The organism is Ruegeria sp. CF8, assembly GCF_056537285.1.
Window position 1 is genome coordinate 1 of the sequence record NZ_JBQFRG010000009.1, and the last position, 181804, is coordinate 181804.

The 181804-nt window shown below is 57.3% G+C and carries 181 protein-coding genes, 1 other RNA gene and 1 riboswitch; of the genes, 70 read left to right on the top strand and 112 right to left on the bottom strand.

The annotated features are described in order from the left end of the window. The 4 genes from ACR0EV_RS18335 to rpsL all read right to left on the bottom strand — a co-directional run. Nucleotides 1–91, bottom strand: a 91-nt coding sequence (locus ACR0EV_RS18335) for a GTP-binding protein (protein ID WP_215675807.1), incomplete at its 3' end; no start/stop codon positions are given. A 60-nt stretch (nt 92–151) separates the two neighbouring features. Beyond that, nucleotides 152–2269 carry an elongation factor G gene (gene fusA, locus ACR0EV_RS18340; RefSeq protein ID WP_480801432.1) on the bottom strand — a complete coding sequence of 706 codons (2118 nt, stop codon included), beginning with the start codon at nt 2267–2269 and terminating at the stop codon, nt 152–154. 18 nt (nt 2270–2287) lie between these two features. Beyond that, complete coding sequence (rpsG, locus tag ACR0EV_RS18345; RefSeq protein ID WP_010441203.1) at nt 2288–2758, bottom strand: 30S ribosomal protein S7; 471 nt, start codon at nt 2756–2758, stop codon at nt 2288–2290. Between the two features lie 15 nt (nt 2759–2773). Continuing rightward, on the bottom strand, nt 2774–3145 hold the full coding sequence (gene rpsL / locus ACR0EV_RS18350; RefSeq protein WP_005621086.1) for a 30S ribosomal protein S12: 372 nt from the start codon (nt 3143–3145) through the stop codon (nt 2774–2776). A gap of 390 nt (nt 3146–3535) precedes the next feature. Between rpsL and ACR0EV_RS18355 the strand changes: the two genes are divergently transcribed. Continuing rightward, nucleotides 3536–4342, top strand: coding sequence for a putative rhamnosyl transferase (locus tag ACR0EV_RS18355; protein WP_480801433.1), 807 nt, complete (start codon nt 3536–3538; stop codon nt 4340–4342). A 4-nt stretch (nt 4343–4346) separates the two neighbouring features. Further along, a complete protein-coding gene (locus tag ACR0EV_RS18360; RefSeq protein ID WP_480801434.1) occupies nt 4347–5153 on the top strand; it encodes a putative rhamnosyl transferase in 807 nt (268 codons plus the stop codon). On the opposite strand, the gene ACR0EV_RS18365 is transcribed toward ACR0EV_RS18360, so the two are convergent. Continuing rightward, a complete protein-coding gene (locus ACR0EV_RS18365; RefSeq protein WP_480801435.1) occupies nt 5138–6007 on the bottom strand; it encodes a DMT family transporter in 870 nt (289 codons plus the stop codon). The genes ACR0EV_RS18360 and ACR0EV_RS18365 overlap by 16 nt on opposite strands. Before the next feature lie 87 nt (nt 6008–6094). Further along, nucleotides 6095–6577 carry a hypothetical protein gene (locus ACR0EV_RS18370; RefSeq protein ID WP_480801436.1) on the bottom strand — a complete coding sequence of 161 codons (483 nt, stop codon included), beginning with the start codon at nt 6575–6577 and terminating at the stop codon, nt 6095–6097. Nucleotides 6578–6934: 357 nt separating this feature from the next. On the opposite strand from ACR0EV_RS18370, the gene ACR0EV_RS18375 reads away from it, so the two are divergent. Continuing rightward, nucleotides 6935–8164, top strand: a complete 1230-nt coding sequence (locus ACR0EV_RS18375; RefSeq protein WP_480801437.1) for an alpha/beta hydrolase family protein — start codon at nt 6935–6937, stop codon at nt 8162–8164. Between the two features lie 313 nt (nt 8165–8477). On the opposite strand, the gene rpoC is transcribed toward ACR0EV_RS18375, so the two are convergent. The 8 genes from rpoC to rplK all read right to left on the bottom strand — a co-directional run bounded on the left by rpoC (nt 8478) and on the right by rplK (nt 20860). After that, entirely contained in the window at nt 8478–12719 is a 4242-nt protein-coding gene (gene rpoC, locus ACR0EV_RS18380) for a DNA-directed RNA polymerase subunit beta' (RefSeq protein WP_171236018.1), read from the bottom strand. After that, nucleotides 12716–12880 carry a hypothetical protein gene (locus tag ACR0EV_RS18385; RefSeq protein ID WP_480801438.1) on the bottom strand — a complete coding sequence of 55 codons (165 nt, stop codon included), beginning with the start codon at nt 12878–12880 and terminating at the stop codon, nt 12716–12718. Before ACR0EV_RS18385 ends, rpoC begins: the two co-directional genes overlap by 4 nt. A 173-nt stretch (nt 12881–13053) precedes the next feature. Continuing rightward, nucleotides 13054–17190: a DNA-directed RNA polymerase subunit beta gene (gene rpoB, locus ACR0EV_RS18390; RefSeq protein ID WP_480801439.1), complete on the bottom strand. Its 4137-nt coding sequence runs from the start codon at nt 17188–17190 to the stop codon at nt 13054–13056. A 250-nt stretch (nt 17191–17440) separates the two neighbouring features. Then, nucleotides 17441–17818, bottom strand: a complete 378-nt coding sequence (gene rplL, locus ACR0EV_RS18395; protein ID WP_152459178.1) for a 50S ribosomal protein L7/L12 — start codon at nt 17816–17818, stop codon at nt 17441–17443. Nucleotides 17819–17898: 80 nt separating this feature from the next. Further along, on the bottom strand, nt 17899–18417 hold the full coding sequence (rplJ, locus tag ACR0EV_RS18400; RefSeq protein WP_480801440.1) for a 50S ribosomal protein L10: 519 nt from the start codon (nt 18415–18417) through the stop codon (nt 17899–17901). A 577-nt stretch (nt 18418–18994) separates the two neighbouring features. Beyond that, a complete protein-coding gene (locus tag ACR0EV_RS18405) occupies nt 18995–19408 on the bottom strand; it encodes a hypothetical protein (protein ID WP_480801441.1) in 414 nt (137 codons plus the stop codon). Between the two features lie 302 nt (nt 19409–19710). After that, entirely contained in the window at nt 19711–20409 is a 699-nt protein-coding gene (gene rplA / locus ACR0EV_RS18410) for a 50S ribosomal protein L1 (protein ID WP_171180094.1), read from the bottom strand. Between the two features lies 1 nt (nt 20410). Beyond that, entirely contained in the window at nt 20411–20860 is a 450-nt protein-coding gene (gene rplK, locus ACR0EV_RS18415) for a 50S ribosomal protein L11 (protein WP_010440985.1), read from the bottom strand. Between the two features lie 450 nt (nt 20861–21310). Between rplK and ACR0EV_RS18420 the strand changes: the two genes are divergently transcribed. The 3 genes from ACR0EV_RS18420 to ACR0EV_RS18430 all read left to right on the top strand — a co-directional run bounded on the left by ACR0EV_RS18420 (nt 21311) and on the right by ACR0EV_RS18430 (nt 24498). Then, the gene (locus ACR0EV_RS18420; protein ID WP_480801442.1) at nt 21311–22522 is read left to right on the top strand and encodes a peptidoglycan-binding domain-containing protein; all 1212 of its coding nucleotides are present in this window, start codon (nt 21311–21313) and stop codon (nt 22520–22522) included. A 354-nt stretch (nt 22523–22876) separates the two neighbouring features. Beyond that, a complete protein-coding gene (locus ACR0EV_RS18425) occupies nt 22877–23737 on the top strand; it encodes a hypothetical protein (RefSeq protein ID WP_480801443.1) in 861 nt (286 codons plus the stop codon). Then, complete coding sequence (locus ACR0EV_RS18430; RefSeq protein WP_480801444.1) at nt 23734–24498, top strand: hypothetical protein; 765 nt, start codon at nt 23734–23736, stop codon at nt 24496–24498. Before ACR0EV_RS18425 ends, ACR0EV_RS18430 begins: the two co-directional genes overlap by 4 nt. 118 nt (nt 24499–24616) lie before the next feature. Here the strand turns inward: ACR0EV_RS18430 and nusG are convergent, their stop codons facing one another. The 10 genes from nusG to ccoN form a co-directional block, all read right to left on the bottom strand. Then, nucleotides 24617–25150 (bottom strand): transcription termination/antitermination protein NusG, encoded by a 534-nt coding sequence (gene nusG / locus ACR0EV_RS18435; protein WP_171096042.1) that lies wholly within the window; start codon nt 25148–25150, stop codon nt 24617–24619. Between the two features lie 188 nt (nt 25151–25338). Beyond that, nucleotides 25339–25536, bottom strand: coding sequence for a preprotein translocase subunit SecE (gene secE, locus ACR0EV_RS18440; RefSeq protein WP_050605011.1), 198 nt, complete (start codon nt 25534–25536; stop codon nt 25339–25341). Between the two features lie 91 nt (nt 25537–25627). Continuing rightward, complete coding sequence (gene ccoS / locus ACR0EV_RS18445; protein WP_074737762.1) at nt 25628–25786, bottom strand: cbb3-type cytochrome oxidase assembly protein CcoS; 159 nt, start codon at nt 25784–25786, stop codon at nt 25628–25630. A 5-nt stretch (nt 25787–25791) separates the two neighbouring features. Beyond that, entirely contained in the window at nt 25792–27969 is a 2178-nt protein-coding gene (locus ACR0EV_RS18450; protein ID WP_480801445.1) for a heavy metal translocating P-type ATPase, read from the bottom strand. 3 nt (nt 27970–27972) lie between these two features. Further along, the gene (locus ACR0EV_RS18455) at nt 27973–28431 is read right to left on the bottom strand and encodes a FixH family protein (protein WP_171095992.1); all 459 of its coding nucleotides are present in this window, start codon (nt 28429–28431) and stop codon (nt 27973–27975) included. Nucleotides 28432–28433: 2 nt separating this feature from the next. After that, complete coding sequence (ccoG, locus tag ACR0EV_RS18460) at nt 28434–29861, bottom strand: cytochrome c oxidase accessory protein CcoG (protein WP_480801446.1); 1428 nt, start codon at nt 29859–29861, stop codon at nt 28434–28436. Nucleotides 29862–30255: 394 nt separating this feature from the next. Beyond that, nucleotides 30256–31119 carry a cytochrome-c oxidase, cbb3-type subunit III gene (ccoP, locus tag ACR0EV_RS18465; RefSeq protein WP_480801447.1) on the bottom strand — a complete coding sequence of 288 codons (864 nt, stop codon included), beginning with the start codon at nt 31117–31119 and terminating at the stop codon, nt 30256–30258. Next, nucleotides 31116–31301 carry a cbb3-type cytochrome c oxidase subunit 3 gene (locus ACR0EV_RS18470; RefSeq protein ID WP_480801448.1) on the bottom strand — a complete coding sequence of 62 codons (186 nt, stop codon included), beginning with the start codon at nt 31299–31301 and terminating at the stop codon, nt 31116–31118. Before ACR0EV_RS18470 ends, ccoP begins: the two co-directional genes overlap by 4 nt. A gap of 10 nt (nt 31302–31311) precedes the next feature. Then, a complete protein-coding gene (gene ccoO, locus ACR0EV_RS18475) occupies nt 31312–32040 on the bottom strand; it encodes a cytochrome-c oxidase, cbb3-type subunit II (protein WP_171180111.1) in 729 nt (242 codons plus the stop codon). Nucleotides 32041–32054: 14 nt separating this feature from the next. Next, the gene (gene ccoN / locus ACR0EV_RS18480) at nt 32055–33662 is read right to left on the bottom strand and encodes a cytochrome-c oxidase, cbb3-type subunit I (RefSeq protein WP_171095983.1); all 1608 of its coding nucleotides are present in this window, start codon (nt 33660–33662) and stop codon (nt 32055–32057) included. 201 nt (nt 33663–33863) lie between these two features. Between ccoN and ACR0EV_RS18485 the strand changes: the two genes are divergently transcribed. Beyond that, nucleotides 33864–34703 (top strand): universal stress protein, encoded by an 840-nt coding sequence (locus tag ACR0EV_RS18485; protein ID WP_480801449.1) that lies wholly within the window; start codon nt 33864–33866, stop codon nt 34701–34703. 44 nt (nt 34704–34747) lie between these two features. Here the strand turns inward: ACR0EV_RS18485 and ACR0EV_RS18490 are convergent, their stop codons facing one another. Both ACR0EV_RS18490 and fnrL read right to left on the bottom strand, forming a co-directional pair. Further along, nucleotides 34748–35002, bottom strand: a complete 255-nt coding sequence (locus ACR0EV_RS18490) for a GlsB/YeaQ/YmgE family stress response membrane protein (RefSeq protein ID WP_480801450.1) — start codon at nt 35000–35002, stop codon at nt 34748–34750. Nucleotides 35003–35074: 72 nt separating this feature from the next. After that, the gene (gene fnrL, locus ACR0EV_RS18495) at nt 35075–35818 is read right to left on the bottom strand and encodes a transcriptional regulator FnrL (RefSeq protein WP_480801451.1); all 744 of its coding nucleotides are present in this window, start codon (nt 35816–35818) and stop codon (nt 35075–35077) included. Between the two features lie 61 nt (nt 35819–35879). On the opposite strand from fnrL, the gene hemN reads away from it, so the two are divergent. Both hemN and ACR0EV_RS18505 read left to right on the top strand, forming a co-directional pair. Further along, nucleotides 35880–37235 carry an oxygen-independent coproporphyrinogen III oxidase gene (hemN, locus tag ACR0EV_RS18500; protein ID WP_480801452.1) on the top strand — a complete coding sequence of 452 codons (1356 nt, stop codon included), beginning with the start codon at nt 35880–35882 and terminating at the stop codon, nt 37233–37235. A 211-nt stretch (nt 37236–37446) separates the two neighbouring features. Then, a complete protein-coding gene (locus tag ACR0EV_RS18505) occupies nt 37447–39375 on the top strand; it encodes an elongation factor G (protein ID WP_480801453.1) in 1929 nt (642 codons plus the stop codon). Nucleotides 39376–39399: 24 nt separating this feature from the next. Here the strand turns inward: ACR0EV_RS18505 and ACR0EV_RS18510 are convergent, their stop codons facing one another. The 5 genes from ACR0EV_RS18510 to ACR0EV_RS18530 form a co-directional block, all read right to left on the bottom strand. Then, nucleotides 39400–40977 (bottom strand): ABC transporter ATP-binding protein, encoded by a 1578-nt coding sequence (locus ACR0EV_RS18510; RefSeq protein WP_480801454.1) that lies wholly within the window; start codon nt 40975–40977, stop codon nt 39400–39402. Next, on the bottom strand, nt 40974–42080 hold the full coding sequence (locus tag ACR0EV_RS18515; protein ID WP_171095968.1) for an ABC transporter permease: 1107 nt from the start codon (nt 42078–42080) through the stop codon (nt 40974–40976). The genes ACR0EV_RS18510 and ACR0EV_RS18515 overlap by 4 nt, the downstream gene beginning before the upstream one ends. After that, complete coding sequence (locus ACR0EV_RS18520; protein WP_480801455.1) at nt 42081–43175, bottom strand: microcin C ABC transporter permease YejB; 1095 nt, start codon at nt 43173–43175, stop codon at nt 42081–42083. 1 nt (nt 43176) lies between these two features. Continuing rightward, entirely contained in the window at nt 43177–45081 is a 1905-nt protein-coding gene (locus tag ACR0EV_RS18525; protein ID WP_480801456.1) for an extracellular solute-binding protein, read from the bottom strand. A gap of 170 nt (nt 45082–45251) precedes the next feature. After that, entirely contained in the window at nt 45252–45764 is a 513-nt protein-coding gene (locus tag ACR0EV_RS18530; protein WP_480801585.1) for a c-type cytochrome, read from the bottom strand. 120 nt (nt 45765–45884) lie between these two features. On the opposite strand from ACR0EV_RS18530, the gene ACR0EV_RS18535 reads away from it, so the two are divergent. Continuing rightward, entirely contained in the window at nt 45885–46718 is an 834-nt protein-coding gene (locus ACR0EV_RS18535) for a prephenate dehydratase (protein ID WP_480801457.1), read from the top strand. Nucleotides 46719–46873: 155 nt separating this feature from the next. Here ACR0EV_RS18535 and ACR0EV_RS18540 read toward each other — a convergent pair whose 3' ends face one another. Further along, nucleotides 46874–47341, bottom strand: a complete 468-nt coding sequence (locus ACR0EV_RS18540) for an SRPBCC family protein (RefSeq protein ID WP_480801458.1) — start codon at nt 47339–47341, stop codon at nt 46874–46876. A 37-nt stretch (nt 47342–47378) separates the two neighbouring features. After that, nucleotides 47379–48362: an NAD(+) diphosphatase gene (gene nudC, locus ACR0EV_RS18545; RefSeq protein ID WP_480801459.1), complete on the bottom strand. Its 984-nt coding sequence runs from the start codon at nt 48360–48362 to the stop codon at nt 47379–47381. Between the two features lie 183 nt (nt 48363–48545). Between nudC and ACR0EV_RS18550 the strand changes: the two genes are divergently transcribed. Both ACR0EV_RS18550 and ffs read left to right on the top strand, forming a co-directional pair. Continuing rightward, a complete protein-coding gene (locus ACR0EV_RS18550) occupies nt 48546–50414 on the top strand; it encodes a bifunctional 2',3'-cyclic-nucleotide 2'-phosphodiesterase/3'-nucleotidase (RefSeq protein WP_480801460.1) in 1869 nt (622 codons plus the stop codon). A gap of 39 nt (nt 50415–50453) precedes the next feature. Next, an RNA gene (gene ffs / locus ACR0EV_RS18555) (signal recognition particle sRNA small type) lies at nt 50454–50552 on the top strand. A gap of 48 nt (nt 50553–50600) precedes the next feature. Here ffs and ACR0EV_RS18560 read toward each other — a convergent pair. After that, the gene (locus ACR0EV_RS18560) at nt 50601–51461 is read right to left on the bottom strand and encodes an alpha/beta hydrolase family protein (protein WP_480801461.1); all 861 of its coding nucleotides are present in this window, start codon (nt 51459–51461) and stop codon (nt 50601–50603) included. A 133-nt stretch (nt 51462–51594) separates the two neighbouring features. Continuing rightward, nucleotides 51595–51815, top strand: a riboswitch (cobalamin riboswitch). Between the two features lie 91 nt (nt 51816–51906). On the opposite strand from ACR0EV_RS18560, the gene ACR0EV_RS18565 reads away from it, so the two are divergent. Further along, entirely contained in the window at nt 51907–52314 is a 408-nt protein-coding gene (locus tag ACR0EV_RS18565) for a hypothetical protein (RefSeq protein ID WP_480801462.1), read from the top strand. Between the two features lie 2 nt (nt 52315–52316). On the opposite strand, the gene ACR0EV_RS18570 is transcribed toward ACR0EV_RS18565, so the two are convergent. After that, nucleotides 52317–52817 (bottom strand): protein-tyrosine phosphatase family protein, encoded by a 501-nt coding sequence (locus ACR0EV_RS18570; protein ID WP_480801463.1) that lies wholly within the window; start codon nt 52815–52817, stop codon nt 52317–52319. 172 nt (nt 52818–52989) lie between these two features. On the opposite strand from ACR0EV_RS18570, the gene ACR0EV_RS18575 reads away from it, so the two are divergent. From ACR0EV_RS18575 to recR, 3 genes are all read left to right on the top strand, one after another. Then, nucleotides 52990–54753, top strand: coding sequence for a DNA polymerase III subunit gamma/tau (locus tag ACR0EV_RS18575; protein WP_480801464.1), 1764 nt, complete (start codon nt 52990–52992; stop codon nt 54751–54753). A 227-nt stretch (nt 54754–54980) separates the two neighbouring features. Beyond that, the gene (locus tag ACR0EV_RS18580; RefSeq protein ID WP_480801465.1) at nt 54981–55334 is read left to right on the top strand and encodes a YbaB/EbfC family nucleoid-associated protein; all 354 of its coding nucleotides are present in this window, start codon (nt 54981–54983) and stop codon (nt 55332–55334) included. Between the two features lie 61 nt (nt 55335–55395). Beyond that, nucleotides 55396–55989, top strand: coding sequence for a recombination mediator RecR (gene recR, locus ACR0EV_RS18585; RefSeq protein WP_480801466.1), 594 nt, complete (start codon nt 55396–55398; stop codon nt 55987–55989). 69 nt (nt 55990–56058) lie between these two features. Here recR and ACR0EV_RS18590 read toward each other — a convergent pair whose 3' ends face one another. Beyond that, a complete protein-coding gene (locus tag ACR0EV_RS18590; protein ID WP_480801467.1) occupies nt 56059–56556 on the bottom strand; it encodes a lactoylglutathione lyase family protein in 498 nt (165 codons plus the stop codon). Between the two features lie 206 nt (nt 56557–56762). Between ACR0EV_RS18590 and ACR0EV_RS18595 the strand changes: the two genes are divergently transcribed. Beyond that, nucleotides 56763–57251: a hypothetical protein gene (locus ACR0EV_RS18595; protein WP_480801468.1), complete on the top strand. Its 489-nt coding sequence runs from the start codon at nt 56763–56765 to the stop codon at nt 57249–57251. Here ACR0EV_RS18595 and ACR0EV_RS18600 read toward each other — a convergent pair. Next, nucleotides 57248–57889, bottom strand: a complete 642-nt coding sequence (locus ACR0EV_RS18600) for a ribonuclease T2 family protein (RefSeq protein WP_480801469.1) — start codon at nt 57887–57889, stop codon at nt 57248–57250. The genes ACR0EV_RS18595 and ACR0EV_RS18600 overlap by 4 nt on opposite strands. A gap of 130 nt (nt 57890–58019) precedes the next feature. Here ACR0EV_RS18600 and ACR0EV_RS18605 point away from each other — a divergent pair, with 130 nt between their 5' ends. Then, a complete protein-coding gene (locus ACR0EV_RS18605; RefSeq protein ID WP_480801470.1) occupies nt 58020–58781 on the top strand; it encodes a DUF1013 domain-containing protein in 762 nt (253 codons plus the stop codon). A 51-nt stretch (nt 58782–58832) separates the two neighbouring features. After that, a complete protein-coding gene (locus tag ACR0EV_RS18610) occupies nt 58833–59222 on the top strand; it encodes a hypothetical protein (RefSeq protein WP_480801471.1) in 390 nt (129 codons plus the stop codon). A 56-nt stretch (nt 59223–59278) separates the two neighbouring features. On the opposite strand, the gene ACR0EV_RS18615 is transcribed toward ACR0EV_RS18610, so the two are convergent. Together ACR0EV_RS18615 and ACR0EV_RS18620 are read right to left on the bottom strand one after the other, a co-directional pair. After that, nucleotides 59279–60310 carry a permease gene (locus ACR0EV_RS18615; RefSeq protein ID WP_480801472.1) on the bottom strand — a complete coding sequence of 344 codons (1032 nt, stop codon included), beginning with the start codon at nt 60308–60310 and terminating at the stop codon, nt 59279–59281. Continuing rightward, nucleotides 60303–60611 (bottom strand): ArsR/SmtB family transcription factor, encoded by a 309-nt coding sequence (locus ACR0EV_RS18620; protein WP_171095930.1) that lies wholly within the window; start codon nt 60609–60611, stop codon nt 60303–60305. Before ACR0EV_RS18620 ends, ACR0EV_RS18615 begins: the two co-directional genes overlap by 8 nt. 132 nt (nt 60612–60743) lie before the next feature. On the opposite strand from ACR0EV_RS18620, the gene pdxR reads away from it, so the two are divergent. From pdxR to ACR0EV_RS18650, 6 genes are all read left to right on the top strand, one after another. Continuing rightward, nucleotides 60744–62204 carry a MocR-like pyridoxine biosynthesis transcription factor PdxR gene (pdxR, locus tag ACR0EV_RS18625; protein ID WP_480801473.1) on the top strand — a complete coding sequence of 487 codons (1461 nt, stop codon included), beginning with the start codon at nt 60744–60746 and terminating at the stop codon, nt 62202–62204. A 123-nt stretch (nt 62205–62327) separates the two neighbouring features. Further along, nucleotides 62328–64103: a sulfoacetaldehyde acetyltransferase gene (xsc, locus tag ACR0EV_RS18630; RefSeq protein ID WP_171095927.1), complete on the top strand. Its 1776-nt coding sequence runs from the start codon at nt 62328–62330 to the stop codon at nt 64101–64103. Nucleotides 64104–64125: 22 nt separating this feature from the next. After that, the gene (pta, locus tag ACR0EV_RS18635) at nt 64126–65133 is read left to right on the top strand and encodes a phosphate acetyltransferase (protein WP_480801474.1); all 1008 of its coding nucleotides are present in this window, start codon (nt 64126–64128) and stop codon (nt 65131–65133) included. A gap of 90 nt (nt 65134–65223) precedes the next feature. Continuing rightward, nucleotides 65224–68043, top strand: coding sequence for a molybdopterin oxidoreductase family protein (locus tag ACR0EV_RS18640; protein ID WP_480801475.1), 2820 nt, complete (start codon nt 65224–65226; stop codon nt 68041–68043). A gap of 109 nt (nt 68044–68152) precedes the next feature. Continuing rightward, nucleotides 68153–68902, top strand: coding sequence for a 4Fe-4S dicluster domain-containing protein (locus ACR0EV_RS18645; RefSeq protein WP_480801476.1), 750 nt, complete (start codon nt 68153–68155; stop codon nt 68900–68902). Continuing rightward, the gene (locus tag ACR0EV_RS18650) at nt 68902–69789 is read left to right on the top strand and encodes a dimethyl sulfoxide reductase anchor subunit family protein (RefSeq protein ID WP_480801477.1); all 888 of its coding nucleotides are present in this window, start codon (nt 68902–68904) and stop codon (nt 69787–69789) included. Before ACR0EV_RS18645 ends, ACR0EV_RS18650 begins: the two co-directional genes overlap by 1 nt. 137 nt (nt 69790–69926) lie before the next feature. On the opposite strand, the gene dapA is transcribed toward ACR0EV_RS18650, so the two are convergent. Continuing rightward, nucleotides 69927–70799 (bottom strand): 4-hydroxy-tetrahydrodipicolinate synthase, encoded by an 873-nt coding sequence (gene dapA, locus ACR0EV_RS18655; protein ID WP_480801478.1) that lies wholly within the window; start codon nt 70797–70799, stop codon nt 69927–69929. Nucleotides 70800–70933: 134 nt separating this feature from the next. On the opposite strand from dapA, the gene ACR0EV_RS18660 reads away from it, so the two are divergent. Beyond that, nucleotides 70934–72907 carry a lytic transglycosylase domain-containing protein gene (locus tag ACR0EV_RS18660; RefSeq protein ID WP_480801479.1) on the top strand — a complete coding sequence of 658 codons (1974 nt, stop codon included), beginning with the start codon at nt 70934–70936 and terminating at the stop codon, nt 72905–72907. On the opposite strand, the gene ACR0EV_RS18665 is transcribed toward ACR0EV_RS18660, so the two are convergent. Beyond that, complete coding sequence (locus ACR0EV_RS18665; RefSeq protein WP_480801480.1) at nt 72881–73750, bottom strand: DMT family transporter; 870 nt, start codon at nt 73748–73750, stop codon at nt 72881–72883. The two genes, ACR0EV_RS18660 and ACR0EV_RS18665, sit on opposite strands and share 27 nt — an antisense overlap. Further along, nucleotides 73747–74412 carry a tRNA (5-methylaminomethyl-2-thiouridine)(34)-methyltransferase MnmC2 gene (mnmC2, locus tag ACR0EV_RS18670; protein WP_480801481.1) on the bottom strand — a complete coding sequence of 222 codons (666 nt, stop codon included), beginning with the start codon at nt 74410–74412 and terminating at the stop codon, nt 73747–73749. The genes ACR0EV_RS18665 and mnmC2 overlap by 4 nt, the downstream gene beginning before the upstream one ends. A 55-nt stretch (nt 74413–74467) precedes the next feature. Between mnmC2 and ACR0EV_RS18675 the strand changes: the two genes are divergently transcribed. Continuing rightward, nucleotides 74468–75502 carry an NAD(P)/FAD-dependent oxidoreductase gene (locus tag ACR0EV_RS18675; protein WP_480801482.1) on the top strand — a complete coding sequence of 345 codons (1035 nt, stop codon included), beginning with the start codon at nt 74468–74470 and terminating at the stop codon, nt 75500–75502. A gap of 92 nt (nt 75503–75594) precedes the next feature. On the opposite strand, the gene ACR0EV_RS18680 is transcribed toward ACR0EV_RS18675, so the two are convergent. The 3 genes from ACR0EV_RS18680 to ACR0EV_RS18690 form a co-directional block, all read right to left on the bottom strand. After that, the gene (locus tag ACR0EV_RS18680; protein ID WP_480801483.1) at nt 75595–76137 is read right to left on the bottom strand and encodes an NADPH-dependent FMN reductase; all 543 of its coding nucleotides are present in this window, start codon (nt 76135–76137) and stop codon (nt 75595–75597) included. Nucleotides 76138–76269: 132 nt separating this feature from the next. Continuing rightward, the gene (locus ACR0EV_RS18685) at nt 76270–76941 is read right to left on the bottom strand and encodes a YiaD family glycine zipper/OmpA-like lipoprotein (RefSeq protein ID WP_480801484.1); all 672 of its coding nucleotides are present in this window, start codon (nt 76939–76941) and stop codon (nt 76270–76272) included. Between the two features lie 134 nt (nt 76942–77075). Next, nucleotides 77076–77723 (bottom strand): RluA family pseudouridine synthase, encoded by a 648-nt coding sequence (locus ACR0EV_RS18690; protein ID WP_480801485.1) that lies wholly within the window; start codon nt 77721–77723, stop codon nt 77076–77078. 92 nt (nt 77724–77815) lie between these two features. On the opposite strand from ACR0EV_RS18690, the gene ACR0EV_RS18695 reads away from it, so the two are divergent. Beyond that, nucleotides 77816–78226 carry a nuclear transport factor 2 family protein gene (locus ACR0EV_RS18695; RefSeq protein ID WP_480801486.1) on the top strand — a complete coding sequence of 137 codons (411 nt, stop codon included), beginning with the start codon at nt 77816–77818 and terminating at the stop codon, nt 78224–78226. A 2-nt stretch (nt 78227–78228) separates the two neighbouring features. Beyond that, a complete protein-coding gene (locus tag ACR0EV_RS18700) occupies nt 78229–78939 on the top strand; it encodes an SGNH/GDSL hydrolase family protein (protein ID WP_480801487.1) in 711 nt (236 codons plus the stop codon). On the opposite strand, the gene rarD is transcribed toward ACR0EV_RS18700, so the two are convergent. From rarD to ACR0EV_RS18765, 13 genes are all read right to left on the bottom strand, one after another. Beyond that, a complete protein-coding gene (gene rarD, locus ACR0EV_RS18705) occupies nt 78930–79835 on the bottom strand; it encodes an EamA family transporter RarD (protein ID WP_480801488.1) in 906 nt (301 codons plus the stop codon). The two genes, ACR0EV_RS18700 and rarD, sit on opposite strands and share 10 nt — an antisense overlap. A 266-nt stretch (nt 79836–80101) precedes the next feature. Next, entirely contained in the window at nt 80102–82555 is a 2454-nt protein-coding gene (locus tag ACR0EV_RS18710) for a GcvT family protein (RefSeq protein WP_480801489.1), read from the bottom strand. Between the two features lie 90 nt (nt 82556–82645). Next, complete coding sequence (locus ACR0EV_RS18715) at nt 82646–83623, bottom strand: GlxA family transcriptional regulator (RefSeq protein ID WP_480801490.1); 978 nt, start codon at nt 83621–83623, stop codon at nt 82646–82648. Nucleotides 83624–83631: 8 nt separating this feature from the next. Further along, nucleotides 83632–84525 carry a homocysteine S-methyltransferase family protein gene (locus ACR0EV_RS18720; RefSeq protein ID WP_480801491.1) on the bottom strand — a complete coding sequence of 298 codons (894 nt, stop codon included), beginning with the start codon at nt 84523–84525 and terminating at the stop codon, nt 83632–83634. 11 nt (nt 84526–84536) lie between these two features. Then, a complete protein-coding gene (locus ACR0EV_RS18725) occupies nt 84537–85589 on the bottom strand; it encodes an alcohol dehydrogenase family protein (RefSeq protein WP_480801492.1) in 1053 nt (350 codons plus the stop codon). Nucleotide 85590: 1 nt separating this feature from the next. Next, on the bottom strand, nt 85591–86067 hold the full coding sequence (locus tag ACR0EV_RS18730) for a cupin domain-containing protein (protein ID WP_480801493.1): 477 nt from the start codon (nt 86065–86067) through the stop codon (nt 85591–85593). Nucleotides 86068–86085: 18 nt separating this feature from the next. Continuing rightward, nucleotides 86086–88533, bottom strand: coding sequence for a GcvT family protein (locus ACR0EV_RS18735; RefSeq protein ID WP_480801494.1), 2448 nt, complete (start codon nt 88531–88533; stop codon nt 86086–86088). A gap of 16 nt (nt 88534–88549) precedes the next feature. Beyond that, on the bottom strand, nt 88550–88930 hold the full coding sequence (locus tag ACR0EV_RS18740; RefSeq protein ID WP_171095884.1) for a GFA family protein: 381 nt from the start codon (nt 88928–88930) through the stop codon (nt 88550–88552). A gap of 4 nt (nt 88931–88934) precedes the next feature. Beyond that, nucleotides 88935–89558 (bottom strand): LysE family translocator, encoded by a 624-nt coding sequence (locus ACR0EV_RS18745; RefSeq protein WP_171095882.1) that lies wholly within the window; start codon nt 89556–89558, stop codon nt 88935–88937. Further along, nucleotides 89558–90127, bottom strand: coding sequence for a helix-turn-helix domain-containing protein (locus ACR0EV_RS18750; RefSeq protein ID WP_480801495.1), 570 nt, complete (start codon nt 90125–90127; stop codon nt 89558–89560). The genes ACR0EV_RS18745 and ACR0EV_RS18750 overlap by 1 nt, the downstream gene beginning before the upstream one ends. A 157-nt stretch (nt 90128–90284) precedes the next feature. Next, nucleotides 90285–90818, bottom strand: a complete 534-nt coding sequence (locus tag ACR0EV_RS18755) for a GNAT family N-acetyltransferase (protein WP_480801496.1) — start codon at nt 90816–90818, stop codon at nt 90285–90287. A gap of 99 nt (nt 90819–90917) precedes the next feature. Next, nucleotides 90918–91373, bottom strand: coding sequence for a GAF domain-containing protein (locus ACR0EV_RS18760; protein WP_480801497.1), 456 nt, complete (start codon nt 91371–91373; stop codon nt 90918–90920). A gap of 73 nt (nt 91374–91446) precedes the next feature. After that, nucleotides 91447–92619 (bottom strand): thiolase family protein, encoded by a 1173-nt coding sequence (locus ACR0EV_RS18765; protein WP_480801498.1) that lies wholly within the window; start codon nt 92617–92619, stop codon nt 91447–91449. Nucleotides 92620–92721: 102 nt separating this feature from the next. Here ACR0EV_RS18765 and ACR0EV_RS18770 point away from each other — a divergent pair, with 102 nt between their 5' ends. From ACR0EV_RS18770 to ggt, 3 genes are all read left to right on the top strand, one after another. Further along, nucleotides 92722–93060: an STAS domain-containing protein gene (locus tag ACR0EV_RS18770; RefSeq protein ID WP_480801499.1), complete on the top strand. Its 339-nt coding sequence runs from the start codon at nt 92722–92724 to the stop codon at nt 93058–93060. A gap of 21 nt (nt 93061–93081) precedes the next feature. After that, nucleotides 93082–93531, top strand: coding sequence for an ATP-binding protein (locus tag ACR0EV_RS18775; protein ID WP_480801500.1), 450 nt, complete (start codon nt 93082–93084; stop codon nt 93529–93531). A gap of 216 nt (nt 93532–93747) precedes the next feature. After that, nucleotides 93748–95325, top strand: a complete 1578-nt coding sequence (gene ggt, locus ACR0EV_RS18780) for a gamma-glutamyltransferase (protein ID WP_480801501.1) — start codon at nt 93748–93750, stop codon at nt 95323–95325. Between the two features lie 35 nt (nt 95326–95360). Here ggt and hspQ read toward each other — a convergent pair whose 3' ends face one another. Further along, nucleotides 95361–95687 (bottom strand): heat shock protein HspQ, encoded by a 327-nt coding sequence (hspQ, locus tag ACR0EV_RS18785; RefSeq protein WP_117872061.1) that lies wholly within the window; start codon nt 95685–95687, stop codon nt 95361–95363. Between the two features lie 80 nt (nt 95688–95767). Between hspQ and ACR0EV_RS18790 the strand changes: the two genes are divergently transcribed. Together ACR0EV_RS18790 and ACR0EV_RS18795 are read left to right on the top strand one after the other, a co-directional pair. After that, nucleotides 95768–96649 carry an AEC family transporter gene (locus ACR0EV_RS18790; protein WP_480801502.1) on the top strand — a complete coding sequence of 294 codons (882 nt, stop codon included), beginning with the start codon at nt 95768–95770 and terminating at the stop codon, nt 96647–96649. A 60-nt stretch (nt 96650–96709) separates the two neighbouring features. After that, the gene (locus tag ACR0EV_RS18795) at nt 96710–97291 is read left to right on the top strand and encodes a transglycosylase SLT domain-containing protein (protein ID WP_480801503.1); all 582 of its coding nucleotides are present in this window, start codon (nt 96710–96712) and stop codon (nt 97289–97291) included. 15 nt (nt 97292–97306) lie between these two features. On the opposite strand, the gene ACR0EV_RS18800 is transcribed toward ACR0EV_RS18795, so the two are convergent. The 4 genes from ACR0EV_RS18800 to ACR0EV_RS18815 all read right to left on the bottom strand — a co-directional run bounded on the left by ACR0EV_RS18800 (nt 97307) and on the right by ACR0EV_RS18815 (nt 103488). After that, a complete protein-coding gene (locus tag ACR0EV_RS18800; RefSeq protein ID WP_480801504.1) occupies nt 97307–97903 on the bottom strand; it encodes a LolA family protein in 597 nt (198 codons plus the stop codon). 39 nt (nt 97904–97942) lie between these two features. Beyond that, complete coding sequence (locus ACR0EV_RS18805) at nt 97943–100855, bottom strand: DNA translocase FtsK (RefSeq protein ID WP_480801505.1); 2913 nt, start codon at nt 100853–100855, stop codon at nt 97943–97945. A 14-nt stretch (nt 100856–100869) separates the two neighbouring features. Beyond that, nucleotides 100870–102051, bottom strand: coding sequence for an aminotransferase class I/II-fold pyridoxal phosphate-dependent enzyme (locus ACR0EV_RS18810; protein ID WP_480801506.1), 1182 nt, complete (start codon nt 102049–102051; stop codon nt 100870–100872). 108 nt (nt 102052–102159) lie between these two features. Beyond that, nucleotides 102160–103488, bottom strand: a complete 1329-nt coding sequence (locus tag ACR0EV_RS18815; protein ID WP_480801507.1) for an amidase — start codon at nt 103486–103488, stop codon at nt 102160–102162. 51 nt (nt 103489–103539) lie between these two features. On the opposite strand from ACR0EV_RS18815, the gene ACR0EV_RS18820 reads away from it, so the two are divergent. Further along, complete coding sequence (locus tag ACR0EV_RS18820) at nt 103540–104802, top strand: FAD-dependent monooxygenase (RefSeq protein WP_480801508.1); 1263 nt, start codon at nt 103540–103542, stop codon at nt 104800–104802. Here ACR0EV_RS18820 and ACR0EV_RS18825 read toward each other — a convergent pair. The 4 genes from ACR0EV_RS18825 to ACR0EV_RS18840 form a co-directional block, all read right to left on the bottom strand. After that, a complete protein-coding gene (locus ACR0EV_RS18825) occupies nt 104799–104984 on the bottom strand; it encodes a Trm112 family protein (RefSeq protein WP_480801509.1) in 186 nt (61 codons plus the stop codon). The two genes, ACR0EV_RS18820 and ACR0EV_RS18825, sit on opposite strands and share 4 nt — an antisense overlap. After that, complete coding sequence (locus tag ACR0EV_RS18830; RefSeq protein WP_480801510.1) at nt 104981–105622, bottom strand: LON peptidase substrate-binding domain-containing protein; 642 nt, start codon at nt 105620–105622, stop codon at nt 104981–104983. Before ACR0EV_RS18830 ends, ACR0EV_RS18825 begins: the two co-directional genes overlap by 4 nt. Nucleotides 105623–105649: 27 nt before the next feature. Next, the gene (gene trxA / locus ACR0EV_RS18835) at nt 105650–106564 is read right to left on the bottom strand and encodes a thioredoxin (RefSeq protein ID WP_480801511.1); all 915 of its coding nucleotides are present in this window, start codon (nt 106562–106564) and stop codon (nt 105650–105652) included. A 75-nt stretch (nt 106565–106639) separates the two neighbouring features. Beyond that, on the bottom strand, nt 106640–107428 hold the full coding sequence (locus tag ACR0EV_RS18840) for an exodeoxyribonuclease III (RefSeq protein ID WP_480801512.1): 789 nt from the start codon (nt 107426–107428) through the stop codon (nt 106640–106642). Nucleotides 107429–107654: 226 nt separating this feature from the next. Here ACR0EV_RS18840 and ACR0EV_RS18845 point away from each other — a divergent pair, with 226 nt between their 5' ends. Next, nucleotides 107655–108110: a hypothetical protein gene (locus tag ACR0EV_RS18845; protein ID WP_480801513.1), complete on the top strand. Its 456-nt coding sequence runs from the start codon at nt 107655–107657 to the stop codon at nt 108108–108110. Nucleotides 108111–108333: 223 nt separating this feature from the next. On the opposite strand, the gene ACR0EV_RS18850 is transcribed toward ACR0EV_RS18845, so the two are convergent. Beyond that, nucleotides 108334–109020: a response regulator transcription factor gene (locus ACR0EV_RS18850; protein ID WP_171096035.1), complete on the bottom strand. Its 687-nt coding sequence runs from the start codon at nt 109018–109020 to the stop codon at nt 108334–108336. A 162-nt stretch (nt 109021–109182) separates the two neighbouring features. On the opposite strand from ACR0EV_RS18850, the gene ribA reads away from it, so the two are divergent. Both ribA and ACR0EV_RS18860 read left to right on the top strand, forming a co-directional pair. Continuing rightward, the gene (gene ribA / locus ACR0EV_RS18855; RefSeq protein WP_480801514.1) at nt 109183–110274 is read left to right on the top strand and encodes a GTP cyclohydrolase II; all 1092 of its coding nucleotides are present in this window, start codon (nt 109183–109185) and stop codon (nt 110272–110274) included. Continuing rightward, nucleotides 110271–110771 (top strand): L,D-transpeptidase family protein, encoded by a 501-nt coding sequence (locus ACR0EV_RS18860; protein WP_480801515.1) that lies wholly within the window; start codon nt 110271–110273, stop codon nt 110769–110771. The genes ribA and ACR0EV_RS18860 overlap by 4 nt, the downstream gene beginning before the upstream one ends. Here the strand turns inward: ACR0EV_RS18860 and ACR0EV_RS18865 are convergent. Both ACR0EV_RS18865 and ACR0EV_RS18870 read right to left on the bottom strand, forming a co-directional pair. Beyond that, nucleotides 110755–111414, bottom strand: coding sequence for a YggS family pyridoxal phosphate-dependent enzyme (locus tag ACR0EV_RS18865; RefSeq protein WP_480801516.1), 660 nt, complete (start codon nt 111412–111414; stop codon nt 110755–110757). The genes ACR0EV_RS18860 and ACR0EV_RS18865 overlap by 17 nt on opposite strands. Before the next feature lie 101 nt (nt 111415–111515). Further along, a complete protein-coding gene (locus ACR0EV_RS18870; protein WP_480801517.1) occupies nt 111516–112586 on the bottom strand; it encodes a porin in 1071 nt (356 codons plus the stop codon). A 282-nt stretch (nt 112587–112868) separates the two neighbouring features. Here ACR0EV_RS18870 and ACR0EV_RS18875 point away from each other — a divergent pair, with 282 nt between their 5' ends. From ACR0EV_RS18875 to holA, 4 genes are all read left to right on the top strand, one after another. Further along, nucleotides 112869–113354, top strand: coding sequence for a DUF3576 domain-containing protein (locus ACR0EV_RS18875; RefSeq protein ID WP_480801586.1), 486 nt, complete (start codon nt 112869–112871; stop codon nt 113352–113354). A gap of 72 nt (nt 113355–113426) precedes the next feature. Continuing rightward, nucleotides 113427–115961: a leucine--tRNA ligase gene (gene leuS / locus ACR0EV_RS18880; RefSeq protein WP_480801518.1), complete on the top strand. Its 2535-nt coding sequence runs from the start codon at nt 113427–113429 to the stop codon at nt 115959–115961. Then, nucleotides 115948–116451: an LPS assembly lipoprotein LptE gene (lptE, locus tag ACR0EV_RS18885; RefSeq protein ID WP_480801519.1), complete on the top strand. Its 504-nt coding sequence runs from the start codon at nt 115948–115950 to the stop codon at nt 116449–116451. The genes leuS and lptE overlap by 14 nt, the downstream gene beginning before the upstream one ends. Beyond that, entirely contained in the window at nt 116448–117476 is a 1029-nt protein-coding gene (holA, locus tag ACR0EV_RS18890; RefSeq protein WP_480801520.1) for a DNA polymerase III subunit delta, read from the top strand. Before lptE ends, holA begins: the two co-directional genes overlap by 4 nt. Nucleotide 117477: 1 nt before the next feature. Here holA and ACR0EV_RS18895 read toward each other — a convergent pair whose 3' ends face one another. Then, the gene (locus tag ACR0EV_RS18895) at nt 117478–118662 is read right to left on the bottom strand and encodes a TIGR03862 family flavoprotein (RefSeq protein WP_480801521.1); all 1185 of its coding nucleotides are present in this window, start codon (nt 118660–118662) and stop codon (nt 117478–117480) included. Nucleotides 118663–118710: 48 nt separating this feature from the next. On the opposite strand from ACR0EV_RS18895, the gene ACR0EV_RS18900 reads away from it, so the two are divergent. After that, complete coding sequence (locus ACR0EV_RS18900; RefSeq protein WP_480801522.1) at nt 118711–119007, top strand: HNH endonuclease; 297 nt, start codon at nt 118711–118713, stop codon at nt 119005–119007. Here ACR0EV_RS18900 and ACR0EV_RS18905 read toward each other — a convergent pair whose 3' ends face one another. The 3 genes from ACR0EV_RS18905 to ACR0EV_RS18915 are packed head-to-tail and all read right to left on the bottom strand — an operon-like array spanning nt 119008 to nt 121090. After that, entirely contained in the window at nt 119008–119745 is a 738-nt protein-coding gene (locus ACR0EV_RS18905) for a VOC family protein (RefSeq protein ID WP_480801523.1), read from the bottom strand. It lies immediately after the preceding gene. Beyond that, the gene (locus tag ACR0EV_RS18910) at nt 119742–120350 is read right to left on the bottom strand and encodes an enoyl-CoA hydratase/isomerase family protein (protein WP_480801524.1); all 609 of its coding nucleotides are present in this window, start codon (nt 120348–120350) and stop codon (nt 119742–119744) included. The genes ACR0EV_RS18905 and ACR0EV_RS18910 overlap by 4 nt, the downstream gene beginning before the upstream one ends. After that, nucleotides 120347–121090: an SDR family oxidoreductase gene (locus ACR0EV_RS18915; RefSeq protein WP_480801525.1), complete on the bottom strand. Its 744-nt coding sequence runs from the start codon at nt 121088–121090 to the stop codon at nt 120347–120349. The genes ACR0EV_RS18910 and ACR0EV_RS18915 overlap by 4 nt, the downstream gene beginning before the upstream one ends. 140 nt (nt 121091–121230) lie before the next feature. On the opposite strand from ACR0EV_RS18915, the gene ACR0EV_RS18920 reads away from it, so the two are divergent. From ACR0EV_RS18920 to lpxK, 5 genes are all read left to right on the top strand, one after another. Continuing rightward, complete coding sequence (locus tag ACR0EV_RS18920) at nt 121231–122745, top strand: DUF2125 domain-containing protein (RefSeq protein ID WP_480801526.1); 1515 nt, start codon at nt 121231–121233, stop codon at nt 122743–122745. A gap of 163 nt (nt 122746–122908) precedes the next feature. Next, complete coding sequence (locus ACR0EV_RS18925) at nt 122909–124255, top strand: TldD/PmbA family protein (RefSeq protein WP_480801527.1); 1347 nt, start codon at nt 122909–122911, stop codon at nt 124253–124255. Continuing rightward, nucleotides 124242–125042, top strand: a complete 801-nt coding sequence (locus ACR0EV_RS18930; protein WP_480801528.1) for an inositol monophosphatase family protein — start codon at nt 124242–124244, stop codon at nt 125040–125042. The genes ACR0EV_RS18925 and ACR0EV_RS18930 overlap by 14 nt, the downstream gene beginning before the upstream one ends. Beyond that, nucleotides 125039–126277 (top strand): 3-deoxy-D-manno-octulosonic acid transferase, encoded by a 1239-nt coding sequence (locus ACR0EV_RS18935; protein ID WP_480801529.1) that lies wholly within the window; start codon nt 125039–125041, stop codon nt 126275–126277. The genes ACR0EV_RS18930 and ACR0EV_RS18935 overlap by 4 nt, the downstream gene beginning before the upstream one ends. After that, nucleotides 126264–127265, top strand: coding sequence for a tetraacyldisaccharide 4'-kinase (gene lpxK, locus ACR0EV_RS18940; RefSeq protein WP_480801530.1), 1002 nt, complete (start codon nt 126264–126266; stop codon nt 127263–127265). Before ACR0EV_RS18935 ends, lpxK begins: the two co-directional genes overlap by 14 nt. 36 nt (nt 127266–127301) lie before the next feature. Here lpxK and ACR0EV_RS18945 read toward each other — a convergent pair whose 3' ends face one another. Further along, nucleotides 127302–127964, bottom strand: coding sequence for a DsbA family protein (locus ACR0EV_RS18945; protein WP_480801531.1), 663 nt, complete (start codon nt 127962–127964; stop codon nt 127302–127304). Between the two features lie 13 nt (nt 127965–127977). Continuing rightward, nucleotides 127978–128484 (bottom strand): DUF721 domain-containing protein, encoded by a 507-nt coding sequence (locus ACR0EV_RS18950; RefSeq protein WP_171188610.1) that lies wholly within the window; start codon nt 128482–128484, stop codon nt 127978–127980. A gap of 81 nt (nt 128485–128565) precedes the next feature. On the opposite strand from ACR0EV_RS18950, the gene mutY reads away from it, so the two are divergent. After that, the gene (gene mutY, locus ACR0EV_RS18955) at nt 128566–129621 is read left to right on the top strand and encodes an A/G-specific adenine glycosylase (protein ID WP_480801532.1); all 1056 of its coding nucleotides are present in this window, start codon (nt 128566–128568) and stop codon (nt 129619–129621) included. Nucleotides 129622–129682: 61 nt separating this feature from the next. After that, nucleotides 129683–130819 carry an alkane 1-monooxygenase gene (locus tag ACR0EV_RS18960; RefSeq protein ID WP_480801533.1) on the top strand — a complete coding sequence of 379 codons (1137 nt, stop codon included), beginning with the start codon at nt 129683–129685 and terminating at the stop codon, nt 130817–130819. A gap of 79 nt (nt 130820–130898) precedes the next feature. Here ACR0EV_RS18960 and ACR0EV_RS18965 read toward each other — a convergent pair whose 3' ends face one another. The 4 genes from ACR0EV_RS18965 to ACR0EV_RS18980 form a co-directional block, all read right to left on the bottom strand. Beyond that, on the bottom strand, nt 130899–132281 hold the full coding sequence (locus ACR0EV_RS18965) for an adenylate/guanylate cyclase domain-containing protein (RefSeq protein WP_480801534.1): 1383 nt from the start codon (nt 132279–132281) through the stop codon (nt 130899–130901). 140 nt (nt 132282–132421) lie between these two features. Continuing rightward, entirely contained in the window at nt 132422–133522 is a 1101-nt protein-coding gene (locus ACR0EV_RS18970) for a site-specific DNA-methyltransferase (RefSeq protein ID WP_171095800.1), read from the bottom strand. Nucleotides 133523–133629: 107 nt separating this feature from the next. Then, nucleotides 133630–134247 (bottom strand): ribonuclease HII, encoded by a 618-nt coding sequence (locus ACR0EV_RS18975; protein ID WP_480801535.1) that lies wholly within the window; start codon nt 134245–134247, stop codon nt 133630–133632. A 110-nt stretch (nt 134248–134357) separates the two neighbouring features. Continuing rightward, on the bottom strand, nt 134358–134816 hold the full coding sequence (locus ACR0EV_RS18980) for a hypothetical protein (protein WP_480801536.1): 459 nt from the start codon (nt 134814–134816) through the stop codon (nt 134358–134360). 176 nt (nt 134817–134992) lie between these two features. Here ACR0EV_RS18980 and ACR0EV_RS18985 point away from each other — a divergent pair, with 176 nt between their 5' ends. The 3 genes from ACR0EV_RS18985 to ACR0EV_RS18995 all read left to right on the top strand — a co-directional run bounded on the left by ACR0EV_RS18985 (nt 134993) and on the right by ACR0EV_RS18995 (nt 137635). Then, nucleotides 134993–135280, top strand: a complete 288-nt coding sequence (locus ACR0EV_RS18985) for a hypothetical protein (protein WP_480801537.1) — start codon at nt 134993–134995, stop codon at nt 135278–135280. Continuing rightward, nucleotides 135252–135953, top strand: a complete 702-nt coding sequence (locus tag ACR0EV_RS18990; RefSeq protein WP_480801538.1) for a winged helix-turn-helix domain-containing protein — start codon at nt 135252–135254, stop codon at nt 135951–135953. The genes ACR0EV_RS18985 and ACR0EV_RS18990 overlap by 29 nt, the downstream gene beginning before the upstream one ends. 107 nt (nt 135954–136060) lie before the next feature. Continuing rightward, nucleotides 136061–137635: a DUF427 domain-containing protein gene (locus ACR0EV_RS18995; RefSeq protein WP_480801539.1), complete on the top strand. Its 1575-nt coding sequence runs from the start codon at nt 136061–136063 to the stop codon at nt 137633–137635. An 86-nt stretch (nt 137636–137721) separates the two neighbouring features. Here the strand turns inward: ACR0EV_RS18995 and ACR0EV_RS19000 are convergent, their stop codons facing one another. From ACR0EV_RS19000 to ACR0EV_RS19025, 6 genes are all read right to left on the bottom strand, one after another. Continuing rightward, the gene (locus ACR0EV_RS19000; RefSeq protein WP_480801540.1) at nt 137722–138516 is read right to left on the bottom strand and encodes a DUF1217 domain-containing protein; all 795 of its coding nucleotides are present in this window, start codon (nt 138514–138516) and stop codon (nt 137722–137724) included. Then, nucleotides 138513–138914 carry a flagellar biosynthesis repressor FlbT gene (flbT, locus tag ACR0EV_RS19005; RefSeq protein ID WP_171095786.1) on the bottom strand — a complete coding sequence of 134 codons (402 nt, stop codon included), beginning with the start codon at nt 138912–138914 and terminating at the stop codon, nt 138513–138515. The genes ACR0EV_RS19000 and flbT overlap by 4 nt, the downstream gene beginning before the upstream one ends. Continuing rightward, nucleotides 138914–139288 carry a flagellar biosynthesis regulator FlaF gene (gene flaF, locus ACR0EV_RS19010; RefSeq protein WP_480801541.1) on the bottom strand — a complete coding sequence of 125 codons (375 nt, stop codon included), beginning with the start codon at nt 139286–139288 and terminating at the stop codon, nt 138914–138916. The genes flbT and flaF overlap by 1 nt, the downstream gene beginning before the upstream one ends. Nucleotides 139289–139365: 77 nt before the next feature. Further along, nucleotides 139366–140577 (bottom strand): flagellin N-terminal helical domain-containing protein, encoded by a 1212-nt coding sequence (locus tag ACR0EV_RS19015; protein ID WP_480801542.1) that lies wholly within the window; start codon nt 140575–140577, stop codon nt 139366–139368. A gap of 209 nt (nt 140578–140786) precedes the next feature. After that, entirely contained in the window at nt 140787–141146 is a 360-nt protein-coding gene (locus tag ACR0EV_RS19020; protein WP_480801543.1) for a flagellar biosynthesis protein FlgN, read from the bottom strand. Then, a complete protein-coding gene (locus tag ACR0EV_RS19025; RefSeq protein WP_480801544.1) occupies nt 141136–141411 on the bottom strand; it encodes a rod-binding protein in 276 nt (91 codons plus the stop codon). The genes ACR0EV_RS19020 and ACR0EV_RS19025 overlap by 11 nt, the downstream gene beginning before the upstream one ends. A gap of 111 nt (nt 141412–141522) precedes the next feature. On the opposite strand from ACR0EV_RS19025, the gene ACR0EV_RS19030 reads away from it, so the two are divergent. From ACR0EV_RS19030 to ACR0EV_RS19040, 3 genes are read left to right on the top strand one after another with little or no spacing between them, the layout of a single operon-like run. Continuing rightward, nucleotides 141523–142746, top strand: coding sequence for a flagellar hook-length control protein FliK (locus ACR0EV_RS19030; protein ID WP_480801545.1), 1224 nt, complete (start codon nt 141523–141525; stop codon nt 142744–142746). Between the two features lie 3 nt (nt 142747–142749). Next, nucleotides 142750–143412: a flagellar hook capping FlgD N-terminal domain-containing protein gene (locus ACR0EV_RS19035; protein ID WP_480801546.1), complete on the top strand. Its 663-nt coding sequence runs from the start codon at nt 142750–142752 to the stop codon at nt 143410–143412. A 50-nt stretch (nt 143413–143462) separates the two neighbouring features. Further along, entirely contained in the window at nt 143463–144332 is an 870-nt protein-coding gene (locus tag ACR0EV_RS19040) for a phosphotransferase (protein WP_480801547.1), read from the top strand. Between the two features lie 9 nt (nt 144333–144341). On the opposite strand, the gene ACR0EV_RS19045 is transcribed toward ACR0EV_RS19040, so the two are convergent. From ACR0EV_RS19045 to ACR0EV_RS19065, 5 genes are all read right to left on the bottom strand, one after another. Continuing rightward, the gene (locus ACR0EV_RS19045; RefSeq protein WP_480801548.1) at nt 144342–145643 is read right to left on the bottom strand and encodes an NAD(P)/FAD-dependent oxidoreductase; all 1302 of its coding nucleotides are present in this window, start codon (nt 145641–145643) and stop codon (nt 144342–144344) included. After that, nucleotides 145640–146458: an ABC transporter permease gene (locus ACR0EV_RS19050; protein ID WP_171095769.1), complete on the bottom strand. Its 819-nt coding sequence runs from the start codon at nt 146456–146458 to the stop codon at nt 145640–145642. The genes ACR0EV_RS19045 and ACR0EV_RS19050 overlap by 4 nt, the downstream gene beginning before the upstream one ends. Continuing rightward, on the bottom strand, nt 146455–147345 hold the full coding sequence (locus tag ACR0EV_RS19055; protein ID WP_480801549.1) for an ABC transporter permease subunit: 891 nt from the start codon (nt 147343–147345) through the stop codon (nt 146455–146457). The genes ACR0EV_RS19050 and ACR0EV_RS19055 overlap by 4 nt, the downstream gene beginning before the upstream one ends. Next, the gene (locus ACR0EV_RS19060; protein ID WP_480801550.1) at nt 147345–148472 is read right to left on the bottom strand and encodes an ABC transporter ATP-binding protein; all 1128 of its coding nucleotides are present in this window, start codon (nt 148470–148472) and stop codon (nt 147345–147347) included. Before ACR0EV_RS19060 ends, ACR0EV_RS19055 begins: the two co-directional genes overlap by 1 nt. A gap of 67 nt (nt 148473–148539) precedes the next feature. After that, nucleotides 148540–149625 (bottom strand): polyamine ABC transporter substrate-binding protein, encoded by a 1086-nt coding sequence (locus tag ACR0EV_RS19065; RefSeq protein WP_480801551.1) that lies wholly within the window; start codon nt 149623–149625, stop codon nt 148540–148542. Between the two features lie 141 nt (nt 149626–149766). Between ACR0EV_RS19065 and ACR0EV_RS19070 the strand changes: the two genes are divergently transcribed. The 3 genes from ACR0EV_RS19070 (at nt 149767) to ACR0EV_RS19080 (ending at nt 153231) form a co-directional block, all read left to right on the top strand. Next, nucleotides 149767–150450, top strand: coding sequence for a GntR family transcriptional regulator (locus ACR0EV_RS19070; RefSeq protein WP_480801552.1), 684 nt, complete (start codon nt 149767–149769; stop codon nt 150448–150450). 75 nt (nt 150451–150525) lie between these two features. Then, the gene (locus ACR0EV_RS19075; protein WP_480801553.1) at nt 150526–151923 is read left to right on the top strand and encodes an aspartate aminotransferase family protein; all 1398 of its coding nucleotides are present in this window, start codon (nt 150526–150528) and stop codon (nt 151921–151923) included. 129 nt (nt 151924–152052) lie between these two features. Beyond that, on the top strand, nt 152053–153231 hold the full coding sequence (locus tag ACR0EV_RS19080; RefSeq protein WP_480801554.1) for a S41 family peptidase: 1179 nt from the start codon (nt 152053–152055) through the stop codon (nt 153229–153231). 55 nt (nt 153232–153286) lie between these two features. Here ACR0EV_RS19080 and ACR0EV_RS19085 read toward each other — a convergent pair whose 3' ends face one another. Both ACR0EV_RS19085 and ACR0EV_RS19090 read right to left on the bottom strand, forming a co-directional pair. Beyond that, complete coding sequence (locus ACR0EV_RS19085) at nt 153287–154579, bottom strand: lytic murein transglycosylase (RefSeq protein WP_480801555.1); 1293 nt, start codon at nt 154577–154579, stop codon at nt 153287–153289. 87 nt (nt 154580–154666) lie between these two features. Further along, nucleotides 154667–155380 carry a helix-turn-helix transcriptional regulator gene (locus ACR0EV_RS19090; RefSeq protein WP_480801556.1) on the bottom strand — a complete coding sequence of 238 codons (714 nt, stop codon included), beginning with the start codon at nt 155378–155380 and terminating at the stop codon, nt 154667–154669. A gap of 84 nt (nt 155381–155464) precedes the next feature. On the opposite strand from ACR0EV_RS19090, the gene ACR0EV_RS19095 reads away from it, so the two are divergent. After that, a complete protein-coding gene (locus tag ACR0EV_RS19095) occupies nt 155465–156163 on the top strand; it encodes a glutathione S-transferase family protein (protein WP_480801557.1) in 699 nt (232 codons plus the stop codon). Then, nucleotides 156160–156546 carry a DUF1801 domain-containing protein gene (locus ACR0EV_RS19100; RefSeq protein WP_480801558.1) on the top strand — a complete coding sequence of 129 codons (387 nt, stop codon included), beginning with the start codon at nt 156160–156162 and terminating at the stop codon, nt 156544–156546. Before ACR0EV_RS19095 ends, ACR0EV_RS19100 begins: the two co-directional genes overlap by 4 nt. Here ACR0EV_RS19100 and rnr read toward each other — a convergent pair. The 3 genes from rnr to dapE are packed head-to-tail and all read right to left on the bottom strand — an operon-like array spanning nt 156537 to nt 160561. Then, a complete protein-coding gene (gene rnr, locus ACR0EV_RS19105) occupies nt 156537–158795 on the bottom strand; it encodes a ribonuclease R (protein WP_480801559.1) in 2259 nt (752 codons plus the stop codon). The genes ACR0EV_RS19100 and rnr overlap by 10 nt on opposite strands. A 47-nt stretch (nt 158796–158842) precedes the next feature. After that, nucleotides 158843–159418 (bottom strand): TIGR04282 family arsenosugar biosynthesis glycosyltransferase, encoded by a 576-nt coding sequence (locus ACR0EV_RS19110; protein ID WP_480801560.1) that lies wholly within the window; start codon nt 159416–159418, stop codon nt 158843–158845. Nucleotides 159419–159421: 3 nt separating this feature from the next. Beyond that, complete coding sequence (gene dapE / locus ACR0EV_RS19115; RefSeq protein ID WP_480801561.1) at nt 159422–160561, bottom strand: succinyl-diaminopimelate desuccinylase; 1140 nt, start codon at nt 160559–160561, stop codon at nt 159422–159424. Between the two features lie 210 nt (nt 160562–160771). On the opposite strand from dapE, the gene ACR0EV_RS19120 reads away from it, so the two are divergent. Continuing rightward, nucleotides 160772–161830 carry a transporter substrate-binding domain-containing protein gene (locus ACR0EV_RS19120; RefSeq protein WP_480801562.1) on the top strand — a complete coding sequence of 353 codons (1059 nt, stop codon included), beginning with the start codon at nt 160772–160774 and terminating at the stop codon, nt 161828–161830. On the opposite strand, the gene ACR0EV_RS19125 is transcribed toward ACR0EV_RS19120, so the two are convergent. After that, the gene (locus ACR0EV_RS19125; RefSeq protein WP_253284805.1) at nt 161827–162183 is read right to left on the bottom strand and encodes a hypothetical protein; all 357 of its coding nucleotides are present in this window, start codon (nt 162181–162183) and stop codon (nt 161827–161829) included. The genes ACR0EV_RS19120 and ACR0EV_RS19125 overlap by 4 nt on opposite strands. Nucleotides 162184–162287: 104 nt before the next feature. Here ACR0EV_RS19125 and ACR0EV_RS19130 point away from each other — a divergent pair, with 104 nt between their 5' ends. Then, a complete protein-coding gene (locus tag ACR0EV_RS19130) occupies nt 162288–162623 on the top strand; it encodes a cupin domain-containing protein (protein ID WP_480801563.1) in 336 nt (111 codons plus the stop codon). 226 nt (nt 162624–162849) lie between these two features. Beyond that, a complete protein-coding gene (locus tag ACR0EV_RS19135; protein ID WP_480801564.1) occupies nt 162850–163332 on the top strand; it encodes a hypothetical protein in 483 nt (160 codons plus the stop codon). Between the two features lie 143 nt (nt 163333–163475). Here the strand turns inward: ACR0EV_RS19135 and dapD are convergent, their stop codons facing one another. From dapD to ACR0EV_RS19150, 3 genes are all read right to left on the bottom strand, one after another. Further along, nucleotides 163476–164303 carry a 2,3,4,5-tetrahydropyridine-2,6-dicarboxylate N-succinyltransferase gene (gene dapD, locus ACR0EV_RS19140; protein WP_171105853.1) on the bottom strand — a complete coding sequence of 276 codons (828 nt, stop codon included), beginning with the start codon at nt 164301–164303 and terminating at the stop codon, nt 163476–163478. A 108-nt stretch (nt 164304–164411) separates the two neighbouring features. Continuing rightward, entirely contained in the window at nt 164412–165011 is a 600-nt protein-coding gene (locus ACR0EV_RS19145) for a GntR family transcriptional regulator (protein WP_480801565.1), read from the bottom strand. 44 nt (nt 165012–165055) lie between these two features. Then, nucleotides 165056–165967, bottom strand: a complete 912-nt coding sequence (locus ACR0EV_RS19150; protein ID WP_480801566.1) for a threonine/serine dehydratase — start codon at nt 165965–165967, stop codon at nt 165056–165058. 79 nt (nt 165968–166046) lie between these two features. Here ACR0EV_RS19150 and ACR0EV_RS19155 point away from each other — a divergent pair, with 79 nt between their 5' ends. Further along, nucleotides 166047–166889 carry an LOG family protein gene (locus ACR0EV_RS19155; RefSeq protein WP_480801567.1) on the top strand — a complete coding sequence of 281 codons (843 nt, stop codon included), beginning with the start codon at nt 166047–166049 and terminating at the stop codon, nt 166887–166889. 3 nt (nt 166890–166892) lie between these two features. Beyond that, the gene (locus ACR0EV_RS19160) at nt 166893–167990 is read left to right on the top strand and encodes a cystathionine gamma-lyase (protein ID WP_480801568.1); all 1098 of its coding nucleotides are present in this window, start codon (nt 166893–166895) and stop codon (nt 167988–167990) included. Here ACR0EV_RS19160 and ACR0EV_RS19165 read toward each other — a convergent pair whose 3' ends face one another. Further along, nucleotides 167991–168374 (bottom strand): hypothetical protein, encoded by a 384-nt coding sequence (locus ACR0EV_RS19165; RefSeq protein WP_480801569.1) that lies wholly within the window; start codon nt 168372–168374, stop codon nt 167991–167993. 160 nt (nt 168375–168534) lie between these two features. On the opposite strand from ACR0EV_RS19165, the gene ACR0EV_RS19170 reads away from it, so the two are divergent. The 3 genes from ACR0EV_RS19170 (at nt 168535) to ACR0EV_RS19180 (ending at nt 171512) form a co-directional block, all read left to right on the top strand. Beyond that, nucleotides 168535–169455 carry a DnaJ C-terminal domain-containing protein gene (locus ACR0EV_RS19170; RefSeq protein WP_480801570.1) on the top strand — a complete coding sequence of 307 codons (921 nt, stop codon included), beginning with the start codon at nt 168535–168537 and terminating at the stop codon, nt 169453–169455. Continuing rightward, entirely contained in the window at nt 169452–169790 is a 339-nt protein-coding gene (locus ACR0EV_RS19175; protein ID WP_480801571.1) for a hypothetical protein, read from the top strand. Before ACR0EV_RS19170 ends, ACR0EV_RS19175 begins: the two co-directional genes overlap by 4 nt. 63 nt (nt 169791–169853) lie before the next feature. Next, a complete protein-coding gene (locus tag ACR0EV_RS19180; protein ID WP_480801572.1) occupies nt 169854–171512 on the top strand; it encodes a U32 family peptidase in 1659 nt (552 codons plus the stop codon). A 6-nt stretch (nt 171513–171518) separates the two neighbouring features. Here ACR0EV_RS19180 and ACR0EV_RS19185 read toward each other — a convergent pair whose 3' ends face one another. From ACR0EV_RS19185 to ACR0EV_RS19200, 4 genes are all read right to left on the bottom strand, one after another. After that, entirely contained in the window at nt 171519–172094 is a 576-nt protein-coding gene (locus ACR0EV_RS19185; RefSeq protein WP_480801573.1) for a cytochrome P460 family protein, read from the bottom strand. 328 nt (nt 172095–172422) lie between these two features. Then, nucleotides 172423–173610, bottom strand: a complete 1188-nt coding sequence (gene rlmN / locus ACR0EV_RS19190) for a dual-specificity RNA methyltransferase RlmN (RefSeq protein ID WP_480801574.1) — start codon at nt 173608–173610, stop codon at nt 172423–172425. 175 nt (nt 173611–173785) lie between these two features. Next, nucleotides 173786–173953: a hypothetical protein gene (locus tag ACR0EV_RS19195; RefSeq protein ID WP_480801575.1), complete on the bottom strand. Its 168-nt coding sequence runs from the start codon at nt 173951–173953 to the stop codon at nt 173786–173788. A 166-nt stretch (nt 173954–174119) separates the two neighbouring features. After that, nucleotides 174120–174656 (bottom strand): invasion associated locus B family protein, encoded by a 537-nt coding sequence (locus ACR0EV_RS19200; RefSeq protein ID WP_480801576.1) that lies wholly within the window; start codon nt 174654–174656, stop codon nt 174120–174122. 178 nt (nt 174657–174834) lie between these two features. On the opposite strand from ACR0EV_RS19200, the gene ACR0EV_RS19205 reads away from it, so the two are divergent. Beyond that, nucleotides 174835–175833, top strand: a complete 999-nt coding sequence (locus tag ACR0EV_RS19205; protein WP_480801577.1) for an asparaginase — start codon at nt 174835–174837, stop codon at nt 175831–175833. Nucleotides 175834–175838: 5 nt separating this feature from the next. Here the strand turns inward: ACR0EV_RS19205 and ACR0EV_RS19210 are convergent, their stop codons facing one another. The 7 genes from ACR0EV_RS19210 to ACR0EV_RS19240 form a co-directional block, all read right to left on the bottom strand. Beyond that, nucleotides 175839–176159, bottom strand: a complete 321-nt coding sequence (locus ACR0EV_RS19210) for a YciI family protein (protein WP_480801578.1) — start codon at nt 176157–176159, stop codon at nt 175839–175841. Between the two features lie 22 nt (nt 176160–176181). Further along, a complete protein-coding gene (locus ACR0EV_RS19215; protein ID WP_480801579.1) occupies nt 176182–176610 on the bottom strand; it encodes an SRPBCC family protein in 429 nt (142 codons plus the stop codon). Next, nucleotides 176598–176927 carry an ArsR/SmtB family transcription factor gene (locus ACR0EV_RS19220; RefSeq protein WP_480801580.1) on the bottom strand — a complete coding sequence of 110 codons (330 nt, stop codon included), beginning with the start codon at nt 176925–176927 and terminating at the stop codon, nt 176598–176600. Before ACR0EV_RS19220 ends, ACR0EV_RS19215 begins: the two co-directional genes overlap by 13 nt. A 42-nt stretch (nt 176928–176969) precedes the next feature. Next, nucleotides 176970–177848 carry a phosphoserine phosphatase SerB gene (gene serB / locus ACR0EV_RS19225; RefSeq protein WP_480801581.1) on the bottom strand — a complete coding sequence of 293 codons (879 nt, stop codon included), beginning with the start codon at nt 177846–177848 and terminating at the stop codon, nt 176970–176972. Nucleotides 177849–177883: 35 nt separating this feature from the next. Next, on the bottom strand, nt 177884–178612 hold the full coding sequence (locus ACR0EV_RS19230; protein WP_480801582.1) for a metallophosphoesterase family protein: 729 nt from the start codon (nt 178610–178612) through the stop codon (nt 177884–177886). Nucleotides 178613–178733: 121 nt separating this feature from the next. Beyond that, a complete protein-coding gene (gene serA / locus ACR0EV_RS19235) occupies nt 178734–180329 on the bottom strand; it encodes a phosphoglycerate dehydrogenase (protein ID WP_480801583.1) in 1596 nt (531 codons plus the stop codon). Nucleotides 180330–180428: 99 nt separating this feature from the next. Beyond that, a complete protein-coding gene (locus ACR0EV_RS19240; RefSeq protein WP_480801584.1) occupies nt 180429–181583 on the bottom strand; it encodes a phosphoserine transaminase in 1155 nt (384 codons plus the stop codon). Between the last annotated feature and the right edge of the window lie 221 nt (nt 181584–181804).

Genomic DNA, 181804 nt, shown 5'->3' on the forward strand with positions numbered 1-181804 from the left:
CTGCGGTCAGCGTCGTTTTACCATGGTCAACGTGGCCAATCGTGCCGATGTTGACGTGCGGTTTTGTACGCTCAAACTTTTCCTTTGCCATGATGGCCTCCTTTTTCGGTAATGAAGGGAGCCCCTGACCGGAGCTCCCTCAAATCTTCGCTTATGCGTATTTCGCCTGGATCTCGTCCGAGATGTTCTGCGGAACCGGATCGTAGTGGTCGAACTGCATGGTGAACTGGGCACGGCCCGACGACATCGAACGCAGAGTGTTGATGTAGCCGAACATGTTCGCCAGCGGAACGAACGCGTCGATCGCGATCGCGTTGCCGCGCGGTTCCTGACCAGACACCTGGCCACGACGCGAGGTCAGGTCGCCGATGATACCGCCGGTATATTCTTCCGGGGTGATCACTTCGACCTTCATGATCGGTTCCAGCAGTTTCGCGCCAGCTTTGCGCATACCTTCACGCATACACATGCGGGCCGCGATTTCGAACGCCAGAACGCTCGAGTCAACGTCGTGGAACTTACCGTCCAGCAGGGCAACCTTGAAGTCGATCACAGGGAAGCCAGCCAGCGGGCCGCTGTCCATAACCGACTGGATGCCTTTTTCGACACCCGGGATGTATTCCTTCGGGACGGCACCACCAACAATGCGGCTTTCGAACGAATAACCTTCGCCCGGCTCGGTCGGAGTGATCTCGAGCTTGACCTCACCGAACTGACCCGAACCACCCGACTGTTTCTTGTGGGTGTAGGTGTGCTCGACCGGCATCGAGATGGTTTCACGATAGGCCACCTGCGGTGCACCAATGTTCGCTTCAACCTTGAACTCACGCTTCAGACGGTCAACCAGGATGTCCAGGTGAAGTTCGCCCATGCCCTTCATGATGGTCTGACCGGATTCCAGATCAGTTTCCACACGGAAAGACGGGTCTTCAGCGGCCAGACGGGCCAGGCCCTGAGACATCTTTTCCTGGTCGCCCTTGGTTTTGGGCTCAACCGCGATCTCGATCACCGGATCGGGGAAGGTCATGGTTTCCAGAACCACCGGATCCTTCGCATCACACAGGGTGTCACCGGTGGTGGTGTCTTTCAGACCCGCCAAGGCGATGATGTCGCCTGCAAACGCTTCTTCGATCTCTTCCCGGTTGTTCGAGTGCATCATCATCATACGACCGATGCGCTCTTTCTTACCTTTGGTCGAGTTCAGGATCGAGTCACCTTTGTTCATGGTGCCCGAGTAGATCCGGGTGAAGGTCAGCGAGCCAACAAAGGGGTCGTTCATGATTTTGAACGCCAGACCCGAGAACGCCATTGCGTCATCGGCACGACGTGCGATGTCACGAACTTCTTCCTCGTCGCCGGGCTTAAAGCCCATGTAATCAACAACGTCCAGCGGGCTGGGCAGATAGTCGATCACAGCGTTGAGCAGCGGCTGAACGCCCTTGTTCTTGAACGCAGAACCACCCAGAACCGGAACAAACGCGATGTCCAGAGTACCTTTGCGCAGCAGGGCGCGCAGGGTCGGAACGTCGGGCTCATTGCCTTCCAGGTATTCCATCATCGCGTCGTCGTCCATTTCGACGGCCGCTTCGATCATCTTGCCGCGCCATTCGTCAGCCATGTCTTTCAGGCTGTCGCGGATGGGGGCTTTGATCCAGCTTGCGCCCAGATCTTCGCCCTGCCACAGCCACTCTTCCATGGTGACCAGGTCGATCAGACCTTCAAGCTCGGACTCGGCGCCGATCGGGATACCAACCGGAACGGCGCGAGCGCCGGTGCGGTCTTCGATCATGCGAACGCAGTTGAAGAAGTCTGCGCCGATCTTGTCCATTTTGTTGACGAAAACCATACGCGGAACCTTGTAGCGGTCAGCCTGACGCCACACGGTTTCGGTCTGGGGCTCAACACCGGCGTTTGCGTCCAGAACGCAGACGGCACCGTCGAGAACCGCCAGCGAACGTTCAACTTCGATGGTGAAGTCAACGTGGCCGGGGGTGTCGATGATGTTCAGGCGGTGCTTGGGGGTATCGGCGGTTTTACCGTCTTCAGTGCGTTCCCAGAAAGTGGTGGTCGCAGCCGAAGTGATGGTGATGCCGCGTTCCTGCTCCTGCTCCATCCAGTCCATGGTGGCTGCACCATCGTGCACCTCACCGATGTTGTGGGATTTACCAGTGTAATACAGGATACGCTCCGAGCAGGTTGTCTTACCTGCATCGATGTGCGCCATGATACCGAAGTTACGGTACAGTTCGAGCGGATATTCGCGTGCCATTTTTGATAAGCCTCTGAATTACCAACGGTAGTGGCTGAAGGCTTTGTTCGCCTCGGCCATCTTGTGGGTGTCTTCGCGCTTCTTCACGGCGGTACCGCGGGACTGTACAGCGTCCAACAGTTCACCGGCGAGGCGTTCTTCCATGGTGTTTTCGTTGCGGCCACGCGCAGCAGTGATCAGCCAGCGGATGGCCAGTGCTTCGCGGCGCTCGGGGCGCACTTCGACCGGAACCTGATAGGTTGCACCACCAACCCGGCGCGAGCGAACCTCGACGGACGGTTTGATGTTGTCGAGCGCTTCGTGGAACACTTCGACAGGAGCGCGCTTTACCTTGTTCTCAACGCGGTCAAAAGCGTTGTAAACGATGCGCTCTGCGACCGACTTCTTGCCGTCGATCATCAGGTTGTTCATGAATTTGGTCAGAACCTTGTCGCCAAATTTGGCGTCAGGCAGGACTTCGCGTTTTTCGGCGGCGTGACGACGTGACATATCAGCCTCTCCTTCTTACTTGGGACGCTTCGCGCCGTATTTCGAACGACGTTGCTTACGGTCTTTGACGCCCTGAGTATCCAGAACACCGCGCAGGATGTGGTAACGCACACCAGGAAGGTCTTTCACACGGCCGCCACGGATCAGAACAACCGAGTGTTCCTGCAGGTTGTGGCTTTCACCGGGGATGTACGAGATGACCTCGAACCCGTTGGTCAGGCGCACCTTGGCAACCTTACGCATAGCCGAGTTCGGTTTCTTCGGTGTGGTGGTGTACACGCGGGTGCAGACGCCGCGTTTCTGCGGGCACTGCTCCAGGTGCATGGACTTCGAGCGTTTTACTTTGGGCTGCCGCGGTTTGCGGATCAGCTGTTGAATAGTTGGCATTCCGGTTTCTTCCCCGTTTTGCAACACACATGACATGCACGCGCGCTGCGTGCGGCTAAATTCGCTGCGTTCGTGCGTCCACAAGCGCAAAACCCACGAGCGTTCCCATTCCGAGGTGAACGTCGCGGTTGTTTCTCAGAGGGCGCGAACTGTAAAATTGTCCGGGCCTTGACCAGCTCATTACTGGAATCGGCTACGGGGCGGCCCCCGGCACCAAGATGACGCGCGTAATAGGGGGAGTCGGCCCAAGTGTCAACAGCACTATCCCGACGACCGCGACCCGGTGGAGTTTGGGACTTAACCGATTGCCCCAAAAGGCGCTCTCATCCCTGTTGCGACCGGTGTACAGCGGGGGCATAGTTGCGCTGAATACCAGCCGATGGACGACAGATGCAAGTGATTGGCCTGTGCCGTTTTTCCTATCCCGCGATTGGCGGCTTTCGGCTAGGCCACGAAACAATCGAAGAGCAAAGGCAGTTTCTCTATGCGCCCAACAGGATGGAGGAACGCTTGCGCCTATTTGAAACTTTTGCCCTGCCCGGATTTCGCGCGCAAACGGACGAACGTTTTGAACTGTTGGTTGTAACGGGAACTTGCCTGCCGCAACCCTATTCTGATCGGTTGCGGGATCTGATCGCCGGGATCAAACAGGTTCGTATCATCGAAAAAGATCCAGCCGATCATAAGCAGGTGATGAGAGAGGTTCTCAACGCCGCCCGCACCGACCCTCACAAACCCTGTCTTCAGTTTCGGCATGACGACGATGACTCGATCTCGGTCGATTTCATTGAAACCCTGCGCAGCGCCATTCGCGAAAACGCGGGGCTGATGCAGCACTGCGAGTCGGTCGCGATAGACTACAATCACGGTTACGTCGCGAGGTGCGAAGAGCACGGGCTGCAAGTGGCGCAGGTTTTTCGGTCGCTTCTGGGCGTTGGCTTGGGAATGCATGTTCAGGGTGGTAGCGCAAAGACCATCTTTGACCGGATGCATAACAGGTTGGCGCGGTTCATGCCGGTGGTCAGCTACCCCGACGCACCGATGTGGGTGCGCATGCTGCACGGGTTCAACGACTCGGACCATGCCCGCAAGGACACGCGTGAGCTGTTGCCGCTTACACCAGAACAGGCAGAGGATTTGCGCACACGCTTCGCGATCGACCCTAAAGAGTTCGAAACTACATTTTTGGGGAACTAAGACGATGCAGGTTCTTGGTCTTTGCCGTTTTTCTTATCCTGCCGTTGGCGGCTTTCAGACTATGCACGCTTCCATCGAAGAACGGCGGCAGTTTCTGTATAAACCTGAACGGCTGGAAGAGCGGTTCCGGTTGTTTGAAGCCATCGCCCTGCCCGGACTGAAACGGCAAACCGATCAAGATTTTCATCTTCTGATCGTTATTGGTGAGTGCTTGCCTAAGCCCGCCTTCGATCGCCTGCATGATCTGACAGCTGATTTGAAACAAACGCGTATCGTCGCAAAACCTCCGGGCCGACACAGAAAGGTTATGCAAGGGATTATGAATGCCGCGCGCCAAAACCTCGACCTGCCCTGCCTGCAATTTCGCCATGATGACGATGATGCGGTGGCCGTGGATTTCGTCGAACGGCTGCGTGGAACTGTGGGTGAAAGTGCCGGGCTGTTTCAAAGCCAAGCCATGGTTGCGATAGATTTCAACTGTGGCTACCTGGCGCGCGCAGATGCTGGGGGCATTCAAGCCAAGCGCGTGCATCGCCCGTTGATGACAGCAGGACTAGGAGTGTTTGTGCAGGGCGGCAACCGGAAATCGATCATGAACTTCACCCACAACAGGATCAATCGGGCCATGCCTGTGATCACGCACCCTGATAAGCCAATGTGGGTCCGCGGCTTGAATCGGTTCAATGACTCTCCCAGAACCAGAAGCACGGATGTCGAACTCAGCCCCCTTTCGCAGCTTCAGGAGGTCGAGTTTCAATCCCGCTTCGCCATTGACCAGTGCCATGTCAGGCGGGTTCACGCTGTGCCTTGACGGGCCCGCTCGCGGAACAGGGTGAACAAACCAGCACCGACAATCAACGCAGCACCCAGCATTGTCACCGTGTCGGGCCATTCATCGAACACGACCCAACCCAGCCCCAGCGCCCAAAGTAGGCTGGAATACCGAAACGGCGCGACAAACCCAACATCGCCCTGACGCATGACCATGACGCTGAACAGGTAGCCCATCAGCACAAAGATAGCGGCGGCGGCAACCAAGGATCCCGCTGCGGCCGAAACCGGAACCCACCCTTCAAACACCGAGGCAACCGCCGCAGCAATTGCGATAGAGCCTGAGGTTGCCAATGTCACAACCATCGACGGCACATCGGCGGACATACGACGGGTGACGAGATCCCGCACGGTTATCGATGCCACAGCGATCAAGGCGTAGACAGAATAGATGCTGAACCCGTCCGGGCCCGGCCGGACAATTAATACCATGCCAATGAATCCCACCAAAATCGCCAGGGTACGCCGCCAGCCAACCTGTTCGGAAAAAACCAACGCGGCGCCCAGCGTTACCGTCAGCGGCAGTGCTTGCAGAATGGCCGTTACATTAGCAAGCGGCATGTTCTTCAGCGCTGTCAGGAAAAAGAAGGTGGCCGCCAGTTCAGTCAGGCTGCGCAACGCAACAAGCCATTTGTCGTGACGCGAAAAATTCAGATGCAGGGCCCCAAGTGAGCGGGCCAGAAAATAGACCAGAACAACCGCCAAGGCACCCCTTAAGGCCACCAACTGAAACAGGGGCAGATCCTGCAGCGCGATCTTCACCAGCGTATCATTCAGAGTAAACGCGGCCATGCTGCCCATCATCAGCAAGGCACCTTTGGTGTTCGGGGTCATGTTGGCTGGGCTCCGGGCTGGCAAACGCCTGTATTGGCCAAACTATAGGCTTGGATGTCAATATCGCTTGAGTCCGGCACCCGGATGTCAGCCGAAGGGAACAATGGTCCCAAACAGATTCAAACTGGACGGCTCGGTCGTGTCTTTGACAAAATCCACCCAGTCTTGTCCGTAGGTTTGTTCAAAAAAGGTTGGGTACTTCCAAACAAGATTGTGAAAGGTGAACGTCGTCAGCAACGCACCAACCGTAAGCGCGCCAGCAAACTCTCGCAGTTTACCCTTCAGAAATAGCATCACCATGATGCAAGCCCCGCCCGCAAGTCCGAGGCTGACGAAATCCTGCGTGTCAACCTGCCGCTGCACCGGAATACCAACGGATTGATATTGAATGTAACGGGTCAGAAAAACAGCACAGACTCCCAGCAAAAAGGCCCCCAAAAACGCACCGGGATAGGCCAGACGTTGCCAGATGCTCTCGGTTCTGGGCCGAGGTGCGTGTCTTGCATTCTCATCCGAGCGCTGTTTGATCCGCGCAACGCGATCTTCGAAAGAGTTGTTTTCTGTGCCCATGAGCCAATTCAAAATCAAACGTAAATCTCAGGCCAGAGCTAAACTAGAGAGTGTGGAACCGCAAGAACGAGGCTTCGCGATTGAAGTGTGCGTTGGGTCAAGCCAGATCAAAATCGCGTGCTTACCTGCGACAGTAATATGAACCGCGCGCGCTTTGACATGAGCTAACCGAAATCATTGCTTGGACTTCCTGAGTCCTGACCCCAACTGGCCGGAATGAGAAAGGGCCAAATTTAAAGACGAACATAAAGGCGAGCAAAAGCCGTCTCGCCGACCTTTAGGCCTTGCAAACGATTGTGTTTCCACAAAACCAGCCCTACGCTCGTGGTCTCGTTCAGTAGAAAAAGGGGTAGATAGGTGCTTCTGCGACCAATCCTTTGTCTTTGCGCGCTCCTCTTCGCTTCGACATTGAACGCACAAACGCGCGATTATGACGGAGTCCCTTTACCAGAAGCGATAAAGCCAGTTTCTCCTTCTGACCGCGACGGCTTCGCCGGAGCATGGTCTGGCCTGTGGGGCCATCGGCTTAAACATATATTGGTTGTGAACAATGTGCAGCCAAACGGCGATGCTGATGTAATTTATGCGTATGGCGATATGGTAAGTTGGGGAATAAATCGTGACTGGCAAAGGTATCCGGCGCGGATCGAAGGCAACACTCTAACCGTCTTGGGTGACGGCTTTGTGGCTAACTATCGAAAATTGCCCTCAGGTGTTTTGATGGCCGATTTTCAGGCCGGGGGAGCGTTTTCCCAAGCCGTTTTGCACCCATTTGGTCAAAATACCGACGAGCCGAAGTGGACTTCCGCGAATTTTGAACGGATCACGACTGAACTTACTGAAAACGGCCAACCTGTTTCGTTCGAGATTGTTACTTTCAAACCTGTTGGCGCAGGACCCTATCCCCTTGCTATCGTCAATCACGGCTCGACGGGAGATGGAAAAAACCCGGCCATCGCAAAGTTGACCTTCGTAGACTCTGCGGTAGCGCAGTTTCTTGTGGATCGCGGATATTTTGTTGTTTTCCCTCAGCGACGTGGAAGAGGGAAATCAGACGGAGTGTATAACGAAGGATTTAATGAAGACCGCACAACAGGCTACAGTTGTGACACTGACACGTCGCTGGCTGGAGCAGATCGCGCCATTGTCGATCTTGAACATATCGTCGAAGCTATCACAAAAAGGCCCAACGTTTCATCGGATCCAATTCTTTTGAGCGGTGTTTCGCGTGGCGGCATTTTGTCGATGGCATATGCAGGCCGCAGACCAACACAAGTTTCAGGAGTTATCAATTTTGTTGGTGGCTGGATGGCGGAACGTTGTCCCAATGGCGCAGAAATCAATGACGCACTGTTCACTCAGGCGTCTAAATTCCCCCACGATACACTGTCACTCTACGGCGAGAACGACCCATTTTATTCCATAGCGCACACCACAGAACGGTTTCAGACATTCAAAGCTAAAGGTGGTCAAGGAACGTACGTAGTCTTTGATGTCCCTGGTGGAAATGGGCACGCTCTTAGCGCGGCCCACGGCCTTTGGGCTCCAGTTGCCGACGCGTATCTGGAGAGTTTGGATCGTCGTTAATTTGGCGACATGAAACGTAAGACTGCAGGAAAACCAATCCTTTCGTTTGCCGTCAATGTATGCTTGGCAGACACACTGACTAATCTGCCTAAGTTCAGCCCAAAGTCCGGTAAGGACGGCCCTTACAGGCACCAATGTCAGAAATCGTCGCTTTGCGGCTACTGGAACAGGGCGCAGCATTTGGAACTACGGGCTTAATCTTGCCGTTTGACTGCGAACCGAGCAATCGCCGCATTGAACTGGCTATTGACACTTACCCAAGAAAAAAGGCCCCGCATTTTGCAGGGCCTTATTCAAATTTATGCTGTCGAGCTTACTCGCGGCTTTCCGGGGTTTCCACCAGAACGTCCAACTCATCGCCAACCATGTCATCATCGAAGGTCGGCGCGGCCAGAGCGGCGGCGGCTTCGGCCTCTTCCCGGCGGGCTTCGATGACCACGTTGTCACGCGACTGCGCGATGTGGCGGACGGCCTGAGTTGCGCCACCGGTACCGGCGGGGATCAGACGACCAACGATGACGTTCTCTTTCAGGCCAACCAGCTTGTCCTTCTTGCCCTGAACCGAAGCTTCGGTCAGCACGCGGGTGGTTTCCTGGAACGACGCCGCCGAGATGAACGAACGTGTCTGCAGCGAGGCTTTGGTGATCCCCAACAGGATCGGCTCGCCCTGCGCCGGACGACCACCACGCGAGAGGGTCTTCTCGTTGGCTGCATCGAACTCCTGCTTGTCGACATGTTCGCCTTTCAGCAGGGTGGTGTCGCCTGAATCCAGGATCTCCCACTTCTGCAGCATCTGGCGCACGATGACCTCGATGTGCTTGTCGTTGATCTTCACGCCCTGCAGACGATAGACGTCCTGCACTTCGTCGATCATGTAATCCGCCAGCGCTTCGACACCCATGATGGACAGGATGTCATGCGGAGCCGGGTTACCGTCCATCAGGTATTCACCCTTCTGGATGAAGTCCCCTTCGGCGACCGGGATGTGCTTGCCCTTGGGCACCATGTACTCGATGGTCTCCATGGACTCGTCCGCCGGTTCGATACTGATGCGGCGCTTGTTCTTGTAGTCGCGGCCAAAGCGCACGTAACCATCGGCTTCTGCGATGATCGCGTGATCTTTCGGACGACGCGCTTCGAACAGTTCGGCCACACGCGGCAGACCACCGGTGATGTCCTTGGTCTTGGCGCCTTCACGCGGGATACGCGCGACAACGTCACCAGCTTCGATCTTCTGACCGTCTTCGACCGACAGGATCGCATCCACCGACATCGGATAGTGAACCGGGTTGCCCGCGTCGTTGCGGACCGGTTCGCCATCTTCACCGACCAGAATGATCTCGGGCTTGAGGTCGCTGCCTTTGGGAGCCGCGCGCCAGTCGATCACGATCTTCTGGGTCATACCGGTTGCTTCGTCGGTCTCGTCGCGGACAGCAAGGCCCGAAACCAGGTCAACGTATTTCGCGGTACCGGCTTTCTCAGCGATGATCGGCAGGGTGTAGGGATCCCACTCAAACAGCTTGTCGCCACGGGCCACTTTGGTGCCGTCTTTGACGAACAGCTTGGAACCATAGCCCAGCTTGAAGCTGGCACGCTCTTCGCCATGTTCGTCGTTGATCACCAGCTTCATGTTCCGGCCCATGACCAGGCTTTCGCCTGCGGCATTGACCAGGATCTGCGGGTTCTCGAACGCGACAACGCCTTCCTGGTTGGCTTCCTGGAACGACTGCTGACCACCTTGCGCAACACCACCGATGTGGAAGGTCCGCATGGTCAGCTGTGTACCGGGTTCACCGATCGACTGCGCGGCGATGATGCCGACGGCTTCACCGGTGTTCACCATGGTACCGCGTGCAAGGTCACGACCGTAGCAGGTTGCACAAACGCCTTCCTCGGACTCACAGGTCAGAGGCGAGCGGATGCGCATCGACTGAACACCAGCTTCGTCGATGGTGTCGGCCATACGTTCGTCGATCAGCTGACCCGCAGCCACGATCACCTCATCGGTGCCCGGACGCAGAACATCGTCAGCAGCGACACGGCCCAGCACACGTTCGGCCAGCGAGGCAACAACCTCACCGTCGTTCACGGCTGCTTCGGCAGTGATCGCACGCTCGGTGCCACAGTCGATCTCACGAACGATACAGTCTTGTGCCACGTCCACCAGACGACGGGTCAGGTAACCCGAGTTCGCCGTCTTCAGAGCGGTATCCGACAGACCCTTACGGGCACCGTGGGTCGAGTTAAAGTACTCGAGAACGGTCAGACCTTCTTTAAAGTTCGAGATGATCGGCGTTTCGATGATGTCACCGTTCGGCTTGGCCATCAGGCCGCGCATACCGCCCAGCTGTTTCATCTGAGTGACCGAGCCACGCGCACCCGAGTGGGCCATCATGTAGACCGAGTTCGGTTCCTGCTCAGACCCGTCCTCTGCTCGATCCGACGACGAAATCGTCGACATCATGGCTTCGGTGACGCGGTCGTTACACTTCGACCAGGCATCGACAACTTTGTTGTACTTTTCGCCCTGAGTGATCAGGCCGTCCATGTACTGCTGTTCAAAGTCCTTCACCTGACCGCGAGTGTCATCGACGATGCCCCACTTGTCACCCGGAATGACCATGTCGTCCTTACCGAACGAGATGCCCGCCTTGAACGCTTCTTTGAAGCCCATCGACATGATCTGGTCACAGAAGATAACCGACTCTTTCTGACCGCAGTAACGGTAGACGGTGTCGATCACCTGCTGCACTTCTTTCTTCCGCAGCAGGCGGTTGACCAGCTCGAACGGCGCTTTGTTGTTCATCGGCAGCAACGCACCCAGGCGCAGACGGCCCGGAGTGGTTTCATAGCGCTTCTGAACTTCGTTGCCTTCGTCGTCGATCTGCGTGATCCGCGCGGTGATTTTAGAGTGCAGATGCACTTCACCCGCGTCCAGCGCATGCTGCACTTCTTCGATCGAGCCAAAGACTTTGCCTTCGCCCGGCATGCCTTCACGTTCCAGGGTCACATAGTAGAGACCCAGGATCATATCCTGCGACGGAACGATGATCGGTGCGCCGTTTGCAGGCGACAGAACGTTGTTCGTCGACATCATCAGAACACGCGCTTCCAGCTGGGCCTCAAGGCTCAGCGGGACGTGAACGGCCATCTGGTCACCGTCGAAGTCAGCGTTAAAGGCCGAACAGACCAGCGGGTGCAGCTGGATGGCTTTACCTTCGATCAGGACCGGCTCGAACGCCTGAATGCCAAGACGGTGCAGCGTCGGCGCACGGTTCAGCATGACAGGGTGTTCGCGGATCACCTCGTCAAGGATATCCCAAACTTCAGGACGCTCTTTCTCGACCAGTTTCTTCGCCTGTTTCACGGTCGAAGAAAGACCCTTGGCTTCAAGGCGCGAGTAGATGAACGGCTTGAACAGTTCCAGCGCCATCTTCTTGGGCAGACCACACTGGTGCAGCTTGAGTTCCGGACCGGTCACGATGACCGAACGGCCCGAAAAGTCGACGCGTTTACCCAAAAGGTTCTGACGGAAGCGGCCCTGCTTACCTTTCAGCATGTCCGACAGCGATTTCAGCGGACGCTTGTTGGCACCAGTGATCACGCGGCCACGACGGCCGTTGTCGAACAGAGCGTCAACAGATTCCTGCAGCATCCGCTTTTCGTTGCGGACGATGATGTCCGGCGCGCGCAGCTCGATCAGACGCTTCAGACGGTTGTTCCGGTTGATGACGCGGCGATACAGATCGTTCAGATCCGAAGTCGCAAAACGGCCACCATCCAGCGGAACCAGCGGACGCAGTTCCGGCGGAATGACCGGGATCACGGTCATTACCATCCACTCAGGCCGGTTGCCCGACTCGAGGAAGGATTCAACAACCTTCAGACGCTTGATGATCTTCTTGGGCTTCAGTTCGCCGGTTGCTTCGGCCAGATCAGCGCGCAGCTGCTCGGCTTCGGCTTCCAGATCGATCTGGGCCAGCATCTCACGTATGGCTTCGGCACCGATATTCGCTGTGAACGCGTCCATGCCATAGGCATCCTGCGCATCCATGTACTCTTCTTCAGTCAGCATCTGGCCGTAGGTCAGGTCAGTCAGACCGGGCTCGATGACGACGTAGTTTTCAAAGTACAGAACGCGTTCCAGATCGCGCAGCGTCATGTCCAGCATCAGACCGATGCGGGACGGCAGCGATTTCAGGAACCAGATATGCGCAACGGGCGCGGCCAGTTCGATGTGGCCCATACGCTCGCGGCGGACTTTCTGCAGGGTGACTTCCACACCGCATTTCTCGCAGACAACGCCGCGATACTTCATCCGCTTATATTTGCCGCACAGACATTCGTAATCTTTGATCGGGCCAAAGATACGCGCACAGAACAGACCGTCACGCTCGGGCTTGAACGTCCGGTAGTTGATGGTTTCGGGTTTCTTGATCTCGCCATAGGACCAAGAGAGAATCCGCTCGGGCGACGCCAGCGAGACCTTGATCTCGTCGAAAACCTTCGGGGGCGTCAGCGGGTTGAACGGGTTGTTGGTGATTTCCTGGTTCATTGGATTTCCTTTCCAAGCTCCGGGCAATTGATCGTAGACGTGTTGGTGATGTCGACGGGCCCACGCGGCCCGTCACCGTGGACGTGAAGATCGTCCGTCCAATCCACGTCTTCTTTCGTGAGCAATTGCTTGGACCCACATGTTTCTGAAATTGCGGTCATGATTCCTTCGGGTTGAGATGCTCGAGACGTCGCTCGGTAAATCGCCACTTGGTGAGTGGCTGGTTTACCAAGCAAAGACGTCGATCCAGCGGGCAATTCCGAAATTGCGAAACTCGAGTCAGCCGAGCACGCACACAGAATTGCCATTGGAGCGACAGACGTCATCGCTAATCTCACTCCTCAACCTCCGCATCCAGGAGTTCCATATTCAGGCCGAGGCCACGGACTTCTTTAACCAGAACGTTGAACGATTCCGGCACGCCCGCTTCAAAGTTATCCTCGCCCTTGACGATCGACTCATAGACCTTGGTCCGGCCGGCGACGTCATCCGATTTCACGGTGAGCATCTCCTGCAGGGTGTAGGCGGCGCCGTAAGCTTCCAGAGCCCAGACTTCCATCTCACCAAAGCGCTGACCACCGAACTGCGCCTTACCACCCAGCGGCTGCTGGGTAACCAGGCTGTACGGACCGGTCGAACGCGCGTGGATTTTGTCGTCCACCAGGTGGTGCAGTTTCAGCAGGTACTTGATGCCCACGGTCACCGGACGCGCGAATTGCTCACCGGTACGACCGTCGAACAGAACCGACTGACCGCTTTCCGAGAAGCCCGCACGCACCAGCGCGTCGTTGACGTCTGCTTCCTTGGCACCGTCGAAGACCGGGGTTGCGATCGGAACACCGCGGGTCACGTTGCCCGCAGCCTCGATCAGACCATCCTCGTCCAGACCGGTGATGCCTTCTTCGTAGACATTCTCGCCATAGGCCAGCTTCATCGCTTCGCGCACCGGGGTCAGGTCGCCGGAACGGCGGTATTCACCCAGTGCCTCATCGATGTTCAGACCCAGACCGCGCGCGGCCCAACCCATGTGGGTTTCAAGGATCTGACCAACGTTCATACGCGAAGGCACACCCAGCGGGTTCAGACAGAAGTCAACCGGAGTACCATCAGCCAGGAACGGCATGTCTTCCATCGGAACAACCTTGGAGATCACACCTTTGTTCCCGTGACGACCGGCCATCTTATCGCCCGGCTGAAGCTTACGCTTCACGGCGATGAAGACTTTGACCATCTTCATCACACCCGGCGGCAGGTCGTCGCCACGACGGACTTTCTCGACCTTGTCTTCGAAACGGGCGTCCAGAGCACGCTTTTGCACTTCGTACTGCTCGTTCAGAGCCTCAACGATCTGTGCGTCCTGCTCACCTTCCAGCGCCAGCTGCCACCACTGACCACGGGTCAGGGTTTCCAGCAGGTCCTCGGTGATCACCGACCCTGCCTTGACGCCTTTCGGGCCTTTGACAGCGGTTTTACCCAGGATCAGGCCTTGCAGACGCGCATAGATGTTGCGGTCAAGGATCGCCAGCTCGTCGTCCCGGTCACGGGCCAGACGTTCGACTTCCTCACGCTCGATCTGCAGCGCACGCTCGTCTTTCTCGACGCCATGACGGTTGAAGACGCGGACCTCAACGACCGTACCGTAATCGCCCGGCTTCACGCGCAGCGATGTGTCGCGCACGTCAGATGCTTTCTCGCCAAAGATGGCGCGCAGCAGCTTTTCTTCCGGGGTCATCGGGCTTTCGCCCTTCGGAGTGATCTTGCCGACCAGAATATCGCCCGGCTCAACATCCGCACCGATGTAAACGATGCCCGCCTCGTCGAGGTTGCGCAGCGCTTCTTCACCGACGTTCGGGATGTCGCGGGTGATTTCTTCCGGACCCAGCTTGGTGTCACGGGCAGCGACTTCAAACTCCTCGATATGGACCGAGGTAAAGACGTCGTCACGCGCGATACGTTCCGAGATCAGGATCGAGTCTTCGTAGTTGTAACCGTTCCACGGCATGAACGCGACGACCACGTTCTTACCAAGGGCCAGTTCACCCATATCGGTCGACGGACCGTCGGCAATGACTTCGCCCTTCTGGACGGTGTCACCCACCTTGATCAGCGGACGCTGGTTGATACAGGTGTTCTGGTTCGAACGCTGGAATTTGCGCAGACGGTAGATGTCAACGCCAGCGTCGCCCAGTTCCAGATCTTCGGTGGCGCGGATAACGATACGCTGGGCATCGACCTGGTCGATGATACCGGCGCGTTTCGCCTGAATCGCAGCACCCGAGTCGATCGCAACCTTTTCCTCGATCCCGGTACCGACCAGCGGCGCTTCGGCGCGCAGCAGCGGAACCGCCTGACGTTGCATGTTCGAGCCCATCAGAGCGCGGTTGGCGTCGTCATTTTCAAGGAACGGGATCAGCGATGCGGCGACCGAGACCAGCTGTTTCGGCGACACGTCGATCAGGTCAACATTCTCGCGCGGGGCAAGCGTGTAATCACCGGCCTGACGGGTCGACACCAGATCGTTGATGAACTTGCCATCCGCATCCAAGGTCGCGTTCGCCTGCGCCACGGTGTGACGCATTTCTTCGGTCGCAGACATGTAGTGAACCTCATCGGTCACCTCGGCGTCTTTGACAACTCGATACGGTGTTTCGATGAAGCCATACTTGTTCACGCGGGCAAAAGTGGCCAGCGAGTTGATCAGACCAATGTTCGGGCCTTCCGGCGTTTCGATCGGGCACATCCGGCCATAATGGGTCGGGTGTACGTCGCGCACCTCAAAGCCCGCACGCTCACGTGTCAGACCACCGGGGCCAAGCGCCGAGAGACGGCGTTTGTGGGTGACTTCCGACAGCGGGTTGGTCTGGTCCATGAATTGCGACAGCTGCGACGAGCCGAAGAATTCGCGGACAGCAGCCGCTGCCGGTTTCGCGTTGATCAGGTCCTGAGGCATGACGGTGTCGATCTCGACCGACGACATACGCTCTTTGATCGCGCGCTCCATGCGCAGCAGGCCAACGCGGTACTGATTTTCCATCAGTTCGCCGACCGAGCGCACACGACGGTTGCCGAGGTGGTCGATATCGTCCACGTCGCCTTTGCCGTCACGCAGTTCCACCAGCGCCTTGATGCAGGCCACGATGTCTTCGCGGCGCAGGGTACGCAGGGTGTCCGGCGCATCCAGAGCCAGACGCATGTTCATCTTCACGCGGCCAACGGCGGACAGGTCATAACGCTCGCTGTCGAAGAACAGCGTGTCGAACAGTGCCGACGCAGCCTCGACGGTGGGCGGCTCGCCCGGACGCATGACGCGATAGATGTCCATCAGCGCGGTTTCGCGGCTCATGTTCTTGTCCTGAGCCATGGTGTTGCGCATGTACGGACCAACATTGACGTTGTCGATGTCCAGAACCGGGATGTCGGTGATGCCCGCATCGATCAGTTCTTTGACAGTTCCGCCAATCAGGTCGCCGTCTTTGTCATATTCCAAGGTCAGCTCATCACCGGCTTCGACATAGATCGCGCCGTTTTCTTCGTTGATGATGTCCTTGGCGACGAATTTGCCAACGATGTGATCGAACGGAACCAGAAGGTCGGTAACGGTGCCTTCGTCGATCAGTTTTTTGACCGCGCGCGGGGTAACTTTCTTACCCGCTTCGGCAATCACTTCACCGGATTTGGCGTCGACCAGATCATAGGTCGGGCGTGTACCACGCACACGTTCGGGGAAGAACGGAGTGATCCAGCCCTTCTTCTTGTCCAGCTTGTAGGACACGGTGTTGTAATACGCGTCCATGATCGCTTCCTGGTCCAGACCCAGCGCGTACAGCAGGGTGGTCACAGGCAGCTTACGGCGACGGTCGATACGGGCGAAAACGATATCTTTGGCATCGAACTCAAAGTCCAGCCAGCTGCCGCGATACGGGATGATGCGGCAGGCAAACAGCAGCTTGCCCGAAGAGTGGGTCTTGCCTTTGTCGTGGTCAAAGAACACACCGGGCGAGCGGTGCATCTGGGATACGATTACACGCTCGGTCCCGTTTACGACAAAGGTGCCGTTCGGCGTCATCAGAGGCATATCGCCCATGAAGACATCCTGTTCCTTGATGTCTTTTACCGATTTCGCGCCGGTGTCCTCGTCGACATCAAACACGATCAGACGCAGAGTGACCTTCAGCGGCGCGCTGTAAGTCATGTCGCGCTGCATACACTCTTCGACGTCGTATTTGGGTTTTTCCAGATCGTATTTCACGAATTCCAGAACGGAGGTTTCGTTGAAATCCTTGATCGGGAAAACCGACTGGAACACGCCTTTGATGCCTTCGCCGTCTGTGGGCTGCTCTGCATCGCCGGAGCGCAGGAAAAGATCATAAGAAGATTTCTGTACCTCAATAAGGTTCGGCATCTCCAGCACTTCGCGGATTTTGCCGTAGTATTTACGAAGACGTTTCTGGCCAAGGAACGTTTGAGCCATGTCAGATGTCACCTTTCGATGTTCTCAGCGGGCAAAGACACCGTCGGGCCCCGGCATCTTGCACAATCGAGACAACACGTCCGGATCAATTCATGGCCACCGTCCCGAAGGCGGCCTCCCGATCCGAAAACCGTGTCTTAGAAAACGCCCCACGCGTTGAGGCCCTTTCTAAGACAGGTTCGGCTGGACCCGGATTTCTCCGGACCCAGCCAAATTTTTCGGCGCATCAGCGATGCACCTGAGACTAAGCTTAGGCCAGCTCGACTTCGGCGCCAGCTGCTTCCAGCTTGGCTTTGACGTCTTCTGCTTCTGCTTTGTCCACGCCTTCTTTGATCTTGCCGCCGGCTTCGACCAGTTCCTTGGCTTCTTTCAGGCCCAGGCCGGTGATGCCGCGAACTTCTTTGATGACGTTGATTTTCGAAGCGCCGGCGTTCTTCAGAACGACGTCGAATTCGGTTTTTTCTTCCTCAGCTGCACCGCCGGCATCGCCAGCTGCGCCTGCGACCATTACGGCGCCGCCAGCTGCGGGCTCGATGCCGTACTCGTCTTTGAGGATGGTTTTCAGTTCTTGTGCTTCCAGCAGGGTCAGACCCACGATGCTTTCTGCGAGTGCTTTCAGATCAGCCATTGTATTAGCTCTTTCCGTTTTACAGTGTGTGTTCCAACGTCAGGGCAAATGCCCCACGCAGATCATTCAGTGCCAACCGCTTACGCAGCTTCCGCCTTCTCTTCGATGGTGGAAAGGATGCTTGCGATGTTGCTTGCAGGTGCGCCAATCGCGCCGGCGATGTTCGAAGCAGGTGCGCCAATGCAGCCAACGATCGAAGCAATAAGCTCCTCGCGAGACGGCATTTTCGAAACGGCTTCGACGCCTTTGCGGTCCAGAGCGTTCTCGCCCATTGCACCGCCAAGGATTTCGAACTTTTTGTTCTCCTTGGCGAAGTCCTCGGCCACTTTGGCTGCTGCCACAGGGTCCTCGGAATAGGTCAGAACGGTCATCCCTGTCAGCAGGTCGGCCATGCTTTCACACGGCTTACCCTCAAGGGCGATTTTGGCGAGCCTGTTCTTGGCAACACGCACGGAGCCACCCGCGTCACGAGCACGTGCGCGAAGGTCCTGCATCTCGGCAACTGTCAGACCGGCGTAGTGAGCAACCACTACGACGCCAGAGCTTTCGAAGATTTGGCCGAGTTCCTCGACCACTTTCTCTTTCTGGGCTCTATCCACAGTTCTCTCCAAGTTAGGGGCGATACCTCACCCCGGCTCATATTTGCCGCAGCTTTCGCTCCGGCGTTCAGGTCCGTTATTACGGGATTGGCCAAAATGCGCCCGAGGGTGGGACCCTCAGAATTCTTTGGTCTTACCCGTCTCAGGCAGGGAATTAAGGGGCCAGATGGACCCACCCACCGTCTTGGACGAAACGAAAGAAAGCGCACGACGAATCGCACGCTTTATTCCGCAGGTCTACTTAGGGCAGATAGTCGGGGTTTCCAAGGGGTAAATTGCGTCAATTGCAAGCGCACTTTCACATTCGTTAAACCGGGCAAGTTTACCTCCCTGTGGCTTCTAGGTTCGGCGATGACGGGCAAAGGAAACACGTCGCCATCAACACCGGTTGGAAACGCCATACAAACTCGGGTGCCTGTGATGACCCTTAGCGAAATCCTGCATCTTTCGCAGAGTGAATGGAAAACGATTTTTTTGATTGACTAAATCGGATCGACACCGGTCAAGTGCGCCGACTTTACGGTAAAAAATTGTCTCGGCGTTAACTTCTTACCATGAGCTTTCGATCAATCCCGGGTCAAGAAAGCCAATCTTCAAGCGATGAGGCAAGAGATAACGTCCAAAACTCCGGTTCAGGAGTATCTGTGGATTGCAACGACATTGATAGAGATCCCTGATCGGCTAAGTTGGGTAAACCGCGACCAACCCAATTAGCCAATGCGCCACTGTCATCCGCTGACACGGCAGCCGTAAAAACGAATGCGTCATCACGAGCCCCAACACCCGTAGACAGCGCCCCTTCTGTGGATTGGAATGAAACTCCTATGTCCACAATTTTCAACCCACCACTCGCAACCGCCGCGAACGCGTTTACCAAAGCTGGGCCTGCAGACGTGTTTACAGTGTCTGTGGTGGCATCCGTGCCGGGCAGTTCGTCTTTCATTTGCTCAATGAGATCAGGATTCAATGTCCGTGCGCAATATCCACACATTGTGTTCTCCAAGTATGTCAACTGACAGGCCTATAATCCCATCTGGCTGAAAATCATTTCTCTGTTCGCTATCTGAGAATTACGGCAGTTTTTGGGCTACCAACTCAAAACCAGTCTTTACCCTTGCACCTGTATTGTTTGCATAAAAGACCGATAGTGTGAAGGACTAGGCATGGGCGCAAAACACTTGCTGCTGGGCTGTCTGTCGATGCATGGATTGGGCTTAGAAAAAAACAAGACAAAAAAAATCCCGGGCAGTTCGCACCACCCGGGATCAATTCTTAAAAGCTGAGCGCCTGGACTTATTCGCCCGAAGCTTCCGCAACGTCCAGCGTCACGCCCGGGCCCATGGTCGAGCTCAGTGCGATTTTCTTCATGTAGGTGCCTTTGGCGCCCGACGGTTTTGCCTTGGCAACAGCCGAGACAAAGGCGCGTACGTTTTCTACCAGTTTGGCTTCGTCAAACGACGCTTTGCCAACGCCAGCGTGCACAACGCCGCCTTTTTCCGCCTTGAACTGAACTTCACCGCCCTTGGCTGCTTCCACGGCCGCTTTCACGTCCATGGTCACGGTGCCGACTTTGGGGTTCGGCATCAGGTTGCGGGGGCCCAGAACCTTACCCAGACGGCCAACGATCGGCATCATGTCCGGGGTGGCAATGCAGCGATCGAATTCGATGGTGCCGCCCTGAATGGTTTCCATCAGGTCCTCTGCGCCGACGATATCTGCGCCAGCTTCTTTCGCTTCGTCAGCCTTGGGGCCGCGAGCGAACACAGCAACGCGCATCGCTTTACCAGTGCCGTTCGGCAGGCCGACAACACCGCGAACCATCTGGTCTGCGTGACGGGTGTCAACGCCTAGGTTCATCGCGATTTCGATGGTCTCGTCGAATTTCGAGGTTGCGTTGCCCTTGACCAGAGCAACAGCTTCTTCAACCGACAGGTTTTCCTTGCCGGCGACAGCTTCGCGCGCAGCGCGGGTACGTTTACCGAGTTTTGCCATCTTACTTCACCTCGATGCCCATAGAGCGGGCCGAGCCCAGGATGATCTGCATTGCGCCTTCGACGTCGTTGGCGTTCAGATCTTTCATTTTGGCTTCGGCGATTTCGCGAACCTGCTTGCTGGTCACGGTTGCCACGGTCTCACGACCTGGGTTTTCCGCGCCGCGGGGGCGGTTACGCTTACCAACCGGCTTCAGACCAGCTGCTTTTTTCAGGTAGTAAGACGCGGGCGGCGTCTTGATGTCCATAGTGAAGGACTTGTCCTGATAGTAGGTGATCACGGTCGGGCAAGGAGCGCCGGGCTCCATGTCTGCGGTCTTGGCGTTGAACGCCTTGCAGAATTCCATGATGTTGATGCCGCGCTGACCCAGCGCCGGACCAACTGGCGGCGACGGGTTCGCCTGACCTGCAGGAACCTGCAGCTTCATTGTACCAGCAAGCTTCTTGGCCATTTGGTTTTCCTTTCAACTAAGGCGAAACGCGTCTCGCCCGGATTATGTTGCGTGGTCCGGTCCGGGATCGCGATCCCAGCATCCTCCCACGAGAGAATCTCGCCCGAAGACGATAGAGGCGGCGTGTACAGGGGAATGAGATGCTTGGCAAGTAGCCCCAGCCAATTCAGAAACATAGAATCGATCCCTACGCGTACAGAGCGAGGCCTGTCTTCTCGGAGCACTTATTACGGGATCTATTCGATCATTCCCCAAAAGTTGCCGACGCTTAGCAGCGCGAGGTGCAATAAGGTGTTAATAACCTAAACTGTATGGAAAAAACACTTCCGCAATACACACAAACCACCCTGCAAACAGACCGAGCTTCAACCTTTCAACAGCTTTGATGCTCGCGCGTGCCTTGGCTGTGCTATACTCTGTGAAAATATTTATTTCTGGTGGAGGTTAATTATGATTTTACGTTTAGCAGCAACACTGGTCATCGCCTTCTCTTTCGCTGCATACACACCTCAGACAGCCCAAGCAGACGCCGGTGATTTCCTCGGCGGAGCCGTTGTCGGCGGGGTCGTGGGATACGCGATCGGCAAGGACCAGCAGAAGAAGAAAGCACGGACATCTACCCGGACATATCGACCGGGCATTCCGTCGACCACACAAGGGGCGCAAACCCAAACTGCACTCAACTATTTCGGCTACAATGCTGGACGTGTCGATGGTCAGGTCGGCCGCGGCACCCGATCAGCGATCGAACGCTATCAGGCTTCAATGGGTTATCCCGTGAACGGGTATGACTTCCAGCCGTATCAGTACGACTTTCTGATGCAAGCCTATTACTGGGCGACAAGCGGCGGACAGGCCACTATGCAACTTTCGGGTCAGCCGCTCCTAATGGCGTACCGCCAAAAACTCCACAGCGGATCTGCCGTGGCTGCAGCACCTCAAACGCCAGCACCGACTACACCGGTTGCTACGCCTCAGGAAGCCGAGCCAGAGACGACCGCTGCCGCAACACAGTCTGCCAGCCTGCCCACTCTGTTTTCCGGAGGGACCGGCGGCCCATCGCTGGCCAATCGCTGCAGTGGTGTCATGCTGCAAACATCAACCAATGGTGGCTACACAACTCTGTCGAACATGTCCGACCCTGACTTTGCGCTCAGCGAACAGTTTTGCCTCGCACGTAGCTACGCGATGGCGCGCGGCGAAGATCTGATGCAGGACATTCAGGGGCTGACGCCGGATCAGGTCAGCGCCCAATGCGACTCGTATGGTGACATGTTGGCGCCACAAGTTGACGCGCTGTCGATCAGTTCGAAAACAGAGGCAGAAACACAGATGCGCAAGCTTGCACTAGACTCTGGGCTGAGCCCCGAAGATCTAGCCGCGACAAGCAAGGTATGCCTTGCCATTGGCTACCGTCAGGACAACATGGATTCCGCAGTTGGATCTGCTCTGATGCTGGTTGCAATGGGTGAACCCGCCTACGGCGAGTTGATTGGTCACCACCTGCGCGAGGGCTTCGGGGTACAGGAGCGCCGCGATCTTGCGATGCAGTGGTACGATGCGAGCCTTTCAGCACTCGACGCCGGATCGCAAGCTGTGTTCCTACCGTCCCAGACCGACCGCCCTCAACTGTTGCGAGCAGCAATGGTTCAGGCCCAATAATCCGGTTGAGCAAAGTCTTATAAACCTGAAGGTTTTTGTCAAAGAACGCCGCGAAGCCTGTAGCTTTGCGGCGTTTTACATTTGCCTTCAGCTTAGCGCACAAAGCAGAGCTCAGATTGATCCAAGTTTCTTTCCGACAGAGAGGTTTTCTGACGGCCATGACATCGACAAAGATACCGGACCAGAGACGTTGGAAAGAGGTCGGTGAAAACCAATGATCAACCGTTTTTCACTCGGATAAGACGCAAACGCCTGTATTTGCATTCTAAGCAAAAGGAATTCAGATACTTATATTGATTAAGTGTCGCCGACAGGTATCTTTAGACAACTTTGTTAGAGAAGGGGCAGTCTGGGATGGCATCATCTCGACGAAGCAAGGGGCTACTGATTTGTGCTCTTTTTACTGTATTGCCGGGTTGCGGCAGCAATGCACAGGATCAGGGCACAGTATCCGAGACAGTTGCCCAATCAGACGCGTCTCAAAACGTTTCTGCGTACAGCTCGGCAGGTATTGATCCTGCCGCCTATGCCGGGCGCTTTCAGGTCAAACTGACCAAAGAAGTTCCACTGCGCGATATTCCCGTTCCCTTCACCGTCTACGGTGGCTTGGAAGAATCCAGCCCTACCCGTCTGCGATTGCGGGCGTTCATGGATTTGCGCGGGTTGCAGGAAAAGGCGCCCCAGATTTTGACTGGCCCCCTGGAAGAAAGTTGTAAGCGTCAAATCTATCTCGAGGTTCGAGACGTCACCGCCATAGGCGAAACTGTAAAGGTTGAGGGGTCGGCCCGTGCTCAGTTCACGCGATGCAAGCGAAACGAAGAAGCGGGCTTTCGGTATTTCGGGGCCACGGTAGATGCGGTCGCTGTCGCTAAGGCAGAAGTGAAGGGCCAATGCCTTACATTCAGCATCGAAAGCGCCGATCTCAGCCCGCGCGGGTTTATCGGAGCGGTCACCAACCTTTTCGGCCTGACCGACCGCATCAACGAAGCGGTCCTTGAAAAGGGCGGCGAGTTTTTGGCGGCCAATCCAGTTTGTCCGCCATTGCCCGAGGAATTCTCTGTTCTTGATCCGAACTACGAATCCGGCGGAACCCGCGAAATCGCACCAGGAGGGTTAGGGGCTGCTGTTGTCGGATCGGCGGATGTAAGTGCCGAGACAATTGTGAAAGTCCTTGCAGGTCTGAAAGAACTTGGCGTGTTGGAGTTTGCTGAATGAGATTTTGGTTTATTCTCCCCGCCTTTTTGGCATCTTTTCTGGACGCCCGCGCACCCGACGCGCAACAGGTCGACTTTGTCATCGATGCGACACTGCCCGTTCGCGATACAGAATTGCCATATACACTTGATCTGAACCTCACCGCCGCTGCGCCTACTCGGATCGGGGTCGGCGCCCTTCTCGACCTGCGCGAAGTTCAAAAAGTTGTGCCCGAGCGGTTGGCTGATAATGCGATCGTCGACAATTGCGGCCTGCAGGTCCGACTTGATGACTTGAGCTTTAAGGCCGAAGACCAAACAATAGATTTGGATGGGGATGTGACCATCACGATCTTTGAATGCAGCCGCACCGGTGAACGCAACTTTGAACGCGGTGAAGAAAAAAGAGCGATCTTGGCCAGCTTGTCCACCGAAGCGACTGTCGAAGTGCGGGACAACTGCGCCTATTTCAAGCTTATTGATCTTACCCTAACGGCCCCCGAAGAACAGCGAGAGCAACTGCTGGAAGACGACACTTTAGACTCTGTGAAGGAGTTGATGTTGGCAGCAGTGGATCTTGCACTGAACGACACCCCGTTGTGCCCGGAACTCCCGGCAGAGCTTGCGTCACTCGACCCAGCCTACGAAAAAGGTGGCCCGCGCGAGATTGGAGAAGGTGGTGTTGGCGTTTTCCTTGAAGGCTCCGTTGACGTCAGCCCTTCGACAATCCTCGACATTCTGACAGTGCTTCAAGAGCAAGAGCTTATTCCGGGTCGACCCTAGCGCAGACTAAACCTTGCCCGTTGAACCTCTCTTTGTTCTGGTTGGAAAACTGGGGCGTCAAAACAACAAACGCCGCGCTGCTCGAAGCACCGCGGCGTTAAATACATGTGAAGAGCAATTAGCTCTGCTTTGTAACCTGTGTAAAGTCCAGTTCGACCGGCGTCTCGCGACCAAAGATCGAAACCGAAACTTTCAACTTCTGGGCTTCGTCGTCCACGCCTTCGACCATACCGTCGAAATCCTCGAAGGGGCCGTCGTTGACCTTGACCTTTTCGCCCACCTCGAAGGTGATCATCAGTTTCGGCGCTTCTTCGCCTTCCTGAACGCGGTTGAGGATCTGGTTCACTTCGGCATCGCGCATCGGCATCGGGCGACCCTGCGGGCCAAGGAAACCGGTGACGCGGTTGATCGAGTTGATCAGGTGATAGCCTTGATCCGACATTTCCATATGCACCAGCACGTAGCCGGGCATAAAGCGGCGCTCGGTTGTGACCTTCTTGCCGCGGCGCACTTCGATCACCTCTTCGGTGGGCACCAGTACTTCGTCGATATCGTCTTCAAGGCCCTGCTCAACCACCGACGTGCGGATCTGTTCTGCGATCTTCTTTTCGAAATTCGAAAGAACGCTGACCGAGTACCACCGTTTCGCCATGAACCTGTCGTCCTTGTCTGTCTTCGGGGCATCGGATTTACCGGATACGCCCGTCATTGAAATCTTATCACGTCATCCGGAATAAAAAGCGGCGCGCAGCCCGAATCGCCACACGCCCATTCCGAATAGTCCTGCGTCAACTACTCTGACATTGCCCGCAGTGCAAGGGGGCTACAGCGTTTCGGCGCTTAGCTGAACGCGCCCAGGATCAGCTGAAGACCACCCCGGATGCCCAGATCAACCAACGCAAAGAATACAGCCGTAAGCGCCGCCATGATGAAAACCATAACCGTGGTCAACAGCACCTCACGCCGGGTCGGCCAGACGACCTTGGACACTTCGGCACGGACTTGCTGAATGAACTGAATCGGGTTGGTGGTGGCCATTTGGCGTGTTCTCTCTGCTAGCGGATGGCCCGGACATAACCGGGCATTGCGGCAATTTCAAGGGCAGTTGGATCAACTCTGCCCAATGCGGTCAGGGTTTGGGTTTGTCGTCCCACTCATCGCTGAGGATCCGGCGCGCATCGCCTTCGGGGTCTTCGTACTGGTTTGAACGAACGGTGTAGATAAAGGCGACCAGTCCAACGCCACCCAACAACAAAGAAATCGGGATTAGATAGGCAAGAACTTCCATCCGGTTTACCTCAGCCGAAGGGCATTGAGCGACACGGTGATCGACGAGGTCGACATCGCCAAAGCCGCGATCAATGGAGTTGCAAGTCCAATCACCGCCAAAGGAACGGCAATCACGTTGTAGACGGTCGCGATGCGGAAGTTTTCGCGAATGCGTTTTGTCGCCTTGACCGCCGTGTCACACGCATCCGCGATGGGGCTCAGGTCATTGCCCAACAACACAATGTCCGACGCCACCCGTGCAGCATCCAGCGCCGATGCCGGTGAGATCGAAACATGTGCGGCCGCCAAGGCTGCCGTGTCGTTCAACCCGTCGCCCACCATAAGGACGTGATGACCCTGATCGCTGAGGTTCTGAATGCGCTGCGCCTTGTCCTGCGGCAAAGCCTCGGCAATCCAATCGTTGATGCCCAGCTTTTCAGCCAGTGCGCGTACAGCCCCCTGCGAGTCGCCGGACATCAGAACCACATGCTTGCCCGAAGCACGTAGCGCGTCGACCGCCTGGGCCGCGCCCGGGCGCAAAGCGTCCGAGAACCGGAACGCCACAGGCATATGATCGCCAATCGCCAGCCAGGCTGAGGTTTCGCTGCCCTGCTCTGCCCCGACCCAAGCAGCCCGGCCCAAACGCACGCGTTGACCACGGTATTCACCTTCGGTGCCGTATCCTGGAACCTCAACAACACCCCGCACGTTGGCTGGTTTGATCCCGGCCTCACGGGCGGCTTTTGCCAAAGCCACGGACAGGGGGTGTGCTGATGCCTCGGCCAGAGCCAGAGCAACTTCGACTTTTGCGCGGGGATGATCCCCAAGATTGACCAGTTCCGGCGCGCCGGATGTCAGAGTGCCGGTTTTGTCGAACACCACTGTGTCAGCCTCGGACAGACGTTCCAGCGCGGTTGCGTGCTTGATCAACATGCCTTTGCGGAACAACCGGCCCGACGCCGCCGTTGTCACCGCTGGAACAGCCAGACCCAGGGCACAAGGGCAGGTGATAATCAGAACCGCCGCCGCAATGTTCAGCGCTGTGCGGATATCGCCCGAGTAAATGTACCAGCCCACAAAGCTGAGCGCTGATAGGATGTGAACGCCCGGCGCATAAAGCTTGGCCGCCTTGTCAGCCAAAGAGGTATAGCGCGAACGACCGGATTCAGCGATGGCCACCAGATCCGCCATGCGGTGCAGCGACGTATCCTCGCCCACTGCTGTTGCGCGCAACGTCAAAGGACCGGTCAGGTTGACCTCACCCGCACTGACCAACTGGCCGATTTCGGCAAATACAGGCACCGTTTCCCCGGTCAGTAGCGAGCGGTCGAGTTCAGACTGGCCAGACACGATCTCACCATCCACAGGCATCCGACCGCCCGGACGCACAAGGATCAAATCGCCAACTTTCAGATCAGCAACTGCGATTTCATGTTCTACGCCATTCACCAAACGGATCGCGCGCGGAACCTCAAGCGCGGTTAGTTCTTCGGCGGCGGATCGGGCTGCGGCACGGGTGCGGTAATCCAGATAACGTCCCGCCAGCAGGAAGAAGGTGAGAGTAAGGGCCGCATCGAAATAGGCGTGCTCGCCACTCAGCGCGGTTTCCCAAAGCGATGTGATCAGCGCCAACAGGATCGCCAGTACAATGGGCACATCCATATTCAACCGACGCACTCGCAAAGCGTTCCAGGCGTTTGCAAAAAAGGGCTGGGCCGAAAACGCGATGGCAGGCAGAGCAATCGCGGCAGAGATCCAGTGGAACATGTCCCGCGTGGCGTCAGTGGCCCCGGACCAGACCGAAACCGACAACAGCATGACGTTCATGGAGGCAAACCCGGCAACCGCCAGGCGCATCAGCAAGTCACGCCCTGCCTTGTCGGTCTGAGTGGCCGACAGGGCACCAGGATCAAGCTCGTGCGCTTCAAAACCGGCTTTCTCAAGTACAGGGATCAGATCGACAGCGCGCGTTTCAGGCGCTGCTTTGATCATCGCGCGCTTCAGGGTCAGGTTCACACGTGCATCTTCGACGCCGGGATGCGCGTTCAATTCCCGCTCAACCGTTGCAATACAGGCCGAGCAGTGAATACCCGGCAAAGACAGGGCTATCTGCACATCCTCGGGAATCGGCCGGGCAGGTTCCGCCGGGGCCGCAAGGCAGCCCGGACAGGCTGCGGTGCCGGAAGAAAGCTGCACGGTCATCGCTTATCCCTTCACATACAACGGAACGCGCTGCGAAAACTCGGCGCCATCACTGTCCCGGGCCACCAGACGAATGTTCCAGTTGCCCTCGCCCAACGTAGCGGGCGTGGCGTAGGCTGTGCCGTCAAAGGTGAAATCCGGCACGAAATCCTCGCGCACATGGGTCGCGCGGCCCACAACAGCCTGCAACTCGCTGACCTGAACCGGCGCACCGCTTTCGTCGGTGATGTGCAGGATCAGCAGCCCGCCCTTGGTTTCGGCCCGAACGGTCCACCCCAGAGCCTGTTGCTCTTTCAGACGTTCGTTGAACTCCTGACTGGCCACGTACGAGTTTTTGACCTCAAGCCCCGGGAAGGTTTTGACCGCGCTGTAGGCCAGCACAAGGTTTACGGTGATGATTACGCCAAAAGCGCCGATGAATACCGCCAAAGCGTGTTTTCCGGTGAATTTCCGTTCTGCCATGATCAGTTCCCCCGTCCGTTAAACGTGGTGTCCTTATAGGCCCGCTCACCGCTGCTCAGGTCCTCGACCCAGATGCGGACCGGCGTTGTATCCGCTCCGGCTGGGCCCGAGTCGCGCGACGAGATGATGTACACACGGGTCAATTGTGCCGTATCTGCCGGAACATTCACAGTGTGCAGGTTCGTGCCTTCGATTTCCAGCCGCATTGCCGGATCCCCGGTCAGAGACAGAGTGAACAAACGATCTTCGCCATGCTTGTTGCGCAGCCGCACGTCATAGGTGTTGCGAATTGTGCCATCTGACAGGGTCACAAATGTCGGGTTGCGAACCGGAGCAACGGTCAGGTCTATATCCGAGCGGATGAACAAAGCGAACAGCAACGCAAAACCAACCAGCGACCACAGGGCCGTGTATAGGATTGTGCGGGCGCGGAATATATGCGTCCATACACTTTTCGGCGGCTGCCCCGACCGCTCGCGCGTTTCATCACTGAGGGCCATATAATCGATCAGCCCTCGCGGCTTACCGATCTTGGCCATCATGTCATCACAGGCATCAATACAGAGAGCGCAGGTGATACATTCCAGCTGCTGACCATCGCGAATGTCGATCCCAACCGGGCAGACGTTCACGCAGGCCATGCAGTCGATGCAATCCCCCAACTCGGAATCCACAGTCCGCTTGCCTTTTCCCCGTGGCTCGCCGCGCCACTCACGGTAGCCGACAACAAGCGTATCTTCGTCCATCATCGCCGCCTGAATGCGTGGCCAGGGGCAGGCGTAGATACAGATCTGTTCGCGGGCGAAACCGCCAAAGAAGAACGTGGTGCCGGTCAGGATCAGCATCGTCGTATATGCCACCGGATGCGCGTTGCCTGTGACCAGATCCACCAAAAGCGTCGGGGCATCTGCAAAATAGAAGACCCAGGCCCCGCCGGTTGCCAGACCGATCAGGAACCAGACGGTCCATTTCGTGGCCCGCAGCCGGACCTTGCGAAAATCGAGCTTTTCTTGCCGGTGCAGGCGCAGACGGGCGTTTCGATCCCCTTCGATCCAACGTTCAACCAGAATGAACAAGTCGGTCCAGACCGTTTGCGGGCAGGCATAACCACACCAGACACGCCCCAGGGCCGAAGTGAACAGGAACAGGCCCAGACCGGCCATGATGAGCAGACCGGCGACAAAGTAAAATTCGTGGGGCCAGATTTCGATCCAGAAAAAATAGAACCGACGATTCGCCAAATCCAGCAATACTGCCTGATCCGGCAGGCTTGGTCCGCGATCCCACCGGATCCAGGGCGTCACATAGTAGATGCCCAGTGTCACGATCAGGATGATCCACTTCAGGTTCCGAAACGGCCCTGAGACACGTCTTGGAAAGATCGGTTCTCTTGGGGCGTAAAGGCTGGGGGCGGGATCGGAATCGCTCACTGGCTGGCTCCACAAATGGGTCTTCTGAAGGCGACTTGTTCCAGATCACGGGCAAGCGAACTTTGACATGGGTCAAAACGCGCATCGAACAAACATCTTTTGCAAATCAACCGACCCTGAGGGTGTCGGAGCAAAGGTGTTTTACCCGCTTTTTCACTAAATTTAGCAGAAAATGTCGCGTTTGTTGTGATAGCGGCCGTGTCGCAGGTCACGCACCGACCAATTGTCGCAGCCTCAGACTATGCGCACCTGAACGCGTCACTGCAGACAACTCAACTAGACTGGCAGAAAGTGGTAAAAGTGGGCACCGGCTGTTCAGGAAACGCGCGAACAGATGGAACAGCCGGTGCCACAGCCTTCGGGCAGCGAACTGCCCGAAGGTGTTCCTTATGGCTTACTGACCACCACCCAACTGGTGGACATAGGCCGTCACAGCGCGGATTTGCGCGTCGGTCAGGCGGTTTTCCCACGGGGGCATTACGCCAAAGCGGCTGTATGTGACTGTTTCGGTCAGAGCTTCTTCACTGCCGCCATAGAGCCAGATCGCGTCGGTCAGGTTCGGCGCGCCCTGGAACACGTCGCCCTGGCCGTTTTCGCCGTGGCAGACCGCGCAGTTGTCTTCAAAGACAACCTTGCCTGCTTGCGCCGCCGCATCGTCCGTCTGCGCATTGGTCAGCGACATGACATATTGGACAACCTGGGTGATCTCTTCACTTTCGAGAATCTCACCAAAGGCCGGCATTTCAGAATAGCGCGCATCGTCGCTTTCTTCGTTCCGGATACCATAGGCGACGGTGTACTCGATGTCTTCAAGCGTACCGCCCCACAGCCAGGCGTCGTCCAGCAGGTTGGGGAAACCGGGTGCGCCTTGAGCGCCGGAACCGTGACACTGCGCGCACCAGGTGCGGAATACGGCACCGCCGGAATTCACAGCGTATTGCTGCAATTCAGGGTCCTTAGAGATATCCTCGAGCGGTGTCTCTACCAGCTTGGCATTCCAAGGGGCGTTTGCCTCTTCAAACGAAACCAGCTCCTGCTGAACCAGCCCACGCGAGGACCAGCCCAGAACACCTGCTGTTGCAGATTGAACCAGCGGCCATGCCGGATACATGATCGTATAGATCAGACCCCAGAAAATGGTCGCGTAGAAGGTCCATAGCCACCAGCGCGGCATCGGGTTGTCAAATTCCTCGATCCCATCCCAGGAATGGCCGGTTGTGTTTGGATCACCCGGCTGTTTTTCAGGTGTCTTGCTCATTTCCGCGCCTCCTTGGATGTGGCGGGTTTATCTTGATGCCGGAAGGGGATGTTGGCGGTGTCGTTGTATTCTTTGCTGGCACCAGGGCGGAACACCCAGATGATGATGCCGATAAAGAAGACGAACAACACAAGCAGCATCCAGCTATCCGCGAACTGCCGTAGGAGTGTATATTCTTCCATCACACCCTCCTTAGCGGCTTGCGTCCGGGGTGAAGGTCGAGAAATCGACCAGCGTGCCCAGCATTTGCAGATAGGCGATCAGCGCGTCGGCTTCGGTCAGATCAGACTGGCCGTCGAAGTTGCGCACGTTGACCTTGTCGCCATAGCGTTCCAGCAGTCCGTCATAGTCGCTGTCCGGATCGGCCTGCGCGCGGAAATCGGCCACGGCGTTCTCCAGCATGTCTTCGGTATAGGGCGTGCCCACCAAAGCGTTGGCGGCCATGATGTCACCGATGTACTCGCCGTCGATCTTGCGGGTTTCGAGGAAGCCATATTTAGGCATCACTGATTCCGGCACCACCGACTGCGCATCGCGCAGGTGGCGCACATGCCAGTCGTCCGAGTAGCGGCCACCCACACGCGCCAGATCAGGCCCGGTACGCTTGGAACCCCACTGGAACGGGTGGTCGTACATTGATTCAGCCGCCAGCGAATAGTGGCCATAGCGTTCGACCTCATCCCGCATCGGACGGATCATCTGGCTGTGGCAGACATAGCAGCCTTCGCGCAGATAGATCTCACGACCCGCCATTTCGAGTGGGGTGTAAGGGCGCATGCCCTCCACCTTTTCGATGGTGTTCTCAAGGTAGAACAACGGGGTGATCTGAACGATGCCACCGATGGTTACGACCAAGAAACTGAAGATCAGCAGGAGGGTCGCGTTTGTCTCGAGGATCTTGTGTTTGTCGAGAATTGCCATTGCTCCGGCCCTCCTTATTCAGCCGGGACCGCGACGGTCAGGCTGGCCTCTTTGGCCGGCGCTTTCCGCACAGTCATCCACAGGTTGTAGCACATGATGACCGAGCCAGCGACGAACAGGACACCGCCCAGCGCGCGCACCACATACATCGGGAATTTGGCAGCCACGGTGTCGGCGAACGAGTTCACCAGGAAGCCGTTGGCATCCACTTCACGCCACATCAGGCCTTCCATGATACCGGTGACCCACATCGACGCGGCGTAAAGCACGATGCCGATGGTGGCGAGCCAGAAGTGCCAGCTGACCATCTGCAGCGAGTACAGACGCTCGCGCTTCCACAGGACAGGCACCAGGAAGTACAGCGCACCAAAGGTGATCATGCCGTTCCAGCCCAGCGCGCCCGAGTGCACGTGACCAATTGTCCAGTCGGTGTAGTGGCTCAGCGAGTTCACCGCGCGGATCGACATCATCGGGCCTTCAAAGGTGGACATGCCGTAGAAGCCAACCGAGATCACCATCATCCGGATCACAGGGTCGGTGCGCAATTTGTCCCATGCGCCCGACAGGGTCATTAGACCATTGATCATACCACCCCAAGACGGCATCCACAGGATCACCGAGAACACCATGCCCAGCGTCGAAGCCCAGTCAGGCAGCGCGGTATAGTGCAGGTGGTGCGGACCGGCCCAGATATACAGGAAGATCAGTGCCCAGAAGTGGATGATCGACAGCTTGTACGAGAAGACCGGACGCTCGGCCTGTTTCGGGATGAAGTAGTACATCATGCCCAGGAAGCCCGCTGTCAGGAAGAAGCCCACGGCGTTGTGGCCGTACCACCATTGGATCATGGCGTCTTGAACACCCGACCAGACGATGACCGACTTCGAACCCCAGATGCTGACCGGAATGGTCATGTTGTTGACCAGGTGCAGCATGGCGACGGTCACGATGAACGCCAGATAGAACCAGTTGGCCACATAGATGTGGGGTTCTTTCCGCTTGATGATCGTGCCCAGATAGACCGCCAGATAGGCAACCCAAACAACGGTCAACCACAGGTCGACGTACCACTCAGGCTCTGCATATTCCTTGGACTGTGTACCGCCCAGAATATAGCCGGTCGCGGCAAGTACGATGAACAGCTGATAGCCCCAGAACACGAACCATGCGAGGTTTCCGCCCCACAGGCGCGCGGCGCTGGTGCGCTGCACCACGTAGAACGACGTTGCGATCAGCGCGTTACCGCCAAATGCAAAAATCACTGCCGAGGTGTGCAGCGGACGCAAACGTCCAAAGTTCAAATACCCTTGCGCCCACTCGAAGTTGAGCACCGGAAACGCCAGCTGGAACGCAATAAAGGTTCCTGCCAGGAACCCTACCACACCCCAAAAGGCGGTTGCGATCACGCCGTAGCGGATCACGTCATCCATGTATTCGCCCGAGCGATCGACAAGAATATCTGGCTCTTCCGTGTTTCGAAGCGTCCAGATGAACAATCCACCGGCGATAAGCATCACCAGAATCGCATGCACCTGATACGCCAAATCGCGTGCATAATTTGATCCGATGGCGGCAAACACCACGACCAGACCAAGCACGATCAGCTTGATGTAATTCGACATATTGCGTCCCTTTGCCGTGCCCCGCGCGTTATTGATTCTTTTGACACGCGAAACCTATTTGACTGGCTGCCGTTCTGAAGCACGACAGCCGCTATTGCTTTGATCTGTATCAAGACAGTTCAGCGTTTTCTGTGACACGCATTGAGGATGAAAGAGGCCAACCGGTCGCATGAGACCATATGCCCGAACTAAGAGGTCGAAATGGCGTACAAATCCCTTCTCACTGTCATGACCGAAACGCAGACAGCTCAGACCGCACTGGCGCAGATGGTGGCGCTGGCGGATGCGCAGGATGCCCATGCCGAAGCGCTGTGCCTTGGTGTCGATCGCAGCCAGACCGGTTACTACTACGCCGGTGCCAACGCGCTGATCGTTCAGGAAACACTCAGCCGGGCCAATGCCGAGGCGCAAGAGTTGCTGACATTTGCCCAAGACTATCTGGGGAAGTCCGGCGTTCGCTGGTCTGCCGAACATGGTGTGGCGCAGATTGCAGACATCGGGCGTCATGTTGCACATCGGGCGCGGTTTTCGGATCTGGTGATCTTGCCGCATCCTTACGGCAAAGACCGTGGGGCCGAGGCCGAGCCGATTATTGAAGCGGCTATGTTCGAAGGCCATTGCCCAGTTCTGGTGGTTCCTGATGACGCCGCACCCCTGAAAGCGCCGCGTAATGTCATGATAGCCTGGAACGAAAGCGTCGAGGCGATGTGTGCGATCCGGCGCGCTCTGCCCTTCCTGAAAAAGGCGGAACTGGCCCGCATCGTGGTTATCGATCCACCCCGTCACGGCCCTGACCGGTCGGATCCGGGTGGTATGCTGTCTCAGATGTTGGCCCGACACGGGGTCAAATGCGAGATTGACGTGCTGAGCAAGACCATGACGCGCGTTTCGGACATTCTGAACCGCCATGCATCAGATACGGAATCGGACATGATCGTGATGGGCGCCTATGGGCATTCGCGCTTCCGCGAGGCCATACTCGGCGGGGCGACCCGCAATATGCTGGAACAGTCTTCCGTTCCAGTATTTCTGGCGCATTGATCATTATCTCAAAAGAAAAGAAGCCGCCCGAAACGGCGGCTTTTTCATGCTTTGCGGATAAGGCCGATCACGAACAGCAAAATCACGGCCCCCACGGTCGCGAAGAAGATCGATGACAAGACCCCTCCGCCCACCGAAAAGCCAAGCGCGGGGAAAATCATACCCGCCAAAAACGCCCCGACGATTCCGACGATGATGTTACCCACAAGGCCAAATCCGCGGCCTTCCATGATCTTGCCTGACAGCCACCCGGCGATTGCGCCGATGAAAAGCATTGCCAGGACACTGCCGAAAACCATGTTAAGCTCCTGATTTGTTTCTAGCCGCAATCAAAAGATCGCGGTCACAGTGTTGCGGCGCAAAGACCGGGATCAGACCAAAAAGCCGCCGTCCGAATCGTCACCGGCCTCTTCCATCAGACGACCCATGTCTGGAATGGTCACGTGGCGTTTGCCTTCCAGCGTGATCACACCGTCCTTTTTCAAGGCCGAGATCTGGCGGCTGACGGTTTCAAGCGTCAGACCCAGATAGTCCGCCATGGCCTCGCGTGTCAGCGGCAGGTCAAACACAATTGGCCCCGCCAGACCTTTCTGGCTGATAGACGCATCCCTGCGTGCGATGATCGACAATAGGCTGGCGATCTTTTCCCGTGCAGTCTTGCGTCCAAGCACCAGCATCCATTCGCGGGCAGCGTCAAGCTCGTCCAGAGTCATCTGCAACAGACGATGCGCGATATGCGGCGTTGTCGCCATCAATTCCTCGAAGGGCTTCTTGCGGAAGCAGCACATGACGACATCCGTGGTCGCCTGCACATCGTAGGGCGCAGCCTCACGCCCGGGGCGGCCGACAAAGTCACTGGGCAGCAGCAAACCCACCATCTGGGTTCGACCGTCTTCCATTGTCTGCGTCAATGACGCGATCCCGGCCACGACCGAGCCTACAAAATTCATCTGATCGCCGGACCAGATGATCGTTTGTCCCGCCTCGAAGCTGCGGTAATACTTAATGCTTTCAAGCTCTTCCAGCTCATCGGCATCGCAACGGGCGCAGACCGCCCGGTGTCGAATCGGGCAGTCTTCGCAATTGGAATGATCAAACTGTGCTTTTACTGTCATGCGCGTTCCTACTTGATCTCCATCAAAGCAGCCAAGTTGTCGGTGCCATAAGGGTATCGCCATGATAGTGAAACCACAATTGGCAAAGCTTGGACTTTTTGACGCGAAAGTACCGCGTTACACAAGCTACCCCACCGCCCCCCACTTTAGCAATGATGTGGGAGCAGACATGTTTGGCAACTGGATTTCGGGGATCAAACCCGGCAGTGCCATTTCCTTGTACATCCATGTTCCGTTCTGCCGCAGGCTGTGTTGGTTCTGTGCCTGCCGGACACAAGGAACTCAAACCGACAACCCGGTTATTGCTTATGTGGACGTTCTGAAGGCCGAGTTGGACCTGCTTGCAGCCCGCCTGCCCGAGGGTGTGGTGTTGTCGCGTCTGCATTGGGGTGGTGGCACGCCGACCTTGCTGAACGCGCAGCTAATGCGCGAATTGGCGCAGCATATTCTGGGTATCGTACCCATGGGATCTGATGCCGAATTTTCGGTCGAGATTGACCCGAACGAAATTGACGAAGCCCGTCTGGATGCGTTGGCGGACGCAGGTATGAACCGTGCCTCGGTCGGGGTTCAGGATTTCGACGACGAAATTCAGAAAACCATCGGTCGAATTCAAAGCTACGACACCACCCGCGACGCCATCGACATGATCCGCGAACGAGGTATTACCAGCCTGAACGCAGATATCCTTTATGGCCTGCCGCATCAGACAAAGGCCCGGATGACCGAAAGCGTGCAGAAGCTGCTTTCGCTCAGCCCGGATCGCGTGGCGTTGTATGGCTACGCGCATGTGCCCTGGATGGCGAAGCGCCAACAGATGATCCCGTCCGACGCGCTTCCCACGCCGGAACAACGGCTCGAGCTGTTCGATACCGCCCGCCGCCTGTTCCTGTGGGACAACTACGCCGAAATTGGCATCGACCATTTCGCTACACAGGATGACGGGCTCACCAATGCCTTGCGCGCGGGGCGCTTGAAGCGGAACTTCCAGGGATACACCGACGATCAGGCAGACGTTCTGATCGGGGTCGGGGCCAGTTCGATCTCGCGCTTTCCACAAGGCTACGCGCAGAACGCTTCGGCCACCTCGGCCCATACCAAAGCCGTCCGTGACGGACAGTTTTCAACCGCCCGTGGACATCTGTTCAAAGGTCAGGACATTCTGCGCGCACGTCTGATCGAAGCGCTGATGTGTGATTTCCAGATCAACAGCGCCGAAATCCTGCGCGACCATGACATCTCGGCCGCCGCGCTGAATGAGATGTATCACTCCGCCAACGCCGATTTCGACGGGCTTCTGCGGATCACCGATGACGGACTTTTCATCCCGCCCGAAGCGCGCGCGCTAACCCGGATGATCGCCCGCAGTTTTGACGTTTATGACCTGAGCAAAGCCGGGCACAGCTCGGCAATCTGACCTCTTTGCTGCGGGCAATTTCTGGCCCGCAGACCACAAAACGCAACGGGGGCTTGACGCACACCTGCGGTTTTTCCCACACTCGTGCTGTGGGGTGAAGTTTCGCCCTGCACCCTGAGGCGGGCAAAATACAGACAGTCCTTGCCGACGCAAAAGCGGCGGATGCCCCTTTCGTGCAGCCATTCTGCAACCTGAAAGAGGGACAACACTCATGCGCGTCTTCACCGTCCTCGGGCCCAGCCAATCGGGCAAATCTACCCTGGTCGAGGCCATCAGCCGCCTCGACGGGCGCCCCACAACATTCGATGTTTCCGGAACCGTGCATTTGCACGGTTTTTCTTACCTGGACGAGCCCTGGTGCGCGATCGACGTGGATGGCGGCGGCGATGCACTGGCCTATGTCGGGCCTGCAATGGCCATATCGGACGCCGCCGTGGTGGTCGTGCCACCCGACCCGAATGCCGCCGTTCTGTGCGCGCCCTACCTGCGGCTGGTCGAAGAAGCGGGCATCCCCTGTTTCCTTTTCATCAACCGGATGGATAACCCCAATGGCCGCATCCGCGATATCATCGCAGCCCTGCAAACATACTGCACCCATCATATCGCCTTGCGCCAGGTTCCGATCCGCGAAGGAGACACGATCATCGGCGCAGTTGATCTGATTTCAGAGCGCGCATGGAAGTATCAGGAAGGCCAGCCCTCGGCCCTGATCGAACTGCCGCAATCCGTAGAAGACCGAGAACAGGAAGCCCGAACTGAGTTGCTGGAAACCCTGTCGGATTTCGACGACCATCTGTTGGAACAGCTGATAGAAGACAAACAGCCGCCCAGCGACGAGGTTTATGATCTGGCCGCTCAGGTCCTGCAAAACCATCAGTTGATCCCAGCTTGTCTGGGGGCTGCAAGCCATGGCAACGGGCTGACTCGCCTGATGAAAGCACTGCGACACGAAGCGCCTGAATTTGATATCGCCGCCGGACGCGACGAGGCTGCAGACAGTGCCCGAGCCATTGCTGGTTTTGCAGATGTCAAAAAACACATCGGAAAGATCGTCGTTCTGCGCGGCCTCGGAGGCGGTGTACAAGCACATGAGGCTTTGGGCGGTGAAACCGTAGGAAACCTGACAACGCTGGATGCCAAAACTCAAATCTCCACACTGGAAGCCGGGCAGATTGGGCTTGCGGTAAAATCCGATCACCTCAACCCCGGCTATATCTACGACAGCAATTCAGCGACGGAGCTGCCGGAATGGGCGGCTTCGCATCCGGTCGCACATCGTCAGATCGTCTCACCCGCGCATGAGCGGGACGATGTGCGCCTGTCCAATGCGCTAAGCCGTCTGGCCGAAATCGACCCCGGCTTGCACCTGCAACAGGATGAACTGAGCGGCCATTCGATCCTTGGATCGCAAGGCCCGCAACATATGCGTCGCGTGACCGCCAAGCTCGCTGAGGATTTTGGGATCGAGATAGAAGCGGATCAGGTCGAAACCGCCTATCGCGAGACCATCCGCGCGCCCGTCGAACATCGCCATCGTCATCGCAAACAATCCGGTGGGGCCGGACAGTTCGCGGATGTGGTGATCTCGGTCGCTCCCCTGCCTCGCGGGTCGGGGTTCCAGTTCGAAGAGGTTGTCAAAGGCGGCGCTGTGCCCAAGAACTATATTCCGTCGGTGGAACACGGTGCCAAGGACGCGCTGGAACAAGGCCCCGAAGGATTTCCCGTGGTCGACGTCAAAGTGACCCTGAGCGACGGTAAACACCACAACGTGGACAGTTCGGACTATGCGTTCCGCACCGCAGGCAAGAACGCGGTACGCGAAGCGCTGACTCAGGCCAAACCGGTGGTTCTGCAACCGATTCTGACCGCAGAGATTCACCTGCCTTCCGATTTTGTTGGCGACCTCGTGCCAACAATCAGTTCGCTGCAAGGGCAGGTTCTGGGATTTGAGGGCAACCCAAACGCGTCAGGGTGGGAGATCTTCAACGCCCAGATCCCCGCCGTGACCGAGGATGAACTGCACCGCACCCTTGCCAGTGCCACGCGCGGAACCGGATGGGTCAAGCTGACCTTTGATCACTACGAAGAACTGAGCGGGCCAGTGCCGAAGGCGGCGACCAAAGAAAAGGCAAGCGCGTGATGGCCTGAGGAAGGCGGGCTGGTCTCAGCCCGCCGCTGCGATCAACTCGCGCGTATAATCGGTCTGGGCGTTTTCGAACAAAGCCTCGGCCGCACCCATTTCCACGACGTACCCATTTCGCATGACGATTACGTTGTGCGACATGGCCCGTACGACTTTCAGGTCATGGCTGATGAACAGGTAAGCCAGACCATATTTCTTCTGCAGATCACGCAGCAGATCAACGATCTGAACCTGAACCGTCATGTCCAACGCGCTGGTCGGTTCGTCCAACACCAGCAGTTTGGGCCGCAAAACCATCGCGCGGGCAATTGCGATACGCTGGCGCTGTCCGCCTGAGAACTCATGCGGGTACCGGTCCATCGCGGCGGGATCCAACCCCACTTCGGTCATTACCTCAGCAACCAGCTCACGCGGGGCGCGGTGAGGGTCAATGTTGTGAATGGCCAGACCTTCCGCAATGATCTGCTGACAGGTCATGCGCGGGCTGAGGCTGCCGAACGGGTCCTGAAACACGATCTGCATATCCTTGCGCAACCTGCGCAATTCGCGGGTAGACCATCTTCGCACATCCTGATCGCGGAAGGTGATGCCGCCTTCGGACGCAATGAGGCGCATGATCGCCAGCGCCAGCGTGGTCTTACCCGAGCCGCTTTCGCCGACGATGCCCAAAGTCTCACCCGCGCGCACGCTGAGCGTGGCGTCATTCACCGCCTTCACATAGCCAACAGTACGCTTCAGAAATCCGCGCTGGATTGGGAACCAGACCTTCAGGTGATCGGTGCGCGCGACCTCTTCCGCGTCTGAGGCAACCGGTTCGGGCTGACCCGAAGGTTCGGCGGCCAAAAGTTTCCGGGTATAGGGATGCTGTGGGTTGTCAAAGATGTCCTGCGTGACACCGGTTTCGACAATCTCACCATCCTTCATCACACAAACACGGTCGGCAATCCGGCGTACGATTCCCAGATCATGGGTGATGAACAGCATCCCCATATTCTCGGATTTCTGCAATTCGGCCAGCAATTCGAGTATCTGCGCCTGAATGGTCACGTCCAACGCCGTTGTCGGTTCGTCGGCTATCAGGATGTCCGGCTTGTTGGCCAGCGCCATTGCGATCATCACCCGCTGCCGTTGCCCACCAGACAATTGGTGCGGATAACTGTCCAACCTGTCTTCGGGGTCGCGGATACCAACCTTGGTCAGCAGCTCCAAAATCCGCCCCCGTGCAGCCTCACCGGTCACGCCCTGATGCAGCGCCAGCGATTCCGCCATTTGCTTCTGAATCGTGTGCAGCGGGTTCAACGAGGTCATCGGCTCCTGAAAGATGAAGCTGATGTCATTGCCACGCACATCCATAAGATGCTGCTCGGACGCACCAATCATCTCTTGCCCATCATAGGTCACAGACCCTTCGACCATTGCGCTGTCACCCAGCAGTGACACTGTCGACAAAGCCGTCACGGATTTCCCTGACCCGGATTCGCCCACCAACGCAACGGTTTCACCCCGATCTACCGTGAAGGAAACGCCTTTGACAGCTGCGCTGACCTGACCGTCCTGCCGAAACGAGACCTTGAGGTTGTTCACATCCAGCAAGCTCATGAGAAGGTCTTTCTAGGATCAAACGCATCCCGCACACCTTCGAAAATGAAGACCAGCAGCGATAGCATTATGGCAAAGGTGAAAAAGGCTGTGAAAGCCAGCCACGGGGCTTGCAGGTTCTGTTTTGCCTGCAAGGTCAGCTCTCCCAAAGACGGTGCGGAAGATGGCAAACCAAAGCCCAGATAATCCAGCGAAGCCAGGCCGCCGATGGTTCCTGTGACAATGAACGGCATGAACGTCAGGGTAGCCACCATTGCGTTAGGTAACATGTGACGGAACATGATGGTCATGTTGCCCACGCCCAGTGCCCGCGCAGCGCGCACATATTCAAGGTTTCGCGCGCGTAGAAACTCCGCGCGCACCACGCCGACCAACCCGGTCCAACTGAACAGGATCATCAACGCGACCAGCAACCAGAAACTTCGGCCCAGAACCGCGAACATGATGATGATCACATACAGCGACGGGGTTGCTGACCAGATCTCGATGATCCGCTGAAAGATCAGATCCAGCCAACCGCCGAAGAACCCTTGAATGGCACCAGCGAAAATGCCGATCAGGCTGGCGGCACCAGTCACAAGCAGAGTGAACAGGATCGACAGGCGAAACCCATATATCACGCGCGCCAGCACATCGCGTTTGGTGTCATCCGTGCCCAACAGGTTCTGACCGTTGGGCGGTAAGGGCGCGGCCCCTGGTCGGTCTACCGACGTATTGAAGGAGTATGGGATCAACGGCCAAAGCGCCCAGCCACGCTCGAACCCTTCCGCCTGGAAAGTCCCGGCGTCGATTTGTTCGATGATACCTTCGGGGTCGTCGAAACACTCTTCCAGTCCGCCGCTATCGATCAGGCATTGAACTTCGGGGTCGCGGTAAATGGCTTCAGTCTGGAAATCGCCACCAAATTCGGTTTCCGCGTAAAAGTTGAAGATCGGCGTATAGAAATCACCCCGGTACTTCACGAGGATGGGTTTGTCATTTGCGATGAACTCGGCGCACAAGGACAAACCAAACAACACCGAAAAGATGATCAGCGACCAGAACGCGCGCCTGTTGCGGCAGAAATTGCTCCAGCGGCGCTGGTTCAGAGGGGAGAGTGCCATTTACCCCTCCCGCTTTTCGAAATCGATGCGTGGATCGACCAGCACATACATCAGATCGCTGATGATCCCGACAACCAGCCCCATCAGCCCGAAGATGAACAAGGTGCCAAAAATCACCGGATAATCCCGCGCCACTGCAGCCTCGAACCCCAGACGACCCAGACCGTCCAGCGAGAAGATGGTCTCGATAATGATCGAACCACCGAAAAACACGCCGATAAACACCGCCGGGAACCCGGCAATTACGATAAGCATCGCGTTTCGAAAGACATGGCCATAAAGCACCTTACGTTCGCTCAGACCTTTAGCACGGGCCGTCATGACATATTGCTTTTTGATTTCATCCAGAAACGAGTTCTTGGTCAGCAGCGTAAGCGTCGCAAAGGCCGAGATCGTGAGCGCAATTGTCGGCAGAGCAATGTGCCAGAAGTAATCTGCAACCTTGCCGAACAGGCTCAGGCTCTCCCAGTTGTCCGAGGTCAGACCGCGCAGCGGGAAGATCTGCCAGTAAGACCCACCCGCGAATAGCACCAGCAGAAGGATCGCAAACAGAAAGCCCGGGATCGCATAGGCCACGATGATCGCCCCGCTGGTCCAGGTATCGAACTGTGATCCATCTTTTATCGCTTTGCGAATACCAAGAGGGATCGACACCAAATAGGCAATCAGGGTCGACCACAGGCCCAATGAGATTGAAACCGGCATCTTTTCAAGCACCAGATCAATCACGCTAATCGAACGGAAATAGCTCTGCCCGAAATCCAGGGTCAGATAGTTGCCCATCATGATGAGGAAACGTTCCAGAGGCGGTTTGTCGAATCCGAATTCTTTCTCAAGTTCAGCAATAAATTCGGGCGGCAGGCCGCGTGCGCCGACATATTTATCGTCGAAAACACCACCTGCGGGTTCAGAACCGGCGCCAGCATCGCCCCCACCCGCAAATCCGGCAAAAACGTCCCCCTGACCTTCGATCTGCGCGATGATCTGTTCGACCGGTCCACCCGGCACGAATTGTACCAGCGTGAAGTTGACGATCATGATGCCCAAAAGGGTCGGAATGATCAGCAACAAGCGTCTTAAAATATAGGCGCCCATGTTATCGCAGTGCGCCTTTCGCTTTCAACGCAGCCTCTTTTTCCGGATTGATCCACCACAAATCCAGATGACCCAGTGAATAGGGCGGCAGGTTTTCGGGGTATTCGTACATATCGTAGTATGCCGTCCAGTAATCAGCGATGAATCCCACGGGGACCACGAAGAACTCGTAACGCAAGGCGCGATCAAGCGCCGTCAGTGCTGTGTCCTGGTCCGCCTGATTGTCGGTTTCGAAAGATGCTTCGATGATTGCATCTACTAAGGGGCTGGCCAACCCGGCTGGATTAAAGAGGCTGAATGCAGCTTCTTCCGATCCATACATCTGGCTTAACCCTCCGCCAGTGGACAGGAATGACCCGTAGCGTGTGGAATAGACCATATCATAGTCCCGCTCGCGGCTGCGAAGGGTGTACTGCGCCGGGTCAACCTTTTCAGCCGAAGCGTCCACACCAATAGACTGCAAGTTCTGAACATAGGTTTCGATCATGGTGGCAGTCGATGTCGGCAGGTTTGAAGGATAGGGGATATTCACCTTCAATGTCTGCCCCTCGGCATTGCGCCGCACATTGCCATCACCAACAGGCCAACCGGCCTCGTCCAGTATTTTCGCCGCTTTGCGTAGATTTCTCCTATCGTTCAGACGCGCAGGGTTTGACTCGTGCGCCAAAACAGCAGGTTCTGTCAGAAGGTCAGCAGGTACGACGTCACCCAACGCTTGCAAAAACGCTAGTTCATCACCTTCAGGCAGACCTTTTGCCTCAAGCGGGGTACCCTGAATAAAGGAATTGCGTGGCGCATTCAGCCCGAACAGCAAAGACTCGTTTGCCCATTCGAAATTAAAGGCTAAGGCAAGGGCTTTGCGTACGTTCTTGTCTGCAAATTGCGGTTTTCCCAGATTGAAAACAAAACCCGACGGGGTCGGCGGGCTGCCATCCACGATTTCATCGCGAACGACCACGCCTTCGCTCAGCTTCGGGAAATCATAGCCCGTCGCCCAAAGCTTGGGATCGCTTTCGATACGCAGCGTGTACTCACCGGCTTTGAAACCTTCGAACGCCGCGGTCTGATCAGCAAAATACTCGACGCGGATTGTGTCGAAATTGTTCCGACCAACATTGTACGGCAGATCCTTGCCCCAATAATCATCACGGCGCTTGTAGACGATCCGACGATTGATGTCGTAGCTATCAAGCTTATACGGACCTGATCCAACCGCTACTTCCAGGCGCGGTTCATCCAAACGCCTGGACTCATCCGCTTCGAACCATGCCTTGGAAAATACAGGGGTCGCGCCGACTGTTTCTATCAGGCTGCGGCGGGTTACTTCGGGATTAAACGAGAACTTGACCGTATGTTCATCCAGCGCTTCCGCCCCTGTCACCATACGACCCACAGCCTGCGCGTACGACGGCAAGCCCTGTTCGATGAACAGGCGATGGCTATAGACGACATCTTCCGCGGTTACCGGAGTGCCATCCCAAAAGGTTGCTTCGGGTCGCAGGTGAAAGATGACGAAGTTGCGCCCTTCGTCATACTCCAGACTTTCTGCCAAAACTCCGTAATATTGCCCGACACTGTCATCTGCACTATCAAATAGGCGATCATATTGCAGTGTCGTCAATGCGCCGGCGCGCCCCTTTCGCGAATAGGGGTTGAGAGAATCGAACGTGCCCGAGGCCGCCAAAGAAAGCTCGCCGCCTTTGGGAGCTTCCGGGTTCACGTAATTCAGATGCGTGTAGTCAGCGGGATAATCCAGATTGCCGAAATAGGAGTACCCATGACTGCTAGTGACACCCTCATCCAAAGCCTGAACGACTTGCGGAGCGATCAAAGCCGTGCACAGCCCCAATATGCTAGCCCAAGGCCGTAATTTAAGATCACGTGCAGCAGGCGTCAGGGATATCATGTGGCTCGTCCTCTCGGTCAGTGTCTTCACCAATGTCGTAACCGCTAGCTAAAGTGCCAACGCTAACAGTTTCAAGTTTAGAATGCGTGAGCGCTTTGTGAAGTTTCCTTCAGACAAAAAAAGCCGCTGCACAGGGCAGCGGCCTTGGAAATCTTTGATCTGACGGGCAATCAGTTGCCGATTGTCTGCAGGTAGGCAATCACATCTGCGCGATCTTGCGGCTTTTTCAGACCCGCAAAGCTCATCGATGTGCCCGAGATGTAAGCGCTTGGGCGTTCCAGGAAGGCATCCAGAGCTTCAGGCGTCCAGTTGCCGCCATGCGCCTGCATGCTGGCCGAGTAACCTGTGAACCCTTTCGCCGAAGCAACCGGACGGTTCACAATGGCATAGAGGTAAGGGCCAGTGCCGTTAGCGCCGTCTTCCAGCTTGTGGCAGGCAGTGCATTTGCGGAACACTCTTGCACCTTTTTCGACGTCAGCGGCGGCCAGCATGTCTTCGAAGACCACTTCTTCGCCATCAGCGCTTTCGCCCGAGCTTTCGGTTTCGATAATGTAGGCGGCCTCAGCGTGGCCGTGGCCACCGGAATAATAGAGGACATCCGCCCCCCATTTGGCCAGAAGCAGCACCAGGAAAGTGCCGAACAGGCCTGCGGCGGCCTTGGTAACTGTCATCGTGTCGAACATTGATCGCGTGTCCATTTCAGCTGTCTGGGCTGCTGTCTAAGGCTTCCCCTTGCGAGAGGCAAGGTATAGACACCGCGACGAAACGACCAAATCGCGAACTTGTTGCATGGAATCGACCAAATGACCAATCGCATTGCATTTCAAGGTGAGCCGGGCGCCTATAGCCACGAAGCCTGCCGCAACGCTCGGCCCGAAATGGAGGCTCTACCCTGCCGTACTTTCGAAGATGTGATCGAATCGGTTCGTTCGGGTGCGGCGGATCTGGCGATGCTGCCGGTTGAAAACACGACCTACGGACGAGTCGCCGATATTCACCGGCTGTTGCCTCATAGTGGCTTGCATATCATCGACGAAGCATTTGTGCGGGTACATATCAACCTGTTGGGCGTCCCCGGCGCAAAACTGGAAGACATTACCGAGGCACATTCCCATCTGGTGCTGCTGCCGCAATGCGCGGGGTTCCTGAAACAGCACGACATTCGCGGACGTGTCAGCCCCGACAACGCCCGCGCGGCGCGCGAAGTGGCCGAGGTGGGCGACCTACATTCTGCTGCGCTGGCCAGCGAACTGGCTGGTGAGATCTACAACCTGAATGTGCTGGCCCGCAATATCGAAGACAATGACGACAACACGACCCGTTTCCTTGTGATGTCGCGTCAGGCCGATCTGTCGCGTCGCGGCGAACATGGCATGATCACCAGTTTTGTTTTTCAGGTCCGCAACATCCCAGCTGCGCTGTATAAGGCGATGGGCGGCTTTGCCACCAACGGGATCAACATGACCAAGTTGGAAAGCTACATGGTTGATGGATCATTCACTGCGACTCAGTTTTATGCTGATATCGTTGGTCACCCGGATGACCGGAACGTTCGATTGGCAATGGACGAGTTGGAACACTTCACAACCAACGTGGAAATCTTAGGCGTCTATCCGGCAGCGCAACCGCGCGGCTAGATTATTCTTCCTTCGACTTGGCGAATTCAGATTGGCGCGCGTTGCTGCGCCTAGCCACGTAGCAAGCGATCATCACGCTTATGCACGTGGGCGTTCGACTTGGCAAACTGCATCTTCTGCTCAATCGCGTTATGAAACAGCGCAACAGCGTTTTTCTACGCACCGTGCAGATGCCGCTGCTCCAACTCGCGTGCAAAGTCACTTAACCGGGATTGCAACTGTTTGCGGAACCGGGATTGGCCCAGTTTCACCGATTGCAGCAACAGACGCGCAGGCAGGGTTTTGGCCGCCAGTGACATCTCAAGGCTCAGCCGTGTTCTGCGCGGCGACAGGGCCAGAAAATCAACACTGGTCAGACCGGTCATGCCCTTGCTGGAAGCTTCGAATCGCATTTGCGAAGGCCGGTCAAAATCCGTCATCACCACCGACATTTGGCGCAGCTTGCCGCGCAGCTTGAACTCTGTCTGCCACTCAGTCCCGGCAACAAAGACCGCTTCGGACCCCAAGCGCCGTACGTCGATTCCCCGGCGCATGGCCATACGTTCGAACCGTCCGAAATCCGACACCATGTCGAACACTGCGTTAATGGGGGCTTCGATATCCTCACGGGCTGAAAACTGCATGATACCCTTTGATGTTTATGGCCGCGCCAATATTTCGTCAGTCCAACGTATCCGCAAGCCAGTTCTCAAGCAGAAAATGTGCAATTGCACCCTTGCGGGCGGGCAAAAGGCTTGGATGATCCCCGGCAAATGCCTGCATCATCTCGGATTTGCTGACCCACATCGCCTCTTCAATCTCAACGGGATCAATCACGATGTCACGCGCCAGTGCCTCGCCCGCGCAGCCAAACATCAGCGAAGCCGGGAATGGCCAGGGTTGACTGGACAGATAGGATACGTCCCCGACCGGAACGCCCGCCTCTTCCATCACCTCGCGGCGCACGGCAGCTTCCAGCGTTTCTCCGGGTTCGACAAATCCCGCCAATAGCGAATACATCCCCTCGGGCCAGCCCGGAGACCGACCCATCAGCACGCTGTCCCCATATGTGATCAGCATGATCACCACCGGGTCGGTGCGCGGGAAATGTTGCCCACCGCATGACGGGCAACTGCGTTGCCAACCGCCCTGAGACATCTGGCTGGCAGCCCCACAGCGCGCGCAAAACCGATGAGTTTCGTGCCAGCCGATAACGGCTTTGGCCGTTGCCGCCAATTCGGCATCGCGCGGCGATAATCGCGTCATGATCCGGCGCAATTCGGCAAACACGTATCCCTCTGGCAAATCAGGGTGCTGCTGCTCGGACTTGTCCACGAACTCTCCCAAACCGGTCAGGTCCAGACCTTCTGCCGTCCAGGCCGAAATATCCACCGCAAACAAAGGCGCGTCTTCGGCTGACAGGCCCAAAAAAACAGGAGCTTCAATAACCCCACCAGGTCCCGCACCGACCAGCGGGTGCGTCATCGGAAGCAAAGCAAGCTGATCCAGCCCTTGGCCCATAACCAGAACTTTCCCGCGCCAGATCATCATGCACCGCGCCGCCGGGTGGCGTTGCGCCGCTGTCAAAGCTTCGGCATTCCCGCGCGTATGGGCCGCTCGGTTCAGGCCCGAGCCGCCAAAGGTCACCTGCTCAGCGTTTTTCATTGGAATTCCTTTTGGTCCCTGGCACAGGGCTGCCATGTCTCAGACCGTGTTGCAATGGCAATTCAAACACGCACAACACGCATATCTGCCGCTGAAAAGCCGCATGGCGGCCCCGGAAAAATCATTTAGGTTACGCTTTGTAAGATTTAATCAATAACCCTATTCAAAAGCAGACCATTCAAAGTGAAGCAAAACCCTTCGACGCAGGTGTCCTCCGAAAAAAACCGTGGGCATGTGCGTATTCTGGCAACAACCGACCTGCATATGAACCTGACAGGTTTTGACTATTACACCGATACTCCTGACCCGACGCTAGGATTGACGCGCACCGCCAGCCTGATCCGCAAAACCCGCCAAGAAGCAAGTGATGCGTTGGTTCTGTTGGTAGACAACGGAGATGCATTTCAGGGAACGCCGTTGGGCGAATGGGCGGCCCAGAACGACATGCCGCACCCAATAATGCAAGCCTTTGCGGCGCTGGAGTACGACGCCATAGGTCTCGGCAACCATGATTTTGGTTTTGGGCTGCCGGTATTGGACAATATCATCTCGCAAGCCCCTTGCCCTGTCCTGTGCAGCAACCTGCATCGATCGGGTGGCCTGCAAGCATGGCAGAGATTTGCGATACTGGACCGCACCGTGCCTTTGGGTGGCAAAGATATGCCCCTTCGCATCGGCTTGATATCCGTTCTTCCGCCTCAAACCACCCGCTGGGAAGAGCATCACCTGAACGGAGAGGTCACAGCCGAAGACATCCTGTCCTCGGCACGCGACCTGTCAAAACGACTGCGCGCTGAAGGATGTGACCTTATCGTTGCTCTGGCGCATTCCGGCCTGGGCCAAACAGAGCCGGTGGAAGGGATGGAGAATGCCATAATTCCCTTGGCCGCCATCGACGGAATCGATGCCATTGTCGCCGGGCATACGCATCTGACCCTTCCGAGTCGCACCGATACCAACGCCCAATATCTCGATCACGCAAACGGGCTGGTGCATGAAACCCCGGTTGTCATGGCCGGGTCGGCCGGATCTTATCTTGGTGTCATCGATCTTGTTATTTCTCCGCAACCGAATGGCCGATTAAACATTGAAGAATGTCGCGTGGACCTGCGCCCGGTTTGCGCGAGCGGAATCGCGGTCGAGGAAGACCAGGATATAGTGCGTCTGTTCGCCGACGCCCATCGTCAAACACGTAACGCGGTCGCCAAACCCGTCGCGCTCGTACCAGAGACCATGCACAGCTATTTCAGCTTTTGCGCACCGGATCGCGGCTTGGCCCTGGTCGCTGCGGCACAGGCTGCCGCTTTGCGTCCATACCTGCAAGGGTCGGCGTTGGGCGAGTTGCCGCTGTTGTCAGCCGTGGCGCCCGGGAAAAGCGGTGGGCGAGCTGGCCCTCGGCATTATACAGATGTCCCGGCGGGGGAAATATGCCTGCGTCACGTTGCGGACCTGTATCCGTTTCCCAATGAACTGCGCGCATTACAGATCAACGGTGCCGACGTGCTGGATTGGCTGGAAATGTCGGCAAGCGTGTTCAACCAGCTTTCACCAGATACAGAAGCGGATCTCATCAACCCTGAACGTGCCGGTTACAATTTCGACGTTATCTTCGGCCTGTCCTACCAAATCGATCCATCGCAACCTGCACGCTTTGACAGTGACGGTCGGCTCATAGACCCTGACAACAGACGAATCTACAACCTGACAATCGGTGGCCAACCTATTCAGCCCGCACAAAGGTTTGTCCTGGCCAGCAACAATTACCGCGCCAGTGGAGGCGGACATTTTCCTGCCGCCTCTGCCGCCCAACGCATCAACCTACCGCCGCTCGATATCAAGGACCTGTTGCGGGATTACCTGTCGCATCGCCTTCCCCCCGATCCCATAGCGCGGCTCCCCTATCCGTTTACTCTGACAGCTCAAACGGGTGTAAATGCCTTGCTGCGAACAGGTCCCGGTGCCCTTGAACACATGGATGAGCTGCGCATGTTCAACGCCCAATTGCTAAGTCCCGATGACGCCGGATTCGAGCGTATCCGCCTCACGTTCTGACGGGTTGTCTTTTGCCCTCGCCTTCCCTATATCCAGAGTCGAGAGGTTGGCGCGGGCGAGCGCCTCGCCAACCTGGTCAGGTCCGGAAGGAAGCAGCCACAACGAGCCCCGCTTGGGTCGATGTCCAACCTCTCACTTTCCCACTTTGTACGTAACGGGTGATATTCAGTGTCACCCCAAGCTCGTTCAGGCGTCGATAAAGCGTGACCAGAGGGCCGCGTTGCATCGGGAAAAAGCGCCAATATGCCCAACCTCAGACAACCCGAAATCAGCCGGTTTCAGCAGGTGTCGTTTCGCTTTGGGTCCATAGAGATCAGCAAGCCGCCATACCGCCTTGGGCGGTACCATCTGATCATCTTCAAAGGTAAAAAGATCCACCGGTTTTTCAGCTTCTGTCCACCGCGCAGCAGGTAGCCCAGCCCCGATCTCGGGCAAGTAGCTCGAAGGTGCGGTGCACCATTTGCGCCATTGCCAGTAGACCGAGGCCGGCAAATCCGCCCCAAAGCCGATTGCCTTTCCGGGCAAATAACCAAGCGCTTTGACCAACAATGGCGCATGCCCATACCAGAAGACCCCGGCCAACCCACGGTAAGGCCAAGGGTGATCGTTCAGGGTCACAAGCCCAGAACACACACAAATCATCCGGTCGATTTTGTCGATATCGGGCTGTACGGGTCCCAGCATGGCACCTACAGAATGACCGATCGTCCATTGTTGCGCATCGGGAAAACGCCTGCGCATTTCCGCCCGCGCCGCTGGCATGTCGATCAACGCCCAATCCGCCATTGTCGCACCCGCATCCTTCATGCGGCCATTCAAAGAGTGCCCGAAATCCCGGTAATCATAGGTTAGGCATGCCATACCGCGCTCGGCGGCCAGCCAACGCGCGAAGTGGCGATAATAGTCGCGTGGCACGCCTGTGGCACTGTTCAGCACAACCACTGTGCTGGGTTCAGACAAAGGTCGGTACAGGCGTGCTGAAAGGGTTGATGACCCGGACGGAAAGAGGAACTCTTCGGTCAAAACCGTCTGCTCTGTATCCAACATGATCCCTGACCCTGCGCTGATAAAACGGCTGGCTTACCTTCAATGACGGAAACTCTACGCGGGAAGTTTTCACCCATCCAGCATGACCAAACGTCGGGGCCAAAGATCCGCTTGACTCGGAACTGGGTCAGACGCTAGCGATTGTGTGATGGTTCCTGCCCCCCACAAGGGGTCGGGATGAAAAGGGAACACGGTGCGGTTCCGTCTGGTCATCCGGACGCTAACCAATTCCGCGACTGCCCCCGCAACTGTAAGCGGTGAGCAATGCCGAAACGCCACTGGCCCCAAGGGCTGGGAAGGTCGGCAAAGCAATGACCCGCAAGTCAGGAGACCTGCCATCGGAACTGAAACCGAAACTCGGGCGGGGTGTCCGGGCAGGTCCTGACTGCACTTTGCCGTCCCACCTGACCCGATCCTTCTGTCCACCACGCGCGGAGGGCGCAGGATGATCTGGAAGACAAAGACGCATGAATACAGCGCAACGGTATGTCAGCGGACAGGTAAAACCTGCCCCGCCCTGGCGCGGTTGGCGCGCTCGATCTCGGAGGCCATGACACAGGCTTCGGCTGCCACTGGCGACGACTTCGAGTTTGACGGCAGTAGTGAGCTTTCACATTGCGCCGAAGGGTGCCAGGCAATTTTCCAGGCGCAATCAGACGGTGTTCGCGTGTTTTGTGACACGCAACCCGACGCAGCGATTGACGACCTGAACCTCTATGCCGATCTGATTTTTGGAAACACGTTCCGCACCCTGCCATCCGGCATCATTGCAAACCCACCCTGCGCGATGATCGAGGTTGCAACGCTACGGCCCCGGAAAACCGTACACGCACCCGAACAGCTTTCGGCCTGAGGTCACACCACCTGCGCCGGGGAAACCCGGGCCGCCCAAGCCAGCTGCGCGTCTGTTTCCACGGCACAGGGGCGCAGCGACCGCAAACGCTCCAGCGCCTTGTCCGCCCGTTCGCCGCACTCGACCATCAGACGCAGGACAACCATCCCCGACCTGCCGCAGCCGCCCCGACAATGCACCAATACCCGACCTCCGCCAGCCAGAGCGTGCCGGGCGGCGGCGCTGACATCTGGCCACGCCTCTTCAACCGCCGCAGTGGGTGCGCCAAAGTCCTCGATCGGCAGATGAACCCACCGGCTGGCCCGGCTTTGGATATCGCTGCCAAAATCCTGCGCCCCGTGCTGAAGCATCTCGACATCCGTCGTCATTGAAATAACCAGCCCCGGCTTCCACGCGGCAATCGTGTCCAGATCCGTCTCATAATCCCCGCCACGTCCGGGTATCGACGTCAGGGCCAGCGTTCCTCCTGCGACTTGCAGGGCATAGATAACCAGCTGCGACATGAACGTGTGTCCTCCACCAGGAACTCTTTACAAATATGAGTCTTAAATTTTGTTGGAAAAGCTTAGTGCGAATCCGGTCGGAATCTAAATCAAAAATCATCGCGCCTCGCGGTGGACGCGGAAGGCGACGGCCACTACGCTGAGCCGAAGTACCGAATCCGACCGAGAAAACATGACCGACACGCCCAGCCCCGCCTATCAGGTTCTCGCCCGCAAATATCGCCCGGAAACCTTTGCCGATCTGGTGGGTCAGGATGCCATGGTGCGCACCCTGAAAAACGCGTTCGAAGCGGACCGGATTGCGCAGGCTTTCATCATGACCGGCATTCGCGGCACCGGCAAAACAACCACCGCGCGGATCATCGCCAAGGGTATGAACTGCATCGGCCCCGACGGCAATGGCGGCCCGACGACCGAGCCTTGCGGGCAATGCGAACATTGCGTGGCGATCATGGAAGGCCGCCACGTCGACGTGATGGAGATGGACGCCGCCAGCCGAACCGGCGTGAATGACATTCGCGAAATAATCGACAGTGTCCGCTATCGCGCCGCCAGCGCGCGTTACAAGATCTACATCATCGACGAGGTCCACATGCTCTCGACCAGCGCCTTCAACGCGCTGCTCAAGACGCTCGAGGAACCGCCTGAACATGTGAAGTTCATCTTCGCTACCACCGAGATTCGTAAAGTGCCGGTCACGGTTCTGTCCCGCTGTCAGCGCTTCGACCTGCGCCGGATCGAGCCCGAGGATATGATCGGGCTTCTAAAAAAGATCGCAACCGCCGAAAGTGCCCAAATCGCCGAAGACGCGCTGGCGCTGATCACACGTGCCGCAGAAGGATCGGCACGGGATGCAACTTCGCTGCTGGATCAGGCGATTTCGCACGGGGCGGGCGAAACGACTGCCGATCAGGTCCGCGCGATGCTGGGCCTTGCGGACCGTGGCCGCGTTCTGGACCTGATGGACATGATCCTGCGTGGCGATGCCGCGGGTGCGCTGATGGAGCTGAGCAGTCAATACGCAGAAGGCGCAGACCCTTTGGCCGTCTTGCGCGATCTGGCTGAAATTACCCATTGGGTATCCGTCGTCAAAATTACGCCCGACGCTGCCGAAGACCCAACCGTTTCCCCGGATGAACGGACCCGTGGTCAGCAAATGGCCGAAGCGCTGCCGATGCGCGTCCTGACCCGGATGTGGCAAATGTTGCTCAAAGCGCTCGAAGAAGTCTCGGCCGCACCAAACGCGATGATGGCTGCCGAGATGGCCGTTATCCGCCTGACCCACGTGGCCGATTTGCCCAGCCCTGAAGAACTGATCAAACGGCTGCAGGACACTCCAACGCCGCCAACCGGTGGGCCAAATGGCGGCGCTTCTATGTCCCGGCAGGGTGCAATGCCAGCGCAGGCCAGCGCGGCCCCGGCGCCTTCCTACGTTTCGCCCCCTCGCGGCCAAAGCGGCGCGCCGGTTGCTGCATTGGCCCAGGATGTGCAGACGGCCCTCGCCCGGTACCCGACTTTTGATCACGTGGTCGAACTGATCCGTGCCAACCGTGACGTAAAACTGCTGGTCGAAGTGGAAAACGGCGTGCGGCTTGTGTCTTACCAACCTGGTCGGATCGAGTTCACCCCCGCCGCGCAGGCCCCGACAGATCTTGCACCACGCCTGGGTTCGGCCCTGCAACGCTGGACCGGCAATAGGTGGGCCGTTTCGATTGTCTCGGACGGCGACGCCGCAACGATAGCGGAAATTCGGGACAAGGCAGAACTGGCTTTGAAAGCCGAAGCAGAAAAACACCCACTGGTTCAGGCTGTACTGGCTCAATTTCCCAAGGCCAGGATCACAAAGATCGAGACGCCGGAACAGCGCGCCGCCCAAGTCGAGACCGAGGCACTGCCCGAAGTCGAGGACGAGTGGGACCCGTTCGAAGAGGATTGAGCCGGTGACGTGCCCATTGAGGTTACGGTGATCACCCGATTCCAACACGTGTGTCGCAGCAAAGCCGCTGCGGCAAACCCGATCCTTGCCTTCACATAACGCACAGACTTCCGCTACGCGACAATGAGAAACGTCTTTCCAAAGACCTCACCGTCAGACCCGAGAACCCTTGTGCCACGCGGCTGTGGCCCGTATTTAGAACCCAAGCAGAGATACAGGAGAATACAATGCTGAAAGGACTCGGCGGGCTTGGCGGTCTGGGCGACATGGCCAAGATGATGAAATCCGCGCAGGACCTGCAAACCAAGATGACCGAAATGCAGGAAGAACTGAACAACATCATGGTTGTCGGTGAATCCGGGGCTGGTCTGGTCAAGGCGACTGCGACCGCCAAGGGCGAACTGAAAGGTCTGGATATTGATCCGTCGATCTTCAACGGTGACGACAAGGAAGTGGTCGAAGATCTGATCCTGGCGGCCATCAAGGATGCACAAACCAAAGCCGCTGAACGTTCGCAGGAAGAAATGGCCAAACTGACCGAAAGCATGGGCTTGCCCGCAGACATCAAGCTGCCGTTCTGAGCTTCATCTTTTTAAAAATACTCCCGCCGGAGGCTCCCTCCGGCGCAAGACAGGGCAGGCCATGAGTTCGAACAGCGACATCGACAACCTGATCGACCTGATGGCCAAACTGCCCGGCCTCGGCCCGCGTTCGGCCCGGCGCGCTGTGTTGCACCTGATCCGAAAACGCGCTTTGCTGCTGACACCCTTGTCTGATGCCATGCAGCAGGTCGCCGTGACCGCCCGCGAATGCCTGAATTGCGGCAACGTGGGCACCACCGATATCTGTGACATCTGCAATTCCGAAGACCGCGCAACCGGAGAGTTGTGCGTGGTCGAAGACGTAGCCGACCTCTGGGCGATGGAACGCGCGGGCGTCTTCAAAGGCCGCTATCACGTTCTGGGCGGCACGTTGTCGGCGCTGGACGGAGTTGGCCCGGACGAATTGCGCATCCCCCGCCTCAAGGACCGAGTGATGGCCGAGGGGATTAGCGAGATCATTCTTGCCCTGAATGCCACCGTCGATGGCCAGACCACGGCGCATTACATCGCCGATCAGTTGGAAGGACAGGTTCGCCTGACCTCACTGGCGCAGGGCGTGCCGATTGGCGGAGAGCTGGATTATCTGGATGACGGCACAATTACTGCCGCGCTCAGGGCGCGAAAGGAAATATAGCGGACCTTAAAGGACCAGGGCGATAACTCCGCTATCGCCCCAACGCTTTTCAAAACATCCTCGCGGGCTTCAGGTGTAGGCCCCAGACGAGTAGGTCAGCTCATACGAGTGGCTGTAGAGTTCGAATACGATGCCAAAGGGGTCTTCAACATAGACCATGCGGTAAGGCTTTTCTCCGGGATAGTAGTGCCGGATCGGCATCCGCTGTTTTCCACCAGCCTGGACAATCTTTTCGACCAGACCTTCGACGTCAGGGTCCTGAATGCAAAAGTGAAACGTTCCATTTCTGCGGAAATCGATGTTGTTTTCGGGCGCGTAGTTCCCGTCAAACTCGAAGAGTTCAATTCCAATCCGGTCCGCTGTCGCGAGATGTGCGATACGCAGTTTCCTCCAGTCCGGGCCGAAAACATCCGTGCACATAACGCCAATGTCCGAGTCATCCTCGACCACGTCCGTGGGCGGCATGATGACATAAAACCCCAAGACCTCGGAATAGAACTTTACGGCTTCGTCCACGTTGGGAACAGACAACCCGATATGTGAAAAGGTCCTTGGAAACTGAGACATAGAATGCTCCTTAATCTGCTGAGACGTACAACTATTGGTCAGCGACCGGTTTTCAAGTTGCTTCCCAAGCCATCATAGCAGGGTTCACCCTCGCACATGGGTCATGATCCGGAGTCAAAAAGGTCGCTAAAAAGTAAAAGGGCCTTTGCCTTCTGCGCGCGCGTAGTAGAATGCTTCAGACTTGATCCCTTTGATTGGAATACGTTATGACCCGCCTCCTCGCCCTCACCTTCGCCTCCTTCACTGCAACCGCCGCCCTGTCGCAGGATCTTGTGGACAAAGGCTTTGTCGAAGGCTGGAACATCATGATGGACCCCGCGCTTGGCAACGGCTGTCTAATCCAGACGGTGTATCAGGATCTTTCGGTGGTCCGGCTGGGTTACGACGCCTTGGACAATCGCGGTTATTTCGCAGTCTACAACAAGGCATGGGGCGACATTAAACAGGGTGAGAGCTATCCGATCCGGTTTGATCTGGACGGCAAAAGCTATGATGCGACAGCGATTGGGTTCAATGAACGGGACGTACCAGGCGCGACTGTCTTCTTCACCGACAGAAGCTTCGTCAATGCAATCGCTCAGAACAAGACAATGACCGTCTACAATCCGGCTGGTGAGGTCGTCATGGCCATCGACCTCAAAGGCACCGCCAAAGCACTGGACTATGCCCGCGATTGCCAGAACAAAAAGCTTTAACGAATCGGATCGAACAGCGCGTCCTTGGCGGTGCAGTCGCGGATCACGTCGCGGCCACAAGGCACGGGGTCAAGGTCGCGTGACAGGCACAGGCGGACTTCTTCGATATAGCCTTGTTTGCATGTTACGGTGATCATATCGCGCTCTAGCTTTGGATTGGCCTTGAGAAACGCTTCTTCAACCACTTCGGCGGGTAACTTCACGGATGCGTCCAGCTTGCGGAAGACCTTCGGGCGTTCGACCGTGTCATAGGTGCGCCGGGACAGCGCAAAATAGTCGGCTGCCGACAGCCCGGAACAGGTGCCATGTTTCTTCCACTGGTGCCAGGCCAAGCCTGCACTGCCCTGAATATCTTCCATTTCGCGTGTCATGCGTCGGGTCGGCGGTGCTTCGGGCGTTCTGCAATAAGATGGCCAGCCCTGATGGAACTGTGGCCAAAGGCCATGCAGAATCCAGCCATGATCATGCCGCGCATCGCACTGGTCGGACCCGCGCGCGTCGCCTTCGCGGGCACACCAGTTGGGCGACCAGCTGAGCGAAAGAACATAGTAATCGAACTCTCCGGCCTTTTCGCCTTCGGCCAGCGCATCAACCGTGCTGAAGACCCACAACAGCAGTCCCAATATAGCTTGGCGCATTCGCCTCTTCCCTTCTTGCCGTGCCGCGACTATATAGGCCCCAAGTTCCCCGACAACGGAAACCTGCCCCAAATCCCCGGGGCCGCCGAATTCCGGCGACGGGACAGATGTATGTATAGGAGACAGGCTGATGGCAAAACCGCTTATGGCCAAGGCAACCGCCGTATGGCTGGTGGACAACACCACGATCAGCTTCAAGCAGATCGCGGATTTCGTAGGAATGCACGAGTTGGAAGTGCAGGGCATCGCTGATGGTGATGTGGCCGCAGGCGTTAAGGGCTTTGACCCGATTGCCAACAACCAGCTGACCCAGGACGAGATCGACGCGGCGCAGAACAACCCGCTTCACAAGCTGAAGCTCAAGTTCAATCCTTCGGCCGCTGGCGAAGAAAAACGCCGTGGTCCGCGGTACACCCCGTTGTCCAAGCGTCAGGACCGCCCGAACTCGATCCTTTGGCTGGTCAAGTTCCACCCCGAACTCAGCGATGGACAGATTGCCAAGCTGGTGGGCACCACGAAACCGACCATCCAGTCGATCCGCGAGCGTACCCACTGGAACATCACCAACATGCAACCCATCGATCCGGTTGCCCTGGGCCTTTGCAAACAATCCGAGCTGGACACAGCCGTCCAGAAAGCAGCCGCCAAGAAAGCTGCCGAAGGCGGTGTGATGAGCGATGATGAGCGTCGCAAACTGGTGTCGACTGAACAGTCTCTGGAAATGGATGCTGCGCCGAAGATTCCAACGGCCATTGAAGGGCTCGAAACCTTCTCGCTGTCCGACGATCCGGCAGAAGAAAAAGACGAAGAGGCGATCATCGACGCCGACAGCTTCTTCAATCTGCCCAAAGGTGGGGCGGATGACGAAGACGAGGATGATCTTCGCCCGTAATGTACAATCAGCCCCGGTCGGCACGGCTGGGGCTTTTTTGACGGACTTGTCATGCTCAGCATTCTATCAGCGATCTTTGGCCCGCACCGCGCCGTTTCGATCTATGCCTTTGTGAAAACATGGGGTCTTGGATTGGCCGGTGGCGCTGTGATGATTGCCATCGTTACGACCCTCTTTTTGTTGGGGGATGAGGGCGAACACCAGCACGAAGCTTTCCTGACCGTTCCGGTACTATCGGCAACTCCGGTGAATGGTGATCTCAGGAACGGTGTCATCGCCTCGGTCCGCTTACCCGATGGTTCCGCAACTTCAATCACTTCGACCGAGTCACCTATTTCCCAGACCGTAGGCACCACAGCTTGCATTGAGAAACGGGTCTACGTCGAAACTGGTGAGGCGCGGTACAGGTTCAAACTGCCAAGCCTATGCGAAGGCAGTTGATTGGCTAACCCCTAGACGCAAAGCCACCCGATGCTGACACCGGGTGGCTTTATTAGTCACACCATCTGAAAGATGATGCCCGCGACAATCGCACCGCCTACGCCAAGGCCCAAATAGGTCGCAAATACGCGGGGCTTGACCAGCGACCAGACGGCGGCCATGGCCGGGATGGAACTGACGGCACCAGCGACCATAAACGACATGGCGGCGCCCGCAGTCATTCCTTGTTCCATCAAGCCAGCCAACAGCGGTGGTGCCACGTAGGAGTTCAGATAGGCAGGCATACCCACTAAGGCCGCGACAACGATGGGCAGCACACCTTCTCCACCTACCGCGCCGGCGATCAGGTCGGCGGGCACGTAGTTGACTAACAAAGCTTCAAGCACATAGGCCAGAGCCAGCCACTTCAAAAGGAACAATCCGTTGTGCACGAATTCCGAGCGGAACCGAACGCGGCGCTCGGGCTCCTGCCAGAATTTCCAGACCGGCTTGTCGTCCAGTTTCGGCCCACAGCCGCAGCACCCGGCGGGTTTGTACGTGCGCAATGGCTGGGCAAATGCACCCTGACGCATCAGAAGCCGAACCGCGAAGCCTCCGAACAGGCCAAGTGCGACCGCTGCGACGGCTTTGCCGATGGCAAAAGGCCACCCCAGCGCACCAGCCGTAATCAAAAGCGTTGGCGGGTCGATCAAGGGTGAGCTGAGCCAGAACGCCATGACCGCAGACAGCGGCGCGCCAAGCGCCAGAAGGCCAGCGATAAAAGGAATAACCTCACAGGAACAGAACGGTGCCAATCCACCGAACAACGCGGCCAGAAAGATCATTCGGGTCTCGCGCCCTTCAAAGGCGCGCGCCACCATCACTTCTGCTCCGGTCGCCTTTAGGTACGACAACAACAGCACGGCAAACAGGATGTATTGCCCTGTATGCGCCAAAGCCTTTGCGGCAAACGCTACCACCTCACGCAGATTGCCGGGGTCCAGAACGGCCACTGCGACAAGGATCACGACGATCAGTGCCCAAGGCGTCTTGATCAGGTCCAGCGCACCCTTGGCCGTCACACGCGGGTTTTGTGTCAACTCAGCCATCGTTTGCTGCCTTTCCAACTTCATCGGCGCAGCATTCGCTGAGAATGAACTGCGCCAGGTTTCTCAATTCGTCGTAACAGGCTCGGTTGATCGTGGTCCGACCAATCTTTTCCTGCTCAACCACACCACCAGCCGCAAGAAACCGCAGGTGATGCGCCAAAGTCGACGGGGCAATGCCCGTCCGGTTTTGAATTTCGCCAACCGTCAATCCGGCCTCACCAGCCCGAACCAAGGTTTTGAGGACTTTCAGCCGGGCCTCCGAGCCCATCGCAGAAAATCCGGCAGCAGCAGCTTCCCACATGAGTCGCCTCCATTAAACTAGATTTCTGGTTATTTAGTTTAATAACGTTTCCCAGTCAACCGGGTCGTTGAAATACGTTCCGATTGCGTAAGTCCAGATTGCACGCCCTTTAAGTCCACCCTATAAGCAGGCATGGGGATTTCGGTCGATACATTTTTTCTGGAACTCAACGGTCAGGGCACATTGCAGGCCCAGATCCAGCAGATGATCGCCGAGGGCATTCTGTCAGGCCGATTCCACGTTGGAGAGAAACTGCCATCATCGCGAAAACTGGCCGCTCATCTGGGCGTCAGCCGGATCACAGTCACGTTGGCCTATACCGAATTGCTGGCGAATGATTACCTGACGGCCAAGGGGCGATCTGGGTACTATGTTTCGCATAACGCGCCCGTTCCACCCAAATACTCGCCTGTTCAGCGTGGCACAGAATCCGTTGACTGGGACAAAGCGCTGGCGCGTCGCTTTCTGGACAGCGACGTTCTGCCAAAACCCAGCGACTGGCGCGAATACCGCTACCCTTTCATCTATGGTCAGGCTGACCGGACGTTGTTTGATCACGCCAACTGGCGCTTGTGCGCCGTGCGCGCGCTGGGACACAAGGACTTCGATTCGCTAACCGGGGACTACGTGGATCAGGATGACCCGCTTCTGGTCGAGTTCATCGCCCGCCACACTCTGCCCAGACGCGGCATTGCAGCCCGCCCCGAAGAGATTCTGATTACACTAGGCGCGCAGAACGCTCTCTGGCTGGCGTCGCGCATTTTGCTGACCCACAATCGGTCCGCTGTCATAGAAGACCCCTGCTATTACGCGCTGCGGAGCCTGCTGAACCATTGGGACTGCGCGGTAACGCCCTTGAGCGTCGATCAGAACGGACTGCCACCCGAGACGATCCCAGACGACGCCGACGTCATCTTTACCACACCCAGCCATCAAAGCCCGACTACGGCGACAATGCCGATCGCGCGCCGCAATCAACTGCTGGATCGAGCACGCGAATTGGATGCAATGGTTGTCGAGGATGACTACGAGTTCGAAATGGCTTTTCGGGGTGCGCCGTCTCCGGCACTCAAGTCTATGGATCGGGATGGACGCGTGATTTACGTGGGAAGCTTTTCCAAGTCGCTGTTCCCCGGTTTGCGGCTTGGATACATGGTCGGTTCCGAGCCCTTTATCCGAGAGGCACGCGCGCTTCGGTCATTGGTTCTGCGCCACCCACCCGGGCACATTCAGCGTACAGCTGCGTATTTCTTGTCACTGGGCCATTACGATGCGCAGATCCGACGTATGTCGCAAGCCCTGCAAGAGCGGCGCGATGCAATGGATTCTGCCATAGAAGAAAGCAGGCTGACCGTGGCCGGACGCGGCGTTATCGGCGGCTCGTCAATGTGGATGTCTGCGCCCGAGCATATCGACACAACCCAACTTGCATTGCGGTTGCAGACCCAGGGCGTTCACATTGAACCCGGCGCCCCGTTTTTCTCTGGTCCGAACAGGCCACAGAATTACTACCGCCTCGGGTACTCCTCCATTTCGACCGACCGCATTGCGCCAGGTGTAAAATTGATTGCAGACGCCATTCGAACTACCTGAGCGGCATCTGGACCTAATTTGGGTTTCGTTTTGGCCCTAACGCCAGCCGCACCCATACGCCAAAACCGTATCAAACCCCGGGCCCATTGCCCGGCTTCACCCACTTGTTTGGAGAGCACTCACATGAAGATGACGACCGAAGAAGCCTTTGTTAAGGTTCTGCAGATGCACGGGATCGAACATGCGTTCGGTATCATTGGCTCGGCGATGATGCCGATCTCGGATCTGTTCCCAAAAGCTGGAATCATGTTCTGGGACTGCGCCCATGAAGGCAGCGCTGGCATGATGGCCGATGGCTACACCCGCGCCACCGGCAAGATGTCGATGATGATCGCGCAGAACGGCCCCGGCATCACCAACTTCGTGACCGCTGTCAAAACCGCCTATTGGAACCACACCCCGCTGCTGCTGGTGACCCCGCAAGCGGCGAACAAAACCATCGGACAGGGTGGTTTCCAGGAAGTCGAGCAGATGAAGCTGTTCGAAGACATGGTTGCCTATCAGGAAGAGGTTCGTGACCCGTCCCGTGTTTGCGAGGTTCTGAACCGCGTCATCATGCAGGCCAAACGCGCCAGCGGTCCGGCTCAGCTGAACATCCCCCGCGATATGTGGACCCAAGTCATCGACGTTGACCTGCCTGCCATTGTTGAGTTCGAGCGTCCCTCGGGCGGTGAAACCGCTGTGTCGCAGGCAGCCGAGTTGCTGTCGAACGCAAAAAACCCTGTCATTTTGAACGGTGCAGGTGTGGTTCTGGCCGAAGGCGGCATCGACGCGTCGAAGGCCCTGGCCGAGCGTCTGGACGCGCCGGTCTGCGTTGGCTACCAGCACAATGACGCGTTCCCGGGCTCGCACCCGCTGTTTGCCGGTCCGCTGGGCTATAACGGTTCGAAAGCCGGGATGGAGCTGATCAGCGAGGCAGATGTGGTTCTGTGCCTGGGCACCCGTCTGAACCCGTTCTCGACCCTGCCCGGATACGGCATGGAATACTGGCCTGCCGATGCCAAAATCATCCAGGTCGACATCAACCCCGACCGCATCGGTCTGACCAAGAAAGTCAGCGTCGGCATCGTCGGTGATGCGGCCAAGGTCGCAAACGGGATTCTGGCCCAGCTGTCGGACACCGCGGGTGACGAGGGCCGCGCGGACCGCAAAGCCAAGATCGCGCAAAAGAAATCCGCTTGGGCGCAGCAGCTTTCGAGCATGGATCACGAAGATGACGATCCGGGCACCAGCTGGAACGAACGTGCACGTGCCGCCAAGCCCGATTGGATGAGCCCCCGCATGGCATGGCGCGCAATCCAGTCCGCGCTGCCGAAAGAGGCGATCATCTCGTCCGACATCGGCAACAACTGCGCCATCGGCAACGCCTATCCGTCCTTCGAGGAAGGCCGCAAATATCTGGCCCCCGGCCTGTTCGGCCCCTGCGGCTATGGCCTGCCCGCCATCGTGGGTGCGAAAATCGGCCAGCCGGACGTTCCGGTTGTCGGCTTCGCCGGTGACGGTGCCTTCGGTATCGCCGTGAACGAACTGACTGCAATTGGCCGCGAAGAATGGCCCGCCGTAACTCAGATCGTCTTCCGCAACTACCAGTGGGGCGCAGAAAAGCGCAACTCGACCCTGTGGTTCGATGACAATTTTGTGGGCACCGAGCTGGACACCAAAGTGTCTTACGCCGGTATCGCAAATGCCTGCGGTCTGAAGGGTGTTATTGCCCGCACGCAGGACGAATTGACCGCAGCGTTGAACCAGGCGATCGAAGATCAGAAAAACGGCATCACCACCCTGATCGAAGCCATGATCAATCAGGAACTGGGTGAACCCTTCCGCCGTGACGCGATGAAAAAGCCTGTCGCAGTTGCGGGCGTTTCGGCTGACGACATGCGCGAGCAAGCCGTATAACCAAGGGACGAGGCCGGAGCGAATGACCCTGACACCCATTGAGCTGTTGCGGCAGAACGCTCCGGCCATCCGCCCTGTTATTTCTTTTTGCGAAGGCAGTGATCCCCGTATTGTTGCGGGGGCGCTTGCCGCCCGCAAGGCCGATCTGGCCGACGTAATCCTGGTCGGCCCGCAAGCCGAAGTCGAAGCCGCCCTGAAAGATCAAGGGGCAGCGCCGTCTCAAGGCGTCGCTGTGCATGACCCCATGAACTCGGACCTGACCGAGGAGTTTACCCAAACGTTCTTCGAACTTCGTCAGCACAAGGGTGTGGATCTGACCAAAGCCCGCGCCACGGTTGAATCAGCGCCGGTCCACGCTGCCATGCTGGTGCGCAGCGGGCGCGCCACCGGCACGGTTGGCGGCGCAGTGCACACGACCGGAGACATCGTCCGCGCTGCAATCCAAGTGATCGGAATGGCCCCAAATGCCGGAATGGTGTCGTCTTTTTTCCTGATGTATCCGCCTGAAAACGCCCAACCCGGTGCAAGGGCGATGCTTTATTCAGACTGCGGCCTGGTTATCAACCCGTCTGCCTCTGAGTTGAGCAAAATCGCCATCGCCTCGGCCGCTTCGGCAAAAACTTTTTTGCAGGTCGAACCCAAGATCGCGATGCTCAGCTTTTCGACCAAAGGCAGCGCCAAACACCCGGACGTGGACAAGGTGATCGAAGCCACAGACACGTTGCGCCAGACGGCACCTGATCTTTCGGTCGATGGCGAGCTTCAATTCGATGCCGCTTTTGTCCCTTCAGTGGGCGACCGCAAATCCCCCGGCTCATCCGTCGCCGGTCAAGCCAACGTAATGATTTTCCCAAATCTCGATGCGGGCAATATCGGCTACAAGATCACCCAAAGGCTGGGTGGCTATACCGCAATTGGCCCCGTGCTTCAGGGACTGGCCCAGCCGGCCAACGACCTGTCGCGCGGCTGTAGCGCCGAAGATGTAACCCAAATGATCGCCGTGACCGCCCTGCAAGCCAGCAAAACATAATGCACTCTTTCACACCGTTTCTCGGAACGGTGTTCTCAAATCGGGAAGAAACTGACACATTCATCCCGACATAACCGACAGGACCCGCCAATGACCCATCAGCAGCCGATCCTTGATACGTCTCCGAAGGTTTCGGACGAGGTTCGCAAGACCACGTGCTATATGTGCGCCTGCCGTTGCGGCATCAACGTACACATGAAAGATGGCAAGGTTGCCTATATCGAAGGCAACCGCGACCACCCTGTAAACAAAGGTGTTTTGTGTGCCAAGGGCAGCGCCGGGATCATGCAGGTGAATGCCCCTTCACGCCTGCGCAAACCGCTGCGCCGGGTCGGCCCGCGCGGCTCAGGTGAGTTTCGCGAAATCGAATGGGATGAAGCGATCAGCACCGCCGTTGGCTGGCTGAACGAACTGCATGAGACTGCTCCGCAAAAACTGGCTTTCTTCACGGGTCGCGATCAGAGCCAAAGCTTCACGTCCTTCTGGGCGCAAAACTTCGGCACCCCGAACTATGCGGCTCATGGCGGGTTTTGTTCGGTGAACATGGCTGCGGGCGGCATCTACACCATGGGTGGTGCCTTCTGGGAGTTCGGTCAGCCCGATTGGGATCATACAAAGCTGTTCATGCTGTTTGGCGTGGCCGAGGATCACGACAGCAACCCAATCAAGATGGGTATCGGCAAAATCAAAGCGCGTGGCGCGCGGGTGATCGGTGTGAACCCGATCCGCTCGGGCTATAACGCCGTGGCTGACGATTGGGTCGGAATCACACCGGGCACAGATGGTCTGTTCATTCTGTCTCTGATTCACGTGCTGATGAAGGCAGGCAAGATCGACCTCGACTATCTCAGCCGCTACACCAACGCGCCGGTGCTGGTGAACGCTGCGGAGGGGCCTGAAAAAGGCTTGTTCCTGCGCGACGCCGATGGCAAGCCGCTGGTCATCGACCGCGCGACCGGCGAACCCACCGCGTTCGACAAACCCGGCGTCCGCCCTGACTTGGCAGCAACCTACGACAAAGACGGCGTCACCCACCGTCCGGTCTTCCACCTGATGGCCGAGAAATACCTGAGCGACGACCACGCCCCCGAAGCTGTGGCCGAACGCTGCGGCATCCCGGCCAAACGCATCCGCGCCATCGCCGCGGAAATCGCCCGTGTTGCCTTTGAAGAAGCCATCGAACTGGATCAGGAATGGACCGACTTCCGGGGTGAGACGCATTCCAAAATGATTGGCCGCCCGGTCAGCTTCCACGCCATGCGTGGTATCTCGGCCCACGCCAACGGGTTTCAGACCTGTCGCTCACTGCATGTCTTGCAAATCCTGTTGGGCACGGTCGAGGTCCCCGGCGGCTTCCGTTTCAAACCGCCCTACCCCAAACCGATCGAAGCCCACCCGACGCCACATGGCGACCGTCGCCCTGGTCGCCCGCTGGAAGGGCCGCATCTGGGCTTCCCGCGCGGCCCTGAGGACCTGCTGATCGACGATTGCGGCACGGCGCAACGCATCGACAAGGCCTTTACCTGGGAAAACCCGATGTCGGCCCACGGGCTGATGCATATGGTGATCTCGAACGCCGCAGCTGGTGATCCTTACAAGATCGACACGTTGTTCATGTATATGGCGAACATGTCGTGGAACTCCTCCATGAACACCAAAGGTGTGATGGAGATGCTGACGGCAAAGACCGAAGACGGTAAGTACGTCATCCCCAAGATCATCTATTCCGACGCCTATTCCTCGGAAATGGTGGCTTATGCCGACTTGATCCTGCCTGACACCACCTATCTGGAGCGGCACGACTGTATCTCGCTGCTTGACCGCCCGATTTGCGAGGCCGACGCCGCCGCCGACGCGATCCGCTGGCCAGTGATCGAGCCTGACCGCGACGTTCGCGGTTTCCAGTCGGTGCTGATCGAACTCGCCAATCGCATGAGCCTGCCGGGCTTCACTAACGAAGACGGGACGCCCAAGTGGAAGGACTATGCCGATTATATCGTCAACCACCAGCGCAAGCCGGGCATCGGCCCGCTTGCCGGGTTCCGCGGTGAAAACGGCGACAAGGAAGGGCGTGGAGAGGTCAATCCAGACCAGCTGAACCGCTATATTGAAAACGGTGGTTTCTACGTCGCGCACATCCCCGAAGGTGCGGATTACTACAAACCCTGGAACGCGGCCTATCAGGACTGGGCTGTTGGCATGGGGCTCTATGACAGCCCGCAACCCTACCTGTTCCAACTTTACTCCGAGCCGATGCGCAAATTCCAATTGGCCGCCGAAGGGTATGGCGACCGCCAGCCGCCCGACCACCTCCGCCAGCGGATCAAAGACACGATGGACCCGCTGCCCATCTGGTACGAAACCGATCAGCAAGGCAACGAAGGCTTTACCGTCAACGCTCTGACACAGCGCCCGATGGCGATGTATCACAGCTGGGGCACACAGAACGCATGGCTGCGCCAGCTTCACGGGCGCAACCCGCTCTACGTCCCAACCAAACTGATGCGGGAACATGGGCTGAGCGATGGCGATTGGGCCAAGGTCACCTCTCCGCACGGAGAAATCACCGTGCCCGTCATGGAAATGGCCGCACTGAACGACAACACCGTCTGGACCTGGAACGCCATTGGTAAACGAAAAGGCGCGTGGGCTCTGCAAGAGGACGCGCCAGAAGCCACCAAAGGCTTCCTCCTCAACCACTTGATCCACGAACTGCTGCCGCCCAAAGGCGACGGGATGCGGTGGGCCAATTCTGACCCGGTGACAGGTCAGGCTGCATGGTTTGATCTTAAGGTCAAAATCGAAAAAGCCGCCCCTCCGACAGATACCGAAAGCCAACCCGAATTTGACCCGATCAAATCGCCCGTTGGCACCGGCCCGAAAGATATCGCATGGAAGGTCGGCAAATGACCCGGATCCGTTCTTCATCTGGCCAAAAATATCTCGGGGGTGAATTGAGCCAAAGGCTCAAGAGGGGGCTGGCCCCCTCCCCCGCCCATAACAGCCGAGGTTCCCTGACATGACCCAGCTTCCCCAATCCACCGAACGTAAAATGGGTCTAGTCATCGATCTGGACACCTGTGTCGGCTGCCACGCCTGCGTAATCTCCTGCAAAGGATGGAACACGGAAAACTACGGTGCGCCCTTGTCGGACCAAGACGCATACGGCGGCAACCCGTCCGGCACCTTCTTGAACCGCGTGCATTCCTATGAGGTACTGCCGGAACAGGGTCACGCTCAACTGATCCACTTCCCGAAATCATGCCTGCATTGCGAAGATGCCCCCTGTGTCACCGTCTGCCCGACCGGCGCCAGCTATAAACGCGTCGAAGACGGTATCGTGTTGGTTAATGAAAGCGACTGCATTGGCTGTGGCCTCTGCGCCTGGTCCTGTCCGTACGGTGCCCGGGAACTGGATGTAGCAGAAGGCGTCATGAAAAAATGTACGCTCTGTGTCGACCGTATCTACAACGAAAACCTGCCCGAGGTAGATCGTGTGCCCTCATGCGTACGCACCTGCCCGGCCGGCGCGCGGCACTTTGGCGATCTGGGCGACCCTAACAGCGATGTCAGCAAACTCGTCGCAGATCGGGGTGGTATGGACCTGATGCCTGAAATGGGCACCAAACCCGTCAACAAATACCTGCCGCCGCGCCCCAAGGACACGGTTGAGGACCAGATCGACATTTTGGCACCCCTGCTGGCACCGGTCGCTGAAGAACCCAAGGGTTTCCTCGGCTGGCTCGACAAGACGCTGGAGAAACTCTGATGCATCCCGCACCGTCCGTTATTGTCTTCACCACTTTGTCCGGGTTGGGATTTGGCTTGCTGTTTTTCCTCGGGCTCGGCCAGCCTGCGGTGACCGGCTTTGTGGCATTCGTATTCTACGTCATCGCATATGCGCTGGCGGTGGGTGGTTTGCTGGCCTCGACCTTCCATTTGGGCCACCCCGAACGCGCCTGGAAGGCGTTCAGCCAATGGAAGTCCAGCTGGCTCAGCCGAGAGGGGGTTTGTGCCGTGGTGGCCCTGGTGGTCATGGGGCTCTATGCATTCGGCGCAGTTTTTCTGGGCAGCCATTGGACAGTTCTGGGTTGGCTCGGCGCGTTCTTCAGTCTTGCGACGGTGTTTACCACCTCGATGATCTACACCCAGCTCAAGACCATCCCGCGCTGGAACATGGAACTGACGCCTGTCATGTTCCTGTCTTTCAGCCTGGCCGGAGGTGCTCTGCTGTCCGGGGCCGAAACTCTTGCCCCCTGGTTGCTTGTCATTGCCGGGGCGGTACAGCTTGCTTACTGGGCCAAAGGCGACGGCGCATTCGCACGATCCGGCACCACGCTGAGCACTGCCACCGGGCTGGGCGTCCGCGGTAATGTGCGCGCATTCGAGCCGCCGCATACGGGCACCAACTATCTGCTACGCGAATTCGTCCATGTGGTTGGGCGCAAACACGCGCAGAAACTGCGGATCATTTCCTTTGTTCTGGCGTTTGTGCTGCCTTTGCTGCTGATCCTGATCCCGGTCTCGGGTGTCGTGATCAAGCATCTCTTCGCCTTGCTGGCCGTTGCATCACATCTGGCGGGCGTGGCGACGTCGCGCTGGTTGTTCTTTGCGCAAGCCGAGCATGTTGTCGGGCTTTACTACGGGAAACGGTAAAAAAGGGGGCTCTGCCCCCGCTGCGCGTACCGCGCATCTCCCCCGAGGTATTTTTAGCCAGATGAAGATGGGATCCGGCAAATGAAAAGGGCGGCGCTCGGGATTTGAGGCCGCCCTTTTGTGATCTTGGGTTCGACTTAGATCAACCCGGCATGAGCCATTGCAGCCTCGATCGCAGCCTTGGTGCTGTCCTCAAGCTCGGTCAGGGGTGAACGCACTTCGGTGCTGCAAAGGCCCAGTTTGCTGAGCGCGTATTTTGCGCCGACAAGACCCGGTTCGATAAAGATGGCCTCGTGCAGTGGCATCAGCTTGTCCTGGTAGTCCAGAGCCTTTGCATAGTCTCCGGCCAGTGTGGCCTGCTGGAATTCAGCGCACAATTTGGGTGCCACGTTTGCCGTGACCGAAATGCAGCCGACGCCGCCATGGGCGTTAAACCCAAGCGCGGTTGCGTCTTCACCAGACAGTTGGCAGAAATCTGCGCCACAGGTCGCGCGCTGTTGGCTGACCCGGGCCAGATCGCCCGTGGCGTCTTTGACGCCAACAATACGCGGAAGCTTTGACAGCTCACCCATAGTGGCCGGTGTCATGTCAACGACGGACCGACCGGGAATGTTGTAGATGATGATCGGAATATCCGCAGCTTCGTGAAGGGCCTGGAAATGCGCGATCAGGCCGCGTTGGGTCGGCTTGTTGTAGTACGGGGTGACAACCAGTGCTGCATCCGCGCCGACCTTTTTGGCGAATTGCACAAACCGAACGGCTTCGACCGTATTGTTCGACCCGGCTCCAGCGATGACCGGAACGCGACCCGCCGCTGTTTTCACGACCTCTTCGATCACCGTTTCATGCTCATCGTGGCTGAGCGTGGGACTTTCGCCCGTGGTTCCAACCGGCACCAGACCGGTCGAGCCTTCGGCAATCTGCCACTCCACAAGGTGTTTGAGCGTCTTCAGGTCCAACTCGCCGTTGTTGAACGGAGTGACGAGGGCTGGCATTGAGCCTTTGAACATGACACGCTCCTTTAAGGTGCATTTTGCGGTTTTTGCGCCTCGGTTCCTCACGTTTCCAGCTTTGTGAGTTGATCCCGGCGACGCACGGTTTATCCTCACAGGCTCTATCCTCGGTTGGTTGGGAAATGCAAGGTATGACACGCATTCTGGCACTCTTGATTGCTGTGATTGTGTATTCAGTGACGGCACCGCAGCATGCGCGGGCGGATGCCGCAGGTGATTTGCGCGCCGGGCTTTATGAAATGCGAAAGGGCGACTGGAATGCCGCGCTGCGGGTTTCAGGCCAACGCGGCTCTGTTTCCCGCGACATTATCGTCTGGCACTGGCTGCGTGAAGGTTTCGGCAGCTCGGGTGACGTTCTGGTGTTTCTCGAACGCCGTCCGGACTGGCCTGGGATGGCATGGCTGCGCCGCAAGAGCGAGCCGGTCTTTACCGGGGCGGACCCAGACAGGGTTCTGAAATTCTATGCCGACATGCCGCCGCAAACGGCAGAAGGCGCCTTGAATTATGCAATCGCCCTGAAGGCAAAGGGGCGCGTGGGGGACGCCGAAGCGGATATCGTCACGGCGTGGCGGACCATGCCAATGGGTTCCGGGCTGCAAAAGACGTATCTTGAGAACTTTGCGAAGCTGTTGAAACCGCATCACGCCGCGCGTTTGGACCGAATGTTGTGGGATGGTCATCTGGTCAGCGCGGGCCAAATGCTGCCGCTGGTCAGTGCGGACCAGCGCAAGCTGGCCGAGGCACGAATCGCATTGCAAAAGCGCCAACCCGGTGTGGACGGCAAGGTGGCAGCAGTCCCGAAATCTCTGATGGATGCGCCCGGGCTTGCCTTTGACCGATTTGTCTGGCGGGACAGGAAGGAATTGGACGACAGCGCCATTGACCTGATGCTGACGCGTTCAACAGGGCCGGATGCTTTGGGCGAGCCTGACAAATGGGCTGAAGGGCGCCGCCGCCTGGCACGGCTTGAGATGCGGTCCGGACGATCTGCACGCGCATATGACGTGGCCGCCAATCACCACATGACCCCTGAAATGGGCTATGGCTACGCCGATCTGGAGTGGCTGGCCGGGTTTTTGGCCCTGCGCAAGCTAAATGACCCTGCAACCGCTGTGCGGCATTTCCAGAATTTTTCCGATGCGGTTCAATCACCAATTTCAAAAGGGCGTGGTGGTTATTGGCTGGGACGTGCTTACGCGGCGATGGGTGACGCGGACAAAGCGTATGACGCCTACGCAGTGGGGGCGGATTATCAAACCTCGTTCTACGGATTGTTGGCTGCTGAACGCATCGGGCGACCGTTTGACGCGGAACTGGCCAATCCGCGTAGAGCACCGCATTGGCGGGAAGCGGAGTTCGCCGATTCCAGTGTTTTGGAAGCGGGGTTGCTGCTGCTCAAGGCCGGTGAGGCCAATCTGTCCGAAAGATTCCTGACACATCTGGTCGAAAGCCTTGATCCTGTGCAAGCCAATCAACTTGGTGACCTGGTCATCGAGCTGAAACAGCCACATCTGGCCGTGATGATTGCAAAACGAGCGGCAACCACGGGCACGGTGTTGCCCGCAGCCTACTACCCGGTGCATCCGGTGGCAGACATGCGCCTGCCGATGGCCAAAGAAATGACACTGGCCATTGCGCGACGCGAAAGCGAGTTTGATCCTGTGGTCATTAGCGGCGCGGGCGCGCGCGGTCTGATGCAGGTGATGCCTGCGACAGCCAAGCTGGTCGCGGGTGAGTTAGGCATTCTCAGCGGCCACCAGACGGGACGGCTTACCACGGATTGGCAGTACAACGCCAAGCTGGGGGCCAACTATCTTTCGGGTCTGGCAGCTGATTTCAACGGCAACGTGGTGATGATGGCTGCCGGGTATAACGCGGGACCCAGGCGCCCAATCTCGTGGATGGAGCGTTTTGGAGACCCGCGCACCGGCGAAGTTGATATCGTTGACTGGATCGAGACGATACCTTTCAGCGAAACCCGCAACTACGTGATGCGCGTGACCGAAAGCCTGCCTGTCTACCGCGCGCGACTGGGACAGCCCGCGCTTCCGATCCCGTTCTCACAAGAACTGATCGGATCATCTCTGGCGGCGTTCGCGCCATAAGGTGAACAGCCCTGCAGCCACAACAATCGCTGCGCCTATGACAACTTCGGGGCGCAGCGTTTCGCCAAAGACTGAAATACCCAGCATCGCGCTCCAGACCAGATGGAAATAGGCGAAGGGCTGCACTGCGCTTGCTTCGGCCATCTCATAGCACTTGATCAGCAACCAGTGACCGGACGCGCCACTGACGCAAAGCAGCGCCATCCAGCCCCAGTCAGTAGGCACCATCGGCTCCCAGAACCAAATTCCGATCAGAGTCATTGCGACGGAACCTGCGACGCCGGTCCAGAAAAAACTGGTGGCTGTGCTGTCCTGCCGGGCGGCATAGCGGGTCAGCAGGGCGTAGACTGCAAACATCAGGGCCGAGATGAGGGGAATGATCGCCCAAGGGTTAAATACGCCTGCACCTGGTTGCAAAATGATGAGAACGCCAATGCAACCAACTCCGATCGCGCTCCACCGGCGCCACCCGACCTGCTCGCCCAATACCGGCCCGCTCAGTGCGGCAACAAGCAATGGATAGCAGATGAAGACAGCCATGCTGTCGATCAACCCGAGTATGGTGAACCCAAAGACCGCGACACAGATCTCGGCCGCCAGTAACACACCACGGGTTATTTGCAGACCCAACTGATTTGTCTGCGTGGCTGCCCTCAGCCCACCGGGTGATCGTGCCGCCAGCGCAATGACAAACGCCGCGAAGAACCAATAGCGGACCATCACGACCATGTAGGTGTTGTAGGTCCCGGCCAGATGCCGCGAGATACCGTCCTGCAGGGCAAACACAATCGTGGCACCCACCATCAGGGCGATGCCTGCACCGATATTGTTCTTCTGCGTCATGCTTTGATTGCCCGTGTCATATGTCGCTTGCGGCCATAACCGGGCGTGCGCATCACGTTGAAACCAGCATCCTCCAACCCCCGACGCACAAAACCAGCGGCGGTGTAGGTGGCGGCCGTCCCCTTCGTCGCGGTGTGGTTTGCAACCTCTTGCATCAGGTCCGCCCCCCACAGTTCAGGGTTCTTGGCGGGCGAAAACCCGTCGAGAAACCAGGCATCCGCCATACCCGCCCATTCTGGCAGGGTCTCGCGCGCGTCTCCGATGATCACCTCAAACTCAAGTGTTTCAAGCGTGCATTCACGACCTGTCCAATGTGCGAGAAACCGGCTGCTCCACGGTTGCAACTCAGGAAACGCCTTAAGCGCATGATGCATATCTTCCGTGGCCATTGGAAAAGCTTCGAAACTGGTAAACCGCAAAGGTCCGGTTTGGCCCGATTTCTCCCACTCAGACCATACCGTCAGCAGGTTCAAACCGGTGCCAAAACCAAGTTCGGCGATGTGAAAACCGGGCGTGAAGCGCGCGGGTAGATCGTTGCCGGCCAGGAACACGTGGCGCGTTTCTTCCAGCCCGTTCTGCAACGAATAATAGGGATCGTCGAAACGATCCGAGACCGGTATCTGATCCTCGGTCCACGTCAATTTGGCACGCTGGTCTGCCATCTGGGAATCCTGTAGCTAAGCGGCGCGACACTGAACAAGGAAAAGGGAATTGGCAATGGTCGATGTGACGGTGCGCGGCGCAGGGATTTTCGGCCTGTCCATCGCGTGGGCCTGCGCCCGGCGCGGCGCGAAAGTGCAGGTTGTCGATCCATTCGGCCCCGGAGCCGGGTCCAGCGGTGGCCTTGTCGGTGCATTGGCCCCGCATGTGCCGGAAAACTGGAATGCCAAGAAAGCCTTTCAGTTCGACAGCCTGATCATGGCCGAACCTTTTTGGCAGCAAGTCGAAGAAACAGGCGGCGTTTCCCCCGGTTATGGTCGTCTGGGACGTCTTCAACCCATCCCGGATGCCCGCAGCCTTGACCTGGCGCGGCAGCGCGAAGGTACAGCAGATAAACTTTGGCAAGGCCAGGCCGAATGGCGCGTGATCACCACAGCACAGGCTGGTACGTGGTGTCCGCCCAGCCCCACCGGATTTGTCATCCGGGACACTCTGACCGCACGGATGCACCCCCGACGAGCCTGCGCCGCGCTTGTGGCCGCTCTTGAGGTTATGGGTGTTCACGTTGTTAGTAACGCGGAAAACAAAGGACGGGTTGTGCACGCAACTGGCCTTGCCGGGTTACAAGAGCTCAACGATGCCTACGACAAGACCGTTGGCAACGGCGTCAAAGGGCAAGCTGCCCTGTTGCGCTTCGACGCGGGTGAGGTCCCGCAGCTCTTTGCCGATGCGATACATATTGTACCCCACGCGGACGGAACACTTGCCATCGGGTCAACGTCGGAACGGGAGTATGACGATCCGACCAGTACCGACAGCGCGCTGGACGATGTGATCGACCGCGCCACGCGCGCCCTGCCGCTGCTGCACGGGGCCGAAGTAATAGAACGCTGGGCAGGTGTCCGCCCCCGCAGCAAAAGCCGCGCACCAATGCTGGGCACGCATCCATTGCACCAGGGGCAATTTATCGCCAATGGAGGTTTCAAAATCGGTTTCGGCATGGCCCCCAAGATCGCCGAGGTCATGACTGATCTGATGCTGGAAGACCGGGATGTTATCCCCGAAGATTTCCGGCCCGACGCCTCATTATAGCCAGGGAACTGAAAGGGATGAGCACATAGACACAACACCACCTATTGCAGCAAGTCAGATCAATCGTGCCATGCCCGATACGCGGGCCGGTTTCAAAAACCGGCCTCGGCCCGAAGTTTCTGCATCAGTTTATGCAGTGACTTCTCATAGCGGTCAGAGGCCAGTTTTCCGTGTTCGTCGAACTCGTTCGAACTGTCTGCCAGATGGATTTCAGGCCCTTGCAGAATACGCGGCTGAAAGGGAACCATAAATGAGCGCAGGATCATCTGTGCACGTTCCCCCCCTGCGCGACCTGCCGCCGCCGACATAACGGCAACCGGTTTGTCGGCCCACGGGTTGCCCTTGGTCCGGCTCACCCAATCCAGCGCGTTCTTCAAAACGCCCGATGGACCCTTGTTGTATTCCGGCGTCGAGATAATTACCGCATCTGACTGCGCGATTTGGTCCGCCAGAGACTGCACCGCTGCCGGGATCCCCTCACCCTCTTCCAGATCTCCGTCATATAGGGGCAGGTTCAGGTCTGCTTCGACAAAGTGGCCCGGATCAAACAACCGGGCCGCTTCACGCAACAACTTGCGGTTGGTTGCATCCTGACGCAGGGATCCAGACAAGCCAAGGAGTGTGGGTTGAGACATCTAGGGGAACTCCGTTTCAGTGATTTTTTGAAAACTAGCCCGAGTTTGATCTGTTCCAAACCCCATTTGACGCACAGTCAATGCGCAAACGGGGCCGCCAATGGCGACCCCGTGCAAAATACTAAATCCGCGTTACGCGTTTCCGCTGGGCACAACAACGATTTCAACCCGTCGGTTCTGCGCCTTGCCTTCCGGTGTCAGGTTCGAGGCGACCGGATTGTTTTCGCCCTGACCAATTGTCGTGATGCGATTAAAGCTGACACCATTGGCCTGCAGTATATCCGCAACCGCGTTGGCGCGACGCTGGGACAGGCCCAGATTATAAGTCGCGTCTCCATCGCTGTCCGTGTGACCGATGATCTGCACGTTCGAGTTGGGGTAATTGACCAGATTCTGGCCCACTTTCACCAAATCGGACCGCAAACCAGGGCGCACGGTCGAGCTGTCGGTGTCAAAGGTAATGTCGTTGGGAACAGTTACAATCAGCCGGTCACCCGCATTCACGATGGTGATTCCGTCATTTGCCAATTGCTGCCGCAGCTCAGCCGCCTGTTTGTCCAGCTGGTTGCCGATCAGTCCACCACCGGCTGCACCAATCGCAGCCCCCGCCAGCGCCCCAAGACCCGGGTTCGAGTTGTTGGCGATTGCCCCAATGCCCGCCCCGACAAGACCGCCCAAAACGGCACCCTGTTTTGCGTTCTGGTTTGGATCGCTCTGTACCGACAACGTACCCGGATCTGTACAGGCCGAAAGAACAAGGGCCGAACTTAGCCCTGTGGCCAGAATAAACTTGGAAATCGTCATGATATCACCTTCTGCTCCAACACCCGTTTGTCAGGTGCGTTTGGTTTTCCTCAGTATATCACGGCTAGCGTGTTAGGTCTCAAGCAACAATCAAGTGAGATCGGCAATTAGCCGCCAACCGGTGTGCGAATTCTTCAAAAATCGGCCCCGGCCCGAAATTTCATCGAAACCCCGCCTTCGGGGTGCTTCAGGCGCAGTTCTTCTGAATGCAGCATCAGCCTAGGGAAATCCGCCGCCGGACCTGTCGCATAAAACGGGTCGCCCAAAATCGGATGACCCAACGCCTGCATGTGAACGCGCAATTGATGAGATCGACCGGTTTTGGGAAACAGGCGCACATGCGTTGTTTCGCCCTCATGTTTTACAACGCGCCAATCGGTGAGCGCAGGCTTTCCGGTGTCGTGGCAGACCATTTGTCGGGGCCGGTTGGGCCAGTCCACGATCAAAGGCAGGTCAACCGTGCCGGTCTTTGGCTCCAAGCGCCCCCAGACACGGGCGACGTAGGTTTTACGTGTCTGACGCTGTTCGAACTGCATACTTAGGTTGCGCTGTGCATGGGGCGTTTGGGCAAAAACCATGACACCGGATGTATCCCGGTCCAGCCGATGTACCAGTAATGCCTGGGGAAAAGCCGCCTGCACCCGCGTCAAAAGACAATCCGCCAGATGTTCACCACGCCCCGGCACCGAAAGCAGGCCAGACGGTTTGTTCACCACAATCAGTTGCGCGTCTTCATGCAGCACATCCAGCGGGGATTGAGGGGGGGCATAGATCTCGCTCATGGGGGCCTGCCTATCGCAGCCCGTGACCTCCCGCAACGTCGTCCTTGCCTGTGGCCGGAAGTTCAGAGACCTTCGGCGCAGGAGGAGACGACATGCACCCGACCATCGAACGAATGCAAGAGGTTGTCGCCAAAGGCGATGAATCCCTGATCCAGGCGCTTCTGGCCGAGGATGTCCGATTCCTGCCCCCGACCTATTACAGCACCTGGACCGGGCGCGCGCCGGTTGCCGCCGTTCTGGGGCATGTCGGTCAGGTGTTTTCAGACTTCCGCTATCGCCGCATCATGGGCGAAGGAAAAGACTGGGCGTTGGAATTTGAATGCAAGGTCGGCGATCTTGATGGGATCGGGGTGGATCTAATCACGTTGAACGACGACGGCTTGATCCAGACCTTTGAGGTCGCAATGCGCCCCTATAAGACAGTGGGTGCCCTACGAGAGGCGATGACGGCGCGCGTGATGACCGACGCACGGTTTCTCAAGTTCAAAGACGCCCTAAGCTGACCATGCGCGGTTTGATTGCAGCCGATCAGATCCTGCGCATTCCCCTGCTGCCGGTTCTGGCAGCGCAGGGCCTTTCAGTCCGGCGCAACGCTCAGATGTTGCCAGAACCTACGGGCCCCCGGAGTGGCCGATCAGGTCGTGGACCACGCTTGCGCCTGCTCATCTGCGGCGACAGCTCGGCGGCCGGCGTTGGCGCCGGAACACAAGCGCAGGCTCTGTCAGGGCAGTTGGTTGAACGGCTGGCCAAGCATTATTCGGTCGAGTGGCAATTGGAAGCAACCACAGGGCACACAACACTTGACGCAATCGACCGCTTGAAAAGCGTAAAGGGGGAGTTCGACGCAGTTGTCACGGCCTTAGGCGTCAATGATGTGACCCGTGCCGTTACATCCCGACAATTTGCGCACCGCCAAAAGCAGCTTATCACTGCTCTGTCCAACGATCTGGGCGCACGACGCATTGTCGTCACCGGAGTTCCACAAATGAACAGGTTCCCGGCCTTGTCCCATCCTTTGGCCTGGGTCCTTGGCCGTCAGGCGGCCCGGCTGGATCAGGCGCTGCAGCAGGTCGTGTCGGCCTACCCCCATGTCCGGCATCTGAGACTCGATCTGCCGGATGACCCGGCGCTTGCTGCCCCGGACGGCTATCATCCCAGTCCACACGCCTACGCCTTTTGGGCAGATGCCGCAGCGCAACTGTTGCGTCAGGCCTGAGCCCGCGCCTGCCGGATCATCGGGATCGAGTAGACAATCAACGCCGCCCAGATCAGCGGGAAAGCAATCATCCGACCGGTGTCGATCTTTTCGCCAAACACAGTGATTGCTGTCACGAAAATCATGGTCGGTGCGATATATTGCAGGATACCCATTGTAGACAGTCGCACCAGCTTGGCACCGTTTGCATAGACCAACAGCGGTACAGCCGTCACGATACCGGCGCAGGACAACAGCAAAGTATCTGACAGTCCCACGCCAAAATGCCCCGTACCCTGCACGCCCAGAAATGTGACGTAGACCAAAGCCGGGATCAAAAGGATCAGCACCTCAAGCAGGAACCCTTGATTGGGTCCGATTGGCAGGGATCGTTTGAAAAACGCATAGAACCCCCAACTGACCATCAGGCCAAGCGCGGCCCATGGTAAACGACCTGCCTCGACCACCAGAACCAGAACACCCAAGGACGCCAGCCCTACGGCGATCAGTTGCATGCGCGTTAGCGGCTCACGCAGCAAAATCGCACCGAGTGCAATGCTGAACAGCGGGTTTATGTAGTATCCAAGCGCGGCATCCAAAGCATGGCCGGTTGAGATCGCCCAGACATAAATCGCCCAGTTCACAGTAATCAAAGCAGCCGTCAAAGCCGCCATTCCCAACATCTTCGGATTTCCAAGCGCCGCCTTGAGATCACGGGTGCGCCCCAAAACAACCAACAACAACCCGGCCACCGGAACAGACCAGATGATGCGATGGGCCACGACTTCGACCGGACCAATATGGTCCAGCGCTTTCAGGTAGAGTGGCAAAAACCCCCAAAGGACATAAGCGGTTACTGCCAGCACCAGACCCTTGGGCGTGTCGGAATTCTGAGAGGGAATAGGCGTGTCGGCCACAGCAAATCTCCGGTTGATACCGGACACATTTACGGCAGTTCACATCAGCTTGAAAACTCCGAAAACCGTGAAGTCGCACATAACGAATAGTGATGGGTCGATCTCGGATGTCGCGTTGAAACTCATGTTGGCGCAGCGAGGCGCTGCCTCGCGCTCCGAGGTATTTTTTAGCCAGATGAACAAGGGATCCCTCATTCATCTGGCCCTAAATACCTCGGGGGAGTCGCCCGGAACGGGCGGCGGGGGCAGAGCCCCCCTCTCGCATGTCAAACTTTCACACGCTCGGATTTCGGGTCGTACATCGGCTTGAGCGAGGCCTCTGCCTTGACCTTCACCCCACAGACATCGATCTCGTAAGAAGACGCCAGAACGTCCGCAGCCTTTTCGCCTTCGCACTGGACATAGCCCAGACCAATGGCACCGCCCAGCGTATGGCCATAGTTGCCTGAACTCAGGTAACCCACATATTCGCCATCGCGGACAATTGGCTCGTTATGGAACAGCAACGGTTCAGCGTCTGTCAACTTGAACTGTACCAGCCGATTTTTAGGGCCGCTTTCCTTCCGCGCAATCACTGCTTCCCGTCCGATGAAGTCGCTTCCTTTGTCGACCTTGACCGCAAAGCCCAGGCCCGCATCGACTACGTGATCCTCGCAGGTGATGTCATGGCCAAAATGGCGGAAACCTTTTTCGATCCTGCAGCTGTCCATCATGTGCATCCCGCACAGCTTCAGCCCCATGTCTTGCCCGGCCTCGTGCAGGGTTTCGAAAACATGCCCAGCCATATCTGAAGACACATAGATCTCCCATCCCAGTTCGCCCACATAAGTGACACGATGGGCGCGGGCCAGGCCCATACCGATCTCGATCTCCTGCGCGGTGCCGAACGGGTTAGCCGCGTTGGTGAAATCGTTGGGCGATACTTTCTCGAGCAGAGCACGCGAGTTGGGTCCCATGACAGCCAGGACACCTTCACCCGCCGTGACATCCGTGATCACCACATTGAAATTGCCCGCGTTGCGCATCATCCATGTTTGGTCTGCCAGACGGGTCGCGGCAGGGGTCACAACCAGATATGCGGTTTCGGTCTGGCGCGTAACGGTGACGTCCGCCTCGATCCCACCTGTGCGGTTCAGAAACTGCGTGTAGACGATCTTGCCATTGGGGACCGAGTAGTCGCCGCCACCGATATAGTTCATGAATTTTTCGGCATCGGGACCTTCGACGCGGATCTTGCCAAAAGAAGACATGTCGTACATGCCCACATTCTCGCGCACGGCGCGGTGTTCAGCAGCCGAGTTTTCGAACCAGTTCTGGCGCTTCCAGCTGTACTGGTATTCCCGTTCCTGTCCTTCATTCGCGAACCAGTTGGCGCGTTCCCAACCGGCCAGTTCGCCCATGACAGCCCCCTGCTCAAGAAGGTGGTGGTGGAACGGCGTCCGACGCACACCGCGTGCGGTGGCTTTTTGGCGATAGGGGAAGTGGTCTGCATAGAGCAGTCCCAGCGTCTCTTTCGAGCGTTCGAAGAGGTACTTTTTATTGCCCTGAAACGGCTGCATCCGGCTGACGTCTACGTCACCAAGGTCAAAGGGTTTCTCACCTGTGTCCATCCACTCGGCCAGCGCCATGCCCGCACCACCGGCGGATTGGATGCCGATCGAATTGAACCCGGCGGCGACCCATACATTATCCATCTCGGGCGCCAGACCCAGATGGTAAGCGTCGTCAGGCGTGAACGATTCCGGGCCGTTGAAGAAGGTGTGGATACCGGCCTCGGCCAGCATCGGCATCCGCTCGCAAGCTGCTTCGAGGATGGGTTCGAAATGGTCGAAATCCTCGGGCAACTGGTCAAATTCGAACGTGTCCGGGATGCCGTCCATTGCCCAGGGTTTTGCGTTGGGTTCGAACGCACCCAGCAGGATTTTACCTGCATCTTCTTTGTAATACGCGCACTCGTCCGGCACACGCAGCACCGGCAGTTGGGTCAGACCGTCGATATTTTCGGTCACGATATAGAAATGCTCGCACGCATGAAGCGGCACGTTGGTACCCGCCATGCGGCCGACCTCATGACCCCACATCCCGGCGCAGTTTACAACCATGTCACATTCGATATGGCCCGAGGCACTGCCGTCATCCGCGACCCAATCCACCCCGGTGACAGAGCGGCCCTGCTTGACGATGTCTGTGACTTTAACCCGCTCCTTCACTACAGCACCGCGCTGGCGCGCACCCTTAGCCAGCGCCAGAGCGATATTGGCGGGATCGCCCTGCCCGTCCAGCGGCAGGTAAACGGCCCCTTTGATACCGTCGAGATTGATGTGCGGGTACAGCTCTTGCACGCGCTCATTTGAGATCTCGTCGACCTCCACGCCGAAAGCGCGGGCCATGGCCGCCTGGCGGTAGATCTCTTCCTTGCGCTCTTCGGTCAGGGCGACGGTGATAGACCCGCAGCGTTTGAATCCGGTGGCAACACCGGTTTCTTCTTCCAAAGATCCGTAAAGTTCCTGGCTGTACTTCGCCAGCTTGGTCATGTTCGCGGTAGCCCGCAACTGCGCGATCAGACCAGCCGCGTGCCAGGTTGTGCCACTTGTCAGCTGTTTACGTTCAAGCAGCACGACATCTTTCCAGCCCTTTTTGGTCAGGTGATAGGCGACCGAGCATCCGATGACGCCGCCGCCAATAATGACCACTCGGGCCTTGCTGGGAAGATCAACCATTGTGACGACTCCGCTAGTGTTTGGTTTTGGGCAGGATGCCACGAAGGATCGACAAGAAATGCACCAAAAGCGTCGCGATGTCAGAGAAAATCATCTTTGTGTGGTCTGACGTCTGTCCCGTCTCATGACAAATGGCGTGACCCCGAAGAAGCTTTTGTAAACTGATGAAAACCCGTTGGGAAACCCGCAAGCCATCCCAATCTCGCGTACGCTCATTGTTGTGTTCATCAGCAGGTTGTTAGCTTTGGCCAAACGCATTTCGCGATAAAACCCGTTGGGAGTTGTGCCGAAGAAGGATTTGAACTTACGTTCCAGCGACCGATTTGAAAGGTTCAAGTCCTCGACAATCTGGCGGATAGGCAAGGGTTCCTCGATATTCTCTTGCATCAGCTTGATGCACTGATCCAGCTTGGCGTCGCCGGTGGCTGTGGTTTTTGCCCCGGAAAACGGCTGCATGGATGAGAAATCGCGAATCTGCTCGTGCAGCATGATATCGGCGACCGTCATTTTGGCTGGCCCCGAAATGTGCCGCCCGATAACCGACAGTGCAATGTCTGCCGTGGCGCTCATACCGGCACAGGTCACTACGGGTCCGTTCTCGGTAGCGATCAAAAGTTTCGCCTCGAACCGGGCACCGCGTTCACGCAGGAAAGAGGCGTTTTCCCAATGGGTTGCCAGATCTTCGGTGCCCTGTTCGTTTATGTAACGACTGGCCGCTTCGGACAGTAAAAAGACCTGTGCGCCACGGAAAGTATAGTCCGACACAATACGGCCCAACGACAGGTCTGGCTGATCCGGGTCCGTGTTGCCGATAACGAACAGATAGTCAGCCGTGGGCTGCGATGGCACTGTTGAGGTCGAAACAAAGGCGTCGCTGCTGCTTGCAATATCGCCACCGCGCAACGACCGGTACGTATAGGTGAAAGGCGGCGAGGCACAGACCCGGTTTGACACCCGCAGAACATCCACAAGCGAGGCGAGTTCAAGCAACACAAACCCCGGCGCGACAAGAATGTCGAAATGCCGGATCGTTTGCTTCAAACCTCTTTGCGCCGCCTCACCTGCCATCTGTGTGCTCAGACGATATTGTGTCCGGTTGCCCGCAACCGGGTGGCGAGCTTTTCGATGTGCTCCGGTCCGATTTCACAGCATCCGCCGACAATCGTTGCCCCCTGATCGACCCATCCCATCACGTGATCCGCGTATGCATCGGGCCCAAGATCATGGCGTTGTTCCAGCGCATCAACTGTTGGCGCATCTTCGAGGAACCCGGCCGAGATATGCGTGAACCCATTTGCATAGGCCCCAAATGGCAGGGACATGCCAGACAGGATGTCTAACGCCGCCGGGATCGCTTCGGGGCGCGAGCAATTGATCAACAGCGCATCCGGCGCGTACGATTTGACCAACGGCGTTATGTCCGCCAAGGGCTCACCCGACCTGAGACGGGTGCCATCGTCATCGTTGACAGAAAGAGACAGCCAAACCGGCTTGCCACGTCCCGATGTTCCCCGCAGCGCGCCTTCGGCTTCAAGCACCGAGGACACCGTCTCGATGAGAAACAGATCCACCCGATCCGCCATAAGGCTGACCAGTTCCGCAAATTTATCGCCCGCGTCGATTGGGTCGGGCTTCAGGTCAGGCCGGTATGTGGCCAACAAAGGCCCCAGAGAACCCGCGACGCGCCCCTTTGTTCCATTGCACGCGGCTTGTGCTTGCGACAAGGCTGCATCAACAAGGGGCTCCAACTGGTCTTCGATGTCTTCGAACCGCAATCGAGACCGGTGAACCGCATAAGTATTCGTTGTCGCTATTGTCGCGCCGCACCTGAAATACTCTTCGTGTACTTCGCGCACCAGCTCGGGGCGATCAATCATGACCCGAGTTGACCAAAGCGCTGTTGGCGTATCGCCGCTGCGCTTGACCAATTCCTGGCCGATTGAACCATCCAAGAGAGTGATATCTGTCATGTCATTGCTCCTCAGGGGATCAGCACCAGCTTGCCCGGAAAGGTCTTGGTTTGAAAATCCGATTGCGCCAGTGCGATGTCCCTTAATGCATAGGTGCGCGAGATCAATGGCCGGATGCGCCCGGCATTCATCAACTCTACTAGGCGGCCAAATACTTCGGGTGTCTGATGCGTGCAGCCATGAATGGTTATGTCGCGCAGGTAGATATCCCTAAGATCCGCCTGCACGATTGGGCCGGCAATTGCGCCTGATACGGCATAGTGCCCACCGGGTTTCAGCGACAGGATCAACGAGGCCCACGCGGGCCCGCCAACCACATCAATCACCACGTCGAACATGTCCTGTGGCAACGGTTCATCACGCTCGAAAGTTCCTGCGGCACCCTGGGATTTCACGACCTCAGCCTTTGCGGACCCCGTCACGCCCCAGACAGTGGCCCCGCGTAACGCAGCAAGCTGCACAGCGGCCAGACCGACACCACCAGACGCGCCAGTGATCAGAACCTTTTGGCCCGATGTGACACCTGCGCGGGTCAGCAGGTTTTCAGCCGTCCCAAAAGCGCAAGGAATGGCTGCGATTTCGACGTCAGACAAAGGCGATGCGCTCACGTCGTACAGGTCATCCGCCTCTACCAGACAATATTGGGCAAACGCCCCGTCGATTTCGGACCCCAATGCAATAAAGCCCTGAGGGTGACCGGGACGCGGACGCGGAAGGTTGATCGGGCAGGTCACGCGTTGGCCCGGGCTGAAATGAACCCTATCGCCCACTGCCTCGACGATACCGCACAAATCCCCACCCTGAATGCGCGGGAAATGCAGGGCACCGCCCCACCCACCAGCTTCAACATCCTGATCCACAGCATCCGTAGCGCCAGTTACACCCGACGAGTACCAGCCGACCCGCGTGTTGATATCCGTGTTGTTCACACCGGCAGCGGCAACCCGCACAAGGACCTGCCCCGGATCGGGCTTTGGCACCGGAATATCTTCACGCCATTCCAATACTTCGGGTCCACCGTGACCCGTCAAATAGACACCAGACATGGTTTTGGGGATAGCCATCTCAGACCTCATCATCCGGATGCGGCGGGACGGGACCCAAGGGAACGATGTCGTAGCGCGCATTGATTTCGGCCATCTTGGCCTCGTCCGCAAAGTCCGCATCGGTCATCATTGCGAGTTCGGCAAGGAACCCATCAAACCCTGACGGCTGAAAGATCATGAGCATCTTGGCTGGCGTATCACCTGCAACACGGCAGGCATGCGGTATTCCGGGCGGCACATGCATCGTGGTGCCCTGCCCGCATCGATGCCAGTCGCCGTCGACATAGAAGTCAACTTCACCTTCCAGAAAATAGAAGGTTTCAGCGTGCGTATCATGGCGATGAAGGCCAAGCGCGAAGCTGGCCTTCAGATTGTCTTCCATAAGCGTGTATGCGCCACCTGTGTCCTGACCTGACACCTTCACGAAGGTATGGTCATTTTCCCAATCATAGTTGGGGCCCTCTCCGGGCCCCAGTTTGGCGTATCGTTTGCTCATGGCGGTCTCCGCAAGTGGTTAAGCGCGCAACCGCTCGTTCTCGGGATCCCAAAGCGGTTGATCTTGCTCTACCACAGCGCGGCACTTTTGGCCGTAGATTTCGACCTCAAGCTCGGTACCCGGGTTCGCAAGCTCAGCCTTGATCATGCCCAGCGCAATGGATTTGCCGACACGGTAACCCCATGCGCCCGACGTCGTCTCACCGACGATCTCGTCCCCCTGCCAGATGCAAGACATATAAGGCGCGTCGCAATCACCAGCCTCAACAGTCAGCGTGACGAACGACTTCTTCACACCTTGCTGCTTTTCGCTCAGGATCGCGGCCTTGCCGGGGAAGTCCTGTGGTTTGTCCAGTTTGACGAACCGCTCCAGCCCCCCTTCGAGCAACGAGTAATCGGTCGACAAGTCGCCCTTCCACGCGCGGTAACCCTTTTCGATGCGCAGCGAGTTCAGGGCATACATACCGAACGGCTTGGCCCCTGCACCGAGGATCGCGTCGTAGATCGCAGGCATATCCGCGTTGAGCGCATGAACCTCCCACCCCAACTCACCAGCAAAAGAAACGCGGATCAGGTGGGCCGGTTGGCCAGCCACGGTTGCGGCCTGATGGGTCAGCCAGCCCGAAGACAGATCGGCATCGGTCAGGCCCGACAGGATCTCACGCGATTTCGGGCCGGTGACGATCAGCGTGTCGCGGGTTGTGGTGACGTCCTCAACCGATACGCTGGCGGGCATCGCGTTCACCAGAATATCGCGATCATGCCATTGCGCGGTTGCTGCAGTGATCATGACGAACTCATCTTCGCCCAGTCGCAGACAGGACATTTCGGTCAGGATGCGGCCCCGGTCGTCAGAGATATAGACAAGATTGATGCGACCGACTTTGGGCAATCCGCCGGTAATCAGGCCACGCAACGCCTCGGCAGCGCCTTCGCCTTTGACCATAAAGCGTGAGAAACCGGGCAGATCAAGCACGCCGCAATGGTCGCGCACCGCCTCGCATTCTTCTTTGATCCGCTGCTCCCACGGGCCGGAACGACCCCAAGTATGCGTCGCCTCAAGCCTGGTGTCATCGCCCGGCTGCGCGAACCAATTGGCACGTTCCCAGCCATTATACACGCCCATCACGCCGCCCAGCGCTTTGACCTTGTCATGAACCGGCGACAGCTTTTTGTCACGCGCGGCTGGCCATTCGTGGTGCGGAAAATGCATGGCGTATTCATTGCCGTAAACTTCCATGCCCTTCTGGTTACAATAGTCCTGATCGGTGTAATCGGTGTAACGGCGCGGATCGACCGCCCACATATCCCACTCGGTCGCGCCATCAACGATCCACTCGGCCAGCACCTTGCCCGCGCCACCGCCCTGCGCGATGCCAAAGGTAAAACTGTGTGCCTCGAACGCGTTTTTCACACCCGGCATCGGACCAATCAGCGGCAGGCCATCCGGCGCGTAGGGGATCGGGCCGTTGATCACCCGGCCTACGCCCGAGGTTGCCATCAGCGGCACCCGCTCCATCGCGTCGGTGACGATGTCCTCAATCCGGTCCAGATCATCGTTCCAAAGCTGGAAGCTGAAATCCTCGGGCATCGGATCGTCTTCGGTCATCCAGTGGCCCTTGCAGTTGGGCTCATAGGGGCCGAGGTTGAAGCCGTTCTTCTCCTGCCGCAGATAGTAGGAGACATCGACGTCGCGCAGCAGCGGCAGCTTGCCGCCATGCTCTTTCGACCACGCCTCAACCTCGGGCACTTCATCAGTAAGCAGGTATTGATGGCTCATGACCATCGCGGGAACGGTGCGGCCGCCGAATGGCTTGAACATCTCGCCCACGCGCTGCGCATAGTAGCCGGCGGCGTTCACCACATAGTCACAGGCGATGTCGCCTTTGTCCGTATGTACGGTCCACGTACCATCGTCATGCTGCGTCACACCGGTCGCGGGACAGAAGCGGATGATCTTCTGACCCAGATCGCGCGCGCCTTTGGCCAATGCCTGCGTCAGCTGCGCCGGGTCGATATCGCCATCGGTCGGATCGTACAGCACGCCCTCAAGGTCATGTGTTTCGAGGAACGGATAATGCTCCTTGGCCTGTTCCGGGGTCCACATCTCCATCGGGATGCCCTGATAGCGGCCCATGGACATGGCGCGTTCGAACTCTTGCATCCGCTCTTTGCTATGCGCCAGACGGATCGACCCCGAGACGTGGTAGTTCATCGGATAGTCAACTTCTTCGGCCAAGCGCGAATACAGCTCGGTCGAGTAACGCTGCATGTTCATGATCGCCCATGAGGTCGAGAAGGTCGGCACGTTGCCCGCCGCGTGCCAAGTCGAGCCAGCCGTCAGCTCGTTCTTTTCCAGCAGAACGCAGTCGGTCCAGCCCTTCTTGGCCAGATGATAAAGGGACGAGCAGCCCACGACGCCGCCACCGATGATGACAACACGGGCTTTGGTTGGAAAGTCACTCATGTGTTTTGATCCTCTGTTACTGTGCCCGCTGGGGCAGATCGTCTGAGATGTCGTAGTAGTCACCTTTGTCAGCGACGAAGATGTGCTTTGAGAGCTTCAGGCCCGTAGGTTCGCTGAGCGCACCCATGGAAATCGAAATCGTGTCTTCGGCGTTGTGCTGCCAGAACAGGAAAGAGCCACATTCACTGCAAAAGCCACGCCGCGCGGTATCTGACGCACGGAACCAACGCAGCGTGTCACTGGCGGTAAAGCTCAGGTTGTCCTGATGGGTCGAGGTCGAGGACCAGATGTGGCCCGACTGCTTGCGGCACTGGCCGCAATGGCAGGCCGAGGGCGGCGACAGCTCTCCGTCGATGGTAAACGCGACCGCGCCGCACAGGCAGGAACCCGTGTGCATACAATTACCCCCTTGCTGCGGGCGTGGAGCTGGCCCCCAGCAACACGCCATAGATGATGAAACAGGCCGCCATCACACGGCGAACCCAGATGTTAAACACAGCCCCCAGCGCCGCCTTGCCCATCAGCGCGCCCAGTAGGGTGAAGCCGGTATAGCTGAGCGTGGTGATGATCAGCGCCGTGGGCATGATGACTCCCATCTGCTGCCAGATCGGCACGTCGGGCTGCACGAATTGCGAAAAGGCCGCCAGGTACCCTGCCACGCTTTTGGGATTTATCGTCGCCACCGCCAGCGCGTGAAAATAGACATGCCGCGCAGGGCGTTCTGAGGCCGGTGCAGGTTTTGTAGCGTTCATCCAGCCTCGGATTCCGACCCATATCAGGAAACCTGCGCCAATCAGCTTGGCGATGAAAAATCCAGTTGGTGACGCCGCGATCAAGGCCGTGATGCCCAGCGCCGATAAGATCAGGAACGCGCTTGCTTGCGTGAGGATGGCCAGAACACCCAACATTGCCTTTGGGAATGGCAAACTCATCCCGTTTGAGATGCAGTTGACCGCGTTCGGGCCTGGGGTGGTTACGAACACCACCCAGAAGAGCGCGAATATGGTCCAGGCCTCAAAGCTCATCAGTACACCGGTGGCGCAATGACCCAGATGGCCACCGCAGGCTCATCATAGGGGTTAGACCATTGATAAGGTTCGTGTTTGATCCGAAAGCTGTCACCCGGACCGACAGTGAAAGCCCGCGACCCGATGGTCAGATCCAATCGGCCCGAGATCATGTACCCCACTTCCTGCGTCGGGCGATGGGCTGGGGTCTGCATCTTCGAGTTGGGCTCGAACGTGGAATGTACCATTTCAAAATCATCGGTCAGATCAGGCGAAAGCAGTTCCTCGATCAACCCTTCTTCCCCCGACCCCATGGGACGACGTGTGCCCGCACGAACGACATAACCCTTTTCCTCAACCGGAACCGCTGCATGGGCAAACAGCATCGACATCGGCACGCCAAGGCATTCAGCAATCTGACGCAGATCCGAGATCGAAGGATCGGACATGTCCCGTTCAACCTGACTGAGCCAACCGACCGAACGATCAAGGCGGGTCGCGATCTCGGTCAGGGTCAACCCGCGCGCTTTGCGCAAGGCCCTTAAATCAGCACCCAATGTCGCGCTTTGTGGGGCTTGCCTGTTCACACAGTTGCTCCGAATCTCGTGAAATTTTACATCTGTTTTTCACGATGGGGCAAATTGGTGAAATTTCCAAGCGTTTTTTCATCTGGTCACCTGCGCCAAGTGCGATGCACGTTGCCAGTTTGTGTGCAGAAACACTGTCACGGAACGGTTCGTGGACTTAAGGCACCATCGCTGCGCCGATTTCGCGGACGTAAATCTCTGTGTCCACAGACGAGTCGTCGCGGGAGAGTGTAAAACCCGATTTTTGCAACACGCGGGCAGAGGCCGGGTTGTCGCGTCCAACCCCCGCGACCAAGCGAACGGCTGGGCCCGAAGCACACGCGGCGACAAATCCGTCTAAAAGCTCTGAGGCATAGCCTTTGCCCCATGCCGTTTCTGCAATCAGGTAGCCGAGATGGACCGTCGGCACAGATTTATGGGCAGAATCCAGTGCCAGTATCATCAGGCCGATCAGATGACGGTCGTGTTTTTGGCGAACCAACAAAACATCACTTTCTGCGCAACGATCATCGATCCAATGAGATATGCCCCGGTCCTGTACCTGCATGGACGGCGGCAGGGGTCCAAGCACATTTGGGGTCAATATCGTGATGAGCTCGTCTTCCAGACATTCACGCAACAAATGGTCCCGGAGTTCATCTCTCCAGTGAAAAACCGAAAGGCGTGGTGTGAGGAATTGGTCTGGGCCCATGCCTGCTCCAACCTTTTGGGGACGGTGGCATTTTAACGGGTACCGGGCAAAACCGAAACACGGCGCACTATAGTCAGGCGCAAGCCTACCCTGCTTTGGTTAAACCTGAGCGAAGGTCCTGGACAGAATCCCCGACAGGTATTCTGCGTCATCGGCTGAAAATGCATCCGGTTGATCGCTGTCGATGTCAAAAACCGCAATCACTTCACCGGCAGCATTGTGGACGGGCAACACCAGTTCGGACCGGGTTGAAGATGCGCACGCAATATGGCCTGGAAAAGCGTCCACGTCTGGGACGAGCTGCACTTCACCCGTCCGGGCGGCAGCCCCACAAACGCCGCGTTCGAACGGAATGACAAGGCACCCATGCCCGCCTTGGTAAGGGCCGATTTTCAACAGACCGGGTTCCACAACACGGTAGAATCCGGTCCAGTCAAAGCGGTCATCGGAATGATGCACTTCGCACGCAACCGTGGCCATCAAAGCGACCTGATCCGTTTCGCCTTCGGTCAACGCCGCGATGGTATTGGCCAGAGTTTCATAATCGGTTTTCATCGTGTCTTATCCATTGGGGCCGCGCGGGGGCGCTGCCCCCCCACCCCCGGAGTATTTGGAAAAAGATGAAGGGTCAAACGCGTTCGATCGCAATTGCAGTGCCTTCACCGCCGCCGATGCAGATGGCCGCGACACCGCGTTTGAGGTCTCGCTTTTCCAACGCATTCAACAATGTCACCAAAATGCGCGCACCCGAGGCACCAATAGGATGGCCCAACGCACAGGCTCCGCCATTCACGTTTACTTTGTCGCGCGGCAAACCCATTTCATGCATGAACGCCATCGGCACAACTGCAAAGGCTTCATTGACCTCCCAAAGATCAACGTCCTCCTTGTTCCAGCCGATGCTGGACAGGAGTTTCTGCGCGGCAGGGACAGGAGCAGTGGTGAACAGTCCGGGCGCTTGTGCGTGGCTGGCGTGACCCAGAATACGCGCGCGCACCGCCAGCCCTTGCGCTTCGGCGGCTTCGGCCGAAGCTAGAACAAGCGCCGCAGCACCGTCAGAAATCGACGACGAGTTGGCAGCCGTCACGGTGCCATCCTTACGAAACGCAGGCTTCAAGGTGGGTATCTTTTCAGGGCGGGCGGACTTTGGTTGTTCGTCTATGTCCTGCACAACCTCACCCTTTCGCGTGCGAATTGTGACAGGCGTAATCTCGTGTTCAAATGCACCGTTTTCCTGCGCCGCAAGGGCATTGGACAGAGATTGGAGCGCATACTCATCCTGAGCTTCGCGCGTAAACTGATAGGATTCAGCGCAGTCTTCAGCAAAGGTGCCCATCAGGCGACCTTTCTCATAGGCGTCCTCGAGCCCGTCGAGGAACATGTGATCGACCACCTGACCATGACCAATGCGGGCACCTCCACGCATTTTGGGCAGCAGGTACGGGGCATTCGTCATACTCTCCATTCCACCTGCTACCATTGTGTTCGCGTGACCCAACGCGATCTGGTCAAAGGCCATCATCGCCGCTTTCATGCCCGAGCCGCACATCTTGTTCAGCGTGGTTGCTGGGACCTCTTCCCCTAAACCAGCGGCAAAACCAGCCTGACGTGCGGGGGCTTGGCCCTGCCCCGCTGGCAAGACACAACCCATCAGCACTTCATCAACGGTCTGTGCCCCGGCCTGACTTAACGCAGCCCGAATCGCCTCCCCGCCAAGGTCAGTTGCTGCAACCCCATCAAACATGCCCTGAAAGCCTCCCATTGGCGTTCTTGCGGCCCCTGCAATCACAACATCTTTCATCCGGGTTTTCCTCCTGCTTCCCGGCCCTTGAATACCGAATGGTAAGAATTGGCGTCTAGCGTATTTCTACGACTCATTTTTCAGATTGGAGGGTGCCGGACTATGGGGCTGACCAGCACATCAAGCGGCGCAACGCAGATCATCACCGTTCATTCCAATCGGATTGATGCCGCGATGGCCATTCAGTTCAAGGAAGACATGCGGTCGGAAACCGAGACTGGCGCAAATCGGATTGTTCTGGATCTGTCCGGCGTCGATTTCATTGATTCCAGCGGGCTGGGCGCGATTGTCGCTTCGATGAAACAGTTGGGCAATAACCGGCGACTGGATCTGGCCGGACCACAGCCCGTGGTTGAGAAAGTCTTTCGCCTGACGCGCATGGATACGGTTTTTCGGTTGTTTGCGACACTGGACGACGCGCTGTCCTCGCCAGATGCGTAGCCAAGGCAGGAGTGGATGGGCGTGGAGCCAATTTGTAACAAGACCTGTCTGGAACTGAACTTCCTAGCGACAGACACAGAAGCAAGCGCAGGGATCGCGCAGCTTAGTAGCGGTCTGGCAAATCATGGATTGCCGCCACATAAGTCGGACGATGTGAAGATCGCATTGGCCGAAGCAATCAACAATGTGGTGGAACACGCATACAAGGGCATTGCACCGGCCAATGTTCAGGTCACGTGTCGACTGGATCGGGATCGGCTGGACATCCTGATCTCTGACACCGGGCACCCGCTTCCTGGCTTACAAATGCCGGACGGAACACCTGCACCGCTGGGGGAAACAACACAAGATCTGCCGGAAGGGGGGTTTGGCTGGTTCCTGATTCATCAGCTTACCAGTGACATTCGGTATGAACACCGGGATGGGTGCAACCGGCTGTCCCTGAGGTTTAACTTCGGTAAAAACGCCTAATCAGGCCCAATTGGTCACAATAACGCCATTTTCGAAACATTGTCGCGCCTCAAACAACCGCCATACAGTGACTCGTAGCTCAGATAGCTTCCCTCGGCGCCAATTATCACAGCCCCCACCCAGTGAAAGGCGCCGAGGAACTTCTCCCCCTGAAATTTCTGGACAATCCCCAATCAGTGAATAGCTTTCCCTTGTTCCAAGGAGAGAGAATACAGCATGCGGGATTTGCATAAACCGGGCCGGTCAGAAGTTTTTGCAATGCAAGGGATGTGCGCAACGTCTCACCCGTTGGCAGCCAAGGTGGCAATCGATATTCTTGAACAGGGTGGCAACGCAATGGACGCCGCGATTGCCGGGGCGGTTCTTTTGGGGATCTGCGAGCCTCAGATGACCGGTTTGGGCGGCGATTGTTTTGTTCTTTTCAACCGTGCAGGAGAACATCGAATACGTGCCCTAAACGGCTCGGGCCGATCTCCGGCTGCCGCGCAGGCACAGCCATTGCGCGATCAGGGTTTGTCATCTTTGCCTTTGAACGGGCCGGATGCAGTTACGATTCCCGGTGCCGTGGACGCTTTCTGTCATTTGGCAGAAACGGAAGGGCGCTTGGGGTTGGACGCGATCCTGACCCCCGCAATTCACTATTCGGAGGCAGGCGTTCCGGTTGCACCCCGCGTTGCGTTTGATTGGAAGATCGGAGCGGCTACCCTGCAAGGCCCAGCCCGAGACCACTATCTGATCGACGGGCAAGCCCCTTCAGTCGGGCAGATCTTTCGCGCGCCGGGTCAGGCCGAAGTATTGCGTCGGATCGCGAAAGAAGGGCGTGACGCGTTTTATTCCGGCGATATTGCCGAGGACATGATTGCTGCCCTTTCCATTCGGGGCGGAGCTCACACCGCTGAGGATTTTCAAAACACGAAATACACAGAAACGCAGCCGATGCAGGGCGCCTATCAAGGGGTTGACGTGGTCGAACATCCGCCAAACGGTCAGGGCGCGACCGCAATTCTGCTGCTCAATATTCTGAAGCATTTTGACGTGGCCAACATAGACCCCTTTGGCGCTGAAAGGGTGCATATCGAGGCTGAGGCCACCAAGCTGGCCTATAACGCGCGCAACCGTTTCATCGCGGATCCAGACCACATGGCACGTGCAGAGCGTTTCCTTGACCCCGAGCTGGCCGCCAAACTGGCCGCGCTTATTGATCCGAAACGCGCCATGCCTGCGGCGGCACCACTGACCGAGGCCGTTCACAAGGACACCGTCTACATCACCGTTGTAGATCGCGACCAGATGGCGGTTTCGATGATCTATTCGATTTTCCATAGTTTTGGATCAGGGATCGCCTCGGAGAAGTACGGCATTTTGCTACAGAACCGAGGCGCTGGCTTCACGCTGGACCCTGGCCATCCAAACGAGTTGGCTGGAGGTAAGCGCCCGATGCACACAATCATTCCAGGGATGCTGGCCGAAAACGACCGCGTAATGATGCCCTTTGGTGTGATGGGCGGAGCGTACCAGCCTACAGGCCACGCGCGATTTGTGTCAAACCTCAGGGATTTCGGTCTTGAGCTACAAGAGAGCATCAACGCCCCACGCGCGTTTTTCGACGGATCGGTTCTGAAACTGGAACGCGGCTATCCGGATAAGGTAGCGAAACAATTATCAGAATTTGGGCATACTATCGAGGTCCCGGAAACTCCGCTTGGTGGGGCGCAAGCGATCCGAATCCGGGAAGACGGTATTTTGGAGGGTGCCAGCGACCCGCGCAAGGACGGTTGCGCCCTTGGATACTAAAGCCCACCAACGCGGGCCTTCGCGGTTGGACGACTTTAGTTCAGGTGGAAATGCAATGGGTACGAGCCGTCTTCGAACGGGCCGAACATGTTGGGAATATCGGGGTGCTCAACAGGCTCCCCGGAATAGTCCGCAACCAGATTTTGTTCTGAAACATAAGCAACATAGAAGGATTGGTCGTTCTCAGCCAGCAGGTGATAAAACGGTTGCTCTTTCCGCGGACGGCTGTCTTCGGGAATGGCCTGATACCATTCCTCGGTGTTCGAAAATTCTGGATCCACGTCAAAAATCACCCCTCGAAAAGGGTGTTTCTTATGACGAACCACCTGGCCTAAGCCGTATTTTGCACGTGTCTTTAGCATTGTTTCAGCCCCCAAAGCATTTACTACCCGTTTCTGGCCGGAAAAGCCAATCATTGATGTGAAACTCAGGGAAACAGTCTGTGAACCTAATACTAACAGTGTTCGAAATTGCAGCGCCGGTCTTTCTGCTGTCAGGTATCGGCTTTGTCTGGGTTAAACTGGGATTCGAGTACCGTCTTCAGTTCGTTACCCGGTTTGCGATGACCCTGGCTGTGCCCAGCCTGATCTTCGTGGCCCTGATGCAGACCGAGATTCCGGGTGGCGATCTTACACGTTTCACCGTCGCCACGATCATTGCCAACCTGGTTCTGGCGATCGTTTTCTGGTGCCTGGTCCGCGTTCTAAAGCTTGAACAGCGTACGTATCTTTCACCATTGATCTTCGGCAATACCGGCAATCTGGGCCTACCATTATGTATTTTCGCGTTTGGCCAGGCCGGGCTGGGCTATGCTGTGATCTTTTTGGCGGTTACAGCTTTGTTTTCGTTTACCTACGGCATCTACCTTGTGGCGGGTAAAGGTGCCTTTGGTCAGGTCATTCGTCAGCCCATGGTTTGGGCAACGCTTTTGGGCGCACTGTTTTTGTGGCGAGGCTGGGAAACTCCACTTTTCCTGACAAACACGCTTGACTTGCTGGGGCAAATGGCAGTTCCGATGATGCTTGTAACCGTTGGCGTGGCCATCGCGCGCCTGACGACCCGCAGCTTGGGTCAGGCTGTCTGGCTGTCGGTTTTGAAACTGGTGGTCTGTTTCGCCCTCGGTTGGGTGGTCGCCGTCGCGTTTGAACTGGATGCGATCGCCTTTGGCGTTCTGGTTCTACAGATGTGCACCCCCGTCGCGGTAACCTCTTATCTGCTGGCGGAACGCTTTGAAGCCGACGCAGATGCCGTTGCCGGCATGGTGATGGTATCAACCGTCCTTTCCGTTGCGGCACTGCCTGCCATCCTGGCTATCGTTTTGTAACGATTGTGATTTCATAATCGCTCAATCTGCGCTAGAATGTGCAAAAAAGGCATGAGGCACATGAGCAGAATTCTTATCGTACTCTTCGGGGTGCTGCTTTTGGCATCCTGTGGTGGCGGCTCCAAACAGCCGCCCAGCAAATTGAATGACGCGTGCAGCATTGCGCGCGAAAAGCCTGACTATATCAAAGCCTTCAAGAACACCGAACGTAAATGGGGTGTTCCCGTACACGTTCAGATGGCCACGATTTATCAGGAAAGCCGCTATCGCCACGATGCGCGCACCCCGCACAGATACGTTCTGGGCGTCATCCCGATGGGCCGTCAAAGCAGCGCTTATGGCTATGGCCAGGCGCTTGATGGTACATGGGAGCAATACCAGCGAGAAACCGGAAAACGCCGCGCCAAGCGGGATCGGATTCGCGACGCATCAGACTTTATCGGCTGGTATATGAATAAAAGTTACGAACGTAACGGCATTCACCCGGCAGATACGCGCAATCAATATCTCGCTTATCACGAAGGCCATACCGGATATGCGCGCGGCAGTTACAACAGCAAGTCCTGGTTGTTGAACGTGGCCAGTGACGTGGACGCGCGCGCGCAATTGTACCAGGCGCAGTTGGCCAACTGCCGGTACTGACAAAGCTTGATCGGGTCAGCGATTGCCTGACCCGACCCTTTTTCTGTTCGAGAACAAGTCCTGATCGAGGCGTCCGCCTTCATTCAGCGCGCCGAGCAAAACGGTTGTCTGCCCCCCCGCGTTATCGTGAATGACCCATTTGCGCAGCTCGACCGGATTGTCGGTGAACATCAGCTCAATCCGTCCTGCATCCGGGTTCTTTGGGTCTTGTGCCGTGACCACGGTGGCCGTGCCATCAAAGTTGTGACCCACGACCATATTGGCCTGCCCCAAGTTCACATTCCGCGCCAGTACGATGGAAAGGGGTGTCCGTTTAAGCGGGTATTGCTCGGGCGGTTGATTTGATTTCGGATCGAAAATCTGAACACTGCCGGAACGCGCCAGCACCACAGCACTGTTGGGCGGATCATATTCAAACCGCATCTTGCCCGGGCGCTGCATCCACAGCTTACCAGTGCTCAGCGATCCATCGTCGTTCACTTGCGTGAAGGTCGTCTCAACCGTTTTCAATCCGTTCAGGTAATTGGAAATCTGCGAAAGCGGCAACTTATCCGCCGCCCATGCGGCAGGTGCGGCCAGTGTCAAAGCAAGGGCAAAAGCAATCTGTTTCATGCCGTACAGATAGGCCTTCTGCCCTTGTTATTAAATATCTTACTGCTCGGGGACGAGGATTTCCCGCTTACCGACATGATTTGCCGCAGAAACAACGCCTTCGTCCTCCATCTGCTCAACCAGGCGCGCCGCCTTGTTATAGCCGATGGCAAGTTTCCGCTGGATATACGAGGTCGAGCATTTGCGATCCTTGATCACAATCGCAACCGCCTGATCGTACAACGCATCCTCGCCATTGGTGTTACCACCGGTGTTCAGCCCCAGAACGGCGTCGATGTTGTCTGCTTTGTCCTCGGCCGGGCCATCCAGCACGCTGCCCACGTAGTCGGGCGGGCCATACTGTTTCAGGTGGTTGACGATTTCCTCGACTTCTTCATCTGAAACAAACGGGCCGTGGCAACGGGTAATCTTGGCACCTCCCGCCATGTAGAGCATATCGCCCTGCCCCAGCAGTTGTTCGGCACCCATTTCACCCAAAATCGTGCGGCTATCGACTTTCGAGGTCACCTGGAACGAAATCCGCGTTGGAAAGTTCGCCTTGATCGTACCGGTAATCACATCGACCGAAGGCCGCTGCGTGGCCATGATCAGGTGAATGCCCGAGGCCCGCGCCATCTGCGCCAGACGCTGGATGCAAGCTTCAATCTCTTTTCCCGCGACCATCATCAGGTCAGCCATCTCATCGACGATGACGACGATGTAAGGCATCGCTTCGGGCGCGAACTCTTCTGTTTCAAAGGTTGGCTCGCCGGTTTCATCATCAAAACCGGTCTGTACCGTGCGGCTGAACAACTCGCCTTTGTCCAACGCGTCCTTCACCCGGCCATTGTAGCCAGCAATGTTACGGACACCCATTTTGGACATCTTGCGATAGCGGTCTTCCATCTCACCGACAACCCATTTCAGGGCCACAACCGCCTTTTTCGGATCGGTTACCACGGGGGACAGCAGATGCGGGATGCCATCATAAACAGACAGTTCCAACATCTTCGGGTCGATCATGATCAGGCGGCATTCATCCGGCGACAGTTTGTACAGCAGCGACAGGATCATGGTGTTGATCGCCACCGACTTACCCGAGCCGGTCGTACCAGCGATCAGCAGGTGAGGCATCTTGGCCAGGTTGGCCACAACGGATTCGCCACCAATATCTTTGCCCAGCGCCAGCGGCAGTGCGTGGTTACCATCGCCAAAATCACGGCTGGCGAGGATTTCGCGCAGCACCACCATTTCACGGTTTTCGTTCGGCAGTTCGATGCCAATGACCGAACGGCCCGGCAGCGTCGAAACCCGTGCCGACAGCGCGGACATTGAACGCGCAATGTCATCCGCCAGACCAATCACACGGCTCGCTTTCAGGCCAGGTGCTGGTTCTAGTTCGTACATGGTGACCACAGGACCGGGTCGGACGCTGACGATCTCACCTTTGACGCCGTAGTCATCCAAAACGTTTTCCAGCATCCGCGCGTTTTCTTCCAACGCCTCATCACTCAGATGATGGCGCTGAATGCTGGCCGGGTTCGACAACAGCCCCAGCGGAGGCAGTTCGAAATCCGAATGCTTGTCCTCAAATGACAGCGCCGGTTGCGCTTCGGCCTGCGCACGGCGCGACGGCGGCGGCGTGCGACGCACGGGCTGTGCGACCACAGGTTTGCGCGGCTCCGCCACTGGGATTTTCATCGCAGGACGCGACTGCGGCACAGAGTCTTCCATGTCCTCGACAAGTGGTTCATCGTCCAGATCCGGCATTGGCGCGTATTGGTCTTGCTGGATCTCGGGCGCATACTCGACCGCGTCCGTATCATGCCAACCGGGCGCGGCACCCGCTGTCATCGGGGGTTCGGGTGGCAACCCGTTGGCGGTCACCGGTGGCTCGGCCGGCAATTCATCAGGTTGATGCGGGTTCAGAATCAGCGGGTCGGGTCGACGACCGCGGCCTTTGGTCAAAGGTAGGCTCGGGTCCGGTTCGGGCGTCATCTCACCCGTTGCGACTTTGCGATTGCGCACAGCAGCCGAGATTTTCGAACGGATGCGGTCCTCGCCTGGCATTTCGTCAAAGCCAGCGATCGGTTCAGGGTCGACCAATTCCGGCTCTGGCATCGGTTCCGGGCGGCGGATCAATGACGGCATGCGCGCCAACAGACCGGTTTTGGGCGCGGGTTCAGGCTCTTCTTCCAGTTCTTCAAAGACGGGATCACCGAAGGCGATGTCATCATTCAAAACCGGTTCCACACGCGCGGCGCGGTTTTCTTTCCATTGTTCGCGCCGATCCCGCGCGGCCTGAGCCGTCGCCGAGGCGCCACGGCCCAGCAGATTCATCAGCAGGTCGTAAGCCATCACCAGACCCAAAAGGAACGCACGGAAACCCCGTTTTACGTCTGCTTTGGTGAAGCCCAGAACAAAGATGCCCAGCGCGATCATTCCAACCGCCATGGCAAGTGACATCAGCTTGACCAGAAAATGCGACGAGATCGGCAAAAGCGTCAGCAACGCGCCCATGACCGTGTCGCCAAACAGACCGCCCAGACCATAACTATGCGTCGTGCGCCATTCGGCACCTGGAACAAGGGTCGCAGCGTAAACCGAGACAAAGGCGATCCAGATTGGGGCAAAAATCAACCGGGCAATGGCACGGTCTTCACCGAAATGACCCGCGAAACGCAAACCCCAACCAATCAGAACAAGCGCAACACCCCAACTGCCCCAGCCCACGATCATGAACAAGGGCGCAGCAATCGAGGCCCCGATCCGCCCCATCCAGTTCTGCACCGGCGCATCGGTCGAAACCATCCAGTTGGGATCATCAGGCGTGTAGGACCAGATCATCGCCGCCGCTGCCAAACCCAGCAGGATCAGAGCAATACCGATCAGTTCTTTGCTGCGCCGCTCCAAAGCGGCCTGTGTGGTGCTGTCCAACAATGGATCGCGATTGCGCGCGTTATATGATGCCATTTTGCCCTCGTACCTCACGAATAGATGCAGTCGCGGAGTGTGATCAGACCACGCTGCAACTCTGTTTTTGGGGCCACCAATGCAACCCGGATAAAGCCTTTGCCCGGGTTATTCCCCGGATCACCTTGTGAAAGATATGCGCCCGGCAGGACCCGAACCCCGGTGTCCTTCCAGACCTTCAATGCAGTGTCTTCGCCGTTGTCGACCGGCAGCCACAAAAAGAACCCGGCCTGTGGCGACATGTATCCTTGCACGCCCGCGAAGACTTCATCCGCGATGGCGTATTTTTCCTGATAGAGCGCGCGGTTTTCCTGAACGTGTTCTTCATCTGCCCAGACCTTTGCCGCAGCGGCCTGCAAGGGCAGTGGCAAAGGCGACCCGGCATAAGTGCGCAATTGTTTGACCTGTTTGATCGTATCCGGCCCGCCCGCGATCAGCCCCGACCGCAACCCGGCCAGGTTCGAGCGTTTGGAGAGCGAGTTGAACAGCGTGATCCGTTCAGGATCAGCGCCCAGCTCTTGCGCGACGGTCAGAATACCTGTTGGGGCCGTGTCCCGGTAAATCTCGGAATAACATTCGTCGGCGAAGATGCGGAAATCATATTGCTCGGCAAGACGGATCAATTCAGCCCAGTAATCACGCGAGGCGACGGCCCCCTGCGGGTTGGCAGGTGAACAGATGTAGGCCACAGCGGTACGGTTCAGCACTTCCACGGGCAGGCTGGCATAGTCTGGCAAGTGGCCCGTCGCGGCAGTTGCAGGCACAAAGTAGGGCTGCGCGCCAACTGAAAGCGAAGCCACCATGTAAACCTGATAGAACGGGTTCGGACACAGAATAACAGGCTGCTGGCCGTTCTTCTGTTCCGGGCAAAGCGCCATGGCAGCGTTGTAAAGCCCCTCACGCGTGCCGTTCAGCGCCATCACATTGTCATCAGGGTCCATCTGAACGCCATAGCGGCGATGAATCCAATCCGTGATCGCTCCTCGCAGGTCTTCTGACCCTTCGTTCGGGGGATAGCCTTGAAACCCTGAGGCGTTTTCCATGATGACATCTGTCACCCAGGCCGGAAAATCATGGGTGGGTGCGCCGATCGTCATGTGAACGACATCACCGCCCGGCTGGTGATGATCCAACAGGGCGCGCAGACGCGGGAATGCATAAGCCGGTAGGTTCGAAAACCGCTCGGGGAAATCCATAATACTGCCTCAATATCGGGGTCATTTACGCCCCGTTTTTTTGTCAGATTACAGCCCGGGCACCCCTTCGTCCAGACAAAGAGGTTCCGAATCAGGGGATTGTGGCATTCAGGCCAGTACCGCTTCTGCTGCTGAACCCAGCCGCAAAAGGGCCTCTTCCGAGCCGGGATAGCCCAGCATCATCAACCCGCAACTGGGGGTTCCGGTCGGCAGGCTCAACGACGCAAGACCCATCAGATTGCCAATCCGTGTGTTGCGCAGGGCCAGCAGATTCTCGGTTACGTAATAGTCATGGTCGCTCATCAATCGCTCCAGATTGGGCGGCAGAATCGGGGCCGTGGGGGCCAGAACCGCATCAAACCCGGCGGTTGCCGCGTCCCATTCGGTGCGGCAAGCCTTGAGCTTGGACCAGGCGGCGACATAGTCGGGCCCGGAATACCCCATACCGATGCGGAACCGCTCAAGAATCTCGGGGTACATTGCATCAGGGTTGGCCTCGATCACGTCGCGCCACAGCCCATAGGCCTCGGTGGTGTATACGACGCTGGTCAAGGTCATGGCCTCGTTCAGTGCAGGCACCTCCAAAGGCACGATTTCGGCCCCTGCATCCGCAAGTTTTGCAAGCGCTTCTTCGTATGCCTTACCCGGTATGTCACGCAGATCGTCCTTCGCAATGTTCTGCAAATCGGCAAACCGGCGACCTTTGAGCGAAGCACCACGCAGATCGGCTGGCGTTCCGCCCTCGAGCAGAGCCAACATATGCGCGGCGTCCTCGACCGACCGCGCCAGCGGCCCAACCGTATCAAACCGCAGGCAGAGCGGTACGACACCTTCCAGACTGAGCCGCCCGGAGGTGGTTTTCAGACCGACCAGATCATTCCACGCCGATGGGATCCGAACCGACCCGCCGGTATCCGAGCCAATGCCACAAGCGGCCAAACCCCAAGCAACCGAGGCGGCTGCACCGGAAGACGACCCGCCCGGCACTGCGGCTTCGTCGTGAATGCAGGGCGGCGTCGCAGTGATCGGGTTGAGGCCAAGGCCAGAGAAGGCCAGCTCGCTCATATGCGTTTTGCCCAGACAGACGGTGCCCATCTGAGTCGCATTGCGCAACACCAGCGCATCCGCATCCGGCACGCGATCTTTCAACAGAGCCGAGCCAGCCTCGGTCACGGTTCCCGCTGAATCGAACAGGTCTTTCCAACTGATCGGGACTCCGTCCAGCATAGAACGGCGCAGGCCCAGCTTGGCACGCTTTTGTGCTGCTTCAGCCTCGGACCGCGCGCGGTCATGGGTGACGCGGGCATAGATGCGATCCCGATGCGGATGCGCGTCGATGGCAGACAGGTAGGTTTCAGTCAACTCAACTGGATCAATCTGACCCATTCCAATGCCACGGCCCAATTCACACGCGGTCATGGTCAACCATTCCTGCATCTCACCCCTCCTGATTTTCGGCTTTGGGTGACGGTAGCGACAGGACTGCACATGGACAATCCCGAAAGGGCGCGCATATTGCAGGGCATGACACAGGCATCTGACATTCTGATCGTGGGCGGTGGGCTGAACGGACCCGCTTTGGCGCTGGCACTGGCACAAACCGGGCACTCGGTCACGGTGATCGATGCGTTGGCCGAAAAGGTTCGGAAGAACGCCGCCTTTGACGGCCGCGCCTATGCGTTGGCTTTGGCCTCACAACGCTTGCTGGATGCGACAGGAGTGTGGGCGCACGTGGCTGAGCACGCCCAACCAATGCTGGAAATCAAAGTCACAGATGGTCACGCGGGCGCGGGCCCTTCACCCTTTTTGATGCATTTCGACCATGCCGAGATCGAAGAAGGCCCGATGGGGTATATGGTCGAAGACCGTCATCTGCGCCGCGCTTTTCTGGACGCGATGACCAAAGAGCCGCGAATCACCCAGATATGCGGCAAGACAGTTGTATCCCAACAGAGCGACGCCACCGGGGTGACCCTAACGTTAGACGACGGCACAACCGTGGGCGGCAGCCTGCTGGTTGGGTGCGATGGCCGCCGCAGTGGCACCGCGTCACGGGCGGGCATCAAACGCACCGGTTGGGATTACGGCCAGACCGCGCTGGTCTGCGCCATAGAACATGATCTGCCGCACAATGGCATTGCCCATCAGTTCTTCATGCCGCCGGGACCGCTTGCGATTCTACCCCTGACCGGCAACCGCAGTTCCATCGTCTGGAGCGAGCGCACCGAGACTGCGGCAAAGATCAACGCCCTGTCCGAAGCAGATTATTTGCAGGTGCTACGCCCGCGTTTCGGCGATTTTCTGGGTGAGATCCGTCTGGCAGGCGACCGTTTCACATACCCACTGAACCTGACCATTGCCAATTCCTTCATCGGCGACCGCATGGCACTGGTCGGGGACGCCGCCCACGGGATGCACCCCATTGCCGGTCAGGGCCTAAATGCCGGCCTGCGCGATGTCGGGGCCTTGGCTGAGGTCGTGACACTTTCTGGGCGACGCGGCGAGGACATCGGTTCGCTTTTGGTGCTGGAGCGCTATCAGGAATGGCGCCGCTTTGATACGGCCTCGCTTGCGATGGCGACAGACGCCTTCAACAAGCTGTTTTCCAACGACAATCCCCTGCTACGACTGGGCCGGGATATTGGCATGGGAATTGTCGGTTCTTTGCCCGGATTGCGCCGGGGCTTTGTGCGTGAGGCTGCGGGCCTGACTGGCGATCTGCCCAAACTGTTGCAAGGACGACCGATTTAGTCGAGCTGCCGCGCCTCATCGATCAGCATCACCGGAATCCCGTTTCGGATGGGAAAGGCCAGACCAGCAGCTTTTGAAACCAGCTCTTGTTTTTCAACGTCATAGTGCAGCGTGGTGTGGGTCTGCGGGCAGATCAACGCTTCAAGCATATGCCGATCAAAAGCGTGGTCAGTGTCGGTCATTGTAGTTTTTCCTCATTCGATCCGCCGCGCATGGCGAATTCAATCAGCGTCACCAAGGTCTCGCGCCGGGTGCGCAGGCAGGGGGCTTCTAAAAGGGCCTGTTTGTCTTCGGGGTCGAAATCCAAAAGCATCGACAATGAATTCACAAGCAACTCATCCTCAGCGTCTTTCAATGAATCCCAATCGGTGGACAACTGCCGGGACAAAAAGAAACGCTCCAACAGGGGCAGGAATTTTGCGCGATTGAAGCCGTCGTCTTTCTCGGCCTTACCAAGATCGCGATCAAATCCATCCCACGAGACAGCACACCGGCGATAGGGTGTGAACGCGTCCAACTCTGACACAATACGGAACCGGGACACACCGGTCAGCGTGATCAGATAGCGACCATCTTCTGTTTCGGAAAACTGCGTCACACGCCCTGCACATCCAATGCGGTGCAGCTTTTTCTCGTCGCTGACTGACGGATTCGGCTGAACCATTGCGATCAGCCTTTCCTTGGTTTTCAGCGCATCGTCCAGCATCTGTAGATAACGCGGCTCGAAGATATGCAGAGGCAATGGCGACCGGGGCAACAGCAGTGCCCCGGGCAAAGGAAAAACGGATACCGTATCCGGCAGGTCGGCGGGATGCATCATGTTCCCAATTCTAGCTCTGATCAGAGATTAGGCAAATATCATCGAGCTGAGTTTGCGACGTCCGTTCAGAACGATCGGATCATTGGGCTTGAGCGCATCAAAAATGGTGAATAGCTGCGCCTTGGCTGCACCGTCATTCCACTCACGGTCCCGGCGGAACAGCTCCAGCAATTGCGCGACGGCCTCCTCCACTTCTCCGTTTGCGTGCAGGGCCTGGGCCAGATCAAACCGGGTTTGGTGGTTGTCAGGATCAGCCTCAACAGCAGCCGACAGTTCAGCAACAGGGCCTGCATCCGCGGCCTGTTTGGCCAGCTCCAGCTGTGCGTGTGCAGCCTCCAGCTCGGCGGATGTCGAAATCTCGGCCGGAGCGCCATTCAGGATCGCCTCGGCCTGTTCCAGATCGCCGGTGGCGATATGCGCACGCACCAAACCGCCATAGGCCGCCGCGTGGTTGGGGTCTTCACCCAGAATGGCGGCAAAGGTCTGCGCCGCGTCCGCAGCCGCGCCCTCGGTCAGCATTTCCTCGGCGGCTTGCACGGCATCATCCAACTGCCCGCCCGGGCTTTCACCGCCAGCAGCTTCAATCACGCGGTCGACAAACGCCTTGATCTCGGACCCCGGCAAAGCGCCCTGAAACCCATCGACTGGTTGACCCTTGAAGAAAGCGTAAACAGTTGGGATTGACTGGATCCGCATTTGCGAGGCGATCATCTGCGCCTCATCCACGTTGATCTTGACCATCTTCACCGCGCCTTTTGCGGCGGTTACGGCCTCTTCCAGCATTGGGCCAAGTGTCTTGCACGGACCGCACCAAGGCGCCCAGAAATCAACGATGACGGGTGTTTCCTGCGAAGCTTCGACCACATCGGCCATGAAAGTGGCCTCACTCCCGTCTTTGATCAGATCGGTGGCTGGTGCGTCTGCGCCGTTCAGAAGGTCCATGGCAATCACTCTTTCGTTCGAACTTGCGCCCTATATGCAATCGCTTGCAGCAGAAACCAAGGGCAGAGTTACATCTCAGACGTCAAAGGTTGCAAAGACCGGAGCATGATCGCTGGGCTTTTCCCACCCGCGGGCATCGCGCAGGATGCGGCTGGAATGGCCTGCGTTCGAGATATCGGGTGTGGCCCAGACATGGTCCAGTCGTCGCCCTTTATCGGCTGCATCCCAATCACGGGCACGATACGACCACCAGCTGTACAGCTGACCCTCTGGAATATCCTGCCGCGTAATGTCGACCCATCCGCCCGCATCCTGCGTTTCGGCCAGGTGCTCAACCTCGATCGGTGTGTGCGAGACAACCTTGAGCAGTTGTTTATGCGACCAGACATCATCTTCACGCGGGGCGATGTTCAGGTCACCGACAAGGATGGATTTTTCGGGCTTCTCCGCATGGAACCAGTCGCGCATGTCGGTGAGGTAATCGAGTTTCTGGCCGAATTTCTCGTTCTTTTCCCGATCCGGAATATCACCGCCTGCCGGGACGTAGAAGTTGTGGATGGTGATACCGTTCTCCAAACGTCCAGCGATATGGCGTGCGTGGCCGAGACCGGCGAAGTCCTTGTCGCCCACCTCTTCCATTGGTAGGCGCGACAGGATCGCGACGCCGTTATAGCCCTTCTGACCGCGCGCAACCATGTGGGTATAACCCAGCTCGGCAAACCCTTCGGTCGGTATCCGTTCGACGGGCGATTTACATTCCTGCAGGCACAATACATCCGGCGCTTCTTCCTGAAGTAGCTTCAGCACAATAGGCTCGCGCAGGCGAACCGAGTTGATGTTCCAGGTGGCAAGGGTGAAGGGCATGGGGGATTCCTCTGTCGCGGTTGGTGCAACCTAACGCGACGATTGGCATGGCACCACGGAAAAAGAACTCGGTGCATTTGTTGTGGTTCAAGCACTGACGCGGGCGACATCAGCAAGAGCCTCATGCACATTAAGCAAGAATGAATTCCGCTTTAGGAACCGGCGCGCATATGGAAATCGCCCAAGTGGCTGCCAACATCAAAAGCATGAAAATAAGGAGGATACCATGACCAGATTGAAGACACTCGGTGCCGCTGCTTTGGCCGGCAGCCTTGCCTTTGCCACCCATGCAGCTGCCGAAAACACCCCTGATTTACGCGGTGTTTGGAGCGGCACCCACACCGTCGCAGCCCTGCCCAACGACAACAGCGACGGGGTCCCACGCTTTAACGAATCCGAATGGATTCTCGAGATCAAGGAACAGCAAGACAATGCGTTCTGGGGAACCAGCAAATGGAGCCGTATAGGTTCAGACCGCTGGAATGAAGGTCAGGTAACAGGAACAATCAGTCACGATGGATCCGGTTCTATCGCTATGGTGGAAAGCCGGATGGGGGAGGACCGCAAGGTAAACGGATTGATTGATGCCACGTTCGAAGATGGAAAAATCTATGCTGATTTCCGCAGTCTGCGCAGCGGTATAACCTACAGCACCGTGTTGGAGAATGAGGGCACCAGCTAGTCTGTGATGCAAAGCCTCAAGCTTTGCGGCTTAATTTCTGCTGCAAAGTTCTCAACAAAACCGCCAAATCAAAATTTTACCAACTCCCCACAAAAAAAAGCCGGGCCATTCGGCCCGGCAGTCCAACAGGGAGGTGCATGTCATAACCCGGACATGCGCGGGTTGGGAGTAACCTAATTATGAGTACAGGGTATCACTTTGATCCAAGTCAATCCACACCCAGTTAAGACACAAGCCGATATCCACCCGATTCTGTGACCAAAAGGCGCGCATTGGACGGATCGGGCTCGATTTTCTGACGCAGACGGTAGATGTGGGTTTCCAGCGTATGGGTGGTGACACCAGCGTTATAACCCCAGACCTCGTGCAGCAGAACATCCCGCGCGACGACACCATCGGTCGAGCGGTACAGGAACTTGAGAATATTCGTTTCCTTCTCGGTCAGGCGAATTTTGCGATCGTCTTCGGTGATCAGCATCTTCATCGCCGGTTTGAACGTGTAAGGGCCAAGCACAAAGACCGCATCTTCCGACTGCTCATGCTGGCGCAGCTGGGCACGGATGCGGGCAAGAAGAACCGGGAATTTGAAAGGCTTGGAGACATAGTCATTCGCACCTGCATCCAACCCAAGGATGGTATCGGCGTCGCTGTCATGACCGGTCAGCATCAGGATGGGGCTTTTGACGCCTTGCTTGCGCATCAGGCGGCACAGCTCGCGCCCATCGGTATCAGGCAGGCCGACATCCAGAATGACCAGGTCATAGATCGCCTCACGCGCACGTTCCATCGCCGAGGTCCCGTCAGAGGCTTCGAACACATCGAAATCCTCGGTCATTACAAGTTGCTCGCTGAGCGCCTCGCGCAGATCCTCGTCATCGTCCACCAACAGGATTTTCTTGAGCTGAGCCATTTCCCGGTCCTCCAAACGCTTTTCCATCACTTGCGTGTGGAATATGAAATCAACAAGCTTTACTGCAATCGTCTCACGCCTTCGTGTCAGAGTTTGCAGAAATGTTTCACATTTCCTTTCGTAAGAGATAGGAAAAGGGCTGAACGTTGTAGGGTAACCTAGATGAGCCTCACCCCCGATATTTCTGAATTGCTGGCCCGCGCACGGGCTGATCTGCGCATGGGTGTTCCCGTGGCCCTTACCGACGACAGCGGCTACAGCGTGCTTGCCGTGTCTGCGGAAACGCTCAGCCCGCAGCGTCTGGCCGATCTTAAGGCATTGGGAACGCCGGTTGTGGCCATAACCGGACGGCGGGCCGAGACGCTTAAGGCCCGGGCCTATGACGGAGATCTGGCGCGGGTTTTGGTTCCCGCAGATGCGGATATTACCTGGGTTCAGGCCGTGGCCGATCCTTCGGACGATCTGAACGCGCCGATGAAAGGCCCGTTGATGACCGAGCGTCAGGGCAATGCCAATCTGCATCGTATCGCAATCGCGTTGGCAAAGTCCGCGCGTATCCTTCCGGCAGCTGTGGTTGTTTCCATCGAAGACGGGCGTTCTTTTGCCACTACACATGGCCTGACATGCATTGATCACACGCGCGCGGCACCACATCTGGCAGATCGCAGCGCATTGCACGAAGTGGTTGCCGCCCGCCTGCCAATGGAAGTGTCAGAGGCCGGTCGCCTGCACATCTTCCGCCCCGAAGACGGTGGTGAAGAACACTATGCCGTCGAAATCGGCCGCCCGGATCGGGACAAACCGGTGTTGGCCCGTTTGCACTCGGCCTGCTTTACGGGCGACCTGATGGGCAGTCTGAAATGTGACTGCGGTCCGCAGTTGCGTGGAGCACTGGCGCAGATGGGATCAGAAGGCGCTGGTGTCTTGTTGTATCTCAACCAGGAAGGTCGCGGCATTGGGCTGGCCAACAAGATGCGGGCCTATTTCCTTCAGGATCAAGGCTTTGACACGGTCGAAGCGAACCACAGGCTGGGCTTTGAGGACGACGAGCGCGATTTCCGGCTTGGTTCGGACATACTGAAGTCACTGGGGTTTAGTTCAGTTCGCCTTTTGACAAACAACCCTGCCAAGATCGCAATGATGGAGCGGACAGGGATCGCTGTAACTGAACGCGTGCCTTTGAAAGTGGGAGAAACGGCTCATAACCGGGGATATCTGGCGACAAAGGCCGCAAAGTCGGGGCATTTGCTTTGACCCCCAGCGATCTTGTGCTGACCCCGCGTGGTGTTCGGTTTCTGGGAAGGGTTTTCCCTTGCACCATTGGTAAAAGCGGGGTGAGCAGGTCCAAGCGAGAAGGCGACGGCGCCACACCCACCGGGTATCATCGGATTGTCGGGATGCTGTACCGTGCGGACAGGATTGCGCGCCCAGCGTACTGGGCGCACCCGATTGGCCCTCGGGATTTATGGTCGGATGACGTATCTGACAGCAACTACAATCACATGGTACCTGCCCCATACGCCTTTAGTCACGAAAAACTGCGCCGTGCCGATCCGCTTTACGATCTGGTCCTTTTGACAGATTGGAACTGGCCGAATGCCGTCCCCGGGAAAGGATCAGCCATCTTCTTGCATCAGTGGCGCCGACCCGGATATCCGACCGAAGGTTGCGTCGCCTTTCGCCGGGATCACCTGCATTGGATCGCCGATCGAGTTGCCCCCGGTACCCGCCTGATTATTCCTGAGGTTTAACTCGTTCGCCGAAAATGGCCGAGCCTACACGCACATGGGTTGCACCCAAAGCGATGGCTTGCTCAAAATCGCCACTCATCCCCATCGACAGCCCTTCCAAACCATTGCGTGCGGCGATCTTGGCCAGAAGCGCAAAATGCAATGAGGGTTCTTCGTCGACAGGGGGAATGCACATCAATCCACGCACAGGAAGATCAAGCGCCTTGCAATCAGCAATGAACTTATCCGCGTCGGTGGGAAGAATACCGGCCTTTTGTTCTTCTTCTCCCGTATTGACCTGAATGAACAAATCCGGGCAGGTTCCCATCTCTTGCGCCAAGCGGGCCAGTGTTTTGGCCAGTTTTGGACGATCCACCGAATGAATCGCATCGCATAACTCCACCGCCTGCCGGGCCTTGTTGGTTTGCAACGGGCCGATAAGGTGTAGATCAATTCCTTCGAACTGCTCTTTGAAGGCGGGCCATTTGCTTGCAGCTTCTTGCACCCGATTCTCTCCGAAACACCTGTGCCCCTGCTCCAGAACCGCCTGCACGCGTTCATTCGGCTGCACTTTGGACACAGCAATCAGTTTCACTGAGCCAACCTCACGCTCGGATTTGGATTCGGCTTTGGCGATACGTGCGGTGATGTCTTGCAGCGACATGGAATCCTCAATCTGTCTTTGGCGCAGGAAAACACCAAGTCGGCACAAAAGAAAAGGGCGAGTCCGAAGACCCGCCCTCAAACCTTACGGTTCAGATCAGCTTAGAAGTTGAACTGAGCACCGAAGTCAGCAACGATGGTGTCGCTTGTGCAGATGTCACAGTCGTTGCGGCCGATACCACCGCGCAGCGATGCACCGCCACCCAGGTCGTAGATCGCACCGATTGCAACCTGCTGCAGGTCGGCATTCGCGTTACCGTCACCGTAGGTGAACAGCAGGGTGGTTGCAGCGCCCAGGTTGTAGGCTGCCGACAGACCCCATGCAGTACCGTCGGTCGCAGCAACCTGAGTTGCGTCGTCCGCGACAAACAGAGTACCCGAGAAGTCACCGAATTCTGCACCCAGGGTCAGAACGGTCAGGCTCGGATCGCTAACACCAGCAACACCCGAGTCGGTCTGACCGTAGGCCAGAGCGGCTGTGATGTTGTTGAAGGTGTAGGTTGCGCTGATGTCCCAACGGTCGTTGCCGTCAACAACGGTGAACGGTGCCAGGCTTACAGAGTCAGCACCTTGGTCGTACGATGCGCCAAACGCGAAGTCGCCAACCGAGTACTGGAAGAATACGCCGTTCGAACCCGAACCGGTCGAGGAGTATGCCAGGAAGCTGTAGTTAACACCCGAATACTGACCTGCGAACAGTTCCAGACCAACTTCGTTGCCGTAGTAGTTTGCCAGGTTGTCGAACGAACCTGCTACGTTGCCGGCGTCAACACGCAGACCACCGTAGATGACCGAGAAACGCGCGCCGTTCAGGCCAGCTGCGTTTGCTTCGCCTTGGTTGTCATCATCGGCCTGCAGACGAACACGACCTTCAAAGCGAACGCCGCTGTCGGTTTCAACGATACCGTCGATGTTCAGGCGGAAGCGCGAAACCAGGATCGCGTCGCTTACGTCTGCACCAACCAGCGGGATCGACGAGCTGGTAACACCGGCCAGAACCTGACCGTTGACGGTGGTGGTGAGGAATGCGTTTGCAGTCGTCGCGGTGACAACACCCAGACGATCTTCAACGTAGCCAACACCAAAGCGGCCATAACCGCTGAATTTTACTTCAGCTGCTGCAACGCCTGCGGTCGCAATCAGCGCCGTCGATGCGAAGAGAACTTTTTTCATCTTGTTTCCCTCGGTTTCAATAAAGAGTTATCTACTCGACACATGCCTCGGCATATGTCTCAGCACGGACACCGTTTCGCTCTTTTTGCCCCCTTTGCGCAAGCTTGGCATAAGCGCGGTGGCGTCATTGGGGTCAGATTGGTGCAAGGATGCCACAGTCGGTTTCCCCCCAACACCAGCCACATACCGGGTTTTCAGAAGAATAGGCTTGTTGCAGCGGGGGTCCTTGGCTAGGAGTATCCCTTGAATACTGCACAACAAGTGAAACAGGACCTGTTTACAATGCGCCTGCCGACGACTTTGGGATTGATCATGCTGACCGCCACTATTTCGGCATGTGGGCAGAATCAAAGCGCCTCGACGACTTATACGCCCAACCTCGCAGGCGGAAATTCCGACGAGCGCGAATTGAACGACCCCAACCGCACAACGCTGTGGGATATATTTGACCGCAGCACGGCCGAGCAGGTGACAAATGTGAACCGCTACCTGTGGGCCGCCTCTCTTGATGTGCTGAACTTCTTGCCTGTTCAAGAGGTCGACCCATTTACCGGAGTGATCGTAACGGGTTACGGTACACCACCGGGTGGAGGACGCTCTTACAGGGCCACGGTTCACATTAGCGACCCGGCACTGGCCGCACGGTCATTGTCGGTTGCCCTGCAATCCAGTGGAGGCTCTCCGGTCAGCGCAGCAACGACGCGCGCTGTCGAGGATGCGATTCTGTCTCGTGCCCGTCAGCTACGCATTGCGGACAACAAGTTCTAGCAACCCGCCGAAAATCACACTAATACCACGCCGGGTTCCTACCCGGCGTTTTCATTCACGAAGGACCGCACGATGTCGCGCTACTCGGCCAACGAAATCGAAGCAAAATGGCAAGAGGCCTGGGACAAGGCCGGAATCTTCACCGCCAACCACAAGGCGGACAAGCCAAAATACTACGTGCTTGAGATGTTCCCCTACCCTTCCGGCCGAATCCATATGGGACATGTGCGCAACTACACAATGGGTGACGTGATCGCGCGCCACAAACTGGCAACCGGTCACAACGTGCTGCATCCGATGGGTTGGGACGCGTTCGGGATGCCTGCCGAAAACGCTGCAATGGCCATTGGCGGCCACCCCAAAGACTGGACTTATGGCAACATCGCCGACATGCGAGGGCAGATGAAGCCGCTGGGCCTGTCCATCGACTGGTCTCGTGAATTCGCCACCTGCGACCCTGAATATTACGGCCAGCAGCAGGCGTTGTTCCTGGATATGCTCGAAGCCGGGCTGGTTTACCGCAAAAACGCAGTTGTGAACTGGGACCCTGTCGACATGACCGTTTTGGCCAACGAACAGGTGGAAAACGGGCGCGGTTGGCGTTCAGGGGCGCTCGTGGAACGCCGAGAACTTACACAGTGGTTCTTTAAGATATCGGATTACTCCGAGGAATTGCTCGACGCGCTGGATACGTTGGACAACTGGCCCGCCAAGGTGCGTCTGATGCAGGAAAACTGGATCGGCAAGTCGCGCGGCCTGCAATTCGGGTTTGAACGCACCGATGGTGGGAACCCAATCACGGTTTACACGACTCGCCCTGATACGCTGTTGGGCGCGTCTTTTGTCGGCATTTCGCCGGATCACCCGATTGCCAAGAAGCTCGAGGCCGAAAACCCTGAAGTTGCTGAATTTGTTGCCGAATGCCGCAAAGGCGGCACTACCGAAGAGGCCATCGAGACCGCCGAAAAGCTGGGCTATGACACCGGTATTCGCGTTAAGCACCCGCTGGACCCGAACTGGGAGCTGCCCGTTTGGATCGCGAACTTCATCCTGATGGATTACGGCACCGGCGCAATCTTTGCCTGCCCGGCACATGACCAGCGTGACCTCGACTTCTGCCGCAAATACGGTCTGCCGGTGGTCGACACATTCTTTGCGCTGGATGATGACACGCCGGTGGACAAAATCGCGTTCGTGCCGCCCAAAACCGAAAAAGTTCGCTGGGTGAACCATTTCGCCGGTCTGACCGAAGCAACGGGCGACGAGGCGATCAATGCCACCGTCGATTTTGCAGAAAAGGCCGGTTGGGGCGAAGGCGTCACCAAATACCGCCTGCGTGACTGGGGCCTCAGCCGCCAGCGCTATTGGGGCTGCCCGATTCCTGTTGTGCACTGCGACAGCTGCGGTGTGGTGCCCGAGAAGAAAGAGAACCTGCCGGTTCGCCTGCCCGATGATGTCTCGTTCGACAAACCGGGCAACCCGCTGGACCGCCACCCGACCTGGCGCGACTGTACCTGCCCGAAATGTGGGGCTCCGGCCAAGCGCGAAACCGATACGATGGACACCTTTGTTGATTCGTCTTGGTATTTCGCCCGTTTCACTGCGCCGCGCGCCGAAACGCCCACCGATCTGGCCGAAGCTGAATACTGGATGAATGTCGATCAGTATATCGGCGGCATCGAGCACGCGATTCTTCACCTGCTCTATTCCCGATTCTTTGCACGCGCGATGAACATAACCGGTCATCTGCCGAAAAAGGCCATCGAACCTTTTGATGCGCTGTTCACGCAAGGCATGGTGACGCATGAGATTTACCAGACCCGCGACGCCAACGGACGCCCGGTCTATCACCTGCCCGAGGATGTGACGGACGGAAAACTGGCTGATGGCACTGAGGTCGAGATCATACCATCGGCCAAGATGTCCAAGTCGAAGAAAAACGTGGTCGACCCGGTTAGCATCATTTCAGCTTTTGGTGCTGACACAGCACGCTGGTTCGTTTTGTCCGACTCGCCACCCGAGCGGGACGTGGAATGGACCGCGTCAGGGGCCGAAGCGGCCTTTAAACACCTGAGCCGGGTGCATCGGATCACGTCCGAAATCGCCGGAACAGATGTTCCGTCCAATGCCGAGGACGAAGCTTTGATGCGCGAAATGCACAAAGCGATCCATGACGTGTCGGGTGGCGTCGAATCCTTTGGCTTCAATGCCTCCATTGCCAAGCTGTATGCCTTCACCAACACGCTGGCCAAGTCCAAAGCCGGAACCGCAGCCAAACGCGAAGCAGCCAAAACGCTGGCGCAACTGATGTCGCCGATGACCCCGCACCTGTCTGAAGAGCTTTGGCACATGCTGGGTGGCGAAGGTCTGGTGGCCACCGCAGCATGGCCCGTCGCGGATGAGGCGATGCTGGTTGACGATACCATCACCCTGCCGATCCAGATCAACGGCAAACGTCGTGCGGAAATCAGCGTGTCCAAAGACCTGGCCAAGGACGAGGTTGAAAAAATCGCGCTCAGCACCGAAGCTGTACAAAAGGCGCTGGATGGTAACGCGCCTAAGAAAGTGATCGTAGTTCCGGGCCGGATTGTGAATGTCGTTGTTTAACCGCAGAACCCTTTTTCTGATACCGCTGGCCGCCTGTTTTCTTGGTGCGGCATGTGGCTTTCAACCGGTCTACGCGCCCGGGGGAACTGGATCGCAACTCTACGGCAAAGTTGCCGTGTCAGAGCCGAGCACCGTCGACAGTTATCTTCTGGTTCAGAACCTTGAACAGCAACTGGGCCGCAGTGCCGACACGGTCAGCGCGTACAAGCTGGATGTTCAGGTCACAACAGTGACGCGCGGAGCAGCGATCACCACGACGAATGAAACACAGCGATACACGATCGACGGGAGCGCCCAGTACACTCTGCGATCCAACGAAACCGGGCAAATCGTGGCTTCTGGCACTGTGACAGACTTTGTGTCTTACTCCGCAGCAGGCTCAACGGTATCCACCCTGGCCGATGAACGTGATGCTAAAGATCGTCTGATGGTGATTCTCTCAGGGCAGATCACAAACCGTCTATACGCAACACCGGATCTGGCCACATGAAGCTGAGCCCGCGCGAGGCTGATGGGTATTTCGCCAAGCCGGATGCGGACAAAACCGGATTGTTGATTTACGGCGCCGACGCGATGCGCGTGGCGCTCAAGCGTCAGCAGGTACTGTCGGCTTTGCTTGGCCCCGGCGCGGAGGAGGAAATGCGCCTGACCCGTCTGCCCGGCAACGACCTGCGCGGAGATCCAGCATTGCTGCTAGATGCGGTTAAGGCCGTTGGGTTCTTTCCCGGTCCACGCGCGGTGTTTGTAGAAGAGGCTACAGAAACCGCAGCACCCTCCATATTGGCCGCGCTTGAGGATTGGGCCCCCGGAGATGCCCAGATCATCGTCACGGCCGGGCAACTGAAACCCAGTTCGAAAATTCGCAAAGCGTTCGAAGCACACCCCGCGGCTTATGCGGTAGGCATCTATGACGACCCACCATCCCGCGCCGAGGTGGAACGGATTCTGACCGAATCGGGCCTGAAGAACATACCCCGCGATGTCATGTCTGCCATCAGCGAGCTGGCCGTCAGCCTCAGCCCCGGCGATTTCGCCCAAACCATTGAGAAACTGCCGCTTTACAAGCGCGGCGACAGTTCCGAGCTGACCATCGAAGACATCGAAGCCTGCGCCCCGCGCTCGACCGAAGCCGCGTTAGACGATGTTCTTAACGTGGTGGCCGAAGGTCGCGCGGGCGAGATCGGACCATTGATCCGGCGCTTGCAGGCGCAAGGGACAAATGGCGTGACATTGTGCATTGGGGCCACCCGGCATTTTCGCACGCTTTATGCCTGCGCTTCGGACCCGGGCGGCGCGGCACAGGGTATCGGAAAGTTGCGCCCTCCGGTTTATGGCAAGCGGCGGGACCGTATTCTGCGACAGGCGCAGGGGTGGGGCGCACCCAAGCTGGAAACTGCCCTGACGGTTCTGACCGACACGGATTTATCACTGCGATCTGCCGGTCAAACGGCACCCGCTATGGCCCTGGTGGAACGCGCCATGATCCGCCTTGCGATGCTGGCGCGATCACGTTGAACTACGGGGTCTTTTCCAGCCAATTTGCGGCTGCCAGACCAGCCCACCGTCCGGTGGCCAAGCAGGCCGTCAGTAGATAGCCCCCTGTTGGAGCCTCCCAGTCGAGCATTTCTCCGGCGCAGAACACACCCGGCAAAGCGGTCAGCATCAGCCCGTCATCCAACGACGCCTTTTTAACGCCCCCTGCTGTCGAGATTGCTTCGTCTATCGGGCGCAGACCGGCATGCAGGATTGGCAGCTTCTTCAAAGCGGCAATCTGGTCTGGTTGTGCTATATACCCGCGTTTGACCATCTCATGAAACACTGCGACTTTCTGCGGGGACAGGTTCAGCGACTTTCTCAACCACTGAGACAGTGTAACCTTCGATCGTTTCGCGGCATAACGCGCCCGCAGGGTTGGCTGACACAGATCAGGCACCAAATCCACGAACAACGGCTGTCCGGCACGCAAGGCTGGAGTGAGCGAATACAGCCCGCCGCCCTCCAGCCCATTTGCAGAAATCGCGGCTTCCCCGCGACTTTCAGAGTCGCCTGCCATCCACCGGACAGACTTCAACGCGGCCCCAAAGTGTGGCCGCATATGATCGCTCCAATCCACGGAAAGGGCAGAATTCGCAGGCTTAAAAGCAGCCAGATCCACACCTCTGCTTGCAAGAGCCTGTGCCCACTGACCGTCCGAGCCAAGGCGTGCCCAGCTTGCCCCGCCCAGCGCCAGTACGGTGGCATCTGGTGAAACGCTGCGCGCGCCGTCCGGAGTGTCAAACTTCAGCGCCTCACCTTCCCAACCTGTCCAGCGCCAGCGGGTTTTGACCTCAACCTTTGCATCGTCCAACCGGGCCAGCCAGGCCCGCAACAGCGGCGAAGCTTTCATAACCTCGGGGAAAACCCGGCCGGTTGAGCCTGTGAACAAGGGCTGACCCAAGTCACGCGCCCAGCGCTGTACCGCATCGGAGTCGAAAGCAGAAATCATCGGATTCAACCAATCCGAAGCCTCGCCGTATGCGCAGATCAAGGTATCGAACGGCTCATCCTTGGTCAGGTTCAGCCCGGATTTTCCAGCCATCAGAAACTTACGCGCGACTGACGGTTTGGCCTCGGCTACCAGCACAGAATGCCCTGCAGCGGCCAGTTGCTCGGCGGCCATCAACCCGGCTGGGCCTGCTCCGATCACCACTGCCTGCGCCATTCACACCCTCTTGCCTTCGCCGCTTTCAGGCGCAAGTTTCTAACCATCATGACGAACAGCGATCCGATCTGCCCGCTCTGCGACCGCCCGATCCCCGACGGAAGCGGCAGCCTGCATCATCTGATCCCAAAACTCAAAGGAGGCAAGGGCGGACCAACCGTTCTTTTGCATCAGATCTGTCATAAAGAGGTTCATGCCACCCTGACCGAGGCCGAACTGGCGCGCAATTTCAACACGGTCGAAGCCCTGCGCGCGCACCCAAGGCTTGAAAAGTTCCTGAACTGGGTTCGCAAACGCCCACCCGGCTTTCGTTCAAAAGTTCCGGGCAAACGGCGGGGACGGTGATCAACCCGGCAGGATCGGGTCTCCGAAGGCATCGATCAGATGTTCAGGCACGCCTTCGATTTCAATGCCCTGACAATCCGGCACAGGCGCGAACTGAGCCCCCGCAACGTGCTGAAATTCCAGTGTTGTATAAGGTCGCTTCCATAGCCATTCCCGGTTTTCAACCGACCACAAATCTGGATTTGGAGGCGTTTCCTGCGTGAAGGCATAGAAATGCAGGTCAAAGCCGTAAGGAGCAACCTCTTGCATGGATAACAATGACATACCCTGCCCGCGCCAAAACGTGTCTTCCGCCGCGATATCCCCGGTCCGCAACGTGATCTGACCGATCCGCGCCTGTGCAAAAGGCGCATCAGGATCAGCAGCGTGCAGAGGCCGGTTGCCTTCGAAATCATGTTGCAGCAACTCGATGACAAAGCCTTCGGGGTCGGCCAGATGACACATGTAGCCGATATCCAGGAACTGGTTCGGATCGCTTACCGGAACATCCCGCGCGCGCAGGTGGGTCGCAGCAAGATCAACATCCGGTACGGTGATCCCTATTTTCCAATAACGCTGCCCTCGGTCATGGGTGTACCCGCCGCCGCCCGGCAGCAACAGAAGGTCTGCATCATCGCCCGCATAACCCACACGAAAGTTAGCGCCTTCTTCCCTGACGAACATGCCCAAAATGTCGCGATAAAAGGCCGCCAACTGGCGCGGATCAGCGACCCGCAAACGCAGGGCAGAGATCCTCATGAACACAACCCTGCGATTCCGGCGGCAATCTTCGGGTCGGCGTTCACGCTATCAGCCACCAGATCGCGTGCGGTTTGCATAAGATGATCAGGTTCTACAATCCGGTCTACCAATCCAAACGCATAAGCCTCTTGTGCAGTGATCTTTTGACCAGCCATCAAAATCAACTTTGCGCGCGCCGGTCCGACCAAAGCCGCCAGCCTCTTTGGATCGGACGGTTGCGGCAAAAATCCCAGTTTCATCACCGGATAGAAAAACTTGGCCGAGGGCACCGCGATGCGCAGGTCACATGCCAGGGCCATACCGTTGGCCCCACCAGCCAAGGTTCCGTTCAGTGCAGCAACAGTCAGGCAAGGCAGAGCCGCAATAGCGCCAGACAGACGTTCCCAGACATCCGACGTGGCCAGACCGGCGCGCGCTTCGTCAAGATCGGCACCGGCACTGAACACCTTGCCCGCCCCTGTCAGGATCAACGCCTTCGCCTCGGTCGCAGCTTCTGCGATCTCGGCCAATTCCGCCAGCATCGCCCCGGTCAGAGCGTTGGCTTTGTCCGGGTTGTTGATCTTGGCGATCCAAAGACCATCCTCTTTGGTCAGATCGATCATATCAGCCCAACCCGTTTGCGGATGTCTTCCAACCGCAGCGAGATTTCGGTGCCCAGGAACTCATCCGCATCATCAGAACACATCCAGAGCAACGCCCGCGCGGGCCAGTCTGCGGGGATGTGCACATCCCAATCCAGTTGACTGACCGGATTGATGCCGCTGGCCTTGATGGACCGCTGCATATCCGTGGCCACGGTTCCCGGTGACAGGCCCATGGCGCGAATGCCGTTATGGGCCTCTTCCAGATGCAGGCATTCCGTTAGCATTTTGGCCCCGGCCTTAGACGCACAGTAGTGGCTCCACGCTTCAACCGGATTTGATGCCGCCCCGGACGAGATGGTCAGAATGCTTCCTCCGCCAGCGGCCCGCATGATCGGCAGCGCGGCGCGCATTCCGTAAAAGACACCTTTAAGGTTGATGTCGATGGCCTTGCTCCATGCCTTTGTATCGGCGTTCGAGAGATGAAAGATCGGATCGATCACCCCGGCATTGCCAACTAAAACATCCAACCCACCAAAATGATCCACGCACGTGGCCACAGCCTGTTCGACCTGCGCAAAATCGCTGACATCGCAGGTCAGCGCAATCGCCTGATCGCCCAGTGCAGCAGCCAAAGCGTCGATCTGATCGTGGCTGCGCGCCACCAAGGCGACATTGGCCCCGGCCGCGGCAAAAACGCGCCCCGCTTCAGCTCCGATTCCCCGGCTGGCCCCTGTAATGAGTACCGTTTTACCCTGCATCTGCCCCTCCTCGCGTGCTGTAATTGCTGTCGGCTACAGCCGTAGCGCGGAAACGGGGAAAGGGTCCAGCCCTTGCCCCCTTGACGATACCCGCCACAAACCCGACCATGCGCCACAAATTGATCAAGAAGGGTTACCTTATGTCCGTTTTCTTCCGCCGCAGTTGCGGTGCCGCTTTGGCCTATGCCTTTGCTACTCAGGGTGCGTTTGCCGACCTGACGGCTGATGATGTTTGGGCCGATTGGCAAAGTTATTTCACCTCGATGGGTTACTCCGTTACGGGCGACGAAAGCTCGACGGGTGGCGTAACCACCATTTCGAACATGACGCTTTCGCTGGCTCTGCCCGAAGAAGACGGGCAATTCCAGATGGTCATGCCAGAGATGACGCTGACGGAAAACGGCGACGGAACTGTGACTGTCGGTGTACCGGAGAACTTTCCTATGGTCGTCACAGGTCAGGCTGAGGAAGGCGATTTCTCGGCGACTGTGAACTACTCTCACAAACAGTTGAACATGGTGGTTTCGGGCTCTCCCGAAGACATGACCTACGATTACACCGCCGATACGCTGGGTGTAGTATTGGAGTCGATCGAGGTCGAGGGCGAAGCGGTCCCGGATGATGTCTTTAACTTGGCGGTTGAAGCAAATGACCTGACAGGCAGCTCACGCATGCAAATCGGTGAAAACCGCGATCTCACCCAGACATTCAACGCAGCCAGCCTGACCTACAACATGAACTTTCAGGATCCTGAAAGTGGCGAAACCGGGTTGATCAACGGTCAGTTGGACCAACTGGCGTTCGAGGGTGAAAACGTGTTTCCGGAAGACATTGACCTTTCGGACCCGCAATCCTTCTACGAAGCCGGTTTTGCCTTTGACGGAATCTTTACCTACGCTTCGGGCAGCACTGACCTGAGCGGTACGAGTGAAGGTCAGGCGTTCTCGATGAACAGTACCTCGGAAGGCGGGCGCTTTGCCGCCACCATCGACTCTGAGAAACTGGTCTATGATATCGACCAAAACAGCACAAAACTTGCGGTGACGACCGCGGACCTGCCCTTCCCGATTGAGATCTCAATGGCCAAGGCCGGGCTCAACTTTGAGTTCCCGGTTCAGCAGTCAGAAGAGGTTCAACCGTTTGGCTTGGGGTTCAATCTGACCGATTTCACGATGTCAGACGTGCTGTGGAGCATTTTTGATCCCGCAGGTGCGCTGCCGCGTGATCCGGCAACGATTGCGCTGGATGCAACGGGAACGGCCAAGGTTCTGATGAACATCTTTGATCCGGAAATCGACATTGAGTCAGACGAAGCTCCGGGAGAGCTGCATTCTCTGAAAATCAACGAACTGCTTGTGTCTCTGGTTGGCGCAAAACTGACAGGTGATGGCGATTTTGCGTTCGACAATTCGAACACCGAAGAATTTGACGGTCTGCCCAGCCCAAGCGGCGTTGCGAACCTTCAGCTTGTCGGTGCCAACCAGTTGATCGATACCCTGATCGGGATGGGCATCATTTCGGACAATGACGCTTTGGGCGCCCGGATGATGATGGGTCTGATGGCTGTTCCGGGCGAAGAACCCGACACATTGAACTCGACCATCGAGTTTACCGAAGATGGCCAGATTCTGGCGAATGGCCAACGCATCAAGTAAAGCTGAAAAAGGGCTGTATACCTTGCAGCCCTTTATTCCATTTCCTGCCCAAAATCACAGTAACAGGGTGGCTTCTTCAAGATCGTCATCACACAATCCAGTCACGGGTCTTGCGACACGGGCAGTCCAAGGCTAGGTCGTTGGACACAAATCCGGAGGCCTCATGACCCGCACACCAGAAGAAATCAGTCAGCAATTGCTTGATGTGGCCCGCAAGGCAGGCGCAGAGGCAGCAGATGCCATCGTGCTTGACGGCTCCTCGGTCGCGGTCGAAGTGCGCAGCGGCGCACTGGAACATGCGGAACGCTCGGAAGGCACAGATCTGGGGCTACGGGTTTTTCTGGGCAAACGGTCTGCCATCGTATCCAGTTCCGACAGCCGCCCGGAAACCCTGCACGCAATGGCTGAACGCGCTGTGGCCATGGCCAAAGAAGCCCCTGAAGATCCCTTTTCCGGGCTGGCAGAAAGTGACCAGTTGGTAAGTGAGTGGGATGTGCAATCGCTGGAGTTGCTGGACCCAGCCCCCGCGCCATCCGCCGAAACCCTGATGCAGGATGCTCTGACAGCCGAAGCCGCGGCAATGGCTGTGCCGGGTGTCACTCAAGTCTCAGATGCGGCGGCAAGCTATGGAACCCACCGCGTGCATCTGGCCGCCACAAATGGGTTTGCCGGCGGATACGAACGCAGCAGCCGGTCTGTGTCCTGCGTTGCGATTTCGGGCGAAGGCACCGGGATGGAACGGGATTACGACGGGGACAGCCGGACGTTCCAATCCGACATGCGCAGTGCCGACGAAATCGGGCGCACGGCAGGCGAACGCGCCGTACAGCTAGTTGGCGCACGCAAGCCCGAAACTGGCAGTTTCCCTGTGTTGTTTGATGAACGCATCTCGTCGTCTCTTATCGGCCATCTGCTGGCCGCCAGTAATGGCGCAGCTATTGCGCGGGGTGCGTCCTGGCTGAAGGATTGTCTGGGTCAAGAGGTCCTGCCTGCGCACCTGTCCATTATCGAAGACCCCCATCGCCCGCGCATCTCGGGCTCGCGCCCTTTTGATGCCGAGGGTTTGCCGACACAGCGCCGAGCGATTGTAGAAAACGGTGTCCTCACTGGTTGGACGCTGGATCTGTCCAGCGCACGCAAGCTGGACATGGTTTCAACAGGCAACGCCGCGCGTGGCGTGTCCGGCCCGCCGTCTCCCAGTAACTGGAACCTCAGCCTGACGCAGGGCGACCAAAGCCGAGCTGATCTGTTGCAGGATATGGGCACCGGCTTGCTGGTCACATCCATGATCGGGTCGACGATAAACCCCAACACCGGTGACTATTCCCGTGGGGCCTCTGGGTTCTGGGTCGAAAACGGTGAAATCACGCATCCGGTCAATGAATGCACCATCGCAGGTAATCTTCGGGACATGCTACGCCGGATCGTTCCGGCCAATGACGCCCGCCCCTATCTGTCGCGTGTGGTCCCCTCGTTGCTGATCGAAGGAATGACACTTGCCGGCAACTGACCTGTCCCTGCTGATTGACGCGGCGCTGGAGGCCGGCAAAATCGCCACACGGTATTCCGGGGCGCAGGCACAGCGCTGGGATAAACCCGGTGGTGCCGGTCCGGTTACCGAAGCCGATCTGGCGGTCAATGCTATGCTTGAGGAGCGGCTGCGCGCCGCTCGGCCGGGGTATGGTTGGTTGAGCGAGGAATCTGAGGATACGGTCGAGCGGCTAGAGCGCAGCAATGCCTTCATCATCGACCCGATTGACGGCACTCGCAGCTTTGCCGAAGGCGCTCGCACTTGGGCGCATTCCATTGCCGTCGCCGAGGAAGGCCGGGTTACGGCCGCTGTGGTTTACCTCCCGATGCGGGATCTGCTTTATGCCGCTGCCAAGGGCGAGGGTGCTACGCTGAATGGTGAGACGATCACCACCTCGGCGATTGCCGAGTTGCAGCGCTCGGAAATTCTGGCTGCCAAACCAAATCTCGATACGCGGCACTGGCGCAATGGGCATGTGCCCGATTTCGAATGCGCCTATCGACCGTCCCTAGCCTATCGGATGGCTTTGGTCGCGCAGGGACGGTTTGATGCGATGCTGACCCTGCGCCCCAGCTGGGAATGGGACATTGCCGCCGGTGATCTGATCATCCGCGAGGCGGGCGGTGTCTGTTCCGACCGGGCGGGGCAACCCTTGATGTTTAACAACGCCCACCCCAGGCTGAACGGCGTTATTGCGGCCAATGCAGCTCTGCACGAAGAACTGACTAATCGGCTGGATCCAACCGGGCCCGGGATCGGAGCATGAGCAAACCGCGATCTTTAAGCCTTGCGGCCTACAGGGTTCTGTCTTGGGGAATGCGAAACAGCGTTGGGCAGAACACCGACCTGTCACGTCCTGAAGGCGAGCTTCTATGGATCCATATCGCCACACCGGGTCACCTGCGCGCGGTGAACGACTTTTGTCACCGGTTGCTGCAAATTCGGTCCGATCTGAGCTTTGTTCTGACCGCGCCTCCTGGCGTAGATTTGGACAGCTGGCCGCAACATGATTTCCCGCTGCTCAACCTGCCGCAGGACCAAAGCGGTGCTGTGCGTGGCTTCCTGGATCACTGGCGTCCGTCTATGGGGCTTTGGGTGGGCGGCGATCTGATGCCAAACATCCTGACCCGAGCCGAAGAACACGACATCCCGCTTGTTCTGTTCGATGCTCAGTTCAGCGTTACCTTACCCCGAAGCGCACGCTGGTTGCCGGATATCACGCGGGCCACGTTTGACTGTTTTCAACACGTCATGACTGCATCGCCAGAAACAGCGCGCCAGATCCGCCGACTGGGCATTCCATCTTCCAAAGTCCATGAATCGCCGCCCCTGCGCATCAGTCCCAATCCCAAGCCCTGGCCCGAAGACGAGTTGATTGAAACCAATCACACCCTTGCCGGGCGACCCGTCTGGCTGGCAGCTTGGGTTCAGGACAAAGAGTTTATTTCAGTTCTGACGGCTCACCGGCAAGCCCTTCGGATGCTGCATCGGCTTGTTCTTGTGTTGCACGTGGCTGACGAACTTGAGGCCGGACCGCTGAAACGACGGCTTGAAACAATGGATCTGCGCTGCATCAATTGGGACGTCGGTGAAGAGATTGAAGATACTACGCAGGTGATACTAACATCGGATCCAGAAAACCTGGGCCTTTGGTGCCGTGTGTCCGCTGTCACATTTATGGCCAGTTCTCTGGAGCGTGACGCGGGCGGTCGTGATCCTTCCGAGTCGATTGCATTGGGATCTGCCATTATCTACGGACCTTTTGTTCAACGACACGACACCTTGTACACTCAGTTGCAGCAGGCAGGTGCCGCCAAACAGGTCAAGACAGCAACCGAACTGGGGGACGCACTGATCGAACTTCTGGCACCGGATATCGCCGCAGGTATGGCCTTGGCCGGATGGCAGATGATAACCGAAGGCGCGCCACAAGCGGATGCATTGATTGAAATGGTGCAGGATATTCTGGATCAGCGGAGTGCGGAATATGCGGGCACCTGATTTCTGGAACACCGCGCCGGATCAACTGGACCTCAGGGCGCGTCTGCTGGCGCCGTTCGGTCACCTTTATGCCGCTGCGACTGCACGTCGGGTCGCCTCGAAGGTCGGCGAACAGCCGGGCGTGCCTGTGATCTGTATCGGCAACCTCAATGCAGGTGGGACTGGAAAAACACCCACGGTGATCTGGACCCTCGAGCAGCTCAGAAATGCATGGCACGAGCCGCATGTCGTCACGCGAGGGCATGGGGGGTCGCTGGAAGGCCCTTTGCAGGTCGATCCTGCCAAACACACTGCCGCCGAGGTCGGAGATGAGCCGTTGCTGCTGGCGATGTTTGGCGAGGTTTGGGTCGCCAAGGACCGGGCTGCAGGTGCTCGGGCGGCTGCGGCTGCGGGCGCGACGGTGATCGTGCTGGACGATGGGTTTCAAAACCCTGCGGTCGCCAAAGATCTTTCCGTCATCGTTGTCGATGCTCAACGCGGTTTTGGAAACGGGCTTTGCTTGCCCGCCGGACCCTTGCGCGAACCTGTGAACGTTGGTTTGCAACGCGCCGATCTGGTGCTGTCACTGGGCGATGAGGCCGCGCAAAAGGCGTTTTCGTCGCAATGGAGCACGCAACTGACCGTACCCCATGTCACCGGGGTCATTGAACCATTGCAGACCGGCATGGATTGGACAGGGACGCGCGCACTGGCCTTTGCAGGTATTGGCTATCCCGAAAAATTCTTTCAGACCCTGCGCCGTCTGGGCGTCGAACTGGTGCGGGCCGAAGCATTGGATGATCACCAGCCCCTGACCCAGGCCTTGATGACCCGGCTGGAAAACGACGCACGTATGTTAGGGGCTCAGATGATCACGACCGAGAAAGACGCTGTGCGCCTGCCCCCTGCTTTCCGAAGTAAGGTGATCACACTGCCGGTCCGGCTTCAGATACCAGAAGGCGAAAAGGTGAAAGAGATGCTGCTAACTGCGGCCCCGTCACCTAAGTAGATTCGGCCGACCCCATCAGGGTCGACCGACAGAAGATCAGCTGCCAAGCTCGGCTTCGATCAGCTTCTTGAAATCCGCGTAGGATTGATTGTCGACCTTCTTGCCGTTCACAATGAAGGACGGGGTCGACTGAATGCCGTCTCGTTCAGCGTTTTCCTGATACCAAGCAGCAAGCGTACGCGCTTTGGTGCCATCTTGCAGGCACGCCTCAAGCTGGTCGCCGTCGATCCCGGCCAAACGACCGATCTTGCGCAGTTCATCAACGATCTCAGCCGGACCACCCGCGCGTGTCCATTCGGATTGTTTTTCATAGATCACGTCGGTGATGCCAAAGAACTTTTCTGGTCCTGCGCACCGGGCAACCATTGAGGCCCACAAACCGTAACGGTCAAAATACACCTCACGATAGGTGAACTTGACCTTACCGGTATCGATGAAGTCTTTCTTGAGCTGCTTATACGCGCCCTGATGAAAACTCGCGCAATGCGGGCAGGTGTAAGAGGCATATTCGATGATCTCGACCGGAGCGTCCTCAGCCCCCTGCACCATTTCGATGATGGTCGAGGTGTCGATGTCCGCCTCCTGCGCCTCGGCAGTGCTCACCAGCAGGTTGGACGAATTGGAGTTTGACAGCGACAGCCAATAGCCGCCAGCGGCGACGGCGACGGCCGCACAGATTACGGTTGCAATACGGCTCATTCTCAGCCCTTTCTCAGCGTTTCTGTTTGGATAAAACGTTGCACGCAAGACGTTCAAGGGCCGCGCGCAAATCTTCATCATTCACGTCGCGTGACACTTTGTCTGCTTCGGCGGCAACGTCAGGTGCAATCTGGGGTTTTGCCTGCTTCGGCTTGTGGTCGAAACTGGCTTGCCCCTCGGCAAATCCGGTCGGGGCGGTCTGGGTGATGCGGATGCGGCTGATGGCATTGTATCCGTAAACCGCATTGACCTTACCGCGCAGTTGTTCCTTCTGCATTTCCAGCATCGGTGCCTGCGGGCCGGTGGTCAGCACGGTCAGGGTCGCACCAAAGCCGCCCTTTCCATAACCCACATTGACCGGGCGCGCGATGGCAGCGGTGTCCTGTCCTACAATCTCGGCCCAATGGGTCAACAACCGCGACACGGCAAAGCCCCGGCTTTCACCGGCGCGCCGGATCTGATCGTTCAGCAAGGACGCGGTGCGTTTGAACCCGCGGGTCGAGGAACGTCTGCGTTGCATCTGGTCTCCCACTCCTACACCGCTATTGTAATGGGCAGACATTCGGGTGCCAGCGAAACCCGACAAGGAGATGAATAAAACTTGCGTGATTCCCCTGAATTCACCGTCAGTACCGCGCTTTTGGAATGGTACGACCGCCACGCGCGCGACATGCCATGGCGCGTTGGCCCCAAAGATCGGGCTGATGGTGTGCGCCCCGACCCCTATCGGGTCTGGCTGTCCGAAGTGATGTTGCAGCAAACCACCGTGGCGGCCGTGCGCGATTACTTCCTGAGATTCACCACCCGCTGGCCAACAGTTCAGGCGCTGGCCGCTGCGCCGGATGAACAGGTGATGGGGGAATGGGCTGGGCTTGGATATTATGCCCGTGCCCGTAACCTGCTGAAATGCGCTCGTGTTGTTGCGCAAGACCATGATGGCCAGTTTCCGGACACCTATGAGGCGCTGCTGAAGCTTCCCGGCATTGGCCCATATACCGCCGCAGCGATCTCGGCCATTGCGTTTGATCAGCCCGAAACGGTTCTGGATGGCAACGTCGAGCGGGTCATGGCCCGTTTTTTTGACATTCACGATCCTTTGCCCGGATCCAAACCTTTGTTGAAAGAAAGGGCCGAGGCCCTGACGCCGTCCACCCGACCCGGGGATTATGCTCAGGCTGTTATGGATTTGGGGGCCACGATCTGCACGCCGAAATCTCCGGCCTGCGGCATATGTCCGTTGCGTGACCCCTGTCAGGCCCGCATCGCAGGAACCCAGGCCGACCTTCCCCGAAAAACGCCGAAAAGGCCCAAACCCACCCGTTATGGCCACGTCTATATTGCGCGTAAGGCAGACGGGGCCATGGTTTTGGAGCGTCGGCCGGATAAGGGCCTTCTGGGCGGAATGCTGGGCTGGCCCGGATCAGAGTGGAACGATGCCCCAATCGAATGCGCCCCGTTCCCGGCAGAGTGGACGCTTCTGCCTGCAGAAGTGCGCCATACATTTACGCATTTCCATTTGGTCTTAAGGGTTTGGGCCGCCGATATCGATGATCACAACGTTCCCGAGCACCTGACAGTACTGAACAAGCACAGTTTCAAACCGAGCGACCTTCCGACGGTGATGCGCAAAGCCTACGATCTGTGGAGAGAGCGTTAAGACCGCTGTGCAATCCGCCGGGCCGCAGTTAGGCTAGGCCCATAACGTCGGAGCAGAAAAAATGATCGCAACAGGCACATTGTCCCGCTGGCAGTCCGCATCCCCTTTCTGGGTTTCTCTGCTATTGATCCCGCTAATCTGGTTCACCGCAATTGCCGGAGGCTGGTGGGTCCTGTTGATCCCTCTTTCAACGTGGTGGGCGTTTGCGGTTCTGGACCGGATCACCGGCCTGAACGAGCAGAATGCAGATCCGGAGACATCTGATGATGTGTTGCACTGGTACATCCTGCTGACCAAGCTCTGGGTGCCGCTTCAATTCCTGACGCTGTTTGGTTTGATCTGGTATGCAACCCACACCAACCACCTGTCGACGCCCGCGAAAATCGGTCTGTTTTTCGGCATGGGCGTCCTGTCCGGTACAATCGGGATCAACTACAGCCACGAGCTTATGCACCAGAAAAGTCGGGGCGAACGATGGCTGGGTGACATCCTTTTGGCCATGGTACTGTATTCGCATTTCCGGTCCGAACATCTGCTGGTCCATCACCGTTATGTGGGCACCCCACGCGATCCGGTGACAGCCCGGTACAACGAAGGGTTCCACCGCTTTTATCCCCGCGTTCTGTGGCAATGCCTTGCCTCAGCCTTCAACGCCGAACGCGACAAGCTGGCCCGCAAAGACCTGCCATGGACGGATCGCTCCAACCCGTTTTGGCGATACTGGGCCCTGCAAGGCGCAATGCTAATACTGGCAGCGCTGATCGGAGGGTGGGCTGGCTTGGCCCTGTTTCTGCTGCAAGCCGGTGTCGCGATCTGGCAGCTCGAGCTGGTCAACTACGTCGAACACTATGGCCTGACTCGGAAATATCTGGGCGGCGGTCGGTACGAACATGTCTTGCCGCGTCATTCCTGGAATGCGGCGCATAAGGCGTCAAACTGGTTGCTGATCAATCTGCAGCGCCATTCCGACCATCACTACAAACCCAACCGTCGGTTTCCGCTTTTGCAACATCACACCCCTGATGCAGCCCCACAATTGCCGTACGGTTATCCGGTGATGACCGTTGCGGCGATGATCCCTCCGCTTTGGCGGCGGGTGATGAACCCGCGTGTTCGGGAATGGCGACGTCACTATTACCCCGAGATCACCGACTGGCACCCCTACAATAAGGCTTTGAATCCGACGCCCAAAGCGTGACCGCAGCGCGCGTTTGCGCGCTGCCAGGCCCAACTGTCAGCACGGCATCTTCGATGCTGTTCTGATGGGCGGGAGAGTTTCAGTTATTCATCACCCAAATATTCATCGGCGTCTCTACCCCGCGGACAGATTGATCGCGATGTGCAATGAAACCTTCCATCGCATCAGACGCTGAGGCGTTTTCTGCCACAACGCGTTCGCGCACAGCGTCACTGACAACGATACGCGCCTGAAAATCCCGCGTCAGCGCTTCCAATTTCGCGGCCACATTAACCGCATCACCGATCACAGCAAATTCCAGCCGATTGGCACCAATATCCCCTAAAACGACCGAGCCATAATGCACCCCGATCCCTACTTGGATTTCAGGTTCTCCGGCACGCCGACGATCCAGATTCCACCGGTCGATCACCTTCACCATCGCGCGCGCGCATCCCAGCGCGTTGCTTGCATCCAAGGGCGTTGGCACCGGCGTCCCAAAGGTCGCCATCAGACCATCCCCCAGATATTTGTCCAGCGTTCCATGGTGTCGGAACACTTCGGTCTCCATACGGGCATGGAAGCCCCGCAGAACCTCAATCACTTCATACGGATCACGCCCGGCGGCGTATTTGGTGAAGCCCACGATGTCGATGAACAGGACCGCAACGTCCTCTTTACGAACCTGTTTCAGCGGTTCGTCATTCTGGCTGAGCTCATCCACCACGTTGGGTGAGAAATATCGCGACAGGTTGGCTCGTTCCCGTTCCAAACCGGCGTTGCTCATCAGCAGCTGGTTCAGTCGCCGCATCGAGATACCCAATGTCACTGCAACCATGACAAAAACGATGACCTGCTGGATACGCTGAGGGACCATAAAGCTGTTGGGGTCCAACAGCTCGGCAACATCCGGATAGCCCTGCAATGCCTCTGCAACCTTTTCACTGATCCCCGGAATGGGTGTCGCCACCCACCAGGCAATGATCCAACCCGCCGTCCACATCATCGCGGTCCAGGAACCGATGGCAATCACCGTGCGCCAGGAATAGGCCAGAGTCCCAGCAGCAAGAATGATGAAGAAGTACTGGAAGTTGTCGAACCGGTATTGCATCGCCAGTGGCCGGACATCATCGCTGAACGGGTTGGGAACGACCATTCCAAGCGTCATGATCAGCAAATCGACAAATATCAAAAAGAGTTCAGCCCGCGATTGCCCCACCCGACCTGCGCGGCGGATCAGCCACCCGTTGGCGCAGATCAGAAGCAGGATGAAGTGATACCAAAGCACTTCCCACTGCGGGTTCAGGAAAATCAGAAGAACCCCGGTCAGCGCCATTGCCACCCAACGGGCGCGTACAGCCAGTTCCAATCCTTCGCGCTTGTGCCGTTCTAACGCAGCCTCGGTGTATTTGTTGTCCAAATCATATGTATCAGGCTGCGTGAAAAACAGGCTGCGGCGGGGCTGCGCGGTCGTCTCGGTCATGGCCGTGGTCTTTCTTGCAGTGTCAGGGTCATCGTTATGCAACCACTGTTGATACCAAAACAAAAGACCCCGCCGTAGGATCGGCGGGGCAAGGCTTAGTGCCTTGTGTCAGGCCACAGGCACCGGCGGTGTTCTTGAAATCAGTTCATCTCGGCCCGGATCTGCTGACGCAGAACATCGATCGGAACCGTTTTTCCGTCACGTTTGAAACACCAGTATGTCCAGCCGTTGCAGGATGGGGCGTTTTCCAGATGCGCGCCAACCTGATGGATCGAGCCTTTGACGTTTTGACCGACCAGCGTGCCATCGGCGCGCACTTTGGCCTTGTGGCGCTGGTTCATGGAATACAGCTCTTCGCCCGGGCGCAGCATCCCACGTTCGACCAGCTGGCCGAAGGGTACGCGCGGCTCGGCACGTTTGCTGGCACTGACTTCCAGCGCTTCACGGTCGAACTTGCGCACCTTGGCGATGCGTTTTTCGGCGACCTTGCGATAGCTTTCCTCGCGTTCGATTCCGATGAATTCGCGACCCAGCATTTTGGCGACAGCACCGGTTGTACCTGTGCCAAAGAACGGATCCAAAATCACATCGCCCGGATTGGTTGAACCGATCAGAACACGGTGCAGCAGCGACTCCGGCTTTTGCGTTGGGTGCGCCTTGTCGCCGTTTTCGTCCTTCAGACGCTCATGCCCGGTGCAGATCGGCAGCACCCAGTCGCTGCGCATTTGGACGCCTTCGTTCAGCGCTTTCAAAGCTTCGTAGTTGAACGTGTATTTCGCACCTTCGCGCTTGCTGGCCCAGATCATCGTCTCATGTGCGTTGGTAAAGCGTTTACCCCGGAAATTCGGCATCGGGTTCGACTTGCGCCATACAACGTCGTTCAGAATCCAGTACCCTGCGTCCTGCAAGGCCGAGCCCACGCGGAAGATGTTATGATAGGAGCCAATAACCCAGATCGCACCATTGGGCTTTAGAAGACGATGGGCCGCCTTCAGCCATTCGCGGGTGAACTGGTCATAGGCCCCAAAGCTGGAAAACTGATCCCAGTGATCATCAACCGCATCCACCTGAGAGTTATCCGGGCGGTGCAACTGGCCTTTCAACTGCAGATTATAGGGCGGATCCGCAAAAATCAGATCAACCGACGCCTCGGGCAGACTGTTCATCACATCGATGCAGTCCCCGGATAGAATCGTGTTTAAAGGGAGCGCTTTTGCGCCCTTTTTGGTGGTCGTTGTCATATCACTGCCTCAAGTATCCACGGCGCTTTTGCGCTCATTTGGTTGAGACAAGGATGAGTCAAAGACGATTCGCCGTCAATTTCTTTTTTGAATCAGCAGGTTACAATTTACTCTTGATACAAGATATTGTGCACCGGTTTGAACGAACGTCTATGGTGTGGGGTCACGCCAAGATTTTGCAGCGCTTCTCTGTGTTGTTTTGACGGATAACCGGCGTTGGTTTCCCATCCATAACCCGGATGCTGTTGCGCCAAATCCACCATCACCTGATCTCGCCAGTTTTTCGCAAGGATCGAAGCAGCCGCAATCGACACCGAACGGGCATCGCCCTTCACAACAGCCTGCGACGGGATCTTCATTCCTCGCGGAATCATATTGCCGTCGATCAGCAGAAAATCGGGGGCCGGTATCAATGCCTCAACCGCGCGCAGCATCGCCAGATGCGAGGCCCGCAGGATGTTGATCTCGTCAATCTCACCCACCGTGGCCTCAGCCACAGCAAATTCGGCGGCGGCGCGAATCTCTACGTCCAGCGCAGCCCGACGTTTTGCAGTCAGTTTCTTGGAGTCATTCAACCCCTCAGGAATATCCTTTGGGTTCAGAATCACGGCAGCGGCGACAACCGGCCCGGCCAACGGGCCACGCCCGACCTCATCCACACCGGCGATACGGATGTGGCCCCACTCCAGCAGAGCCTGCTCAAGTTCGAAATCTGGCTGTGTCATGCCACCGGAAAACCGCGTTTCACGCAGCACCGCAAGCAAAAAAGAGAGGGCAGCCCACACTGCCCTCTCTGACGCGGCACTTCTTTGGCACCGCTCCTGCTCAACCGATGTTACTGGTAAACGACGCGGTATCCTTTCTGGCGCAGGCACGCGGGTTCGTACGCCCGTTTGACCTTTTTGCCATTCCAGAAACCAACCTTGCACTCTTGTGGCAGGCTATTGGCATGCTTGTAGTGTTTGTCGAGGCATTTGGGACCAAGCAACAAATGGTCCCGTGAATAACCGTCATATGTACGCAGACAGCGCTGGGGCAGATCGTACCGCGCAACGCGCGGCGGCAATGGGCGCACCGGCTGCGGCGCATATGGCGTTTGAGTGTAGGTTTGATTGCGTGCTGCCCGACCCTTTTGCTTTTCTTTGTTATAGTAGTGAACTCCGGCCCCGATGATCGCGATGGCCGCCAGACCACCCAAAATGTCTTTTGCGTCCGCCGCCCGCGCCTGAGAGGCCGAGACGCCGGTAATGGCAACGGCGGTCGCAATGATCAAAGCGATGAATTTCTTATGCATGAGGCGTGTCCTTCTGATTGTTCAAGCGACCGTGTGACAGACCGCGTCCTGATTGCCCTGACACTGCGGGCAGCCGGTCCTGCCAAGCAATAACGGCCAGCTGTTATCGGATATCAGATCCCGCAAACCCCTTGGGTTATTGAATATCGCGATAACTCATGCGCAGGATGCGGCCTATGAAACAGATCCTCTCTTCTCTGAGCATTGTGGCCCTGATATCGCTTGGCTCTGCTGCGTCTGCGGCGGATTGCTATGCGGATTACAAGGCGAAAAAGGACAACCCGCTGCGTTTGCATTACGGGGTTATTCAAATCTCGAACTGCGATAAGGGTCAGGCCCAAGCAGAAATCGCCCAGCGCCTGAGCGCGTCGGGCTGGACGCTGCTTGAGGTGCAATCCGTTTTTGGACCCGAAGGGCTGGATCAGAGGAAGGGCAATGCCGGACAATTCTATCTCCGTTTCTGATGCGCGCCGGTCGGGCGTCCGGCTGGTTGTACTGGGCATCGCTGCTATCGTTCTTATTCTGATCACGGCCGCCATTTTCCTGTTCTGGACGCTGCCAGATGCCAATGCGTTCAACGCGCGGGTCGAGCGTTTGTTTGTCGAGGCTGATCTGACCTCGCAAACAGAAATCCGGTTGCTTGAGATCTTGGCCCAATCGGGCACAGCCTTTGCCGACACCTTGTCCAGTTACCGGATGGTCATCTACGTACTGCTGGTTTTCGCCAGCGCGATGATGATCTCGGCGCTGGTCTTTCTGGTGATGCTGGTTCTGATGAATCGACGCATGGCACAGATCGAACGCACAGGTATTCAGGTGACATCCCTGTTGATCAGTCGCGAGGAAAACACTGTTTACCTCAACAACATGGATTTCAAACTGACACCCGCTGCCATGGAAACCCTTTCCGTTCTGGCAGAATCCCGGTTGGATGACGAGGTTCTGTCCGGCGCCCAGATCGAAGCCATGATTTCCGGTCGCGATGCTGCCGATTGCGACGAAGCCGCAGGCGCAACACGGATCAAACGGCTGCGCGATGCGCTTGGAAATCAGATGGTCAGCGAACTTCTGGTCAAGAATATCGCCAAGAAAGGCTATATGCTGTCCATAGAAAAAGACGTCATTCAGATGGTCTGATCACTTGGAAGCCAACGCTTGCATCCAGTAAAATCCCGTTTCAGCCTCTTGGAAAGTGCGATGGGAACGCCCATTCTGAAATATACCAAAGGCAAGGGAGGTCGCATATGAACGTCCACGCCGCACCAAAGTTGAATGGATATGGAATCTCTGTCGAGCCCCTAAGCGGCAGGATTGCGATTTACCGCGATGATGTCCTTTTGGCTGAAAGCTCAAATGCCAAGGTTATGTATGAAACACGCCTACCGCCCACGGTTTACGTGCCGCGTGCGGACGTATGTGTAGATTTGAGCGAAGAAACCGAACTGCAGACCTTCTGCCCGTTCAAGGGTACCGCCACCTATCACGACGTCACCCTACCAGGTGAAACACTGGCCAATTCCGTCTGGGCCTACGAAGACGCTTTGCCGGAAAGCAAAGCAATACAAGGCTGCATCGGATTTTTACCCGGCGCCTATACACGCATAGATTTGGGCGACAACCGCCTGCGCGAAGTCGATGATGGCAACATCAGCGGGCCTCTGATTGATTGGCTGATGCGCGGTGCGTCAACAGCGACGACACCAGAGAGCTTTACCGAAGCTTTGGCTGAAAAAATGCTGGAGCACGGTATCGCGATCCAGCGCCTGAGTATCTTGGCCTGGTCCCTACACCCCTTGATCGTGGGCAAGCATTATATCTGGGAAAAAGGCGAAGCAGAGATTCTGACCCGAGCCCCCACCTACGAAATCTATGATCATCCGGCCTTTATCAACAGCCCACTGCGCCATGTTTCGAACGGTCTTGGTGGCGTGCGGCAACGGCTGAACGATGACAACCCGCATAACAGCTTCCCGATCATGGAGGATTTACGGGCCAAAGGCGCGACCGATTACGTAGCCATGCCGCTGCCATTTTCCGATGGACGGACAAATGTTCTGACGCTGACCTGTGATCATCCGGATGGGTTTACCACGGAAAACCTGGGCCTGGTGTTCGAGTGTTCTGCGGTGATCGCTCGGTTCTACGAAGTTTTCATGCAGCGTGAAAATGCCCAGGTTTTGCTTGAAACCTATGTCGGCAAACGCACAGGCGCCCGCGTTTTGGGCGGAGAGATCCGGCGCGGGGATGGGGATGAGATCGACGCAGCAATCATGTTCTGCGATCTCCGCAACTCGACAAGCCTCGAAGAGAAACTGGGCCGAGCCGCTTACATCAATGTGTTGAATGCGTTCTTTGAAACGGTTTCGGGCATCGTTCACGACAACGGAGGAGAAGTTCTGAAGTTCATCGGCGACGCTGTTTTGGCCGTTTTTCCCGTTTCGGAAAAGGACGCCACGACCGCTCGGGTGAATGCACAACGTTCGGCAATCCAAATCGTGGAAAAGTTGGGAGAACTGCGAAAAGACGGCTCTGATGCGCATTGCGATTGTTCAATCGGCGTGGCTTACGGGCGCGTGACCTATGGCAACGTAGGGTCGCGCGAGCGCCTTGATTTCACGGTTATTGGCCAAGCCGCGAATATAGCCGCGCGTTTGGGGGAATTTGGCAAAACACAAGGGCATCGGATTGTTGTGTCAGAAGACATTGAACCTGCATGCTCTAACGCTTTGCCTCTGGGCGCGGTAGAGTTACACAACGTGTCTCAACCAGTCGTGTCTTACGCCTTGCGCACTGCAGCGGATGCTATACTGGACGGCTAAGGCTGGGGCTGTTGCCAAAAAAACATCTGGCGTCCAGTGATCCAGCCAGACAATAGGCGCAATCCGACCTCAGACGGCTGTTCAGTTCACACAGCCCCAAGCAGGATCAATGCTGTCTGTGCCGGTGAAATGGTATTCTGTATCTGTGCAATCTGGCTGCGGGCCAGATAGGTGTCGGTTAGTTCCGCAATGGCGTTCTGATCGGAGAACTGCGCCAGATCTTCCGATCCGGTCAGTTGGAACAATCTTTTTTTGAATTCGACCAATTGCGCATCGATATCCAGCTGAGCGAAGGACGGAGGCAAGCCAAGCGCCGTCTCCATCATGCTACGCAAGGGCGGCAACCCCATTAGATCAAACCATTTTGTATCGGCGCTTGATGTGCTACTTGCCAGGTCTGCAAGTTCCCTCTGTGCATAAAGCGCGATACGCATCGTTTCATCCGAAGCGCCGACGGCGATTTCGAACCGAGCGGACAAATTGGCCTGCGCAATCTCTTCCATATTTGTTCTAAGCGCCGTTTTCCTGACAGCCCCTGGGCCGAACCCGAAGGCGTCGGAAAACTCGCGATACCGCTTGTCTGCAAGGCGATTTGACAAAGCGTCGTCAGCCTGCGTACCATCTTCAAGGATCTTTTGAACAAAAAACCTGTTATCCAAATCGCCTTCCAGTCCGAACGCACCCAAAGCGACCTGCAACAGTCTGCGATCCGATACAAGGTCTTCTGCAGATTGAACTTTGCCAATGTTTTCCATGAAATATTTCGTCTCTCGATCATTCGCCGCTGACGAGGAAAAGCTTTGAAACTGGCCTTCGTAAGTGCGTTGAAGAAATCGCCAGCCAACGATTCCTCCGGAAGGGACAACAGGCTGAAAGGTCATTGCTGATACGCCATCAGGCGCTCTTCCCTCGGCAGAAGCGAACGGAGGGACTTGAGGCATTTGTAATAGTGCTCGGCCACCAGCGCATCGGTCGCCTCAGACAGAACGCGGCGGCTGTCTGCATCCGTGAAAACCTGACTCAACTCCTCTACGCGGCGCAGCAGTTGCTGCCGGGCGTGTTCCGGTTCCATGTCACCAGACAAGACCAATTGTGCTGCATAACAAACGCGACGCACCGGCGTGTTGGCTTCGTCCGGATGGATCGCATCCTTTAAACGCAGGACATTGGCCTGCGGCGTCATGATTGAAAACCTGCTGCGGCGATCCCCGTTTTCGATAACCACGCCGTTGATCAGCACTCTTTCTTTCGGGGCAAGTTTCAGGACCAGTCCACTCATTAAGTTGCCCTCATCTGACGCAGGCCGCGCAAGACAGCCGTGTTGATTTCCAACAATGGCTCAACCGCTGCCCCATCTCCCAAAACACGACTGCTGTGTTGTTCGGTAAACTCGGCAAGGTAGAATATCCGCGCCCGTAGATCGTTCGGTAACGCGTTTGCGGAATCCGCGACGCCTGTTGCCAGCACCCCCCAAAGCCGCCGATTCTCGTGAACGGCCTGTACAAACGCCGAGAAATCTATCGCTTTGCGAGCGGTCGCCGCCTTGAGACGCCGCGTGATTCTGGAGATTGCTTCGTATTCGGTATCTCGGGGCGTCCGTGTTGGCGTAGCGGCTTGCGCATAGGTTTGTAGAGCGAGCGTTTGCGGTGTCACTTGAAATCCTTCCAAAAGGTTGCCGTCAGGCGATCAGGGCCGGGACACAATAATCATGCCCCGGCCTGCTTTTTTGATTAGCCGAACAGCGACAGGATCGACTGCGGTGCCTGGTTGGCGATCGACAGCGACTGAGTTGCTAGCTGTTGCTGTACCTGAAGCGCCTGCAGACGTGCCGAGGTCTCTTCCATATCCGCATCGACAAGCGAGCCGATACCGGACTTGAACGAGTCAGACAGGTCCGAGATGAACTCTTTCTGGGTCTCAATTCGGCCTTGTGCCGAACCAAACGCAGCCGATGCGTCGATCGACGTGTCGATCAGCGACTCAACAGCAGCCAACGCAGCAGTTGCGCCTGCACCTGTCGACACATCAATACCGGCCAGAGCGCCAAGACCACCAGCACCCGCATTCACGAACTGAGCAGAGAACGAGAGGTCAGAACCAGTGCCGTTGGTCACCGACAGGGTTCCGGCCGTACCAGAATCATAGTCGACCGTCAGGCCGGTTATTCCAAGCTCTTCAATCTTTGACTTCAGACCCACTGCGACAAGGTCACCCGTGGTTGTAGCCGCAGCATCCTCTGCAGACACAGTGTACGAGACAACCTGATCATTAATGGCGACGACAACCTTGTCCCCGGCGGCGAAGGCACCGCTGGATTCATCGGTCACCAGCGCGGTCGCAGCGGTCGCACCATTGTCAATGGTTGCGCCTACGCGATCATTGCCGGTCGACGCGCCGGTCGATCCATCGAAAACCTGTTTTGTGACGTACCCGCCGGTAGACAGGTTCTGCCCGGATACCGAGATGGAAGATGCCGTAACTGCACCGGTATTGTCGCGATCCAAAGACGCCAGAATCGAGGCTGAGCCTGCTGATCCATCGACCAGGTTCAGGCCGTTGAATTGGGCGGCGCTGACAACCGATGCGATCTGGTCTTTCAACGCTGTGACGTCATCGTTGATTTTACCCCGGTCAACATTGTCCTCCTGCGCGGCGACAATCTTGCTTTTCATCTGCGTCAACAGATCCGTGACGGTTTCGGACGCGTTCCGTGCAACGGCAACCGTCGATTCCCCCAGCGCCAGGCTGTCTTTGATGGCGTTGAAGCCTTTGACATCCGATTCCATCACTTTCGAAATTGCCCAAACCGCCGAGTTGTCCTTGGCCGTCGCGACGTCTTTGCCGGTCGAAATCGCGTTCTGGGTCATCGCCAGGTTCTTGTTCACAGACTTCAGCGTTTGCAGCGCAACCATCGCGCCATTGTTTGTCAGAATGCTGGACATAGCGTTCATCCTTTTCCGTTTGGGCCATTTTGCCCATGTTCACCCCACAAAACCTGCGGGCTTTGGTGTCTTTCTGACCTGTGCGACGCGCCACTTGGCCGTTCGCGCCACCTGCCGTTTCCAGGTGCAGCACCACTTTTGAACCAGACCCCCTAACGGAATGCTAAAACCTCAGTACCCATAATTTCGGATTTGAATCAAACTTCTGCCTATGCCCTCTTTTCCAACTTTACAGTGCTGCGAACTGCAAACTGACTGCGTTGACCGTCGGCGCCATAGGTGCTGAATTCCTGTCGAACACGCCGCAGTTCGGCCATGCGGCTGGCAACTGCCCGAATGCCGTCGGCTGCACTGTTCAACAAAGCCTGATTCCGCTCGACCTTGCGCTGGACGCGAATCAACGCGTCACTGTCCTGCACTTGAAGATCGTTGATTGCACCGATCAGTTTCTCTTTTTCCGGCACCATATGGGCCAGGCGATCAAGATCCCCTTGCACAAGGGCTGCGCGCTCAAGATCCAGAACTTCTTCCAGTGATTTGATCAGCGTCATGTCGGCTTCAAATGTCATCGGCTTGCTCCATCAGTGACTTGAGCAGGATTTCAGACAATCCCACGCCCCCGGATCGGGCCAGTTGTTGTGCCTGATGCTGAACCAAAAGCGATCCAAACTGGTCTTCGCCAGCCCCGCCGCCGAAACTCTGTCGTGTCTTTCCCAGCCCTGCGGATTTGAGCATTTCACTTAAAAAAGCCGCCTCCAACTCAATGGCTGCGTTTTTGAGGCGCGTTTGGGTCAAGGGTGTTGGGCCCCCTGAGAAGCTGTTGGAAATCTGCATTGTTTTCTCCGAAATTTGCTTCGAACTTTCTTGATCAAAGGCGAAAGCGGTTAAAATAAACGTAACTTCCAGCGGGCAAAGTGCGGAGCAATCACACGGAGCCGGAGCAAAATGCCCAACCCAGTTATGCTGCCCACGACGACGTCGACTGCCGTTGCCAAACCTACCTCAACGCGCAATGAGGCTGGGCAGAACGGTGAAGTAACAAGCTTTGAAGACATTCTTGGGCAAGAGCCGGGCAGCGATGAGCCGCCTGAACCCGAGCTGCTGGTTGCTTCTCATGAAATACAAGACTCGGGAACTGAAACAGAGACAGTAGATCAAACAGAGCCCCAAGCTGCCCCGTTTGCGGAACCGCAACTTGTTGCGACTTTGGCGGGCAACTCAACAAAACGTGCCGACAGGATGTTCATTCCTGAGGACGATCAGACTCCAAGCACTCACCTTCAGGCAGGCGTTCCGCGTATTTTTGACAGTGAGCTGCCTGAGCAACCGCAAACTTCTACGTCCTCGGGCCAGCGTAACTTCACCGATCCTATTTTACCCACAGCGGCGCGATCTGATGCAGGATTGGTTCACACTGCTGTGGCCCAACAGCCGATACCCATGAAAAGAGCCGAGAATGGCCGACCTATCGAGCAAATGATCAACGCAAACGGCAAATTCAGCGTGCCGGACATCGGTCCAAACCTTCAAAACACTGACCCTGTACAACCGCCCGAAGTCACACCTTCAACGGCCAAACCAGCAATACCAGATCGCGCGCCACCCGTTGCACAGCTTCAGCTGATGGCAACTCTTGCTGAGAAAGAACAGAACGCCCTTGTAAAGGAAGCTGAGCCAGCAGTTTTCGCCAAGGACGAACCGCTCCAACTTGCTCCACGAGAAACAACACCGCAGCTTTCTGCGCCGTTGGCATCAGCTCGCGCCGAACTTGCACGTGCAATCGCCGGGCAGTTGGCGGCGTCCATTCAGACGCGCCCGGGGACCGGGATAACTGAAATTGCATTGAACCCCGAAGAACTAGGGCGTGTTTCCATTGTTCTGAACGGGCGCGATGACGGGCTGCACATGACAATTGCCTTGGAACGCCCAGAAACCCTGGAGCTGATGCGACGTCACATTTCCGTACTTACGGAAGAGTTTCAGAAACTGGGATACGGTGAGTTGAGCCTTGATCTGGGCACAGCCTCCGACGCGGACACGGGCAGGGCTAACCCCAACGAGACCGAGTCGGGATCCATCTTTGAAACGATAAAAGGCGATTCGGATGTTCAAACCGACTCACTTCCACAAATTTTAGTCCCAAGCCGGGGCATCGATATGAGGTTTTGACACATGATCACCCCAGTCACCACGACGCAGTCAGCAAGCTCTCAGCCGCCTGCAAACAACGCACAGACTTCGGCGATTACATCGGATTTCGAAACCTTTTTGCTGATGCTCACAGCGCAAGCCCAGAATCAGGATCCGCTAGAGCCGATGGACTCGACCCAATACGCATCACAACTGGCTCAGTTCTCGATGGTCGAGCAACAAGTTCAAACCAATGATCATCTGTCATCGTTGGCAAGCACGCTGGGCAGTGTAAACCTCAATGAACTTGCAAGCTGGGTCGGTATGGATGTCCGATCAACTTCCGCCTTTCACTTTGACGGGCAACCCAAGACCCTGTTTGCCCAGGCTGATCCGCAAGCCGACACAGCCAAGCTGGTGATACGTGACGAAAATGGGACCGTGCTCGACAAAGTAACCGTACCCCCTGCTCAATCCGAATTCGTGTGGGCCGGCGTTACCTCGTCGGGCGATCCAATGAGCACCGGCAACTACACAGCGGCGCTGGAAAGCTACATGAATGGAGAGCTGCTGACCCAAACACCCGTCGCCGCCTACAACCGCGTTATTGAGGCTCAGGTTGGTGGTGATACAGTGCTTTTAACCCTCAGCGGTGGGCAAGTGATTTCAGCAAGCGACGTAAACGCCGTCCGAACTGGCGCTTGATCTGAGGCGCGGGAGCGTCCAAAGCTTGGCAAATCGACTCGCCAAAAGAAGTGACAAGACCCCTGCCTGAAACGCCTGCCCCTCCTCGCGATCTGGTTGACCACCTCTGCGCTCAGGGGTTGGTCAGCGCGCGCGCGCGATTTGAAACACTCTATGGCGGTCGCACCAATCGGGTATGGAAGGTTTTGGAAGACAGCGGCGACAAGGTATTGAAGCTGTACAACACGGCCCTTCGCAACCCCTTGTTTCGCAATGACCCAGAACTAGAGGCGCAATGCCTCAAGATTCTCGGGCCGGAAGGGTTCGTACCAAGGTTGCGCGACTCGGGACGTTACAAAGATGCGCATTGGGTCTTCTATGACCATGCCCCTGGAACACCCTGGCAGGAAGGAGCCGACAAGGTTGGTGTGTTGCTGCGCAGGTTACACGACCTCACGCTTTCTTTTTCAGCCCCAGCCGGATGCAACGGCAGTGAGGACCTCAGGGCGCATGGGGTTCGTATTCTGCAGGGCTGCTCATCTGAGGCGCGGCACAAATTGTTGGGACAGCAACCCATGCAAACGGTGGCGCCTGCGAAAAAGACGTGCCTGATTCATGGCGACCCGGTAGCTGGGAACATCCTGGTTGCAGGAACAAACCTGACACTGATCGACTGGCAATGCCCTGCCCTTGGTGATCCTACCGAGGATTTGGCACTGTTTCTTTCTCCGGCCATGCAACGCCTGTACCGAGGGGCCGCTTTGGCAAAGTTCGAAGAAGAGCAGTTTCTGAACGCCTACGGCGATCCGGAAATTGCGGACCGTTACCGGCGCTTAAAACCTTGGTATGCGTGGCGCATGGCCACCTATTGCCTGTGGCGCGCAGAAAACGGCGCGCCGGATTATGCTGAAGGACTGAAGCTGGAAGCAGCAGCCCTGTGACTTTCGCCTTTATCTAAGATCCGCAAGGCCCATCAGGGCATAGGCCGGCGGCATGAGCATGCGACGCCAGCGCCCCAGTGGAAATTTTTCAGGCGTTTGGCACATAGCTGCAGGCAAACCGGCACTCTGCCCCAGAGCCAACCTAGCCAGAGCCCGTCCGCTGTAGGTTCCCATGGCAACGCCATTTCCGTGATAAGCAAAGCCGGCAAACATACCCGGTTGCCCCTGTACAGGTCCAACATAGGGAGTCAACGCACGCGACATACACACCAACCCGGACCAAATATGCGTGCCCTCGACCTGCGCCCAGGCGGGAAACATCTTTTTGAAATCCTGCTGAACCTTTGCCCGGATTGATGCCTCTGAACGGTCAGAAGAGCGCAACCCACCTCTCATACCAAACAGAAATCGCCCGTCCGGCATCAAGCGGAAATAATGCAGAAGATTACGCGTGTCATAGCACATCTGGGCCGAGGTCCAGCCCTGTTCCAATTGCTCGGTCTGGCTGAGCGGTCGCGTGACCATAACGGTCGATTGTGCTGGCAGGTAACGCCCTGACATCCAATCCGGGATATCTTCGCTGGAATACCCGTTGGTACAAACCAAAACAACTTGCGCATTGACCTGCCCTCCTGGGGTTCGCAATGCAAACCCCGAAGCGGTTTTATCGACACCCAAAACCGGGCTGTTCTGAAACAGATGTGCACCTTTGGTCTTGGCGGCGCGTGCGATCCCGAAAAGGTACTTCCGTGGGTTCAACCCAAATCCGACGGGCATCGTGTACCCCCCGTAAAATGCCCCCTCCATTCCCAACGCGGGCAAGTCTTTGGCTTCGTGCACTATTCCGGTCTTGTCTGACTTTTGGCGCAACACATCCATCGCGTGTTTTGAATGCGCAAGTTGGGTTTCACCGTTCGAATGCGTGTCAGCATCGATTTGATACCGCGCCAGAAGATCGGCGACCAACTGCACGGCATCTGCTTCGGCAGTTTCATAGGCCAGCGCCTCGGCGCGACCATGCCGGCGTTCCATCGCGGCATCGTTCAGTTTCGAGCCACCCAAGCAGCAAAAACCGCCATTGCGTCCGGACGCACCCCATCCCGGAGTGCCAGCTTCGAATACCGCAACCGAAGTGGCTTCAGCCAAATGCAAGGCAGCAGAAATCCCCGTAAAACCACCGCCGATCACGGCGGCATCTACTTGCAGATCTTCCTGAACCTCTGGCCAATCGGGGCTGGAAATCGTTTCATCCCACCAACACCCGTCGCGTGGTTGGTTGCTGTACGCGTAGTTCGGAAAAATCCGCTTCATTCGGTGCGCGCAGCGGCCAATTCGTCCTGCCGCTGACGAACCATTGCCCGTTTGGTTACAAGCGAGGCCGTGATGACCCCAACCGTCACCACAGCAATCATGATCGTGGACAGCGCGTTGATTTCCGGGCTTACACCAAGACGTACGGCCGAGAAAATCTTGATCGGCAAGGTCGTCGCAGACGGCCCTGATGTGAAAGACGCAATCACCAGATCATCCAGCGACAAGGTGAAGGCAAGCAACCAGCCCGAAATCACCGCCGGTGCGATGATCGGCAGGGTGACAAGGCGGAAAGCTTGCGCGGGTGAGCATCCGAGATCAAGCGCTGCTTCTTCCAGTGATCGGTCAAATGTGATGAGACGCGAGGATACAACCACCGACACGAAACACATTGAGAAGGTGGTGTGCGCCAGAACGATGGTCAGAATCCCTCGATCCAGACCGATGCCGATAAACAGCAACAACAACGAAAGGCCGGTGATCACTTCGGGCATCACCAGCGGCGCGTAGATCATGCCAGAAAACAGCGTCCGACCAAAAAACCGCCCGCTGCGGACCAGCACATATGCAGCAGCCGTTCCCAAAATGGTTGCGAGTGTAGACGAGAAAACCGCCACCCGGACTGTGACCCAGGCGGCATCCAAAAACGCCTCGTTCTGAAGAAGCTCTCCGTACCACTTGGTTGAAAACCCTGCCCAGACCGTAACCAGTTTGCTTTCGTTGAAGCTGAAAACGATCAGGATGATCATCGGGATGTAAAGGAACGCAAATCCCAGCGTCAGCGAAACAGTATTGAACCAGCTTAACCTGTTCATCCGTCACTCTCCGCCTGTTTCTGCTGGTTGCGCTGGAACAGCACGATGGGAACCACCAAGATCAGTAGCAAGATAATCGCCACTGCACTGGCCACTGGCCAGTCTCGGTTCGAGAAGAACTCTTCCCACAGAACCTTGCCGATCATCAGTGTGCCCGAACCGCCCAGAAGCGAGGGAATCACGAACTCACCGATCACCGGGATCATCACAAGGAAGCAACCTGCAATGATGCCGGGTTTGGACAGTGGAATAGTCACCAGCCAGAAGGCCTGCAACCGCGAACAACCCAGATCTTCGGCCGCCTCAATCAGCGATCCATCCAAGCGTTCCAACGCCGAATAGATCGGCAGGATCATGAAGGGCAGATAGGTGTAAACGATGCCAATATAGACGGCGGTCGAGGTATTCAGGATCGTCAGCGGCGTCGAAATTAGACCCGTCCAAAGCAAGATTTGATTCAGATACCCTTCGTTCGAAAGGATACCCATCCACGCGTAAACCCGGATCAGGAATGAGGTCCAGAAGGGCAGGATCACCAGCATCATCAGCGTTGGCCGCCATTCCTGAGGCGCGCGGGCCATGCCATAGGCGATGGGGTATCCGAACAGCAATGTAAAGAAGGTCGAGATCAAAGCGATCTTGACGCTGGACAGGTAGGCTTTCCAATACAGATCATCTTCAGTCAGCCAGACATAGTTCTCAAAATCCAGTTGGCTGAAGAACTCTTTGAGCCCCGCCCAACCGGCGGACAGATCTAACGTCGGAGTATAAGGTGGGATGGCAAGTGCGGTGTCTGACAGCGATATCTTCAGAACGATGAAGAATGGCACCAGAAACAGTGCCAGCAACCAGACATAAGGGATGGCGATCAGAACGGCGCGGCGCATCAGTTCGCCAGCAAAACCGCAGCCGTCGCTGTCCACGACAGCCAGACCGGGTCTTCCCAAGTGAACGAACGGCGCGAGATACGGCGGGTGTTCGCCGTCTGTGCCTTGATGATTGTGCCGTTTGCCAATTCTACATGATAGGTGGACAGATTGCCCAGATAGGCAATGTCATGAACCTTGCCCTGAACAGCGTTTACCGCATCGACTGGCCGCTCGGCTGAGATGGTCACCTTCTCGGGGCGGATCGCCAGATGGCAGGACTGACCGTTTGAGAAGCCCGTTGATGATGACGCCGTTAAAGGAGCCTGACCTTCGGCCCAATCAATCTGATAAGTATCCTCACCCGAAGGGGCTGCGCGGCCTTCGATAATGTTCACATCCCCAATGAAATCAGCGACATAAACCGAGGCCGGGTTCTCGTAGATCCGGTCGGGCGTGGCAACCTGCATCAATTGTCCCTGATCCATCACCGCCACTCGACTGGCGACTGTCATAGCCTCTTCCTGATCGTGGGTGACGATTACAAATGTGGTGCCAGTTTTCTCTTGAATGTCCATCAATTCGAACTGCGTATCTTGGCGCAATTTCTTGTCGAGCGCGCCCAGCGGTTCGTCCAACAGCAAAAGCTTTGGGGCCTTCGCAAGTGAACGCGCCAAAGCCACGCGCTGTCGTTGCCCACCTGAAATCTGATGCGGCTTACGGCGGGCAAACTGCTCCAACCGGGTCAGGCGCAGCATTTCTTCAACCCGCTCTTCAAGGTCGTGTTTCGGCATATTGTCCCGACGCAGACCAAACGCGATGTTTTCCCAGACGCTGAGATGCGGGAAAAGAGCATATGACTGGAACATCATGTTCACAGCGCGCTTGTTGGGTGGAATAGGGTCGATATCCTCACCGCCCAGCAGGATATGACCTTCGGTCGGGGTCTCGAACCCGGCAAGCATCCGCATCATCGTTGTCTTGCCGCATCCCGACGGACCAAGCAGGGCAAAGAACTCACGCTCGAATATATCCAGAGACAGATTGTCGATCGCCGTGAACTCGCCGAAGCGCTTGGTCACATTCTGAAACTGGATCAAGGGTTTCGCCTGTGGGTCATCCCACGGCGCAAAGACGTCAGAATTCAAGGCAGCCCCCGCTTGTACTTAAGGACAGGAAAGCAGCGGGGCGATGATTTCGCCCCGCTCTTGAGGATCAAGTTCCTGATTTGATCTTGGTCCACATACGCGTCACCAGACGCTGCGTTTTCTGCGGGTATGGACCTTTAACATAGGTATTATTCATTGCATCAGCAGAAGGATAAATCGCCGGATCATTGATCACGTCCTCGGCAAGAAACTCCTGTGAAGCTTTGTTCCCGTTTGCGTAGTAAACATAGTTCGACGCGGTCGCCATGTTCTGCGCGTCGAGCATGAAATCTATGAACTTGTGCGCACCTTCAGGATTGGGTGCGTCAAAAGGCACAGCCATCTGGTCGAACCACATTTGTGATCCTTCCTTAAAAGCGTTGTAAGCGATCTCGACACCGTTTTCGGCTTCTGCAGCACGGTCTCGCGCTTGCAGCACATCCCCCGAGAACCCAACTGCGACGCAAATGTCACCATTGGCCAGCGCGTTGATATATTCTGAACTGTGGAACTTGGTAACGTAGGGACGAACGGCCGAGAAAACCTCTTCAGCCTTTGCGATATCATCCTTTTCCGCCGAGTTCGGATCGAGGCCAGCATATACCATTGCGGCAGGAACCATCTCGTCGGGAGCATCAAGAAAGTGCACACCACAAGAGGCGAGCTTTTCCATGTTTTCCGGGTTGAAGATCAACTCCATTGAGTCGAGCGGAGCATCATCACCCAAAACTTCCTTTACTTTATTGACATTTACGCCAAGTCCGGTCGTACCCCACATATAGTTAACCGAGTGTTTGTTGCCGGGGTCGAACTGCGCCACACGCTCGGCAATAACATCCCAGGCATTTCCGATGTTGGAAAGTTTGGACTGATCCAGCTCCTGGTAAGCCCCGGCTTCGATTTGGCGGCCCATAAAGCTACCGGTCGGCACCACGACATCATATCCGGATCCACCGGCCAGAACTTTTGTTTCCAGCACTTCGTTGCTGTCGAACACATCGTAGATGAGGGTCAGACCAGTTTCTTCCTCAAATTTGCTCAGCAGATCTTCGTCGATATAGTCGGACCAGTTGTAAACACGCACTTCTTCAGCGAAAGCCGCCGAAGTCCCCAATGCGATAACCGCTGTCATGGTCAGCGTTTTGATTGTCATATTCTTCTCCCTGCAAGTGTACGGCTATTTTCCCGTTTTTTTTGGATTTGATCAAGTTTTGCGTTTTCCCCCGATCCAGCGTATGGTTTCACGAGGTCTGTCACCTGACAAGTCAGGGTTAGTCGAAATAGGATGAACCAATTGGATTTGATCAAAAATAAGGCATCTGCAACTCCAACCGACGGCGGGAAACAGCCCGCGCACGAGCAGGTTTATCAAACTCTCAGATCTCAAATCCTGTTTGGGGAACTGGTCCCGGGGCAGCCTGTCACCATTCAAGGTTTGACTGATTCGCTGGGTGTTGGAATGACCCCGGTACGCGAAGCAATCCGACGGTTGATCTCGGATGGGGCACTGGTGTTTCAGGGCAACCGCCGCGTCAGCGTTCCACTTTTGAGCGCCGCGGATATCGAACAAATGATATTTGCCAGAATTTCAATAGAATCAGAGCTTTCCAGACGCGCGACCGGCAATTTGCAGGCGGAAGATATCGATCATCTGGAACGCATCGACAAGCATTTGGATCGTATGATCGCGGATGGCGACGTTGGCGGGTATCTGCGTTTGAACCAAACGTTTCATGAAACGCTCTACTCCCATGGCAATGCCGCGATCCTCAGTGATCTTGCCGAAAGGCTGTGGTTGCGCTTTGGCCCGTCTTTGCGGGTTGTTTGCGGTCGCTTTGGCACGCAGAGCCTTCCTGACCGACACAAAGATATCATCACTGCCTTGCGCAACGGCGACGCTGAAATGGCGGCAAAAGCAACGGCTCAGGACATTGAGCAAGGTATGGAGCTGATCTCGGAGTCTCTCAATTCCGCCTAATTACCTCCGATTCGATTGACAGTGTAAAATTTGATCATATTGTGATCCCCAACTGCTTTTGTGGGAGAATCTCTGATGTCCACCATCACCAATCATATGCCGACCGCAGAACTTCAGGCGCTGGATGCCGCGCATCACCTCCATCCGTTTTCCGCCAATGGCGCGCTGGGTCAGGAAGGTGCGCGTGTGATTACCCGGGCCAAAGGCGTTTACCTGACCGATAGTGAGGGTGAAGAGATTTTGGACGCCATGGCAGGTTTGTGGTGCGTCAATATCGGGTACGGTCGCGATGAACTGGCAGAAGTCGCCGCGCGCCAGATGCGTGAACTGCCCTATTATAACACATTCTTCAAAACGACCCACGTTCCGGCCATTGCACTGGCCGCAAAGATTGCCGAACTGGCGCCAGGCGATTTGAACCACGTCTTCTTTGCTGCGGGCGGGTCCGAGGCCAACGACACCAATATCCGTCTGGTGCGCACCTATTGGGCCGAAAAGGGCCAGCCGGACAAGAACATCATCATCAGCCGCCACAACGCTTATCACGGGTCTTCCGTGGGGTCTGCTTCGCTGGGCGGCATGGCAGGGATGCACGCGCAAGGTGGCATCCCGATCCCGAACATTCACCACATCAACCAGCCCAATTGGTGGGCCGAAGGTAGTGACATGTCGCCCGAAGACTTCGGACTGGCCCGCGCACGCGAGCTGGAAGAGGCTATTCTGGAACTGGGTGAAGACCGAGTGGCCGCCTTTATCGCCGAACCTGTGCAGGGCGCAGGCGGCGTGATCGTAGCGCCTGAGTCCTACTGGCCGGAAATCCAGCGTATCTGTGACAAATACGACATCCTGTTGATCGCGGATGAGGTTATCTGCGGATTTGGCCGTACCGGCAATTGGTTCGGCTCGCAAACCGTTGGGATCAAGCCGCATATCATGACCATCGCCAAAGGGCTTAGCTCGGGCTACGCGCCGATCGGCGGGTCCATCGTGAATGACGAGATCGCCCAAGTGATCGGCGGCACCGAGTTCAACCACGGCTACACCTATTCCGGCCACCCTGTCGCCGCTGCTGTGGCGCTAGAGAACCTACGCATCCTCGAAGAAGAGAAAATCGTCGAGCATGTCCGAGACGTGGCAGCGCCCTATCTGAAACAGAAATGGGAGGCGCTGGCCGATCATCCACTGGTCGGTGAGGCCAAGATCGTTGGCATGATGGCGTCGATCGCGTTGACCCCAGACAAGGCCAGCCGCGCCAAGTTCGCATCTGAACCGGGCACCGTGGGCTATATCTGCCGCGACCGTTGTTTTGCCAATAACCTGATCATGCGCCATGTTGGCGACCGGATGATTATCTCACCGCCACTGATCCTGGCCCCGGCAGACATCGATGAGATGTTTGTGCGGATCCACAAGTCGTTGGACGAAGCACAGGCCGAGATTATTGCACAGGGTTTGATGAAAGCGGCGTCTTAATCGGCGCGGTCGGGAACACGGAAAAGGCGGCTGGAATGGCCGCCTTTTGTTTTTTGGGCTTGGCCAGGTGATACTGTCCGGATTAGCCCTTGTTAGACATTCCTTTTTCCCGGGACGTTAGGATCCTTTGTGTCGCTGACTCAAGACCTCGAACTCATTCTGGACGTTGTGAAACGAACCGACCCAAGCTTTGCGACGGTCGATCCAGGAAAGATCGACGCCAATATCGAAGTTGCGCGGAATCACGCGTTTCAGAATGCGCGAGAGCAGTTCTTGCTGTCGGCAATGCGCCTCTTTGCCCTATCCGGGAACGGTCATACGCGCCTGATCCCGAACGACCCGATCTCAGTCCTGCCGCTGCGATTTGTGAGCTTTGGAAGATCGGTTTTTCTAACCAAATCCTCAGCGCCACTTGCGGAATTTGCGCCCAGCAAGCTGCTCGCCGTTAACGGCACACCAGTAGAAACGATCGAACGCGCGGCAGCCTCTCTTCTGTCGGGAACGCCGCAACGAAAGCGTGTGATTGGACCTTTGATATTTGCATGGCCAGCGGCGTTGGCTGAACTGGGTTTCGCACCATTCGGCCATGAGACACAGTATCACCTTCAAGGCGCAGACGGGCGAAGACACACAGCAGGAGTGGCGAACAGCGATACTGTTCTGGCGTCAGAAATGTATCCAAGGAACGAACACGGCAAAGTCGATCCCCTCAGGAATGACAAAGGGTTCGCGGAAATCCACGACTGTTCTGAAAATGGTCTCGCTTTGAAGCTGCCAAGTTTCTTCGATCCCAGTGAAAGCGCGCTTGCCGAAGCAATCGACAAAGCCGCCACACAGGTTCGGGCCCGCCGCGACAATTTCCTTGTCATCGATGTTCGGGGCAACACCGGGGGCGACTTTTTGGCAACCATGCCTCTGATCGATGCAATCACCGAAAGCACCCAGCAGTGCGGATGCGCTGTGTTGGTGGATAAATTCACCTTTTCCGCAGCAATCGTCTTTGTCGCGATCCTCAGGTATCGGCTTGGGCACAAGCTGAAGATCGTCGGTGAAGAAATGGGCGACGGGCTCAGGTTCTTTGCGGAAGGCGGCTTGATCGAATTGCCGACCAGTGGCGCCGTTATTCGATACTCAACTGCGCTTCACGATTGGGAAACCGGTACGACGGATCAAACGACGCCGTCTGAAATCGCCTGTCAGCTCGTGCCGGTCCATAGGCTTGCAATTGATCGGGAATGGTTCTCGACACCGTTCGACACAACGCCTGAGGACACTGTCTACAAAAGGCTGGTTGAAGAATTGGCTTAACGCAGTTGCATAGTGCACAACCGGCTCAAGCAAACATAGTCAGCCCGCTACTCGGTCACCGCAGCCGATCCAACAGCTTCACAGTCGGATACCCGTCCGGGCGCAACCCCTGTGCCAGCTGATAGGCCCGCACGGCGTTGATCGTATTTGGTCCGGTACGCCCATCAATGCCTTTTGTGTCGAACCCGGCTTCGGTCAGGCGAGTTTGCAGTTCCTTTTTCTCGGCAAAGCTCAGCACCCGGTCCGCGCGCGGCCAGTTGGATTGAAACGGCGCGCCTCCGGCAAGCCGGTCAGACAGATGCCCGATCCCGATCACATAGGCGTCGGCCCCGTTATACGCTTCGATCACACTGAAATTATCAAAGATCATCAAGGCAACGCCCTGCCCTCCGGCCGGAAGCAGGATCGCCGCCTGACCGTGGTCTGGAACAGAGTTGCCATCGGTTCCAACAACACCCTGTGCAGCCCATTCGGACGGCATCCGGGTGAAGTCTCGCCGGGCCGAAGCGTAATCAAAGCCTGCGGGCAATCGCACCTCAACCCCCCAAGGTTGTCCCTTGGTCCAGCCGTGTTGTGCCAGATAAGACGCCGCCGAGGCCAACGCATCCGTTGGATCATCTGACCAGATGTCGCGACGGCCATCCCCATCAAAGTCGACCGCGTGATCCAGATACGAGGTCGGCATGAATTGTGTATGGCCCATCGCACCCGCCCAGCTGCCTAACATGTTTGCAGCGCTGACATCACCTGCCTGCACAATCTGCAGGGCAGCGATCAACTGGGTTTCGAAGAACTGAGCACGCCGTGCGTCAAAGGCCAGTGTCGCCAGAGACCTGAGAGTGCGGCTACTGCCACGATAGGACCCAAACGAGGTTTCCAGCCCCCAGATTGCCGTTACAACCTCTTTCTCGACACCATATTCAGCCTCAATCTGCTTCAGCACCTGCCGGTGCCGTTGCATAGCAGCACGCCCGTTGGACAATCGCGTTTCCGAAACGGCCGAGTCCAAATAGGCCCAGATCGGTTTTGAGAATTCGGCCTGATTTCGATCCCGTGCGATAATGTCTTCGTCAAAAGTTATATCCGAGAATACCCGAGACAGCGTTCCTTGCGATATTCCCTGCTGCCGCGCCCGATCCTGAAACGCGCTCAGCCAGACCTGAAACCGCGCTGCCGCAGCCGCAGAGACCTGTAGCGCCTCAATCGATGGTCGCGGAACGGGTCGGAGCGAAACAGCCAAGTCTGCCGAGGCCAGCTGGATCGTTTCACCAAGTATTTCGCCACTCGACCATATTCCCGTTTCTACTGTGTCCGCCTGCACCATGGATGCCCATAATGCGACGGTCATGACGCCGCCTACGCATTTATGCATACCGATTTTTCCTGATTACTGCTCAACCCTAAGGTAGCGCAAAATCGGCAAATCACAAAGCGCTCAAGCACCAGTCCCGCAGTCTTGTGCTTCGCGGTCTGCACGGATGCGGGCCAGCACATCGCGCAGCATAGGCACCCTGTTTGGCCTAAAGCTTTGATCCGTAACACACATATCCTGCATCCGGTCCAGGCGAAAAACGCGGAAATCCTGCCTTAGATGACACCAGCTGAGCAACACATTCGAGCGATCCATATAGACGATGCTAAGCGGATCTACGCGCCGCCGCGTGGCCTCTCCTTTTGCGTCGGTATAGGAAAACTCTACCGTGCGTTCGTCCCAGGCCGCCTGCCGCAGGGTTGAAGCGTCTATCGTCGGTGCCGGAGGGCGATTAAATCGGGTGGCCGCCAAAATTGCATGACTCAGCCGGTGCGACTGACGCGGTGGCAAGCGGCCCTGCAACTTCCGCAGGGCAGCACTGGCGGCATCCGCCAAAGCCGGATCACCAATGACCTGAACTTCGCGCAGGCCCAGAACCAGCGCCTCAAGCTCATCATCGGTGAAGCCCAGCGGAGGCAGCGTCGCATCCTCGATCAGAGTAAACCCAAACCCCGCCTCGCCGTCGATCACAGCCCCCAGACCACGCAGCGCATCGATATCGCGGTGGACGGTCCGGGCAGACACATCCAGGTCCTGCGCCAACTGCGCCGAGGTTTTCGGCGACGGGCCAGAACGCAGGGCCTGCATCAATTGGAACAGTCGGGCTGTACGGGACATGATGCACCCTAGATTAAACCTGATGTCAGAAGCTGTCATCAGTCCAATTTACACACCAAGCATCCTCATAGACGGAGCAAAGTGATGTTGACCCTTCTCACCTATCCTTCTGCCTTCGGCCTGTTCAGTGCCAGCCCGTTCTGCGTCAAAACGGCTTTGATGCTGCAACATTCCGGCCTGAAATGGCAGCGCTCTGACATGCTGGATCCCCGAAAGATGCCGCATCAGAAACTACCCGTTCTGCGCACACCTGAGCGTCTGATCCCCGACAGTGACCAGATCCGTGACTGGCTGGAACAAGACCGGGGTGCGGATTTCGATCATGGGCTGACAGATGTTGAAAAAGCGCAATCCCGCGCCTTGGTCAGGATGGCCGAAGAACATCTGTATTTTCATATCGTTCTGGATCGTTGGGGCAATGACGACGTATGGCCGATCCTGCGCGAAACCTTCTTTACCGGGATACCAGCCCTGATCCGCAAGCCGGCGTCCAACGCAATTCGAAAGTCTGTTCTGAAAGGGATCACGTCTCAAGGGATTGGGCGGTTCTCGCTGTCCGAACGGTTGGACAGGGTTGAACGCGATCTCGAGGCGATCTCGGCCTATCTTTGGCAATCCTCCTTCCTGCTGGGGGATAAGCCGACGTCTGCGGACATGAGCGTTGGCCCAATGCTTGCTGCAATGCGCGCAACACCTGCGGATACCCCGCTGACCCGGCGCATCAAACAGGATAATGTGTTGAACAGTTACGTGGACCGGATGGAACAGGCGATACCCGTTTGAAACCTTTTGATAACCCCAAAGTCGCCGCAGCATTCGAAGCCCTGCCCCCGCCCACGCGCGCAGGAGCCTTTGCGCTGCGTGACCTGATCTTTGACACGGCAACAACTCTGCCCGCCGCCAACCCGCTGCGAGAGGAGCTGCGCTGGGGCCAACCTGCGTACCTGGCGCCCAAAGGATCAACGATCCGGCTTGGGGGTCACAAATCGGCAAGTTTCGCACTGTTCGTGCATTGTCAAAGCCGATTGATGGGGGACTTCACCTCGGCCTTCCCGGGTGAGGATCGCATTGACGGGACCCGCGCCGTTCTGTTCGACAACCCGCGCCAGATAGATCCGAACCGCCACGGGTGGTTGATCGCCCAGGCATTGACCTATCACCTCTGACGGCGCTTGCGTTCCACCTTGCGCTTGATCTTGTCCTTCTTGCGCTTGGTGCTGACAGCCTTTCGGCGGGTCCCCCGTTTGGCGGGCCCGCGTCCGCGCGGCAGTGCCTGATCGTCGATCGACAAGAGTTCCAGTTCCAGGCCACCGGTTACAGGCGTCGCTTCTGTCAACCGTACTGTGACGCGCTGGCCGATGGCGATGATCAGGCCGGTGTCCGACCCCATAAGTGTCCCGGCCTCGCGGTCAAAATGAAAGAACTCACGCCCAAGCGAACGCACTGGCACCAGCCCATCCGCGCCGGTCTCGTCCATCTTCACAAAAGCCCCGAACCGGGCGATGCCGCTGATCCGGCCAGAGAACTCATTGCCCACCCGCTCGCTCAGATAGGCTGCCAGATAGCGATCAGTTGTGTCCCGCTCGGCCATCATCGAGCGGCGCTCGGTGTCCGAGATGTGCGTGGCTGTCTCATCCAAGCGCATAATTTCATCTTCAGTCAGCCCGTCCTTGCCCCAGCCATGGGCCGAGATCAGAGCGCGATGTACGATCAGGTCGGCATAGCGGCGGATGGGTGAGGTGAAATGTGCATAGTTGCGCAGAGCCAACCCAAAATGCCCGAAATTTTCAGGGTTGTAATAAGCCTGTGCCATCGACCGCAGAGTGGTCAGGTTGATCAACTCCGCGTCCTCTGTCCCCGCAGCCGCGTTCAGCAATGCATTCAGATGCCGGGTCTGCAATACCTGCCCTTTGGCCAGGTTCAGACCCGCCGCCTGCGCTGTTTCCCGCAAGCTTTCCAGCTTTTCAGGCGCGGGTTCCTCGTGCACGCGGAACAACAACGGGCGGCGCTTGGCAATCAGGGTTTCAGCAGCGGCGACATTGGCGAGGATCATGAACTCCTCGATCAGCTTATGGGCGTCCAGCCGGTCGCGGAAAGCAACACTCGTCACTTCGCCGGTTTCTGACAGGACGATCTTGCGTTCGGGCAGATCCAGTTCTAGCGGCTGCCGCACCGCACGGGCCTTTTTCAGGGCAGCGTAAGCGGCATAGAGCGGTTTCAGCACCGGCTCCAACAACGGCCCGGTGCGGTCGTTGGGATTACCGTCAATGGCCTCTTGTACTTCTGTGTAATTCAGCGAGGCGGCCGACCGCATCAGACCACGCACAAACCTGTGCCCAATCTTGTTCCCATCCGCATCGATCTGCATTCGCACGGCGATACAGGCGCGCGGCACCCCTTCGTGCAGGGAACATAAATCGCCCGACAACCGATCCGGCAGCATCGGCACCACTCGGTCAGGAAAATAGCTGGAGTTGCCCCGCTTTCGCGCCTCACGATCCAGGGCCGAGCCCGGCAGGACATAAGCGGACACATCTGCAATGGCGACCCAGATCACGTGCCCGCCGGGGTTCTTGGGATCATCGTCGGCATGGGCATAGCATGCATCGTCATGATCCCGCGCGTCCGAAGGGTCGATGGTGAGCAAAGGCATTTCCCGAAGGTCTTCGCGGCCCTTCAAACCAACAGGCTTGGCCTTGTCGGCTTCGGCAATCACCTTGTCGGGAAAATCATCCGGAATGCCATGCTGATGAATCGCGATCAGTGACACCGCCTTGGGCGCGGTCGGATCACCCAAGCGCTCAACAATGCGCGCCCGTGGCAGACCCATGCGGTTTTTGGGTCCCGCCTGTTCAGCTTCTACCAACTCGCCGTCTTTGGCGCCCAAAACCGCGCCCTCGGGCACCAGCCATTCAGAAGAGCTTGCCTTGTCGATGGGCACAATCCGCCCGCCCTCGGCCCCTTTGCGGAAGATGCCGACGATCTTGCGCGGGTTGGTCCCGATGCGGCGGATCAGGCGGGCCTCGTAATTGTGATCTTCTTCATGCACCACAGTCAGGCGGGCCAGAATTCGGTCGCCTTCACCCAATGCCGGATCGCTTGCGCGGGTGATCAGAAGAACGATGGGCTCGACACCTTCGCCATGCCATTCCAGGGGACGCGCGAACAAATCGCCATCGGTGTTCGGTGCCTTGACCTGCAGCACGCTGACCGGCGGCAGGCGATCCGGGTCACGATAGCTGCGCTTGCGCTTTTCCAGATGCCCTTCTGCCTCAAGCTCTTTGAGGATGCGCTTGAGATCGATCCGATCCGCGCCCTTGATGCCAAAGGCTTTGGCGATATCGCGTTTCGACGTTAGGGTTGGGTTCGCCGAGATCCAGTCCAGGACCTCCTGCTTGGTGGGGATGCGAGTCATATCTTCGGCCTATCACGCGTTTGCGACCGCGTCATGATCAAAAAACTTCAGGCTTTAAGATCGGCCACCGTATCCACATCGCGCAGGTGATCCAGCAACGAAACCCGCGCACCGGGAACCGTGGCCAACGTGTCTGCCAAAGCGTGCTGGGTCGACCAGCGTACATCGCGGAATAAACCTGTCGGCAAAGCAGCGTAGCGTTGCGCGCCGACCAGCCAGTACCCCCCATCCGGTGCAGGGCCGAACACCATTTGAGACCGCCCCAGCGCATCAAAAGCACCGGCAATATGTCTGCGCGAAATCCCCGGAATATCGGCACCAATCAGGCAAACCGGACCTTTAGGCATGCCCCGCAGCATGCGACCCATGCGCTGTCCAAGATCACCACGCCCCTGTCCCGCGCGCGACAGGTCAGCTGGCCAGATACGGCTGGTCAGACCCTCGGCATCTGGCGCCACGGCAAGGACGATTTGCCAACGCGGATCACGCAGCCGACGGATCAAAGACCGGGTCTGATGCCGGAACCACCAGGCCGCACCAACCATGCCGATATCACGCCCCAGCCGCGTTTTCACACGGCCCGGACGCGGCTCTTTCACCATGATCACCAATGTGCGCTGCATGGCTCAGGCAAAATAGTCCGTCAGGATGCGTGTATAGATCGCCTTGAGCTGTTCGATCTGGGCCACCTCAACGCATTCATCCACCTGATGCATGGTGCGCCCGACCAACCCGAACTCGACCACCGGACAGTGGTTTTTGACGAAACGCGCATCCGATGTGCCCCCTGTTGTCGACAACTCGGGCGTGATACCGGTTTCCGCTTCGACTGCTTTGGCTACCAGATTGGAAAGTGACCCCGGCGGGGTCAGAAAGCTTTCCCCAGAAATCTTTATTCTTACGTCCACCTCGACGCCGTACTCGGCGGCCACCTGATCCGCCTCTGATCGCAACCAATCGCTTAGGCTTGCACCTGAATGCAGATCGTTGAAACGGATATTCACCGCGCCGCTGCACCGGACTGGGATCACGTTGGTGGCAGCATTCCCGGTGTCGATCGTGACCACTGCCAATGTAGAGGCGTCGAAGTGTTCCGTGCCCTGATCCAGCTCGTGACTTGCCAGCCGATCCATCAGCCGCGCAATCGCAGGCAGTGGGTTCTTGGCCCGATGCGGATAGGCCGAATGCCCCTGAATGCCAGTGATCGTGAACCATGCCGTCATCGAGCCGCGACGGCCGATCTTCATCATCTCGCCCATCGTGTTCGGGCAGGTGGGTTCGCCGACCAGACAGACCGACATGCGCTCATCCGCGCTGTGCATATAGTCGAGCAAGGCAGTGGTGCCGTCCAGCGCATCACCTTCTTCATCACCGGTGATCGTCAGGATGATGGCCCCGTCCGGCGGCGTGTCGCGCACGAAGTCTATCGCAGCCGCAGCAAAGGCCGCAACGCCCGATTTCATATCGGTGGTGCCGCGCCCGTACATCACACCATCCCGCACTTCAGCCCCGAAAGGCGGCATTTTCCAGGCCGCTTCGTCACCCACCGGAACAACATCGGTATGACCGTTGAACCCAAAGCTGCGCGCATGGCCTTTCTGTCCCCAACGCGCGAACAGGTTACTGATACCCCCACGGTCAACACGCGTGCATTCAAAGCCCGCATCCCTCAGAACCGACCCAAGTAATTCAAGCGCGCCGCCCTCTTCAGGTGTGACCGATGGGCAACGGATCAGGTCGGCTGTCAATTGAACGGGGTCGGTCATGCAGGGGCCTCAGAAACTACGTCTTTTGCGGGTTCGCGCACAGATTCAACGAATTGGCCGGTTTTCCAACCCCAATCGACAAAAAAATCCATCATCTCAATGCTAAGATGTCAAAGCGATACCCCAACAAATCATGACAATTTACCTAGCGACCACCTTGCCGTGTGACACACAATCGCGTTACAGGGCCGCGAAACAGGTGAATTGAATATGAAGCGCGCTTTTTACGCTCTGATCTGCCTGACTTTCGCCGTCATCGCACAGCAGAGCCTGGCACAGTCCCTTTCTGTCACAACCGTGACCCGCCCTCCGTTTTCCTATGTCGAAGACGGGGCGGAAACGGGTTTCTCGATGGACTTGCTGGCGGCACTGGCCGAGTCGCTGAATTGGGATTACACCGTCAACCGCGTGGACGCCTTTGCCGATATGCTGGGCGCTGTGCAGGACGGGTCTGCGGATCTTGCCATCGCCAATATCTCGATTACGGCGATGCGTGAAACGCAAATGGATTTCAGCCAGCCGATCTTTGAGGCCGGGCTGCAGATCATGGTGCCGTCAGACGCAGTGCGCCAGCCTTCCTTGGTACAGGCACTGCTGTCCAAAGAACTCTTCATCGCTATCGGTCTGGCCTTTGCCATTCTCCTTGGCGGCGGCATGTTGATGTGGAGCTTTGAGCGCCGCGCCCAACCCTATTTTGACCGCAAACTGAACGAAGCCTGGTTTCCATCGTTCTGGTGGGCGCTGAACCTGGTTGTGAATGGCGGCTTCGAGGAACGTATGCCCCGTACCCCGTTTGGGCGAATGTTGGGGGTCGTGCTGGTTGTATCGTCCTTGTTCATCGTATCGGTTTTTACCGCACGCATCACCTCGGTCATGACGGTGGACGCGATTACCGGCAGCGTGAACTCGGTCAACGATCTCTATGGCAAAAATGTCGGCACCATTTCCAACTCGACCGCGGCAAGTTTTCTAAACCGGCGTGAGATCGAATTCACCGGCTATCCCGGGCTGGAACAGATGCTGGACGCCTTCAAGGCCGAAGAACTTGACGCCGTCGTGTTTGACGCGCCTGTCCTGTCCTATTTCGCCTCGCATGAAGGGCGGCGGATCGCGTCCATGACAGGTGGCATCTTCCTGCGCGAAAACTATGGCATTGCCTTCCCGACAGGCTCACCGCTGGTCGAGGATGTCAATCAGGCCTTGCTGGCACTGCGCGAAGACGGAACCTATGACGAAATTTACCGCAAATGGTTTGGGATGCGGAACTAGGCTTCTGCCTCGTCTCCGAAAAACGGCGTCATCTGCGCAACGATTACCGCGTTTTCATCCAGCGCACGCTGCATCAGGGCACGCTCGTCCGGTTCGATATCGTGCCCCTGCGCCTCGCGTTCGGCTAATGTGCCATACCCGGTGACGTCCAGCGGTGCTGTGTCGGCCTGCTTCAATATCGCCACCGTCTCGCGCACGGCCTCGGCCTCATCGACGCCACTGGCATAGCATATCAACGCCGCGCCGGTTGCCCCTTCGGGCAGCCCGTCACCATCCTTGCGGCCGATCTGGACTAGAAGAGTATAAACTTGCTGGCGCGAAGGTTTCTTTTGCTTTTCCATGCGCAGGGCCATAGCTGCGTGCCCGCCGACGGTCAAGAAGCCCGGAATTGCAGACAGGCAATCTGGCGTCCATAGTGCCGGGAAACAGCCGAACCGTGACAACACAGGACCGTTTTATGACCTATCCCGATTTCATTGCAGCATTTCCCAGCCTCGATGTCCCCTTCCCGGAAGATGTCGTTCAAACGGCTGTGATACGTTCGGAGGCAGGATTGGTCGCGTTTTTCACATTTCTCAAAGACTTCGAACTGCCTGCGCATTCCCACAAAGCCCAATGGGGAACGGTAATTGAAGGCGAAGTTGAATTGACTATTGGATCCGAGACCAAAACATACCGACCGGGCGACAGCTATTCGATCCCGTCAGGTGTTGAACACGGCGGCATAATCAAGGCGGGCACTCGGGTGATCGACGTTTTTGAAGAAGCGGACCGCTATCCTATCAAAGGATAAGGGCAAACGACTCACTAAAAATGCGGTTCCGAATTCGGCCCTGGGTTGAGGCGTTTGATCACGCAAACTCATGAAGTGAATCCGGCACATTAATGCCACAATTTTGCCTTATTTTGGGCCAGTTCTCGCTGACCGCAACGCTTCGCTGGCATTTCAAAAGAGTTTTTTCATGCCCCTTCTACGCTTGGGGTACTGCACAAGCCATTTTTAACACCGGAGAATTAAGATGAGTGTTCTGTCCAAACTGATGACGACAACCGCAAGCGTGATCGCACTTGCCGGAATGCCTGCTGTAGCCCTCCTGACCATTGCGACAGCCGATGCAGCATACGCTCAGGAAGCTGGCGGAGATAACGAAGGTGGCGGTGAAACCGAAGGCGGTGGTGATACCGAAGGCGGTGGCGATGCCGAAGGCGGTGGTGATGCCGAAGGCAGTGGTGATGCCGAAGGCAGTGGTGATACCGAAGGCGGTGGCGATGCCGAAGGCGGTGGCGATGCCGAAGGCGGTGGTGATACCGAAGGCGGTGGCGATGCCGAAGGCGGTGGTGATACCGAAGGCGGTGGCGATGCCGAAGGCGGTGGTGATACCGAAGGCGGTGGTGATGCCGAAGGCGGTGGCGATGCCGAAGGCGGTGGTGATGCCGAAGTTGACGCAGAAACGAACGCAGGAAGCTCAGACGTTGAAGCGATGCAGGGCGAAAACCGCTGATCCGCTTGCGGCGGTCTACTGAGCTAAACTACATGCTCGAAACAGATAGCATCTGAAGATTTGACCTCGTTTGATACCAATTGGAACAAAGAAAAAAGGCCGGAGACGCTATGCTCCGGCCTTTTTGCAATTTAGGCCCACGATCAGTCGCGCAACAACTCGTTTATCCCTGTTTTTGAGCGGGTCTTTTCATCCACCCGCTTCACGATCACGGCGCAGTACAGGCTGATGTTGTTCTTCGAAGGCATCGAACCGGCAACGACCACCGAATAGGGCGGCACTTCGCCATAGGTGACTTCACCGGTTTCACGATCGACGATCTTGGTGGATTTACCGATGAACACGCCCATACCCAAAACCGAACCTTCGCGGACGATGCAGCCTTCAACTACTTCCGAACGTGCACCGATAAAGCAGTTGTCTTCGATGATGGTCGGGCCGGCCTGCATGGGTTCAAGAACACCACCGATACCGACGCCACCGGACAAGTGAACATTCTTGCCGATCTGCGCACAGGATCCGACTGTGGCCCATGTGTCGACCATGGTGCCCTCATCGACATAAGCGCCCAGATTCACAAAAGACGGCATCAGAACCGCGCCGGGTGCGATATAGGCCGATTTACGAACCACGCAGTTCGGCACGGCGCGGAAGCCTGCGGCCTGCCACTGGCTTGCGTCCCAACCGGCGAACTTGCTGTCCACCTTGTCCCACCAGCCACCAGCCTGCGGACCACCGGACTGGATTTCCATATCTTTGATGCGGAAGCCCAGCAGAACCGCTTTCTTGGCCCACTGGTTCACGTGCCAGTCGCCATTCTCAAGCTTTTCCGCAACGCGCAGCGACCCGCTGTCCAGCGCGTTCAGCGTATCCTCGATCGCTTCGCGCTGTTCGCCGGTGGTGGCGGGCGTGATTGTGTCGCGCGCCTCCCAGGCGGCTTCGATGGCGGCTTCCAGTTGCGCGTTGGACATGGGGCGTCTCCCTACAGAATCTGTTCGTGTCGGTTTGGCCTATACGCAAGTGGAACCCATGGCGCAATGCGACGAACACAGGTCATTTTGCGTCTGAAAGGTCTGGAATCAGCTGGCGCGGCGGATATGGCGGGTCAGGATACCTTTTGCAGTGCTCAGGTCCTTGCGCTTGAGGGCCTGAACAAGTGCCGCGTGATCCTTGTCCACCTGTTGCACCCATTTTGACCGCCAATGCGCAAACAGATGACGGGCGCTTGCGATGTGCAGATCGTCGATGGCGTGTAAAAGCCGGGGCAAGCCGCACGGCGTCAAAATGGCGCGATGGAAGGCTCGGTTCAAAGCTTCCCATTGCGGCATCGTCTGCGCCTCATCACAGGCGATGCGTGCGTGATCGATCTTGTCCAACGCGACCGGAGACATGTTCTGCACCGATTGCTGCAACGCTAGGGTTTCCAGCGCCACGCGCATTTCGATCACCTCACGCACCTCAGCCGGGTCCAGCGCAGTGACGCGCATCCCGCGGCGCGGCTCATGCCGGGCCAACCCATGCGCCTCAAGCCGCAACAAAGCTTCACGCACCGGGACATGGCTGGTGTCAAACTGGCGGGCAATATGGTCCTGCCGCAGCTTTTCCCCGGCCTCAAGCTCTCCGGTGATGATTTGCTGGCTCAGGTTTTGGTAGATCGTGTCGGAAATCGTAGCGGACATGGATTATAGATAAAATCCGCCCTACCCGTTAACAAGCCGATAATTCACCCGGCAAGCGGGTCTGGCGCAATATTCGCGCCACATACCAGAACGGCAACACGTTCGCCCGGTTCGGGCTGGTAAACACCCGACGTCAACGCCGCCAATGCCGATGCACCCGCAGGTTCCACCAGAATGCGATGGCTCTGCCAAAGCGCCTTTTGCGCATCCGCAATCGCGTTGTCCGATACCAGAACCGAGCTCATCCCCTGCGCCAGATCGAAACAGATCTGTCCAATCCGCCGCGCGCCCAGCGCATTGGCTGCAATGCCCGAGACCGAGACATCCACCGGCTCACCCGCCTGCAACGCAGCGCTCAGCGCGCAAGAGGTCTCAGGTTCGACTGCAACAACCTTGCGCGCACCGTCAAACCACGCCAAGGCCCCGGCAATCAGACCGCCGCCGCCAACGGCAACCAGAATAGTATCGGCCTGAAGGCCCTGAGCATCCCACTCGGCAAAACAAGTCCCTTGCCCTGCCACTGTGGCCGGTGCGTCATAGGCGTGAATTTGCATGGCACCGGTAGCCGCCTCGTGTTCCTGCGCCGCGGTCAGCGCGTTGGCGTATTCGCCAGATACAACGCTCAAATCCGCACCGGTTTGCCGGATCAAAGCGATTTTCGACGGGCCTGCCAGTTCCGGCACGAATATCTTTGCGGGATAGCCCAGCGTCTGCGCGGCATACGCCGCCGCCGCACCATGATTGCCACCAGAGGCCGCAACCAAACCGGCTTGTGGCACCTCCATGCTGAGCAGCGTGTTGAACGCCCCCCGCGCCTTGAAACTGCCGGTGTGCTGCATGTGCTCGAGTTTCAGCTCGATCGGATAGCCCGGAATGCGGCTTTCCATCACCGGGGTCACTTGCGCATATCCGGCGATACGGTCGCGAGCATTTGAAATTTCACTTTTCCAATTCATTCTTGTCTTTCCGTGACTGGCGCTCTGATCGCGAACCCTATAGCTGTTTGTCAAACACGCAAGCAGGGATCGATCACCAATGAGAGAAGACCGCCACAACCCGTTCCGCGACGCGCAGACCGACCGCTCGACCGCGAGTGAGGTTCCGGACACGCCGCAGACGCGTTCACCTGCCTATCGCCTTGCCTTTGCCGATGACGAATTCCTGTGCCGGGACGAATTGCGCCCGGTGCGTCTGCAACTGGAATTGCTGAAACCCGAGATGATCATGACCGAGCGCGAGATCACCTCGACCATTGTAATGTTCGGCGGCGCGCGCATTCCGGAACCGTCGCAGAAACACACCGCTCGAACTCAGACTCTGGCCAACTTGTCGGAATACTATGACGAGGCGCGTGAGTTTGCTCGGCTGATGACCGAGAAATCCAACGAAACCGGATGCCGTGAGAACGTGATTGTCACCGGCGGTGGTCCCGGCGTGATGGAGGCCGGAAACCGTGGCGCGCAGGATGCGGGTGGCTGTTCGATCGGCTTGAACATCGTGCTGCCGCACGAGCAAGCGCCGAACCTCTATGTGACGCCGGACCTCAGCTTCAACTTCCATTACTTTGCCATTCGCAAGATGCATTTCCTGATGCGCGCCCGCGCCATCACCATCTTCCCCGGCGGTTTCGGCACGATGGATGAACTGTTCGAATCCCTGACCCTGATCCAAACCGGGCGCATGGACCGCGTGCCGTTCCTGCTGTTTGGACGCGAATTCTGGGAAAAGGTCATCAATTGGGATGCCCTGGCCGATGCAGGCACCATCTCGGACGAAGACCTCGACCTGTTCCGCTTTGTCGATACCGCGCAAGAGGCGGTCGAGATCATCGAGAACTGGGAACCCGCCCCGCCCCGCGACGAAATTCCGGGGCGCTGAATCATGGCTTCTAAACCCGGAGAGATGCTGCACCTGCGCGGCAATGCGTTGAACGCCGGTGAGCCGGTAACCCTGCCGCTGACCCAAAGCAGCATGTACCACCTGCCCGGCGTGACGGAAGGTTTGCGCACCTATGGCCGCGTCGACAACCCAACCTGGGAGCATCTGGAACATGTTCTGGCCCATCTGGAGGACGCACCCTGCCTGACATTCCCTTCGGGGATGGCGGCGATCTCGGCAGCGTTGTTTGCGACTGTGAAGACCGGATCACGCCTGCTGATCCCATCGGATGGGTACTACGTGACACGCCTGCTGGCTGCCCAGTTCCTGTCCGGTCTGGGGGTTTCAGTCACCGAACGCCCGACAACCCGTTTTGCTGACGGCGGGTTTGACGGGTTCGATGTGGTCTTTCTCGAAAGCCCTTCGAACCCCGGACTGGACATGATGGACCTGCCTGCCATCGCCTCGGCTGTTCGCCTGGCTGGTGGCATCACGATTGCCGACAACACGACCATGACCCCATTGGGTCAACGGCCATTGGATATGGGGATCGACGTGGTTGTGGCGTCAGATACCAAGGCGATGGGCGGGCATTCCGACATGCTGATGGGCCATGTGGCCAGCCGCAATGGGCAGATCATGGACCGGGTAGGTGAATGGCGCCGGGTGTCCGGCTCAATTCCTGGCCCACACGAGGCATGGCTGCTGCATCGCGGGCTGGAAACGCTGGATGTACGCTTTGACCGTATGTGCACCTCGGCACAGGTATTGGCGGAACAATTGGCGGCACATCCCGCAGTGAAACAGGTCCGCTATCCAGGTCTGCCGGGCGATCCATCCCACAAACTGGCGCAGGCACAGACGGCACGCTTCGGGTTTCTGCTGTCCCTGACACTGGAAAGTGAAGAGAAAGCCGAAGCCTTCATTAACGATTGTCCCCTTCTGCGCCCCGCCACTTCTTTCGGGGGCGTCCACAGCTCAGCCGAGCGGCGAGCGCGCTGGGGTGACGATGTTGACCCGGCTTTCATCCGCCTGTCCGTCGGATGCGAGCCCGTAGAAGAGCTGTGGCAGGCCATCGAGACCAGCCTGAACGCTGTGTGATTATTTCTTGGCTTCGCGCAGTTCCTTGAACACGTAGATCGGCAGCACCACGCTGGCGACCAATGCCCCCAGCCAGACCAACAACGTTGCTCCCAATAGGTTTGCAACCCCACCCACGGTCAGCCCGGCGGTGATCAGGTCGGTGACCAAAAGACCTACAAAGGTCACGATCAAAGCAATGCCGCCCTTCAGCGCAGGCGCTTTCTTTTCACCCAGCTTCAGGATCAGGGGTTCGGCAATCAGCTGCACGACGGTGAAGACGATTACGACGACGATGAAAGAGATCGGCTTGATCGCAAATCCTGACAACAACAGCGAGGCAAGCAACAACCCAATGGCATTCCCCGCCAGCAGAGCAAGAGCCGACTTAATTCTACGCGACATTGGACGATCTCCGTCAATCAACAATTAGAAACATGCAGATGTTAACAGACCTGCAGGATTTTACGAGGCAATTCAATCGCCTCTTCCTTTTGACCCGTTGAAATCGCATGGTAGAACACATTCATCAAGATCAGACCTGTCCCTGAGCCATGAGTGTGAGATGAGCGACGATCCCTATTCCGTTCTTGGCGTGACCAAAGACGCCAGCGCCGCCGATATCAAGAAAGCCTATCGGCGCATTGCCAAGGAATGCCATCCGGACCTAAAGCCCGGCGATGCCGAGGCTGAGGCCAAGTTCAAGGCCGCCGCCGCAGCCTACGATCTGCTGAAAGACCCGGAAACCCGCGCGCGGTATGACAATGGCGAGATTGACGCTTCGGGTCAGGAGCGCCCGCAACAACAATATTACCGCGAATATGCCGAAGCCGCTGGAAACCCCTATCGCGGACGTCAGGCCGACCCGGACGATATGTCCGACATCTTCGCCGAATTCATGCGGGGCCGTGGCGGGTTTGGCGGCCAGCGTACACAGGAGTTTCATGCGCCGGGGCACAACCTGAACTATTCCCTGCAGATCAGCTTTCTGGATGCCGTGTTCGGGGCCAGCCAGAAACTGACCCTGCCCGACGGAGACCGGATCGAAGTCAAAATCCCCGCAGGTATTACCGACGGCCAGACCATCCGCCTGCGCGGCAAAGGGGCACCGGGATATGGTGAAGGCCCTCCGGGCGACGCTTTGGTAACTGTTTCGGTGGCCAGTCATCCGGTCTTTGATCGTCACGGCGACGACATCCACATTACGCTGCCCATTACCATCGACGAGGCCATCCTGGGTGGCAAAGTCCCCGCCCCAACCATCGACGGTGGTGTGAATGTCAGCGTCCCTGCGGGCACCAGCAGCGGTAAAACGCTGCGACTGCGGGGCAAGGGTGTCAAAAAACGCGGCTCGTCCGAACGCGGGGATCAGTTGATCGAACTGACCGTCTCGATGCCCGACAACATTGATGACGACCTGAAACAGTTCATGGAGACCTGGCGCGAAACGCACAGCTACGATCCGCGGAAAGGAATGCCGTCATGACCCTGACCGAGAAGGAATTGATCGAAACCGTCGCGCGGCTGACCTCGGACCGGCTGACCGAGTATCTGGCGGCCGAAATTGTGATCCCCGAACAATCCGACCAAGGGCTGGTTTATCACAGCATCGACGTCGCCCGTCTGGAACTGGCCTGCGAGTTGCACGAACAGTACGACATGGAGGCGGATGCGCTGTCTATGATGATCTCTCTGATTGATCAGATGCACGGGCTGCGGGCCGAATTGCGCGAGGTTTTGAACGCGGTCGAGGCACAACCCGAACCGGTGCGCCAGCAACTCGTTGAGGTGATCGGCACAGCGCGGTTCCGTCGCAGATAACGGGGTTTTGGACTCGACCCATTTGGCGTAGAAGGCCGCCTTGATCCTTTGCCAGGTGGCCCGATGACCCAGTCCCGATCCGAATTGCTGATGCCTGCGGGCAATCTGCGCAAGTTGAAGCTCGCCATCCTTTACGGCGCAGACGCGGTGTATCTGGGTACGCCCGACATGTCACTGCGCACGAAATCCGAGTTCTCGCTGGAAGAGGTCATCGAAGGGGTCGAGTTTTGCCACAGCCATGGCCGACGCGCCTATCTGACGCTGAACCTGTTTTCGCACAACAAAGACATCCCGAAACTGGATGAATACATCGACACGGTGCGCAAGGTGCAGCCCGACGGGCTGATCATAGCCGATCCCGGCGTGTTCCAATATGTCCGCGAACGCGCGCCCGAATTGCCGCTGCATATCTCGACCCAGGCCAATATCTGTTCCTGGCTGTCGGTGAAGTTCTGGCAGGAACAGGGCGCGGAACTGGTCGTTCTGGCGCGCGAAGTCTCGTACCCCGAGCTTGTGGAAATCCGCGAGAAATGCCCTGACATCAAGCTTGAAGCTTTCGTGCATGGAGCCATGTGCATGACCTATTCCGGTCGCTGCCTGCTGTCGAACTTCATGGCCGAACGCGGGGCAAACCAGGGTAATTGCGCCAATTCCTGCCGTTGGAACTATGGTCTGAAGCTGCGCCTGAAAGACGGCACGCATCAGGAACTGCGCATCACCGACGAAAACGCGGACCTGTTTGAGTTTCTGCTGGAAGAAGGTTGCCGCCCCGGGGATCTGATGCCTATCGAAGAAGATGATCGCGGGTCATACATCCTGAACTCGCGCGATCTGTGCATCATGCCGAAGCTGGATGAATACCTGAAGATCGGTGTCGACAGCCTAAAGGTCGAAGGGCGCGGCAAGTCGGAGTATTACGCCGCTATCGTTGCGCGGGCGTATCGGATGGCCATCGATGACTACAACGCCGATCCTGAGAACTGGGATCCTAAACCCTATATGCGCGAATTGGAAACTGTCGGAAACCGAGGCTACACGTTGGCCTTCCACGAAGGGCGACTGACCAATTACGCGCATGACTACGAACACACCGCTTCGATCGCGCAGTGGGAGTATGCGGGGATCGTCACCGAAGTGACTGAAGACGCCTTTCTGGTTGAGGTGAAGAACAAGCTGGAACCGGGCGACGTGTTGGATTTTGTCTCGCCGATCTCGCGCGATACTGTTCTGCTGCGTGTCTACGATTTCGAACGGGCGTCTGACGGCACGCGGCTGGATGTGGTGCATGGCAGCACGAAGACAGCCATCCGGCTGCCTTTCACTCTGTTCGATCACGAAGACATCGACGACCTGCGTGCGCGCTTCCCGGTTTACTCGGTCCTGCGCAAGGAACGTGCTCTGACCGATGAACACTGGAGCCGCATTCGTTTCGACAAACTGGTGCAAGGGCTGGAAACCACTGGCCGCGACAACCCGACGGCTTATGCCCGTCGTCGCGACGAACTGGTCGAAAAGATCGGCGAGGATGGCAATGAACGCCGGTTCAAGACCAACCGTATCGGCACCGAAGGCTGCTGTGGCAAGGGGTGCAACGGGTGCCTGATCTTCTGGCAGGATGAGAAATACGCGCTGGCTCGTGAAGTCCTGTCAAAACGCAAACAAGGCGAACAACTCAGCCGCCGCGAGGCGACGGAACTAAAGCTGCCAGGCGAACCGGCCTGATCCAGTTCATTCGCTCTTGCGATACTCCTCCGGCACGTAAAACGTATAGTCGCGATCCGCCACCTGTTCGTGGCAGACATGGCAATAGGCCACTTCACCCGCGCGGTCACCCAAGGTATCGCCAAACACCGAGCCGTCCGGCAAAACCATGATGTAACGCCAATCCGCCGTATCCGGGTTCGCCCCGTTCGCCAGTTTCTCCATTATGAACATGGCGCCCGGATGTATGCGACCTTCATCGGTCACCGTCATGCTGTCTTTGGCCAGGACCGAACCCATTGGCAATTCCTCGCCTTCTTGCAAGGTTCCATAGTTGTGGGCCATGCGATTGGCATAACTGTTAACAAACCGCTGGCCATGGGTTGCAGAAATATAAGGCGCATCGTTGAACAGCGGCCAGCTTTGGTAGTTCAGGATCAAGTCCAGTTGCGCCGCTGCATAGCCGCGCGCCATACGGCGATTGAGCGACTTGTAATGCCCTATTGCCTCCTCCTTGCTCAGCTCAGCAGGGTTTTCAATCGCGATATGCGCGTTTTCACTGTCAGCAAAGGCCAGGCCAGAGCCTGTGGCCAAGGCAAGCACAGCGGTTCCGCTCCGGATAATCCTTGAAAAACTTTGGTTCATAATAGTGGCCCACCTGAAAATCAGTTCGCCTGAGCGCCGCCTGACAGCGCATCTGTAAGTCTAGCGGCACCGCAATAACTTGCCAGCTTCGGCCCGGTCAGTTCACCGTCTTGTGCATCGATTTGAAAAAGCACATGCCAGTGGCGGGCACGGGAAACATAGCAAATTGTGCATGTGGTTTCAGCACCTGAAACATTAAGTTTACAGGCACACTTATGGCGTGCAGACCGCAGTTGAAATCACCTGACGCGTGATCTGGTCAATCCGGGCCCAGGCAGGAAAAGCCTTACTGGCTCAACCCTGTTTCGGCCTCGATCTGTTTGCGAGACTTGCGGGCACGTTCGGTAGCCGATTTCAACTGACCACAGGCTGCCATGATATCCTCGCCCCGCGTCTTGCGAATGGGCGATGCATAGCCTGCGTGGTAGATGATATTCGCGAAAGCCCGGATACGATTGTTCGAGCTTCGCTTATACGGCGCGCCGGGCCATTCGTTGAACGGGATCAGGTTGATCTTGGCCGGGATGTTGTGGCGCTTGATGTGGTCGATCAAACGGTGCGCATCCTCATCGCTATCGTTCACCCCGTCCAGCATCACGTATTCAAAGGTGATCCGCTCGGAGTTCGACGCATTGGGATAGCTGGCCAAGGCTTCCAGCAGTTCCTCGATGTTCCAGCGCTTGTTAATCGGAACAAGCACGTCGCGGGTTTCGTCGGTCGTGGCATGGAACGAGATCGCCAGCAGGCAGCCGATTTCCTCAGCCGTGCGCGCGATCTCGGGCACCACACCCGAGGTCGAGAGCGTAATTCGGCGGCGTGAAAGAGAAATTCCCTCGGGGTCCATCGCGATCTTCATCGCGTCCCGGACGTTTTCGAAATTGTATAGCGGCTCGCCCATACCCATCAGAACGATGTTCGACAGCAGGCGGGTTTCATCTTTGGGCGCACCGGGGGTAGGCCATTCGTCAAGGTCATCGCGGGCCATCATGACCTGACCGACGATCTCGGCCGCTGTCAGGTTGCGCACCAGTTTCTGTGTGCCGGTATGACAGAACGAACAGGTCAGCGTGCAACCAACCTGAGACGAGATGCACAGCGTACCCCGATCTTCTTCGGGGATATAAACCACTTCAACCTCATGCCCGCCAGCAATGCGGCACAGGTATTTGCGGGTGCCGTCCTCGGACACCTGTCGGGTTACAACTTCGGGAATTTCGATCACGAAATGCTCGGTCAGTTGTGCGCGGTAAGTTTTGGCCAGATTGGTCATCTCGGCAAAGTCGCGTACACCCCATTGATAGATCCATTGCCAGATTTGCCCAGTGCGCATCTTGCCCTGCTTTTCTGGCGTGCCATGTTCGATCAGTACGGCACGCAACTGGTCGCGGGTCAGCCCGACAAGGTTGATCTTGCCCTCAGGCAATTTGCGGGGGAGGGTCAGGACATCTTGAGTGATCGGCGCTTTGGGCGACATTTTGGGCTCTCTGAGGCGTATCTCGAAGGATTCTGGCTTGGGATGCGCCTCTATATAGGATGCTGCGCAAAGATCAAAAGGATTCGTGACAAACGGCGGGCCTGCACAGAAAAGCCGCAGTAACGGTGTCACTGCGGCCTTTGGCTTGTTTCAATCCGTGTAGATCAAAACCGGATCAGACACCTGCCGGCGGAATGTAACAATCCTCAGCGTCCAGAGTCTTTACAGGGTCTTCTGGTCCGCATTGTTCGCCAGTCACCGGATAGGTCTCACCTTTGTTGTCGCAAGCACTCAGCAACACGGCCGAGATAATCATCAGTGCGGCAAGAGATTTGTTCAGCATCAGCCCAACTCCTTCGTTACTTCTGAACTGCATAGTTCAGAATCTACGGAGACTCACTTTGATACGGATCAAGTTCTTGCGCGGACGTTGCGTAAAGCGTCTGCTGCGGATTTTTCAAAACAAAAGCCCTGCCAAAAGACAGGGCCTTTCACCTGAAAACAAGGGCTTATTTGGTGCAGCGTTGCTTTGCGTCGTCAATTGCCGCGGTAAAGCCCAGCAACGAGAACGTGTCTTTCGTCTGCGTCCCGCGTTCCGAGCGCGCCGTCAGAACAGCCTCGTTCCCGCGTTTCATCGCTTCGATCACTTTGGGTTCCTGACCTTGTGTTGAAGGCCAGGCCCATTCGCCATCGGTTATGAATTCGAATTCAGCATCGTCGATCTTGACGTTGACGGTCGAACCCGCCGCAAAGGGGTACCCACCTGTGAACGAGACTGTTCCGTTTACCTCCTCACCCGGTCGGAACACCACAAACAGCAAAATATCACTGCGGCGCACGGACACCACGCGACCGCCACGCGTGTTGACGGTTTCATCCGGGGTTGCAACGCTCCAGCATTCTGTTGGGTCTTCTTCGACAAAGACGCTCCAATCCGTCTTCACGGCAACACGGTTGGTGCTGCTTGCCTGCTGAGCGATTGCAGTTGTCGTGACCGTCCCTGCCATAGACAGACCCGCAATCACACGAACGAGCATTGATCCCATTTGTCCAGCCTCCTAGCTCGACCCATACCTCAAACCCATCGGACATGGCTGCGAACCCTTCCGGCCCGTCTATTCCGTTGCGCATTCCGATGATTGCCGACATACACACACTAACGCAGATTTCGCCACAGGCGAAAGGGCGATTGGCAGAATTTTGCGCATAATTTCGGAGGTCCAGATGACGCAACCCGTACCGATGACAGAACTGTGGCGTGGGTCTTTGCTGGAAAGCCTGCATCTGGGTCACGCAGTCATTTGTGATGACACGGGCCAGATCGTGCGCAGCTGGGGCGATCCAAAGGCAGTGGTTTATCCACGGTCTTCGGCCAAGATGATCCAAGCCCTTCCACTGGTCACGTCTGGTGCAGCGGCAAAATACGGGTTGAACAGCGAACATCTTGCGCTGGCCTGCGCCTCACATAACGGTGCCGCGATCCACACCGATCGGGTAACAGCGTGGCTGGATCATCTGGGGCTGACCGAGCATGATCTGCGCTGCGGTCCACAGGAACCGGCAGACACCGCCGCGCGGGACCGGCTGATACTGGCTGACGACACGCCTTGCCAGATCCACAACAATTGCTCGGGCAAACACTGCGGATTTCTGACATTGGCTCAGCACATGGGCGCGTGGCCGGAATATCTGGAGATTGACCACCCGGTGCAACAGGCGTGTCTTTCAGCCGTCGAAGAGACAACAGGTGAAACCAGCCCCGGCTATGGCATCGACGGGTGTTCTGCTCCGAATTTCGCGACCTCACTTGCGGGGTTGGCACGGTCGATGGCGTGGTTCGCCAGTGCCGCAGACCGCTCGGACAGGTCCAGCGATGCTGCGGCACAACTGGTTGCAGCCATGGTCAAGCACCCCGAACTGGTCGCCGGAGAGACCCGCGCCTGCACCGAGCTGATGCGCGCCATGAATGGCCGCGTCGCCATCAAAACCGGGGCCGAGGCCGTCTTTGTGGCTATCATCCCGGAAAAACGCATGGGTGTTGCGCTGAAGATCACCGACGGCACCACCCGCGCCAGCGAATGCGCGATTGCCGCCATTCTGGTCAGCCTTGGTGTGCTGGAGGCCGATCACCCGGCCACCCGCAAATTCATGAACGCCACGCAATACAGCCGTCGCGGGCTGGAATGCGGCGTAATCAAACCTGCGCCGGACTTCCCCGGCTAAGGTCCTCACATCTCAATCTCATGCACCTCGGCCACTTCGACCGAGCCTGAACCGTTGACGACCATCGGACAGCCCTTGGCCATCGCGGTCGCTGCGTCGATGCTGTCGGCCTTGATCACCGTAAAGCCCGAGGCCGGGTTCGCGCCGCCGTTGTCAACGACCCCGCTGCTGCTGACGGTAAAAGACTGTCCGACCGGGTTACCGGGGATCTCCAGCGCCTCGCCCATGTCCTGAAACCAGGCACCCCAGGCGGCCATGGTCGCCTCAATCTCGGCGGGGTCGGTTGGGGTGTGGCCCCCGTGATAGACAAACAAAAATTGGGGCATGTCGCTCCTCCCTGATGAAAACCTATTTGCAAAGTGCTTCGAGTTTACGCAGCGAAGATGTCCAACCCTGATTGTGGTTCGCTGCCGCTTCGGCATCGGCCAGTTCCCGGTGATCCAATGTCAGTCGTGACCCGGTGCTTGTCGCCGCAACCGACAAGGTCACGTGGCTTTCGTTGCCGCGCTGGTCCTGATCATCATGCCAGCCCCAAGTGAAGCCCACTGAATTGGGTGGATCGACATGGGTCACATGGCCCGAAACCTTGTATTGCTGGCCTTCGCTGTTTTCCATCACCGAAAACCATGGACCGGTGCGTGAAAAATCCAAATTGTGTTCGGGAACGTGCATCCCTTCGGGACCCCACCACTGCAACAACCTGCTGCCGTCGCTGATCCATGCAAACAAATCTTCAGGGCTGACGGGAAAGTCCCGTTCCAATTTCAGGTCGGCCATGAATTCTCCCTTTCGATAATGTCACTCAAACGATCGAGGCTGCTTTCCCAGAATTGACGTTTGGATATGGTCCAATCGGCAATCATCCGCAGCCCTTCGGCCCGGACAGAATACATCCGCTGCGTGCCCTGGACGCGCTGCTGCACCAAACCAGCTTCACGCAAGACCTTTAGGTGGCGCGAAATTGCAGCCCCCGAGACACCGCGGCCTTCGATCAGGTCACCGGCGGGTAGCTCACCCTGTTCCATCAATTGTTCAACAATCGAGAATCGGGTGGCATCGGATAATGCTGAAAAGGTGGTCAGAAGCGTGCTCATGACCACTATTTAACACAAATGTTAAATAAAAGATAGCCTCGGTTATTCGCCTGCAAAATCGGCGCGGCTGTACCCTTGCAGGTAAAGCAGCGCCGTCAGGTCACCGTGATTCACGCGCACGTCGCATTGAGCAGCCACCGAAGGCTTGGCATGAAGGGCAACTCCGGTTCCGGCCCGGCCCAGCATTCCAAGGTCATTTGCTCCGTCGCCCACTGCCATCACGTCATTTTCAGACAAGCCAAGCCGGGTTGATATCTGTTCCAGTGCTTCGATCTTGGCCTGCCGTCCCAAAATGGGGCGCGCAACATCGCCCGTCAGTTTCCCGTCTTCAGCCAACAGCGTATTGGCCCGGTTTTCATCAAACCCCAGCAACTCTGCCACCCGTGCCGTAAAGGCTGTGAACCCGCCAGATACCAACGCAGCATAGGCACCGTTCGACCGCATCGTGGCCAGCAATGCCTTACCACCCGGCATGAGGGTGATCCGCTCGTTCAGAACTTTGCCAATGACGCTTTCATCCAGATCCTTGAGCAAACCAACCCGTTCGATCAGCGCCCCCTCAAAGTCCAGCTCTCCGTTCATGGCGCGGGCAGTGATGTCCTTGACCCGCTCACCTACACCCGCTTCATCCGCCAGTTCATCGATGCATTCTTGCTGGATCATAGTGCTGTCCATATCGGCCAGCAGCATCTGCTTGCGCCGCCCTTGCGCAGGTTGCACGATCAGGTCGACACCCATGCCCTGCAAGTCCGCCCAGACCTCCCAGCGATTGTCAGGCAAGTCGCTCAGTTCAAATTCTACCGCCTCATCCGGGCTGAGCCAGACAACATCCCCACCGCCCCACGCGTTGCGCAACGACTCGGGCAATGCGCGGTCCAGCGAAGGCGCTGCAGGATTGGTCAGCAAAGTTGCGACATACATTTTCATTCTCCAATGCCTTGCCCGAGTACGGCGAATTAAGGGGTCAAAGGATTGCGACCCTGTTCGGTCAGTTCCCAACAAGTCTGCCCTTCGAATACGGCCACACCCACCGGGCGCCCATAACCCGCGCCTGTATCCAGATTGACGCGATTTCCATAATGCGTCGCCTGATCTACCGGTGTGTGACCGTGCACGATCAGCTTGGGATGCGGACCGCGATGATTGTGAAAATCCTGCCGGATCCAAACCAGATCACTTGCTCGTTGTTCGTTCAGCGGAACGCCCGGGCGAATGCCCGCATGAACAAAAGCAAGCTCGGGCGTTTGATGCATCAACACCAAATCGCGCAGGAAGGTCAGGTGCGATTTCGGCACTGCCCCCTTCGCCATCCGGTGCAAGTCTTCCAGCCGGGTTTGACCTTCAAACTCCACTCCGTAACTGCGCAGTGTTTCGATTCCACCCAACCGATCATGCAGCCAGTGGTATCCCACCAGTAGATGCGGATCGTGGCGTGGGGTGTCTTCCATGAACCAGGCGAACATTCGGTCGTGATTGCCAAGCAAAGTGATCCAGTTTCGGCCTGCATCGCGTCCGGTGATCAGGTGATCAATCAAGCCCCGACTATCGGGACCGCGATCCACATAATCCCCTAAAAACACCACCTGAGCATCCGGGCCACCATCATGTTGGATCAGAGAAAGTGCGCGCTCTAGCTCGGCCACCTGCCCGTGCAAATCGCCGATTACATAGACAGGCTGTGTCATAGACATCCTCCGCCAGTAAGGTTCAGCTCGCTTGTGCCTCAGAACACGGTTTCAGAGAACAAAGGACCCGGATCTTTTCAAAACCGGGTCCTGAACTGTTTCTCAAACTCAACAGACCGTGTCAGGCGACATCAAACACCAATGGTTTGATCTGCGTGAACAAGCCCGTTTCCGCCAGCTTGGCGCGTGCCTCGGCCGGAACCGGTTCGTCTACGTAAAGCAGCGCAATGGCTTCACCGCCAGCTTCGGACCGACCAAGGGTAAAGTTTGCGATGTTGACGTTGTTCTCACCCATGGTCTGACCCAGCGCACCAATGATGCCCGGTACGTCTTCGTTGGTTGTGTACAGCATATGAGCCCCGATCTCGGCGTCGATATTGATGCCCTTGATCTGGATAAAGCGCGGCTTGCCGTCGCTGAACACGGTGCCCCCGATCGAACGCTCACGCTTGTCCGTCACGACGGTGACTTTGATATAGCCCTCAAACGCGCCCGACTTGTCTTGATTGGTGGTCGAGATTTTGATCCCACGCTCTTTGGCAACAACCGGGGCCGAGACCATATTCACCTCGGGGTTGAACTTCTTCATGATCCCCGCGACCACGGCACAGTTCAGCGCAGCCAGGTTCATTTCAGCGGCCACACCGTCATAGAGGATGTTGATCGCCTTGACCGGCTCATCTGTCATCTGGCCGATGAAGCTGCCCAAATGCCCGGCCAGCTTGATCCACGGCCCCATGACCTTGGCCTCTTCCGCCGTGACGCTGGGCATGTTTAACGCGTTTTCGACAGCGCCGGTCAGTAGGTAGTTCGAGATCTGCTCGGCCACCTGCAACGCCACATTCTCCTGTGCTTCAGTCGTGGCCGCACCAAGGTGGGGCGTACAGACCACGTTGGGCAGATTGAACAGCGCGTTTTCCTTGGCAGGTTCCTCACTGAACACGTCAAAAGCCGCCCCGGCCACGTGACCGGATTGCAACGCCTCGGCCAAAGCGTCTTCATCGACCAGACCACCACGGGCACAGTTGATGATGCGCACGCCTTTCTTGGTTTTGGCAAGGTTCTCGCGGCTCAGAATGTTGCGGGTCTGGTCGGTCAACGGCACGTGCAAGGTGATGAAATCGGCGCGAGCCAACAACTCGTCCAATTCAACCTTTTCTACGCCCATCTGCGCGGCTTTCTCTTCGCCCAGATAGGGATCGTAGGCGATGACCTTCATCTTCAGGCCCAATGCGCGCTCGCAGACGATGCCACCAATGTTGCCCGCCCCGATCACGCCGAGCGTCTTGTTGGTCAGTTCGATCCCCATGAATTTGGATTTTTCCCACTTGCCCGCATGGGTCGAAGTCGAGGCCTCGGGGATCTGCCGCGCCACGGCAAACATCATCGCAATCGCATGTTCTGCGGTTGTGATCATGTTGCCAAACGGCGTGTTCATTACGATTACGCCTTTCTTCGAAGCCGCGTCCTTGTCGATATTATCGGTGCCGATCCCGGCGCGGCCAATGACCTTCAGCTTGACAGCCTTTTCCAGGATGGTCGGTGTGACCTTAGTCGCGGAACGAATGGCAAGGCCGTCGTACTGCCCAATTACCTCGGCCAGCTTGTCTTTGTCCTTGCCCAGATCAGGCATGAAATCCACGTCGATGCCACGATCGCGGAAAATCTGCACGGCGGTTTCGCTGAGCTTGTCAGATACGAGTACTTTAGGGGCCATATTTTCTGGTCCTTTGAAGAGTTCTGGGGGGATGGCGGGCTAAAGCCCGCCCTACATTTCGTTTGTGCGTAGGCCGGGCTTCAGCCCGGCACCGGGAAATCAAGCAGCGTCTGCTTGCGCCGCGATCTCGGCCTCGAAGGCCCAGGCCAACCAAGGCAACATCGCCTCGATATCCGAGGTCTCGACCGTACCGCCGCACCAGATACGCAGACCCGCAGGCGCGTCGCGGTAGGCCCCGATGTCCAGCGCGATATTCTCAACCTCAAGCCGTTTGGCCACAGCCTTGGCGAAAGTGGCTCCGTCCTGAATGCGCGCATCGGTGAACTTCAGACACACGGATGTGTTCGACCGCGTCACCGCGTCGTCGGCCAGATTGGCAATCCAGTCATTCTGCGCACAGAACGTATGAACCGCGTTGGCATTGGCATCCGCTCGGGCGATCAGCCCCTGCAACCCGCCGACCGAGCGCGCCCAGTCCAGTGCAAACAGGTAATCTTCAACCGCCAGCATCGAAGGTGTGTTGATTGTCGCGCCGGTAAAGATGCCATCAATCAGCTTACCGCCTTTGGTCAGGCGGAAAATCTTGGGCAGCGGCCATGCGGGGGTGTAGCTTTCCAGCCGTTCAACGGCACGAGGGCTCAGGATCAACATCCCGTGCGCCGCTTCGCCACCCAGAACCTTTTGCCAACTAAAGGTGGTCACATCCAGCTTGTCCCAGGGCAGATCCATCGCAAAGGCCGCCGAGGTTGCGTCACAGATCGTCAGGCCCTGACGGTCATCAGCGATCCAGTCGCCATTGGGAACCCGCACGCCCGAGGTCGTGCCGTTCCATGTAAATACCACATCATTGGCGAAATCGACCGAAGCCAGATCGACGATCTGCCCGTAATCCGCCGTTTTCACCTCGGCATCGATCTTCAGCTGTTTGACCACATCCGTGACCCAGCCGGACCCAAAGCTTTCCCAGGCCAACATCTCGACCTTGCGCTCACCCAACAGCGACCACAGCGCCATTTCGACCGCGCCGGTGTCCGAGGCAGGAACGATGCCGATTTTGTAATCTGCCGGAATACCCAGCACCTCACGCGTGCCTTCAATGGCCGCTTTCAACTTGTCCTTGCCAACAGCAGCGCGGTGCGAACGACCCAGCGCAGCATCGGCCAGCTTGGACAACTCAAATGTGGGGGGTTTGGCACAAGGGCCCGAGGAAAAACGCGGGTTTGCCGGCCGCGTGACCGGTTGTTCGATAGTCATCTGTATTACCCTTCCAGATACACGCCCCTCGTTGGGGAGGGGTGTCCCACGCTCAGAGCTATGGGGGCTTTGCACCTGCAGCAAGCGGAAAAGACGCTTGGCCGGACAAAAACGACATCTGAAGAGGCATCACATCGGAACGATTGTTTCCGATTGGCGAAAACCCCGCCATTGATTTGGCGGGGTTTTGTTTTGGGTTTACTCGGCTGCGTCGAGGTATT

Excerpts from the sequence above, each read along its gene's own strand:
- fusA (WP_480801432.1), bottom strand. The coding sequence starts at position 2,269 with ATGGCACGCGAATATCCGCTCGAACTGTACCGTAACTTCGGTATCATG.
- rpsG (WP_010441203.1), bottom strand. The coding sequence starts at position 2,758 with ATGTCACGTCGTCACGCCGCCGAAAAACGCGAAGTCCTGCCTGACGCC.
- rpsL (WP_005621086.1), bottom strand. The coding sequence starts at position 3,145 with ATGCCAACTATTCAACAGCTGATCCGCAAACCGCGGCAGCCCAAAGTA.
- ACR0EV_RS18355 (WP_480801433.1), top strand. The coding sequence starts at position 3,536 with ATGCAAGTGATTGGCCTGTGCCGTTTTTCCTATCCCGCGATTGGCGGC.
- ACR0EV_RS18360 (WP_480801434.1), top strand. The coding sequence starts at position 4,347 with ATGCAGGTTCTTGGTCTTTGCCGTTTTTCTTATCCTGCCGTTGGCGGC.
- ACR0EV_RS18365 (WP_480801435.1), bottom strand. The coding sequence starts at position 6,007 with ATGACCCCGAACACCAAAGGTGCCTTGCTGATGATGGGCAGCATGGCC.
- ACR0EV_RS18370 (WP_480801436.1), bottom strand. The coding sequence starts at position 6,577 with ATGGGCACAGAAAACAACTCTTTCGAAGATCGCGTTGCGCGGATCAAA.
- rpoC (WP_171236018.1), bottom strand. The coding sequence starts at position 12,719 with ATGAACCAGGAAATCACCAACAACCCGTTCAACCCGCTGACGCCCCCG.
- ACR0EV_RS18385 (WP_480801438.1), bottom strand. The coding sequence starts at position 12,880 with ATGACCGCAATTTCAGAAACATGTGGGTCCAAGCAATTGCTCACGAAA.
- rpoB (WP_480801439.1), bottom strand. The coding sequence starts at position 17,190 with ATGGCTCAAACGTTCCTTGGCCAGAAACGTCTTCGTAAATACTACGGC.
- rplL (WP_152459178.1), bottom strand. The coding sequence starts at position 17,818 with ATGGCTGATCTGAAAGCACTCGCAGAAAGCATCGTGGGTCTGACCCTG.
- ACR0EV_RS18405 (WP_480801441.1), bottom strand. The coding sequence starts at position 19,408 with ATGTGTGGATATTGCGCACGGACATTGAATCCTGATCTCATTGAGCAA.
- rplA (WP_171180094.1), bottom strand. The coding sequence starts at position 20,409 with ATGGCAAAACTCGGTAAACGTACCCGCGCTGCGCGCGAAGCTGTCGCC.
- rplK (WP_010440985.1), bottom strand. The coding sequence starts at position 20,860 with ATGGCCAAGAAGCTTGCTGGTACAATGAAGCTGCAGGTTCCTGCAGGT.
- ACR0EV_RS18420 (WP_480801442.1), top strand. The coding sequence starts at position 21,311 with ATGATTTTACGTTTAGCAGCAACACTGGTCATCGCCTTCTCTTTCGCT.
- ACR0EV_RS18425 (WP_480801443.1), top strand. The coding sequence starts at position 22,877 with ATGGCATCATCTCGACGAAGCAAGGGGCTACTGATTTGTGCTCTTTTT.
- ACR0EV_RS18430 (WP_480801444.1), top strand. The coding sequence starts at position 23,734 with ATGAGATTTTGGTTTATTCTCCCCGCCTTTTTGGCATCTTTTCTGGAC.
- nusG (WP_171096042.1), bottom strand. The coding sequence starts at position 25,150 with ATGGCGAAACGGTGGTACTCGGTCAGCGTTCTTTCGAATTTCGAAAAG.
- secE (WP_050605011.1), bottom strand. The coding sequence starts at position 25,536 with ATGGCCACCACCAACCCGATTCAGTTCATTCAGCAAGTCCGTGCCGAA.
- ccoS (WP_074737762.1), bottom strand. The coding sequence starts at position 25,786 with ATGGAAGTTCTTGCCTATCTAATCCCGATTTCTTTGTTGTTGGGTGGC.
- ACR0EV_RS18450 (WP_480801445.1), bottom strand. The coding sequence starts at position 27,969 with ATGACCGTGCAGCTTTCTTCCGGCACCGCAGCCTGTCCGGGCTGCCTT.
- ACR0EV_RS18455 (WP_171095992.1), bottom strand. The coding sequence starts at position 28,431 with ATGGCAGAACGGAAATTCACCGGAAAACACGCTTTGGCGGTATTCATC.
- ccoP (WP_480801447.1), bottom strand. The coding sequence starts at position 31,119 with ATGAGCAAGACACCTGAAAAACAGCCGGGTGATCCAAACACAACCGGC.
- ACR0EV_RS18470 (WP_480801448.1), bottom strand. The coding sequence starts at position 31,301 with ATGGAAGAATATACACTCCTACGGCAGTTCGCGGATAGCTGGATGCTG.
- ccoO (WP_171180111.1), bottom strand. The coding sequence starts at position 32,040 with ATGGCAATTCTCGACAAACACAAGATCCTCGAGACAAACGCGACCCTC.
- ccoN (WP_171095983.1), bottom strand. The coding sequence starts at position 33,662 with ATGTCGAATTACATCAAGCTGATCGTGCTTGGTCTGGTCGTGGTGTTT.
- ACR0EV_RS18485 (WP_480801449.1), top strand. The coding sequence starts at position 33,864 with ATGGCGTACAAATCCCTTCTCACTGTCATGACCGAAACGCAGACAGCT.
- ACR0EV_RS18490 (WP_480801450.1), bottom strand. The coding sequence starts at position 35,002 with ATGGTTTTCGGCAGTGTCCTGGCAATGCTTTTCATCGGCGCAATCGCC.
- fnrL (WP_480801451.1), bottom strand. The coding sequence starts at position 35,818 with ATGACAGTAAAAGCACAGTTTGATCATTCCAATTGCGAAGACTGCCCG.
- hemN (WP_480801452.1), top strand. The coding sequence starts at position 35,880 with ATGATAGTGAAACCACAATTGGCAAAGCTTGGACTTTTTGACGCGAAA.
- ACR0EV_RS18505 (WP_480801453.1), top strand. The coding sequence starts at position 37,447 with ATGCGCGTCTTCACCGTCCTCGGGCCCAGCCAATCGGGCAAATCTACC.
- ACR0EV_RS18510 (WP_480801454.1), bottom strand. The coding sequence starts at position 40,977 with ATGAGCTTGCTGGATGTGAACAACCTCAAGGTCTCGTTTCGGCAGGAC.
- ACR0EV_RS18515 (WP_171095968.1), bottom strand. The coding sequence starts at position 42,080 with ATGGCACTCTCCCCTCTGAACCAGCGCCGCTGGAGCAATTTCTGCCGC.
- ACR0EV_RS18520 (WP_480801455.1), bottom strand. The coding sequence starts at position 43,175 with ATGGGCGCCTATATTTTAAGACGCTTGTTGCTGATCATTCCGACCCTT.
- ACR0EV_RS18525 (WP_480801456.1), bottom strand. The coding sequence starts at position 45,081 with ATGATATCCCTGACGCCTGCTGCACGTGATCTTAAATTACGGCCTTGG.
- ACR0EV_RS18530 (WP_480801585.1), bottom strand. The coding sequence starts at position 45,764 with ATGTTCGACACGATGACAGTTACCAAGGCCGCCGCAGGCCTGTTCGGC.
- ACR0EV_RS18535 (WP_480801457.1), top strand. The coding sequence starts at position 45,885 with ATGACCAATCGCATTGCATTTCAAGGTGAGCCGGGCGCCTATAGCCAC.
- ACR0EV_RS18540 (WP_480801458.1), bottom strand. The coding sequence starts at position 47,341 with ATGCAGTTTTCAGCCCGTGAGGATATCGAAGCCCCCATTAACGCAGTG.
- nudC (WP_480801459.1), bottom strand. The coding sequence starts at position 48,362 with ATGAAAAACGCTGAGCAGGTGACCTTTGGCGGCTCGGGCCTGAACCGA.
- ACR0EV_RS18560 (WP_480801461.1), bottom strand. The coding sequence starts at position 51,461 with ATGTTGGATACAGAGCAGACGGTTTTGACCGAAGAGTTCCTCTTTCCG.
- ACR0EV_RS18565 (WP_480801462.1), top strand. The coding sequence starts at position 51,907 with ATGATCTGGAAGACAAAGACGCATGAATACAGCGCAACGGTATGTCAG.
- ACR0EV_RS18570 (WP_480801463.1), bottom strand. The coding sequence starts at position 52,817 with ATGTCGCAGCTGGTTATCTATGCCCTGCAAGTCGCAGGAGGAACGCTG.
- ACR0EV_RS18575 (WP_480801464.1), top strand. The coding sequence starts at position 52,990 with ATGACCGACACGCCCAGCCCCGCCTATCAGGTTCTCGCCCGCAAATAT.
- ACR0EV_RS18580 (WP_480801465.1), top strand. The coding sequence starts at position 54,981 with ATGCTGAAAGGACTCGGCGGGCTTGGCGGTCTGGGCGACATGGCCAAG.
- recR (WP_480801466.1), top strand. The coding sequence starts at position 55,396 with ATGAGTTCGAACAGCGACATCGACAACCTGATCGACCTGATGGCCAAA.
- ACR0EV_RS18590 (WP_480801467.1), bottom strand. The coding sequence starts at position 56,556 with ATGTCTCAGTTTCCAAGGACCTTTTCACATATCGGGTTGTCTGTTCCC.
- ACR0EV_RS18595 (WP_480801468.1), top strand. The coding sequence starts at position 56,763 with ATGACCCGCCTCCTCGCCCTCACCTTCGCCTCCTTCACTGCAACCGCC.
- ACR0EV_RS18600 (WP_480801469.1), bottom strand. The coding sequence starts at position 57,889 with ATGCGCCAAGCTATATTGGGACTGCTGTTGTGGGTCTTCAGCACGGTT.
- ACR0EV_RS18605 (WP_480801470.1), top strand. The coding sequence starts at position 58,020 with ATGGCAAAACCGCTTATGGCCAAGGCAACCGCCGTATGGCTGGTGGAC.
- ACR0EV_RS18610 (WP_480801471.1), top strand. The coding sequence starts at position 58,833 with ATGCTCAGCATTCTATCAGCGATCTTTGGCCCGCACCGCGCCGTTTCG.
- ACR0EV_RS18615 (WP_480801472.1), bottom strand. The coding sequence starts at position 60,310 with ATGGCTGAGTTGACACAAAACCCGCGTGTGACGGCCAAGGGTGCGCTG.
- ACR0EV_RS18620 (WP_171095930.1), bottom strand. The coding sequence starts at position 60,611 with ATGTGGGAAGCTGCTGCTGCCGGATTTTCTGCGATGGGCTCGGAGGCC.
- pdxR (WP_480801473.1), top strand. The coding sequence starts at position 60,744 with ATGGGGATTTCGGTCGATACATTTTTTCTGGAACTCAACGGTCAGGGC.
- xsc (WP_171095927.1), top strand. The coding sequence starts at position 62,328 with ATGAAGATGACGACCGAAGAAGCCTTTGTTAAGGTTCTGCAGATGCAC.
- pta (WP_480801474.1), top strand. The coding sequence starts at position 64,126 with ATGACCCTGACACCCATTGAGCTGTTGCGGCAGAACGCTCCGGCCATC.
- ACR0EV_RS18640 (WP_480801475.1), top strand. The coding sequence starts at position 65,224 with ATGACCCATCAGCAGCCGATCCTTGATACGTCTCCGAAGGTTTCGGAC.
- ACR0EV_RS18645 (WP_480801476.1), top strand. The coding sequence starts at position 68,153 with ATGACCCAGCTTCCCCAATCCACCGAACGTAAAATGGGTCTAGTCATC.
- ACR0EV_RS18650 (WP_480801477.1), top strand. The coding sequence starts at position 68,902 with ATGCATCCCGCACCGTCCGTTATTGTCTTCACCACTTTGTCCGGGTTG.
- dapA (WP_480801478.1), bottom strand. The coding sequence starts at position 70,799 with ATGTTCAAAGGCTCAATGCCAGCCCTCGTCACTCCGTTCAACAACGGC.
- ACR0EV_RS18660 (WP_480801479.1), top strand. The coding sequence starts at position 70,934 with ATGACACGCATTCTGGCACTCTTGATTGCTGTGATTGTGTATTCAGTG.
- ACR0EV_RS18665 (WP_480801480.1), bottom strand. The coding sequence starts at position 73,750 with ATGACGCAGAAGAACAATATCGGTGCAGGCATCGCCCTGATGGTGGGT.
- mnmC2 (WP_480801481.1), bottom strand. The coding sequence starts at position 74,412 with ATGGCAGACCAGCGTGCCAAATTGACGTGGACCGAGGATCAGATACCG.
- ACR0EV_RS18675 (WP_480801482.1), top strand. The coding sequence starts at position 74,468 with ATGGTCGATGTGACGGTGCGCGGCGCAGGGATTTTCGGCCTGTCCATC.
- ACR0EV_RS18680 (WP_480801483.1), bottom strand. The coding sequence starts at position 76,137 with ATGTCTCAACCCACACTCCTTGGCTTGTCTGGATCCCTGCGTCAGGAT.
- ACR0EV_RS18685 (WP_480801484.1), bottom strand. The coding sequence starts at position 76,941 with ATGACGATTTCCAAGTTTATTCTGGCCACAGGGCTAAGTTCGGCCCTT.
- ACR0EV_RS18690 (WP_480801485.1), bottom strand. The coding sequence starts at position 77,723 with ATGAGCGAGATCTATGCCCCCCCTCAATCCCCGCTGGATGTGCTGCAT.
- ACR0EV_RS18695 (WP_480801486.1), top strand. The coding sequence starts at position 77,816 with ATGCACCCGACCATCGAACGAATGCAAGAGGTTGTCGCCAAAGGCGAT.
- ACR0EV_RS18700 (WP_480801487.1), top strand. The coding sequence starts at position 78,229 with ATGCGCGGTTTGATTGCAGCCGATCAGATCCTGCGCATTCCCCTGCTG.
- ACR0EV_RS18710 (WP_480801489.1), bottom strand. The coding sequence starts at position 82,555 with ATGGTTGATCTTCCCAGCAAGGCCCGAGTGGTCATTATTGGCGGCGGC.
- ACR0EV_RS18715 (WP_480801490.1), bottom strand. The coding sequence starts at position 83,623 with ATGGCAGGTGAGGCGGCGCAAAGAGGTTTGAAGCAAACGATCCGGCAT.
- ACR0EV_RS18720 (WP_480801491.1), bottom strand. The coding sequence starts at position 84,525 with ATGACAGATATCACTCTCTTGGATGGTTCAATCGGCCAGGAATTGGTC.
- ACR0EV_RS18725 (WP_480801492.1), bottom strand. The coding sequence starts at position 85,589 with ATGGCTATCCCCAAAACCATGTCTGGTGTCTATTTGACGGGTCACGGT.
- ACR0EV_RS18730 (WP_480801493.1), bottom strand. The coding sequence starts at position 86,067 with ATGAGCAAACGATACGCCAAACTGGGGCCCGGAGAGGGCCCCAACTAT.
- ACR0EV_RS18735 (WP_480801494.1), bottom strand. The coding sequence starts at position 88,533 with ATGAGTGACTTTCCAACCAAAGCCCGTGTTGTCATCATCGGTGGCGGC.
- ACR0EV_RS18740 (WP_171095884.1), bottom strand. The coding sequence starts at position 88,930 with ATGCACACGGGTTCCTGCCTGTGCGGCGCGGTCGCGTTTACCATCGAC.
- ACR0EV_RS18745 (WP_171095882.1), bottom strand. The coding sequence starts at position 89,558 with ATGAGCTTTGAGGCCTGGACCATATTCGCGCTCTTCTGGGTGGTGTTC.
- ACR0EV_RS18755 (WP_480801496.1), bottom strand. The coding sequence starts at position 90,818 with ATGGGCCCAGACCAATTCCTCACACCACGCCTTTCGGTTTTTCACTGG.
- ACR0EV_RS18760 (WP_480801497.1), bottom strand. The coding sequence starts at position 91,373 with ATGAAAACCGATTATGAAACTCTGGCCAATACCATCGCGGCGTTGACC.
- ACR0EV_RS18765 (WP_480801498.1), bottom strand. The coding sequence starts at position 92,619 with ATGAAAGATGTTGTGATTGCAGGGGCCGCAAGAACGCCAATGGGAGGC.
- ACR0EV_RS18770 (WP_480801499.1), top strand. The coding sequence starts at position 92,722 with ATGGGGCTGACCAGCACATCAAGCGGCGCAACGCAGATCATCACCGTT.
- ggt (WP_480801501.1), top strand. The coding sequence starts at position 93,748 with ATGCGGGATTTGCATAAACCGGGCCGGTCAGAAGTTTTTGCAATGCAA.
- hspQ (WP_117872061.1), bottom strand. The coding sequence starts at position 95,687 with ATGCTAAAGACACGTGCAAAATACGGCTTAGGCCAGGTGGTTCGTCAT.
- ACR0EV_RS18795 (WP_480801503.1), top strand. The coding sequence starts at position 96,710 with ATGAGCAGAATTCTTATCGTACTCTTCGGGGTGCTGCTTTTGGCATCC.
- ACR0EV_RS18800 (WP_480801504.1), bottom strand. The coding sequence starts at position 97,903 with ATGAAACAGATTGCTTTTGCCCTTGCTTTGACACTGGCCGCACCTGCC.
- ACR0EV_RS18805 (WP_480801505.1), bottom strand. The coding sequence starts at position 100,855 with ATGGCATCATATAACGCGCGCAATCGCGATCCATTGTTGGACAGCACC.
- ACR0EV_RS18810 (WP_480801506.1), bottom strand. The coding sequence starts at position 102,051 with ATGGATTTCCCCGAGCGGTTTTCGAACCTACCGGCTTATGCATTCCCG.
- ACR0EV_RS18815 (WP_480801507.1), bottom strand. The coding sequence starts at position 103,488 with ATGCAGGAATGGTTGACCATGACCGCGTGTGAATTGGGCCGTGGCATT.
- ACR0EV_RS18820 (WP_480801508.1), top strand. The coding sequence starts at position 103,540 with ATGGACAATCCCGAAAGGGCGCGCATATTGCAGGGCATGACACAGGCA.
- ACR0EV_RS18825 (WP_480801509.1), bottom strand. The coding sequence starts at position 104,984 with ATGACCGACACTGACCACGCTTTTGATCGGCATATGCTTGAAGCGTTG.
- ACR0EV_RS18830 (WP_480801510.1), bottom strand. The coding sequence starts at position 105,622 with ATGATGCATCCCGCCGACCTGCCGGATACGGTATCCGTTTTTCCTTTG.
- trxA (WP_480801511.1), bottom strand. The coding sequence starts at position 106,564 with ATGGACCTTCTGAACGGCGCAGACGCACCAGCCACCGATCTGATCAAA.
- ACR0EV_RS18840 (WP_480801512.1), bottom strand. The coding sequence starts at position 107,428 with ATGCCCTTCACCCTTGCCACCTGGAACATCAACTCGGTTCGCCTGCGC.
- ACR0EV_RS18845 (WP_480801513.1), top strand. The coding sequence starts at position 107,655 with ATGACCAGATTGAAGACACTCGGTGCCGCTGCTTTGGCCGGCAGCCTT.
- ACR0EV_RS18850 (WP_171096035.1), bottom strand. The coding sequence starts at position 109,020 with ATGGCTCAGCTCAAGAAAATCCTGTTGGTGGACGATGACGAGGATCTG.
- ribA (WP_480801514.1), top strand. The coding sequence starts at position 109,183 with ATGAGCCTCACCCCCGATATTTCTGAATTGCTGGCCCGCGCACGGGCT.
- ACR0EV_RS18865 (WP_480801516.1), bottom strand. The coding sequence starts at position 111,414 with ATGTCGCTGCAAGACATCACCGCACGTATCGCCAAAGCCGAATCCAAA.
- ACR0EV_RS18870 (WP_480801517.1), bottom strand. The coding sequence starts at position 112,586 with ATGAAAAAAGTTCTCTTCGCATCGACGGCGCTGATTGCGACCGCAGGC.
- ACR0EV_RS18875 (WP_480801586.1), top strand. The coding sequence starts at position 112,869 with ATGCGCCTGCCGACGACTTTGGGATTGATCATGCTGACCGCCACTATT.
- leuS (WP_480801518.1), top strand. The coding sequence starts at position 113,427 with ATGTCGCGCTACTCGGCCAACGAAATCGAAGCAAAATGGCAAGAGGCC.
- lptE (WP_480801519.1), top strand. The coding sequence starts at position 115,948 with ATGTCGTTGTTTAACCGCAGAACCCTTTTTCTGATACCGCTGGCCGCC.
- holA (WP_480801520.1), top strand. The coding sequence starts at position 116,448 with ATGAAGCTGAGCCCGCGCGAGGCTGATGGGTATTTCGCCAAGCCGGAT.
- ACR0EV_RS18895 (WP_480801521.1), bottom strand. The coding sequence starts at position 118,662 with ATGGCGCAGGCAGTGGTGATCGGAGCAGGCCCAGCCGGGTTGATGGCC.
- ACR0EV_RS18900 (WP_480801522.1), top strand. The coding sequence starts at position 118,711 with ATGACGAACAGCGATCCGATCTGCCCGCTCTGCGACCGCCCGATCCCC.
- ACR0EV_RS18905 (WP_480801523.1), bottom strand. The coding sequence starts at position 119,745 with ATGAGGATCTCTGCCCTGCGTTTGCGGGTCGCTGATCCGCGCCAGTTG.
- ACR0EV_RS18910 (WP_480801524.1), bottom strand. The coding sequence starts at position 120,350 with ATGATCGATCTGACCAAAGAGGATGGTCTTTGGATCGCCAAGATCAAC.
- ACR0EV_RS18915 (WP_480801525.1), bottom strand. The coding sequence starts at position 121,090 with ATGCAGGGTAAAACGGTACTCATTACAGGGGCCAGCCGGGGAATCGGA.
- ACR0EV_RS18920 (WP_480801526.1), top strand. The coding sequence starts at position 121,231 with ATGTCCGTTTTCTTCCGCCGCAGTTGCGGTGCCGCTTTGGCCTATGCC.
- ACR0EV_RS18925 (WP_480801527.1), top strand. The coding sequence starts at position 122,909 with ATGACCCGCACACCAGAAGAAATCAGTCAGCAATTGCTTGATGTGGCC.
- ACR0EV_RS18935 (WP_480801529.1), top strand. The coding sequence starts at position 125,039 with ATGAGCAAACCGCGATCTTTAAGCCTTGCGGCCTACAGGGTTCTGTCT.
- lpxK (WP_480801530.1), top strand. The coding sequence starts at position 126,264 with ATGCGGGCACCTGATTTCTGGAACACCGCGCCGGATCAACTGGACCTC.
- ACR0EV_RS18945 (WP_480801531.1), bottom strand. The coding sequence starts at position 127,964 with ATGAGCCGTATTGCAACCGTAATCTGTGCGGCCGTCGCCGTCGCCGCT.
- ACR0EV_RS18950 (WP_171188610.1), bottom strand. The coding sequence starts at position 128,484 with ATGCAACGCAGACGTTCCTCGACCCGCGGGTTCAAACGCACCGCGTCC.
- ACR0EV_RS18960 (WP_480801533.1), top strand. The coding sequence starts at position 129,683 with ATGATCGCAACAGGCACATTGTCCCGCTGGCAGTCCGCATCCCCTTTC.
- ACR0EV_RS18965 (WP_480801534.1), bottom strand. The coding sequence starts at position 132,281 with ATGACCGAGACGACCGCGCAGCCCCGCCGCAGCCTGTTTTTCACGCAG.
- ACR0EV_RS18970 (WP_171095800.1), bottom strand. The coding sequence starts at position 133,522 with ATGACAACGACCACCAAAAAGGGCGCAAAAGCGCTCCCTTTAAACACG.
- ACR0EV_RS18975 (WP_480801535.1), bottom strand. The coding sequence starts at position 134,247 with ATGACACAGCCAGATTTCGAACTTGAGCAGGCTCTGCTGGAGTGGGGC.
- ACR0EV_RS18980 (WP_480801536.1), bottom strand. The coding sequence starts at position 134,816 with ATGCATAAGAAATTCATCGCTTTGATCATTGCGACCGCCGTTGCCATT.
- ACR0EV_RS18985 (WP_480801537.1), top strand. The coding sequence starts at position 134,993 with ATGAAACAGATCCTCTCTTCTCTGAGCATTGTGGCCCTGATATCGCTT.
- ACR0EV_RS18990 (WP_480801538.1), top strand. The coding sequence starts at position 135,252 with ATGCCGGACAATTCTATCTCCGTTTCTGATGCGCGCCGGTCGGGCGTC.
- ACR0EV_RS18995 (WP_480801539.1), top strand. The coding sequence starts at position 136,061 with ATGAACGTCCACGCCGCACCAAAGTTGAATGGATATGGAATCTCTGTC.
- ACR0EV_RS19000 (WP_480801540.1), bottom strand. The coding sequence starts at position 138,516 with ATGACCTTTCAGCCTGTTGTCCCTTCCGGAGGAATCGTTGGCTGGCGA.
- flbT (WP_171095786.1), bottom strand. The coding sequence starts at position 138,914 with ATGAGTGGACTGGTCCTGAAACTTGCCCCGAAAGAAAGAGTGCTGATC.
- ACR0EV_RS19015 (WP_480801542.1), bottom strand. The coding sequence starts at position 140,577 with ATGTCCAGCATTCTGACAAACAATGGCGCGATGGTTGCGCTGCAAACG.
- ACR0EV_RS19020 (WP_480801543.1), bottom strand. The coding sequence starts at position 141,146 with ATGACATTTGAAGCCGACATGACGCTGATCAAATCACTGGAAGAAGTT.
- ACR0EV_RS19025 (WP_480801544.1), bottom strand. The coding sequence starts at position 141,411 with ATGCAGATTTCCAACAGCTTCTCAGGGGGCCCAACACCCTTGACCCAA.
- ACR0EV_RS19030 (WP_480801545.1), top strand. The coding sequence starts at position 141,523 with ATGCCCAACCCAGTTATGCTGCCCACGACGACGTCGACTGCCGTTGCC.
- ACR0EV_RS19035 (WP_480801546.1), top strand. The coding sequence starts at position 142,750 with ATGATCACCCCAGTCACCACGACGCAGTCAGCAAGCTCTCAGCCGCCT.
- ACR0EV_RS19045 (WP_480801548.1), bottom strand. The coding sequence starts at position 145,643 with ATGAAGCGGATTTTTCCGAACTACGCGTACAGCAACCAACCACGCGAC.
- ACR0EV_RS19050 (WP_171095769.1), bottom strand. The coding sequence starts at position 146,458 with ATGAACAGGTTAAGCTGGTTCAATACTGTTTCGCTGACGCTGGGATTT.
- ACR0EV_RS19055 (WP_480801549.1), bottom strand. The coding sequence starts at position 147,345 with ATGCGCCGCGCCGTTCTGATCGCCATCCCTTATGTCTGGTTGCTGGCA.
- ACR0EV_RS19065 (WP_480801551.1), bottom strand. The coding sequence starts at position 149,625 with ATGACAATCAAAACGCTGACCATGACAGCGGTTATCGCATTGGGGACT.
- ACR0EV_RS19075 (WP_480801553.1), top strand. The coding sequence starts at position 150,526 with ATGTCCACCATCACCAATCATATGCCGACCGCAGAACTTCAGGCGCTG.
- ACR0EV_RS19085 (WP_480801555.1), bottom strand. The coding sequence starts at position 154,579 with ATGACCGTCGCATTATGGGCATCCATGGTGCAGGCGGACACAGTAGAA.
- ACR0EV_RS19090 (WP_480801556.1), bottom strand. The coding sequence starts at position 155,380 with ATGTCCCGTACAGCCCGACTGTTCCAATTGATGCAGGCCCTGCGTTCT.
- ACR0EV_RS19095 (WP_480801557.1), top strand. The coding sequence starts at position 155,465 with ATGTTGACCCTTCTCACCTATCCTTCTGCCTTCGGCCTGTTCAGTGCC.
- rnr (WP_480801559.1), bottom strand. The coding sequence starts at position 158,795 with ATGACTCGCATCCCCACCAAGCAGGAGGTCCTGGACTGGATCTCGGCG.
- ACR0EV_RS19110 (WP_480801560.1), bottom strand. The coding sequence starts at position 159,418 with ATGCAGCGCACATTGGTGATCATGGTGAAAGAGCCGCGTCCGGGCCGT.
- dapE (WP_480801561.1), bottom strand. The coding sequence starts at position 160,561 with ATGACCGACCCCGTTCAATTGACAGCCGACCTGATCCGTTGCCCATCG.
- ACR0EV_RS19120 (WP_480801562.1), top strand. The coding sequence starts at position 160,772 with ATGAAGCGCGCTTTTTACGCTCTGATCTGCCTGACTTTCGCCGTCATC.
- ACR0EV_RS19125 (WP_253284805.1), bottom strand. The coding sequence starts at position 162,183 with ATGGCCCTGCGCATGGAAAAGCAAAAGAAACCTTCGCGCCAGCAAGTT.
- ACR0EV_RS19130 (WP_480801563.1), top strand. The coding sequence starts at position 162,288 with ATGACCTATCCCGATTTCATTGCAGCATTTCCCAGCCTCGATGTCCCC.
- ACR0EV_RS19135 (WP_480801564.1), top strand. The coding sequence starts at position 162,850 with ATGAGTGTTCTGTCCAAACTGATGACGACAACCGCAAGCGTGATCGCA.
- dapD (WP_171105853.1), bottom strand. The coding sequence starts at position 164,303 with ATGTCCAACGCGCAACTGGAAGCCGCCATCGAAGCCGCCTGGGAGGCG.
- ACR0EV_RS19145 (WP_480801565.1), bottom strand. The coding sequence starts at position 165,011 with ATGTCCGCTACGATTTCCGACACGATCTACCAAAACCTGAGCCAGCAA.
- ACR0EV_RS19150 (WP_480801566.1), bottom strand. The coding sequence starts at position 165,967 with ATGAATTGGAAAAGTGAAATTTCAAATGCTCGCGACCGTATCGCCGGA.
- ACR0EV_RS19155 (WP_480801567.1), top strand. The coding sequence starts at position 166,047 with ATGAGAGAAGACCGCCACAACCCGTTCCGCGACGCGCAGACCGACCGC.
- ACR0EV_RS19160 (WP_480801568.1), top strand. The coding sequence starts at position 166,893 with ATGGCTTCTAAACCCGGAGAGATGCTGCACCTGCGCGGCAATGCGTTG.
- ACR0EV_RS19165 (WP_480801569.1), bottom strand. The coding sequence starts at position 168,374 with ATGTCGCGTAGAATTAAGTCGGCTCTTGCTCTGCTGGCGGGGAATGCC.
- ACR0EV_RS19170 (WP_480801570.1), top strand. The coding sequence starts at position 168,535 with ATGAGCGACGATCCCTATTCCGTTCTTGGCGTGACCAAAGACGCCAGC.
- ACR0EV_RS19175 (WP_480801571.1), top strand. The coding sequence starts at position 169,452 with ATGACCCTGACCGAGAAGGAATTGATCGAAACCGTCGCGCGGCTGACC.
- ACR0EV_RS19180 (WP_480801572.1), top strand. The coding sequence starts at position 169,854 with ATGACCCAGTCCCGATCCGAATTGCTGATGCCTGCGGGCAATCTGCGC.
- rlmN (WP_480801574.1), bottom strand. The coding sequence starts at position 173,610 with ATGTCGCCCAAAGCGCCGATCACTCAAGATGTCCTGACCCTCCCCCGC.
- ACR0EV_RS19195 (WP_480801575.1), bottom strand. The coding sequence starts at position 173,953 with ATGCTGAACAAATCTCTTGCCGCACTGATGATTATCTCGGCCGTGTTG.
- ACR0EV_RS19200 (WP_480801576.1), bottom strand. The coding sequence starts at position 174,656 with ATGGGATCAATGCTCGTTCGTGTGATTGCGGGTCTGTCTATGGCAGGG.
- ACR0EV_RS19205 (WP_480801577.1), top strand. The coding sequence starts at position 174,835 with ATGACGCAACCCGTACCGATGACAGAACTGTGGCGTGGGTCTTTGCTG.
- ACR0EV_RS19210 (WP_480801578.1), bottom strand. The coding sequence starts at position 176,159 with ATGCCCCAATTTTTGTTTGTCTATCACGGGGGCCACACCCCAACCGAC.
- ACR0EV_RS19215 (WP_480801579.1), bottom strand. The coding sequence starts at position 176,610 with ATGGCCGACCTGAAATTGGAACGGGACTTTCCCGTCAGCCCTGAAGAT.
- ACR0EV_RS19220 (WP_480801580.1), bottom strand. The coding sequence starts at position 176,927 with ATGAGCACGCTTCTGACCACCTTTTCAGCATTATCCGATGCCACCCGA.
- serB (WP_480801581.1), bottom strand. The coding sequence starts at position 177,848 with ATGTATGTCGCAACTTTGCTGACCAATCCTGCAGCGCCTTCGCTGGAC.
- ACR0EV_RS19230 (WP_480801582.1), bottom strand. The coding sequence starts at position 178,612 with ATGACACAGCCTGTCTATGTAATCGGCGATTTGCACGGGCAGGTGGCC.
- serA (WP_480801583.1), bottom strand. The coding sequence starts at position 180,329 with ATGGCCCCTAAAGTACTCGTATCTGACAAGCTCAGCGAAACCGCCGTG.
- ACR0EV_RS19240 (WP_480801584.1), bottom strand. The coding sequence starts at position 181,583 with ATGACTATCGAACAACCGGTCACGCGGCCGGCAAACCCGCGTTTTTCC.